The sequence below is a fragment of the Pseudomonas sp. NFPP28 genome (genome assembly GCF_900115535.1).
Classification (GTDB): Bacteria; Pseudomonadota; Gammaproteobacteria; order Pseudomonadales; family Pseudomonadaceae; genus Aquipseudomonas; species Aquipseudomonas extremorientalis.
The window spans coordinates 338,717-566,262 of sequence record NZ_FOWT01000001.1; the positions used below are offsets into that span (position 1 = coordinate 338,717).

A 227,546-nucleotide genomic window follows, 5' to 3' on the forward strand; every position below is an offset into this window, starting at 1 on the left:
GCCCCGGCGCCGACGCGACCACGCCGATGCGCAAGTCCTTCATCAACTGCAGGGTCTTGGGATATCCGATCACCGGGGAATGCGGCCAGATCTTGGCGTTACACACTCCAAGTTGATGACAGACATCACCCAAGGTATCGCCAAACGAGTGCACTTCAGTCGGGCCCATGATGCCAACAACGGTCTTCTCGTTAGGGAAATGCTTCTCCAGCACAGCCCGATAAGCCATAGACAGTTGTTTGTTACTGGCATAGCTTTCTTTTTTATCCCGAGGGCACGGAGTTGCCGGGCCGGTGGTGCCCGTTGTTTCATAATAATAAATGCTGTCTTCCAACGTACCGGAGAGAATGTCCATCATGGACTCTCGCAAATCATCCTTTGTGGTAAAGGGTAAAGCGCCAAGATCCGACAGAGTGATGCCGTCCACATCGATATCTTTAAAGTGCCTGGCATAGAACTCAGACTTATTTTTGACATGATGCAAGACTGTTCTAAGCTGCATTTCATGCCAGCGTTTAAGCTCGTACTCACTTAACGTATTGCTCCAGTACGCTTCGTGGATTTGGTCATAGTCAATAATGAACTCATCAAACACACTTTCCACACCCATTAGAGTTCCCCTCATCGCCGTAGGTTTTTCGTTGCTATTACGGTTGTCCGTCCTGGATGCGGACACTAGCAAGGCAAGAAAAACCAAACACCTGTCCACTCGACCAGTTGTATGCACGAAAACAATATGCTACGCGGAGAGTCGTACTCTGATTGCCCAGTAATACGACACGGCGTCAGGCTTCAGACAGGGCATGTATTGTGCTGAAACGAAAAAGCCCCGGCTCGCAGGAACCGGGGCTTTTTCATGGGGGCTGGGAAACACTCCTTCACAGCCCTGCAACAAAATCGCTACAAAATACTTAGGCGGCTACCTATCAACCGCCCGCCAGCCCGTATATAAAGTCACCCCACCCATCAGGCAGAAGGACGATTGACAGTCCTTGGGCTTTACTGTTGACACAACCTGATGCAATTACGCATTTTGTCTCAATTGCGCAGGCTGGGGCTCCAGCGCAGCATGTCCAGCCCGGCGTCCACCCAGCGTTCGGCTTCCTGATGCAGTTGGAAGCTGTCGGGTACCAGCAGCCACTGGCCGATCAGCCCGTTGATGTAGGCGTGGATGCACACCGCGCCACGGGTGGTATCGAGGTTTTCCGGAAGTTGCCCGCGATGGACCGCATTACGCAATGTCAGGCCGATGCGCAGGTTGCATTCCTGGCTGTGGGTCTGGCGCTGGCGACGCATGTCGCACATTTCATCGGTGAATTCGCACTTATGGAACAAGATCTCGTTGATGCGCCGGGTTTTCGGGTCCAGGGCCACTTGATGGAACAAATGAATCAACAACTTGCGCATACAGCCCAGCGGGTCGAGTTCATCCTCGCTTTCACTGGCCCTGGCCAACTCGTCCAGCGGCTCATGCAGCGTGTCGAGCAGCGCCTGGAGCAAATCGGATTTATTGCTGAAATGCCAGTAGATAGCGCCCCGCGTCACACCGGCCAGTGCGGCGATATCCGCCAGCGTGGTCCGCGCAACGCCACGTTCATAGAAGGCTTGCTCGGCGGCCTGGAGAATCTGGCTGCGCGTTTCCTGAGCTTCCTCTTTAGTGCGACGAACCATGGCAGTAAAACCTCAATCGGGACACGGTGGGTGGTGGTTGGCCACCGTCTGAATCATTGTGGGACGACACCGTCATGGGCGCCGAACGTACTAAAATCGAGGCTTTGGGCGTTGCTTTGTCAACATTCCGCGAAGCCTGTCAAGAGTTTACAAACAACCATGAACGTAAGTATATTGCGTAGCAAGCTACTTATCTACTCACAGCTTGTTTTTTACCCTTCCACACTTCTTGTGCGCACCTTGCGCGCCTGACCCGAGGATCTTCATGCAACTTAAGCCAGCTGTTACCGCTCTGGTCACTGCCGTCGCCCTGGCATCGCTGCTCAGCGGATGTAAAAAGGAAGAAGCGGCTCCGCCCGCCCAAACCCCTCAGGTCGGCGTGGTCACCATTCAACCGCAAGCCTATACCCTGACGACCGAGCTGCCAGGCCGCACCACCGCCTACCGCATCGCGGAAGTTCGCCCACAGGTCAACGGCATCATTCTCAAGCGCCTGTTCAAGGAAGGTGGCGACGTGAAGGAAGGGCAACAGCTCTACCAGATCGACCCGTCGGTGTATGACGCCACCCTGAAAAGCGCACAGGCCAGCCTGACCCAGACCAAGTCCATCTCCGACCGCTACAAGCAGTTGGTCGATGAGCAGGCCGTCAGCCGTCAGGAATACGACACCGCCGTCGCCAACCGCATGACCGCGGAAGCCAACGTTCAAACCGCCCAGATCAACGTGCGCTATACCAAAGTGTTCGCGCCGATCTCCGGGCGTATCGGCCGTTCTTCGGTAACCGAAGGCGCGCTGGTCAGCAACGGCCAGGCCGATGCCATGGCCGTCATCCAGCAACTGGACCCGATCTACGTCGACGTCACGCAGTCTTCGGCCGAAATGCTGAAACTGCGCCGCGACCTGGAAAGCGGCCAGCTGGAAAAAGCCGGCGCCAACGCGGCCAAGGTCAAGCTGACCCTGGAAGACGGCACTGCCTATGGCCAGGACGGCAAGCTGGAGTTCTCCGAAGTATCGGTCGACCAGACCACCGGCTCCGTGACCCTGCGCGCCGTGTTCCCCAACCCTGACCACACCCTGCTGCCAGGCATGTTCGTGCACGCCCAGTTGCAAGCCGGCGTGAACAGCAAGGCCATCCTGGCACCGCAACAAGGCGTGACCCGTGATATCAAAGGTATCCCGACCGCCATGGTGGTGAACAAGGACAACAAGGTCGAGCAGCGTCAACTGGTGGCCAACCGCACTGCCGGCGCCTACTGGCTGGTGGAAAAAGGCCTGGACGCCGGTGACCGCGTGATCACCGAAGGCCTGCAATTCATCAAGCCGGGCATCGAAGTCAAGGTCAAGGACGCCGACAACGCCAAGCCTGCCGGTTCTGCTCCCGCTCCTGCCGCCGCTGCTGGCCAGGGGGAGTAACCCATGTCGAAATTTTTTATCGACCGTCCCATTTTCGCCTGGGTAATTGCTCTGGTGATCATGCTGGTCGGGGCATTGTCGATCCTGAAGTTGCCCATCAACCAATACCCGGCCATCGCGCCAACCGCCATCGACATCCAGGTGACCTACCCAGGCGCGTCCGCACAAACCGTGCAGGACACCGTGGTGCAGGTGATCGAGCAACAGCTCAACGGTATCGACAACCTGCGTTATGTCGCCTCGGACAGTAACTCCGACGGCAGCATGACCATCACCGCGACGTTCAACCAGGGTACCAACCCGGACATCGCCCAGGTCCAGGTGCAAAACAAGCTGAACCTGGCGACCCCGCTGCTGCCGCAAGAAGTGCAGCAGCAGGGTATCCGCGTGACCAAGTCGGTGAAGAACTTCCTGATGGTGATCGGTCTGGTGTCGGAAGACGGCAGCATGACCAAGGACGACCTGTCCAACTACATCGTGTCCAACATCCAGGACCCGATCTCGCGGACGGCAGGTGTAGGTGACTTCCAGGTGTTCGGTTCGCAGTACGCCATGCGTATCTGGCTCGACCCGGCCAAGTTGAACAACTACCAGTTGACCCCGGTCGACGTCAGCACCGCCATCGCGGCGCAGAACGTCCAGGTGGCCACCGGCCAATTGGGCGGCCTGCCTGCCCTGCCCGGTACCCAGCTGAACGCAACCATCATCGGCAAGACCCGCCTGCAGACCGCTGAAGAGTTCGGCAAGATCCTGATGAAGGTCAATACCGACGGTTCCCAGGTTCGCCTGCGTGACATCGCACGGATCGAACTGGGTGGCCAGAACTACAGCATCAGCGCACAGTTCAACGGCAAGCCGGCGTCGGGTATGGCGATCAAGCTCGCCTCGGGCGCCAACGCCCTGGACACCGCCAAGGCCATCCGTGCCACCGTGGCGTCCCTGGAACCGTTCTTCCCGCCAGGCATGAAGGCAGTGGTGCCGTATGACACCACGCCGGTAGTGACCGAATCGATCTCCGGTGTAGTCCATACCCTGGTCGAAGCGATCGTGCTGGTGTTCCTGGTGATGTTCCTGTTCCTGCAGAACTTCCGCGCCACCATCATCACCACCATGACCGTACCGGTGGTATTGCTGGGTACCTTCGGGATCCTGGCCGCGTTCGGTTTCACCATCAACACCCTGACCATGTTCGGCATGATCCTGGCCATCGGCCTGCTGGTGGACGATGCCATCGTCGTGGTGGAAAACGTCGAGCGGGTAATGGCCGAGGAACACCTGTCGCCCAAGGAGGCGACGGTCAAGTCCATGGGCCAGATCCAGGGTGCCCTGGTCGGTATTGCCCTGGTGCTGTCGGCGGTACTGTTGCCGATGGCATTCTTCGGTGGCTCCACCGGTGTGATCTACAAACAGTTCTCCATCACCATCGTTTCGGCCATGGCGTTGTCGGTACTGGTTGCCCTGATCTTCACCCCGGCCTTGTGCGCCACCATGCTCAAGCCGATCGACCCTGAGAAGCACGGCCAACCCAAGCGGGGTTTCTTCGGCTGGTTCAACCGCACCTTCGACCGTGGCGTACTGAGCTACGAGCGCGGCGTGGGCAACATGATCAAGCACAAGTTTCCAGCATTCTTCGTGTACCTGATCATCTTCGCCGGCATGATCTGGCTGTTCACCCGCATCCCGAGCGCGTTCCTGCCGGAAGAAGACCAGGGCGTGATCTTTGCCCAGGTGCAGACCCCGGTCGGTTCTTCGGCCGAACGTACGCAGAAAGTCATCGACGACATGCGTGCCTTCCTGCTCAACGACAAGGAAGGCGAGCCGGGCGAAGGCAAGGCGGTGAAGTCGGTATTCACCGTAAACGGCTTCAACTTCGCCGGTCGTGGCCAGAGTTCGGGCCTGGCGTTCGTGATGCTCAAGCCGTGGGATGAACGGGATGCGTCCACCTCGGTATTCGAAGTGGCCAAGCGTGCCCAGGGTTACTTCTTCGGAGCGTTCAAGGACGCCATGGTGTTCGCCATCGTGCCGCCTTCGGTACTGGAATTGGGTAACGCCACCGGTTTCGACGTGTTCCTGCAAGACCAGGGCGGCGTTGGCCACCAGAAGCTGATGGATGCACGCAACCAGTTCCTCGGGGCTGCCGCGCAGAGCAAGATCCTGGCGGGTGTGCGCCCCAACGGCGTGAACGATGAGCCGCAGTACGAGCTCACCGTCGACGACGAGAAGGCCAGTGCCCAGGGTATTTCGCTGTCGAGCATCAACCAGACCCTGGCGATCGCCCTGGGTGGCAGCTACGTCAACGACTTCATCGACCGTGGTCGGGTGAAGAAGGTGTACGTGCAGGGTGAAGCCGCTGGCCGCATGTCCCCAGAAGACCTGGACAAATGGTACGTGCGCAGCGACTCCGGGAAGATGGTGCCGATGTCGGCGATTTCCTCGGGCAAATGGATCTACGGTTCGCCCAAGCTCTCGCGCTACAACGGTGTAGCGGCAATGGAAATCCTCGGTACCCCGGCCCCGGGCTACAGTACCGGTGACGCCATGGCCGAAGTCGAACGTATCGCCAAGGAACTGCCGGCCGGTATCGGCTACGCGTGGACCGGGCTGTCGTACGAAGAACGTCTGTCCGGCTCCCAGGCGCCTGCGCTGTACGCGTTGTCGCTGCTGGTGGTGTTCCTGTGCCTCGCGGCCCTGTACGAAAGCTGGTCGATCCCGATTGCCGTGGTGCTGGTCGTGCCGCTGGGTGTGGTAGGTGCGTTGATCGCCACCAGCATGCGCGGGTTGTCCAACGACGTGTTCTTCCAGGTGGGCCTGTTGGTGACGGTGGGCCTGGCGGCGAAAAACGCCATCCTGATCGTGGAGTTCGCCAAAGAACTTCACGAACAAGGCAAGGGCATCGTCGAGTCGGCCATCGAAGCCTCGCGGATGCGTCTGCGCCCGATCATCATGACCTCCATGGCGTTCATCCTCGGCGTATTGCCGCTGGCGATCTCCTCGGGCGCAGGTTCGGGCAGCCAGCATGCCATCGGTACCGGTGTAATCGGCGGTATGATCACGGCCACCGTGCTGGCGATCTTCTGGGTGCCGCTGTTCTTCGCAACCGTATCCGCCGCTGGCGAACGTAAAAAGACTGACACAACTGAAACCCCTAAAGAGGCTGGCCAATGAGCAAGTCGCTACTTTCCCTAGCCGTCACCGCATTCGTGCTCAGTGGCTGCTCGCTGATACCTGACTATCAGCGCCCCGAAGCGCCGGTGGCCGCACAGTTCCCGCAGGGGCCGGCGTATTCGTCGGCCCAGGCGCCGAGCCAGGCCGCTGTCGAGCAGGGCTGGAAGCAGTTTTTCCATGATCCTGCCCTGCAACAGCTGATCCAGACCGCGCTGGTGAACAACCGTGACCTGCGTGTCGCGGCCCTGAACATCGACGCCTATGCCGCGCAGTACCAGATCCAGCGCGCCGACCTGTTCCCAGCCGTGTCGGCCACGGGCAGCGGCAGCCGTTCGCGTACCCCGGCCCGCTTGTCGCAGACCGGCGAATCGACCATCAGCAGCCAATACTCGGCCGGTCTCGGGATCAGCTCGTATGAGCTGGACCTGTTCGGTCGCGTACGCAGCCTGAGTGAAGAAGCCCTGCAGAAGTACTTCGCCACCGAAGAAGCACGGCGCAGTACCCAGATCAGCCTGGTGGCCAGCGTGGCCAACGCCTACCTGACCTGGCAGGCCGACAAGGAACTGCTCAAGCTGACCCAGGACACCCTGGACGCGTACGAGCAAAGCTTCAAGCTCACCTCGCGCAGCAACGAAGTCGGCGTGGCCTCGGCCCTCGACCTGAGCCAATCGCGTACCTCGGTGGAAAACGCCCGGGTTGCCCTGGCGCGTTATACCCGCCAGGTGGCCCAGGACGAAAACAGCCTGACCCTGCTGCTGGGCACCGGCCTGCCGGCGAATATCGTCAGCAAGCCGCTGTCGGATAACCTGCTCAGCGAAGTGCCGGCCGGCTTGCCATCGGACCTGCTGCAACGTCGTCCCGACATCATGCAAGCCGAGTACAACCTCAAGGCCGCCAACGCCAACATCGGTGCGGCCCGTGCCGCGTTCTTCCCGAGCATCAGCCTGACCGCCAGCGCCGGTACCGCGAGCCCTAACCTCGGCGGCCTGTTCAAAGGCGGTTCGGGCACCTGGTCGTTCGCCCCGCAGATCAACATCCCGATCTTCAACGCCGGTAGCCTGCGCGCCAGCCTGGACTACTCGAAGATCCAGAAAGAGATCAACGTGGCCAACTACGAGAAGGCGATCCAGACCGGCTTCCAGGAAGTCTCCGACGGCCTTGCCGCACGTGAGACCTACAAGCAGCAACTGGACGCCCAGCGCGGCTTCGTCGCGGCCAACCAGGATTACTACCGCCTGGCCGAGCGTCGCTACCGCATTGGTGTCGACAGCAACCTGACGTTCCTCGATGCCCAGCGCCAACTGTTCAGTGCCCAGCAATCGCTGATCACCGACCGCCTGGCGCAGCTCACCAGCGAGGTCAACCTGTACAAGGCCCTCGGCGGTGGCTGGAGCGAGCAGACCGCGAAGAACGAGCCGTTGAAAGAAGAAGCACCGCCACTGAAGTTGTTCTGATAACACCCGCGTCAACGAAGCCCACCTTTTGGTGGGCTTTTTGCTTTTCTGCACCGGACAACTTGCGTTCGATCATCGCCCACAACCCGCTCTCCCCCACTTTCATCGCCCCCGCGCAGCCGCGCACCATGGCCGCCACCTGCATAAACCCAATAACAACAGGTCCTTACGCCATGAGCACTTTCCACCCGCGCCAGCTTTTGCTGGCAACCGCTGTCGCCAGTCTTTCCCTGCCCGCCCTCGCCGAGGAACACGGCTTCCTGGAAGACGCCAGCGCCAACCTCAACCTGCGCAATTTCTTCTTCAACCGCAATTTCACCAACCCCACCAAGACCCAGGGCGGCGCGCAGGAGTGGACGCAGAGTTTCATCCTCGACGCCAAGTCCGGCTTTACCCAGGGCACGGTGGGTTTCGGCGTGGATGTGTTGGGGCTGTACTCGTTGAAGCTCGATGGCGGGCGTGGCACCGGGGGGACCCAACTGCTGCCGCTGGACCACGACGGCCGCCCGGCGGATGAATTCGGGCGTCTGGGCGTGGCGTTCAAGGCACGTATTTCCAAGACGGAAGTGAAAGTTGGCGAATGGATGCCGGTGCTGCCGATCCTGCGCTCGGACGATGGCCGTTCCCTGCCGCAAACCCTGCGCGGTGGCCAGATCACCTCCAAGGAGATCGACGGCCTGACGCTCTACGGTGGCCAGTTCCGCGCCAACAGCCCGCGTGACGACAGCAGCATGAGCGACCTGTCGATGTTCGGTAAAACCGCATTCACATCGGACCGCTTCAACTTCCAGGGCGGCGAATACCTGTTCAACGACAAACGCACCCAGATCGGCCTGTGGAATGCCCAGCTCAAGGACATCTACAGCCAGCAGTTCGTCAACCTGACCCACAGCCAGCCGTTGGGCGACTGGACCCTGGGCGCCAACCTCGGCTTCTTCTATGGCAAAGACGATGGCAGCGCCCGCGCCGGCGAGCTGGACAACAAGACCTGGTCCGGCCTGTTCTCCGCCAGATACGGCGGCAACACCTTCTACGTCGGCCTGCAAAAGCTCACCGGCAACAGCGCCTGGATGCGGGTCAATGGCACCAGCGGCGGCACCCTGGCCAACGACAGTTACAACAGCAGCTACGACAATGCCCAGGAGAAATCCTGGCAGGTGCGCCACGACTATAACTTCGCCGCCCTCGGCGTGCCCGGCCTGACCCTGATGAACCGCTATCTCAGCGGCAGCAACGTGCACACCGGCACCATCACCGATGGCAAGGAATGGGGCCGCGAAAGCGAATTGGGCTACACCGTGCAGAGCGGCAGCCTGAAGAACCTGACCGTGCGCTGGCGCAATTCCAGCATGCGTCGCGACTACAGTAACAACGAGTTCGATGAGAACCGATTGATCGTCAGTTACCCGATCAGCCTGCTGTAAAGCCTCATAACATTTATCCTGGGAACGATCTGAAGCGTCCGGGCAACTTCATGAGACAGGGCCAGCGTTGGCTCTCTCATAGGGATTACACATGGACGCTTCAAATCGCATTGCATGCCCCCAGATCTTCAGCAACAGCCACTACACACCCGACCCACCGCCTCAACTGACGTTCACGTCCGACAGCCCGGTTCAAGCTCATCGGCATCCCTTTCTGGATGACGGCAATTTGAAGGCCTGCGGGCAATCAGTCTGGGAGCACGACCATGGCGAAAGCATCAGCAACAGCCTGATCCTTGAAACCGGTGACAACGCGGACCAGGTCCACATCAGCCAGACCCTGCCAGGCCAGTTGGACGTGAAGGTCAATGGCCGGCTGTATCGCTTTGACAGCCACGATAAAAACGGCGAGCCACTGACCTTTCACCTCAAGACCCACGGCGGTAACGACAACATCCGCATTGACGCCAACGTGACCCAACCCATCACGGTGGATGCCGGGGACGGCAATGATCGGGTGCGCGCCGGCAGTGGCTACACCCGCCTGTTCGGCGGTCCTGGCAACGACGTACTTCACCTCGGCAGCGGCCTTGGCTACGCCGAAGGCAACGACGGCGATGACATGATCTTTGGCGGCAGCGGCGACAACGTGATCTATGGCAACAACGGCAATGACCGCCTTTACGCTGGTACCGGGCCAAAAAGCAAAACCAGCTACCTGGACGGCGGCAACGGCAATGACCGCCTGTATGCCGGCAACGGCCATACGGTGTTGCATGGCGGCGCCGATAATGACCGCTTGATCGGCCACGACCGCAGTACGTTCTATACCGGCAGCGGTCGCGACGCAGTGATTGCCAATCGCCCCGGCGACCTGATCTACGCTCAATCCGGCGATACGATCCGGCACCTCAACGACTCGATATTAACCACCGTCACACCTGACCACGCGCCGCTTGAAGGGCTTGTCATAAAAGGCTCGGCCGACTTTATCCAACGGGTCGAAGACGATCTGGCCTTGCTGCGCAGCTCCCCCCAGGGCAAACAGATGCTTGCCGAAATGAACGCGATAGCCAGGCGCAACGGCGCACCGGTGACCGTGGTGGAGGACCAGTTCGACACGGGAAGCGGCTACACCTATGGCAGCCAGGAACTTAAAACCTTGTTGCAAAACGAACGCCCGCCGGTGGTCGGCGACGATCCCAAGTGGGGTTTCATGGTGGACGGCATGCCGGGGTCGCGGGCGGACCGGGCTGAAATCGTCTATAACCGCTCAGCCTTGGAAGTACTGTCCCACAGGACATACTCACCTATCACCGTCCTCTATCACGAAATGGTCCACGCCTATAACGCCGGAAACGGCACCGCGTTGACGGGCTCGACCGTAGAGGTGGTCAACGGGGAGTCAGTTGATGTCTCCAACAGCGAACGTCAAGCCGTGGGGCTGCCGACCACCCCAGAGTATCCCCCCAACCCCAAGCCCTTCACTGAAAATGCCTTGAACGAAGAAATGGGCAAGCCGCTGCGTACCCACTATTTCGACTGAGCCTGAACACCGCTCGTTGGTCAGACAGTAACTCAACACCCGCCATCTTGCTGTATCGTGCGCGCCTGCCGCTGCTGATCCACCCAGCAGTGGCCTCCTATTCGAGCCCGCGCCCATCATGAAACCCTTCGCCATCGCATCCGCCGTGCTTGCCCTGGCCCTGAGCCTCAGCGGCTGTATTGGCGCACCTGTCGCCCTGACACCCCAGACCGAGCAACGCCTGCAAGGCCAGGCGCCGATCCGTTTTCTGCTGACCTTCGATGACGGCCCCAGCGCATCGGGCTACAACAACCCGAGCCGCTCAGTGGTGGCTGACCTGGCACAAAACCCGGTACTGCCGGGGATCAAGGCGGTGTTCTTCCTGCAAACCGAAGCCTCACGCTCCGGGGGCAGCTCACGAGGCCGCAAGACCATGCAGCGCGAGTATGCGGCGGGTCACATCCTCGCCTTCCACACCGCTACGGCGTTTCATACCAACCATCGCTGGCTGAACGACGCCGAACTGGAACGCACCCTTACCCAAGGTGCCGCTGACATTGCGTCGATCACCGGCAACCCGCCGGTGCTGGTCCGCCCGCCGTTCTGGAATTACGACCGCCGCACCTTCGCCGCCTACCAGCGTCACGGCATGCAGGTGCTGCTCACGGATTTGAGTGCCAATGACGGCAAGATCTGGGGCTTCAACGGCAGCCCACGGCGCCGGGCCAATTTGTATCGGCAACTGTCGGTGGTGCGCGAACACATTGCGTTGGGCGAGTTGCCGACGGTGGATGGCGTGATCCCTGTGGTAGTGACCTTCCACGACATCAACCGCTACACCGCGCGGCATATGCAGGAGTACTTGCAGATCCTGCTGGACAGTGCACGGATGACCGGTATGAAGACCGCCGCTGAACCGTTCTACACCGACACGGCCGCCCTGCAACGTGCGGCGCTGGCACGCACGGTGAAGGACGTGAATGAACCGGTGCGTCTGCCGGGCGTGTGGAATTGGGTGTGGGATGCCGATTCCCACTGACCCCTATTCCCGCGACTCAACCCCCAACTCATCCCACACCGACTCGGCCAGATGAAAAGTGGCGTTCGCCGCCGGAATCCCGCAGTAGATCGCGCTCTGCATCAGCACTTCCTTGATCTCGGCGCGGGTCACGCCATTGCTGGCGGCGGCACGCAGGTGCAGCTTGAGTTCTTCACTGCGGTTCATGCCGATCAGCATCGCGATGGTGATCAGGCTGCGGGTATGCCGTGGCAGGCCGGGGCGGGTCCAGATATCACCCCAGGCGTGGCGGGTGATCATTTCCTGGAACTCGCTGTTGAACTCGGTCAGGGCATTGAGGCTGCGGTCGACATGGGCATCGCCCAGCACTTCGCGGCGCACTTGCAGGCCTTCGGCGTAACGTTGTTTCTCGTCCACAAACAGCTCCTCAGCGGGCCAGCAGGAATTCGATTACGCAGTCGCTGAACGCAGCGCCGGCCTGCACATTGGACAGGTGCGCCGCATAGAACTCGGCGTACTCGGCGCCCCGCACATGGTTCTGGATAAAGTGACCGCCAGCCGGTGGGGTGACCGCATCGTCGGTGCCGGCAATCACTAACGTCGGCACCTTGATCAAGGCCAGTTGCTCACGAAAATCCGCATCGCGCACCGCCGCGCAATTGGCGGCGTAACCTTCAGGCGAGGTCGCCGCGAGCATGTCGGTAATCTGCTTGGCCTGGTGCGGGTTGGCGGCTGCGAAATCAGCCGTGAACCAGCGTGCGATGGACGCATCGCGCAGCGCCACCATCGCCGCTGCGCCGTCACGCAACACCATCTCGATGCGAGGGTTCCACACCTCGGGCGTGCCGATCCTGGCGGCGGTGTTGCATACCACCAGGCGGTTCAGGCGCTCGCCCGTGTTGATCCCCAGCCATTGGCCGATCAGGCCGCCCATGGACAAACCGCAGAAATGCGCGCGTTGGATATCCAGCGCATCCAGCAGCGCGATCACGTCGCGGCCGAGCTGTTCGATGCTGTACGGCCCCGGGGTGACCAGGGATTTGCCATGGCCACGGGTGTCGAAACGCAGCACGCGAAAGTGCTGGGTGAAGGCCGCGATCTGGATGTCCCACATATGCAGGTCGGTGCCCAGTGAGTTGGACAACACCAGCACAGGCGCATCCACAGGCCCGTCCAGTTGGTAATGCAGGTCGCCTTCGGCGAGTTGTACAAATGCCACGGTGGTCTCCTCAAGCAAAGTGTTCGGCTACGGCGCGGGCGACCCAGGTGCAGGCCTGGCCCAGGTAGTGGGCCGGGTCGAGCAGGCGGTCCAGTTCGGCCGCCGACAGCTCGGCGGTGACTTGCGGCTCATCCGCCAGTACCGCACGCAAATGCCGTTGCTCGGTAACGGCACGCTTGCAGCAGTGTTCCAGCAAGTGGTGCGCCGTTTCCCGGCCCAGGCGTTGGGCGAGCACGCTGCTGACGGCTTCGGCCAGCACCAGGCCTTGGGTCAGGTCGAGGTTTTTGCCCATGCGCTCGGGGTCGACTTCCAACCCTTCGCTCACCAGCAGCGCCTGTTGCAGCGCGCCGGAAACCAGGCGGCAAATCTCGGGCAGGGTTTCCCATTCGGCATGCCACAGGCCCAGGCTGCGTTCGTGCTCCTGGGGCATGGCGCTGAACATCGTCGATACCAGCCCCGGCACGCGGGTGGCGGCGCCGATCAGCACGGCCGCGCCCACCGGGTTGCGCTTGTGCGGCATGGTGGACGAGCCACCCTTGCCCGGTGCCGACGGCTCGAACACCTCCGCCGCTTCGGTCTGCATCAACAGGCTGATATCGCGGCCCAGTTTGCCCAGGCTGCCGGCGATCAGGCCAAGCACGGCGGCGAACTCTACCAGTCGATCCCGCTGAGTGTGCCAGGGTTGTTCGGGCAGGGTCAGTTGCAGCTCGTCTGCCAAAGCTTCAGCCACCGGCATCGCCTGTTCGCCCAGTGCGGCCAGGGTTCCGGAGGCACCGCCGAACTGAAGCACCAGCAAGCGCGGCTTCAACTGCGCCAACCGTTGTCGACTGCGCGTCACCGCCCCCAGCCAACCGGCGATCTTCATCCCCAGGGTGACCGGCGTCGCATGTTGCAACCAGGTGCGGCCGGCCAAGGGCACGGCTGCGTAACGCTGGGCCTGGGCGGCCAGGATGTCGCCCAGGCGCGCCAGGTCGCTTTCGATCAACGCCAGCGCCCGGCGCAGTTGCAACACCAGGCCAGTGTCCATCACGTCCTGGCTGGTCGCGCCCAAATGCACATAACGTTCGGCCCCGGCGTCTTCACTGGCAATCAGCTTGCCCAGCGCCTTCACCAGCGGGATCGCCGAATTCCCCGCCGTGGCAATCGCCACGCCGAGGGCATCCACGTCGTACAGCGACGCCAGGCAGGCCTGGGCAATCGGTGCGACAGCGGCCTGGGGAATCAACCCGACCCGGGCCTGGGCCCGGGCCAATCCGGCTTCGAAATCCAGCATGCCCTGCAGGCGTCCGCTGTCGCAGAACACCTCGGCCATGCTGTCCGCCGTGAAGTAAGCGTCGAACAATTGATTGCTCGTGCGCAGTGTCATAACGCGTCCCTTATAGATCGTGGTGCAGGTACGCCGCCTGTTTCGGCAGACGCAGGCTGAACAGGAAAGCGATGGCCATCATCGCCGTCACATACCAATAGAAACTGTTCTCCATGCCGATGGATTTCAGACTCAGGGCGACGAATTCCGCCGAGCCGCCGAAAATCGCATTGGCCACCGCATAGGCCAGGCCCACGCCCAAGGCGCGCACCTGAGGCGGGAACATCTCCGCTTTGACCAGGCCACTGATGGAGGTGTAGAAGCTGACAATTGCCAAAGCTAGGGTAATCAGCACAAAGGCCAGGAAAGGGCTGCTGACGGTTTTCAGGGTGAGCAGGATGGGCACGGTGAACAGCGTGCCGAGGCCCGCAAACCACAACATCGAGTTACGCCGGCCGATCTTGTCCGCCAACATGCCGAACACCGGCTGCATGCACATGTAGAGGAACAACGCACCGGTCATGATGTAGCTGGACGTCTTGGCGTGCATGCCCACCGTGTTCACCAGGTACTTCTGCATGTAGGTGGTGAAGGTATAGAAAATCAGCGAGCCGCCGGCGGTGTAACCCAGCACCGTGATGAACGCGGCCTTGTGATCGCGAAACAGCGCGGCAATGCTGCCGGCGTCCTTGTCTTCGCGGGTTTCCTTGCTGGTGGTTTCTTTCAACGTGCGCCGCAGCAACAGGGAGATCACCGCCGCAATGGCGCCGATCACGAATGGAATCCGCCAGCCCCAGGCGCGCAGTTCTTCTTCGGTAAGAAACTGCTGCAGGATCACCACCACCAGCACCGCCAGCAACTGGCCGCCGATGAGGGTCACGTACTGGAAGGACGCAAAGAACCCGCGCTGGCCCTTGAGAGCCACCTCACTCATGTAAGTCGCGGTAGTGCCGTACTCGCCACCCACGGACAAGCCTTGGAACAGTCGCGCAATCAGCAGCAGGATCGGCGCCCAGACGCCGATGTCGTTGTAGGTCGGCAAAAAGGCGATGACCAGGGAGCCGGCGCACATCATCAGCACCGAAATCATCATTGAGTTCTTACGGCCATGCTTGTCAGCCACCCGGCCAAACAGCCAGCCGCCGATGGGGCGCATCAGGAAACCGGCGGCGAATACCCCCGCCGTATTGACCAACTGGACGGTAGGGTTGTCCGACGGGAAAAACGCCGGGGCAAAGTAAATGGCACAGAAGGCGTAGACGTAGAAGTCGAACCATTCGACGAGGTTGCCGGAGGATGCCCCGACAATCGCAAAAATCCGTTTGCTGCGTTCTTCTCCGGTGTAGTGACTCGTTGTTGTTGTCATGTGGTTTCACTCAGTGGGAACGGTTATAGCCTAGACATACTTTGCAACAACCATGTTCCGCAAGAAGACTTTTGGGTAGGTGGTGCCTGAACCGGCCCCATCGGGGGCAAGCCCCCTCCCACATGTTGACCGCACCGCCTATCAAATGTGGGAGGGGGCTTGCCCCCGATGGGGCCCGGAAAAACCACTCAATAATCGAAGAACACCGTTTCCTTATCCGTCCCCTGCAAAATCACATTCCACTGATACACCCCCGCCGCATCCTGCCGGGCGATCAAGGTGCCACGACGCTCCGAGGGCACACACGCCAGCAACGGGTCCTGCCCATTCAGCGCCTCGCCCTCGAAATAAATCCGCGTGAGCAAGTGCTTCACCAACCCACGGGCAAACACCAGCACCACCAGGTGCGGCGCCTGGGTGGTGCCCTTCAGTCCCGGTACGGCGCCCGGCTTGATGGTGGTAAAGCGGAACCGCCCTTCGGCATCCACCGGCACCCGGCCGAAACCTTCGAAGTTCGGGTCCAGTGCCTTGTCCTGCTCATCCTCCGGGTGATCGTACTTGCCGGCGGCATTGGCCTGCCAGACTTCGAGCATGGCGTCGTTGACGACATCACCATTGCCATCCACCACCTGCCCGCTGATCGCCACGCGCTCGCCAAGGGTGGCAGCCACGGTGAGGTCTTCACGGTTCAGCCAGGTCAGGCCGATGTGGTAATACGGCCCGACGGTGTGGGACGTGGTCGCATTGAGTGTCATCTCATTTCTCCATCGGCGTGGCGTCGCGGCCGCGCAGGACGATGTCCCAGCGGTAGCCGAGGGCATAGGAAGGAATGGTTTTTTCCAGGTCGAAACGGGCGATCAAGCGTTCCTTGGCCGAGGTGTCCGGCACGCAGTTGTAGATCGGGTCGTATTCCAGCAGCGGGTCTCCAGGGAAATACATCTGCGTGACCAGGCGCGTCAGCACGCTAGGGCCGAACAGCGAAAAGTGGACATGCGCCGGGCGCCACGCGTTGTGGTGATTGCCCCAGGGATACGCGCCGGGCTTGATGGTCTGGAACTGGTACCAGCCGTCGGCGTCGGTGACCGTGCGGCCGGTGCCGGTGAAGTTCGGGTCCAGCGGTGCGTCGTGCAGGTCGCGCTTATGGTTGTAGCGGCCGGCGGCGTTGGCCTGCCAGATTTCCACGAGGATGCCCGGCACCGGCAAGCCGTTTTCGTCGAGCACGCGGCCGTGAATGATGATGCGTTCGCCTTGGGGCTCGCCTTCATGCTGGGCGGTGAGGTCATTGTCCTTCGGGTTGACCCGCTCGGCGCCGATGGTCGGGCCGGTGATTTCCGACAAGGAATGGGGCAGGAACACCAAGGGCTGCGACGGCGAACGCAGGTTCGTCGACTGGTAGGCCGGGTGCAGGTAATCCGGTTGAGTGCCCGCTTGCGGGCGCCGGTATCCGGGCTTTTCACTCATGGAGCAATCCTCTCTTGTTAGATGCGTTCAATCGCCAGGGCCAGGCCTTGGCCGACGCCCACGCACATGGTCGCCAGGCCTTTGCGGCCGCCGGTTTTTTCAAGCTGATGCAGCGCCGTCAGCACCAGCCGCGCGCCGCTCATGCCCAGCGGATGGCCAAGGGCAATGGCGCCGCCGTTCGGGTTGACCTGGGGTGCGTCGTCGGCAATGCCCAGCTCACGCAAGACGGCCAGGCCTTGGCTGGCGAAGGCCTCGTTGAGTTCGATCACGTCAAAGTCGGTGACGGCCAAGCCAAGGCGCTCGACCAGTTTGCGCACGGCCGGCACCGGGCCGATGCCCATCACCCGTGGCGCGACACCAGCGCTGGCCATGCCCAATACGCGAGCGCGAGCGGTCAGGCCATGTTTCTTGACCGCTTCGGCGGAAGCCAGGATCAGCGCCGCCGCACCGTCATTCACACCCGATGCATTGCCGGCGGTAACGGTCTTGTCGGGGCCATTGACTGGCTTGAGTTTGGCCAGGGCTTCCAGGGTGGTGTCCCGTGGATGCTCGTCCTGCTCTACCACGGTTTCGCCTTTTTTATGGGCGACCCGCACCGGCACGATTTCTTCGGCGAAGAAACCGGCGGCTTGCGCGGCGGCAGTGCGTTGCTGGCTGCGCAGGGCAAAGGCGTCCTGGTCGGCACGGGACACCTTGTAATCGTCGGCGACGTTATCGGCGGTCTGTGGCATCGCATCCACGCCGTACTGCTCTTTCATCAACGGGTTGATAAAACGCCAGCCGATGGTGGTGTCTTCCAGCTTCATGTTGCGCGAGAACGCCGCGTCGGCCTTGCCCATCACGAACGGCGCGCGGGACATCGACTCGACGCCGCCGGCAATCGCCAGCTCCATTTCGCCGCTGGCAATTGCACGGAAAGCGGTGCCAATCGCGTCCATCCCCGAGGCGCACAAACGGTTGAGGGTCACGCCCGGAATGCTTTCCGGCAAGCCCGCCAGCAACAGCGCCATGCGCGCCACGTTGCGGTTGTCTTCACCGGCCTGGTTGGCGCAGCCGAGGAAGACCTCATCGACTGCCGTCCAATCCACCGACGGGTTGCGCTCGATCAAGGCCTTGATCGGCAGCGCCGCCAGGTCATCAGCCCGCACGGTGGACAGGCCACCGCCAAAACGGCCGATGGGGGTACGAATGGCGTCACAGATAAATACATCGCGCATCAGGCTTCTCCCGGTGCTTGGCCATGGGCGGCCGCGGTGCGTGCTTCAAGGTCACGCAGGGCGGTCAGCTCTACATCAGTGGGTTCGGCGGTGGTGTCGACCTGCTCGGCAAACCGAATCGCCCAACCGGTGGCGGCCACCACTTGCTCGCGGGTCACGCCCGGATGCAGCGCGGTGACTACGAACTCATTTGTACCGGCTTCCGGCTCCATGATGCACAGGTCGGTAATGATCCCTACAGGCCCTGCGCCCGGCAGGCCCAGGCGCTTGCGCGAGTCGCCGCCTTCGCCGTGGCCGACCGAGGTGATGAAGTCCAGCTGGTCGACAAACGAACGCGCCGACTGCTTGAGGATGATCAGCACGCTCTTGGCCGAACCGGCGATCTCCGGCGCGCCACCGGCACCCGGCAGGCGCACTTTGGGCTGGTGGTAGTCACCCACCACGGTGGTGTTGATGTTGCCGAAGCGGTCGACCTGGGCGGCGCCGAGGAAGCCCACGTCGATGCGCCCGCCCTGCAGCCAGTAGCGGAAGATCTCGCCGGTCGGCACCACGGTGTCGGCGGTTTCCGCCAGTTCGCCATCACCGATGGACAGTGGCAGTACCGATGGCTTGGCGCCAATCGGGCCGGACTCGTAGATCAGCACCACATCTGGCGACGACGTCAGGCGCGCCAGGTTGGCCGCCTTGGACGGCAAGCCGATGCCAACGAAGCACACGGAGCCGTTCTTGAGGCGGCGCGCGGCGGCAACGGTCATCATTTCATTGGTCGAGTAAGCCATTACTTGGCCTCCTGCGCGGTGGCCAGCCTGGCCTGGAATTCGGTGAAGTCGGCGGTGCCGTGGATGTATTCGTTGATCCAGGCGGTAAAGGTCCCGCGGTCGCGGGCGATCGGGTCCCACGCCTGGTAGAAGCGGTTATCGCGCTCGTTGTAACCATGCGCGTAGGACGGGTGTGCGCCACCAGGTACATGGCACACCGCCGTCAGGGCCCAGGTCGGCAAGACGCAGCTGTTCATCGGTGCATTCAAGTCATCGACGATTTCTTCGACGGTGACGATGCAGCGCTTGGCCGCCAGGGCCGCTTCCTTCTGCACACCGAGGATGCCCCACAGCAACACATTGCCCTTGCGGTCGGCTTTTTGCGCGTGGATCACGGTGACGTCCGGTCGCACCGACGGCACCGCCGCCAGCACTTCGCCGGTGAATGGGCAGGTCACGGTCTTGATCAGCGGGTTGACCTTGGGCAGGTCGGAACCAGCGTAGGCACGCAACACCGCGAATGGCAGGCCCGACGCACCGGCGACGTAGGCATTGGCCAGGTCGGCGTGGCTGTGTTCTTCGATTTCCAGCGGTTGCGGCCATTGCTTCTCGACCGCGTCGCGCAAGCGATGCAGGGAACCCACGCCGGGGTTGCCGCCCCAGGAGAAAATCAACTTGCGGGCACAGCCGGCACCGATCAACTGGTCGTAGATCAGGTCAGGCGTCATACGCACCAGCGTCAGGTCTTTCTTGCCCTGACGAATGAATTCATGACCCGCTGCCGTAGGGATCAGATGGGTGAAGCCTTCGAGGGCGACGGTGTCGCCGTCGTTCACAAATTGCTTCACCGCGTCACGCAGCGCGAGGATTTCAGCCATGGGGTTCGGGCTCCCGGTGTGGATCGAAAAAGGCGCTGAGGTGGCGCCGAAGTGCTTGAAGATTAAGCCGGGGAAATGGGCCAAACAATCCGATAATCGACTCAGCGTTCGATTATCGAACAGATTGTTGCTTGGCTAAGCATTAAGCAAAACTCGATAACTGTGGGAGTGGGCTTGCCCCCTCCCACAGGTCTCAGGTCGCGTCGGCGTGGCTGACCATGCCTTTGATCACCACGGCCGTGGTGGCCAATGCGGCGGGGATCACCAGGGCGGTGAGCACTTGCTCGAAGTTCCAGCCCAGGCCCAGCAACGTCGCGCCCATCCACGCGCCGAGGATCGCGCCGAAACGGCCGATGCCGAGCATCCACGACACGCCCGTGGCACGGCCTTGAGTGGGGTAGAAACGTGCGGCCAGGGACGGCATCGCCGATTGCGCACCGTTGACACACATCCCGGCAATCAGCACCAGGGTCGCCAGTAAGGTGATACTGCCCAGACTCTGCCCTACCGCGTAGGCAAACACCCCGGCCAGCAGGTAGAACGTGCCGATGACCTTGTGCGGATTGAACCGGTCCATCGCCCAGCCCACGCCCACCGCGCTCAACACACCACCGAACTGGAACAACGCGCCGATAAACGCGGCCTGCTCCATGCTCGCGCCGCTGTCGCGCATCAGGGTCGGCAGCCAGCTGGTGAGCAGGTACACGATCACCAGGCCCATGAAGTAGGTGAGCCACAGCAACAACGTACCGGCGCTGTAGGTGCCGGAGAAGATCACCGCAAACACGTTGCGCGCCTTGACGGTTTTTTGCTCGGGCACACTGAAACTGCTGGCTTGGGCGACGATGTTCGGCTCAATGGGCGACAAGGTTTTGCGCACCTTGTCGGTCCCCCGATTGCGCACCACCAGGTAGCGCGCCGATTCCGGCAGCCATACCAGCAACACCAGCGCCAGGATCAACGGCAGGATGCCGCCGATCAGCAGCAGGCTGTGCCAACCGAATGCCGGGATCAGCTTGGCCGAGATAAACCCGCCACCGGCCATGCCCAGGTTGAAGCCACAGAACATGCTGGTCACCAGCAACGACTTGTGGCGCTCAGGGGTGTATTCGGACAACAGCGTGGTGGCATTCGGCATGCCGGCGCCCAGGCCGAGCCCGGTCAGGAAGCGCAGCACCAGCAGTTGATCGACGTTGCTGCTGTAGGCCGACGCCAGGCTGAATGCACCAAACACCAGCACCGCGCCCACCAGCACCACTTTGCGCCCGAAGCGATCCGCCAGCGGGCCGGAGCCGAGCGCGCCGAAGACCATGCCGATCAACGCGGCGCTCATCACCGGACCGAGGCTGGCGCGGTCGATGCCCCAATCCTGGGAAAGCGCCGGCGCGATAAAGCCCATGGCGGCAGTGTCGAGGCCATCCAGGAAAACAATCAGGAAACACAGGATCACCACGCGCCACTGGTAACGGGACAGTGGCTGGGTGTTGATAAAGGACTGCACGTCCAAGGAAGTACCGACAGAGGGCTGATTCATTGTTTTTATTTCCACACCGATGGCGGGCTGACGACCTTGGGTCGTCGTTATTATTGAGCGCTCCCTGGAGCGCTGTCGCACAGTAATAAGCCAGGGAAAACAGCGCAATCGACCCAACCGGGATCTGTGCGGTCACCGAACAGCTTAGGCAAACAGCTGCGCACTCAACTCGCGGCTGGCACTGAGCATGCTCGGCAGGAAGCGCTGCTCCAGCTCGCTGCGGCTGACACGGCCGGCGTGGGTGCTGACGTTCAGCGCGGCCAGCACCTGGCCCGAGGCGTCATACACCGGCACCGCGATGGAGCGCAGGCCCTGCTCCAGTTCCTGGTCGACAATGCACCAGCCTTGCTGACGCACCTGTTGCAGGCAGTCGAACAGCGCGGCGGGCGTGGTCAGGGTGCGGCTGGTCTTGGTCTGCAGGTCGGCGTGGTCGAGATAATCCTGCAGCGAGGCGTCATCCAGCGCCGCGAGCAAGATGCGGCCCATGGAGGTGCAGTAGGCCGGCAGCCGTCCGCCCACCGACAGGTCCACCGAAATCAGGCGCTGGGTGGTGGCCGAACGGGCGATGTAGAGAATGTCGTCGCCTTCGAGGGTCGCCATGTTGCAGGCTTCGTGGAGTTGCTCGCTCATGCGGTCCAGATAAGGCTGGGCGGACACCGCCAGTGGCGTGGACGACAGATAGGCATGGCCCAGGGTCAGGACTTTGGGCAACAGCGAATAGGTACGCCCATCGGTAGTCGCGTAGCCGAGCTTGATCAAGGTGTGCAGGCAACGGCGCACGGCGGCGCGAGGGATTTCGGTGCGGTGGCTGATCTGGGCGATGGTGAGGTGGCGCTTGCGCTCCTGGAACGCCTGCACCACGGCCAGGCCACGGGCCAGGGAGGTCATGAAGTCCGGATCACCGGTAAACGCCTGGATACGCTTGGCCGGGGACGCAACGATCGGCGGCGCCACTGACGCGAAAGAGTTGCGCAATTGATCGTTCATGTCGAGATCCTTTGTCTTATTGTCAACCGCAGGGGAGGATTGGCCACTATTACAAGCTGCGTCAGCCGAGATGTACAAGGCAGGGCCGACAACATTGTGCGATTATCGGACGATCATTCGATTATCGCAATTTGCTCGCAACCTCCCCCTTCACCCACGACGGATTGAAAAAAAACGAGGCCTCTTATTAACGTTTGAAGTTTGGATGGATTCATGACACCCGAATGTGTGCAATTACCAATAGGCGCGTGTAACAAAACACTCATACAAAGTTGACGGTTTTTAACTTTATACCGATAGTGTTATTCAAATGCGCCGCTATAATGCACCCTGTGTACTGGTCCATCCGGTTTCATTATCGGCAACGGAGCTGGCCGCATGATGCACAGGCCGTGCATCGTCGATAGCAACTACCTGCCTTGAATGACGGCACTAGCAGTGTTCACCCATGTCTGTTTCAAACTTGAACGCTATGGCGGTTCGACTTGAAACACCCTGAGGGCGCATTCCGGCATAACGCTGCAACGTATTGACACTCAACTCAATTAGGTAACGATGTGACGAAAGATGAACTGCGCGCGGAACTTGAGCGCCAGGAGCAACGTTACAAGGACGTTTACGGCGGGGAAGTCACCACCTACGCCGCCCAGCCTGAACCTGAGCGCAAACCATGGCGCAAGCGCGCCAGCCTGCTTGACCAGGCCTTTGCACAGGAAATCCAAAAGATTGAACAGGAACTCAAAACCGAAAAGCCCTAGGCGATTCGGTTTGAGCCTCAAGGTCATGGCTCAGGTTGATGGCACTCAGCCATCATCCAGAAATCTTGCACCCTACCAAGAACGGTAAAATTTCATACAAATGTTTCAGTCGTGACGTTTTTGTGACAATCCCCCGCTTCTGGCGCCCTCTGCCATATAAATCAAAGACTTGCCCAAGCCCCGAAAACCCTGGGATGCACGCCCTTTCCGGGATTTTTTTCAGGGAAGATTGATACCGATGAGCAGCTAGTGCATCGATTACTGAGGTTTTCTGGCATAATCGCGCCCCCTTACGACCGGGTCAGAAAACCTTCATGATCGATTTATTCAGCGGACTGGATGCTTGGGTTCTCGTGAGCCTGTTGCTCGCCCTGGCCTTTGTCCTCGCCTTCGAGTTCATCAATGGCTTTCATGACACCGCTAACGCGGTGGCCACAGTCATCTATACCAAAGCCATGCCGCCGCACCTGGCCGTGTTCTTCTCCGGGGTGTTCAACTTCCTCGGCGTGTTGCTCGGTGGTGTCGGTGTCGCCTACGCCATCGTGCACTTGTTGCCGGTGGAGTTGCTGATCAATGTGAACACCGGCCATGGCCTGGCGATGGTCTTCTCTTTATTGGCGGCGGCGATCACCTGGAACCTGGGCACCTGGTACTTCGGTATCCCGGCCTCCAGCTCCCACACCCTGATCGGCTCGATCCTCGGGGTCGGCCTGGCCAACGCCCTGATCAACGACATTCCCCTGGCTGACGGTGTGAACTGGCAGAAAGCCGTGGATATCGGCGCTTCGCTGGTGTTCTCGCCGATGGCCGGCTTCCTGGTTGCAGCCCTGGTGCTGATCGGCCTGAAGTGGTGGCGTCCGCTGTCCAAGATGCACAAGACCCCGGACCAGCGCCGCAAGCTCGATGACAAGAAACACCCGCCGTTCTGGAACCGCCTGGTGCTGGTGATTTCCGCCATGGCCGTGAGTTTCGTGCACGGCTCCAACGACGGCCAGAAGGGTATCGGCCTGATCATGCTGGTGCTGATCGGTATCGTGCCGGCGCAGTTCGTGCTCGACCTGGGCAGCACCACCTACCAGATCGAACGGACCCGCGACGCCACCGTGCATTTGAGCCAGTTCTACCAGCGTAACAACGCCACGCTCGGCGAGTTCCTGGCCCTGGGCAAAAGCGTGCAGAACGACCTGCCTGGTAAGTTCCAGTGCAATCCACAGCAGACCGAGCCGACCATCAACGCGCTGGTCGACACACTCAAAGGCGTGTCCGACTATCACGCGCTGACGGCGGACCAGCGTATTGAAGTGCGCCGCTATCTGCTCTGCCTGGACGACACCGCAAAGAAAGTCGGCAAGCTGCCAGGCCTGGATGCCCGTGAGAAATCCGACCTCGACAAACTGCGCAAAGACCTGACCGCCACTACCGAATACGCCCCGTTCTGGGTGATCCTTGCCGTCGCACTGGCCTTGGGCCTGGGCACCATGGTGGGCTGGAAGCGTGTGGTACTGACCATCGGCGAGAAGATCGGCAAGCAAGGCATGACCTATGCCCAGGGCATGTCGGCACAGATCACCACCGCGACCATGATTGGCTTTGCCAACATCTTCGCGCTGCCGGTGTCGACTACCCACGTGCTGTCGTCGGGCGTGGCCGGTACCATGGTCGCCAACAAAAGCGGCCTGCAGGGCGGCACCGTGAAGACCATCCTGATGGCCTGGGTACTGACCCTGCCGGCAACCGTGGCCCTGTCGGCCGGGTTGTTCTGGTTGGCTTCCAAGGCGCTGGGCAGCTGATAAGCCGCCTGCGATAAAAAAGGTGCGATCCGCGAGGGTCGCACCTTTTTTTATGATCACTATTGGGTTAATTCAGGCGCAAAAAAAGGGCGACCGAAGTCGCCCAAAATGCCTTGCGTGCTCATGTAACCTGGAAAAACTATGGTTTTTTCCGCTTGTTCGCGTCTTTCCAGATAAAAATTCCAAACCCTACAAAAAACATCACCATCAGGCTTACCGTCAGCACTCCGGCGAACACCACATTATCGATAAACATGACCGGCCTCCTGCGCTTGCCCTGTTGCGATAGGGCTAAGTTAATGGAGAAGGCGGATTGGAAAATTGACGGGGATCAATGTCGCCCGCGACGGGGCGTAAAGAAGGGCAATAACTGACCTGCATCAATGGATGCAGGTACTTTCAACGCTTTTTTGGCTTGTTCTTCGGTTTCTTTTTAACTTTGCCGAGTGGCATTGCCTGTTCAAATGCCTGGCGGACTTCATTCAGGCGTTTGTCATTGAGGTCGTGAACGCGCTTGGCGCGCTCGGCATTCAGGTCGATCAGCTTGTCGTCTTCACTCATGGCTTGGCTTACGTCGTGGAGGGAATGACCCAATAATGCGGCCTCCCCCGCTCAACGGCAAATCAGCGGGCGACAAAAGGCAGGTCATCGCACAAAATCGCTGTTTTCCCGAACCAGGAGATTCACCCAGGTGGCACTGCACAAGGACCTTCCGCCGCTGCTGGCGCTGCGCGCCTTCGAAGCCGTGGCGCGGCACTTGAGTTTTATCAAGGCCGCCAGCGAGTTGTCAGTGACTCAGAGCGCGCTGAGCCATCAGGTGCAAAAGCTTGAGCAGCACCTGGGCAAACCCTTGTTTATCCGACGCACCCGTGCGATCGATCTGACCACCGACGGCCAACAGTACTACGACGAAATCCGCCCAGCCCTCGATGCCATCGCCGCCGCCACACGCGCCCAACGGGTCACCCCCAGCGCCACCGTGCTGCGCATCGGCTTGCTGGCCTCCTTTGCGACCCTGTGGCTGGCGCCCCGCCTGGCAGGCTTCCTCAATCGCTACCCACATATCCAGGTGGAATTGTTGCCGGCCATTCAACTGGCAGACGTGGCAGGTGCGGAGGTCGACCTGGCCATCCGTTATGGCAAAGGCGACTGGCCCGATGTGCAGGCCACGCGACTGATGCCGGAAATCATCTCGCCGGTGTGCAGCCCGACGTTCAAGGCAACGCAAGACAGCCCATTGCTGATGGCCACTTCGCACCGCCCCTTTGAATGGACCGACTGGTCCGAGCACTATCAGGTCGACCTCGGTCACCACCCCCGCGTGATGCTGCACGACTACAACATCGTGGTCGAAGCCGCCGTGGCCGGCCAGGGCATCGCCATGGGCCGTCATCGCCTGATCGAGCGCAGGCTGCAGGACGGCAGCCTGGTGGAAGCCTTCGATTGGCCGCCCTATCACAGCGACATCGGCTACTGGTTGATCGCACCTCAAGGCACCACCAGCGAAGCCGCCGCGTGTTTCAGCCAATGGCTGAGGGAAGCCTGCACCGATACGTGAGTTTTTTCGATACATCGCGTGAGATCTATCCGTTTGTCGCGCCTCGATACAGCCAACATGCTGAAGCCTCCCGACCCAAGAGGATTCATCATGAGCGACTCCCTCCACCAACGCGTGCAAGCCCTTGGCCTCACGCTGCCAACCCCCAGCCAGCCGATCGCCAACTACATCAACCACGTGGTCAGCCAGAATCACCTGTTCGTCTCCGGGCAAATCCCACTGGTGGATGGTAAACCCGCCTATGTGGGCCGGTTGGGCGAGTCGCTCAGCGATGCAGAAGGTGCACAAGCAGCGGAACTCGCTGCGCTGGGCCTGCTGGTGCAGTTGAGCAATGCCCTCGGCGATGACCTGTCGCGCCTGGTGCGCACCGTGCGCCTGGGAGTATTCATCGCCAGCAGCGGCGACTTCACGCAACAGAGCGTGGTGGCCAACGGTGCCTCCAACCTGCTGGTCAATGCGCTTGGCGAAAAAGGCCGACATGTGCGCACCGCCGTCGGCGTGTCCAGCCTGCCGGCCGGTGTGGCCGTGGAGGTTGATGCGATTTTCGAGCTGCACCCATGAGCCCGCTTGAAGTCCAGCACCTGCGGGATGACACGCCCGGCTGCCAGTCCGGCATCGTGCACTTCAACCATGCCGGCGCCTCGCTGCCCAGCCAGGCAACCCTCGACGCGATCTTCGAACAACTGCAACGGGAGGCTCGCGACGGCCCGATGGAAGCCGGCGAACATGGCGCCGTGCTGGTGGAAAGAGCCCGCCGCGCCGCCGCACAACTGCTCAACGCTCCTGCCTCATCCATCGCGTTTGCCAGCAGTGGTTCGACCGCCTGGAGCCTGGCGTTCCAGGCCCTGGGCCCCTGGCAACCCGGCGACCGCATTCTGGTAGGCCGTCACGAATGGGGCGGCAACCTGGCCAGCATGGAACTGGCGGTGCAAGCGGGTGCCCGCGTGGAAGTCATCCCCTGCGATGCAAGCGGCGCGGTCTGCCCGGTGGCGTTGGAGTCGATGCTCGATGCCAGGGTAAAGCTGATCGACCTTACGTGGCTCCCGGCCAACGGCGGCCTGATCAACCCCGCCCAGGCCATCGGTGACCTGGCCAGGCGTCACGCCATCCCCTACTTCATCGACGCCGGCCAGGCCGTCGGCCAGGTGCCGGTGGACGTACAAGCATTGCAGTGCGATGTGCTCAAGTCCGCCGGAAGAAAGCACCTGCGCGGTCCACGCGGGACGGCGCTGTTGTATGTGCGGCCGGATTTCCTCGGGCGCCTGAACCCGGCCCAACGCGATGTGTTTTCGGCGCCCTGGACCGCCCAGGGTTTCGATCTGCGCAATGACGCACGGCGCTTTGAAACCAGCGAGGCATCCTTCGCCTTGCTGGCCGGGCTGGGCAATGCGCTGCAGGAGATGAATCGGCTGGGGGTCGAGCGCGCCTGGGAGAGGGTTTCGCAGACCAGCGCGCAAATCCGTGAAGCGTTGCGTGGGATTGCGGGCATTACCCTGCATGACCTGGGCACTTGCCAATCCGGCTTGATCGCCTTCAACCTCGCCGGCTGGGATGCCTTTGAACTCAAGCGGCGCCTGGGCTTGAAACGCATCAATATCGGCGCCAACGGCGTGGCCTACACCCCGCTGGATATGCAGGCGCGTGGCCTGGAGAGCGTGGCGCGGATCTCGGTGAGCCCGCTCAACAACGAGCATGATATCGAGCTGCTGATAGCGGCTCTGCGTGAGTTGCGCGACTAAACCTCGACGTCCACCCAAAGGCCCTGGCGCGGTGCATCTTCGATCAGCGGCGCCACTGGCACGGTGTTGTCGGCATTCAACAAATCGCCCGGAATGGCCAGGTGCTGCTCCGGGTCTTCATCGGCTTCACGCCGGCGTCTCTGCTGTTCCTGCTGGCGGCGCTGTTCTTCGCGCAGCAAAAAGGTCGACGTCTCGGCATCGCCTTTTTTCAGGTCGATGGTGCTCTCGTTGGAGCCCGGCTGGACGGGCACCACGGGCGGTATGTCCGGCTTCTGGCGCACCGGATCGAGTTGTGACGTGACCGGCACAACGCTGACGGGCAGCATGGGTGGAAGCATAGTGATTATTCTCCTGATCAACAGGCTGTCGGCGGGTTGCAGGGTGACTTGAGCACAGGCTCGCCAACCTGTGACCCAGTCGACACTCCCAAGTGCCCGCCACCCGTCGATTCGGTTTCCGGCCCCCCCACGCAAACGGAGTAGTTTTTGTCAGAGTCCTTGGGCGTGGGGGCTTGTTCCGTTAAGATAGTCGGCTTTTTCACGGCGGGAGTCAGGCAGCATGGCGCAGCAGTATCAACCGGGGCAACGCTGGATTAGTGACAGCGAAGCAGAGCTGGGGTTAGGCACCGTTCTGGCACAGGACGGGCGCTTGTTGACCGTGCTCTATCCGGCCACTGGCGACACTCGTCAGTATGCGCTACGGAATGCGCCCCTCACCCGCGTGAGGTTCTCGCCGGGCGACAGCATCACCCATTTCGAAGGCTGGAAAATGACCGTGCAGGAAGTCGACGACGTCGACGGCCTGCTGGTGTACCACGGCCTCAATGGGCAGAACGAGCAGGTCACCCTGCCGGAAACCCAACTCTCCAACTTCATCCAGTTCCGCCTGGCCAGCGACCGTCTGTTCGCCGGGCAGATCGACCCGCTGGCCTGGTTCTCGCTGCGCTATCACACCCTGGAACACACCAGCCGCCAGTTGCAGTCCTCGTTGTGGGGCCTGGGTGGCGTGCGTGCGCAGCCTATCGCGCACCAACTGCACATCGCCCGTGAAGTCGCCGACCGTATCGCGCCACGGGTCTTGCTGGCGGACGAAGTGGGCCTGGGCAAGACCATCGAAGCCGGCCTGGTGATCCATCGCCAACTGTTGTCGGGCCGCGCCAACCGCGTGTTGATCCTGGTTCCGGAAAACCTGCAGCACCAATGGCTGGTGGAAATGCGCCGCCGTTTCAACCTGCAGGTGGCACTGTTCGACGAAGAACGTTTTATCGAAAGCGATGCCACCAACCCGTTCGAAGACACCCAGCTTGCGTTGGTCGCCCTGGAGTGGCTGGTCGACGACGAGAAGGCCCAGGACGCGCTATTTGCCGCCGGCTGGGACCTGCTGGTGGTCGACGAAGCCCACCACCTGGTGTGGCATGAAGACAAGGCCAGCCCCGAGTACGCGCTGGTCGAGCAACTGGCCGAAGTGATTCCCGGCGTGCTGCTGCTCACCGCCACCCCGGAGCAATTGGGCCAGGACAGCCACTTCGCGCGCCTGCGCCTGCTCGACCCGAACCGCTTCCATGACCTCGCCGCCTTCCGCGCCGAGAGCGAGAACTATCGCCCGGTGGCCGAAGCCGTGCAGGAGCTGCTGGACAAGGGTCGCCTGTCCCCTGCCGCACACAAGACCATCCAGGGTTTCCTCGGCGACGAAGGTGAAGCCCTGCTCACCGCCGTCAACGATGGCGACACCGAAGCCAGCGCGCGCCTGGTGCGTGAGCTGCTCGACCGCCACGGCACCGGCCGTGTGCTGTTCCGCAACACCCGCGCCGCCGTGCAGGGTTTCCCGGAGCGCAAGCTGCATGCCTACCCGCTGCCGAACCCGGACGAATACCTGGAGCTGCCGCTGGGCGAACACGCCGAGCTGTACCCCGAAGTCAGCTTCCAGGCGCAGCCGGACGTCGAAGAAGAAAATCGCTGGTGGCGCTTCGACCCTCGGGTCGAATGGCTGATCGACCAGCTGAAAATGCTCAAGCGCACCAAGGTCCTGGTGATCTGCGCCCACGCCGAAACTGCCATGGACCTGGAAGACGCCCTGCGCGTACGCTCCGGCATTCCGGCCACGGTGTTCCACGAGGGCATGAACATCCTCGAGCGTGACCGCGCCGCCGCCTACTTCGCCGATGAAGAGTTTGGCGCCCAGGTATTGATCTGCTCGGAAATCGGCAGTGAAGGCCGCAACTTCCAGTTCTCCCATCACCTGGTGCTGTTCGACCTGCCGTCCCACCCCGACCTGCTGGAACAGCGCATCGGCCGCCTGGACCGGATCGGCCAGAAACACGTGATCGAACTGCACGTGCCGTACCTGGAAACCAGCCCGCAAGAGCGCCTGTTCCAGTGGTACCACGAAGCGCTGAACGCGTTCCTCAACACCTGCCCGACCGGCAACGCCTTGCAGCATCAGTTCGGCCCGCGCCTGCTGCCGCTGCTGGAAAACGCCGACGACGGCGAGTGGCAAGCCCTGATCGACGAGGCCCGTGCCGAGCGCGAGCGCCTGGAAGAAGAGCTGCACACCGGTCGCGACCGCCTGCTGGAACTCAATTCCGGCGGCGCAGGTGAAGGTGATGCCCTGGTCGAAGACATCCTCGAGCAAGACGACCAGTTCGCCCTGCCGATCTACATGGAAACCCTGTTCGACGCGTTCGGTATCGACAGCGAAGACCATTCGGAAAACGCACTGATCCTCAAGCCCAGCGAAAAAATGCTCGACGCCAGCTTCCCCCTGGGCGACGACGAAGGGGTGACCATCACCTACGACCGTAACCAGGCACTGTCCCGTGAAGACATGCAGTTCATCACCTGGGAACACCCGATGGTGCAGGGCGGCATGGACTTGGTGCTGTCCGGCTCCATGGGCAACACCGCCGTGGCGCTGATCAAGAACAAGGCGCTCAAGCCGGGCACCGTGTTGCTGGAACTGCTCTACGTCAGCGAAGTGGTTGCCCCGCGCTCCCTGCAACTGGGCCGTTACCTGCCGCCGGCCGCCCTGCGCTGCCTGTTGGATGCGAACGGCAACGACCTGTCCAGCCGCGTGTCGTTCGAAACCCTCAACGACCAGTTGGAAAGCGTGCCACGCGCCAGCGCCAACAAGTTCGTGCAGGCCCAGCGCGATCAACTCACGCCACGGATCAACGCCGGTGAAGAGAAGATCACTCCGCGCCACGCCGAGCGTGTGGCCGAGGCCAAGCGTCGCCTGGCGGCGGACACCGACGAAGAACTGGCGCGCCTGACGGCGTTGCAGGCGGTCAACCCGACCGTGCGTGACAGTGAGCTGGTGGCCCTGCGCAATCAGCGCGAGCAAGGTTTGGCCATGCTGGACAAGGCGGCGCTGCGGTTGGAAGCAATTCGGGTGTTGGTGGCGGGTTGATCACCGCCCTGCCCTGTTAAATGAAAAAGACCCGCGCAATGCGGGTCTTTTTCATTGGCCTTGGAGGCCCCATCGGGGCAAGCCCCCTCCCACAACTGATCGGTGATCGACATGACAGCACCGTCAAATGTGGGAGGGGGCTTGCCCCCGATGGCGTCACCTCACTATCAGGCCGTTGCAGCAGCAGCCGGCACCTCAACCGTCCCCAACCCATCCTTCATCCGCTTGGAATCGCGCACAAAACTGCGCGACGCCTGGAACAGGAACAGCATGGTCAGGAACAACGCCACCGGAATCAGGTACATGGCATCGTGCAATCCCACCGCCTTGTAAGCCTCGGTCATCTGGTGCGCCCCCGCTGCATACATCGCCGAATGGGCAAAGTAGTCAGATAAGCCACCCACCACGATCGGCCCCATCCCGCCGCCCAGCAAATACAAGCCTGCGAAGAACAGCGCCATCGCCGTGGCCCGCAGGCGCGGCTCGACCACGTCCTGAATCGCTGTGTACACGCAGGTGTAGAAGTTGTAGGCAAACAACCAGCCCACGCTGAACAGCGCCACGAACACACCAATCTCGATGCGCCCGGCGTGCAAAGCCCACGCGGTGGTCACGGTAGAGATGATCAGACTGAACGCCGCAAACAAGAGACGGCCATTGGCGACCCGCTGATGGATCTTGTCGGCAACCCAGCCGCCCAGGGTCAGGCCCACCAGGCCGGTCAGGCCGACGATCACGCCGGTGGCGACCGCAGCGTCCTGCAAGGGCATCAGGAAGTAACGCTGCAACATCGGCACCAGGAACGAATTGCAGGCGTAGGTGGCGAAGTTGAAGCACAACCCCGCCAACACCAGCCACAGGAAGGTCGGCACCGCCAGCACGCGACGGATCGGGCGGTCGACACGCTCCTGGGAAACCTGCACGGTTTCTGCCGCGCCGCGCTTGGGCTCCTTGATATAGAACATGAACACCGCCAGGATCAACCCCGGCACAGCGGCGATAAAGAACGGAGCGCGCCAGCTGTCGAACGCCTTGACCATCCAGCCGATGGTGAAGAATGCCAGCAGCAACCCCAACGGCAGGCCCAGCATGAAAATCCCCATGGCCCGCGCACGGCGGTGTGCCGGGAACAGATCGCCAATCAGCGAGTTGGCGGCCGGCGCATAGCTGGCCTCACCAATACCGATGCCCATGCGCACCAGCAGAAACGTCCAGAAACTGCCGACCAGGCCATTGACCGCCGTCAGCCCGCTCCAGGCGAACAGGCCCCAGCCCATCAGTTTGCTGCGTGAGCCGGTGTCGGCCAGCCGCCCGAGCGGTAGCCCGGCAATCGCGTAGACGATGGTGAAGGCGGTGCCGATAATCCCGAGCTGAAAGTCGCTCAGGTGCCATTCCATGCGGATTGGCTCGATGATGATCGCCGGGATGGTGCGGTCGAAGAAGTTGAACAGGTTGGCGAGGAACAGCAGGAACAGAATGCGCCAGGCATTCGCCGCTTGGGTCGAGTTCTGCATGGGTCCGTCTCTTTTATTGTTATGAGAGCTGCGATGCCCGATGCATCCTGCCCGGTACCAGCAACATAGTCAGGCAGGGCCCGGTTGTCTGTAATGATTCGTAAAGCTGATAGGGCATGATTTCGCCCGGCAACACGGGACTTTCCCCACAAAAATATAAGTGCGCGCCCCCCTTCCCAACGGCCATGGCACGGATAGAATGGCGAGCCTTCCGTAGCATCCCCAACCTACTTTTCTTATTGATGACGCCCATGTCCGAAGCCAGTCCGTGTCTGAATTGCGGTGCCTGCTGTTCACACTTTCGTGTGTCTTTCTTCTGGGGTGAGTGCGCCTCGTCGGGGGGCACGGTGCCCGATGACCTGGTGGTGCAGATCAACCCGACCCGCGTTGCAATGATCGGCACCGACCAGAAACCCGCGCGCTGCTGCAGCCTTGAGGGCGAAGTGGGCCAGGGCACCCGTTGCACGATCTACGAACAGCGCTCAAGCGTGTGCCGCGAGTTCGAGTCCTCGTGGTACGAGGGCGTGCACAACGCCGATTGTGATGCAGCCCGTGCCGCCTTTGGCCTGGCACCGCTGGAACAGCCTTTGGAACTGGCGTTGCCGATCAGCGCTTAGCATCAAACGCTATGGACGGCATGCCAAAATCGTAGCAAAGCAAAATGCCATTACTCCTTGCGCATTCTCCTATGCTTCTATACTCGACCTCATAGGTCATCGCCTCAGGCAGTGACGTGACTCTATGACGGGACATGCTATGGAATGGCTAGGTCTGCATTTTTTTACCGAGCTTCCAGAGAGCGGGCACTTATTACTCAATTGCAGTCATAACCCCTTCCTGGTGCTGCTCGCCTATCTGGTCGCTTGCGCGGCCGGCTTCGGTACGCTGGACATGGCCGAACGTGTCGGCCATGTCGAGGACGCTACCGCCAGACGTCATTGGCGCTGGCTCGGCGCCGGTTGCCTGGCAGGCGGGATCTGGTCCACCCATTTCATCAGCATGCTGGCCTTCCAGGCCCCCATCGCAATCCACTACGAATTATTGATGACGTTTGCTTCGCTGTTGATTGCGTTGGTCGCCTCGTTGTTCGCCATGCAAACCCTCAGTCATTCCAACCTGCGTTTCCACCAGTACCTGCTGGCGTCGGTGTGGATGGGCATCGGCATCGCATTGATGCACTACGTCGGCATGTCTGCCATGCGCTCACAGGCCCAGGTCTATTTCGAGTCCGGACTGTTCATGGCCTCGGTGGGCATCGCCATCGGTGCCAGCCTGTCTGCGCTGTTGCTGTCGAGCTACCTGCGTACCGGCGCCGGTGTGTTCCATCAACTGCTCAAGTACGCTGCCAGCCTGGTACTCGGCGCCGGGATCCTGAGTATGCACTTTACCGGCATGGCGGCCATGCAACTCATCGTTCCCACCGGGGCCGACCTTTCGTTACCCCTGGATAACAACCCCATTCAACTGGGCCTGTCGGTGGCCGTCATCACCCTGCTGGTGATCGGCAGCAGCATCAGCGCCGCCCTGGCGGACAAGAAACTGCAGCACAAGGAACGCGACCTGCGGCGGGTCAACGCCCTGCTCAGCGAACTGGACCAGGCCCGAGCATCGCTGCAACAGGTGGCGCATTACGACGCCCTCACCAGCCTGCTCAATCGCCGCGGCTTCAACCAGATCTTTGCGGAGAAGCTCGCCGAAAAAACCGCGTCCAACGGCATGATGGCGGTGATCTTCCTCGATATCGACCACTTCAAGCGCATCAATGACAGCCTCGGGCATGACGCCGGCGACCAGTTGCTCACCGTGCTGGCCGGGCATATCAAGGGTTCGGTACGCAGCCACGCGGATGTAGTGGCGCGCTTTGGCGGCGATGAATTCTGCATCCTGATCAGCATCCACCACCGCGACGAAGCGCGGCACCTGGCCCAACGCATCATGCAGCAGATGAAAGAACCCATCGAACTGGCCGGCCGGCGCATGGTGATGACCACCAGTATTGGCATCAGCCTGTTCCCCGACGATGGCCTGACCTGCGAAGAGCTGCTGAAAACCGCCGACCTGGCGCTGTACCAGTCCAAGGACGCCGGGCGTAACAACCTGAATTTCTTCAGTTCAAACCTGAAGACCCGCGCGTTCCTCGAACTGCAACTGGAGGAAGAACTGCGCAGCGCCCTGCGCACCCGCAACCAACTGGTGTTGTTCTATCAACCGATCTTTGACATGAAACTCGGCAAGGTCACACGCCTGGAAGCCTTGGTGCGCTGGCAACATCCCCAGCATGGGTTGCTGGCGCCGGACCGGTTTATCGGTATCGCAGAAAGCAACGGGCTGATTGCCGAACTGGACCACTGGGTATTGCGCCAGGCCTGTCATGACCTGAGCCTGCTGTCTGACCGGGGCTACACCGATCTGACCATGGCGGTGAACTGCTCGGCCCTGAACCTGGCCCGTGACGAGCTGGCGGACGAAATCGAAGACGCCTTGCGCTTCAGTGGCATCGGCGCGAACCGCCTGGAACTGGAAGTCACCGAAAATGCACTGATGGGCAACATCAGCAGTACCCTGGCGTTACTGCGGCAAATCCGCGCGCTGGGCGTATCGCTGGCCATCGACGACTTTGGTACCGGCTACTCTTCCCTTGCCTACCTCAAGCGCCTGCCACTCAACACGTTGAAGATCGACCGCTCGTTTATCCAGGATATTCCCAGGTCCACCGCCGATATCGAGATTGTCCAGGCGGTTATCGGCATGGCCCATACCCTGCACCTGGAAGTCGTGACCGAAGGCGTGGAAACCCAGGCCCAGTTCGAGGTGCTGCTCAAGCATGGCTGCGATTTCGTCCAGGGTTACCTGCTGAGCCCGGCGGTGCCGGCCAGTGACATCGTTGGTGTGATGCAAGGCATCAACATGCGTAACCCGCTACACACAACCAGTACGCTGGCCGCCAAAGACATCAGTGCACCAAAGGAACCTGCCCCGGGTCGCGGTGGGTCCACGTCCATCGTCAGGCCAATTCGCTGACGCCGAATCTTTGGCATTTCGCCATCATTTGCCTAAAGAACTCCGACGAACGGCCGATTCACCAGAGTCCGGCCGTGTTTTCCCTGAAATCACAGGGGTAAAACCCAATCGTCCAGGACAAGGACGCACTGCAAAGTCGCGAACACCCATTCCGTGATGGCCCCTTGATCTGTTTCAGCCATCCGCCCAGGCACATGGCGCACAATGACTTCTAAAAATAACTCTGCCACCGTGGTATCCGACGTATTGCTCCCAGCTCCTGCGGACACACCCCCAGGTTCAAAGTCATTGAGCACCGCCCGCCCGCTGGCCACCCAGCAATACCTGTACTTCACCGAAACCAATACCGACCGCATCCTCGACAACCTCGACGGCCTGCGCGACATGGTGTTCCCGCGCCCGCCCCACCTGGAAGGCGACAGCGACCCGCGCAACGAACAGGAATTCCCCTCGGTATGCCTGATCGGCCTGGGCCGCTGCGGTTCGAACATCGCGCTGGACGTAGCGGAACTGGTGTACAACGCGCGCAAGTTCTACCTGAACGAATTCAGCAATGAAGATAAGTCACAGGACAAGGGTTACAGCCCGGCCCAGTGGATCCGCAACAACCTGCGCCTGGGCAGCGGCAAGGCCAGCAAACCGGTATTCCTCGTCGAGCCGCTGGTGATGCTGGGCGACCTGGACAAGGACATCGCCGGACGTATCCGCTTCTCGCGCAAGGGCGAGAAAAGCGGTTTCCTGCGCGACTACAGCAAGATGAAAATCATGGACCTGTCGGAAGTCCATGCTGGCGGCGCCGGTAACGCGCCAATCCTCGGCCAGTACCTGGCCAAGATCATCCTGAACAAAGACACCCAGCGTTTTTCCAGCCCCGACTGGAAGATGATCCACTCGTACCTGATCGACTCCTGCGGTATCAAGGCCAACCAGTCGCGCCTGTACTTCTCGATCTTCAGCGCCGGCGGCGGCACGGGTTCAGGCATGGCCTCGGAATTCGGCCTGGCCCAGCAACACTCGTACATGAACAAGACCTTCGACACCAAGCCCGCCGATGAGCACGACAGCAAAAGCGGTCACGCCTTTGTGTTCGAGCCGATCTTCACCAGCGGCATCTGCGTGCTGCCGAACATTTCCGACCACCGCAGCGAAATGTCCGAGGCGCTGCACATCAACGCCGGGCGACTGCTGTGCAAATACCTGTCGGAAGAATGGGATTTCTCGTACAACTTCGCCAATGAAGACAGCAGCGAAGCCAGCGTGAAGGGACGGATCCGGCCGTGGAACGCGATGATGCTGATCTCCAATGACATCATGCGTTATGCCGAAGAAAGCGATGACGGCAATATCCAGAACATTGACGTCAATGCCATGGAAAAACACGCCAACCAGTATATTTCACAGCAGATCTTCAACATCCTCACCGCCCAGGCCGTGACCACCGACTACGACCAGAACTACTTCCGGCGCGCTGGCATCGACATCGGCGAAACCATTCGCCTGGATGCCAACGACCTGTTCATGAGCCTGGCCGGCCCGGTGGCGATTGCCTACGCCGAGTCCGTGGTCCCGGAAACCCCGGCGCCGTCGAACGACAAGTTCAAGGTGTTCGAGAAAGAGCCGCAGCGCCTGAACATCGACGATCTGTTCTTCCGTTCCATCGACCTGCCGCACTTCAACAAGGTCACCCAGGCCATCGAAGGCATCAGCCTGTTGCCGATCGAATCCAAGCGCTACAAGGCGTCCCTGGAACAGTACAAGAACTCTGGCTACGACGCCGCCGCGCTGCATGACCTGCACTTCTTCAAGAACTGCTCGTCGGTGGTCTCGATTGTGTCGCTGCCCAAGGACTACAAGCTGTCCTACATGGACCTGAATCGGCTCAAGACCCACCTCAACAGCCTGTTCCCCAACACCACGCTCAAGCGCTACGCCCTGGTGATCGGCGCCTCGGCCAACCTGTCGCTGACCACCCTGATCGCCAAGAGCCCGTGCCTGTCGGATGACTTCCTCACATTGATCGTGGCCTTCATCAAACGCTGTTTTGCGCGCAACCCGTACCGCTTCGATGACACGCTGGATAACTCGATCCTGGACTTCATCATCCACGAGGACTTCGACGAAGATCGTATCGACGAGTTGCTCAACGAGTTCGAGAACCCGGCGAAGATCCTCGATACCAACTGGTACGCGATCAAGCCGATGTATGAGAAGAAGTACCGCGAGCTGATCAACGACAAGGAGAAGTTCGTGTCGATCAATGACATTCGCCTGTCACGGGATTGCGTGAAGAAGGCGATCAAGTACCTGCGTGAGATCTACCGCCACCGAATTGGCAAGACCAAAGTTATCTCCTTGAACAACCATACCGGCAAGACGGCTTAGACCGAGGCGCGCCCATCGCAGGCAAGCCAGCTCCCACACTTGGAATGCATTTCAAATGTGGGAGCTGGCTTGCCTGCGATGACGGCCTGTATTGCAAAAAAATGTATAGCCTTGCCACACCACGAAACAATTCTGCAGCCGTTTAGCCACCCGCCCAACTGTTCCCGTGACGCGCACGTCACCCTCGGCTGTGACCTTTCTCTACGGCAAGATGCCATCACCGCCTCAGCGGTTACTCCGCTACACACTTACCGCGGCAAAAAAGACGCACCTTTTTCGTGCGGGCTTTTATTGCGCCGCCCTTTCCTGGATCAGAATCCACGGCGAAACCACCACCGCCCACAGGCTCGGATCGCGCTCCACCAGGTCCAGCGCCCGCGTCGCAGACACTTCGCCAAGGCTCCCCGCAGCCAGCCACCCGGCGACTTTGTCGCGGTTATCCTCGGCCATGCCTTCGGCCGCTTCGATCAAATCCAGGCCAGCGTCGACCCACAATAGGGCACCCTTGGCAAAGAACGGCTCAAGCTCCTTCCAGGAAATTTCGGCAGTTTCACCGAGCAGCTTGGCATAGAGGGTGCTAGGTTCTTGCGTCATGGGAGTTCACCTGAATAAAAAATCGGCGCAATCATAACGTCGAGCGTCAGGCAGAAAAACCCAGTTGCAAATGCGTCATCGATTGAAAGGGTCAGGAAAGCCAAGGATTGCCCGGAACTCTGGCATCACCCCGCCGCAATTCTGTCTTTTTCTTTCATTTAAGCGACATACCCGGGTTTTGCCCCCAGCAGCCAGCTTTTCAAGCGATCAACCGGCGCTCTACACTGTACCGGTACAGTTGCCAGGGCACTGCCGGGGGGATATCCGAGATATCTGATCCGGTTCTGCAGCTCACAAGGCCGCTAGAACTATAAAAAATACAACAGTAAGAGTGGAGCACTATGAATAAGGCTACTAAGCAGATTTCCAAACTGTTTGCCGCTATGGTCCTGGCTGGGGTTGCCGGCCATTCGTTCGCAGCCGACACCATCAAGATCGGTATCGCAGGTCCTAAAACCGGTCCTGTGACGCAATACGGCGACATGCAATTCATGGGTGCCAAGCAAGCCATCGCCGACATCAACGCCAAGGGCGGCGTCGACGGCAAAATGCTTGAAGCCAAGGAGTACGACGACGCTTGCGATCCTAAACAAGCCGTTGCCGTGGCCAACAAAGTGGTCAACGACGGCGTCAAGTTCGTGGTCGGCCACCTCTGCTCCAGCTCCACTCAGCCAGCCTCCGACATCTATGAAGACGAAGGCGTGATCATGATCACCCCGGCTGCCACCAGCCCGGAAATCACTTCCCGTGGTTACAAACTGGTCTTCCGCACCATCGGCCTGGACAGCGCCCAAGGCCCTGCGGCCGGTAACTACATCGCCGACCACGTGAAGCCAAAAGTCGTTGCGGTCATTCACGACAAACAGCAGTACGGTGAAGGCATCGCCACCGCCGTTAAACAGACCCTCGAGAAGAAAGGCGTGAAAGTTGCCCTATTCGAAGGCATCAACGCCGGCGACAAAGACTTCGGTTCGCTCATTCAGAAGCTCAAGCAAGCCAACGTCGACTTCGTCTACTACGGCGGCTACCACCCTGAGCTGGGCCTGATCCTGCGCCAAGCCAAGGAAAAAGGCGTGAACGCCAAGTTCATGGGCCCGGAAGGTGTCGGCAACGACTCCATCTCGCAAATCGCCCAGAACGCTTCCGAGGGCCTGCTGGTTACCCTGCCGAAGTCGTTCGACACCGATCCGGCCAACAAGGCCATCGTTGAAGAGTTCACCAAGAACAAGCAGGACCCTACCGGTCCGTTCGTGTTCCCGGCCTACTCGGCTGTTGAAGTCATCGCCGGCGGTATCGCTGCCGCGAAGTCCGAAGACACCGCCAAAGTGGCTGCGGCCATCCACGCTGGCACCTTCAAGACCCCAACCGGCGACCTGAGCTTCGACGCCAAGGGCGACCTGAAGGACTTCAAGTTCGTGGTCTACGAATGGCACTTCGGTAAACCAAAAACCGAAGTTTCCCCTCAGTAAGCCAGGCGTTACTGGTCCAACAAGCCCACTGTGAGAGCAGTGGGCTTTGTTTTACGAGGTTTATGGGCCTGACACCCGCGATCCGGGCGCTGGCTCACCTGAAAATCTTAAAACCGTCACCAGCGGTTCGCTGGCAAACGCTTTGTGCAAATGTGCTCACAGAACACAGCACGGGGCCGGAACATGACTCCACCAGTGAAATGCGTATCGGGTTTTTAGGAGCGCTGTAATGCCTGAGATCTATCATTTTTTCCAAACGCTGGTTAACGGCATGACCGTTGGCAGCACCTATGCCTTGATAGCCATTGGCTACACAATGGTTTACGGCATCATTGGAATGATTAACTTCGCCCATGGCGAGGTGTACATGATTGGCTCCTACGTGGCCTTCATCGCCCTTGCCGGGCTGGCCATGCTGGGTATCCACTCCCTGCCGCTGTTGATGACCGCTGCGTTCCTTGCATCGATCGTCGTGACCAGTGCCTATGGCTACAGTATCGAGCGTGTTGCCTACCGTCCCTTGCGTGGCAGCAACCGTTTGATCCCGCTGATTTCCGCCATCGGCATGTCGATTTTCCTGCAGAACACTGTACTGCTGTCCCAGGACTCCAAGGACAAGTCCATTCCCAACCTGATTCCGGGGAGCTTCTCCTTCGGCCCGGGTGGCGCACAAGAAGTGCTGGTTTCGTACATGCAGGTCCTGGTCTTCGTCGTCACCCTGGTGGCGATGCTGGGCCTGACCCTGTTCATCTCCCGCTCCCGTCTGGGGCGTGCCTGCCGGGCCTGCGCCGAAGACATCAAGATGGCCAACCTGTTGGGCATCAACACCAACAACATCATTGCCCTGACCTTCGTGATCGGTGCTGCGCTGGCCGCCGTCGCGGCGGTGCTGCTGAGCATGCAGTACGGCGTGATCAACCCCAACGCCGGTTTCCTGGTAGGCCTAAAGGCTTTCACTGCGGCGGTATTGGGCGGCATCGGCAGTATCCCGGGCGCGATGCTCGGTGGCCTGGTGCTGGGTGTGGCTGAAGCCTTTGGTGCCGATATCTTCGGTGACCAATACAAGGACGTCGTGGCGTTCGGCCTGTTGGTTCTGGTGCTGTTGTTCCGTCCGACCGGCATCCTGGGCCGTCCGGAGGTTGAGAAAGTATGAGCAGATATCTTAAATCGGCGTTTTTCAGCGCCTTGCTGGTATGGGCCGTGGCCTTCCCGGTACTCGGCCTCAAGCTGAGCATTGTCGGCATCAACCTTGAAGTGCATGGCACAGGGCCCGTCACCCTGACCGTCATCGCCCTGTGTTCGGTGCTGATGTTCCTGCGCGTGTTGTTCAGCGATCAGTTCAATGCCTTGCTCAAGAGCAACCGTGGTCCGTTGGTATCGCCCAAGGTCAGCCAATTCCTGACCCTGCCGCGCACCCAACGCTACATCATCATTGCCCTGATCATCGCCGCGTTGATCTGGCCGTTCTTCGGCTCGCGCGGTGCGGTCGACATCGCCACCCTGATCCTTATCTACGTGTTGCTGGGCCTGGGCCTGAACATCGTGGTGGGCCTGGCCGGCCTGCTCGACCTGGGTTACGTGGGCTTCTATGCCGTGGGTGCCTACACCTATGCGCTGCTCTCACATTACCTGGGCTGGAGCTTCTGGATCTGCCTGCCACTGGCTGGCATGGCGGCGGCGACGTTCGGCTTCCTGCTGGGCTTTCCGGTGCTGCGCCTGCGCGGTGACTACCTGGCGATCGTGACCCTGGGCTTCGGTGAAATCATCCGCCTGTTCCTGCGTAACCTCACCGATATCACCGGTGGCCCCAACGGCATCAGCAGCATCCCCAAGCCAACGTTCTTCGGGCTGTCGTTCGACCGTTCCGCCGCTGAAGGCATGCAGACGTTCCACGAGTACTTCGGGATCGACTACAACCCGGTGAGCAAAGTGGTGTTCCTGTACCTGGTGGCGCTGCTGCTGGCACTGGCCGCCCTGTTCGTGATCAACCGCCTGCTGCGCATGCCCATCGGCCGTGCATGGGAAGCGCTGCGCGAAGATGAGATCGCCTGCCGCGCACTGGGCCTGAACCCGACCATCATCAAGCTCTCCGCCTTTACCCTGGGCGCTGCGTTCGCCGGTTTCGCCGGCAGCTTCTTCGCCGCGCGCCAAGGCCTGGTGACCCCGGAGTCGTTCACCTTTATCGAGTCGGCGATCATCCTCGCCATCGTGGTACTGGGGGGCATGGGCTCGCAACTGGGCGTGATCCTCGCGGCGATCGTGATGATCCTGCTACCGGAAATGATGCGTGAGTTCAGCGAATACCGCATGTTGATGTTCGGCGCCATGATGGTGCTGATGATGATCTGGCGTCCTCAAGGTTTGCTCCCGATGCAACGCCCACACATGGAGCTGCGCAAATGAGCCGCGAGATCCTGAAAGTTGAAAACTTGAGCATGCGCTTCGGCGGCTTGCTGGCGGTCAACGGCGTGGCCCTGACCGTGAAAGAGAAACAAGTGGTCGCGCTCATCGGCCCCAACGGGGCCGGCAAGACCACGGTGTTCAACTGCCTCACCGGCTTCTACAAGCCGAGCGGTGGCAGCATCCTGCTGGACGGTCAGCCGATCCAGGGCCTGGCCGGTCACGAGATCGCCCGCAAGGGCGTGGTGCGGACCTTCCAGAACGTGCGCTTGTTCAAGGACATGACGGCGGTCGAGAACCTGTTGATCGCCCAGCACCGTCACCTGAACACCAACTTCTTTGCGGGACTGTTCAAGACCCCGGCGTTCCGCAAGAGCGAGCGCGAGGCCATGGAATACGCCGAGTACTGGCTGGAAAAGGTCAACCTCACCGAGTTTGCCAACCGCCCTGCTGGCACCCTGGCCTACGGTCAGCAACGTCGCCTGGAAATCGCCCGCTGCATGATGACCCGTCCGCGGATCCTGATGCTCGACGAACCGGCCGCCGGCCTGAACCCCAAGGAAACCGAAGACCTCAAGGCGCTGATCAGCGTGTTGCGTGAAGAAAACAACGCCACGGTGTTGTTGATCGAACACGACATGAAGCTGGTCATGAGCATTTCCGACCACATCGTGGTGATCAACCAGGGCACGCCTTTGGCCGACGGGACACCGGAGCAGATCCGCGACAATCCTGAAGTGATCAAAGCCTATTTGGGGGAAGCGTAAAATGCTGCAATTCGAAAACGTTTCCACTTTCTACGGCAAGATCCAGGCCCTGCACAGCGTCAACGTGGAAGTGCGCCAAGGTGAGATCGTCACGCTGATCGGTGCCAACGGCGCCGGCAAGTCGACCTTGCTGATGACCTTGTGCGGATCGCCCCAGGCCCATAGCGGCAGCATCCGCTACATGGGTGAAGAGCTGGTGGGGCAGCAGTCGTCCCACATCATGCGCAAAAGCATTGCGGTAGTGCCGGAAGGCCGACGCGTGTTCTCGCGCCTGACGGTCGAAGAAAACCTCGCCATGGGCGGCTTCTTCACCGACAAGGGCGACTACCAGGAGCAGATGGACAAGGTGCTGCACCTGTTCCCTCGGCTCAAGGAACGCTTCAGCCAGCGCGGCGGCACCATGTCCGGCGGCGAGCAGCAAATGCTCGCCATCGGCCGGGCGCTGATGAGCAAGCCCAAGCTGTTGCTGCTGGACGAACCTTCCCTGGGCCTGGCGCCGATCATCATCCAGCAGATCTTCGACATCATCGAACAACTGCGCAAGGACGGTGTGACGGTGTTCCTGGTGGAACAGAACGCCAACCAGGCCTTGAAGATTGCTGACCGCGCCTATGTGCTGGAAAACGGCCGGGTGGTGATGCAGGGCACGGGCGAGCAGTTGCTGACCGATCCGAAGGTACGTGAAGCGTACTTGGGCGGGTAATCGTTCTGCTCCTGAAAACGGCCTTTACAGGCCGTTTTTTTATGGGTGCTAGAACGGTCATCTCGACACAACAGTTCAATTTCCTACAAAAATAAAAGAAATTTCAAAACCGTCTGTAACGTACGAATCTCGACGTTCTCTAGTAGGTTAAGCATGCATCATCGCTTCCTTGACTCACCTTATCAAACTGGAGAAACACCATGAAAACTTCGAACCGTTCCCTGTCTGCAGCTTCCCTGATCCTGGCCTTGGGTTCTGCCCTGAGCCTATCCACTCTGACCACCACCGCCCATGCTGCCGACGACATGCAAAAATGCTACGGCGTCGCGGAAGCCGGCAAGAACGATTGCGCTGCAGGCGCCGGCACTTCCTGCGCCGGTACTTCGAAAGTCAAAGACCAGGCCAACGCCTGGAAGCTGGTTCCTGCCGGCACTTGCCTCAAAACCCCGAGCTCCACCTCGCCGACCGGTTACGGCCAGGAAGCGGCATTCACCGCCAAATCCTGATCCCTCGCAAAACCTGAGTACTGATGATGACTCTTTCATCCCTGCCAGCCGTCTCCCAGGCTCAGGCGCCCGGCCTTCCCGGCCGGGCCGGACTGGGGCTCAAGCATGAGCACTTCATTGAAGTGCTCGAGACCTCACCCGATATCGGTTTTTTTGAAGTGCACGCCGAAAACTACATGGTGGCCGGCGGCCCGTTTCATCATTACCTGGGGTTGATCCGCGCACAGTACCCACTGTCCTTGCACGGTGTGGGCCTGTCCATCGGTGGCGAAGCCCCACCGGACCGTGAGCACCTGGCACGGTTGGCGGCACTGATCGAGCGCTATCAACCTCATTCCTTTTCCGAACACCTGGCCTGGTCCAGCCACGGCCCGGTGTTTCTCAATGACCTGCTGCCCCTGGCTTACGACAACGCCACCCTGCAACGGGTGTGCGAACACGTAGACCAGGTGCAAAGCACGCTCAAGCGCACGATGCTGCTGGAAAACCCGTCGACCTACCTGCAATTCCAACGCTCCACCCTGGACGAAACCGACTTCATCAGTGAAATCATTCGCCGTACCGGCTGTGGCTTGCTGCTGGATGTGAATAACGTGTACGTGTCGTGCATCAATCATCAACGTGATCCGCAGTCCTACATCGATGCCTTGCCGTTGCACACGGTGGGAGAGATTCATCTGGCCGGGTTTGCCGAAGACACCGACAGCCTGGGTGATCGCTTGTTGATCGATGACCACGGCGCCCCTATCGATAACGCCGTGTGGCAACTCTACGAGTCGGTACTGGCACGCATCGGTCCAGTGGCAACGCTGATCGAGCGGGATAACCAGTTGCCCGCGTTCAGCGTGCTGCAAGCCGAGGCCCGACAAGCCGAATGGCATCTTTCACAGGTGACGCCATGAGCCGGCATGACGCTTTTACCGCCGCCTTGTTGGCACCCGAACTGCCTTGCCCCGATGGCCTTTTCAGCAGTAACGGCGCCGATCCGGCCAGCCGCTTCGCGGTGTACCGCAACAATGTGCACAGCTCACTGATCAACGCCTTGGCGGCGGCTTATCCCGTGACATTGCAACTGGTGGGCGACGCGTTTTTCCGCGCCATGGCCGGCCTTTATGCACAGGCGCACCCGCCCACCAGCCCATTGATGAGCGAGTACGGTAGCGCGTTCGCCTGCTTCATCGAGACGTTCGAACCGGCAGCCAGCGTGCCTTACCTCGCAGACATGGCCCGGTTGGAGCGCTTGCGGGTACAGGCCTACCACGCGGCGGACGAGCATCCCCTGGATCAGCAGACCGTACTGCAAGCGCTGCAAGGACAAGCGGAACTGGGCGAGCTGCGCCTGCAATGGCATCCCTCCCTGGCCACGCTGGATTCAGCCTATGGCGTAGTAGCGCTGTGGGCGGCGCACCAGACCGAGGGAGGTCTGGAAAACCTGGATCCCTGGCAGGCACAGAGTGCCCTGGTGTTGCGCCAGGGTCTGGAAGTCAAGGTATTCGCCGTCAGCCCTGCTGCAGTGGCGTTCATCAACAGCCTGGCCCGGGGCGCGACCTTGGAAAACGCCGTGGAGCGCGCGCTTGAGGCTGACGCCCAGTTTGACCTGCACCAATGCCTGGCGCTGCTGATCAGCCACAACGCCATTACTCATCTGCATCCAGAACAAGAGGTATCGCCATGAACACTCACCCTTCGGGTCTGATCAATCAGGTCATCGCGCTTTTCGAGCAAATTCCCTACAGCCTGATCGCCTTTCTCGCGCGCTTTTCGATTGCCGCGGTGTTCTGGAAATCCGGGCAAACCAAAGTCGAAGGCTTTGCCGTGGACCTGATCAACGGCACCTTCCAATTCGGTGAACCGCGCCTCGCGGCCTCGACGCTGCCGCTGTTTCGCAGCGAATACCATGTGCCGTTGCTATCGCCGGAAGTCGCAGCGCACTTGGCTGCGTTTGCCGAGCACTTTTTCCCGGTGCTGATCCTTGTCGGGTTCGCCACGCGCTTCTCGGCCCTGGCTCTGATCGGCATGACTCTGACCATTCAATTGTTTGTCTACCCGGATGCTTACCCAACCCATGGCACCTGGCTCGCGTTATTGCTGTTGCTGGTCGCGAAAGGCCCGGGTCGCTTGTCGATCGATCACCTCATCGCTCGCCGCTACCGTTAAAGGCGGTCCAGGGCTTCGCCGCTACGCTTGAACCACTCCACCAGGTAGTCGGCCAACACCTGGGTGCGACGCGGCAAGCCGCCCTGATACGGATGCACCAGGTACATCGGCATGCTGCGCGTCTGATAATCGCGCAGGAGCCAACGCAATCGGCCTTCCGCCAATTCCGTCGGCAACACGTAGGACGGCAGCCGTGCAATGCCCGCTCCCACCAGCGCAGCCTTTTTCAGCAGGTTGTAGTGGTTGGACGCAAAGGTGCCGCTGACGCGTACTCGCAGTAATTCGTGCTGCTGGTGGTACAACCACTCTTCACGGCCGCTGTAGTGGCTGTTGAGCAGGCAAGCATGGTTGGCCAGGTCGGCCGGCGTCTCAGGTTCGCCGTGTTGCTCAAGGTAAGCCGGGCTGGCGCAGGTCATCTCACGCCAGGCCAGCAACGGCTTGACCACCAGGCGCTCGCTCTCAATGGAACCTGAGCGTACCCCCAGGTCGAACCCATCTCGCGCCAGGTCTCGATAGTTGTTATTGAGCTCCAGCTCAATTTGCACCTGCGGGTATTGCTTGGAAAACTCCAGCAGCAGCCCATCAAAAAAGGTTTCCCCCAAGGACACTGGCACCGTCATGCGCACTGGCCCGGCAAGATCGTCCTTGAGCCGGGCCAATGCCTGACGTGCACGATCCACCTGCACCACCAGGGCCTGGGCCTGGGGCAACAAGGCCGCACCGGCTGCCGTCAGGCTGAGCCTGCGCGTGGTGCGGTGCAGCAACACCACAGAGAACCGCGCTTCCATCTGGCTGATACGCTTGGACAATTGCCCTTTGCTACAGCCCAGTTGCTCGGCGGCGACGGTAAAACTGCCGGCTTCGATCAGCACGGCAAAGGCTGCCAAGTCATCCATCTCGCTCATGGATTGTTTCCAAAAGAAAACCAAAGGTTGCCTATTAGCGCGTTTATCCAGCAAAAAAGCCACTCTAGACTGAACCTTCACTTACTCCCGGAGGAACAGCACCATGAAAATCCTATTGATTGGCGCCAGCGGCACCGTCGGCTCGGCGGTCAAGGCGGAACTGGCTCAGCGTCACGAGGTGATCAGCATCGGCCGCAGCAGCGGTGACTTCCAGGTGGATATCAGCGACAGCGCGTCGATCCGCAAGCTGTTCGAACAGACCGGTAAATTCGACGCCCTGGTCTGCGCAGCAGGCAGCGTGAACTTCGTGGCATTGGGCGAAATGAGCGAGAGCGATTTCGAGCTGGGCTTGCGTGACAAGCTGATGGGCCAGGTCAATCTGCTGCTGATCGGCCGTGAGTTCGCCAACGATGGTGCCTCGTTCACCTTCACCAGCGGCATCCTCAACCGCGACCCGATCCGCACCGGCGCCTCGGCTGCATTGGTCAATGGCGCCATCGATGCCTTCGTCAAAGCGGCCGCCATCGAGCTGCCACGAGGCCTGCGCGTAAATGCTGTCAGCCCGACAGTGCTGGTGGAAGCCATGGGCAGCTATGCACCGTATTTTCGTGGTTTCAAACCCGCGGCAGGTGCTGACGTGGCGTTGGCCTACGCGAAGAGTGTCGAGGGTTTGCAGACCGGGCAGACCTACATCGTCGGTTGAGCGGCAACTGTCTCAGGTGATAACTGAGACATCCACTCAACCACCAGCGCACGCGGGGCTATAAGTCTTAACGCCCCGCCCAGTTGGCTGTGAACCCGGCCCGTACTTAACTGATACCCGTCTACATAAAATGTGACGTACTTTAGGTAGGCCAGCAACGTGATGGATTTTGTCCTTGCTGTCGCCTCTGGGCTCAGTGAAACATTCACTTCGACATAACCCGGCACAGGGTGCTCACTTCCCTTGAGTATCACCGAAATATCCGTGAAATCGGTGGCTGACGAGTAGGAGAGCTGGGCGGGCTCGCCTGAGAAGGCTGCATTGGCCCAGAGCATGAGCACACAGATACACCATTTGATATTCATTGCTGCTCCCACTCAAAAGAGCTCGACGCTCTCATGCCTCTCCAAACCCAAGTGTAGGAAACGCCTGATCGGCGGCGCTACTTTTCCCATCCGTTCAGGGCCGATGGTTCAAACCATGTCACGGGCTTGTGATACGGCGCCGGCCTGAGTAACGTGACGGCACTTGCCTGGAGACCCGATAATGCGTGCCGCCCATACCCTGTTCCTGCTTGCCCTGCTTCCCTTGTTCGCTGCCTGCCAAATGTTCGAGAGTGATCCTGCCAAGCCGTCGCTGGCCGGGCTGACGCGCATGCAGGGTGAACTGACTGCGGTTGGCGGCAAACTGCTGTTCCAGCCGTGCAACGACAAGCGCAACTACGTGGTCAACGACACCGGTGGCACCAGCATCCTGCAGGAAGCGGCCTCCCTGGCCGGTCAGCAAGGCGCGTTGTTTGCCGACCTGCGCGGCAAGTTCTCCGGGGTTGCCAGCGGCACCGAGGGCAGCGTCGACCTGCAACAACTCTACCGCGTCGAGCGCTCTACCTCGGCCTGCGGCGACCCGGACTTCAAGCGCATGATCCTGCGCGCCAACGGCCACAAGCCGACCTGGGTGATGAACGTGACCGCCAAGGGCCTGGTGCTGGAACGCGAGGGCCAGCCACCACTGGCGGTGCCCTATGTGGAAGAGCAAATCGGTGACGGTCGCTTTAACCTGATGACCGAGGCCAACAATCAGCACGTGGAATTGTGGGTGGCGCCGCAGCGTTGTGTCGACCCGGTCAGCGGTAGTTTGCAACACATGACCGCCGAGTTGCGCGTCAATGGCCAGGTCCAGCGCGGTTGCGCATCGTTCGGCGGCTCGCGCGACGACTGACGCGACGCCATGCTGTTTTAACATGACGGGAAACGCTCATTGGGGCTTATAATCGCCGGTTTGCAAAACAGCCGGCCTCTCTGCCCGCCGCCTACCGGATCCCGTCATGTTACGAATCACCGAACTCAAGCTGCCCATCGACCATCCCGAAGAAGACCTGCGGCCTGCCATCGTGCAGCGCCTGGGCATCGCCAGTGATGACCTGCTCGATTTCACCCTGTTCAAACGCAGCTACGATGCGCGCAAGAAGTCGTCGGAACTGTGCTTCATCTACACCATCGACCTGAACGTAAAGGGCGAAGCCGCCCTGCTGCTCAAGTTCGCCGATGACCGCAACGTCAACCCGGCGCCGGATGTCAGCTACAAGGTCGTAGGCCAGGCACCGCAAGGCCTGACCAAACGCCCGATCGTCGTCGGCTTTGGCCCCTGTGGAATCTTCGCCGGGCTGCTGCTGGCGCAGATGGGCTTCAAGCCGATCATCCTCGAGCGCGGCAAGGAAGTGCGCCAGCGCACCAAGGACACCTGGGGCCTGTGGCGCAAAAGCGTGCTCAACCCCGAGTCCAACGTGCAGTTCGGTGAAGGCGGCGCCGGGACCTTTTCCGACGGCAAACTGTACAGCCAGATCAAGGACCCGAAATTCCACGGCCGCAAAGTGCTGCACGAGTTCGTCAAGGCCGGTGCGCCGGAAGAAATCCTCTACGTCAGCAAACCGCACATCGGCACGTTCCGCCTGACCGGCGTGGTGGAAAATATGCGCGAGCAGATCATCGCCCTGGGCGGTGAAGTGCGCTTCGAGCAGCGGGTGACCGATGTGCTGATCGAAGACGGCCAGTTGAATGGGGTAGTCATCGATGGCGGCGAACAGATCCTGTCCAAACATGTGATCCTGGCCTTGGGCCATAGCGCCCGTGACACCTTCCGCATGCTCCACTCCCGTGGCGTGTACATGGAAGCCAAGCCGTTCTCGGTGGGTTTCCGTATCGAACATCCGCAGTCGCTCATCGACGCCGCGCGCCTGGGCAAATACGCCGGGCACCCGAAACTCGGCGCCGCCGACTACAAGCTGGTGCACCACGCCAAGAACGGCCGCTCGGTGTACAGCTTCTGCATGTGCCCGGGCGGCACCGTGGTGGCGGCGACTTCCGAGCCGAACCGCGTGGTCACCAACGGCATGAGCCAGTACTCGCGCAACGAGCGCAACGCCAACTCCGGCATCGTGGTCGGTATCACCCCAGAGGTGGACTACCCAGGCGGCCCGCTGGCCGGTATCGAGTTGCAGGAACGCCTGGAGTCCCACGCCTATGTCCTCGGCGGCAGCAACTACGAGGCTCCCGCACAACTGGTAGGTGATTTCATCGCTGGCAAGCCGTCCACCGCGATTGGCAGCGTGGAGCCTTCCTACAAACCTGGCGTGTCTCTTGGCGATTTGGCCCTGGCCTTGCCCGACTTCGCCATTGAAGCGATCCGCGAAGCGTTGCCAGCGTTCGAGAAGCAGATCAAGGGCTACTCGCTGCACGACGCGGTGTTGACGGGTATCGAGACGCGCACCTCATCACCGTTGCGGATCACCCGTAACGAATCGATGCAGAGCTTGAACGTGAAAGGGCTGTTCCCTGCCGGTGAAGGCGCTGGTTACGCCGGTGGGATTCTATCGGCGGGCGTGGATGGGATTCGGATTGCCGAGGCGTTGGCGCGGGATATGCTGGGGCTGCACGGCTGACACATAACCTGTAGGAGCCCGGCAAGCCGGGCTCCTACAGATTCAGATATTGGCGCGCAAGATGCTGTCCGGCAACGGCTCGCCCCGTTCGACACTGGCAGCAACAGCCGCAATCAAACCGTCCAATTCATAACCCTGCCCCGCCAGCCAGGCCTGATCGTAGTACGTCGTCGCATACCGCTCACCACCGTCACACAATATCGCCACGATCGACCCCGACTCCCCCTCCGCTTTCATCTGCTGCGCCGCCACCAGGGCACCAATCAGGTTGGTCCCGCTGGAGCCACCGACCCGTCGTCCCAGCCGGTCGGCCAGGTAATGCATGGCCGCCAGCGACAGGGCATCCGGTACCTTGACCATCGCATCGATGACCTTGGGCAAAAACGATGCCTCGACCCGTGGTCGGCCAATGCCTTCAATCCGCGAACCGCAGTCCAGGCGCAAACTGGCATCACCACTCTGGTAGAAATCAAAGAACACCGAACGCTGCGCATCGGCACACAACACGCGGGTGCAATGCTGGCGATAACGCACATAACGACCGAGCGTAGCGGTGGTGCCGCCGGTGCCGGGGCTGGAGATCAACCAGCTCGGCTCCGGATGCTGCTCGAAACGCATTTGCTGGAAGATCGACTCGGCAATGTTGTTGTTCGCCCGCCAGTCGGTGGCACGTTCAGCGTAGGTGAACTGGTCCATGAAATGACCACCGCTTTCCCGCGCCAGGCGTTCGGATTCGGCGTAGATCTGCGTGGGATCCTGTACCAGGTGGCTCTTGCCGCCGTAGAAGGCAATCTGTGCGATTTTTTCCTGGGACGTGGTGGCTGGCATTACCGCAATAAACGGCAAACCCAGCAGACGCGCAAAGTAGGCTTCGGAAATCGCCGTCGAGCCACTGGATGCTTCGATCACCGGCGCACCAGGCTTGAGCCATCCATTACACAATGCGTACAGGAACAACGAGCGTGCCAGCCGATGCTTCAGGCTGCCGGTGGGATGGCTGGACTCGTCCTTGAAGTACAACTCGATACCCGGCAATCCTGGTAACGGCAAGGGAATCAGGTGCGTATCGGCACTACGCTGGAAGTCTGCTTCAATGATACGAATGGCTTCGCGGGCCCAGGGACGGTGGTCGCTCATGGAGAGTTTCTCTGAAGGTGTCAGCCCTGATTTTAGGGGGTTTCCTACACGCCACACAGATACAGTACCGACTCAATCAGACACACAATTGCTAGGCTTGGCGGCAACATCACCCCAGCCAGCCACTTATAACAAATAAGAATATAACTTTTGTTTTAACAACTAACGGTACGGGTTAGGGTACCCACCTATTGAACCTGGATTGGAGAGCATCCCTTGCCTCTGCGTAGCACTTTCACCCGTTTCTTCCAGCTGGAAGCCGCCAGCGGTCTGTTGTTGATCGCGGCTGCGGCCCTGGCGCTGATCATCAACAATTCACCTTTGTCGCACCTGTACAGCGCGTTTCTCGATGTGCCGGTGGTGGCGCAGATCGGCGCGCTGAAAATCGCCAAGCCCGCCCTGCTGTGGATCAATGATGGCCTGATGGCTCTGTTCTTCCTGCTGATCGGCCTGGAGGTCAAGCGCGAGTTGCTCGACGGCCACCTGTCCAAGCCCTCGCAAGTGGTGCTGCCTGGCGCCGCAGCCATCGGCGGCATGGTGGTGCCGGCGCTGATCTACTGGGCGATCAACAAGGACTACCCCGCCGCGCTTTCCGGTTGGGCGATTCCCATGGCCACCGACATTGCCTTCGCCCTCGGCGTACTGGCCTTGCTGGGCAAACGCGTGCCGGTGTCGCTGAAACTGTTCCTGATGACCCTGGCGATCATTGACGACCTCGGCGCGATCATCGTGATCGCCGTGTTCTATTCTGCCGATCTCTCCGGTGCCGCCCTGGCGGGTGCGGGCGCCTGCCTGATCGCGTTGATCGCGATGAACCGCCTGGGCGTGATCAAGCTCGGGCCGTACCTGATCGTCGGGCTGATCCTGTGGGTGTGCGTCCTAAAGAGTGGTGTGCACGCAACGCTGGCCGGTGTGACATTGGCGTTCTGCATCCCGATGCGCACCAAAAACGCCGAGCCCTCGCCGCTGCTCACGCTGGAACATGCCCTGCACCCCTGGGTGGCCTACGGCATCCTGCCGCTGTTCGCCTTCGCCAACGCCGGCGTGTCCTTGACCGGTGTGAGCCTGGAAAGCTTCACCCACCATGTGCCCATGGGCATCGCCGCGGGCCTGCTGATCGGCAAGACCATCGGTGTGTTCGGCCTCACCTGGCTGGCCATCAAGACCGGCCTGGCCGCCCTGCCCACCGGCGCGAACTGGGGCCAGGTATTTGGCGTGGCGATCCTGTGCGGTATCGGCTTTACCATGAGCCTGTTTGTTGGCTCCCTGGCATTCGTACCGGGGGCCAGTGAGTTTGCCGGGGAAGACCGGATGGGGATTTTGACCGGGTCGATACTGGCGGCGTGTATCGGGTATGCGGTGACAGCAATGGCAAGTCGTAAAAAGGCCGCACCTCAGGTTTGAATTTGACAGCCTCGAAAACCAAAAACCCCAACCAGTCACCCGGTTGGGGTTTTGTGTTTCTACAACCGACGGTTAGCGAGTAACGCGGCTGGTACCGTCAACGGTCATGATGCGTACGCGGTCGCCGATGCGGAAGATTTCATTCTCCTGCACGGCCTGCACGTAGGCACGCATGCTGCCGTCGTCTTCGCGCACGGTGATTTCCACACCTTGGGTACGGGTCAGGCCTTCTTCGGTGGCCGAACCCAGCAGGCCGCCAGCAACAGCGCCGATCACCGCGGTCACGATACTGCCACGGCCACCGCCGATGGCACTGCCGCCAACACCGCCGATAACGGCGCCGGCAGCGCCGCCGATTGGGGTCTTGGTGCCTTCGATTTTCACCGGACGCAGGGATTCGATGGTCCCCATGCGCACGGTCTGGACACGACGCGCCTCGTCACGGGAGTACGAGTCGCCGGTCAGACTCGAGGCGCAGCCACCCAGTAGCAACGACAGGGTAGTAAAGCAGGCAACCAGTAAAACAGACTTACGCATAGCATCAACTCCAAAGGACAGGTGGTCATTAAACGCTGCAGCTTGACGCCTGTCACGGCAAGCACCGCAGAAAATTGCTTTCATTCAGCCTTAGTACAGACTGCCCACACCAGAAAAACAGACGAACGGTAGCGCTGCTCTCTCAACCGGGATCTTCATGGATTACTTCATCATTGTAGTCACAACCCTTGCGGGACTGTATTTCCATGCCTGGTTGTACCTGCGCATCAGGCGTTGGATAGACCGTGACCTGGCACTGTCGCTGGCGGGTAATGATCTGCACAAGCGCACCTTCATGCTGCAACAGCTGCAAGAGGCTCGCCGCTTGAAGATCAAACGGTCCCACTTGCCTCACTGGCTGAAGAACGCGGCGCAGCAGTACACGCCCGAAGCCTCTTCAATAGAGACGTCGGGGTGACAGGCATCATTCAAGCGGAGTGACGAAAGGTGCAGCTCAGGGTGCCAGGCGTTCGCGGGTCCAGTCGGCCCCTTGCAGGCGATAGTTCAGGCGGTCATGCAAGCGGCTGGCGCGGCCTTGCCAGAACTCGATGCGCTCGGGTAACAGGCGATAACCACCCCAGTGCTCCGGGCAGTCAGGCTGGGTATCGCTGAAACGCTGCTCGGTAGCCTTGAGCAAGTCCTGCAGCTCTTCCCGGTCACGGATGACCTGGCTTTGCGGAGACGCCCATGCCCCCAGGCGGCTGCCCAAGGGACGAACCTGATAATAAGCATCCGACTCTTCAGGCGTGACCTTCACCACTCGACCCTCAATGCGCACTTGGCGCTCCAGGGTCGGCCAGAAAAACGTCATGGCTGCAAACGGCCGCGCCGCAAGCTGTTGGCCCTTGGCGCTCTGATAATTGGTGAAGAAGGTAAAGCCCTGCGCATCCAGGCCCTTGAGCAACAGGATGCGGCAGTGCGGGCGACCGTCCTGGTCGACCGTGGCCAAGGTCATTGCATTGGCCTCAACCGGTGGCTGCTCGGTTTTCACCGCGTCGGCAAACCACTGGTGGAACAAGGCAAACGGCTCGCTCGGGGCCTGTGCCTCGCTCAAGCCATCCCGTGTGTAGTCACGGCGCATATCGGCCAGTGCCTGGGTCATGCGGCTTTATCCTTCTGGTTCAGCAGATCAGTTTTTCGCCTGGTCGTTTGCCGGTGCAGCAGCCTTGGCTTTGGCGGGTGCCGCTTTTTTCGCCGCTGGCTTGGCCGGGGCTTTCTTGGCCGCTGGCTTGGCAGCCGCTTTCTTGGCGGTCGAAGCCTTCTTGGCCGGGGCCTTGGCGGCTGGAGCCGGGGCTGGAACGTCCTGCACCGCCACCATTTCGGCGACAGGCGGGGTCTTGCCCGACTGATACTTGCTCAGCAGCGCCAACATGGTAGTGCGCTGGGTGAACATGATTTCCATGCGACGGTTCAAGGCGCGGCCCTGGCTGCTGTCGTTGGCGGCACGTGGCATCAGGTCGCCCATGCCGCGCAGCATCAGGCGGTCCTGCTTCAAACCGCTGAGGCTGAAGATCGAGGCGATGGACTGTGCACGCTCCTTGGTCAGCGCCTGGCTGGCCGGGGCGGTGCCGGTGGCATCGACGTGACCCAATACCAGCACGGCAGTCTTCGGATCGGCTTCAACGGCCTTGGCAACCCGGGTGAACGGACCGAGGGTGACCGGCAGCAGCATGGCCGGGCGTTTCGGGTTGTAGGAACCATCAACCGGGGCAATCACCACGAGCACGTTGTCGCGACGCTCGAGTTGCAGGTTGCTGTCCTTGATAGCCGCGCGCAGACGCGGCTCATAGTCGTCCAGCCAGGCTTGGGTGATTTTCGGGTCGGGCATCGGCACGTTGGTCACGTCGACCTTGGCCAATGGCTTGGGTTTGCTTTCGAACGGCCACCACCAGTGGGTTTCGGTGTCGGTCTTGGCGACTGCTGGGGCTGGATCAGCGGCCTTCAGGTCGGCTTTCAGGTCGGCCTTCGCATCGGCCGCCTTCTCATCGGCGCTCTTGGAGGAAAACGGCCACCAGCTGGAACCGGTGTCCGCCTTGGCGGCGGGAGCTGGAGCCGAAGCTGGCGCTGCGGCGGCGGCAGCTACCGGTGCGGCAGGCTTGGCGCCTGCAGCCGGCTTGGCGTCTGGCTTGGCGTCTGGCTTAGCTTCCGGCTTGGTGTCGGCCTGGGTCAATGCGTCCTTGGTCGAGGCCTTATCGGATCCAAATGACCACCAATGCCCGCCCTCGGCATCATTTTGTGGAGTTTGTGCGCAACCGGTAATAGTGAGACATAGCGCAAGAGCCAAGGACTTGTTCGATAACATGAGATATCCACAAAATGAGAAAAAACCAGGGACCTAGATGATCCGTTAAACAGACGCTTGCAGAAGAATAAAGTTACAACTTTTCCTACAGCGTCTTCTTATAGTTGCCTTTGTAACAAAAAAATGTGAAACAGCAAGGGGTTTACAGACAACCGGCCAATATTCTGACCAACTTCTGTGCCCGCGGGTCCATAAGTACATAAGGCCCGAGTGTATTAGTCACGAAACCGAACGCAACATCATGTTCAGGATCGGCAAACCCCACCGAACCACCAGCGCCCGGATGCCCGAATGCACGTGGGCCAAGGCCGAAGGTGGCATTGGCCAACTGCGGCTGATCCAACATGCAGCCCAGGCCGAAACGGGTTTGTGTCAATAATGTTTTATCCGGACCGATGCTGTGCTCGCGAGTCAATTGTTCGAGCATGTCGGCCTCCAGCAAACTACCGTCCAACAGTCCACTATAAAAACCCGCCAGGCTGCGCGCATTGCCGTGACCATTTGCCGCCGGCTGCTGCATACGGCGCCATTCGGGTTTATTAGTGCTGGTCAGAATAGACGGTGGATTGGCAAATGCACGCGTGGTCATCGCCGTCGGTTCGCGCATCATTACTTGCAGTAGACGTTGCGCGGCTTCATCGCCCATATTGCCTTTGCTGCGCGCTATATGGGCCACGCGATAAAATTCTTCGTCCGCCAGGCCCACATGGAAGTCCAAGCCCAATGGCCGTGCGACCCGCGCCACGATGGACTCTCCCGGCCCGCGCCCATCGGCACGCCTCAGCAACTCACCGACCAGCCAGCCGTAGGTGATCGCCTCGTAGCCATGGCCCTGGCCCGGCGTCCACCACGGGGCTTCGGCCGCCAGGGTGTCGACCATCAGTTGCCAGTCGTACAGGGCTTCGGTGGGGAGCATCTCGCGGATCGCCGGCAACCCGGCCTGATGGCACAACAACTGGCGCAGGGTGATTGTTTCTTTCCCGGCCGCGGCAAACTCCGGCCAGACGTTTGCGACCGGCGCATCCAGTTGCAACTTGCCTTCGGCCACCAATTGCAGGGCCGTGACGGCGGTAAAGGTCTTGGTACAGGAGAACAGGTTGACGATGGTGTCGCTGTGCCAGGCCTCGGCGCCGTCCTTGTCGGCGGTGCCGGCCCACAGGTCGACGACCGTTTCGCCGCCGATCTGGATGCAGAGCCCGGCACCACGCTCCTGCGGGTCATCGAACAACGCGGCGAACGCTTCACGTACCGCTTCGAACTGGAGTTCGTAATGACCCTGGATCTGCACCTGAGCGCCCTCGGAAAACATCGAAAAAAGTGGCCGACATTGTTCCAGCCCTGGTGGGTTTTGTGAACCCGTCAGCACTCAATCAATGACCGTTCCCGGAGTGACCGCCTGCATGCCCGGCGCCCTGCCCCGGGCCTTTGCCTTCATGCCCGGCCCTGCCACCTTCGCTTTCACGCGTGGCGCCCGCCGCCTTGGCCTTTTGCGCTTCCTTGCCCAGTTGGTCGACCGCCGCCAGGTTGCTTTTGCGCACACTCTCCACAAAACCCTGGAACGGTACGTCGGTGATACCGACCAGGCCAAAGTGACCGTTTTCACCGTCCAGCAGACGCCCGGTCACCGGCTGGTCCAGATACTGGAACCAATGCACGCCGACAATCGACGGCTCGGCCATGGCCTGCTTGAGGAAGTTGCCATACGCCGCGCCACGATCTTCTTCCCTGGCCAACTGTGTCACGCCGCCCCAGAACGGCCCACGGTCGGCCGAGCCGAAATTGAATTCGGTGATCAGCACCGGCTTGTCCAACGCCCGCAACGCGGCGAAGTCGTAGCCATCCTGAGGCTTGAGGGTGTACATGTTGAAACTCAACACATCGCAGTACTGCGCGCAGGAGGCCACGGCTTCCGGCGTGCTGACCGCATAACGGCCACCCAGCAGCAGTTGATGGGGCGCGTGCCATTTCAGCGAGTCGGAAATGGTCTTGAAGTAGGCATCGGCGAAGGTCTTCTGGAAGTATTTGAAGTCCGCCTCGATTTCCGGGTGCTCGGGATTCGGCATCGGCGGTTCGAAACCCGGGTCCTCCATCAGCTCCCAGCCCTTCAATTCGATACCCCAGGCTTTCGACAAACCTTCTTCGTTGCGGTACTTGTCGCGCAGTTGCTTGAGGAACGCGCGCTTGGCCGGTACGTCGGTGGTCATGCGCAACGTGCCGTACGCCAAGGCGTAGCGGGATTTCGGATCATCGCCAGGGCCGGCCCAGGCCAACTCGTTGTCGGCAAAAAAGCCGATCAACCACGGGTCATCGCGGTGGTCACGGGCGGCAATCGCCACGGCGCGCTCGGTGGCCATGGCGAAACGCGGGTCGAACGGGTCGGGCATGCCGCCCCACCAGTCGGTGCCGGTGCTGATGCTGGCGTAATCGCCGACGATCGACAGCGGCAAGGTGTAGGGAACCCGGCCGGCGGTGGCCAGGCTCTCGTCGCTCCAGTTGCCGACGGTGTTGAAACCCCAGGCCTGCAAGCGGTCGAGGGTGTGAGTGACCCAACGTTTCTGGTCGAAGCCGTCACCGCCATAGGTACGCTGCAAGTTGGCGCCGTAAAAGTCATACCAACGCCCGGCACCGAAGCCACGGCCTTCCCCCGCGCCATTGCCGGTGCGGTTGTCGCCGCTGCCGTAATACTTGTCGAAGGGTTCGCCGCCCTTGGGCAGCGCGGCGAACATCCATTCACGGCCGGCCACATAGGTCTGGCTGTTGTCCGGGGCCACGGTATTGACGCCCAGGGAGTAGAACGGATGCCCTTGCGGTGTCACCAGGTACCAGCGTCCGTCGCGCTTCTCGGTACGGAAAAACCCGCTGGCGTCGAATGCCGGGCCTTTGTTCCAGCCACCGTATTGGTCCAGCGCGGATTTATCCCGCGTGGCCAGCCAACCCTGGAGCTGCTGCTGCTCCTTGGCGGCAGCGGCTTTGAGTTGCTCGTCGCTGCTGACTTTTTCCGGCCACCGCGCACGGGTGGATTGACCATAGGCATCCACCAGCTCGCTGTAGGCCGCCTTCAGCACCGGCTCGCTGTCCTGCACGCCGAAGCGCTCCAGCAGGATGCTCTGGGCGGCGTTGGGTTTGAGCATCGACAGCGTCACCGAAACCACCTGGCTGCGGTCGATCTCGCCAGCGCTACTGGCCAGCAACACACGCTGGCCGTCCACGGTGATCGGCATCGGTGGGCCGGCCTTCATGCCCTGGCTCAGCGGCGAATTGGCCTGCAGCGGAACCAGCAAGGTCTGAGCCGGGCCGGCGGGCAGGTCGATGCGGCTGACCAGGGTCTTGCCATCCGCGCTCTGCACCTTGACGTAGAGGGTCAACGCCCAGTCCATCGCACTCTGGATGCGCAGGCTCATGGCACCCGACCGGGACCAGTCCCAGGCGCCGGTCTGCGGGCTCAGCACCAGGCTCGGTTCGGCGGCCGGGTTGAACGTGATGCGGCGCAGCACTTCGCCTTCGGGGGTTTGTTCGGCGTTGTATTGCGGCAGGCTGGCGTCCTGGGTCGCCACCTTGACCACATCGGCAGGCCGGACGAAGTTGAACAAAGTCTGTTGCCCCGCAGGCGCAGCCATCAAGGGCGCGGCGAGCAGCAAGGCAAAAAGAGCGGGCAGCGTGCGAATCATACGAACAAGGTTCTCCCAGACGGCCGATGAATGGCCTGATGAAATACAGTGAGATAGACCACGAAGTGGGCGAAACCGCCCACTGTGGCTTAAGAAATTTCGCGCCTGAAAGGCGGCAAGGCATTCAGGATAGCCTTGCCATAGCGCTGGGTGACCAGACGCCGATCAAGCAAGGTGATGGTGCCCCGGTCCTCTTCGGTACGCAGCAGGCGACCGCAGGCCTGGACCAGCTTCAAGGAAGCATCCGGCACCGAGATCTCCATGAACGGATTACCGCCCCGCGCCTCGATCCACTCGGCCAAAGCCGCCTCGACCGGATCGTCCGGCACCGAGAACGGGATCTTGGCAATCACCACGTGTTCGCAATAGGCACCCGGCAAGTCCACCCCTTCGGCGAAGCTGGCCAGGCCGAACAGCACGCTGGAGTCGCCGCCGTCTACACGCGCCTTGTGTTTGTTCAGGGTCTCCTGCTTGGACAGGTTGCCCTGGATAAACACTTGCTTGCGCCAATCACGGTCGAGGCCGTCGAACACGTCCTGCATCTGTTTGCGTGACGAGAACAGCACCAGCGTTCCGCGCGAACCTTCGACCAGCTCCGGCAGGTCCCGGATGATGGCGGCGGTGTGCGCCGCTGCGTCCCGTGGGTCGGCCTTGAGGTCCGGCACTCGCAGCACACCTGCGTCGGCATGATGGAACGGGCTCGGCACCACGGCAGTGACGGCCTTTTTCGGCAGGCCGGCGCGCATCCGGAAGCGGTCGAAGGTGCCTAGGGCGGTCAGCGTCGCGGAAGTCACCAGGCAACCGTAGGCCACGTTCCACAGGTTGCGGCGCAGCATTTCGGCGGCAAGGATGGGACTGGCGTTGACCTCGATATCGAACAGCGCACCGCTTTCCGACAGGGTCAGCCAGCGCGCCATGGGCGGGTTGTCTTCCGGGTCTTCGACGGTGAAGGCGGTCCACAGCTCCCAGTTGCCCTGGGAACGGGACAGCAGGCTGCCGAACAGCGGGTACCATTCCTCGGCCTGGTTGCTGGCGATGCCGATATTGACCTCGCCGTCCATGCCTTCCTTGAGCAAATCCGTAAGACGGGTGAACAGATCGGTCAGGCGTGAAAAGCCTTTCTTCAGCTCGATGCCCATTTCGCGCATGTGCTCGGGGATCAGCCCACCGACAAAACGATGGCGGGGACGCTCACGACCCTCCACATCTTCACCGGGCTTGAAGTCGGCCACCTGCTCGCAGGCACTGAACATGAATTGCTGCTGGGTCTTGATCTCGCGCGCCAGCTCCGGCACCTGCTCGATCAGCTTGCCCAGGTCGCCCGGCAGCGGGTGCTGGGCCAGCAATTTGGTGAGGTTCTTCGCCGTGGTTTCGAGCCAGTCGGCAGTGGAGCGCAGGCGCGTGTAGTGGGCGAAGTGGCCGATGGCCTTGTCGGGCAGGTGATGGCCTTCGTCAAACACATAGAGAGTGTCACGCGGGTCCGGCAACACCGCACCGCCGCCCAGGGCCAGGTCGGCCAGCACCATATCGTGGTTGGTGACGATCACATCGACCTTGCCCATGCCTTCGCGGGCCTTGTAGAAGGCGCACTGGCCGAAGTTGGGGCAATGTCGGTTGGTGCACTGGCTGTGGTCAGTGGTCAAGCGCGCCCAGTCGGAATCTTCCAGGGCGGTGGGCCAGCTGTCGCGGTCACCGTCCCATTTATTGCCGGCCAGTTTCTCGATCATGCTGGTAAACAGCTTCTGGCTGGCCTCATCGACTTCGATCTTGAAGCCTTCTTCTTCGAACAGCTGGGCGGTGGCGGTTTGCGCGTGACCTTCCTGCAACAGCACGTCGAGCTTGGACAGGCACATGTAGCGGCCACGGCCTTTGGCCAGGGCGAAGGTGAAGCTCAGGCCACTGTTGCGCATCAGGTCGGGCAGGTCCTTGTAGACGATCTGCTCCTGCAGGGCGACGGTGGCGGTGGCGATCACCAGGCGCTTGCCGGCGGCCTTGGCGGTCGGGATCGCGGCCAGGCTGTAGGCCACGGTCTTGCCGGTACCGGTGCCGGCCTCGACGGCCACGACCGCGGGCTCACCCTCGCGGCGGCCTTCGTCGTCGGTGTCGATATCCCCGAGGACCTTGGCCACTTCGGCGATCATCAGGCGTTGGCCGTAGCGCGGTTTCAAGCTCTTGGCTTCGAGAAAACGCGAATAGGCACCCTGGATCGTGGTTTTGAGTTCAGTGCTGATCATGGATAGTCGGGCGCAAAAAACGCTGGATAAATTTTCAGTGGTTCGGATCGGCGGCTATCATACCCCGCTAATGAATCCCGCGCAGAACGGAGTACCACAATGACCGCGTTTAGCCTCGCTTACACCCTGCATGTATTGGCCGCCCTGGTATGGGTCGGCGGTATGTTTTTCGCCTGGATGATCCTGCGCCCCGCCGCTGTGGCGGCACTTGAAGGCCCTGCCCGGCTCAAATTATGGGCAAATGTGTTTCAACGTTTTTTCGTATGGGTGTGGATCGCCGTGGCGGTTTTGCCGATCAGCGGCATTGGCCTGCTGCACTTGCGCTTCAACGGGTTTGAGACGGCACCGCGTTATGTGCAGGTGATGATGGGTTTGTATCTGGTGATGACGGCGCTGTTTATCCGCATCCAGGCGCTGAAGTTCCCGGAGTTGCGCAAGGCAGTGGCGGCTGAGGATTGGCCGGCGGGTGCGGCGGTGCTGGGGCAGATTCGCCGATTGGTGGGCATTAACCTGATTGTGGGGTTGGTGGTGGTGGCGATTGCTTCGGCTCGACCGATGTTTTAAGGCGGGCTTTAGTCCGCCATCGGGGGCAAGCCCCCTGCCACAGTTGGAATGCAGTCCAATTGTGGGAGGGGGCTTGCCCCGATGGCGTCAGAGCAGGCAATTCAAAGCCGCTGGATGGTCACAGTCCCCGCAGGCCCGGCCGGCCCCGGCTGCCCTTCCAAGCCTGGACGGCCTTTCTCGCCGCCATCGGCGCGGTACACCAGGCAGCCTTTGGACTGGCCGCCCTTGCCCGGCTTGCCCGCCGTGCCGGCCAATCCACCGGGACCGCCATCGACCCAGACCTTTATATGGTCAGCCGGAAAGTCCTGCGGCAACTCGACCCGCACCTGCGCGCCCGACGCGCCAGGCAAGCCATCACCGCCGTTATCCCCGTTGGCACCGCGACCGGCCGAGCCCCAGGTGCACCCTGGGTCTTCGCCGTTGGCGCCATCCAGCCCGGCATAACCCTGGGCGCCGGCACCGCCACGGGCGTCCACCGAGAGTTCTTCTGCCGCCAGGGAGTTGATACGCAAGGTCAGGTCACGCCCGGACTTGGCCGGTTTTTCGTGGGTGCCGGGAGCGCCGCGGGAGGTGATCTGGCTACCGTGGTCCAATTGCGCATGGCGCACCTGCAATTGCAAAGCGGTGTTGCCGGGCACAATGGTGATACGGGCGTCGCGGCCCAGGTGCAGCTCATCCACGGAGACCTGGCTGATGTTGGCGGGAATCAGCAAGGTGCCATAGTCCGCCACCTCCAGGCGCTCCAATTGCAACACGCTGGTGCTGTTGGGCAGGCGCATCAACGAGTTGGGTTCAACACTGACGCTCTGGGCCAGGGCAACGGGGCTGACCAACAGGGCCAACAGAAAAACCTTACGCATCATGGAGCTCCCCTGAATTTTTTCAAAAAATATTTCTAGTTTTTCTTTGGACGCACAGTAACGACTTCCGCAGGCGCTTTGCCAGTGAAGGATCAAAAAAGTTGATAAAGGGGGAGGATTGGCAGCAATGCCCCTGTGTATCCCACAGGGGCAAGGGCCGTCAGCGGTTGATCTGGATTTCCGTACGACGGTTCAAGGCACGGCCTTCAGCGGTTTTGTTGTCGGCTACCGGATGGCTCTCGCCTGCACCGGTCACCGATACAAAACTGCTGCGCGGCACGCCGGACTTGATCAGGTACTCGACCACCGAATGCGCGCGTTTTTCCGAGAGTTTCTGATTGTAGGCCTCTTTGCCGACGCTGTCGGTGTGGCCACTGACCCGCAACTGGGCGCCTGGGGCTTCCTGTTTCAGGCGGGTGGCGACGGTGTCGAGCTTGGCGGTATCCGCCGCCGTCAACTTCGCCGAGTCGAACTGGAAGTGCACGTCACGGATCACGATGGTTTCCTCCTTGACCACGACCACTTCCTCAACCACGACCGGTGGCGGTACGGGCGGGCAACCATTGGCATCCACCGGCACACCTTTTGGCGTGCCCGGGCACTTGTCGCGGCTGTCCGGCACGCCATCGCCATCTTCGTCACCGTCGCCATGCACCCAGCAATAGGCGCCGGCCATACCGCCGATCAACAACGCGCCATAGCCTGCATAGGCCGAGCTTTCAGTGGCACCGATCGCCGCACCGGTCACACCGCCAACGGCGGCGCAGGTGGGCCAGTCGGTTTTTTGCAAACCTGCGCAACCTGTCAATACTCCGGTTAGCAGAACCAAGGGTAGAGCTGTCCGCATGATGCTCATCTGATTTCTCCTGAGGGGATCGGCGGGGGCCGATGAGTGGAGTAAAGACGGCTCTTTTCATCTGCGCCACTACGCCGCGCCCCCGTATTCATTGAGGATCGTCGCCCTCGTAGGAGTTTTCGCCACCGCCCGCTCTAGGCCCGCACGCTCAGCCGCGCTAGTCTCTACGGTCCTGATGTGAGGATCTCTGATGACCGCCGGTATTTCTGACCGTACACCCCAGCAGGCCCTGGCCGCCTTGCTCGACCTGCACCAGCCCAAACGCCTGTTGCTGTTGGGCGCCAGCCAGTTCCCGGCGCTGGAGGCTTTTCAAGCAGCACACCCCGGCACCCAGGTTGCCGTTGCCCCACCCGGCCCACTGCCGGCGCAGCTGGCCGCGCAGCGTTTTGACCTGGCGCTGGTGGTGGATTGCCTGGAGCACCTGTCAAAACCGCAAGGCCTGACCCTGCTGGGCGGTATCCGCAACCTCAACGCCAGCCGCATTGCGGTGCTGGTTGACCTGGGGGCCTGCGACTGGAAGGACACCGACTTCTTCTCCCTGGCCCTGCAGGCCGGCGAGCGTTTCCAGCGTGACGAACAGGTTCTGACGCTGTTTACCTATGATCTGCTTGACTATAAACAGGTACCGGACTGGCTCAATGCCCGCTTCTGGGCCAACCCGGAAAACTTCGGAAAGTATTGGTGGTAACCCGATGAGTACATCCATTTGCCCCTGCGGCAGTGGCAACCTGCTGGATGCCTGCTGCGGCCATTATCACGCCGGGCACCCCGCGCCCTGCGCGACCGCGTTGATGCGCTCGCGCTACAGCGCCTACGTACTGGGCCTGGTGGACTATCTGGTTGCCACCACGCTGCCCGCGCAACAGCCCGGCCTGGACCGTGCCGCCATCGCCGCGTGGAGCGCCCAGAGCACCTGGCTCGGCCTTGAAGTGGAAAGCTCCGAGGTATTCGGCGGCCAGCCGGAACACGCGTTCGTGACCTTCACCGCGCGCTGGCATGACAGCACCGGCGAACATAGTCACCGCGAGCAGTCTTCTTTCGTACAGAATGACGGGCGCTGGTACTTCATCGACCCGACCGTGGAAGTGAAGACCGGACGTAACGATGCCTGCCTGTGCGGCAGCGGGCAAAAATTCAAGAAGTGTTGTTCCAGCTATCTATAGCCACCACAGGACTCACGCCATGCTCCGGATCTACAGCTTGATGCTGGCGTTAACCCTTGGCCTGACCGGCTGCGCGTCGTGGTTCGAGGACGACGCGCCGCCGCCCCACATCTCCCTGGTGAAGGTCGAAGTGGTGCGAGCCAAGCTGCTGGAGCAGAAATTCAAGCTGTACTTTCGCGTGGACAATCGCGACGACGCCGACCTGACCGTGCGTGGCCTGATCTACAAAGTGACGCTGGATGACTTTGTGCTGACCGAAGGCGAGTCCAACCAATGGCTTACCGTGCCGCCGCGCGGCCATGCCTTTTTCAAGGTGTCGGTGCGCACCAACCTCTGGCCACAGATCCGCGATGTGGTGCAGATGCTGAAAAAACCCGACCGCCCCGTGCCCTATCGCCTCGAAGGCGAGCTGAAAACCGGATTATTCATCGGTTATGACGTGCAGGTGAATCACAATGGCGAGATAATCCCCGGCGATTTTATTCCGGAGCGACATCGATGACTCAGCAACCCCATGTCCATGGTCCTGACTGCAACCATGATCACGATCACCATGATCACGACCACGGCCATGTCCACGGCCCGAACTGCGGCCACGCTCACCAGGAGCCGGTGCGCAATGCCCTGAAGGACGTGGGCCGCAACGATCCTTGCCCGTGCGGCAGTGAGAAGAAATTCAAGAAGTGCCACGGGGCGTAAAGCCACGCTGAAGATTTAAATGTGGGAGGGGGCTTGCCCCCGATAGCGGTATACCAGTCTCCTATTCAGTGCCTGACAGCCAGCAATCGGGGGCAAGCCCCCTCTCACATTCAGTTGCGTTCCACATTCAGGATTTGCGTTGAAACACCAGTTCCACCTCAAGCCCTCCGCCGTCCCGGTTGCGCAACGCCAAACGCCCGTCATGCGCCTTGGCGATGGTGTGGGCAATGCTCAATCCCAGGCCATACCCGCCGGTCTCGGCATTGCGTGAACCTTCCACGCGATAGAACGGCTCCATCACCTGCTCCAACTGTTCCCGGGGAATCCCGGGGCCACGGTCACTGATGACGATCTTCAAGCTGTCCGCCTGGTCCTCGACCCGCACCACCACATCACGGCCATAACGCACAGCGTTCTCCAGCAGGTTCTGCACGCAACGTTTAAGGCTGCGGGCATACCCCGGCAATGGCTGCTTCGCCCGGCCTTCGATCACCACCTGCTCGCCAACGTCCTGCAAGTCCGCCTGCAGGCTTTGCAGCAAGGCGTTGATATCGATGTTCTGCCGCGTCTCGTTGATTTCGCCGCTGCTGACAAAATCCAGCGTGCTGGACACCATATGCTCCATTTCTTCCAGATCGCTGCGAAAACGCTCCTTGGTGCGATTGTCCTCAAGCATCTCGGTGCGCAGGCGCAGTCGTGTGATCGGTGAACGCAAATCGTGGGAAATCGCCGCAAGGAAACGCGTGCGCTCGGCGATGTTGGCGATCAGCCGCTGTTGCATCGCATTAAATGCCTGGGCGGCGCGGCGAACTTCAGTGGGACCGTCCACCGACAGCGGCGGGCGCTGGATATCCCGGCCCAACGCCTCGGCGGCCTTGGCCAGGGTGTTGAGCGGGCGAATCGCCAGGCGTACCGCGACCAGCGCGATCACCACCAACACCAGCACCCGCAGCAGGTAGATGCGCATCACGTAATCGAACAGCAGGTCCAGCGGCGAGGTACTGGTCCAGCCCTGCTCTTCACTCGCATCCACCTGCAACCAGCGCCCGTCGGGTAGGCGCAGGTCGATCAAAAATTGTCCCACCACCGGTTGGGAACCGAGCAAGGTTGACAGGCCGGCGGTCTGCCCGTCGCCATCGACCAGAGACAGGCGCAACAGGATCAGGGTTTGGGCGTAACCGGTTTTTTCCGACAGCACCTTCTTGATCAATCGCTCGGTGGGCCGGTCACTTTCGTGCAGGGTGCTCGGGGTGTTGCTGGCCTGGTCGCTGAGGGTCAGGCGGAAGTTTGGCGTGTCGAGCAGCTTGATCAGCACATCCGCTTGCTGCGGATCGCTGTGCACCAGGCGCACCACGTCCGCCAGGCGCGTGGCGATCAACCGCGCCGGGATTTCCAGCACCTGCCCATGGCGTCGGTCGTACCAGATGCTGCTGGTCAGGGCCTGCGCGGCGAGCATGCCGCTGACGAGAATCAGCACCAGCCGGCCGAACAGCGAACGCGGCAGCAGTCTCACGACTCCAACACCACGTCATCGGCGGTGAGCATGTAGCCCTCGTTGCGCACGGTCTTGATCAACCCTGCCGGCAATTGCGAGCGCAGGCGGCTGACGCACACATCGATGGAGCGGTCGAACGGCGTGCTGTCCTTGTCGAACACATGGTTGAGCAGAAAGTCGCGGCTCAACGGGCGATTGGGGTGCTGCAACAGCAGGCGCAACACGCGGTAATCCGAGTTGCCCAGGCTGACCACCACGCCCTGTGGCGACAGCAATTGCCGCGCCCGCGTGTCGAGTTGCCAGCCTGCGAAACGAATGCTCGGCGCTTCATCCAGGCGGGCGCGGTCGGGAAAGCTCTGTACCCGGCGCAGCACCACTTTTATCCGCACCAGCAACTCACGTGGGTCGAAGGGTTTGGGCAAGTAATCGTCGGCGCCGATTTCCAGGCCGACGATACGATCGATCAACGAGCCCTTGGCGGTGAGCATCACCACCGGCGTGTTGGAGTTAACCCGCAGTTCGCGGCAAAGGCTCAGGCCGTCTTCGCCGGGCAGCATCAGGTCGAGCACGATCAGGTCGATCACATTCAGCGCTAGGCGGCGGCGCATTTCCTTGCCGTCGGCGGCGGTGGACACCTGGAAGCCGGCGTCGCTCAGGTAGTCGCAGAGCAGTTGGCGGATTTGCGGGTCGTCGTCAACGATCAGCAGGTGGTCTTGCTTGGCCATGGGCAGTCAATCCGAAAAACGATGAAACGCAGCAAATAGCCGAAAGTTCAGCCGGCAGCGCAGGCAAATGTAATGGAATGTTGTGGGAAACCCTAATCACGCATCAGCGATACAAACCTGGGGTATGGCAGGAGGAATCGCTCTTTAGACTATCGAACCTAAATGAGAGTAATTGTAATTTAGACTCGGACGCTACCATGTCATTGCCCCTATCATTGCCCACGCCTCACCGCCACACGCGGCACACCACCCTGGCACCGATGTTCGGTTTGCTGGCTGCCGGCAGCGTCGCACCGGTGGCCCTGGCTGGCGCCCCAACCGCCACGTCCAGCGATTCGGTGTTGAGCCTGCCGGAAATCAAGATCGACGGCGAAGCCACTTCCACCTTCAAGGTGGACCGCGTCACCTCGGCCAAGATCAGCCAGCCGCTGCTGGACGCACCGCAAAGCGTGACCATCGTGCCGCAACAGGTGCTCAAGGAGCAGAACGCGCAGACCTTGCAGGAAGTGTTGCGCAATGTCCCGGGCATTACCTTTATGTCCGGCGAGGGCAACCTGGGCTGGGGCGACCTGTTTTCGATCCGCGGTTTTTCTTCCGAGCAGAGCCTGACCGTCGACGGTGTGCGCGATGCCGGCATGTCCACGCGCACCGACACCTTCAACCTGCAGCAGGCCGAAGTGTTCAAGGGCACCGGTTCCATCGAGTCCGGGGTCTCGGCCGTGGGCGGCAGCGTCAACCTGGTCAGCAAGGAAGCGCATCTGGGCGATGCCAACAAAGTCTCGGCCGGGATCGGCACCGACAGCTACCGCCGCCTCACTGCCGACCTGAATAAACAGCTGAACGACACCAGCGCCGTGCGCATCAACCTGATGAAGCACTACAACCAGGTGGCCGAACGCGACGATGTGGACTACGACCGCTGGGGCATTGCCACCTCGTTCGGCTTCGGCCTGGGCACCGACACGCGGTTGTTCATCGACACCTTCTACCAGAAAGACACCAACACCCCGGACGGCGGTGTGCCGATCCAGCGCGGCACCAACGGCGACCGCATGCCGGGCGTGAAACGCTCCAACTGGTACGGCGACTCCCACCTCTACACCCAAGAGAACAAAACCACCTCGCTCACGGCGCGCTTTGAGCATGACTTCGCCTGGAACGACGCCAACCTGCGCAACCAGACGCGCTGGGAACGCAGCGACAACTTCGCCGTGCTCTCGCCGGCGCGCTTCTTCGCCGCCAACGCCAGCGGCCAGAAGACCTGCACCGGCACCCGCTGTGCGACTTTGGGCTACACCGGCGCAGGCCCGATCAGCCAAGTGCCGGGCAGCACGGTGAATGCCTACACCGACTACGTAAACAACAGCAACACCGCCTACGGCATCCTGCGCGGCAGCGACTTTGGTTTGTCCAAGCGCTACACCATCCTGGACAACCAGACCGACTTCAATTTCAACCTCACCACCGGCAGCCTGCAGCACGCGGTGGTCAGCGGCCTGGAGTTCTATCACGAGACCTACGGCGGCCTGAAACGCAACGCCGAAGTGCCGGCAGGCAACATGCTGTTTGATATGCACGACCCCAGCCACAGCTTCGCCAGCACCTACGTGACCAAAGGCGAAGGCGACCCGCGCTCGGTGATCGAAAACGCCGGTCTCTACCTGGGCGACACCCTCACCCTCAACGAGCAGTGGCAAGTACTCGGCTCGTTGCGCTACGACAACTGGCGCGCCGAAACCCGCCAGCGCGGCCAGGCGACGATCAGCAGTACCGACGGTGCCGTCAGCGGTCGGGTTGGCGCCGTGTTCAAACCGTTGCCCAATGGCAGCATCTATGTGTCCTACAGCCAGGCGGCGCAGCCCTCGGCGCTGGGCGCGTCCACCAACAACCAGATCTACGGCGCGGCCAGCACCCGTCGTTACAGCCCGGCCAAATCCAAGACCTATGAACTGGGCACCAAGTGGGACATCGCCCATGACATGCTCAACGTTACGGCGGCGATCTTCCGCACCGAACTGGACAACGCCTGGGAATACCAGGACGGCGAATCCGCCCCGGTACGCGCCCTGCCCGCCAAGCGCGTCGACGGCATCGAGCTGGGCCTGCAAGGCAATATCACCCCACGCTGGACCGCCTACAGCGGTTTCTCGGCCCTCAAGAGCACCCAGACCAAAGGCATCAACAAAGGCGCCGAAGCCAAGAACGTCCCGGACCTGACCGCCAACCTGTGGACCACCTACGCCGTCACCGACGCCCTGAGCCTCAGCTACGGCGAGCAATACGTGGGCCGGCGCCGCTACACCGACAACAAATACGTCGGGGGGTTGAACAACAACAGCAGCTACGCCAACGGCCCGTCCGGGGTCTACGCGATCTACACCCGCGACCACGAAAAAGCCCCCGGCTACTGGCTGAGCAACCTGGCCGCGCAATACAAGGTGAACAAGGACACCACGGTCAACCTCAACCTCAACAACGTGTTCAACACGTTCTATTACAGCCAGGTCGGCGCGTCCCTCGATGGCTTCCAGCTCTACGGCATTCCGGGCGCCGGGCGCACCCTCACTGCCAGCGTCGACTATGAGTTCTGAACCGTGCTGGTCGAGATCCCGGCACTGCTCAACGCCTGCGAAGTCGACACCTGCCTGGCCGCCTTGCCTCACAACCCCTTGCGGCGCTGGAGCGATACCTGATGCGCCGCCTTCACCTGGAGTTCCCGCCATGTTGAAACCCCGTAATGTCCTCAAGCTGTGCGTGCTGTTCGCCGCGCTGGTCCTCGGCCATGCCGAAACCGCTGCCGCCCATGAAGTCACCGATGTGCTGGGGCGCAAGGTCGACGTGGCGGACAACGTCAAGCGCGTGGTCCTCGGTGAAGGCCGCTTGATTTCGGCGTTTGCCCTGCTGGACCGCGATGCGCCGTTCCAACGCATCGTCGGTTGGCAGAACGATTTGAAGCTGCTGGACCAGCACACCTATAACGCCTACGTGGCGAAATTTCCCAGCGTGAAAGACATCCCGCTGATCGGCCAGGCGTCGGAACAAAGCGTCAGCGCCGAGGAAATCCTCTCGCTCAAACCCGACCTGGCGGTGTTCAGCATTTCTGGCCACGGCCCGACTGAACACAGCCCGGTCGCCGATGTGCTGGCCAAGGCGGGCATCCCGGTGCTGTTCGTCGACTTTCGCATCAACCCGGTGCAAGGCACCCACACCAGCATGAACGCGCTGGGCCAGGCGCTGGGGCGCGAAGCCCAGGCCAAGGCTTTCCTGGATTTCTATGACCAGCACCTCAAGGTCATCACCGACGCGGTCGCCACCTTGCCGGCCGGCCCGCGTCCGAGCGTGTTCCTCGAACTGCTGGCCGGCGCCTGGCAAGCGCCGGGGCACACCACGGGCAAGAGTGGCATGGGGGAAGTGATCAAGCTGGTGGGCGGGCGCAACATCGCCGCCGATGTGGTACCGGGGGCACTGGGGGATATCAGCGTGGAATACGCCTTGAAAGCGGACCCGGATATTTATGTCGCCACCGGTAACCACAAGCCGGGGCTGATCCTGGGTGCCGGCGTGAGCCATGACGAGGCGCGTGAAGCCTTTGACCGCGTATTGGCGCGCCCCGAGTTCGCCAACCTGCGTGCCATCCGCGCAGGCAATGCCCACGGCCTGTGGCATGACTTCTACAACTCGCCGTACAACCTGCTGGCGATTGAGTCGCTGGCCAAGTGGGTGCATCCGCACTTGTTCGCCAAGCTGGACCCGCAGGCGACCATGGAACAGATCAACCAGCAATTCCTGGGGATGCCGTTGCAGGGTGCCTATTGGATCGACACCTCTAAATGACCACGCAAACCCTCGACCTCGCCTCAGCCACCCACGGCTATCGCCGCCTGCTGGCGCGGCGTGCCTGGCTATTGGCGCTACTGGGCATGGCGCTGGTGTGCGCCATGCTGGTGGACCTGGCCAGCGGCCCGTCCGGCATGGGCCTGCTGGCCTTGCTTGACGGGATTGCGCACCCGTCCCACCTCAGCGCCACCGACCAGGTGATCATCTGGAGCGTGCGCCTGCCCTACGCGTTGATGGCGGTGCTGGTGGGCTGTGCGTTGTCGCTGGCCGGGGCGGAGATGCAGGCGATCTTGAACAACCCGCTGGCCAGCCCGTTTACCTTGGGCGTGTCGTCGGCGGCGGCGCTGGGGGCATCCCTGGTGATTGTGTTCCCGGTGACGACCTTGTGGGTGTCGGCCAATACGGCGATTTCCATTTCGGCGTTCATCTTCGCCGCCGCCTCGGTGTTTTTGCTGCAAGCCATGTCGCGCTTGCGGGGCGCCGGCGTAGAGAGCCTGGTGCTGTTCGGCATCGCCCTGGTATTCAGTTGCAACGCGGTGGTGGCTTTGTTGCAACTGGTGGCCACCGAGGATGTGCTGCAACAACTGGTGTTCTGGACCCTGGGCAGCGTGACCCGGGCCAACTGGGACAAGCTCGGTATCCTGGCCCTGGTGGTCGCGGTGGTGTTGCCGTTTTCCTTCGCCGCCGCACCGCGCCTGACCTTGCTGCGCATGGGCGAAGACCGCGCGCAAAGCTTCGGCGTGGACGTCAAGCGTCTGCGGTTTTTCTCGTTGCTGCGCATCAGCCTGTTGTCGGCTACCGCCGTGGCGTTCGTCGGCACCATCGGCTTTATCGGCCTGGTGGGTCCGCATATCGCGCGGATCCTGGTGGGTGAAGACCAGCGCTTCCTGCTGCCGGCCAGCGCCCTGACCGGCGCGCTGTTGCTGGCGCTGTCGTCGATTGCCAGCAAGCTGATCATGCCCGGTATGAGCGTGCCGGTGGGCATCGTCACGGCGTTGGTGGGCGTGCCGATTTTCGTGATGCTGGTGTTCAAGCGCGGGAGGCAGTTATGAGCGAAGGGTTAAGCGTACGCAACGCCAATGTGAGTTATGGCCGCCGGCAGATCGTGCATGACCTGAGCCTGCCGACCTTGCCCCACGGCAGCCTGACCGCCCTGATCGGCCCCAACGGCGCCGGTAAGTCCACTTTGCTGCGCGCCGTGGCCGGGCTGGAAAAGATGCACGGTGTCGTACGACTGGGTGACCTCGACCTGTCAGCCATGTCCGTGGCCGAGCGCGCCAGGCGTGTGACCTACATGCCGCAGAACCTGCCACCGGGCCTGAGCCTCAGCGTAATGGAGAGCGTGATTGCTGCGTTGCGCGTCACCTCTGTGGACGGCCTTCCATTGTCCAACGACGCCTGTCTGCGCGAAGCCTTCGAGGCATTGCAGCGCATTGGCATCGCGCACCTGGCCGATCAGTGGTTAAACACGCTGTCGGGCGGCCAACGCCAACTGGTCAGCCTCGCACAACTGATTGCACGGCGCCCCCAAGTGATGCTGCTGGACGAACCCACCAGCGCCCTCGACCTCAATTACCAATTGAAAGTCATGGAGTGCGTGCGTGGGCTGGTGCGCGAACACAACCTGATCGCCGTGGTGGTGTTGCACGACATCAACCTTGCCGCACGTTTTGCCGACCATATTGCCGTGCTGCGCCAAGGTCGCTTGTACGCCAGTGGCGCAGCAAACGAGGTGCTTAATCCGCTGTTGTTTGCCGAGGTGTATCGCGTGCGGGCGCGCATCGAGCGCTGTTCAGAGCAGTCGCTGCAGGTGTTGGTGGATGGCGCTTTTTGATTTGCTTCTAAGGGTATGCGCAAATGTTTCATTGAATTTTCGCACGCCCAACATTACCTATACCTACAGGCATCCGTTCAAGCATCACCACTTTTGGAGAGCTTCATGATCGACCTGTATTACTGGACCACCCCCAACGGCCACAAAATATCGTTGTTCCTGGAAGAAGCCGGCCTGCCCTACAAGGTGCACCCGATCAACATCGGCCAGGGTGAACAGTTCAAGCCTGACTTCCTGAAGATCGCTCCCAACAACCGCATCCCGGCCATCGTCGACCAGACCCCGACCGACGGCGGTGCACCGATTTCCCTGTTTGAGTCCGGCGCGATCCTGTTGTACCTCGCGGAAAAAACCGGCCAGTTCATTCCAAAAGACCTGCGCGGTCGCCAGGAAGTACTGCAATGGCTGTTCTGGCAAATGGGCGGCTTGGGCCCGATGGCGGGGCAGAATCATCACTTCAGCCAGTTCGCCCCGGAGAAAATCCCCTACGCGATCAAACGCTACGTGGATGAAACCGCACGCCTCTACGGGGTGCTCGACCGGCGCCTGGCGGACCGTGCGTTCGTCGCGGGCGAGGACTACAGCATTGCCGACATGGCGATCTACCCCTGGATTGTTTCCCACAAATGGCAAAGCCAGCGCCTGGAAGATTTCCCACACCTGCATCGCTGGTTCAACAGCATCAAGGAACGGCCGGCGACGGTCCGGGCGTATGAGCTGGTGCAGCAAGTCAACCCGCCCAAGTCTTGATACGCAATTGCTGAAAATAAGGCATGGCTCCCGCTTGCGTCGTTTCGCCGCGCTCACTAACGTAGCGCCTTTACTGACGCTACCCCCCCGCAGGAGCTTTGCCATGGCCTCGCCAGCCCTCTCACATTTTCTTCCCCGGTTCGGCGTTGCCGCGGCAGTGGCCAGCGCGTTAAGCCTGGCCGGTTGCCAGCTCCAGAGCACCCAGGACACCCTGCCGCCGGTTGCCGGCGTACAGCCGATCAAAGGCCTCGCGCAGAATGTATCGGTACGCCGCAATGCCCAGGGCATGCCGCTGATCGAAAGCAACACCTTCCATGACGCGCTGTTCAGCCTCGGTTACGTGCATGCCAGTGATCGCATCACCCAGATGGTCACCCTGCGCCTGCTGGCCCAGGGCCGCCTGGCGGAAATGTCCGGGCCTGAAGTGCTGGATGTCGACCGCTTCATGCGCGCGGTCAACCTGAAGAAAAGCGCCGGCGAGCTGTACAACGCCTCCAGCCCGCGTCTCAAGCGCTTCTTTGAAGTGTATGCGCGTGGCGTCAACGCCTACCTGTTCCGCTACCGCGACAAGTTGCCGCCGGACCTGGCCCAGACCGGCTACAAGCCCGAGTACTGGAAGCCGGAAGATTCGGCGCTGCTGTTCTGCCTGCTGAATTTCAGCGAGTCGGCCAACCTGCAGGAAGAGATTTCGTCGCTGGTGCTGGCGCAGAAAGTCGGCGTCGACAAACTCGCCTGGCTCACCCCAAGCGCGCCGGATGAAGCGATCCCGCTGGCCGAGGCCGAAAAACTCAAGGGCGTGAACCTGGGCCAGATCACCGGCCTGGCCGGGCTGGACGCGGTCAGCCAGCAACTGAGCAGCCTCAACGCCCTGGCGGTCACCACCTCAAGCAACTGGGCGATCGGCCCACAGCGCAGCCGCAGCGGTAAAAGCCTGCTGGCGGGCGACCTCGCCGCCCAGCCGCAGGCACCGTCGCCGTGGAGCTACGTGCAGATCCGCGCACCGAAATACCAGGCCGCCGGCGCTTCGATTGCCGGCCTGCCGACGCTGCTGTCCGGCTTCAACGGCAAAGTCGCGTGGAGCATGAGCACGGTCAAGGGCGACACCCAAGACCTGTTCCTCGAAAAAGTCAGACGCCAGGGCAGTGCGCTGTATTACGAGAACAACGGCAAATGGCTGCCGGCGGGCGTGCGTAACGAAACCTACTTCGTCAAAGGCCAGCGCTCGATCCGCGAAGTGGTGTACGAAACCCGTCACGGCGCCCTGCTCAACAGCAGCCAGGCGCTGACAACCGGTCTGGGCCTGGCCCTGCAAACCGCCGATTTCAAGGACGACAAGAGCCTGGATGCGTTCTTCGACCTATCCCGCGCGCAAACCATCGGCAAGGCCTCGGACGCAACCCGGGAAATCCGTGCCATCGCGTTGAACATGATCTTCGCCGACGCCGGCAGCATTGGCTGGCAAGTCACCGGCCGTTTCCCCAACCGCCGCGAAGGCGAAGGTTTGCTGCCGTCGCCGGGCTGGGACACGCGGTTTGACTGGGATGGCTACGCCGACGCCATGCTGCATCCCTATGACCAGGACCCGGCCCAAGGCTGGATCGGCACCGCCAACCAGCGCACCGCGCCGCGTGGCTATGGCATGCAACTGTCCAATTCCTGGGATGCCCCGGAGCGCAGCGAGCGCCTGGCGCAACTGGCCAATGCCGGCAAGCACGACAGCCGCAGCCTGATCGCCATGCAGTACGACCAGACCACCACCTTCGCCGCCAAACTCAAGAGCATGTTCCAGGCGCCGGGCATGGCCCAGCCGCTGAAACAGGCGATTGACGCACTGCCGGCGGCGGAACAGGCCAAGGCCCGTGAAGCGCTGGGTCGCCTGATGGCCTTCGACGGTCGCCTGGTGTCGACCTCCGCCGACGCTGCGCTCTATGAACTGTTCCTGCAGGAAAGCACCAAACAGATCTTCCTCGACGAGCTGGGTCCGGAAAACAGCGCCAGCTGGAAAGCCTTTGTCAGCAACGCCAGCCTGTCCTATGCCGCCCAGGCCGATCACTTGCTGGGCCGCGAAGACAGCCCGTTCTGGGATGACGTGCGTACGCCGCAGAAAGAAGACAAACCGGCGATTCTCGCCCGCAGCCTGGCCGCCGCGATCAGCGCCGGCGACAGTCAGCTGGGCGCCGACCACAAGGCCTGGCAGTGGGGCAAACTGCACACCACCACCTGGAAAAACGCCAATGGCCAGGTGATTCGTGGCCCACTGGCCTCCGGTGGCGACCACAACACCTTGAACCCGGCGCCCTACAACTGGGGACAGGACTTCGCCACCACCCAGGTGCCCGCGCTGCGCCTGATCGTCGATTTCGGCCAGGTGGAACCGATGATGGGCCAGGGTGGCATCGGCCAGTCCGGCAACCCGGCCAGCCCGAACTATGCCAATGGCATCGACCCGTCGCTCAAGGCGCAATACCTGAGCTTCCCGATGCAGCCGCAGAACTTCGAGAAGGTGTACGGGAAGGCCAGGTTGACCCTGACACCCGGCAAGTAACCCGGCTTTCCTGAAAAACCTGGATCTAATGTGAGAGGGGGCTTGCCCCCGATTGCGGTGGGTCAGTTGCACCTTGGCTAGCTGATACACCGCTATCGGGGGCAAGCCCCCTCTCACATTTGGACTGCATGCATTCAGATAGAACTTCCCAGCCCACACCCGCCTCATAAGTAACAAGCCCACCTCCCCCGGTCACCCCATGGACCTTGTCATCGCCCGCCCCGAAGGCCTCTACTGCCCCGCCGGAGATTTCTATATCGACCCCTGGCGCCCGGTGGAACGCTCGGTCATCACCCACGCCCATGGCGATCACGCCCGCACCGGCAACCAGCACTATCTGGCGGCGGCCCCCGGCGAAGGCATCCTGCGCTCCAGGCTGGGCCAGGACATCAACCTGCAGACCCTGGCCTACGGTGAGCCACTGGTGCACCACGGCGTCACCTTGAGTTTCCACCCGGCCGGGCATGTGCTCGGCTCGGCTCAGGTGCGCCTGGAATACCAGGGCGAAGTCTGGGTCGCGTCCGGCGACTACAAGGTCGAGCCCGACGGCACTTGCGCGCCGTTCGAGCCGGTGCGCTGCCACACCTTTATCACTGAATCCACCTTCGGCCTGCCGATCTACCGCTGGCAGCCCCAGGCGCAGATCTTCGCCGGGATCAACGACTGGTGGCAGGCCAACATCGCCGCCGGCAAGGCCAGCGTGTTGTTCTGTTATTCGTTCGGCAAGGCCCAGCGTATCCTGCATGGCATTGACGCCAGCATCGGGCCCATCCTCAGCCACGGCGCGGTCGAACCGTTGAACCGGGTGTACCGCGAGGCCGGCATCCATATCCCTGAAACCCTCTACGCCGGCGACTTCAACAAGACCGACCCATTGCTGCGCCAAGCCTTGATCATCGCCCCACCCTCCGCTGGCGGCAGCAGTTGGATCAAACGCTTCGGCGACTACAGCGACGCCTTCGCCAGTGGCTGGATGCGCCTGCGCGGCACCCGGCGGCGGCGTGGAGTCGACCGGGGCTTTGTGCTCTCGGACCACGCCGATTGGCCCGGCCTGTTGTGGGCCATCGAGCAGACCGGCGCCGAGCGGGTGATGGTCACCCACGGTTCTGTCGGCGTATTGGTGCGCCATCTGCGGGAAAAAGGCCTGGATGCCCAGGGCTTCACCACCGAATACGGCGATGACGAAGAAGAGGCCGGCGCATGAAGGCCTTTGCCGAGCTGTACGCGAATCTAGACGCCACCACTTCCAGCAACGCCAAGCTGGCTGCGTTGCAAGCCTACTTCCGGGATGCCGCGCCAGAAGATGCCGCCTGGGCCGTGTATTTCCTGTCCGGCGGACGGCCACGGCAACTGGTGCCGACGCGCCTGCTGCGGGACATGGCCACAGAAGCGTCCGGCATCGAGCCGTGGCTGTTCGAGGAAAGCTACCAGTCAGTGGGTGACCTGGCAGAGACCATTTCCCTGCTGCTGCCAGAATCTACCTACACCTCAGAGGACGGCCTGGCCGTATGGCTGGAGGAAAAACTCCTGCCATTGCGCGGCTTGCCTCCCCTGGAATTGGCTGAGCGCCTGCCGGCGTTGTGGGCGCAACTGGATCAACCCAGCTTGATGGTGTGCATCAAATTGATCACCGGCAGCTTTCGCGTCGGCGTGTCCAAGTTGCTGGTTACCCGTGCCCTCGCCGCCATGGCCGATCTCGACAGCAAGCGTGTGGCGCAGCGGTTGGTGGGCTACACCGACCTGTCCAATCGTCCGACCGCTGAGGGCTACCTCAAGCTCATCGCTGCCGAATCGTCCGACGAGCATGCACAACGGGGCGGCCAGCCTTATCCGTTTTTCCTGGCTCATGGCTTGGCGCAACCGGTGGAGCAATTCGACGCGCTGCTCGGTGCCCCCACCGACTGGCAGGTGGAATGGAAATGGGATGGCATCCGCGCACAACTGGTCAAACGCGACGGGCGCCTGTGGATCTGGTCCCGTGGCGAAGAGCTGGTCACCGAACGTTTTCCCGAACTTCACAGCCTGGTGAGTGGGTTACCGGACGGCACGGTGATCGACGGCGAGATCGTGGTGTGGAAGGACGCAGTGCAACCCTTCGCCCTGCTGCAACAGCGGATCGGCCGCAAGACCTTGAGCAAGAAAGTGCTGGAGGATGCGCCGGTGGCAATCCTGGCCTACGACCTGCTGGAACATCGGGGCGACGACTGGCGCAACCATACCCAGGCCGAACGCCGCGCCCAGCTTGAGCAGGTGGTCACCCAGTGCAACCAACCGGTATTGCTCGCCTCACCGTTGCTGAACGCAACCACCTGGCAAGCGCTGGCCGAACAACGCGAAGCTTCGCGCAGCCTGGGCGTGGAAGGCATGATGCTCAAGGCCCGCGATGGCCTGTACGGCGTCGGCCGCACCAAGGACATGGGCGTGTGGTGGAAGTGGAAGGTCGACCCGTTCAGCGTCGACGCGGTGTTGATCTACGCCCAGCGCGGCCACGGTCGGCGCGCCAGCCTCTACAGCGACTACACCTTCGCGGTGTGGGACGGCCCGCCCGGCAGCGAACGCACGCTGGTGCCCTTTGCCAAGGCCTACTCCGGGCTGACCGATGAAGAAATGCGCAAGGTCGACGCGATTGTGCGCAAAACCACCGTAGAGAAGTTCGGCCCGGTGAGCAGTGTCACGCCCAGCATGGTGTTTGAGCTGGGGTTCGAGGGCATTGCCTTGTCCAAGCGGCACAAGAGCGGGATTGCGGTGCGGTTTCCGCGGATGTTGCGCTGGCGGCAGGATAAGGCGGTGGATGAGGCCGACAGCCTTGCCACCCTGCAAGACCTGCTGACCTGACACCGATCAACAGGTGGGAGGGGGCAAGCCCCCTCCAACATCTGAATTCCTTTACGACCCGAAATGGTGCACCCAGTTTTCAGTGCCCATTTTCGGGCATCTCCTACACTCAGATCTCCCTTGTCCCACCTTTTAAAACGCTCATTCGGAACTATGGTGCAGAAATTGCTACTTGTGATCCGTCTGACACCGTTCAGTAACAGTCCTAAACGCGCCACAAGCGCTTATCTTGGTTTCCAGGGATTCCATAATGAAAAAAGCATTGCTGACCCTTTCTGCACTGGCTCTGTGCATGGCCGCGGGTGTAGCCACGGCCAAGGAATACAAGGAACTGCGTTTTGGTGTCGATCCGTCCTACGCGCCATTCGAATCCAAGGCAGCGGACGGCAGCCTGGTGGGCTTCGATATCGACCTGGGCAATGCGATCTGCGCCGAGCTGAAAGTGAAGTGCAAGTGGGTCGAAAGCGATTTCGACGGCATGATTCCAGGCCTGAAAGCCAACAAGTTCGACGGCGTGATTTCGTCCATGACCGTGACCCCGGTGCGTGAAAAGGCCATCGACTTCTCCAGCGAACTGTTCTCTGGCCCGACCTCGCTGGTGTTCAAGAAAGGCGCGGGCTACTCGACACCTGAGTCTCTCAAGGGCAAGTCCGTAGGCTACGAGCAGGGCACCATCCAGGAAGCCTACGCCAAGGCCGTGCTGGATAAAGCCGGTGTGACCACCAAGGCCTACGCCAACCAGGACCAGGTGTACGCCGACCTGACCTCCGGCCGTCTCGACGCCTCCGTGCAGGACATGCTGCAAGCCGAACTGGGCTTTCTGAAGTCGCCGGCCGGTGCCGGTTACGAAGTCAGCGCGGCCATCGACGACCCTTTGCTGCCGTCCAAAACCGCCATCGGTATCAAAAAAGGTAACACTGAACTGAAGGCGCTTTTGGATAAAGGTATCAAAGCGTTACACGATGATGGCACCTACGCCACCATCCAGAAGAAACACTTTGGCGATCTGAACCTGTACAGCGGCAAATAATGCCTGGAGCGCCCTTCCCTGGGAGGGGCGCTTTTTTATCGCCATAGGTCCTGATTTATGTTCGAAGAACTGTTGCAAACCCTCGGGTTGAGCGCGCTCAGCCTGAAGGGTTTCGGCCCGCTGTTGCTGCAAGGCACCTGGATGACCATCAAGTTGTCGGTACTGTCCCTGGCCGTCAGCGTGGTGCTGGGCCTGCTCGGCGCCAGCGCCAAACTTTCCAGCCTGCCCTTCCTGCGCATCCCCGCCCAGCTCTACACCACCCTGATTCGCGGCGTGCCCGACCTGGTGCTGATGCTGCTGATTTTCTACAGCCTGCAAACCTGGCTTACCGGCCTGACCGACTTCATGGAATGGGAATACATCGAGATCGACCCGTTCAGCGCCGGGGTGATCACCCTGGGCTTTATCTACGGGGCGTATTTCACCGAGACTTTTCGCGGCGCGATCCTCGCGGTGCCCCGTGGCCAGCTGGAAGCCGCTACCGCCTATGGGCTCAAGCGCGGGCAGCGGTTTCGCTACGTGACCTTCCCGCAAATGATGCGCTTTGCCCTGCCGGGTATCGGCAATAACTGGATGGTGATGCTCAAGGCCACGGCCCTGGTGTCGATCATCGGCCTGGCCGACCTGGTCAAGGCCGCCCAGGATGCCGGCAAGAGCACCTACCAACTGTTCTACTTCCTGGTCCTCGCCGCGTTGATCTACCTGTTGATCACCAGCGCGTCCAACTTCGTCTTGCGCCGCCTTGAACGTCGCTACTCCGCTGGCGCCCGGGAGGCCGTGCGATGATCGAACTCTTGCAGGAATACTGGCGCCCCTTCCTTTATAGCGACGGCCAGCACATCACCGGCCTGGCCATGACGATGTGGTTGCTCAGCGCCGCCCTGGTCATCGGCTTCCTGGTGTCAATCCCGCTGTCCATTGCCCGCGTGTCGCGCAAGCGCCTGATTCGCTGGCCGGTGCAGTTCTATACCTACCTGTTCCGGGGCACGCCGCTCTATATCCAGTTGCTGATCTGCTACACCGGCATCTACAGCCTCGCCGCCGTGCGCGAACAACCGTTGCTGGATGCGTTCTTTCGCGACGCGATGAACTGCACCATCCTGGCCTTCGCCCTCAACACCTGCGCCTACACCACGGAGATTTTCGCCGGGGCGATCCGCAGCATGGCCCATGGCGAAGTCGAGGCGGCCAAAGCCTACGGCCTCAGCGGCTGGAAGCTCTATGCCTACGTGATCATGCCGTCGGCGTTGCGTCGCTCGCTGCCCTACTACAGTAATGAAGTGATTTTGATGCTGCACTCGACCACGGTGGCCTTCACCGCGACGATTCCAGACATCCTCAAAGTGGCGCGGGATGCCAACTCGGCCACCTTCATGACCTTTCAATCATTCGGTATCGCTGCGCTGATCTACCTGACCGTGACCTTTGCCCTGGTCGGTCTGTTTCGTCTGGCGGAGCGCCGTTGGCTGGCCTTTCTCGGGCCGAGCCATTAAGGAGCGTTCATGCGGCATCAGATTCATGAGTTGATCGCGCCGGTGCCCGGCACGGCGCGGCAGATTCACAGTTTTCACTTCGGCCCGGAGCAGGCCGAGGGCAAGATTTACATCCAGTCGTCGCTGCATGCCGATGAACTGCCGGGCATGCTGGTGGCCTGGCACCTCAAGGTGCAGTTGGCGAAACTGGCCGCCGCCGGTCGCCTGCGCAGTGAAATCGTGCTGGTGCCCATCGCCAACCCGGTCGGCCTGGAACAGGTGTTGATGGACATCCCGCTGGGCCGCTACGAACTGGAAAGCGGGCAGAACTTCAATCGCCGGTTTGTCGACCTCGGTGAAGCGGTGGGTGACCAGGTCGAGGAGTTACTCGGGGGTGATCCCCGGCACAACGTCGAACGGATCCGCAGCGCGCTGTCCACCGCCCTCGCAGAGCAAAGCGCCGACACCCAACTGCAGTCCCAGCGCCTGGTGCTGCAACGCCTGGCCTGCGACGCCGATATGGTGCTGGACCTGCATTGCGACTTCGAAGCCGTGGCGCACCTGTACACCACGCCCGAGGCCTGGCCGCAGGTGGAACCCTTGGCGCGCTATATCGGCTCGGAGGCGAATCTGCTCGCCACCGACTCCGGCGGGCAATCCTTCGACGAGTGCTTCACCCTGGTGTGGTGGCAGTTGCAGCAACGCTTCGGCGAGCGCTTCCCGATCCCCATGGGCAGCTTTTCGGTGACCGTCGAGCTGCGCGGCCAAGGCGACGTCAACCATGGCCTGGCGGCGCTCGACTGCCAGGCGATCATCGATTACCTGATTCACTTCGGCGCCATTGCCGGCGATGTCGCACCGCTGCCGGACATGCCCTACCCCGCCACGCCACTGGCCGGCGTTGAACCGGTGGCGACGCCGGTGGGCGGCCTGCTGGTGTTCAGCGCCCTGCCCGGTGAATACCTGGAAGCCGGGCAACTGATCGCCGAAATCATCGACCCCATTACCGACCGCGTAACGCCCGTGCACTGCCAGAAGGCCGGCCTGCTTTACGCCCGTTCGCTGCGCCGCATGGCCACTGCCGGGATGGTCATCGGCCATGTCGCAGGCTTAGAGGCCTACCGCAGCGGCTACCTACTTTCGCCTTGAGGATGCACGCCCCATGTACAAATTGACCGTTGAAGGCCTGCATAAAAGCTATGGCGACAATGAGGTGCTCAAAGGTGTGTCGCTCAAGGCCAGGACCGGTGACGTGATCAGCCTGATCGGCGCCAGTGGCTCGGGCAAGAGCACCTTTTTGCGCTGCATCAACTTCCTGGAAACCCCCAACGACGGCGCGATGACCCTCGACGGCCAGCCGATCCGCATGGTCAGCGACCGCCACGGCATGCGCGTGGCCGATGACGCCGAACTGCAGCGCCTGCGTACGCGCCTGGCCATGGTGTTCCAGCACTTCAACCTGTGGAGCCACATGAGCGTGCTGGAAAACATCACCATGGCTCCGCGCCGGGTGCTGGGTTGCAGCAAGAAGGACGCCGAAGACCGTGCCCGTCGCTACCTCGACAAGGTCGGCCTGCCGGCACGCGTGGCCGATCAATACCCGGCGTTCCTGTCCGGCGGCCAGCAGCAACGCGTCGCCATCGCCCGCGCCCTGGCGATGGAGCCGGAGGTGATGCTGTTCGACGAGCCCACCTCGGCCCTCGACCCGGAGCTGGTGGGCGAAGTGTTGAAGGTGATCCAGGGCCTGGCCGAGGAAGGTCGCACCATGATCATGGTGACCCACGAGATGAGTTTTGCGCGCAAGGTGTCGAGCCAGGTGCTGTTCCTGCACAAGGGCCTGGTGGAAGAGCAAGGCGCGCCGGAGGATGTGCTGGGCAATCCGAAGAGCGAGCGTTTGCAGCAGTTCCTGAGTGGCAATTTGAAGTAAACCTTTGCGCGCTCTGGAAGGTCTGTGAAATAGACCTTCCAGAGTTCCGCCGCCCCATGGCAAAACCCATCGACTTCGCCAAACAGTGGTTTGCCGCCAAAGGCTGGAAGCCGTTCGCTTTTCAGAAAGAGGTGTGGGCGGCGGTCAAGGGCGGCCAGTCGGGGTTGCTGCATGCCAGCACCGGCGCCGGCAAGACCTACGCGCTGTGGTTTGCAGCGCTCAATCGCTTTGCCATCACTCGCCCGCCTGTTGTGGGTAAACGTAAACCACCCGCTGAACCGCTGACGGTGCTGTGGATCACGCCCATGCGTGCCCTGGCGGCCGACACCGCCCGCGCCCTCGAAGCACCGCTTGCAGCCTTGCAGATTCCCTGGAGCATCGGCCTGCGCACCGGCGACACCAGCAGCAGCGAGCGCGCTCGCCAGACCCGTCGCCAGCCGACCGCGCTGGTGACCACCCCGGAAAGCCTGACCCTGATGCTGGCCCGCGCCGACAGCCAGGTGAGCCTGGCGCACCTGCGCATGGTGATCGTGGATGAATGGCATGAATTGATCGGCAACAAGCGCGGCGTGCAGTTGCAATTGGCACTGGCGCGGCTGCGGCGCTGGCATCCGGAACTGATAGTGTGGGGCATTTCGGCGACCTTGGGTAACCAATCCCATGCCTTGGAGGTGTTAGTCCCGCAAGGCGACGGGATCAATGTACAGGGGCAAACGGCCAAAGAGTTAAAGGTCGACACCTTGCTGCCGCCGGTCGCCGAGCGCTTTCCCTGGGCCGGGCACATCGGCTTGAAGATGTTGCCCCAGGTAGTGGCCGAGGTCGAAAGCAGCAGCAGTTGCCTGGTGTTTACCAATACCCGGGCCCAGTCGGAAATCTGGTACCAGGCGTTACTGGACGCCCGGCCCGACTGGGCTGGAGTGATTGCCTTGCACCATGGCTCGCTGTCTCGGGAAACCCGCGACTGGGTGGAACGGGCGTTGAAGGATGGCCAGCTCAAGGCCGTGGTGTGCACCTCCAGCCTGGACCTGGGGGTGGACTTCCTACCGGTGGAACGGGTGCTGCAGATCGGCTCGGCCAAAGGCGTCGCACGCCTGATGCAACGCGCCGGGCGCTCGGGGCACGCGCCGGGGCGGCCCTCGCGGGTGACGCTGGTGCCGACCCACAGCCTGGAACTGGTGGAAGCGGCGGCGGCCCAGGATGCGATTGCCCAGCGGCGCATCGAAGCGCGGGAATCGCCGCACAAACCGTTGGATGTACTCGTACAACATTTGGTGAGCATGGCGCTGGGCGGTGGCTTCACGCCAGATGCGCTGCTGGCGGAAGTGCGCGGGGCCTGGGCGTACCGTGACCTCACGGACGCAGACTGGGCATGGGCCCTGGGGTTTGTGCGCCATGGCGGCCTGTCGCTGACGGCCTATCCGGATTACCGTCGCGTGGAGCCGGACGAACAGGGCGTCTGGCGTGTCCCCGATGCCCGTCTGGCGCGCCGTCACCGCATGAGCGTGGGCACCATCGTCAGTGACGCGAGCATCCATTTGAAATACTGGAGCAAGGGCGGGGGCGGCAAGAACCTGGGCAGTGTCGAAGAAGGTTTTATTGCGCGGCTCAAGCCCGGGGATGGTTTCCTGTTCGCCGGGCGTCTGCTGGAGCTGGTGCGCGTGGAAAACATGACCGCCTACGTGCGCCGCAGCACCGCCAAAAAAGCCGCCGTGCCGCGCTGGAATGGCGGGCGCATGCCACTTTCCAACGAGCTGGCCCAGGCGGTGGTGGAGCGCTTTGATGCGGCGGCGCACGGGCATTTCAAGGGGCCGGAAATGCAAGCGGTGCAACCGTTGTTACAGACGCAGTTGCGTTGGTCGGGCCTGCCGACACGCGAGCATCTGCTGGCCGAAGCGCTGAAATCGCGGGAAGGCTGGCACCTGTTTCTTTATCCGTTCGCCGGGCGCCAGGTGCACCTGGGGCTGGCGAGTCTGTTGGCGTGGCGGGTGAGCCAGGGGCAGGCGGTGACGTTTTCGATTGCCGTGAATGACTACGGGCTGGAGTTGCTGAGCGCCACGCCTGTGGATTGGCCGGTGTTGTTGAATGACACGCTGCTGAGTCCTGAGAACCTACTGGAAGACGTGGCCGCCAGCCTGAATGCCGGGGAACTGGCCCTGCGCCGCTTTCGCGAGATCGCACGCATCGCCGGGCTGGTGTTCGCCGGCTACCCCGGTGCGCCGAAAAGTACGCGGCAGGTGCAGGCGTCCAGCGGTCTGTTCTTCGAGGTGTTCAAACAGTACGACCCGCAGAACCTGTTGCTGACTCAGGCTGGGGAAGAAGTCCTGCGCGATGAGTTGGATATTCGTCGGCTGGAAGTGACGTTGCGTCATCTGTCGGCGTTGAAGCTGGACCTGCACCGGATCGAACGGCCGACTCCCCTGGCCTTTCCGCTGCTGGTCGAGCGGATGCGCGAAAGCATGAGTTCGGAAAAACTCTCGGAGCGTATTGCAAGGATGGTCAAGGACCTGGAAAAGGTCGCGGATAACGGGAAGCGCTGATGGTCTGTTCGATAACGCTCGAGGGTGAGCAATTGTGGTTGCTGGCAGACAAGGCGATCTACTGGCCTGCGCGCGGGTGCCTGTTGATTGCCGATGCGCACTTTGGCAAGGCCTCGGCGTACCGCAGCCTGGGGCAGCCGGTGCCGCAAGGAACCACCACTGCCAATCTGGAGCGGCTGGACCGGCTGCTCGCTTCGCATGGGTGCGCGCAGGTGATCTTTCTTGGCGACTTCCTGCATGGTCCCGGCTCTCACGCCAGCGGCACCCTGGGCGCCTTGCGGGCCTGGCGCGAGCGCCATCCCGCGCTGGCCCTGACGCTGGTGCGCGGCAATCACGATAAACGCGCCGGTGACCCACCGCTGGACCTGAGGATTGAAGTGGTTCCGGAACCACTGCTGATGGGCCCCTTTGCCTTGCAGCACGAACCTGACGCCCACCCCAGCCACCACGTGCTGGCGGGGCATGTGCATCCGGTGTACCGCTTGCGCGGCAAGGGCCGGCAAAGCCTACGGTTGCCCTGCTTTCAGATCGGGACGCGGGTAAGCTTGTTGCCGGCGTTCGGTGCGTTTACCGGTGGCTTTGCGGTGGAACAGGCCAATGACCACCGACTCTATGTGGTCGGTGATCAGGAGGTGTGGCCAGTGGGCTAGGTATCAGGCGACAGGTGCGGGTGGTGGCTCGTCCGGCAGGGTCGGCTCACCGGGTTCGGTGGGTTGTGGGTAGTCCGGCTCGGGTTGGCCGGGGATGCCGCCCCCATATGCGGGGTCGGCCATCAGGGACCAGGCCAGAACGCCAATCTGGTTGGGTTCAAGCCGGGCAAGTTCTGCGCTGATTCGCGGGTCGAGCTTCATAAGGTACTCCTCAAGCGTGGCCCGGCACGTTTTACACGCGCCGAGGCAGTACACCTAGATAGAGTCACTTTCTGCAGACTAATTCCCTTAGCATGTAAGACCTTTCGATCAAGCGCGTGGGAGGGTGACGCCGCGCTGGCCCTGGTACTTGCCGGCACGGTCTTTGTAGGACACTTCACAGGCCTCGTCGGACTGCAGGAACAGCATCTGCGCCACACCTTCGTTGGCGTAGATCTTCGCCGGCAAGGTGGTGGTGTTGGAGAACTCGAGGGTTACGTGGCCTTCCCACTCCGGCTCAAGCGGCGTCACGTTGACGATGATGCCGCAGCGCGCGTAGGTGCTTTTACCCAGGCAGATGGTCAGCACGTCACGCGGGATACGGAAGAACTCCACGGTGCGCGCCAGGGCGAAGGAGTTGGGCGGGATGATGCACACGTCGCTCTTGATGTCGACGAAGCTCTTTTCGTCGAAGTTCTTCGGATCGACGATCGCCGAGTTGATATTGGTGAACACCTTGAACTCATCGGCGCAGCGCACATCGTAGCCGTAGCTGGAAACACCGTAGGAAATCACCGGGGCATCGCCTTGGCCACGGATCTGGCGCTCGACGAACGGTTCGATCATGCCGTGCTCTTGCGCCATGCGGCGAATCCACTTGTCCGATTTGATGCTCATGGCGGGTGTCCTGAATAGCGAGGTGGAAAAATTCTGTGGGGCATCTTACCGGGGCCGGCGTTGGGGTTCAAAGGCCACGCGGCTTTTCTTGATGAACGCGCCTGCTGCTATGAGCCGCAGCCAGCGGGGCCGGGACCCGCATTGACGTGCAGGGTGACCGGAAATACCACCGCCAGTCACGAAAATGGAGAAACCTTCGGAAATACCATTGGCACGTTCCGGAAAAAGGGTTAAGGTGGCGCCACTGTGCTGCTTGTGTCACTGAGAATCTCTACACGATATGTTGAATTTCGATCCAACCATCTCCAAGAATTTTTCCTGCTCTTTGCACTCAGTCTCGGCCAGGGCTTTTCCTGAGTCGCAGTTAACTTTGTCCAAGGAGATACACCATGTCTAATCGCCAAACTGGTACCGTTAAGTGGTTCAACGATGAAAAAGGCTTCGGCTTCATCACTCCACAATCCGGTGACGACCTGTTCGTTCACTTCAAAGCTATCCAATCCGACGGCTTCAAAAGCCTGAAAGAAGGCCAACAGGTTTCTTTCATCGCTACCCGCGGTCAGAAAGGCATGCAAGCTGAAGAAGTTCAAGTTATCTAACTTGTACTGACTCAGTCAAAAAGACCCCGCCCTTAAAAGCGGGGTTTTTTTATGCCTGGGATTTGACCCTATGCCCCCTATAAGACTCTGAATAAAACCAATGTGGGAGGGGGCTTGCCCCCGATTGCGGTGTGTCAGTCAATAAAGATTTGACTGAGTCACCGCTATCGGGGGCAAGCCCCCTCCCACATTCAAGCGTTAAAGCTGGGTCGTTACTGAAACAACGACTCACTCGACAAGCCATTCTTCTCCAGGATCTCGCGCAAGCGCTTGAGCCCTTCTACCTGGATCTGCCGTACCCGCTCACGGGTCAGGCCGATCTCCAGGCCTACGTCTTCCAGGGTGCTGCTCTCATGGCCACGCAGGCCGAAGCGGCGAATCACCACCTCGCGCTGTTTGTCCGTGAGCTCCGACAACCACTGGTCAATGCTTTGGGACAGATCATCGTCCTGCAACAGCTCGCAAGGATCCGTAGGACGATCATCGGTCAGGGTGTCCAGCAGGGTTTTATCCGAATCCGGACCCAGCGAGACGTCGACCGAAGACACACGCTCGTTGAGGCCCAGCATGCGCTTGACCTCCCCTACCGGTTTTTCCAGCAGGTTGGCGATTTCTTCGGGCGAAGGTTCATGATCGAGTTTTTGAGTAAGCTCACGCGCTGCCCGCAGGTAGACGTTGAGCTCCTTGACCACATGGATCGGCAACCGGATCGTGCGGGTCTGATTCATGATCGCCCGTTCGATGGTTTGGCGAATCCACCAGGTGGCATAGGTCGAAAAGCGGAAACCCCGCTCAGGGTCGAACTTCTCCACTGCCCGGATCAGACCCAGGTTGCCTTCCTCGATCAGGTCCAACAGGGACAGCCCACGATTGACATAGCGTCGGGCGATTTTCACCACCAGGCGCAGGTTGCTTTCAATCATGCGCTTGCGCCCAGCCGGATCGCCCTTTTGCGACAAGCGCGCAAAATGGACTTCTTCTTCGGGGGTCAGCAGAGGGGAAAAGCCGATTTCATTGAGATACAGCTGGGTCGCATCGAGCGCCCGTGTGTAGTCGATGTACTTGTGTTGCTTTAACGCGGTGGAGTTCTTGGATTTGGTGCGAACTGAAGGTACAGCAGGTCCCTCATTCGACATCGATTCCGTAGCGATACCGGTCTCCATCAGGAGAACCTCATCGTCGATGTCAAACTCCGGCGCTTCTTTACTGAGAGCCATTGTTATAGTCCTTTGGTGAGTTCGACCTCAAGCTCAAGCGGCGCCTTTATCCTTGGCAACGCTGGAGCCTGTTCCTTCTACGTGAGGGAACAGGCTGTGCAACATATCAACGACGGGGTAGGAATTGCAGTGGATCTACAGGCTTCCCTTGACGGCGAATCTCAAAGTGCAGTTTCACCCGGTCTGTACCAGTTGACCCCATTTCGGCAATTGTCTGTCCGACTTTGACCTGCTGCCCCTCCCGAACCAACAGCCTGCGGTTGTGACCGTAAGCACTGACGTAGGTATCGCTGTGTTTGATGATGACCAGCTCGCCGTAGCCCCGTAAACCACTCCCGGCGTACACCACTGTCCCATCAGACGCAGCTAAAACAGGCTGTCCCAAATCTCCGGCGATATCAATGCCTTTATTCAAACTACCGTTTGAAGAGAATTTTCCAATCAGCACTCCGTTTGAGGGCCATCCCCAACCGGTCGGTGCAGGCCCGGCAGGTGGCAACGGCGCGGGTGCCGGCTTGCTTGCAGGAGCGGGCGCCGCGGTGCCTGCAGGCCGGGTAATGATGGTGGTTTTGCTGGAGGACGACGGCGAAGATCCGGTGTTTGTCACAACTGCCGTAGGCGCAGAACCGGTGCGGCCGTCGAAACGAATCGTCTGACCGGGATGTATCGTGTAGGGCACGGGAATATTGTTACGGGCTGCGAGCGCCTTGTAGTCCCAGCCATACCGGAAGGCAATCGAGAACAATGTATCGCCTTTGCGCACCACGTATTGCCCGGTGGTCACCGTCGGCTTTTGCGGGACGGCATTGTTACGGTCAACCACCCGTGCGCCGCTGCTTGGCGAGCTGGAGCAGCCGACCAGCACGGAACTGAAGACGAGGCCAAGCACCAGTCGATGAAAGCTTGTTTTACTCATACGCTGCGCAAGACCTGTGAGACTCACCCGCCGCTCCCTTTGTGGTGGCTGAACATGAATGCCTGTATCAGGCTTGAAATATGACGCAAGTATAACTGGGCATTGGAGTTTTACCGGCACACGACGGAAACGAAACATTCATCGCGTTTAATTCCGACTCCCGATCATGTTGACTCGATGGACCCCGCCGTAAGACACATCCCCGCCAACAGAATTCACTGCCCGCGAACAAATGATCAGGCCAGCGGCCCATTGAGCAACGGCACAAAACGCACGGCCCCCAGCACATGCCGGGAAAAGCCTTCGTCCTCACGGATAATGAGCATCAATTGTTGCACTTCGCCGGAGCCCACCGGGATCACCAGGCGTCCGCCTGGGGCAAGTTGATCGAGCAACGCTTGCGGGATATCGGTGGCCACAGCGGTGACGATGATGCCGTTGTACGGCGCCAGCGCCGGCCAGCCTTCCCAGCCGTCACCCCAGCGGAATACCACGTTGCGCAGGTTCAACTCCACCAGACGCTCCTTGGCCCGGTCTTGCAGCACCTTGATGCGCTCGACCGAGAACACCCGCTCCACCAGTTGCGCCAGCACGGCGGTCTGGTAGCCGGAGCCGGTGCCGATTTCCAGCACCTTGTCCAACGGCCCCGCCGCCAGCAGCAGTTCGCTCATGCGCGCCACCATGTACGGTTGGGAGATGGTCTGGTTATGGCCGATGGGCAACGCTGTGTCTTCGTAGGCTCGGTGAGCCAGGGCTTCATCGACAAACAGATGGCGAGGCGTACGCCGGATCACTTCCAGCACCTGAGCGTTGGACAACCCTTCTTCGTACAGGCGCTGGATCAGGCGTTCGCGGGTACGCTGGGACGTCATCCCGATGCCGCGACGCAGCAAGTCGTCTTGTTCACGGCCCATCAGCGCAGCCCCTCCAGCCAGCCATCGAGACCACTGAAGGCATCACTGAAGGTGCGATCAAATTGCAATGGGGTAATCGACACATAGCCTTGCATCACCGCATGAAAGTCCGTGCCTTCACCGCCATCTTCGGCATCACCCGCTGCGGCAATCCAATAGCCTTCCTTGCCACGCGGGTCGACCACCTTCAACGGCGCCGCCGCACGGGCACGATGGCCCAGGCGCGTCAGCTTGATACCGCGAATATGATCAAGGGGCAGGTTGGGAATATTGACGTTGAGCACCGTACGCGGTGGCAGATCCAGAGAGCCATGGGCCTCCACCAGCTTGCGCGCGAAATGCGCAGCGGTTGCCAGGTTATCCAGTTGCCGCGAGGCAAACGAAAAGGCGAACCCAGTACGACCCAGGAAGCGCCCCTCAAGGGCCGCCGCCACGGTCCCGGAATACAGCACATCATCCCCCAGGTTTGCACCCAGGTTGATGCCCGACACCACCAGGTCCGGCGCCTGCTCCAGCAGACTGTTGATTGCCAGGTGGACGCAGTCGGTAGGCGTGCCGTTCACACTGATAAAGCCATTGGCCAGGACTTGCGGGTGCAGCGGACGGTCGAGCGTCAACGAACTGCTGGCGCCACTCTTGTCCTGGTCAGGGGCAACCACCACGCACTCGGCATAATCCTGCAGCGCAGCATAAAGCGCGGCAAGACCGGGTGCGGTGGCACCGTCATCGTTTGATATCAGAATACGCATGGGTTGTCCGTCTGCCCCACCGGCACCAGATCAACAAGCTCGCGCACCAACACAGTGGCGAAGCATCCGGCCGGCAGGACGAATTCCAATTGCAGAATGTCCAGCGAGGGATAATGCCACGTCAAACCGCCAATGGGCAGTCGAAGAATGCGACGTTCCTGGCTCATACCGGCATTCACCAGCCAATCTCGCAGGTCGGCTTCACCAGCGGCAACCGCCTGTTCCAGCTCGAAGGTTGCACCACTGGCCGGCGAGTCGCCCTCGCCCCACTGCGGCCCGGTCGGGTGCAGGTCCAGGATTGCCAGGCGCGGGTCACTGCATTCCGCTTCGCCAGCCGGGAAAAAACTGCGGCTGTCGGTAAACGCCAGCAGGTCGCCGACCTGGGCTCGTTGCCACGAGCCATCGGCCACACGTGCCGCCAGCACTTTGTTGAACAAAAAGCTGCGGGCGGTGGACAACAACCGCGAACGCACATTGCGCTGCTCCGGCAAGGCTTTGCGGGCGGCCCACTCGCGAGCGTCCATGACATTGCCGCCGTTATGGCCAAAACGCTGGGCACCGAAATAGTTGGGAATGCCGTGTTGGGCAATCTGTTGCAACCGCGCATCGATGGCTGCGGTATCACCGGCCAACTGCGTCAGACGCAAAGTGAACCCATTGGCCGAATGCGCACCGCGCTGCAGCTTGCGCTTGTGGCGAGCGGTCTTGAGAACCTTGAGCGTGTCGTTCTCTGCCGCGCTCATGTCCGGGTCGGCCTTGCCCGGCAGTTGCACGCTGAACCATTGGCGAGTCAACGCCTGGCGATCCTTGAGCCCGGCATAGCTGACGGTGCGTAACGGCACGCCGGCCGCCCTGGCGATACGCCGCGCGGCTTCCTCGGTGTTGAGGCCGCGCTTTTCCACCCACAACCACAGGTGTTCGCCTTCGCCGGTCAGCGGAATGTCCAGCACCTCGTCAACCTGGAAGTCTTCGGCCGTCGCCTTCAGTACCGCGCTGCCCAAGGCCTCGCCGTAGGCCCGAGGGCCCAGCAGTTGCAGGTCATTCATGCGCGCAGCAACAAGGCAACGGAGTGCACGGCAATGCCCTCTTCACGGCCGGTGAACCCGAGCTTTTCGGTGGTGGTGGCTTTCACGTTGACTTGATCCAGTTCAATTTGCAGGTCGGCGGCAATCAGCGCGCGCATCGACTCGATATGCGGGGCCATCTTCGGCGCCTGGGCCACGATGGTGTTGTCGACGTTGCCGACTTTCCAGCCCTTGGCATGGATCAGGCCGACCACATGGCGCAGCAAGACTCGGCTGTCCGCGCCCTTGAACGTCGGGTCGGTGTCCGGAAAGTGCTTGCCGATATCACCCAACGCCGCCGCGCCGAGCAAGGCATCGCTCAAGGCATGCAACACGACGTCGCCGTCGGAATGAGCCAGCAAACCATGGTGGTGCGCAATGCGCACGCCGCCCAGGGTGATGAAATCGCCTTCGGCGAAACGGTGCACATCGTAGCCGTGGCCAATACGCATAAAAAAACGCCCCGATTTAATTCAGGGCGTGATTCTACCTACTTTTGCCTCACATTAACCGAGCAAAGCACGGCCATGGTGTCGCAAATGGTCTTCGATGAAGCTGGCGATAAAGAAGTAGCTGTGGTCATAGCCCGGTTGCAGGCGCAGTTCCAGCGGGTGGTTGGCCGCCTTGGCTGCCTGCTGCAGGGCTTCGGGCTTGAGTTGCACGGCGAGGAAGTCGTCGCGGTCGCCCTGGTCAACCAGCAGTGGCAGCTTTTCCGTAGCTTCGCTGATCAGCACACAGGTGTCCCACTCGCGCCATTTTGAACGCTCTTCGCCCAAGTAGCGGGAGAACGCTTTCTGGCCCCACGGGCAATCCATCGGGTTGTTGATCGGCGAAAACGCCGACACCGACAGGTAGCGCCCGGGGTTGCGCAAGGCACAGACCAGCGCACCGTGGCCACCCATGGAGTGGCCGCTGATGCCACGTTTATCCGAGGCAGGGAAATGCCCTTCGATCAACGCCGGCAATTCTTGCACGACGTAGTCATACATCCGGTAGTGCTTGGCCCAGGGTTCCTGGGTGGCATTCAGATAAAAGCCGGCACCGAGACCGAAATCCCAAGCGTTATCCGGGTCGTCCGGCACACCCGGACCTCGCGGGCTGGTGTCCGGCGCCACGATGATCAACCCCAGCTCGGCAGCCATGCGCTGCGCGCCCGCCTTCTGCATGAAGTTCTCATCGGTGCAAGTGAGACCGGACAGCCAGTACAGCACCGGCAACTTGCCGCCCTGCTCCGCTTGCGGCGGCAGGTAGACAGCGAAGGTCATGTCACAACCAAGCACATCGGAATGATGCTTGTAGCGTTTATGCCAGCCGCCGAAACTCTTCTGGCACGACAGGTTTTCCAGACTCATGGCGAACCTCAGAAGTGGATGACGGTACGAATGCTCTTGCCTTCATGCATCAGGTCAAACGCTTTGTTGATGTCTTCCAGGCCCATGGTGTGGGTGATGAAGGTGTCCAGCGGGATCTCGCCGGTCTGGGCCATTTCTACGTAGCTTGGCAGTTCTGAGCGACCACGCACGCCACCGAAGGCCGAACCGCGCCAGACGCGACCGGTCACCAACTGGAATGGACGGGTGGCGATTTCCTGGCCGGCACCGGCCACGCCGATGATCACCGACTCGCCCCAGCCTTTGTGGCAGCACTCGAGGGCGGCGCGCATCAGTTGCACGTTGCCGATACATTCGAAGGAGAAGTCCACGCCGCCGTCGGTGAGGTCGACGATCACGTCCTGGATCGGACGATCGTAGTCTTTCGGGTTGATGCAGTCGGTGGCGCCCAGTTGCTTGGCGATTTCAAACTTGGCCGGGTTGATATCGATGGCGATGATGCGACCCGCCTTGGCCTTGACCGCACCGATCACTGCCGACAGGCCGATACCGCCAAGGCCGAAGATGGCCACGGTATCGCCTGGCTTGACCTTGGCGGTGTTGATTACCGCGCCGATGCCCGTGGTGACGCCGCAACCGAGCAGGCAGACTTTTTCCAGGGGCGCCTCTTTAGAAATCCTGGCCACGGAGATTTCCGGCAGCACGGTGTACTCGGAGAACGTCGAAGTGCCCATGTAGTGGAAAATCGGTTGGCCTTTGTAGGAGAAACGCGTGGTGCCGTCCGGCATCAGACCCTTGCCCTGGGTGGAACGGATGGCCTGGCACAGGTTGGTCTTGCCCGACAGGCAGAACTTACACTTGCCACATTCCGGGGTGTACAGCGGGATCACATGATCGCCCACGGCCACCGACGTCACGCCTTCGCCGATCGCTTCAACCACCGCGCCGCCTTCATGGCCGAGGATCGACGGGAAGATGCCTTCCGGGTCGGCGCCCGACAGGGTATAGGCGTCGGTGTGGCACACGCCGGACGCGACCACGCGCAACAGCACTTCACCCGCCTTGGGCATGGCGACATCCACTTCGACGATCTCAAGGGGCTTCTTGGCTTCGAAGGCTACGGCGGCGCGGGACTTGATCATCCAGGTTTCTCCAGGAGGTTAAAAAACTGAGTGTGTGAGTGTAAAACATGCCTGACTGATGAATAATCCAGGCAAAAGCAAAACTTTATTGCTGTACAGGGATAATTGACGTGCTTGAAAACCGCTGGGAAGGTATCGACGAATTTGTCGCGGTGGCCGAATGCGGCCAATTCACAGCGGCGGCGGAACGGCTGGGGGTGTCGTCTTCCCATATCAGCCGGCAGGTGGCGCGTCTGGAAGAACGCCTGCAAACCCGCTTGCTATATCGCAGTACGCGCAAAGTGACGTTGACCGAAGCAGGCCAGACGTTCCTGCAACACTGCCAACGCCTGCAGGACGGGCGTGAAGAAGCCCTGCGCGCCGTAGGTGACCTCACCAGCGAGCCCAAGGGCATGTTGCGCATGACCTGCGCGGTGGCGTATGGCGAGCGCTTTATCGTGCCGCTGGTCACCCGGTTTATGGGGCTGTATCCGCAATTGCGGGTGGATATCGAGCTGAGCAACCGCCAGTTGGACCTGGTGCACGAAGGCCTCGACCTGGCGATCCGCCTGGGGCGTTTGCAGGATTCGCGCATGGTCGCCAGCCGACTGGCGCCGAGGCGCATGTACCTGTGTGCGTCGCCGTCCTACCTCGCTCGGTATGGTCGGCCACATAGCTTGTCGGAATTGAGCCGGCATAACTGCCTCATCGGCAGCTCGGATATCTGGCAACTGGCCCAGGACGGCCGGGAATTTTCCCAGCGCGTGCAGGGAAACTGGCGCTGCAACAGTGGGCAAGCGGTGCTGGATGCGGCGCTACAGGGCGTCGGGTTGTGCCAGTTGCCGGACTATTACGTGCTGGAGCATTTGCACAGTGGCGCGCTGGTGTCGCTGCTGGAGGCGCATCAACCGCCGAACACGGCGGTGTGGGCGCTGTATCCACAGCAGAGGCATTTGTCGCCGAAGGTCAGGAAGTTGGTGGATTTCTTGAAGGAAGGGTTGGCTGAGAGGCCGGAGTACAGCAGTTGACTGTTGGTGGTTTGGACGGGCCTCATCGGGGGCAAGCCCCCCTCCCACACTTGGAATGCATTTCAATGTGGGAGGGGGCTTGCCCCCGATGAGGTCGACACGGTATCGCGGATTACCTGCGGTTGACCCACCGCAGGCGTAGCCATTCCAGATCTTCGGGCCGGGTCACCTTGATATTGTCCGAGCGCCCTTCGATCAGGCGAGGTGCCTGGCCGGACCACTCCATGGCCGAAGCTTCATCGGTAATCACCGCATCCGCCACCAGACTGTCGGCCAAGGCACGATGCAAAGCCCCCAGGCGGAACATCTGCGGCGTGTAGGCCTGCCAGATCAGGCTGCGATCGACGGTCTCGACCACGCGGCCACGCTTGTCGACGCGCTTGAGGGTGTCGCGGGCCGGTACGGCCAACAGGCCGCCGACCGGGTCGTCCGCCAGTTCGGCGAGCAAGCTGTCCAGATCATCACGGCTCAGGTTCGGCCGTGCCGCATCATGCACCAACACCCAATCGTCATCACTGGCGCCCAGGGCATTGAGCTGAAGCAGCGCATTGAGCACAGACCCCGAACGCTCGTCGCCGCCGTCCGCACGCACGATGCGTGGGTCGTTGGCGCAAGGCAGGTTGGGCCAGTAAGGATCATCGACAGCAAGACTGACCACCAACCCTTTAAGGTCTGGATGGTCAAGAAAACAGCCAAGGCTGTGTTCGAGAATAGTGCGCCCGCCCAGTTGCAGATATTGCTTGGGACGGTCCGCGGCCATACGGGCACCGACGCCCGCGGCAGGAATCACGGCCCAGAAGGCCGGCAAACGGCTACTCATTGGGCCAACTGGTAGAGGGTTTCACCCTCCTTGACCATGCCCAATTCATGACGAGCCCGCTCTTCAACGGTCTCCGTACCTTTTTTCAACTCAAGCACTTCGGCATCGAGGACGCGGTTGCGCTCCAGCAGGCGTTCGTTTTCGGCGTGCTGGTCGGCAATTTGCTGGGTCAGGTCTTTTACCTGCGCAAAGCTGCCATTACCCACCCATAGGCGGTACTGCAGGCCAGCCAGCAACAAGAGCAAGACGAGGAACAACCAATTGGGACTGCGCATCGAATATCGGGTATCCAGTGAAAAAAGACCGCCATGCAAAACTTTTGCAGCAACTGATAGCACGAAGCCTGGAAAAACCAGGCTTGTGCTTGATAGCCATCAGATTAGCGTCGAAATCCACACTGTCGTGAGTTTTCCGACGCAATCCGCCGACTTTTTACCATGTTTCACCATCAACTAGCGATCAGCCGCGAAACTCGCCGCGACCGTTGTACTTGGCCTTGCCAGCCAGTTGCTCTTCGATACGCAGCAATTGGTTGTACTTGGAAACACGGTCGGAACGGCACAGGGAACCGGTCTTGATCTGGCCAGCCGAGGTGCCCACGGCCAGGTCGGCAATGGTCGAATCTTCGGTTTCGCCGGAGCGGTGCGAGATCACGGCGGTGTAGCCCGCAGCCTTGGCCATCTGGATGGCCTCCAGGGTTTCGGTCAGGGTGCCGATCTGGTTGAACTTGATCAGGATCGAGTTGGCGATCTTTTTATCGATGCCTTCTTTCAGGATCTTGGTGTTGGTCACGAACAGGTCGTCGCCCACCAGTTGGATTTTCTCGCCGATCTTGTCGGTGAGGATTTTCCAGCCGTCCCAGTCGGACTCGTCCAGGCCGTCTTCGATCGAGATGATCGGGTAGCGCTGGGTCAGGCCCTTCAGGTATTCGGCGAAACCTTCGGAGTTGAACACCTGGCCTTCGCCGGACAGGTTGTACTTACCGTCCTCGTAGAACTCGCTGGCCGCGCAGTCCAGGGCCAGGGTCACGTCGGTGCCCAGCTTGTAGCCAGCGTTGGCCACGGCTTCGGAGATCACTTTCAGTGCATCTTCGTTGGACGCCAGGTTCGGTGCAAAACCGCCTTCGTCACCCACCGCAGTGCTCAGGCCACGGGCCTTCAGCACAGCCTTGAGGTGATGGAAAATCTCGGTGCCCATGCGCAGACCTTCGGAGAAGGACTTGGCGCCGACCGGCTGTACCATGAATTCCTGGATATCGACGTTGTTATCGGCATGCTCGCCACCGTTGATGATGTTCATCATCGGTACCGGCATCGAGTAGACGCCCGGGGTGCCGTTCAGGTTGGCAATGTGCGCGTACAGCGGCAGGTCCTGGTCCTGTGCGGCGGCCTTGGCGGCAGCCAGGGACACGGCGAGGATGGCGTTGGCGCCCAGGCTGCCTTTGTTTTCGGTGCCGTCGAGCTTGATCATCGCGTGGTCCAGGGCTTTCTGGTCCAGCGGGTCCTTGCCCAGCAACAGGTCACGGATCGGGCCGTTGATGTTGGCCACGGCTTTCAGTACACCTTTGCCCAGGTAACGGCCCTTGTCGCCATCACGCAGTTCCAGCGCTTCGCGCGAACCGGTAGAAGCACCGGACGGCGCGCAGGCGCTGCCGATGATGCCGTTATCGAGAAGCACGTCGGCTTCGACGGTGGGGTTGCCACGGGAGTCGAGAACTTCACGACCTTTGATGTCGACGATTTTTGCCATTGTTGTAAACACTCCAAAGTTGACGAAAACGACGCAGCTGAAGGGAATCTTTTGACCGACCGCAAGGGTGGAACAACGGGGCAGGCTTGCAGGCGACAAGGCTCAGGCCCGTAGGCCTGAGCGTAAAGCGTGGGAAAGTCTACCGGAGAAACGACGCTTACGCGGTCTCTACCGTCGGAAAACTCTTGACCAGTTCGTCCAACTGCTTGAGCTGGGCCAGGAACGGCTCCAGCTTGTCCAGGCGCAGGGCACATGGGCCGTCGCATTTGGCGTTGTCCGGGTCCGGGTGGGCTTCCAGGAACAGGCCAGCCAGGGACTGGCTGATGCCTGCCTTGGCCAGGTCCAGCACCTGGGCACGGCGCCCGCCCGCGGAATCGGCGCGACCACCGGGCATTTGCAGCGCGTGGGTCACGTCGAAGAACACTGGGTATTCGAACTGTTTCATGATGCCGAAACCAAGCATGTCCACCACGAGGTTGTTGTAGCCGAAGCTCGAACCCCGCTCGCAGAGGATCAGTTGGTCGTTACCCGCTTCCACGCACTTGTTCAGGATGTGTTTCATCTCCTGGGGTGCAAGGAACTGGGCTTTCTTGATATTGATCACAGCGCCGGTCCTGGCCATCGCGACGACCAGGTCGGTCTGGCGCGACAGGAAGGCCGGCAACTGGATGATATCGCACACCTCGGCGACCACGGCAGCCTGCTCAGGCTCGTGGACGTCGGTGATGATCGGCACGCCGAAGGCTTGCTTGATGTCCTGGAAGATCCGCATGCCTTCTTCAAGGCCCGGGCCGCGATAGGAGGTCACGGACGAACGGTTGGCCTTGTCGAAGCTGGCCTTGAATACGTAAGGGATACCGAGCTTCTCGGTGACCTTGACGTACTCTTCACAGACCTGCATCGCCATGTCACGGCTTTCCAGCACGTTCATGCCACCGAACAGCACCATGGGCTTGTCGTTGGCAATCTCGATGTCGCCTACGCGAATGATCTTCTGGGCCATCAGGGTTACGCCTTCTTCTGGTGTTGCGTCAGGGCTGCCTTGACGAAACCGCTGAACAACGGGTGACCGTCGCGCGGCGTCGAGGTGAACTCAGGGTGGAACTGGCACGCCACGAACCACGGATGATCCGGCGCCTCGACCACTTCAACCAGCGCGCCGTCACCGGAGCGACCGGAGATCTTCAGGCCGGCCTCTTTGATCTGCGGCAGCAGGTTGTTGTTCACTTCGTAGCGGTGACGGTGACGCTCGACAATCACGTCCTTGCCATAGCAGTCGTGAACCAGCGAGCCCGGCTCCAACAGGCAGTCCTGCGCACCCAGGCGCATGGTGCCGCCCAGGTCGGAGGCTTCGGTGCGGACTTCGACGGCGCCGGTGGCATCTTCCCACTCGGTGATCAGGCCCACGACTGGGTGACCGCTCTTGCTGTCGAACTCGGTGGAGTTGGCGTCTTTCCAGCCCAGCACGTTACGGGCGAACTCGATGACAGCCACTTGCATGCCCAGGCAGATCCCCAGGTACGGCACCTTGTTTTCACGAGCGTACTGAACCGCGGTGATCTTGCCTTCCACGCCGCGCAGGCCGAAACCGCCTGGCACGAGGATCGCGTCGACACCTTCGAGCAGCGCGGTGCCCTGGTTCTCGATGTCTTCGGAGTCGATGTAGCGCAGGTTGACCTTGGTACGGTTGCTGATACCCGCGTGGCTCATCGCTTCGATCAGCGACTTGTACGCGTCCAGCAGCTCCATGTACTTGCCGACCATGGCGATGGTGACTTCGTGCTCAGGGTTGAGCTTGGCGTCGACCACGGCTTCCCACTCGGACAGGTCCGCGCCGTTGCATTGCAGGCCGAAGCGCTCGACCACAAAATCGTCCAGGCCTTGGGAGTGCAGGATGCCCGGGATCTTGTAGATGGTGTCGGCGTCTTCCAGCGCGATCACCGCACGTTCTTCAACGTTGGTGAATTGCGCGATCTTGCGACGCGAGGAAATGTCGATCGGGTGATCGGAGCGGCACACCAGCACGTCCGGCTGCAGGCCGATGGAACGCAGTTCCTTGACCGAGTGCTGGGTAGGCTTGGTTTTGGTCTCGCCGGCGGTGGCGATGTACGGCACCAGGGTCAGGTGCATCAGCATCGCGCGCTTGGCGCCGACTTCGAAACGCAACTGGCGGATGGCTTCGAGGAACGGTTGGGACTCGATGTCACCCACGGTGCCACCGATCTCGACCATCGCCACGTCGGCATCGCCGGCACCCTTGATGATGCGGCGCTTGATTTCGTCGGTGATGTGCGGGATCACCTGGATGGTTGCACCCAGGTAGTCACCACGGCGCTCCTTGCGCAGCACGTGCTCGTAGACGCGGCCGGTGGTGAAGTTGTTGTTTTGGGTCATGGTCGTGCGGATGAACCGCTCGTAGTGGCCCAGGTCCAGGTCGGTTTCGGCGCCGTCGTGGGTGACGAACACTTCACCGTGCTGGAACGGGCTCATGGTGCCCGGGTCAACGTTGATGTAGGGGTCCAGCTTGAGCATGGTGACCTTAAGTCCCCGCGCCTCCAGGATGGCCGCCAATGAAGCGGAGGCAATGCCTTTCCCCAATGAAGAAACAACACCGCCCGTGACGAATATGTAGCGCGTCATGAAAAACCCTAGAAGTCTGCGTTAAAGCGGTCCGAGCCGCCGGGGAAAGCGAAGGAAGGCCGAAGCCCCCGATCACCTGCATTAATCACAGTGCACCTTTCAAAAAAACCGCCGCGTGGTGACAGACCAGCAATGAAACACCGGTACGTTGATCGCTACACATTTTTTGGAATCGCCCAGCAAAGACTGCTTGGTAATCGGCAACTGCTGCGATTCAGCCGAATCCACAGAAGTTGTATCAAGAAGGGAGCGTAGTCTACCGGAAAGGCGCTATCAGCTCAAACCTTGATCGCAGGTCTGTGGCATCCAATGTAATTGCCAGTCATCACTTGCCGCCGGCCACAGTCCCACAAGGCTGGGTGCACCCAGCAATTGCTGGCCGCGATACAGCAGCGGCAATCTGCCACGGACGAAACCCGGCAGGCCACTTTCGTTAAGCAGGCGCTTCAAATCACGCCGGCCTCGACCGGGTACGTCGAGGATTTCGCCGCCCTGGCGGTAGCGGACCTCCAGCGGGCCTGCGGGCACGCTGCCCGTGAGCGTCAACTGACCATTACCGGGTAACTCTAGTGGGTTTTGTGGATCGGACCAGCTCAGCGATGCGTCGGAAAATTCTGATCCTGCGCGAGGCAGCCACCAGATGCGCTCGCCACCGCGATGCAACTCACCGTCGGCCAGGCGCCATAGAGGTTGTGCGTCACCCCTGGCATCGCGCAGGGAATACCAGCCTGCCCAGTGGTCACTGTCGGGCAGGCGCGTCAGCGGCGTCAGCCAATGACGCAGGGCGTTGCGCTGACGGGCGTCGGAAAGCTCACGCAGCGGCGTAAGAGCCAAGGACGGCAAATTCAGCCAGGGAAAAGGGGAAGGTTGATCGGCGGCCTGCAGGTCCATCTGCGCCAGCTCATCGAGCAGGCCCTGGGCTTCACTCAGGTGTTCGGCGGTGCGCGCCAGGCTTGAGACGGCCTGAGGCCAGCGTTCCGTCAGTGCAGGAAGCACGCGGTGACGCAGGTAATTACGGGAGAAACGCAAATCTGCGTTTGAAGGGTCTTCGATCCATTTGAGCTGATACTGGCGTGCGTAGGCTTCCAACTCGTCCCTGGAGACACGCAACAATGGCCTTACCAGGTAGCCACTTGCCAATCGGCGCTGCACGGGCATCGCTGCCAACCCGCGCACCCCAGCCCCACGCAGCAGGCGGAACAACAGCGTTTCTGCCTGGTCTTCACGATGCTGGCCGGTGAGCATCACCTGCCCCGCCCCGATCACCTCGGTAAATGCCTGGTAGCGCGCATCACGGGCGGCACGCTCGAGGCTGGCGCCGGGTTGTACCTGCACGCCCATCACGCGCAAAGGCACGCCCAGGCTGTCACAGATCGACTGGCAATGAGCCGGCCACGCGTCGGCGGCAGCCTGCAGGCCATGGTGGACATGGACAGCGCTGAGGGGTGGCAGGGTTTCGGTTTTCGCCAGGTTGGCCAGGAGGTGCAGCAGGACGGTGGAATCAAGGCCACCGGAGAGTGCGATCTGCCAGGCCGGGGCGTTGCGCCAAGGCGCTAGGATTTGCATGAGTTTGGCGGGCAGAGCCGGTTTCATGACAAGTTACCGCCTCTGGTCTGGAATACGCTCACCAAGCATACACAACGCAAATGTGGGAGGGGGCAAGCCCCCTCCCACATTTGGGTATTGCGTGGGTCTTAGAGACCGTAGCTCATCAGGCGCTCGTAACGACGAGCCAGCAGCGCTTCGTTATCCATCTTCTTGAGCATCGCCAGTTGCGAACCCAGTTCGGCACGGATGGTCGCAGCAGCAGCAGCCGGGTCACGGTGAGCGCCGCCCAATGGCTCGGCGATCACTTTGTCCACGATCCCAAGGCCTTTGAGGCGATCGGCGGTGATGCCCATGGCTTCGGCAGCGTCCGGTGCCTTTTCGGCGGTTTTCCATAGGATCGAGGCGCAACCTTCCGGCGAGATCACCGCGTAGGTCGAGTATTGCAGCATGTTCAACTGGTCGCAGACGCCGATGGCCAGTGCACCGCCGGAACCGCCTTCACCAATCACGGTGGCAATGATCGGAGTTTTCAGGCGGGCCATGACGCGCAGGTTCCAGGCGATAGCCTCGCTCTGGTTACGCTCTTCGGCGTCGATCCCCGGATAAGCGCCCGGGGTGTCGATGAAGGTCAGGATCGGCATCTTGAAGCGCTCGGCCATTTCCATCAGGCGGCACGCTTTGCGGTAGCCTTCTGGACGCGGCATGCCAAAGTTGCGGCGGACCTTCTCGCGCACTTCACGGCCTTTCTGGTGACCGATCACCATCACCGGCTGGTCGTCCAGGCGAGCGATACCGCCGACGATGGCCGCGTCGTCGGAGAAGTGGCGGTCGCCATGCAGCTCGTCGAACTCGGTGAAGATGTGCTGAATGTAGTCCAGGGTGTACGGGCGGCGCGGGTGGCGAGCCAGGCGCGCAATCTGCCAGCTGGTCAGCTTGCCGAAGATGTCTTCGGTGAGCGTTTTGCTCTTGTCTTGCAGGCGGGAGATCTCATCGCCGATATTCAGCGAATTGTCATTGCCGACCAGGCGCAGCTCTTCGATCTTGGCTTGCAGGTCAGCGATCGGCTGTTCGAAATCAAGAAAATTCGGGTTCATAAGCGTCCGTCTTGGGTCGACGGCCAGGGCGTGCCTGGCCAGCCGGTTGTCTATTCGCGCCCTACCTTAAGGGAGAGGCGCGTTTAGGTCGAGATTAAATGTTTAGCCGAGGTCAGACATATCTGACCATCAACGGTATTGGAGGAAGACGTTGTCTCGCCCGAACTGGTCACGCAAAGCTTGAATCAAGCCATCAGCGGGATCGATTCGCCAGGTCTCGCCAAACTGCAACATGGCCTTGGCGTCATTGCCGGTGTACTCCATGGTCACCGGGCACGCGCCACGGTGGCGTTTGAGCAGGTCGCCCAACCAGCGTAGCTGATCGCCCTTGAGCGCTTCGGTTTTCACCTTCAAGCGCAGGCTCTCGGCCAGATTGGTGCGTGCATCTTCCATGCTCATCACCCGCTTGATCCTCAGGCGCAGGCCGCCGGAGAAGTCATCGTTGCTGACCTCCCCTTCGACGACCACCATGGCGTCGGTCTGCAACAACGACTGGGCGGAGTGGAACGCGTCGGCAAACAGCGACGCTTCGATGCGGCCCGAGCGGTCGTCGAGGGTGATAAACCCCATCTTGTCGCCCTTCTTGTTCTTCATCACCCGCAGGGCAATGATCATGCCGGCGACGGTCTGGGTGTCCCGCGCCGGTTTCAGGTCGATGATGCGCTGACGGGCGAAGCGACGGATTTCACCTTCGTATTCGTCAATCGGATGGCCGGTCAGGTACAAGCCCAGGGTATCTTTCTCACCCTTGAGGCGCTCCTTGAGGGTCAGTTCCTTGGCCTTGCGGTGGTTACCGTAGACATCCGCATCGTCTTCGACGAACAACCCGCCAAACAGGTCGGCATGGCCGCTGTCATGGGTACGTGCAGTCTGTTCGGCCGCCTTGATCGCTTCTTCCATGGCGGCGAGCAGCACCGCACGGTTACGGTCGATATTGGCCTGGTAGGCCTTCGGCTCGTCATGGAAATACGGGCCGAGACGGTCGAGCGCGCCGCTGCGGATCAGGCCATCGAGGGTTCGTTTGTTGATGCGCTTGAGGTCCACCCGTGCGCAGAAGTCGAACAGGTCCTTGAACGGACCGTCCTGGCGCGCTTCGGTAATGGCTTCCACCGGGCCTTCACCGACGCCTTTGATCGCGCCCAGGCCATAGATGATGCGGCCTTCGTCGTTTACCGTGAACTTGAACTCCGAGGCGTTCACATCCGGCGCATCAAGGCGCAGCTTCATGGTGCGCACTTCCTCGATCAAGGTCACGACCTTGTCGGTGTTGTGCATATCCGCCGAAAGTACCGCAGCCATGAACGGCGCCGGGTAGTGGGCTTTCAGCCAGGCAGTCTGGTACGACACCAGGCCGTAGGCGGCGGAGTGGGATTTGTTGAAGCCGTAACCGGCGAATTTCTCCACCAGGTCGAAGATGTTACCCGCGAGGTCGGCGTCGATATTGTTGGTCGCGCAACCTTCAATGAAACCGCCGCGTTGCTTGGCCATTTCCTCGGGTTTTTTCTTACCCATGGCTCGACGCAGCATGTCCGCGCCACCCAGGGTGTAACCGGCCATCACCTGGGCAATCTGCATCACCTGTTCCTGATACAGGATGATGCCGTAGGTCGGTGCCAATACCGGCTTGAGGCCTTCGTACTGGTAGTCCGAGTGCGGGTAGGCCAGCTCGGCGCGCCCGTGTTTACGGTTGATAAAGTCGTCCACCATGCCCGATTGCAGCGGGCCCGGACGGAACAGGGCCACCAGTGCGATCAAGTCTTCCAGGCAGTCGGGCTTGAGCTTTTTGATCAGCTCTTTCATGCCGCGCGATTCAAGCTGGAACACCGCCGTGGTTTCGGCTTTTTGCAGCAGGGTGTAGGTCGGCTTGTCGTCCAGCGGGATGAAAGCGATGTCCAGCGGTTCTTCGCCCACCTTGGCGCGGTCGCGGTTGATGGTCTTGAGCGCCCAGTCGATGATGGTCAGGGTCCGCAGGCCGAGGAAGTCGAACTTCACCAGGCCGGCCGCCTCCACGTCATCCTTGTCGAACTGGGTGACCAGGCCGTCGCCTTCTTCATCGCAATAGATCGGCGAAAAGTCAGTCAACTTTGTCGGCGCGATGACCACGCCACCCGCGTGCTTACCGACGTTACGCACCACGCCTTCAAGCTTGCGGGCCATCTCCCAGATCTCGGCCGCTTCTTCATCGACCTTGATGAAGTCGCGCAGGATTTCTTCCTGCTCGTAGGCCTTTTCCAGGGTCATGCCGACTTCGAACGGGATCATCTTCGACAGGCGATCCGCCAGGCCGTAAGACTTGCCCTGCACCCGGGCCACGTCGCGGATTACCGCTTTGGCCGCCATGGAACCGAAGGTGATGATCTGGCTTACCGCGTTGCGGCCGTATTTCTCGGCCACATATTCGATCACGCGGTCACGGCCATCCATGCAGAAGTCGACGTCGAAGTCGGGCATGGAAACCCGTTCCGGGTTCAGGAAACGTTCGAACAGCAGGTCATATTCCAACGGATCAAGGTCGGTGATCTTTTGCACATAGGCCACCAGCGAACCGGCACCTGACCCCCGGCCCGGACCAACCGGCACGCCGTTGTTCTTGGCCCACTGGATAAAGTCCATCACGATCAGGAAGTAACCGGGGAATCCCATCTGGATGATGATATCCAGCTCGAAATTCAGCCGGTCCACATAAACCTGGCGCTTGGCCTCGTAATCTTCGGTGGTGTCCCTGGGCAGCAGAACGGCCAGCCGCTCTTCCAGCCCGTCGAACGAGACTTTGCGGAAGTACTCGTCGATGGTCATGCCATCCGGAATCGGGAAGTTGGGCAGGAAGTGCTTGCCCAGCTTGACCTCGATATTGCAGCGCTTGGCGATCTCGACGGAGTTTTCCAGCGCCTCGGGCAGGTCGCTGAACAGCTCGGCCATTTCCTCAGCGCTTTTGAGGTACTGCTCTTCGCTGTAGTTCTTCGAACGACGCGGGTCATCCAGGGCCCGGCCTTCACCGATGCACACGCGGGTTTCGTGGGCTTCGAAGTCTTCCTTCTTGATGAAGCGCACGTCGTTGGTCGCCACCAGTGGCGCGCCCAGCTTGTCGGCCAGGGCCACCGCAGCGTGCAGGTGCTCTTCATCGTTGGGGCGGTTGGTCCGCTGGACTTCCAGGTAAAAACGGTCGGGGAAGACCTGCATCCATTCCCTGGCCAGCACTTCGGCTTCTTGGGGGTTGCCGCCCAGCAGCGCGATACCGATTTCGCCCTCTTTGGCGGCCGACAGCATGATCAGGCCTTCGCTGGCCTCGGCGACCCATTCGCGCTCGATGATGATCGAGCCATTGCGCTGGCCGTCAATGAAACCACGGGAAATCAGTTCAGTGAGGTTGCGGTAACCCACGCCGTTCATCGCCAGCAGGCTGATGCGGCTCAGGGGGTTATCCGGGTCTTTGTTGGACAGCCACAGGTCGGCGCCGCAGATCGGCTTGATGCCGGCGCCCATGGCGTTCTTGTAGAACTTGACCAGGGAACACATGTTGTTCTGATCGGTGACCGCCACCGCAGGCATGTTCATGCCCACCAGGGTTTTGACCAGCGGTTTGATCCGTACCAGGCCGTCGACCAGGGAGTATTCAGTGTGCAGGCGTAGGTGAACGAATGAAGCCGGCATAGTGATCTCTTATACGTGGAAACAACAAGGCCCGGATTGTACCGGGCCTTGGCAAAAACATCAGCCTCGCGACTACACCTCGCTGAGACTCTCCCGCGCCTCGCAAGCCTGGCGCACCGGAGCGAACGAGCGGCGATGGATCGGTGTCGGGCCAAGACGTGCGAGGGCTTCCAGATGAACGGGCGTCGGGTAGCCTTTATGACCGCCGATGCCATAGCCGGGGTAGATCAGCTCGAAAGCCGCCATTTCACGATCACGACTGACCTTTGCCAGGATGGAGGCCGCCGCAATCGCCGGCACCTTGCTATCGCCCTTCACCACCGCTTCCGATGGCATGGCCAGTCTGGGGCAGCGGTTGCCATCGATCATCGCCAGTTTGGGCGTAATGTGCAGGCCCTCCACTGCACGCTGCATGGCGAGCATGGTGGCGTGGAGGATGTTCAGTTCGTCGATTTCCTCAACTTCGGCCCGGGCGATGTGCCAGCTCAGGGCTTTCTCGCAAATCTCGTCGTAGAGTTTTTCACGGCGCGCTTCGGTGAGTTTTTTCGAGTCGTTGAGGCCGAGGATCGGACGGTTCGGATCAAGAATCACCGCCGCCGTGACGACCGCACCGCACAAAGGTCCGCGCCCGACCTCGTCCACACCGGCTACCAGTTCGTGGGCTTGGGCAACCAGGCTGAAATCCAGGCCCATTTGCGTACTCATAACGCCTCCTGCTTCTGGCCGATCAGAGTCAACACGGCGTCTGCCGCCTGGTTCGAGGCGTCACGGCGCAGTATGCGATGGATGTCGTCGAAACCACGGGTCTGTTCTTCGCCACCCTCGATCAAGGGGAGCAAGGTTTGCGCGAGCGCCTCAGGCGTTGCATCGTCCTGCAACAACTCCGGCACCAACAGGCGCTGGGCCAGCAGGTTGGGCAGGGAGATGTAAGGACTTTTGACCATGCGCTTGAGAATCCAGAACGTCAGCGGCGCCAGGCGGTAGGCCACGACCATCGGGCGCTTGTACAGCAAGGCCTCCAGCGTGGCCGTCCCCGAAGCGATCAATACCGCATCGCAGGCCGCCAGGGCCAGGTGCGATTGACCATCGAGCAGGGTCAACGGCAGGTTGCGCCCTTCCAGCAATGTCTCGATCTGCGCACGCCGTTGCGGGCTTGCGCAGGGCAACACGAAACGTACGCCCGGCTTCAAGACCTGCAGACGCTCTGCGGCGTCGAAAAATACCGAGGCCAGGCGGCCGACTTCGCCGCCCCGGCTGCCCGGCATCAGCGCAACCAATGGGCCGTCGGGCAAGCCCAACTCGGCACGCGCGGCCGCGCGATCCGCCTGCAAGGGAATAGTGTCGGCCAGGGTGTGCCCGACAAACCGCACCGGCACGCCCTTTTCTTCATAGAACCGCGCTTCGAACGGCAGTAAGGTCAGCATCAGGTCGCAGCCTTCGCGGATCTTGAGCACGCGCTTCTGCCGCCATGCCCAGACGGACGGGCTGACATAGTGCACCGTCTTGATGCCGGCCTGGCGCAACTTGAGTTCGATATTGAGGGTGAAGTCCGGCGCGTCGATTCCGATAAAGACGTCCGGCTTTTCTTCGATCAGGGTCTGGATCAGCAGCTTGCGGCGGGCCAGCAGCTCGCGCAGGCGGCCCAGCACCTCGACCAGCCCCATGACAGACAAACGCTCCATGGGGAAGTAGGACGTAAGCCCCTCAGCCTGCATCAGCGGGCCGCCGACGCCGATGAACTCTACCGCTGGATGCTGGGCCTTGAGGGCCCGCATAAGACCTGCACCCAGAATGTCGCCGGAAGCTTCCCCGGCCACCAGCGCGATACGCAGATTAGCCATGATCAGCGGGTGATGCCGCGAGTCGACGCCTGGATCGAGTCACGGAACACCGCGACTTCCGGGAACAACGCTGCCGGCTCGGTCAGTTGGGTCAACGCCTGGTCCACCGTGAGCCCCTGGCGGTAAACCACCTTGTAGGCGCGGCGCAGGGCGTGGATGGCTTCTTCGCTGAAACCCCGACGACGCATGCCTTCGAAGTTCATGCTACGAGCTTCGGCGGGGTTACCGAATACCGTGACGAATGCCGGAACATCCTTGCCAATGGCGGTACCCATGCCGGAAAAGCTGTGAGCACCGATATGGCAGTACTGATGCACCAGGGTGAAACCGGACAGGATTGCCCAATCGTCAACATGCACATGGCCGGCCAACGCGGTGTTATTGACCAGGATGCAATGGTTGCCGATCACGCTGTCGTGGCCGATATGGGCGTAGGCCATGACCAGGTTGTGGTCACCCAGCGTGGTCTCGGCCCGATCCTGCACGGTGCCACGGTGAATGGTCACGCCTTCACGGATGATGTTGTGATCACCGATTACCAGGCGGGTCTCTTCACCCTTGTACTTCATGTCCGGGGTGTCTTCGCCTACCGAGGAGAACTGGTAGATGCGATTGTACTTGCCAATGCGGGTCGGACCTTTGAGGATCACGTGCGGCCCGATGACAGTCCCCTCGCCGATTTCCACACCTGCGCCGATGATCGACCAGGGGCCGACCTCAACGTCGGCGGCCAGAACGGCCGACGGATCGATGATTGCGCGAGGGTCAATCAAACTCATAGTTTGCGTTCCGCACAGATGATCTCGGCAGAGCACACCGGCTTGCCATCCACCGAGGCCTGGCATTCGAACTTCCAGATCTGGCGCTTGCAGCTGATGAACTTGGCTTCCAGGATCAACTGGTCACCCGGGGTAACCGGATTGCGGAAACGCAACTTGTCGGAGCCCACGAAATAGTAAAGCGTGCCATCGGCAGGCTTGAGGTCGAGCATTTTGAAACCAAGGATACCGGCAGCCTGGGCCATCGCCTCGATGATCAACACACCCGGCATGATCGGATGCGCAGGAAAGTGACCATTGAAGAACGGTTCGTTGATGCTGACATTCTTGTAGGCACGAATGCGCTTTTCCTCGACATTGAGGTCCACTACGCGATCCACCAACAGGAACGGGTAACGGTGAGGCAGGTATTCGCGAATCTCGTTGATGTCCATCATTTCGGGGGGAAGCCTGTAATAAAGATTGGGGGCGGGCGAACTAAAAGCACGCCCCGCTAGCAAATCAAGGAGGCAGTCTAGCGGCTGTGCACACTTGATATGGAAATGGTATCAGCCTTCTGATGAAGCATTACCGCCAGGGGTCACGTCCCCAACACGCTTTTCCAGCTGTTTGAGACGTCGAGCCATGTCGTCGAGCTGCCTCAACCGTGCTGCACTCTTGCGCCATTCAGCCGCAGGCTGCATGGCGGTACCGGAAGAATAAGCACCCGGTTCGGTAATCGAGTGGGTGACCATGGTCATGCCGGTGATGAAGACGTTGTCGCAAATATCGATGTGCCCCACCAGCCCGACGCCACCGGCCAGCATGCAATGCTTGCCGATCCGGGTGCTGCCGGAGATACCCACGCATGCTGCCATGGCGGTGTGATCGCCAATCTGCACGTTGTGGGCGATCTGGATCTGGTTGTCGAGCTTTACGCCGTTGCCGATCACGGTATCGGCCAGGGCCCCGCGATCAACAGCTGTGTTCACGCCAATTTCCACGTCGTCGCCGATCAATACGCCGCCGACCTGGGCAATCTTGTTCCAGATGCCCTTGGAATTGGCAAAGCCAAAGCCTTCACCACCGATCACGGCACCTGACTGGATGACCACACGCTCACCGATACGCACGTCGTGGTACAGGGTTACGCGGGGTGCCAGCCAACCGCCTGCGCCGATTTCGCAGCGCGCACCGATAAAACAATGGGCACCAATGGTCACGCCCGCCGCAATGCGTGCACCGCTCTCGATCACCGCAAAGGCACCGACGCTGGCAGCAGGGTCAACCTGGGCATCATCGGCGATCACCGCAGACGGGTGAATACCGCTGGCGGCCTTGGGTTTCGGATCGAACAGGTGCGACACCCGCGCATACGCCAGGTATGGGTCGGCCACCACCAGCGCATCCCCGGCAAACCCTTCGGCATCAGCGGCCTTCAGCAACACGGCTGCGGCTTGGCTGTCGACCAGGTATTTACGGTATTGGGGGTTTGCGAGGAAGCTCAACTGAGCTGGGCCAGCCTCCTGCAAGGTGGCTAGCCCAGTGATTTCCTTCTCCGGGGAGCCACGCAAGGTGGCCCCCAGGAACTCGGCCAACTCGCCGAGCTTGATAGTCGCGGTCATGGCTTACTTCAGCTGGTTCATGCGCTCGATCACCTGACGGGTGATGTCGTATTGAGGCTTGACGTCGATCACAGCGCCACGCTCGAACACCAGGTCAAAGGCACCTTTCTTGATGACTTCTTCCACAGCGCTGTCGAGTTTCGGCTTCAGCTGTTTCAGCATTTCACGGTCAGCAACAGCCTTGGCTTCGTTCAGCTCCTTGGACTGGAACTGGTAGTCACGGGCCTTTTGCTTGAATTCGAGCTCCAGACGCTCGCGCTCGCCTTGCTGCATCTTGTCACCACCGGCTACCAGACGATCCTGGATGCCCTTGGCGCTGCTTTCCAGGGTCTTGAGCTTGGTCAGTTGCGGACCGAATTTTTTCTCGGCATCCACGGCGTATTTCTTGGCCGCATCGGATTCCAGCAGGGCCATCTGATAGTTCAGGACGGCGATTTTCATTTCGGCGAAGGCCGGGGTGGTTACCAGCACGGTTGCCAGCAGCACCAATTGAGTCAACTTGCGCACGATGTACTCCTACAGAATCCGTTGTCGTTATCTTGGGTCAGACGCTTAGAACGTCTGGCCGAGGGAGAATTGGAAAATCTGGGTTTCAGCGTTATCCGGTTTCTTGATCGGCATGGCCAGAGCAAAGCTCAATGGGCCAAGCGCAGTCACCCAGGTCACACCCACGCCCACGGAGCTTGCCAGATTACTCAGGCTCACGTCGTTACACTGAGTGTTGGACTTCACGCCGCTCGGGTTACGGATCTGCTCGCACTTGGAATCGAACACATTACCCACATCCCAGAATACCGAAGTACGCAGGGAGCGCTGATCTTTCACGAACGGCAGCGGGAACAGGATTTCCGCACCACCCTGGATAAGGACGTTACCACCGAACGGCAGTGGGTCGTTGTCGGAGTCCACTACGGTGCCCTGGTTACCGGTTACACCAACACCACGGCTCGGCGTACCACGCGGGCCCAGGGTGCTGTCTTTGAAACCACGTACGGAGTTGAAGCCACCCGCATAGTAGTTCTCGTAGAACGGTAGACCATTGGTGGAGCCATAACCATCGCCATAACCCAGCTCAGTGTGCAGGCGCATGGTGTAGTTGTCGCTCAACGGCTGGAACAGCTGGCCGCGGTAGTCGAGCTTGAAGAACGACAGGTCGCTGCCCGGCGTGGTGGTTTCCAGGGTCAGGCTCTGGGAATGACCACGGGTCGCCAGTACACCTTTGTTCAGGGTCGACTCGGACCAGCCGGCGGACGCCTTGAAGTTCAGGAACTTGTCACCTTCACGACGGGTAAAGTCGAAGATTTCGTCCACGGTGTACACACCGGTCTTGATCTCATCCTGCTGCGCAGTCAAGCCGAACGTCAGGCGCGAGGTCTCGCTGATCGGGTAACCAACGTTCACGCCAGCACCAAGACTATCGATTGCATAGCTGGCTACGTCAACGTCGAGGTCTTTGTAGTCAGTGGTGCGATAAAAGGCGTTGTAGCCCAGGCTCACACCGTCAGCAGTCCAGTAGGGGTCGGTATAACCGAAGTTATATCGGCTCTGGTATTCGCTTCGGGTCAGGCCGATGGAAACTCGGTTACCGGTACCCAGGAAGTTGTTCTGGGTGATCGAACCACCGAGGATCAGGCCGGCGCTCTGTGCGAAGCCAACACTGGCGGTGATGGAGCCCGATGCCTGTTCTTCTACGGCGTAGTTCACGTCAACCTGGTCATCCACACCCGGTACGGCCGGGGTTTCGACGTTGACTTCCTTGAAGAAGCCCAGACGCTCAAGACGGGTCTTGGACTGGTCGATCAGGTAAGTCGACGCCCAGCCACCTTCCATCTGACGCATTTCACGACGCAGCACTTCGTCCGCAGACTTGGTATTGCCACGGAAATTGATACGGTTTACGTAGGCGCGCTTGCCTGGATCGACCACGAAGGTGATGTCCACGGTGTGGTCATCATCATGGGGCGTCGGCACGCCGTTGACGTTGGCGAAGGTGTAGCCTTCGTTGCCCAGGCGACGGGTGATCAGTTCGGACGTGGTGGTCATCAGCTTGCGCGAGAACACCTGGTCTTTCTGCACCAGCAACAGCGCCTTGACCTGGTCTTCAGGCACCTTCAGGTCGCCGCTCAGCTTGACGTCGCGAACCTTGTACTTCTCGCCTTCGTTGACGTTGACAGTGATGTAGACGTGCTTCTTGTCCGGGGTGATGGACACCTGGGTCGAAGCGATATCCATATTGATGTAGCCACGGTCCAGGTAGTAGGAGCGCAGGCGCTCCAGGTCACCGGACAGTTTTTCGCGGGCATACTTGTCATCGTTCTTGAAGAACGACAGCCAGTTGGTGGTCTTGAGTTCGAACAGGTCGATCAGGTCGTCATCAGAGAACTTGGTATTGCCTACCACGTTGATGTGCTGGATCGCCGCCACAGTGCCTTCGTTGATGTTGACCTTGAGGCCGACACGGTTACGCGGCTGCGGCACCACTTCCGTTTCCACGGTCGCGGAGTAGCGGCCCTGCGCAACGTACTGGCGTTGCAGCTCGTTACGCACACCTTCGAGGGTGGCGCGCTGGAAGATCTCGCCTTCGGCCAGGCCGGATTGCTTCAGACCCTTCATCAGGTCTTCAGTCGAGATCGCCTTGTTGCCTTCGATCTCGATACTGGCGACGGAAGGTCGCTCGACCACGGTGATGACCAGGACGTTGCCTTCGCGACCCAGTTGGATGTCTTGAAAGAAACCGGTTTTGAACAGCGCACGAGTGGATTCCACCAGGCGACGGTCATCAGCCTGTTCCCCAACGTTCAACGGCAAGGCACCAAAGACGCTACCCGCGGAAACCCGCTGGAGGCCGTTGACGCGAATATCGGAGATGGTGAAGGACTCGGCGTGAACTTCGGCGATCATCAATACGGTGAGAACCGCAGTTAGCAGCAGACGTTTCATGAAGTCCTTTCTTATTCCAACTGGCAATAAACAAACTGCCGCAAAATGCGGCAGATTCGCAATTCAGCGAAGCGTTACAGTCGACCCAGATCGTTGACCAGGGCTAACAACATCACCCCGACCACCAAACTGATACCGATCTGTATCCCCCAACCCTGCACCCGATCCGACAAGGGGCGACCACGCACCCACTCGACCAGATAAAACAACAGATGCCCCCCATCCAATACTGGAATGGGCAGCAAATTCAGAACCCCCAGGCTAATACTCAGATAAGCCAGGAAATTCAGGAAATCCGCGACACCCGACTGGGCAGAAGCGCCCGCCACTTTAGCAATGGTTATCGGTCCACTCAAGTTTTTTACCGAGAGCTCGCCGAACAACATTTTCTTGAGCGATTCCAGGGTCAGCACACTCATGGTCCAGGTGCGTTTCGCACCCTCGCCAATTGCCGCCAACGGCCCGAAACTCACCTCACGCACCATCGATGGCGGCCAATCGACACCCTTGACTCCAGCACCCAGGTAACCCCCGGCCGCCTTGGCTTCCCCGCGAACCGACAAGGTCACAGGGACGTCGATTTGAGCACCGTCGCGTTCAACTTTCAGCACAATTTTGGTATCAGGACGTACACGAACCAGATCGACCACCTGCTGCCAGTCACCCAATGGCTGACCATCGAGGGCCAACAGGCGATCGCCGGTTTTCAGGCCAGCAGCCTGGGCCGGACCTTTCGGATCCAGCTCGGCAAGCACCGGCGGCAAGGCCGGACGCCATGGACGTATGCCCAGGGATTTGATCGGATCAGGCTCATCTGCGCCCTTTAGCCAGTGGTCGAGAGCCAGTTCACGCGGGCTTTCGGTGGTGGAGCCCTGCTCGCGCACCACTACATTCACAGTCCCGCTTTCGCCCAGGCGACGCACCAACTGCAAATTGACTGCGCCCCAACCCGTGGTGGGTTCGCCATCAATGGAAACAATTTCCTGCCCAGCGACCAGCCCGGCCTTGGCGGCGATGCTGTCCGATTCAACCGCACCGATTACCGGACGCACCTGCTGGCTGCCCAGCATGGCCAACACCCAGAAGAACACCATCGCCAACAGGAAGTTGGCGATCGGACCCGCGGCAACAATGGCGATACGCTGACGAACGGTCTTGCGATTGAAGGATTGATCCAACTGGTCTGCAGGCACTTCGCCTTCGCGCTCATCGAGCATCTTGACGTAGCCACCCAACGGGATGGCCGCAATCACAAACTCGGTGCCACGACGGTCATGCCAGCGCAGCAGCGGCATGCCGAAGCCGACGGAAAAGCGCAATACCTTGACGCCGCAACGACGCGCCACCCAGAAGTGGCCGAATTCGTGGAAGGTGACCAGCACGCCCAGAGCAACCAGGGTGCCGACAATCATGTAAAGCGCACTCATCTAATTTCTCCGCATTCCAATCCAGTGCCTGAAGGCTCGAACCCATCCGCCCACAGGCTAACGCGTGTTGCGGCTCAACCATTGCTCTGCCAGGGCTCGAGCCTTGGTATCGGCTTCGAATACCGCCGCCAGGTCACTCACCGCCACGACAGGCTCAAGCGCCAGGACGTCCTCGATGATACTCGCGATCTGCGGAAAGCGGATGCGCCGTTCGAGAAACGCCGCCACAGCCACTTCGTTGGCCGCATTCAGCATTGCTGGCGCGCTGTTCCCCACCTCGGCCGCTTGCCGGGCCAGGCGCAGGCAAGGAAAGCGCTGCTCGTCTGGCGCTTCAAAGTCCAGGCGGGCCACTGCAAACAGATCCAGCGGGGCGACACCGGAATCAATCCGCTCCGGCCAGGCCAAGGCATTGGCAATCGGCGTGCGCATATCGGGGTTACCCAACTGCGCAAGTACCGAACCGTCGACGTAATCGACCAGGGAATGAATCACACTTTGCGGGTGAATTACCACTTCGACCTGATCCGGCCGTGCATCGAACAGCCAGCACGCCTCGATCAGTTCCAGCCCCTTGTTCATCATGCTCGCCGAATCCACCGAGATCTTACGCCCCATGGACCAGTTCGGATGAGCGCATGCCTGGTCGGGCGAAACATGCTCAAGCTCGGCCAGCGGGGTTTGCCGGAACGGACCACCGGAGGCGGTCAGCAGAATCCGACGCACGCCAACCTGACCCAAACCACGCGCATAGTCGCCAGGCATGCATTGGAAGATCGCGTTGTGCTCGCTGTCGAGCGGCAGCAGCACCGCGCCGCTTTTACGCACTGCCTGCATGAAGAGCGCGCCAGACATGACCAGCGCTTCTTTGTTGGCCAGCAGGATCTTCTTGCCGGCATCTACAGCGGCGAGGGTTGGACGCAGGCCGGCGGCACCGACGATAGCGGCGACTACCGTATCCACCTCAGCGTCAGCCGAGACCTGACACAACCCCTCCTCGCCCACCAGCACTCGAGTCGCCAACCCGGCAGCCCGCAGATCATCCTGCAAGCCACGCGCCGCTCCTGCCTCAGGGACTACCACGAAGCGCGGTGCGTGGCGCACACACAAAGCCAACAGCTCGCTCAGACGGCTGAACCCAGTCAGGGCAAAGACCTGATAGCGATCAGGATGACGCGCAATCACATCCAGGGTGCTCAGCCCCACCGAGCCGGTTGCACCCAGCACGGTCACTTGTTGAAGGCGGCTCACGAAGCAGTCATCCATAGCAACACAGCGAAGATCGGAATAGCCGCCGTCAGGCTGTCGATACGGTCCAACACACCACCGTGCCCGGGCAGCAGGTTACTGCTGTCCTTGATACCGGCCTGACGCTTGAACATGCTTTCGGTGAGGTCACCCACCACAGAAACAAACACGACAATGGCTGTGGCCAGCAGCGCCAGGAAGATTTCCTTCACCGCCCAGCCACGCACGACACCAACCACCAGCGCAATCACCAGTGTCAACGCCAAACCACCATAGACCCCCTCCCAGCTCTTGCCCGGACTGACCGCCGGCGCCAACTTGCGCTTGCCGAAGGCCCGACCGGAGAAGTAGGCACCGATATCAGCCCCCCATACCAGCACCATGACTGCCAGGATCAACCAGTTACCCATTGGATAACGCTTGATCTCCACCAGCCCTTGCCAAGCCGGCAAGAGGATCAGCAAACCAATCACCAGCTTGCAGGCAACGCTGGACCATTGGCCGCTGGTGCGCGGATAGGTCAGCACCAGGAACGTCGCCAGCGCCCACCACAGCACCGCCGCCCCCAACACCCAGGGCGCGAGGTCCGGCAGGATGTACAAGAGGAACGCCAGCGCGGCCACGACGGCGGCATACACCACGCGCGGCAACTGCGCGCCGAACCCGGCCAGGCGCGCCCATTCCCAGGCGCCCAGGGTGACGACCAGGCCAATGAACAGCGCAAAGCCGGAACCCTCGAGCAGGAAAAACCCGCACAAGGCGATCGGCAACAGGATCAGTGCAGTGATGATTCGTTGTTTAAGCATTTAAACCCGGGCTCCAGCTTCGATCTGCTCACTCGTTTTACCGAAGCGACGCTGACGGGAAGCGAAATCGGCCAGTGCATTACGCATGGCATCGTGTTTGAAGTCCGGCCAGAACAGGTCGGAGAAGTACAGCTCGGTATAGGCCAGCTGCCACAGCAGGAAATTACTGATGCGGTGCTCACCACCGGTCCGGATGCACAGGTCCGGCAACGGCAGGTCACCGGTCACCAGGCAGGTTTGCAACAGTTCGGGCGTGATGTCGTCGGGCCGCAGGTGCCCGGCCTGCACTTCGCGAGCCAGCCGCTGCGCTGCCTGGGCGATATCCCACTGGCCGCCGTAGTTGGCTGCGATCTGTAGCACAAAACGGTTGGCACCAGCGGTGATTGCCTCAGCCTCGCGCATGGCAGCCTGAAGTTCCGGGTGGAAGCGCGAGCGGTCGCCAATGATGCGCAGGCTGATGTTGTTGTCGTTAAGGCGCTTGGCCTCACGACGCAAGGCCTTGAAGAACAGATCCATCAAGGCACTGACTTCTTCGGCGGGCCGCTGCCAGTTCTCACTGGAGAACGCAAACAGGGTCAACACTTCGACCTTGGCCTCGGCACACACCTCGATCACAGCCCTTACCGCATCGACACCGGCTTTATGCCCGGCGACACCCGGCATAAAGCGCTTCTTCGCCCAGCGATTATTCCCATCCATGATGATCGCGACATGGCGCGGCACCACGGAGGGTACAGTCTGCTTGGTCTTTTCCATGAAGGCGTCCTGACCCCTTATACGGCCATCAGGTCCTTTTCTTTTTCTTCCGTGGCCTTGGTGATCTGGGCCTCGGCATCCTTGGTCAACTTGTCGATATCGGCGGTGGCACGACGCTCTTCGTCTTCGCTGATTTCCTTGTCCTTGACCAGCTTCTTCAGGTCACCCAAGGCATCGCGACGGATATTACGTACGGCAACACGCGCGTCTTCTGCAGCGCTGCGAGCCTGCTTGGTGAAGCCTTTGCGGGTCTCTTCAGTCAGGGCCGGCATGGAGATCAGCAGCAACTCACCCAGGTTGGTCGGGTTGAGGTTCAAACCGGCGCTCTGGATGGCCTTGTCGACAGCACCCAGCATGTTGCGCTCAAACGCTACGACTTGCAGGGTGCGCGAGTCTTTAACGGTAATGTTGGCGACGCTGCTGATAGGGGTATCGGAGCCGTAGTAAGGCACCATCACGCTGCCCAGGATGCTTGGGTGCGCCTTGCCGGTACGAATCTGGCCGAATGCATGGCTCAGAGACTCCAGGGATTTCTGCATACGCGCTTGGGCGTCTTTCTTGATTTCGTTGATCATTGTTGGCCTTCCTCGATCAGAGTCCCTTCTGCGCCGCCGTGTACGATGTTCAGCAGGGCGCCGGGCTTGTTCATGTTAAATACGCGCAGTGGCATCTTGTGGTCGCGGCACAGGCAGATAGCCGTCAGATCCATTACGCCCAGCTTGCGATCCAGTACTTCATCGTAGGTCAGATGATCGAACTTCTCGGCATGCGGGTCTTTGAATGGATCTGCGGTGTACACGCCGTCTACCTTGGTCGCCTTGAGCACCACGTCCGCATCGATCTCGATGGCGCGCAGGCAGGCTGCCGAATCGGTGGTAAAGAACGGGTTACCCGTGCCGGCCGCGAAGATCACCACTTCCTTGGAATTCAGGTGGCGCATGGCTTTGCGGCGGTCATAGTGATCGGTTACGCCGACCATGGAAATAGCCGACATCACGATAGCCGAGATATTGGCGCGCTCCAAGGCGTCACGCATGGCCAGGGCATTCATCACAGTGGCCAGCATGCCCATATGGTCGCCGGTGACCCGGTCCATGCCAGCAGCACTCAGGGCCGCGCCACGGAACAGGTTGCCACCACCGATCACCAGGCCAACCTGCACGCCGATACCGACCAGTTGGCCGACTTCCAGCGCCATGCGGTCGAGCACCTTGGGATCGATCCCGAACTCTTCCGAGCCCATCAGGGCCTCGCCGCTAAGCTTGAGTAGAATGCGTTTATAGCGAGCCTGATAACCACTGCCCTGCTGAGCCATTGCGAATCTCTCCTGCGGCGTATTTTTTAAAAATTCTTGGCGAGCCGTTTTACGGCTTGCGTTCACTCTAGCTGGACGCTGTAACAGCGCCATCGGAACACGGCTTTGTAAGCCAGTTCCGGAGGGATGCCAATTAAAATCGGCCTTCCCATTTGAAAAGAGGCTGCGCGCGTGAGCGGGCAGCCTCTTTCGGGCGACAGTTGAAAGCTGTCTTATTGCTTGGCGGCAGCCAACTGGGCAGCAACTTCTTCAGCGAAGTTGTCGACCGGCTTCTCGATGCCTTCGCCTACTTTGTAGTAAGTGAAGGAAACGATTTCAGCACCGGCTTTCTTGGCCAGTTCGCCAACCTTGATTTCAGGGTTCTTGACGAACGCCTGCTCAACCAGGCTCGCTTCAGCCAGGAACTTGCTGATACGGCCTTTGATCATGTTTTCCACGATGTTTTCTGGCTTGCCGGCGATCTTGTCGGCGTTCAGGCTCAGGAATACCGCTTTTTCACGCTCGATCGCTTCGGCAGACACTTCCGAAGGCAGCAGGAACTCAGGGTTGCTGGCAGCAACGTGCATAGCGATGTCTTTGGCCAGCTCAACGTCGCCGCCTTTCAGAACAACAGCTACACCGATCTTGTTGCCGTGCAGGTAACCACCGACGACATCACCTTCAACGCGAGTCAGGCGACGGATGTTGACGTTTTCGCCAACTTTGCCGACCAGTACCAGGCGATCCGCTTCTTGAGCTTCGATCAGAGGCTCAACGGTGGTCAGCTTCTCATCGAATGCCTTCTTGACGCTGGCAGCAACGAATGCCTTGAAGTCGTCTTGCAGGGCCAGGAAGTCGGTCTGCGAGTTCACTTCCAGCAGAACGGCGGCTTTACCGTCTTCAACCAGGGCGATAGCGCCTTCAGCAGCGACGTTGCCGGCTTTCTTGGCGGCCTTGATGGCGCCGGAAGCGCGCATGTCGTCGATGGCTTTTTCGATGTCGCCGCCAGCCTTGGTCAAGGCCTTTTTGCAATCCATCATGCCTTCGCCGGTACGCTCACGCAGTTCTTTAACCAACGCTGCAGTAATCTCTGCCATTTCAAAATCCTCTTGGATAGGTTTTCAACCATTCCACCCGATCAGACGGGCGATCAATTCTTCCCGAATCTCCCTTGTAGGCCGCTGCACGTTACAGATGATGTAGCCGCGCTGCCGACAAATGGTTTTCGAGGTGGCAAAAAGGGGGCCAAGCCCCCTTTTTGCTTACTGAGTCAACGCCAGGGCGCTAATTACTCAGCGGCAGCTACCGGAGCTTCTTCAACGAACTGCTCGGTACCGCCAGCAACGTGGTTGCGACCACGGATGACAGCGTCAGCCATCGAACCCATGTACAACTGGATAGCGCGGATTGCGTCATCGTTGCCTGGGATGATGTAGTCAACGCCTTCCGGGCTGCTGTTGGTATCGACTACGCCGATAACAGGGATGCCCAGCTTGTTGGCTTCGGTGATCGCGATGCGCTCGTGATCAACGTCGATAACGAACAGTGCGTCAGGCAGACCGCCCATGTCCTTGATACCACCCAGGGAACGATCGAGCTTTTCCAGGTCACGGGAGCGCATCAGCGCTTCTTTCTTGGTCAGCTTGGCGAAAGTACCGTCTTCGGCTTGCACTTCAAGGTCGCGCAGACGCTTGATGGAAGCACGGATGGTTTTGAAGTTGGTCAGCATGCCGCCCAACCAGCGGTGATCGACGTACGGCGAACCGCAACGTGCTGCTTCTTCAGCAACGATCTTGCCAGCGGAACGCTTGGTGCCGACGAACAGAATCTTGTTTTTGCCCTGGGCCAGGCGCTCTACGAAAGTCAGCGCTTCGTTGAACATTGGCAGGGTTTTTTCAAGGTTGATGATGTGGATCTTGTTACGCGCGCCGAAAATGTACTTACCCATTTTCGGGTTCCAGTAACGGGTCTGGTGACCGAAGTGCACACCGGCCTTCAGCATATCGCGCATGTTGACTTGGGACATGATAGTTCCTTAATAAGTCGGGTTTGGCCTCCACGTATCCCAATGACCAACCAGCGGCATCAAGGCCTCCGGCACCCAGGTCATCGTGTCGACACGTGTGTGGATTTAAGCTTTGCGGGGTATCCCCGGAAAGCGGCGCATTTTATACCACAGCATCGGCAAAAACGGAACACGCAATCACATTTGCCGTCGGGCGCGTTCGTGTAACCCCTTGAATAGAGGTGACATAGCCCTACCTTATAGACAGAAGCGATCATCAGAGGCTCATGATTTGACGCCATGGTCTGTTAGAATCGCGTTTTCTGTGGCTTGTGCGAATTTTGCAACCTTTTGTCGCACGCCCGTAAACCGTATTGATTTCAGCGCGTCGCGCTAGAGAGAGCCTGTATGACCGTTAGTTTGAAAACCGCCGAAGACATCGCTGGCATGCGCATCGCCGGCAAACTGGCCGCCGACGTGCTGGAAATGATTGCCGAACACGTCAAGCCCGGCGTCACTACCGAGACCCTCAACCAGATCTGCCACGACTATATCGTCAACGTGCAGGGCGCCATCCCTGCGCCGCTGAACTACAAGGGCTTCCCCAAGTCGATCTGCACCTCGGTCAACCACGTGGTTTGCCACGGAATTCCGGGCGACAAGCCGCTGAAGGACGGCGACACCCTGAACATCGACGTCACCGTGATCAAGGACCGCTACTTCGGCGACACCAGCCGCATGTTCCACGTCGGCAACGTACCGGTCTGGGCCGAACGCCTGTCCCAGGTCACCCAGGAATGCATGTACAAGGCCATCGAGATCGTCAAGCCTGGCTGCCGCCTGGGCGACATCGGCGAAGTGATCCAGAAGCATGCTGAAAAGAACGGTTTCTCGGTGGTACGCGAGTTCTGTGGCCACGGTATCGGCACGGTCTTCCACGAAGAGCCACAGATCCTGCACTACGGCCGCGCCGGCACCGGCATGGAGCTGAAGGCAGGCATGACCTTCACCATCGAGCCGATGATCAACCAGGGCAAGGCCGACACCAAGGTGTTGGGCGACGGCTGGACGGCCATCACCAAGGACCGCAAGCTTTCGGCCCAGTGGGAACACACTTTGCTGGTCACCGAGACCGGCTACGAGATTTTCACGCTGCGCGCCGATGACACGATCCCGCGCACGTCGGGTACAACGTCGGCATAAACGTTGCTCAGGTTTTCCCCCACTGTGTTGTGACTGACTGAATAGATAGAAAGGAAAGCCGATCGATGCCCCAGGTGGATCCCGAACTCTTCGACCGTGGCCAGTTCCAGGCCGAACTGGCCCTGAAGGCGAGCCCCATCGCCGCGTTCAAGAAGGCGATCCGCCAGGCCCGCGAGGTGCTCGACGAGCGCTTTCGCAGGGGGCGGGACATCCGCCGGCTGATCGAGGACCGAGCCTGGTTCGTCGATAACATCCTGCAAAAAGCCTGGGAACAGTTCAGTTGGAGCGAAGACGCCGACATCGCCCTGGTGGCGGTCGGCGGCTACGGTCGCGGTGAGCTGCACCCTTACTCCGACATCGACCTGCTGATCCTGCTGGACAGCGCCGACCATGAGATCTTTCGCGATTCCATCGAGCGCTTTCTCACATTGTTGTGGGACATCGGCCTGGAAGTCGGCCAAAGCGTACGCTCGGTGGACGAATGCGCCGAAGAAGCCCGCGCCGACCTCACCGTCATCACCAACCTCATGGAAAGCCGTACCATCGCCGGCCCCGAGCGCCTGCGCCAGCGTATGCTTGAAGTCACCAGCACCGCGCACATGTGGCCGAGCAAGGACTTCTTCCTGGCCAAGCGCGCCGAGCAAAAGGCCCGGCACCACAAGTACAACGACACCGAATACAACCTGGAACCCAACGTCAAAGGCTCGCCGGGCGGGCTGCGGGATATCCAGACGATTCTGTGGGTTGCGCGTCGCCAGTACGGCACCCTGAACCTGCGCGCCCTGGCCGGTGAAGGCTTCCTGGTGGAAAGCGAAAACGCCCTGCTGGCCTCCTCCCAGGAATTCCTCTGGAAAGTGCGCTACGCCTTGCACATGCTGGCCGGGCGTTCCGAAGACCGCCTGCTCTTCGACCACCAGCGCTCCATCGCCACCCTGCTGGGCTTTGAAGGCGAAGACGCGAAGACCAGCATCGAAAGCTTCATGCAGCAGTACTACCGGGTGGTCATGAGCATTGCCCAGCTCAGCGACCTGATCATCCAGCATTTTGAAGAAGTGATCCTGGCCCCCGAAGACGAGGCGCCGCCGCAACCGATCAATGCGCGTTTCCAACTGCACGATGGCTATATCGAGGCGCGCAACGACAACGTGTTCCGCCGCACACCGTTTGCCATGCTGGAAATCTTCGTGCTGATGGCCCAGCAGCCGGAAATCAAAGGCGTGCGCGCCGATACCATTCGCCTGTTGCGGGAAAACCGGCACCTGATCGACGACGATTTCCGCAACGATATCCGCAACACCAGCCTGTTCATCGAGCTGTTCAAGTGCAAGATCGGCATCCACCGCAACCTGCGGCGCATGAACCGTTACGGCATCCTCGGGCGCTACCTGCCGGAGTTCGGTTTTATCGTCGGGCAGATGCAACACGATCTGTTCCACATCTATACCGTGGACGCCCACACCCTGAACCTGATCAAGCACCTGCGTAAGCTGCAGTACACCCAGGTGTCGGAGAAATTCCCGCTGGCCAGCAAATTGATGGCCAAGCTACCCAAGCCCGAGCTGATCTACCTGGCCGGCCTGTACCACGACATCGGCAAGGGCCGGCATGGCGATCACTCCGAGGTCGGTGCGGTTGATGCCGAAGCCTTCTGCCAGCGCCACCAGTTGCCACTGTGGGACAGCCGCCTGATCGTCTGGCTGGTGCAGAACCACCTGGTGATGTCGACCACCGCCCAGCGCAAGGACTTGTCCGACCCGCAGGTGATCCACGACTTTGCGCAGATCGTCGGCGATGAAACCCGCCTCGACTACCTGTATGTGCTGACCGTCTCGGATATCAACGCGACCAACCCGACGCTGTGGAACTCGTGGCGCGCCAGTCTGCTGCGCCAACTGTACACCGAGACCAAGCGCGCCCTGCGCCGCGGCCTGGAAAACCCGGTGGACCGCGAAGAGCAGATCCGCCGCACCCAAAGCGCCGCCCTGGATATCCTGGTGCGCGGCGGCAACGACCCGGACGATGTGGAACAACTGTGGTCGCAACTGGGCGACGATTACTTCCTGCGCCACACCGCCGGTGATGTGGCCTGGCACACCGACGCGATCCTGCAGCAACCGGCCGACGGCGGCCCACTGGTGCTGATCAAGGAAACCACCCAGCGCGAATTCGAAGGCGGCACGCAGATTTTCATCTACGCGCCGGACCAGCACGACTTCTTCGCTGTGACCGTAGCGGCCATGGACCAGTTGAACCTGAACATCCATGACGCACGGGTAATCACCTCCAGCAGCCAGTTCACCCTCGACACCTATATCGTGCTCGACACCGATGGCGACTCGATCGGCGACAATCCAGCGCGCGTGAAGAAGATCCGCGAAGGCCTGACCGAAGCCCTGCGCAACCCTGACGACTACCCGACCATCATCCAGCGTCGAGTGCCGCGCCAACTCAAACACTTTGCGTTTGCGCCCCAGGTGACCATTTCCAACGACGCCCAGCGCCCAGTGACGGTGCTCGAACTGAGCGCCCCGGACCGCCCAGGCCTGCTGGCGCGTATCGGTGGGATTTTCCTGGAGTTCGACCTGTCGTTGCAGAACGCCAAGATTGCGACCCTCGGCGAACGCGTGGAAGACGTGTTCTTTATCACCGATGCCGACAACCAGCCGTTGTCCGACCCGGAGCTGTGCCTGCGGTTGCAGGAAGCGATCGTCCAGCAATTGAGCGTGACCCAGGAACCCGGCGTCGAGCTGACACGCCTGACTCTCTAAAAAACAAACAGGGCCCGTGTGCGAAGGGGCTTGCCCCCGATAGCGGTGGATCAGATAAAAATGCTTTGGCTGGCACACTGCAATCGGGGGCAAGCCCCCTCCCACATTTAGATGGCTTCGCCCAGCAGACCGCATGCTTTAAACCGAATTGAACGAGATGCCCATGAACAACGCCCTGAACCAACTGCAACCCTACCCGTTCGAGAAACTGCGCGCCCTGCTCGGCAGCGTCACGCCAAACCCGGACAAGCGCCCGATTGCGCTGTCCATCGGCGAGCCGAAGCACAAGTCTCCCACGTTCGTGGCCGAAGCGTTGAGCAACAACCTCGACCAGATGGCCGTGTACCCGACCACCCTGGGTATCCCGGCGCTGCGCGAAGCCATCGGTGCCTGGTGCGAACGTCGCTTCAACGTGCCCAAGGGCTGGCTCGACCCGGCGCGCAATATCTTGCCGGTCAACGGCACCCGTGAAGCGCTGTTCGCCTTCACCCAGACCGTGGTCAACCGTGGCGAGGATGCGCTGGTGGTGAGCCCGAACCCGTTCTACCAGATCTACGAAGGCGCCGCGTTCCTGGCCGGGGCCAAGCCACACTACCTGCCGTGCCTGGACGCCAATGGCTTCAACCCGGACTTCGACGCCGTGACGCCGGACATCTGGAAACGCTGCCAGATCCTGTTCCTGTGCTCGCCCGGCAACCCGACCGGCGCGCTGATCCCGGTCGACACCCTGAAAAAACTCATCGCCCTGGCCGACGAATACGACTTCGTCATCGCCGCCGACGAGTGCTACAGCGAACTGTACTTCGACGAACAAACCCCGCCGCCCGGCCTGCTGAGCGCCTGTGTCGAACTGGGTCGCCAGGACTTCAAGCGCTGCGTGGTGTTCCACAGCCTGTCCAAGCGCTCTAACCTGCCGGGCCTGCGCTCCGGTTTCGTGGCCGGCGATGCCGACATCCTCAAGGCGTTCCTGCTGTACCGCACCTACCACGGCTGCGCGATGCCGGTGCAAACCCAGCTGGCGAGCATTGCCGCCTGGCAGGATGAAGCCCACGTGCACGCCAACCGTGACCTGTATCGCGAGAAATTCGACGCGGTGCTGGCGATTCTCAAGCCGGTGCTGGATGTGCAGAGCCCGGATGGCGGCTTCTATCTGTGGCCGAATGTGAACGGCGACGATGCCGCATTCTGCCGCGATCTGTTCGTGGAAGAACATGTGACCGTGGTGCCGGGTTCGTACCTGTCCCGTGAAGTGGACGGCGCCAACCCCGGCGCTGGGCGAGTGCGTATGGCGTTGGTCGCGCCGTTGGCCGAGTGTGTGGAAGCGGCTGAGCGCATTCGCGATTTTATTCAGCGTCGCCGCTAACGGGCTTGAGGGTCATTTCACCTGACCCAGATTCGCCTCACTCATATCCAGATCCGCCAACACCTCCCTCAGCACGTCATCACCAATCTGGTGATGACGACTCAGGCTGTATAACTCCAGGCGCTGTGCCCGCAGCGCCTTGAGGCGCAATTTGCGCTCGAGCAGGTCCATCTGCCGTGCCAACGCCTGGGCTTCGGCCGAGTCGTTGAACACCTCCAATTGATGGCGATATTCCGACATCAGCCGTGCCTTGAGTTCGGTGGCGAGCGCAGCCTGGGCGGCGTCCTGGGTTTCGGGCTCAACGGGCTCTTCCGTTTCCAGCGCATGGATCGCAGCGACGGCCGTTTTTTTCCAAGCCTCGCGGACCTCTTTATGGCGTTTCTCGTCCGGGCTCTTTTCAATGCCGCGTAACAACAACGGCAAGGCGATACAGGCGGCGATCAGCGACAGGAGGATCACGCCTGCCGCGATGAAGATCAGCAGGTCGCGCTCGGGAAAGTCCTGGCCCGGCGCCAGCAGCAACGGCACCGACATCACACCGGCCAACGTCACCGCACCGCGCACACCACCCACGGTCAACAACCAGCAAGAACGGGCGGTCGGCACCAGCGTCAGCTCGCTTTTCCCACGAATCCGGCGTAACAGGCCTGACAGCCGCCAGATGCTCTGCACCCAGATAAAACGCAGCACTACCAACACCAGGAAGATCGCAATCACATCCAGGCAGCGATAAAACAGGGTCGGCCACAGTGTCGGCTCATGGCTGACCACGGCCTTGATGATGTCCGGCAGTTGCAGGCCCAGCAGCAGGAAGATCAGGCCATTGAAGGCAAACTCCAGCAGCGACCAGACGCTGCGGTTGAGCAAGCGCGTGCTGGTCTGGCGCGGTAGCAGGTCGAGCCAGCTTTGCATCATGCCTGCGGCGACCGCAGACAGGATGCCCGAGGCTCCCAGGCGCTCGGCCAGCACATAGGCGGCAAAGGGCAGCAACAACATGAACACCACGTGGGTTGCCGGGTCATCCCAGCCACGGGCGATCATCCAGGCGCGCAGTCGGCCGACCAGCCAGCTCAGGGCCACGCCAACGGCCAGGCCACCGACGGCGACCAACACGAAGGTCAGGCTGGCATCCGCCAGGGAAAACACCCCGGTCAACGCCGCCGCCAGGGCAAACTTGAACGTTACCAGGCCCGATGCGTCGTTCATCAAGGCCTCGCCCTGCAACATGTGCATCAGTGGCGTAGGTAAACGATTCTGGGAAATGGCCGACACCGCCACGGCATCCGTCGGCGACAAAACCGCCGCCAGGGCGAAGGCCACCGGCAACGGGATCGTAGGCAATATCCAGTGAATGAAATAACCAGCACCGACCACCGTGAATAACACCAGCCCCACCGCAAGCGTCAGGATCGGCCCACGCAACCGCCACAACTCACGCTTGGGCATACGCCAGCCATCCGAAAACAGCAACGGTGGCAGGAACAGAAACAAGAACAGCTCCGGGTCCAGCGCCACATGCAGGCCCAGCGTCGGCCAGGCCAGCAAGGCACCGGCGGCGATCTGCACCAGGGGCAACGGCAGAGGAATGACACGCCCAACCAGACGCGAAACGCTGACCAGCATCAGCAGGATAAGAACGGTGTAGGCGGTTTGCATAACGCGGGTTTCCCGGACAATCGACTTGCAACGACACACATGAGGCAACAACTGGCCGCCTGAGTGCCATATTACCCAGCTATGTTAACCGCCTATGCTGCCTGCCGGCCTTTGCACATAAGTCGCACGCCGCATGACGAGGGGCACCCGCCCGCTGGTCGTGGCATAATCCGTGACCTTTAATTTTCACTTGGTCCAAAGGGGGGCAATTCCTTGACCGCTTCAAGCAAAACGTTGCACCTTTTCGGCATCAAAGCCTGCGACACCATGAAAAAAGCGCGCACCTGGCTCGATGAGCACGGCGTGGGCTATGAGTTCCACGACTACAAAACGGCCGGTATCGACCGCGAACACTTGACCCAATGGTGCAACGAGCACGGTTGGCAGGTGGTGTTGAACCGTGCGGGCACCACCTTTCGCAAACTCGAAGACGAACGCAAAGCCGATCTCGATCAGTCGAAAGCCATTGAATTGATGCTCGCACAACCCTCGATGATCAAGCGCCCGGTGCTCGATCTCGGTGACAGAACCCTGATTGGCTTCAAGCCAGATAGTTATTCGGCGGCCCTCAAGTAGGCCAGCCCTTTCCATTTTTGTAGAGGTAACAGCATGTCCAATTCCCTGTTCAGCCTGGGCTTCGGCGTCGGCACTCAGAACCGCCAAGGTGCTTGGCTGGAAGTGTTTTACGCACAGCCGCTGCTCAACCCATCGGCTGAAATCGTCGCGGCCATCGCGCCGATCCTCGGTTACACCGAAGGCAACCAGGCCATCACCTTCACCATCAGCCAAGCGCTGCAACTGGCCGATGCCCTCAAGAATGTCGACGCCACCCAAGCCGCGCTGCTCAACCGCCTGGCCGAAAGCCACACCCCGCTGGTCGCCACCCTGCTGGCCGAAGACGCCGCACTGACCTCCACGCCTGAGGCCTACCTCAAGCTGCACCTGCTGTCCCATCGCCTGGTCAAGCCCCACGGCCTGAGCCTGGCCGGTGTGTTCCCGCAGCTGCCGAACGTGGCCTGGACCAGCCAGGGCGCGATCGACATCAACGAACTGGCCGAACGCCAGCTGGAAGCCCGCCTGCGTGGCGAGCTGCTGGAAGTGTTCTCGGTGGACAAGTTCCCGAAAATGACCGACTACGTGGTGCCGAGCGGCGTGCGTATCGCTGATGCCGCGCGTCTGCGCCTGGGCGCCTACGTGGGCGAAGGCACCACCGTGATGCACGAAGGGTTCATCAACTTCAACGCAGGCACCGAAGGCCCAGGCATGATCGAAGGCCGTGTATCGGCAGGCGTGTTCGTCGGCAAGGGTTCGGACCTGGGTGGCGGTTGCTCCACCATGGGCACCTTGTCCGGCGGCGGCAACATCGTGATCAAGGTCGGCGAAGGCTGCCTGATCGGCGCCAACGCCGGTATCGGTATCCCGTTGGGCGACCGCAACACCGTGGAGTCGGGCCTGTACGTCACCGCCGGCACCAAGGTCGCGCTGCTGGATGAGAAAAACCAACTGGTCAAAGTGGTCAAGGCCCGTGAGCTGGCCGGCCAACCGGACCTGTTGTTCCGCCGCAACTCCGAGACCGGTGCCGTGGAGTGCAAAACCCACAAATCGGCCATCGAACTGAACGAAGCGCTGCACGCTCACAACTAAGCAGCCACTCGATGCCACTAGCGGGCCCCGACCCTGGGGCTCGCTTATACGAGTCTTGAACACCATGCTAGTGCCCTCCCCCTGGCGCGCCGATTTCCCGGCCATCGCCACCCTGCAACGGCAAGACCAGACGTACCTGGACAACGCCGCCACCACACAAAAGCCCCAGGCCCTGCTGGATGCCATCAGCCATTACTACGCCAATGGCGCAGCCAATGTGCACCGTGCCCAGCACTTGCCCGGCGCCCATGCGACCCAGGCGTTCGAAGACAGCCGCAGCAAGGTCGCGCAGTGGTTGAATGCAGGCGACAGTGGGCAGATCGTGTTCACCCACGGCGCGACTTCTGCGCTGAACCTCTTGGCCTACGGCCTTGAGCACTTATTCAATGCGGGCGATGAGATTGTGGTCAGCGCCCTGGAACACCACGCCAACCTGCTGCCCTGGCAGCAACTGGCCAAACGCCGCGCTGCCACGCTGGTGGTGTTGCCGTTGAACGATGACGGCGTGATCGACCTGACAGCCGCCGCCGAATTGATCGGCCCGCGTACACGCCTGCTGGCGGTAAGCCAGCTATCCAACGTGCTGGGCGCCTGGCAACCCTTACAGACGCTGATCACAACGGCCAAGGCCCACGGCGCACTGACCGTGGTCGATGGCGCCCAAGGCATCGTCCACGGCCGCCACGACGTGCAGGCCCTGGGCTGCGACTTCTATGTGTTTTCCAGCCACAAGTTGTACGGGCCGGACGGCGTCGGCGTGCTGTTTGGCCGCAACGAAGCCCTGCACCACCTGCGCCACTGGCAGTTTGGCGGCGAAATGGTGCAACAGGCCGACTACCACAGCGCCAGTTTCCGCCCGGCGCCGCTGGGTTTCGAAGCGGGCACACCGCCGATTGCCGGCGTGATCGGCCTGGGCGCCAGCCTGGATTATCTGAATTCGCTGGACCAACAGGCAGTGATCGCCCATGAAGCGGCGTTGCACGAGTATCTGCTGCGCGGTTTGAAAGCGCGCAATGGCGTGCGCGTGCTGGGCTCGCCGCAAGTGGCGTTGGTCAGCTTTGTGGTCGAAGGCGTGCATAACGCCGACCTCGCGCATCTGTTGACCGAACAAGGCATCGCTGTGCGCGCCGGGCACCATTGCGCCATGCCGTTGCTCAAGGCGATGCATCTGTCGGGGGCGATTCGTGTGTCCCTGGCGCTGTATAACGATTCCGATGATCTGGAACGCTTCTTCGAAGCGCTGGACCAGGCCTTGGATATGTTGCGATGAGCCTGCCGGTGGAGGCAGTCGCTGCACTGGAGGCCTTCCAGGCGGTAGGCAGCTGGGAACAGCGCGCGCGCATGCTGATGCAATGGGGCGAGCGTCTGCCTGCCCTGACCGATGAGGATAAAGTCGACGCCAATCTCGTGCAGGGCTGCGAAAGCCTGGTGTGGCTGGTCGGGCAATTGCACGATGGCCATTGGCAGTTCGCCGCCAGCAGCGAGGCGCGGATGATTCGCGGGTTGGTGGCGTTGTTGCTGGCGCGGGTCAATGGACTCTCTGCCGCCGAGCTGCAAGCCGTCGACTTGCCCGACTGGTTCAACCAACTGGGGCTTTCCCGCCAATTGTCGCCGTCGCGCAGCAATGGCCTGAATGCGGTCTTGCAGCGCATGCGAGCATTGAGCCTTATACAAAACTAAATGTGGGAGCTGGCTTGCCTGCGATTACAGGGTGTCAGTCGTCGAAGAGGTTGACTGATCCACCGCTATCGCAGGCAAGCCAGCTCCCACATTTTGAATGGTGCAAGTATCCAGTATTAAGTGGGCTTGACCCGCTCGGAAGGCCTGCGCACCCCGGCCACAATCTTGTCCACCGCCTTGGTCGCCGCCACCATGCCGAACGTGGCGGTCACCATCATCACCGCACCAAACCCACCCGCGCAGTCCAGCTTCACGCCATCCCCGACAAAACTCTTCTGCAAACAAATGCTGCCATCCGGTTTGGGATAACGCAGTTGCTCGGTGGAAAACACGCACGGCACGCTGTAATGACGGGTCACGGTGCGTGAAAAACCATAGTCGCGACGCAAGGTAGAACGCACTTTCGAGGCCAGCGGATCGTTGAACGTGCGGTTCAGGTCGCAGACCTGGATCAGCGTCGGGTCGATCTGCCCGCCGGCGCCGCCGGTGGTGATGATCTGGATCTTGCGGCGCTTGCACCAGGCGATCAGCGCAGCTTTGGCGTTGACCGCGTCAATGCAGTCGATCACGCAATCGATGTTGGGGGTGATGTATTCGGCCATGGTGTCGCGGGTCACGAAGTCGGCCACCGCATGCACCGTACAGTGCGGGTTGATGCCGCGCAGGCGCTCGGCCATCACCTCGACCTTGGGTTTGCCCACGGTACTGTCCAGCGCGTGCAACTGGCGGTTGCTGTTGCTGACACAGACGTCATCCAGGTCAAACAGCGAAATCTCGCCCACCCCACAACGGGCCATGGCTTCCGCCGCCCAGGAGCCTACGCCGCCGACGCCGACGATCGCCACATGGGCCGCTTTCAAGCGCTCCAGGCCTTCAATGCCATACAAGCGGGCGACGCCTGCAAACCGCGGATCTTCTGTACTCATGACCATTACCCCAAAAACCGGCGCGCATTATAGGGCTACGCAGCGACAAGTTCGAAGCTTCAAGCTACAAGTTAAGAACTAAGATGGCCTTTCGCTGACTAATGTCCGGTTTTTCTCTGCTTGCTGTACGGTCAGGGAAGGGCCGGTGTAGGATGCGCGCCGTTCGGCGCAGGCCGACACCTCTTTTCGTTCCACACCTTTTGGAACCCGAAATAGCCATGGCATCGCGTAAATTTGGACTCAACCTGGTGATCGTGCTGGCAATCGCCGCGCTGTTCACCGGCTTCTGGGCGCTGATCAACCGCCCCGTCACCACCCCCAACTGGCCAGAACAGATCTCCGGTTTTTCCTACTCGCCGTTCCAGCAAGGCCAGTTCCCACAGAAAGACCAGTACCCGACCGACGACCAGATGCGTCAAGACCTTGCGATCATGAGCAAGCTGACAGACAACATCCGCACCTACTCGGTCGACGGCACCCTGGGGGACATCCCCAAGCTGGCGGAAGAGTTCGGCCTGCGCGTGACGCTGGGGATCTGGATCAGCCCGGACCTGGAGCGCAACGAGCGAGAAATCCAGCGTGCCATCGAAATCGCCAACACCTCGCGCAGTGTGGTGCGGGTAGTGGTGGGTAACGAAGCCCTGTTCCGGGAAGAAATCACCCCTGAGGCACTGATTGTGCTGCTGGACCGGGTGCGCGCCGCCGTGAAAGTACCGGTGACGACCTCCGAGCAGTGGCACATCTGGGAAAAGAACCCGCAACTGGCCAAGCACGTCGACCTGATCGCCGCGCACATCCTGCCGTTCTGGGAATACATCCCGATGGACAAGGCCGGCCAGTATGTACTCGACCGTGCCCGTGACCTGAAGAAACTGTTCCCGAAAAAACCGCTGCTGCTGTCGGAAGTGGGCTGGCCGAGCAACGGCCGCATGCGCGGGGGTAATGAAACCTCCCCGGCCGACCAGGCGATTTACCTGCGTACGCTGGTAAACAAGCTGAACCGCCAGGGCTACAACTACTTTGTGATCGAGGCCTTCGATCAGCCGTGGAAAGTCAGCGACGAAGGCTCGGCGGGCGCCTACTGGGGCGTGTACAACGCCGCACGCCAGCAGAAATTCAACTTTGAAGGCCCCGTGGTCGCGATCCCGCAATGGCGCGTGCTGGCCATCGGTTCGGTGGTGCTCGCGCTGTTGTCGCTGACGCTGCTGATGATCGACGGCTCGGCCCTGCGCCAGCGCGGCCGTACCTTCCTGACCTTTATCGCGTTCCTGTGCGGTTCGGTGCTGGTGTGGATCGGCTACGACTACAGCCAGCAATACAGCACCTGGTTCAGCGTGACCGTGGGCATTCTCCTGGCCCTCGGTGCCCTGGGCGTGTTTATCGTGTTGCTGACCGAAGCCCATGAGCTGGCGGAAGCGGTCTGGACCCACAAGCGTCGGCGTGAATTCCTGCCAGTAGTGGGAGATTCGGACTACCGCCCAAAAGTGTCGATCCACGTGCCCTGCTACAACGAGCCGCCGGAGATGGTCAAACAGACCCTCGACGCGTTGGCCGCGCTCGATTACCCGGACTACGAAGTCCTGATCATCGACAACAACACTAAGGACCCGGCCGTGTGGGAGCCGGTGCGCGACTACTGCGAAACCCTGGGCCCGCGCTTCAAGTTCTTCCATGTCGCGCCCCTGGCCGGTTTCAAAGGTGGCGCACTGAACTACCTGATCCCGCACACCGCCAAGGATGCCGAGGTGATCGCGGTGATCGACTCCGATTACTGCGTATCGCCGAACTGGCTCAAGCACATGGTGCCGCACTTCGCCGACCCGAAAATCGCCGTGGTGCAGTCGCCGCAGGATTACCGCGACCAGAACGAAAGCACCTTCAAGAAGCTCTGCTACGCGGAATACAAAGGCTTCTTCCATATCGGCATGGTCACCCGCAACGACCGCGATGCGATCATCCAGCACGGCACCATGACCATGACCCGTCGCTCGGTGCTCGAAGAACTGGGCTGGGCCGACTGGTGCATCTGCGAAGACGCCGAACTGGGCCTGCGTGTGTTCGAGAAAGGCCTGTCGGCGGCGTATTACCACGACAGCTACGGCAAGGGCCTGATGCCGGATACCTTTATCGACTTCAAGAAACAGCGTTTCCGCTGGGCCTACGGCGCGATCCAGATCATCAAGCGCCACACCGCGAGCCTGTTGCGCGGCAAGGACACCGAACTGACCCGTGGCCAGCGTTACCACTTCCTGGCGGGCTGGCTGCCGTGGGTGGCGGACGGCATGAACATCTTCTTCACCGTGGGTGCGCTGCTGTGGTCGGCGGCGATGATCATCGTGCCGACGCGGGTCGATCCGCCGCTGCTGATTTTCGCGATCCCGCCGTTGGCGCTGTTCGTGTTCAAGGTGGGCAAGATCATCTTCCTGTACCGTCGTGCGGTAGGCGTGAACTTGAAGGACGCATTCTGCGCGGCGCTGGCCGGTCTGGCGTTGTCCCATACCATCGCCAAGGCGGTGCTGTATGGCTTCTTCACCACCAGTATCCCGTTCTTCCGTACACCGAAAAACGCCGATAACCACGGCTTCTGGGTGGCGATTTCCGAAGCCCGCGAAGAGATGTTCATCATGCTGCTGTTGTGGGGCGCGGCGCTGGGGATCTACCTGGTGCAGGGCCTGCCGAGCAATGACATCCGCTTCTGGGTGGTGATGTTGCTGGTGCAGTCGCTGCCGTATGTGGCGGCGCTGGTCATGGCGTTCCTGTCTTCGCTGCCGAAACCGGCGGCGGCAACGCAACCCGCACCGGCTGCGTAAAAACTTGCGCAATGCACTAAACGGCGGCCTCTGGCCGCCGTTTTGCTATAAGATAACGGCCGTTTTATGAGTCTTGGCTCGGCCAATGCTTTGTGTGGGAGGGGGCAAGCCCCCTCCCACACTGAATCTGCGCCCCTTACGTCCTGCGCCCATCACATGCTTCCGGAGTTTCCAATGACGGCTCATGCCGACCTTTCGCCGACCCTTCAACTTGCCATCGACCTGATCCGTCGCCCCTCGGTGACGCCGATCGACGCCGATTGCCAGAAGCTGATGATGCAGCGCCTGGGCGACGCCGGTTTTGCGCTTGAGCCGATGCGCATCGAAGACGTGGACAACTTCTGGGCCACCCACGGCAAGCACGATGGCCCGGTGCTGTGCTTTGCCGGCCACACCGACGTGGTACCGACCGGCCCGGTGCAGGCGTGGCAGAACGACCCGTTCGACGCGTTGATCGATGAAAACGGCATGCTCTGCGGGCGTGGCGCAGCGGACATGAAAGGCAGCCTGGCGGCCATGCTGGTGGCGGCGGAGCGTTTTGTCGCCGACTACCCCGACCACAAGGGTTCGGTGGCTTTCCTGATCACCAGCGATGAAGAAGGCCCGGCGCACCACGGCACCAAGGCCGTGATCGAACGCCTGGCTGCACGCAAGGAACGCCTGGACTGGTGCATCGTCGGCGAACCGTCGAGCACCACGCTGGTGGGCGACGTGGTCAAGAACGGCCGTCGCGGCTCCCTCGGCGCCACCCTGACCGTGCGCGGCGTGCAAGGTCACGTAGCCTACCCGCACCTGGCAAAGAACCCGATCCACCTGGCCGCGCCGGCCCTGGCCGAACTGGCCGCCGAGCACTGGGATGACGGCAACACCTTCTTCCCGCCGACCAGCTTCCAGATTTCCAACCTCAACTCCGGCACCGGCGCGACCAACGTGATCCCCGGTGACCTGAAGGCGGTGTTCAACTTCCGTTTCTCCACCGAGTCCACCGTCGAAGGTCTGCAGCAACGGGTTGCCGAGATTCTCGACAAGCATGGCCTGGACTGGCACGTGGAATGGGCGCTGTCGGGCCTGCCGTTCCTCACCGAACCGGGCGCCTTGCTGGATGCGGTGTCGGCAAGCATCAAGGCGATCACCGGGCGTGAGACCCAGGCGTCCACCAGCGGTGGCACCTCCGATGGGCGTTTCATCGCCACCCTCGGCACCCAAGTGGTCGAGCTGGGCCCGGTCAACGCGACGATCCACCAGGTCAACGAGCGCATCCTGGCCAGCGACCTCGATGTGCTGACCGAAATCTACTACCAGACCCTGATCAAGTTGCTCGCCTGATGCTCGCCTGCCCCATTTGCAGCGCGCCGCTCAACACGGTGGACAATGGCGTGGCGTGCCCGGCCGGGCATCGTTTTGACCGTGCGCGCCAGGGTTACCTGAACCTGTTGCCGGTGCAGCACAAGAACAGCCGCGACCCGGGCGACAACCTGGCCATGGTCGAAGCGCGCCGCGATTTCCTCAACGCCGGGCACTACGCCCCGGTGGCCAGGCGCCTGGCCGAACTGGCCGCCGAACGCGCGCCGCAGCGCTGGGTCGATATCGGCTGTGGCGAGGGTTACTACACCGCGCAAATCGCCGACGCCCTGCCCCACGCCGATGGCTACGCACTGGACATTTCCAAGGAAGCGGTCAAGCGTGCATGCAAGCGCAACCCTGCGCTGACCTGGTTGATCGCCAGCATGGCCCGCGTGCCGTTGGCGTCAGGCAGCTGCCAGTTTCTCGCCAGCGTGTTCAGCCCATTGGACTGGGAAGAGGCCAAGCGCCTGCTCAGCCCCGGCGGCGGTCTGATGAAGGTCGGTCCGACCAGCGGCCACCTGATGGAATTGCGCGAGCGCTTGTACGACGAAGTGCGTGAATACACCGACGACAAGCACCTGGCCCTGGTGCCGGACGGCATGAGCCTGGCGCACAGCGAAACATTGGAATTCACGCTGAACCTGGCCGAGCCCCGGGACCGCGCCAACCTGCTGGCCATGACGCCTCACGGCTGGCGTGCCAGTGCCGAGCGCCGTGCGCAAGTGATCGAGGCGGCCGAGCCGCTGGTGGTCACCGTGTCGATGCGCTACGACTATTTCGTGCTTCAATAAACACCTTTCCAATACCCGCGAATGGATTTTCGAATCCCGCAACGAGGAACATCCATGCGCCAACCCGATATCGAGATTTACCTGAAGGACGCCGACGTCGACCACAAGGCCATTGCCGCCTGGCTGGGCGCCGCCCTGGGCCCGTGCACCGATTGGGTCCAGAAAGGCCAGACCTACAAATGCAAGGCCGGCAACGTGCCGGTCACCTGGCTGCCCAAAGCCGTCGGCAAATGGAACAGCCTGTACCTGGAAAGTGACCAGACGCCGTGGGACGACGACATTGCCTGCGCCCGCGCTGCGTTTGCCGCACTGAACGTGGAAGTGCGTTGTGCACCGGGGACCTGGGTCGAGGAAGAAGGCGAAGAAAGCGCCGATACCTGGATTCGGATCAGCGTGGACGGTGAAGAGCAGATCACCTGGAAAACAGCCTGACCCCGGGTTGCAAACCCCATCAAATGTGGGAGGGGGCAAGTCGTCGCACCGCCCCTCCCACACTTGTTTTGCGATGGCCTTACAGGCCGACTACATCTTCCGCCTGCAACCCCTTCTCGCCGCTCACCACGGCGTACTCCACCTGCTGTCCCTCGGCCAGGGAGCGATGGCCTTCACCGCGAATGGCGCGGTAGTGCACGAACACATCCTTGCCGTCTTCGCGTTGAATGAAGCCATAGCCCTTTGCATCGTTGAACCATTTCACATTGCCGGTTTCACGCGTTGCCATTCTGTTTTTGCTCCCACAGTTTTTTATTGTTGGGTCAGTCGCATTGAACTGCCGAGTATAAGACAGGCTCAAAAACGATCAACTCAAGTTTACATCGCTGCTTTTTTGCCGATTTTCGGCGAATACGGCACACTACCCGCCCGAGCGCCTGCTCGGTTTTTTCCACTTGAAGCAGCACGCCTATGACCCGCTCCCCGTTCCGCCGTCTAGTGTTTGGCACCTTGCGCCGACTGTTGTACCTCTGGGTTCGCTCGGAGACGATCAACCAGTCGTCCCTAACCCTCAACCTGGACCGCAGCCGGCCGGTGTTCTACGTCCTGCAATCACCCTCCCTCACCGAATTGGCCGTGGTCGATGCCGAGTGCACCAAGGCCGGCCTGCCGCGCCCGGTGCTGCCGGTTTCGGTCGGCCCGCTGATGGAACCGGCGGCGTTCTTCTACCTCACGCCGGAACCGGACTGGCTCGGCCGCCAGGACAAGCGTGGTGCACCGCCCACGCTGACCCGCCTGGTCGATACCCTCAGCGAGCACGCCGAAGAGAATGCACAAATCATTCCGGTCAGCGTGTTCTGGGGCCAGTCCCCCGAGAGCGAGTCCAGCCCGTGGAAGCTGTTGTTTGCCGACAGCTGGGCGGTCACCGGGCGTCTACGTCGCCTGTTGAGCATCCTGATCCTGGGTCGCAAGACCCGCGTGCAATTCTCTGCGCCAATCAACCTGCGTGAATTGATCGAGCACAATAAAGGGCACGAACGCACGGTGCGCATGGCCCAACGCATCCTGCGTGTGCACTTTCGTAACCTGAAGACGGCGGTGATCGGTCCCGATCTGTCACACCGGCGCAATCTGGTGAAGGGCCTGGTCAACATGCCGCTGGTGCGCCAGGCCATCATCGACGAGGCCGAACGGGAAAAGATCAGCCCGGAAAAAGCCAAGGCCCAGGCCTTGCGCTACGGCAACGAAATCGCCTCGGACTACACCTACACCGCGATCCGCTTTCTCGAAGTGGTGCTGAGCTGGTTCTGGAACAAGATCTACGACGGCATCAAGGTCAACAACATCGAAGGCGTGCAAAAGGTTGCCCAGGGCTACGAGGTGATCTACGTCCCTTGCCACCGCAGCCATATCGATTACCTGCTGCTGTCCTACCTGCTGTTCAAGAATGGCCTGACCCCACCGCACATCGCCGCCGGGATCAACCTGAACATGCCGGTGATCGGCAGCCTGCTGCGCCGTGGCGGTGCGTTTTTCATGCGCCGCACCTTCAAGGGCAACCCGCTGTACACCTCGGTGTTCAACGAATACCTGCATACCTTGTTCACCAAGGGTTTCCCGGTGGAGTACTTCGTCGAAGGCGGACGCTCGCGTACCGGGCGCATGCTGCAGCCGAAGACCGGGATGCTGGCGATCACCCTGCGCAGCTTCCTGCGCTCATCGCGCATGCCGATCGTGTTCGTGCCGGTGTACATCGGTTATGAACGCGTACTCGAAGGTCGTACCTACCTCGGTGAATTGCGCGGCGCGAGCAAGAAGAAAGAGTCGATCTTCGATATTTTCAAGGTGGTCGGCGCCCTCAAGCAGCGCTTCGGCCAGGTCGCGGTCAACTTCGGCGAACCGATCAAGCTGGCCGAATTCCTCGACAGCGAACAACCGGACTGGCGTGCCCAGGAGCTGGGGCCGAACTACAAGCCGGCCTGGCTCAACGAAACCACCAACCGCCTCGGCGAACAGGTGGCACGCCACTTGAACGAAGCCGCCGCCGTGAACCCGGTGAACCTGGTCGCCCTGGCGCTGCTGTCCACCACCCGCCTGGCCCTGGACGAACAAGCCATGGCGCGCCAGTTGGACCTGTACCTGGCGCTGTTGCGCCGTGTGCCCTACTCGCCGCACACCACCTTGCCCGAAGGTGATGGCCTGGCGCTGATCAAGCATGTGAAGGACATGGATTTGCTGTCGGAACAGAGCGATGCGTTGGGCAAGATTCTGTACCTGGACGAGCAGAACGCTGTCCTGATGACCTACTACCGCAACAATGTGCTGCACATCTTTGCCCTGCCGGCACTGCTGGCGAGTTTCTTCCAGAGCAGCTCGCGGATGAGCCGCGAGCAGATCCAGCGCTACACCCACGCGCTGTACCCGTACCTGCAATCGGAGCTGTTTATCCGCTGGTCGCTGGAAGAGCTCGATACCGTGATCGACCAGTGGCTGGAAGCCTTTGTCGAACAAGGTTTGCTGCGTTTCGAAAACAACGTATACCTGCGCCCGGCGCCGAGTTCACGGCACTTCGTGTTGCTGACGCTGCTGTCCAAGAGCATCGCCCAGACCCTGCAACGCTTCTACATGGCGATTTCTCTGCTGCTCAACAGCGGCCAGAACAGCATCAGCGCCGAAGAGCTGGAAGACCTGTGCACGATCATGGCCCAGCGCCTGTCGATCCTGCATGGCCTCAATGCCCCGGAATTCTTCGACAAGAGCCTTTTCCGACATTTCATCCAGACCTTGCTGGAACAAGATGTGCTGCGCCGCGATGACGCCGGCAAGCTGAGCTATCACGACCTGCTCGGCGAACTGGCCGAAGGCGCGGCCAAGCGCGTATTGCCAGCAGATATTCGCCTGTCGATTCGCCAGGTGGCATTGCATCGTGTGGATGGCGCGGCCGAAATACCCATCGAACCTGAAGAAAACCGCTAGATTTGAAAAGGCGTTGGTTGGATGCCGGCGCCGTTGAAAAGGAGCGACACCGTGAAAAAGATCATCCTCCTGGGCCTTACCGCCCTGCTCGGAGCTTGCCAGTCCATGAGCCCCACCCCCAAGGCCAGCCTCGATGGCGAAGTGTTCTACCTGCAACGCATCGCCCTGCCGCCAACCGCGACCTTGAGTGTGAGCCTGCAAGACGTTTCCCTGGCAGATGCACCGGCTGTGACCCTCGCCGAGCAGAAAGGCCCGGTCAAAGGCCAGGTGCCGCTGCCGTTTCACCTGAGCTACGACCCGGCCCAGGTCAAACCCGGCCACAGCTACTCGGTCAGCGCTCGCATCGAAGTGGATGGCAAGCTACTGTTTATTACCACCGAGCGACACGCTGTACAGCTCAACGGCCAGGATCCTCAACCACTGCGTCTGCGCGTTGACGCGGCGGCCCACTGAATTCGATAAAAAGGAAGCGCCCATGCTCCGTAACTCCCTTCGCCTGACTGCCCTGTGTGCCGGCCTGCTGCTCGGTGCCAACGCCATGGCCCTGGACCTCAGCAGCCTGTCCCAGGGCGACGCCAGCGGCGGCCTCAAGGACGCCCTGACCCAAGGCGCGCAAATCGCCGTGAAACAACTGGGTGTACCCGGTGGTTTCAGCAACAACCCGGAAGTGAAGATCGGCCTGCCTGGCAAGCTGGGCAAAGTCGCCGACAAGCTGAAGATGTTCGGCATGGGTGACCAGGTCACGCAGCTGGAAACCAGCATGAACAAGGCTGCTGAAACCGCCGTGACCCAGGCCCAGCCGATCCTGGTGAATGCCGTGAAGAACATGAGCGTGACGGACGCCAAGGGCATCCTCAGCGGTGGCCAGGATTCCGCTACCCAGTACCTGAACAAAAGCAGCCGTGAACAGATCCGCGCCAAGTTCCTGCCCATCGTCAAGGCGGCTACCGACAAGGTCGGCGTAGCCCAGCAGTACAATGCCCTGGCCGGCAAGGCTGCGGCTTTCGGTGCGGTGGACGCCAAAAGCGCCAATGTGGAGAGCTACGTAACCGAGCAGGCACTGGACGGTTTGTTCAAGATGATTGCCAAGCAGGAAGAAACCATTCGCGAGAACCCGGCGGCGGCGGCTACCAGTTTGGCGAAGAAGGTGTTTGGGGCGCTGTAATACCCGTAATGCCCACGGTTCAAGAAGACGTGGGCATTCGTTAAATTAACGAGAAGTCTTCAACCAGTTTTTTTGTATTTCTGCTTGATCACGCATTGAAAAAACCCATTCACGACCCTGCTTCTTCTTGACGAAGATGTTCAATTCAACAAGACCGTTCAGGACGGCTGACGCCGTGTTGTAGGAACAGCCCAGATTTTCCTTCACGTTGACCGCAGTGAACTGCTTCGCGGTGCCACTCTTGGCGACCTGAAATACAGTCTTCTGTTTCTCGTTCAACTCTTTGTAAAGCCCTGACTCCCAGAGCCATTGCTCGAACGATTCAGCCTCCTTAACACTTTTTTCGTAAGACGCCTTGAAGCTATCAACCGCCCGCTGGACCACAGAGCACTGGTAGTCAATAAAGTAAGTCAGATCCAGTTCATCTGTCTCGGTATAGAGGTAAGACGTACCGTACTGAACGGCGGCATTCTTAAGCAGAACACTGATGGAGATATACCTGAATGCCGCGTAATCGCTTTTAAACATAAACCAATAAAACAACGCACGCGCCACGCGACCATTGCCATCCCGAAAAGGGTGCTCGTAACCCAGCGCAAAATGCAGAGAAATACCTTTGATCAACGGATGGAGGTAGCGGCTTGTCGTAGCGTCGTCGTGGCAGGTGTTGATCCAGTCAGCTAATCGCCCCAATCTTTTGGCGATGCCTTCTGCAGGAGGGGGCGTATGGACCACATTGCTATCACCATCTTGGACAACTACGTCATCATTTAGACGAAAGCTGCCGGGAGAATATTTGTCATCGTCAATGCCTTGAACACCCACCTCATGCATTTCAGCGATCAGTTCGGCACTGAGAGGAGCGTTTCTCTTATCCCAAGCGAAACGCATCATCCGGTAATTACCAATGATCATTTTTTCATCGGGTGTTCTGGGTAGCCGCTCTCTTTTCAACATATCTTTTGCTACGAGCGTCGTGGTTGCTGCCCCTTCCAGCTGACTGCTGCTGATGGCTTCATCTTCAATCAAATCATTGAGCAGATACTTGATGTGAGCGGCCTTCCCAATCTTGCTGCTCATGTACTCAAGTGCTGCAGTTGAGGCGTACCTGTCGACCGTGGATACCACGCGCTGTGCGGTCGGTGTCAGTAAAAACTTGCACCAGGCCTCAGGCGTACCGACGGGCAATATTTGCTGGTACAGACGAGAGCGCTCGTATTTTACGATGCCCCAGCATATCGCCTGATCCAAATGCTTTGGGAAGCGGTGACGTAGTTGATCAAAGTGTAAGTAACGCCCCTGGCTATCGGTTGGCTGAGTCAGCTTCATATAGTCAGAAAGATGCTGAAGATGGGGTTCCTGGCCAATTAAAACGAAAACCCCTTCCGGCACCCTCGGTGGCAACTTGATCATCAAAATCTCAATTTTTCGATTTCTGAGACTTGAGTACAGCAGAAAACTGCAACTATCTCAATAAACATCAAATCTGAGACGCGCGCTCCCTCAATTCACCATCGATTCCGCCAACCGCCCCACCATCAGCGTGGCAAAGCAGCCAATCGCAATAGAGGTCGCACGGTTGATCTTCAATGGCGTGAGCCAGGCCTTTTGAATTCCTTCAAAGCGGCTGCCCAGCATGATCCACCCCGCCCCCACTGGAATCACCACCAGCACCAGCGTGGCCATGAACCCGGCATAGCCGGGTAGCGTGGCAAAGGTGCCGAACGGTGCAATGAATGACACGATCAGCAATCCCTTGGGATTCATCACCGTCAGCCAGAAGAAGTACAGCCCGGAGAAACGGTCGGAACCGGGGTGGATGACACTGTTCTTACGCTGCCAAAGCTTGTAGGAGACATAGAGCAAGTAGCAGGCTGCCGCCAATTGCGTTGCCTTCAGCGCCCATGGCGAGTACGCCGACAGGTACAGCAATGCCACGCCCCATACCGAAACTTGCAGCAGGTACGCCAGGCACTCGACAAATGCCAGCCTCCACGAAGCCCGCAAGCCACACAACACACCGGCACGAAATAACAGGGTGTTGGTAGGGCCTGGGGCAAGCAACAACAACATAAGGGCTGAAACGGTGGCCAGCATGATTACGCGACGTCCTTCCTCACTCGGAACCACGCAGCATACAGGGCCGGCAAGAACAATAGTGTCAACGCCGTCGCCACTATCAACCCGCCCATGATCGCCACGGCCATCGGCCCGAAGAACACACTGCGCGACAGCGGGATCATCGCCAATACCGCCGCGAGGGCGGTCAGCACAATCGGGCGGAAGCGGCGGACGGTGGCTTCGATGATCGCTTGCCACGGTGCCAGCCCCGCCTTGATGTCCTGCTCGATCTGGTCCACCAGGATCACCGAGTTGCGCATGATCATCCCCGACAGCGCAATGGTCCCGAGCATGGCGACGAAACCGAAGGGTTGGCGGAATACCAGCAGGAACAAGGTCACCCCGATCAAGCCCAGCGGTGCCGTCAGAAACACCATCGCGGTACGCGAGAAACTGCGCAACTGCAGCATCAACAAGGTCAGCACGACCACGATAAACAGGGGCACCCCGGCTTTCACCGAGTTCTGTCCACGGGCGGAATCCTCCACGGTCCCGCCCACGTCGAGCAGGTAGCCATCCGGCAGTTCGGCACGCACGCCTTCCAACGTCGGCAGGATCTGCTGGACCAGCGTCGCGGGCTGTTCCTTGCCGTAGATATCGGCGCGTACGGTCACCGTCGGCAAGCGGTTGCGGTGCCAGATGATGCCTTCTTCGAAACCGTATTCGAGGGTGGCAATTTGTGACAGCGCCACGCTTTTGCCGTTGTCCGTCGGCACTGCCAGGCTCGGCAGCAATGACAGTTCGGTGCGTTCGTGCACGGTGCCGCGCAGCAGGATTTCGATCAACTCGTTGTCCTCCCGGTACTGGCTGACGCTGGAACCGGTCAATGAACTCTGCAGGAATTTCGACAGGTTGGCCGTGCTCACGCCGAGGGCGCGGGCGCGGTCCTGGTCGATATTGAGGTAGACGATCTTGCTCGGTTCTTCCCAGTCCAGGTGCACGTTGACCACGTGAGGGTTTTCGCGAACCTTGGCCGCCACTTTGCGGGCGAGCGCGCGGACCTCTTCGATATGTTCGCCGGTCACACGGAACTGCACCGGGTAACCCACGGGCGGGCCGTTTTCCAGGCGGGTGACCCGTGAGCGCAGGTCGGGGAATTGTTCGTTGAGGGTTTCGATCAACCAGGTACGCAGGCTTTCGCGCTCTTCGATGGTTTTGGCCAGCACCACGAACTGGGCAAAACTGGCGGCCGGCAGTTGTTGATCCAGCGGCAGGTAGAAACGCGGCGATCCAGTACCGACATACGCCACGTAGTTGTCGATGCCGGCGTGATCCTTGAGCAGGGTTTCCAGGCGCTTGACCTGCTCGGCGGTGTTGCTCAGGGAGGCGCCTTCGGCCAGCTTCAGGTCGACCATCAGTTCCAGGCGACCGGAAGCCGGGAAGAACTGCTGCGGCACAAAACGGAATAGCGCGACCGAGCCGATAAACAGCAACAGGGTCAGGACGATCACGGTTTTGCGGCGACGCACGCACCACTCCACCAAACGCCTTACGCGCTGGTAGAACGGTGTGCCGTAGGGGTCAGGACCATCGGTGCCATGTTTGGCTGCGTGAATTTTCGCCAGGTCCGGCAGGAGCTTTTCCCCCAGGTAGGGCACAAACACTACGGCAGCCACCCACGAGGCGAGCAACGCAATGGTCACCACCTGGAAAATCGAGCGGGTGTATTCGCCGGTGCTCGACTGCGCAGTGGCAATCGGCAGGAAGCCGGCGGCGGTGATCAACGTACCGGTGAGCATCGGGAACGCGGTACTGGTCCAGGCAAAGCTGGCGGCCTTGAGCCGGTCGTAGCCCTGCTCCATTTTGATCGCCATCATCTCCACGGCGATGATCGCGTCATCCACCAGCAAGCCCAACGCCAACACCAGTGCGCCCAGGGAAATCTTGTGCAGGCCGATGCCGAGGTAATACATGGTGGCAAACGTCATCGCCAGCACCAGCGGAATCGCCAGGGCCACCACCATGCCGGTGCGCACGCCGAGAGAGAAGAAACTCACCAGCAACACGATGGCCAGCGCTTCGGCCAGTACCTGCACGAATTCGCCGACGCTGGTCTTCACCGCTGCCGGTTGGTCCGACACCTTGCGCAGCTCCATACCCGCCGGAAGGTTCTTCTGCAGGCGTGCGAATTCACCTTCCAGGGCCTTACCCAATACCAGGATGTCGCCGCCATCGCGCATCGCCACGGCCAGGCCGATGGCGTCTGCGCCCATGTAGCGCATGCGGGGTGCCGGTGGATCGTTGAACCCGCGGTGGATGTCGGCCACATCACCGATGCGGAAGGTGCGGTCACCCACGCGGATCGGGAAATTGCGGATCTCTTCCACGCTCTTGAAGTTGCCCGATACACGCAGTTGCACACGCTCACTCGGGGTTTCAAAGAAGCCCGCAGTGGACACCGCATTCTGTTCCTGCAACGCCTGTTGCACCGCCGCCAAAGGCAAGCCGAGGGTGGCGAGCTTGAGGTTGGACAGCTCGATCCAGATTTTTTCATCCTGCAGGCCGAGCAACTCGACCTTGCCCACATCCGCCACGCGCTGCAGTTGGATCTGGATGCGGTCGGCGTAGTCCTTGAGCACCGCGTAGTCGAAACCGTCGCCGGTCAGGGCGTAGATATTGCCGAAGGTGGTGCCGAATTCATCGTTGAAAAACGGCCCCTGGATATCCGGCGGCAAGGTCTCGCGGATGTCGCTGATCTTCTTGCGCACCTGGTACCACAGCTCGGGGATCTGCGCCGAATGCATGGAGTCGCGGGCCATGAAGGTGACCTGGGATTCGCCGGGGCGCGAGAAGGAGACGATACGTTCGTACTCGCCGGTCTCCATGAGTTTTTTCTCGATGCGTTCGGTGACCTGCCGCGAGACTTCCTGCGCCGTTGCGCCAGGCCAGTTGGTCTTGATCACCATGGCCTTGAAGGTGAACGGCGGGTCTTCACTTTGCCCCAGCTTGGAGTAGGACAGGGTGCCGACCACTGCCAGCAGGATCATCAGGAACAGTACGATCTGGCGATTGCGCAACGCCCATTCGGAAAGATTGAAACCCATCGGGGACTACTCCTTGGCCGCCAGATTCACCACACGGTTGGAGCGGTCCACCGGGCGCACTTGCTGGCCCTCGTGAAGCACGTGCACACCGGCGGCGATCACCCAATCCGTCGGGGCCAGGCCTTCCAGGACCGGGACGGTTTTCTCACCGAAGGCACCGATGCGCACCGGCGTGCGCTTGAGCGTGTTGTCGGGCTGGACGCGCCATACGTAGGACGCACCGTTCTCCGCACTGAGGGCAGACAGCGGCACCGACAACGGAACATCGCCGTCGACCTGTATGAATACCCGTGCGCTCTGGCCCAGTTCGGCCGGGACCTTGCCGCCGGTGAACGCCACACGCGCCGCAAACGTGCGCGACTTGGGATCGGCCGCCGGTGACAGCTCGCGAATACGCCCGGTAAAACGCTGATCCGGCTGGCTCCACAACTCCACAGAGACCGGCTGGCCGATCTTGAAGCGGCCAAAACCTTGTTCCGGCAGGCTGATCAGCACTTCGCGCTCACCATCGGTCGCCAGGGTAAACACAGTTTGCCCGGCGGACACCACTTGGCCGACTTCCACCGCACGCTTGGCCACCACCCCGTCCTGAGGTGCACGCAGAACGGCATAGCCGGCCTGGTTGCTGGCCACGTCGAACTCGGCCTTGATCTGCTTGAGGCGTGCTTCACCGGATCGGTAGAGGTTTTCGGAATTGTCGTACTGGGAACGGCTGACCATCTGACGGTCCATCAGGGTCTTGTAGCGGTCGCGCTCGGCCCGCACCAGGCTCAGGTTGGCCTCGGCGGCGGCAACCTGGGCGCGGGTCGCTTCCAGTTGCAGGCGCACGTCCTGAGGGTCCAGCTCCGCCAGCGGCTGGTTGGCCTTGACCCGTTCGCCCTCCTCCACCAAACGCTTGCTGACTTTGCCACCGATGCGAAAGGCCAGGTCCGGTTCATAGCGGGCGCGCACTTCGCCGGGGTAGCTGTCCATCGACTGCGAAGAAGGCTGAGGCTGCACCACCATGGCTGGGCGGATGGTAACCTGGGCCGCTTCTTCATGGCCGCAGGCGGCCAACAGCACGACCAAACTGACAGGCAAAGCAAAGGGCAGGAAGGTGCTGCGCATGCTGTAGGACCTTTCGCGAGTAGAGCTAGGAATAATTATACTGGCAGGTATGGTATTAATACCAAACTCGCCAGTCCAGTATTAAAGGTGAAAATGTCCGACAATCCTCTGAACACCAATAGCCCCGGGCGCCCCAAGGACATGGCAAAACGCCAGGCAATCCTCGAAGCAGCGAAAATCCTGTTTTTGAGCAATGGCTACGCCAGTACCAGCATGGACGCGGTGGCACTGGAAGCTGGCGTGTCGAAACTGACCGTCTATAGCCACTTCAACGATAAAGAGACCTTGTTCACCGCCGCGGTGGTGGCCAAGTGCGAAGAACAACTGCCGGTGATGTACTTCGAGTTGCCCGAGGGCATACCCGTACAAACTGTGCTGTTGAATATCGCGCGGGGGTTCCATCGGCTGATCAACAGTGAAGAGTCGGTCAACCTGCATCGCCTGATGATGACCACCGGCAACCAGGACGTGAAACTCTCGCAGATCTTCTTCGAGGCCGGCCCCATGCGCATGCTGCAGGGCATGGAACGCCTGCTCGGCAAGATCAACCAGAGCGGCGCGCTGAGCATCGACAAGCCATTTACGGCGGCCGAGCACTTCTTCTGCCTGCTCAAAGGCACGGCGAATTTCTGCTTGCTTTATGGCTGCGGCGGGCAACTGAGCGAAGAAGCCGCCGAAGCCCATGTACAGGAGGTGGTGGGGCTGTTTATGCGGGCTTATAGGAGAGAGGCAGCGGTAAGTTGTTAGCTGCAAGCTGAAAGCACTTTAGCTTGCAGCTTGTGGCTTAAGGCTTGAGTGCTTTTTTAGGGTAGATGTCATAGCGACTGGATTTGCCATCCAGCGCATGGCTCGGCTTTGGCCCGTCAATGCACGGCGCCTTGCGCGGGCGCTTGACCACCACGCGGTGGCTGGCCAGGGCCAGGGCGGCGGCCAGTAGCGCGGGGGCGTCAGGATCATCGCCAACCAGCGGCCGGAACAGGCGCATTTCCTTCTTCACCAGGGCAGTTTTCTCACGGTGCGGGAACATCGGGTCGAGGTAGATCACCTGGGGCGGCTCGCCTTCCCAGTTACGCATCACGTCGATGGAATTGCCCTTGAGCAGCTTCATGCGCGCCACAATCGGCGCCACTTCAAAATCCTCCGCGCCGCGCGCCAGCCCATCTTCGAGCAAGGCGCCGATCAGCGGCTGGCGCTCGATCAGGCTCATCTCGCAACCCAGGCTGGCCAGTACGAAGGCGTCCTTGCCAAGGCCAGCCGTAGCGTCGAGTACCCGTGGGCGCACGCCTTGGGCGATGCCCACGGCCTTGGCGATCATCTGCCCGCTACCGCCACCATAGAGGCGCCGATGCGCCGCGCCACCCTCGACAAAATCCACGCGCACCGGCCCCGGTGCATCAGGCCCGAGCTGTTGCAATTGCAGGCCATGCTCCCCCACTTGCAGGGAAAAGTCCGCATCCGCCTGCTGCAACGGCAAGCCAAGCCGCTGCGCCCATTGCTCGGCGCGGGCCTGGAAAAACTCGCCCAAGGCCTCGACCCGGATGCGGCTGGCCGCTGGTTGTTCGCTCATCAATCGCTACGCTCAAAAATATTAAGGATCGGCAAACAGCGGCCGATAAAAACAACAGTCAGGTATTTTGCCAGAGCTGAGCGTCGACCGAGAAAAATGTCAGACATTCTTCCCCTAACCATCGGTGTACTGCCGACCCACAACCACTACGGCCTGCGCAATACTCAAGCGCTGGCCGGGGTGAGTCATGTGTGGCAGGACTTCTTCGCCCGGGCACTGGCCGAGCAGCTCGGCGATACGCCGGACACGCTCGCCGTGCAGGCGCCAGCACCGGCGGACCCGGCGGTAGAACCCAGCGAAGGCGCCGACCTGCTGTCGCAGATCCTCACCCAGCGTGAGTGCGACGTGAAAGATACCGAGATTGCCCCGCCGGAGCCGCTGTTCCTGCCGATTGCCGAGTTCGAGACTGACTTGCTGCCACCGGCCGCCACACAGTATCCGGAAGAAGAAATCGTCGCGCAGCAACGCCAGCAGAATTTCGAAAGCGGCTGGGTCCGCCCCATCGTGCTGACGGCCGGCCAGCCGCTGCCGGAACCGGGCCCAGCCCCGGAGCCGCGCCCTCTGCACCTGCCCATCGCAGAATTCGAACTGGACCTGCTGCCTCCACCTGCCACGCCATTCCCGGAAGAAGAGCTGGTCGCGCAACAAAAGGCCCTGGATTTCGATTACTACTGGGCTCGCCCACTGGTCACCCAGAACCTGCGCCTGGCCGCCTGAGTCTCAGCGACACACCCACCAACGCCCCATATCCAGGTGGAAGTGGTTGCGGTGCGCGGCGTTGTAGTCAGGGCTCAGCACGACATTGAAATCATCACAGGCACTGTCGCGGACCTGACGCAGGAACCGCGCCTTATCGCCCTCCCCCGGCCAGTCCTTGAGCACGCTGATGCTGCGCCCATCCGCCAGGCGAAAGCCGGCAATATCCAGCGCATTGGCCGACGCATGCTGGCTGAGTCGCCCTTCGGCACGGTTATACATATTGCGACAGGCAAAGCTGCCCAGGTGATCGACCCGCGTCACTGCCTGGCCGAATACCGACTGGGCCGCCGGTTGCAAGCTGTGACGCTCAAACAGGGCGAACGCCACCGCCAGTGGGCAACTGGCGAGAAAACTGCTGCTCAGCCCCACCGCCGAACCCTGTACGCGCAAGGTATTGCGCAGGGGGCAAGCGGCATCTGCCGGCGAGTCCGCCTGATGACTGACGCGCAGGCCCGAGGTTTCCAGCACCTGGTCGCACAATGCCGGATCATCCTGCAGACGACCCAATTTGTAGCGGGTCAACACGTTAGGGGTCGCCCGCACGTCCAGCGGCGCCCATGGGTTCCAATCGGCCGGCAGTGGGACCCATCCACGCCAGACACCCACGGCAACGGCACCCGCCAGGATCAGCAGCATGCCCATGACTTTGAAAAAACGCACCGCCTAGCCCTTGAAGAACTGGTTGGCCTGGCTGAACGGCATCTTGCGCTCGGTAAAGGTGAACGTGCCCCGTTCATACATTTCCTGGGCTGCGCGATAGAACTCACCATAGGCGGCCAACGCCAGCGCCGAGCCGACGCTGATCCGCCGCACGCCCATCTCGCTCAACTGCGCAACGCTCAGGTTCAAGCCGCCGGACATCAACACATTCACCGGCTTGGGCGCCACGGCCTTGACCACCGCCAGCACTTCCTCGGCACTGCGCAGGGCCGGCGCATACAGCACGTCGGCACCGGCTTCGGCGTAGGCTTGCAGACGGCGGATGGTGTCGGGCAAATCCAGGCGGCCATGCAGGAGGTTTTCCGCACGGGCCGTCAGGGTGAAGGCAAAAGGCAGGCTGCGGGCGGCGGCGACGGCGGCTTCCACACGCTCGACCGAAAGATCGAAGGGATAGATCGGGTCGGCGGCAATGCCCGTGGCGTCCTCGATGGAGCCGCCGACAATGCCGACTCCCGCTGCGCGCAGGATGGTCTGGGCGCAGCCTTCAGGGGTGTCGCTGAAGCCGTTTTCCAGGTCGGCGGCCACCGGCAACGGGGTGGCGTTGGCGATCATACCGGCATTGACCAACGTGTCCTCCAGGGACAACGCGCCTTCCGCATCCGGTCGCCCCAGGCTGAACGCGTAGCCTGCACTGGTGGTGGCCAGCGCTTCGAAACCCAGGCTGGCCAACATTACAGCGGAGCCCGCATCCCATGGGTTGGGCATCACGAATGCGCGGTCGCGCTCATGCAAGGCCTTGAAGGTTTCGGCGCGAAGGGTTTGGGCATCCATGTCGGGCTCCTGGCGGAAAAAGGAGCCCTAGAGTAACCCCAGTTGCTCCACGGCGGGGGCACGATCCAGCACGGGCAGGGGCTGCAGGCCTGGTAGGCGCGCCATCAGTTGATCGTGGAAACGCAGGGCCAGTTGCGCGGCCAGGCGGTTATCCGAGGTGTGCAGGAACACGTAGGGGGTGCGCCCTTCTTCGATCCAGCCCGCGACTTTTTCCACCCATGGCATCAGGAACGAATCGTTGGCCTCCAATTCGGGATGGCCAATAAAGCGTACCTGGGGAAACTGCGTCAGCGCCGCCGGGCGGGGTGGCACCTTGGGCTTTTTGGATTGGGCGTGCAGCACGGCGGCCGAGGTGGACGTGCAACTGAACAACGCACGCGGATCCAGGCAGATGCGCTCCACGCCGCGGTCACGCAACAAACGGTTAAGCATGCGCTCGGCATCCCCCTTGGCGAAGAATTCCAGGTGGCGCACTTCCACCGCCATCGGCCGCTCCAGGCCATCGATAAAGCCTGCCAACTCCCCCAGGCGCTGCGGGGTGAAAGACGCGGGCAGTTGCAACCACAGCGGCGATACCCGCTCACCCAACGGGCTCATCAAGCCCACGAAGCTTTCCGCTGCCGGTAGCTGCTCGATCAGGTTGCCACTGTGGCTGATATCACCGGGAAATTTGGCGGTGAAGCGAAAGTCCTCAGGCATGATTTCGGCCCAGCGCTGCACGGTGGCGGCGGAGGGGCGAGCGTAAAACGTGGTGTTGCCTTCAACGGCGTTGAAGACCTGGGAGTACAGCGCGAGGTAATCGCTGGAACGGGCATCGGCGGGGTACAGGTACTCGCGCCAGGCATTTTCACTCCAGGACGGGCAACCGAGGTAGTAAGGCAGACGCATCAGATATGGATGTCGAGGCCCAGCACTTCCATATCCCATTCGACAAAGCCGGCGGTGGTCAGGTAGCTGGCCAGGGCGGTGGCGACGCTTTTGCTCATGGAGCGCGGGAAGACCATGTCTTGCTGACGGGCGGGAAGACCGCTGATACGGGCTTGGGCGTTGGCTTGCGCATCGGCTTGGACTTCGATGAAGTCCGGCGAGTCCTCGACCGACTCATCCACCGTGACGTTCGCCTTACGCGGCTTGCGCTTGATTGGGTAAGACTGTGAGGAAAAGCCATCAATACGCATGGGCGCGAACTCGCTATCAGTAATGGCATTTTGGCAGCACTGTCCGTAGTGCGCAAATGCTCTGGTGATAACTAGAACACATAATTTGAAAAAGGTTTAAAACCCAGGGGAAATTCTGACGATTGGTGCAAGTTTGGGGGATTTTAGCGCTGCTTCGCAGCCCAATGCGGGGCAAACCCGCTCGCCACAACCAGCCCGCTCGCCACAATTAAAGGCCGCGCTCTGCCTTGGTCTGCGCCACTTTATCGCGCAGATAGACCGGCGCCGCCTGGTCGGCCGGAATCGCCTCGCCACGCGCAAAGGCAAAACGTGCCAATGTCAGCAAGTCCTCGGCGTGAGGCAACATCGCCGCGTCCTGGCCCACCAACGGCACAGCGAGGCGCTCGCCATACCCCCAACCAGTACCAGCCCCGAACCAATCGCCGCTGGCGTCGGCTGGCAATTGCGATGACTCCGGCGGTTGCACGGCTTCCACGCCGACCAGACGCATCTCGCCCGCCGTTTCGCGGTAGCAACCCCAATAGACTTCATCCATGCGCGCATCGATAGCCGCCGCCACCTGATGCGCGCCATGTTCACGCAAGGCGCGCTGGGCCAGCACGGCCAGGTTGGACACCGGCAACACCGGACGCTCCAGCGCAAACGCCAGGCCCTGCACCACGCCAATGGCGATACGGACACCCGTGAATGCACCCGGTCCGCGACCGAAGGCGATGGCATCGACCGCAGCCAGAGTGGTGCCGGCGTCTTCCAGCAGTTGCTTGATCATCGGCAACAGCTTCTGCGCGTGCAGGCGCGGGATCACCTCGTAGTGGCTCGTTACCTTGCCATCGTGCAGCAAGGCAACGGAGCAAGCTTCAGTCGCGGTGTCCAGGGCCAGCAGGGTGCTCATCGGTGTAGGTGTCCAAGTCGAAAAAAAGTGCGCCAGTATAAACAACAACGGCCCGCAAGCGGGCCGTTATCCATGAAGCCGGTCGAGGGATCAGCTCAGTGCTTGCAGCACTTTGGCGGTGATCGCCTCAACCGAGCCGACGCCAGGAATGTGGCTGTACTTCGGCTTGCCTTGGGCGGCGGACAGCTTCTGGTAGAAGTCCACCAGCGGCTTGGTCTGGGAATGGTAGACCGACAGGCGATGACGCACGGTTTCTTCGGTGTCGTCTTTGCGCTGCACCAGGTCTTCGCCGGTGACGTCGTCCTTGCCTTCCACCTTTGGCGGATTGTAGACGGTGTGATACACGCGCCCCGAGGCTTCGTGGACGCGACGACCGGCGATACGCTGGACGATTTCTTCGTCTTCAACCGCGATTTCGACCACGGCATCCAGCTCGACGCCGGCCTTCACCAGGGCCTCAGCCTGGGGAATGGTGCGCGGGAAGCCGTCGAACAGGAAACCGTTCTTGCAGTCTTCCTGGCTGATGCGTTCCTTGACCAGGTTGATGATCAAGTCATCGGAAACCAGGCCACCGCTGTCCATCACGCTCTTGGCGATCAGGCCCAGCTCGGTGCCGGCCTTGACGGCCGCGCGCAGCATGTCGCCGGTGGAGATTTGTGGAATGCCGAATTTTTCAGTGATGAACTTTGCCTGAGTACCTTTACCGGCCCCGGGAGCTCCCAGCAGAATGACGCGCATTGATGTGCTCCTCAATTTTTTATAGAGATGACGCTCGGATTCGCCGCGGCGGGCCAATCGCGTAAAAATAGAATTCGGGCCGCCCAAACGGCCAAAGGCTGATCAAGATACACAGCAGGCCTTAAGCACACAAGCCGCCAAAAGTCGCAGGAACCCGTGCAGCGCTTACGTCATAGGTAGGGTGTGCCTGGGTGCAACCCGACGCCATAAACGCCGACCGCCCTTTTCAGGGCGGCCGCCGTGGTTTATCTGCAAGCCGTTGAGAACATGCAAAAAACCTTAGCCGGTATTACGCAAACCGGCGGCAATACCGGCCACGGAGACCAGCAGCGCCTGTTCCAGAGGGCTGTCCTGTGCCGCTTCCTGCTGGCGCGAACGCGCCAGCAACTCGGCCTGCAACAGGTGCAGCGGGTCGAGGTAGGTGTTGCGCAGGCGGATGAACTCCAGGGTGTCCGGGCTATGGGCCAGCAGCTGCGACTGGCCAGTCAGGCCAAGCACCACCTTGCAGGCCTGCGACAATAGGTCGCGCAAATGCGCACCCAGTGGCAACAGGTCCGGCTGCACCAGGCGCTCGTCATACAGACGGGCGATGTCGGCGTCGGCCTTGGCCAGCACCATTTCCAGCATGTCGATGCGGGTGCGGAAGAACGGCCACTGCTCACGCATCTGCCCCAGCAAGTCGCCTTCACCACGTTCCAGGGCCTTGCTCAGCGCCGCTTCCCAGCCCAGCCAGGCCGGTAGCATAAGACGGGTCTGGGTCCAGCCGAAGATCCACGGAATCGCACGCAGGCTTTCAATCCCGCCCGCACGGCGCTTGGCCGGGCGGCTGCCCAACGGCAAACGGCCCAGCTCTTGTTCCGGCGTGGACTGGCGGAAATACTCGACGAACTGCGGATTCTCGCGCACCACGGCGCGGTAAGCGCTGACACCGTCTGCCGCCAATTCGTCCATCAAATGGCGCCAGGCCGGTTCGGGCGGCGGCGGTGGCAACAGGGTCGCCTCCAACACGGCGGCCAGGTAAAGGTTGAGGTTCTGCTCGGCAATATCCGGCAGGCCGAACTTGAAGCGGATCATCTCGCCCTGTTCGGTGGTACGGAAGCGCCCCGCCACCGACCCAGGCGGCTGCGACAGGATCGCCGCGTGGGCCGGGCCGCCGCCACGCCCCACGGTGCCACCACGCCCGTGGAACAACAGCAGTTCCACTTGCTGTTCACGGCAGATATCCACCAGGCGTTCCTGCGCCCGGTACTGCGCCCAGGCAGCGGCAGTGGTGCCGGCGTCCTTGGCCGAATCCGAGTAGCCGATCATCACTTCCTGCGGGCCCTGCAGCCGCGCGCGGTAGCCCGGCAGCAGCAACAGTTGCTCGATCACCGGGCCGGCGTTATCCAGGTCGGCCAGGGTTTCGAACAGCGGCACCACGCGCATCGGCCGTTGCACGCCTGACTCTTTAAGCAGCAACTGCACCGCCAGCACATCCGACGCAGCGCCGGCCATGGAGATGACATACGAGCCCAGGGACGCCGCCGGGGCCGCGGCGATTTCCTTGCAGGTGTTGAGCACCTCCGCGGTATCCGCCGACGGTTTGAAATAACCCGGCAGCAACGGTCGACGGTTGGCCAGTTCCTTCATCAGGAAGCTGATGCGCATCTCTTCGTTCCAGTCCTCGTAGCGCCCCAGACCGAGATAATCGGTGATTTCGGTCATGGCCGCGCAATGGCGACTGGAATCCTGGCGCACATCCAACCGCACCAGGAACAGGCCGAAAGTCACCGCCCGCCGCAGGCAATCGAGCAACGGCCCATCGGCGATCACGCCCATGCCGCATTCGTGCAGCGACTGGTAGCACAGCTCCAGCGGCTCCAGCAGGTCGCGGTTGTTCTGCAATACCTCGGCAGGCGCTGGCGTGCTGCTGCTCAACGCCGTATGCGCCCATTGACGCGTGGCACGCAGGCGTTCACGCAATTGCTTGAGCAAGGCACGATAGGGTTCGACGCTGTCGCCGACCTTGGCCTGCAACGCCGGGCTGGCGCGCTGCATCGACAGCTCGGAGGCCAGGTGATCGATATCGCGCAGGTACAGATCCGCAGCCATCCAGCGCGCCAGCAGCAACACTTCGCGGGTGACCGGTGCAGTGACATTCGGGTTGCCGTCACGATCGCCGCCCATCCAGGACGCAAAGCGGATCGGCGCCGCTTCCAGCGGCAATCGCAGGCCTGTGGCGGCGTGCAGGGCCTGGTCGGCCTTGCGCAGGTAATTGGGAATAGCGTGCCACAGCGAATGCTCGATCACCGCGAACCCCCACTTGGCTTCGTCTACCGGCGTGGGCCGGGTGCGGCGGATTTCTTCGGTGTGCCAGGCCTCGGCGATCAAGCGTTGCAGGCGCTGGCGGATCTGCTCACGCTCGGCCGTGGTGAGGTCGCGGTGATCCTGCAGTGCCAATTGGGCGGCGATGGCATCGTATTTCTGGATCAGGGTGCGGCGCGCCACTTCGGTGGGGTGGGCGGTCAGGACCAGTTCGATCTCCAGGCGCCCCAACTGGCGGGCCAGGGATTCGTTGCTGTGGCCTTCGGCTTGCAGGCGCGCCAGCAACTCAGGCAATACGCGGGATTCGAAGGGTGCCGGTTGCGACTCATCGCGTCGATGAATCAGCTGATACTGCTCGGCAATGTTGGCCAGGTTGAGGAACTGGTTGAAGGCACGGGCGACCGGTAGCAGCTCATCTTCCTGCAACTGGTTGAGGCTGGTGCTCAGTTCATCGCCTGCGCCACGGCGGTCGGCCTTGGCGCCCTTGCGGATCTGCTCGATCTTGTCGAGGAAATCATCGCCGTATTGCTCTCGAATGGTGTTGCCCAACAGTTCACCCAGCAGGTGAACATCCTCACGCAAGCGTGCATCGATATCACTCATCAGCCAATCTCCAGCCAGAAATCCGGGACGCGCAGGTTTGCCAGAGTGCCGCCAGCGCTCATTTATGACAAGACTTTAAACCTTGCGAGTTGCAGCTAGTCTCAACACTAAGTCGCCGCGTTTATCCGCGCGAGCGGCGGGTCACTCATCACCGCCTGCTATCGCAGGCTTTACTGAGGTTGCCATGAAAATCCGAGAACTGGCCCAGCATTGGGAAGAGAACGCCAAGGGTCGCCTGACCAAGACCGAGTACGCCATCCATCTGGATGTGGAAGCTGCGGCACGCCTGGCAGCGATCGCCGAGATGTACCCCAAGCGCAGCACCGAAGAACTGCTCGGCGAACTGATCGGCGCCGCACTGGAAGAGCTGGAAGCCAGCTTTCCGTATATCAAGGGGCAGCAGGTGATCGCGACTGATGAAGAGGGCGACCCGCTGTACGAAGATGTCGGCCCTACTCCGCGCTTTCTGACACTGTCGCGTCGCTATCTGCATGACTTGTCAGCAAGCAGCGACAAACCGAACCACTGAAACCCTTGTACGCCGGACTCTTTATGGGTCCGACGTACCGCTGCGCAACGCAGAAGTTCCAAGTTTTTTCGCTGACCGAACAGTCAGATATTTTTTTAGGCAAATCGCCATCTTCTCTGAACTTTTGAAAAAAGCCTCCGGTCACAGCCAGTAAGCCATCACTTGGAACGGCCGTTTTAAAGGGCTTTTTGTACATCACCCTGAAGCCCCGGCCGAGTACCAGTGACATGGATTTTGATGTTTTTCAGGAGTTATCCAATGGAGTTGAAGACGATGAAGACCAGCACTGCCAAATCCTCGTTTAACCACCTGCGCGGGCTCAAATTGGCCGCGCTGGCAATCGGCACCAGCTTCGTTCTGGCGGGCTGCGCCGGCAACCCTCCGACCGAGCAGTACGCGGTGACCCAGTCCGCAGTCAACAGCGCAGTCAGCGCTGGCGGCACTGAGTTTGCGGCTGTGGAAATGAAGTCGGCTCAGGACAAGCTCAAAGAAGCTGAAATCGCCATGCACGACAAGAACTACGACAAAGCTCGCCAGTTGGCTGAACAAGCCGAGTGGGACGCTCGCGTCGCAGAGCGCAAGGCCCAGGCTGCCAAGGCTCAACAGGCTGTGAAGGATTCCCAGAAGGCTGTTGACGAACTGCGTAGGGAAGGCATGCGTCCGGCTGCTATCCAGCCGAAGTAAGACGCCCCTTGACTGCTTCGCACTTGATATCGAATTGAAAGGACGACACGACTATGCGTAAACAATTGATGATCCCTGCCCTGCTGGCGATGAGCGTTGCCCTGGCGGCCTGCTCCACCCCGCCTAACGCGAACCTGGAAAACGCACGGACCAACTTCTCTTCCCTGCAGACCAACCCGCAGGCCACCAAGCTCGCGGCGCTGGAGACCAAAGACGCCAGCGAATGGCTGGACAAGGCAGACAAGGCCTACCGCGACAAGGAAGACGAGAAGAAAGTTGACCAACTCGCCTACCTGACCAACCAGCGCGTTGAAGTGGCCAAAGACACCATCGTGCTGCGCGAATCCGAAGCCAAGCTGAAAAATGCCGGTGACGAACGCGCCCGCGCCCTGCTGGAAGCCCGTGACGCGCAGATCAAGCAACTGCAAGACAGCTTGAACGCCAAGCAGACCGATCGTGGCACCCTGGTGACCTTCGGTGACGTGCTGTTCGCCACCAACAAGTCCGACCTGAAATCCAGCGGCCTGGTGAACATCACCAAGCTGGCGCAGTTCCTGCGCGATAACCCGGACCGTAAAGTGATCGTCGAAGGCTACACCGACAGCACCGGTTCCGATGCGTACAACCAGAGCCTGTCGGAGCGTCGTGCGGCCTCCGTACAACGCGCACTGGCGCAACAGGGCGTGGATATCTCGCGCATCGTGACCCAGGGTTATGGCAAAGAATACCCGGTTGCCGATAACGGCAGCGTTTCCGGTCGTGCCATGAACCGCCGCGTTGAAGTAACCATCTCCAACGACAACCAGCCGGTCAAGCCACGGTCTTCCGTCGCCAACTGATGCTGGATGCCCTAAAAGCCCCGTCTATATAGACGGGGCTTTTTAATTTCTTGTGTATTTGAAAGGCACTGAGATTTTAGTAGTTGATACCCACACGGCGATTGCCGTTCTGACCAGAGTTGATGTAACTGCTGAACCCGCCGAAGTTGCCATTATTCCCATAGTTTCCGTAGTTGCCGAAACCCGCGTAGTCACCGAGCGAGTCCCTCCACCGGCCGATCATTTCATTGCCGTTCTGCCCGTGATTTGCATAGTGACTGTGTGCGCCGCGATTTCCGTTATTGCCGTAGTTACCGTAGTTACCGTTATCACGGCCACCTTGTGCACGACCCCATACCCGTTGCCCTCCCACCGTCTTCCAAGTGTGCTCATCAGAATAACGCGGATAAGATTGAGTGTAGTGGTCATATCGCGAGCCTAATCGCTGAGTCATATTGATACCCTCTCCAAACTGAATAATTTATAAACCAGGCCATAACAAGCCACACTGTATTAATACGCTCTGAACTTTGACGCCTCAGGCGCGAATGCGCTAGGCCAGGCCAGGCTGGGAGAACCTGGCGCTTGCGGAATTTCGAAGATTGCCGTTGCTACCGTGATTGGCATAACGGCTGCCACTTCCGCTGTTGCCGTTATTTCCATAGTTCCCGAAATTGCCGTTATTCATACTGCCGTTGCCGCTATTGACGTGCACGCCGACCTGGGATGACTTAACATCCCCGACACTCACATAATTCGTGTTGAACACATAGTTGATATGGTTGACCGTAGACGGTTGTTGCAACGCCGGCGGTTGGGCGCCGGAAAACCTTGGTTGCTGGCTCGGTTGAGAGCGGGAGTAATGAAGTGTGTTGCCGCTCCACCTGCCACCTCTACCCTGCCCTGTAAAAACATTCCATGTCGTGTGAATAGTCGCGAGGGTATTCATCAAAACCGTACTCATCAACGAGTCCAATCTCATTATTTCACTCCAAATTTAATTTCCCATGAGTCCGGGTTTGATCTCCTGACCGATATAGCAGTGGTCGCTGACAGCTATCAGTTCCCGACGGTATACGCTGGTAATAAATGATGGAATGAAAATAAAAAACCCACCAGGAACGGTGGGTTTTTCACACTTAGAATTTGATCGGACGCTTGTCGCTTTCGAAGCCTGCATAGCCAGGTTTCTCCTGGGACCGCTCCCCCTGCTCCTTTTTCGCGATATCGTCGACGGCTTCACGGAGCGCTTCAACGAGCTCCTGCGTCCTGGACATCTTCAACATCCTGTCTATCGCGCTTATCTCACCCAACATAACCATGACACTCCCCTGGCTGGCGGTTCGCAAATCTCACCATGAACGCTGACAAGCCCTTGAGTGGTCTGTTACGCAAAACGGTTCCAGATATTCCAGGTGCGATGCGTCCGGCTTACTGCTGGAGTTGTGGTGTTTCCTGCCCCAGGCAGCGCACAGCCTGTTTCTTGTTATTCACCAACACACCGCTCAGGCCTTTCTGCTCAGTGTCGAACATCACCAGTACACCATCCACGCATTGCGCCACCTGAGCGGCTGGCGCCAGGGAGATCTTGTAGTCCTCGCCGGGCACGGTCTTGAGCATGGTGAAGTCGCTGAGCAACAACGCATCTTCCGGCTTGGCGAAGTGCAGGTAGCCGTAATACCACAGGCAACCGACAGTACCGATGATGGTGCCGATACCGGTGAGGATCAGCGGGATCATATTGCGTTCTTCGCTCATTGCGGGCTCTCTGATGAGTCAACTTTAGGAATCGGGTAATTCGGGATTTCGCCCAGGCGACGCAGGCCGTTGAAGTGCTGAGGGTCATCCAGGTAACGCAGCATCACGGTTTGCCAGGTCTTGTCGGCAAAGGTCTGCACATGCCCGCCGCGGGTCAACTGCAACACCCTGGGTGGCGGTGCGGCCTGGTACAGGCGGATCCCGTTGGCCACCGGCACAATCGGGTCATCCAGGCTGTGGAACAGCAGCTTGGGTACTCCTGTCAGCCGGGGCATGGCGTAAATGGCACTGTCGGCGTCCGGGACCAGCCAGGACAACGGCACCTGAAACGGCCATGTTAACCAGGAGGTACTCAGGGCGAATTGTCCTACGTCACGATAACTGGCGGGCACGCCGTCCAGCACCAGCGCCTTGAGCCGGGGTTGGCGCTCCGGGTGGGCGGCCAGGTAATGCACCGCCAATGCGCCACCCAGGCTCTGGCCCAGTACTATCAACGGCTGGCCTTGGGTTTCGGGAGCCTTGTCGATCCATTGGAACGCCGCGTCCAAATCCTGGTAGATCGCCGGTAATGATGGCTTCCCCTCCGACAAGCCATAACCGCGATAGTCCACCAACAGCACTTGGTAGCCCTGCTCGGGCAACCACCAACTGCCGCCCAGATGCCAGGCCAGATTGCCGCCGTTGCCATGCAGGTGCAGCACCGTTCCCTTGAGCGGCACTCCGGGGTTGGCCGGTAGCCACCAGGCGTGGAGCTTTATGCCGTCGGCAGTGGTGAGGGTGACGTCACGGTATTGAAGGTGAGCTTTTTCCGGCGTGAACGGCAGGCCGGGCTCGGGGTAGAACAGCAGGGAACTGCAGCCGTTCAATGTGAGTAGCAGGCACAGAATGCCGAGGATTCTCATCCGTTGAAGCCTCGCGAATAGCACGGTTTAAAGGATATTGGAGTAATCCGCCTCGATCCGATCCAGGCTCAGGTGGTTGAGGAAGTTGGAGAAGCACATCCACGCCGCCAGCGCGTTCATGTCGCGGAACTGCTCGGGCAGGTACTTGGGTGGCACCACCAGGCCTTCGTCGACCAGTTGGCGCAGAGTACGCATGTCTTCCAGGGTGGTCTTGCCGCAGAACAGCAGCGGTACTTGTTCCAGCTTGCCTTTGCGCACGGCCAGCTGGATGTAGTTGTAGACCATGATAAAGCCCTTGAGGTAGGACAGGTCCTTGGTGAACGGCAGACCGGTCGGCACCGAACCACGGAAAACACGACTGGCGTTGCCGTAGCTTTCAGCCATCTCAAAGCCTTGCTCACGGAAGAACTCGAACACCTGCAGGAAGTCGGCGCCCTCTTCCACCATATGGATGGCGCGGGTGCGGTTGGTCAACTTGCGCAGGCGGCTCGGGTAGGAGGCGAAGGTGATGATCTCCATCAAAATCGCCAAACCTTCCTGGGTCACGGTGGACGAGGGCGGGCCCTTGGACAGGAAGGTGCAGATCGGCTGGTTCTGGCCATTGAGGGTAGTGCCGACATGCACCAGGCCTTCATGCACCTCCAGGGCGCGCACGTCGCGGTCGTTGAACATCGCGTCGGCGCGGATCTTGATGTAGTCGGCGCCCGCTGCGGCGTCAGCGACAATACCGTCGGACTCGAACACGCGGATGGTCTCTTCGGCCTCACCGAACACCTTGTTCAGGCGGGTTTGCAGCAAGGCGACGGCGTCCTTGGCGGTGAGCGTCTTGGCCTCATCCTTCAGGTCACCACGGCCATCGATATTGTTAAGGTAATCGGAAAGCATCAGGCCCAAGTCAGCCAGGGTCGGGTCGCCGGCGTGAAACGCATCGGAGGCAGCGCCATACAGTTCCTGGGAAATCAGGCCGAAATCCTCGGTACCACGCGCTTCGAGCATGCGCACCACCATGCGGTATTCCTTGCACATGCGGCGCATGATCTGCCCCACCGGGCTGAATTGGCCGAGGCGGCGGGTGATGTCGCGCTCGATGTTCTGGAACTCCAGCTTCACCGCGCTGGAGTCGAACGACAGTGGCCGATTGAGGTAGTAGTCGCGGCTCACCGCCGGCATTTCCTTGCCCTTGGCCTTGAGGAATCCCTGGCGAATGTTTTCGTCCCACTTCACGGCGTCGAGGACGCGAATCGGTGTTTGCGCCAGCACAATGCGATCAGACAAGGTGCGTATCGTCTGCTGGTAATCGTCCACCCGGTGCTTCCTCTTTAAACGTTATTGGCCCGTGTGCTGGTAGCGCACGGCTTCCACGAATACATCGGCATTGGCCGGGTCATCCAGGTAGGCAAACACCTGGTCCAAGGGGCTGTCGACCAGCACCCCGGCGCCCTCGACCGTGTCCACGGTGCTGCCGTGCAACGCCTGCTGGCCTATGGCTTGGTGGATCTGCTCAAGGTCGAGGTTGTAGACCACCAATTCGTGCTTTTCGTTGATCTCAAACCCCGCCAGGATGAAATGCCCACCCAGCTTGGCCGGCAGCGGCGCCGACAAATACCAGCGGCTGCCATGGCGCGAAACGGTAAACAGGTATTCGTCACGCTGGCCGGGCTTGGCTGTAGGGTAGCTCACGGCTTTATAGCGGTGTTCACCAACGGCACTGATATGCAGGTTGAGCGGCTCGCCCCAGGCATTTTTGCTCGACCACTGGCCGAGCAGGGCCGGCGGCGCGGCCTCATGGGCTGGCAGCGGGTCCTTGAAGGTCACCAGGCAACCGCTGAGCAGCAGGAACGACAAGGCGATTGCAACCACGCGCCAGGCTTTCATTGGACATCCCCCGGTGTCAGACCGAAGCCAACACCAAATGCATATAGCGCTTGAGGATCTCAAGCATCTCTTCACCGGTCAGAGGCTCTGCGCTGCCCAGCAGGCCCTGATATTCCATCCGACTGATTATCGCCGTCAACACTTTGGCATCCTGTTGCGGCTCGCGCGAGCCCAACACCTGGAAGAACTGCCCGGTCCCCTGCAACAGAATCTGCTGGTGGGAACGCACCAGCTCCGCCAGGCGCGGGTTGAGCAGGGCTTCCTGGCGAAACGCCTGCTCGGCCATCAGGTATTCACGGCGGTTGGTCAATTGGCGCAGGACGTAATCAGCGGTCAGCCGTGCAATGTCATCGGCCAGTTGTGAACGCGATTCGGGGCTGCCATCGCCATAGGCGACCATTTCGCGCAGCAGGCCTTCGTTACGCACCCACAGCTTGCCCATGAATGCGGCGCTGCGCTCGACGTATTGGGCGAAGGTATCGGTGAGCAGGTCATCGATATCCTTGAAGTAATAGGTGGTGGCGGACAGGGGCACGCCCGCCTCCGCCGCCACCGCTCGATGGCGCACGGCCCGTACGCCGTCACGGACCACGATGCGCATGGCCGCATCGAGAATGTCTTGCCTGCGTTGCTCGCTGCCCCGACGACTGGCCTTGCGGCCCTGGTACTGGACGCTTTCAGCCACGGCAGCGGCAATGCCGGCGGCGCCTTCTTGAGCGGTTACGCGGTTCACGACACACATCCTTGAATAGATCAAAACCTGGCGCTGTTTGCTTGACGCTTATTAACGCCACATAAAAAAGCCGCCTTATAAAAGGCGGCTTCGGATTTCGCTACGGTTACGCTTGTGGCCGCATGTGCGGGAACAAGATCACGTCGCGGATCGACGGCGAGTTGGTCAGCAGCATCACCAGGCGGTCGATGCCGATCCCTTCACCGGCGGTCGGCGGCATGCCGTATTCCAGGGCGCGGACGAAGTCGGCATCGTAATGCATGGCTTCGTCGTCGCCGGCGTCCTTGTCGGCCACCTGGGCCATGAAGCGCTCGGCCTGGTCTTCCGCGTCGTTCAACTCGGAGTAGGCGTTGGCGATCTCACGGCCGCCGATGAACAGCTCGAAACGGTCAGTGACGTTTGGGTTGTCGTCGTTGCGACGGGCCAGCGGCGACACTTCGAACGGGTACTGGGTAATGAAGTGCGGCTGTTCCAGCTTGTGCTCCACCAACTCTTCGAAAATCATCACCTGCAATTTGCCCAGGCCTTCGAAGCCCAGCACCTTGGCGCCGGCTTTCTTGGCGATGGCGCGGGCCTTGTCGATGTCGTTCAGGTCGTCGGCGGTCAGTTCAGGGTTGTACTTGAGGATCGAGTCGAACACCGACAGGCGCACGAACGGCTCGCCGAAGTGGAACACCTTGTCGCCGTACGGCACGTCGGTGCTGCCCAGGACCAGTTGCGCCAGTTCGCGGAACAGTTCTTCGGTCAGGTCCATGTTGTCTTCGTAGTCGGCGTAGGCCTGGTAGAACTCCAACATGGTGAATTCTGGGTTGTGACGGGTCGAAACGCCTTCGTTACGGAAGTTGCGGTTGATCTCGAAGACTTTTTCGAAGCCGCCAACCACCAGGCGCTTGAGGTACAGCTCCGGCGCGATACGCAGGAACATTTCCATGTCCAGGGCATTGTGGTGGGTTTCGAACGGCTTGGCTGCGGCGCCGCCAGGAATGGTCTGCAGCATCGGCGTTTCGACTTCCAGGAAGTCGCGCTTCATCAGGAAGCTGCGGATGTGCGCGATCACTTGCGAACGCACGCGGAAGGTCTGGCGTACTTCTTCGTTGACGATCAGGTCAACGTAACGCTGGCGGTAGCGCTGTTCGGTGTCGGTCAGGCCGTGGTGCTTGTCCGGCAGCGGGCGCAGCGACTTGGTCAGCAGGCGCACGTTGGTCATTTCCACGTACAGGTCGCCCTTGCCGGAACGGGCCAGGGTGCCTTCGGCGGCGATAATGTCGCCCATGTCCCAGGTTTTCACCGAGGCCAGGGTTTCTTCCGACAAGGTCTTGCGGTTGACGTAGACCTGGATACGCCCGGTCATGTCCTGGATCACCATGAACGAGCCACGGTTGAGCATGATGCGACCTGCCACCTTGACCGGGATCGCAGCCTCTGCCAGTTCTTCCTTGGTCTTGTCCGCGTACTGTTTCTGCAAGGCATCGCAGTAGTTTTCGCGGCGGAAGTCGTTGGGGAAGGCATTGCCCTTGGCGCGCTCGGCAGCAAGCTTTTCCTTGCGCAGGGCGATCAGGGAGTTTTCTTCCTGTTGCAGGGCTTGCGGGTCGAGTTGTTGGTCGCTCATGTCTTTTGAAATTCCATCACAGATACGTTTTCCCCAGCCTTCGGCTGGGGATCGCGGGCAAGCCCGCTCCTACAAGGTTCTTTAGAGGCCGGATTTCAGGCTGGCTTCCAGGTATTCGTCGATATCGCCGTCGAGCACCTTGTCACAGTCGCTGCGTTCGATGTTAGTGCGCAGATCCTTGATCCGCGACGCATCCAGCACATAAGAGCGGATCTGGTGACCCCAGCCGATGTCCGACTTGGTGTCTTCCAGCGCCTGGGATGCGGCGTTGCGTTTCTGCATTTCCTGCTCGTACAACTTGGCCCGCAGCATTTTCATGGCGGTGTCCTTGTTGGCGTGCTGGGAACGTTCGTTCTGGCAGCTGACCACGGTGTTGGTCGGTACGTGGGTGATACGTACGGCCGAGTCGGTGGTGTTTACGTGCTGGCCACCGGCACCGGAGGAGCGGTAGGTGTCGATGCGCAGGTCGGCCGGGTTGATCTCGATCTCGACCTTGTCGTCGATCTCCGGCGAGACGAACACCGCGCAGAACGAGGTGTGGCGACGGTTGCCGGAGTCGAACGGGCTCTTGCGCACCAGGCGGTGCACGCCGATTTCGGTACGCAGCCAGCCAAAGGCGTACTCACCCTTGATGTGCACGGTCGCGCCCTTGATTCCGGCAACTTCACCGGCGGACAGCTCCATGATGGTCGCTTCGAAACCGCGCTTGTCCGCCCAGCGCAGGTACATGCGCAACAGGATGTTGGCCCAGTCCTGGGCCTCGGTGCCACCGGAACCGGCCTGGATGTCCAGGTAGGCGTTGTTCGGGTCCATTTCATGGCTGAACATGCGGCGGAATTCGAGTTTGGCGAGGTTTTCCTCGAGACGGGCCAGCTCGGCGACGACATCGCCCACTGCGCCTTCGTCGTTTTCTTCGACGGCCATGTCCAGCAGGTCACGGCAATCGGCCAGACCGGTGTTCAGCTCGTCGAGGGTATCGACGATCTGCGCCAGCGCAGCGCGCTCGCGCCCCAGTTCCTGGGCGTATTCAGGTTTGTTCCAGACAGCAGGATCTTCAAGCTCGCGATTGACTTCGGTCAGACGCTCATGCTTTTGATCGTAGTCAAAGATACCCCCGAATAGTTTCGGAGCGCTCGGACAGGTCCTTGATGGTGTTAAGGATCGGGTTGATTTCCATGGCGGGCAGCACTCGTTGGCGAACTTTTGAAAGCCGGCGAGTATAACGGCAAATGGGGGGGAACGGCAGTCCGCTGGGCGAAAAGGCAGGATTTGTACACAACCCAAGACCCATCAAGATCCCAATGTGGGAGGGGGCTTGCCCCCGATGGCAGCCTGTCAGTCAATGATGTTGTGACTGACCCACAGCTATCGGGGGCAAGCCCCCTCCCACATTGAATGGGGTAAGACTTCAGGTCACTCGATACCGACCTGATTGCGCCCATTATGCTTGGCCGTATACAACCCCTTGTCCGCCGCCACAATCACCTGCCGACAATCCGTGCCCTGCTGCGGCGTCATCGTGGACAAACCAATGCTGATGGTCAGGCTGGAACCCTCGGTCGGCGCAATGTGCGGAATTTTCAGCGCGGCAACGGCCATGCGCAGTTTTTCCGCCACCAACCGCGCTCCGCCCGGCGAGGTGTTAGGCAGCACCAGGGCAAACTCCTCACCGCCATAGCGCGCCGGCAAATCCGAAGGCCGACTGCTGGCCTCTCGGATGGTCGCCGCCACCTTGCGCAAAGCCTCGTCACCTTCGACATGCCCGAAGCTATCGTTGTAGGTCTTGAAGAAATCCACATCAATCATCAACAACGACAACTGAGTCTGGTCACGCATGGCACGCCGCCATTCCAGTTCCAGGTACTCGTCGAAATGGCGACGGTTGGACAGCCCGGTGAGGCCATCGGAGTTCATCAGCCGTTGCAGCACCAGGTTGGTGTCCAGCAGTTGTTGCTGGCTGACCCGCAACGCACGGTACGCCGCATCCCGCTGCAACAGGGTCATATAGGAGCGCGAGTGATAGCGAATGCGCGCCACCAATTCGATGTTATCCGGCAACTTGACCAGGTAATCATTGGCCCCGGCCGAAAACGCCGCGCTCTTGATCAGCGGGTCTTCCTTGGTGGAAAGCACGATGATCGGGATGTTCTGCGTGGCCGGATGGTTGCGGTATTCGCGCACCAGGGTCAGGCCATCGAGGCCGGGCATTACCAGGTCTTGCAGGATAACGGTCGGCTTGATGCGGATCGCCTGGGCAATCGCCTGGTGCGGATCGGCGCAGAAGTGGAAGTCGATATTTTCTTCATGGGCCAAGCCACGCCGCACGGCTTCGCCGATCATGGCCTGGTCGTCGACCAGCAACACCATGGCGGCGTTTTCGTCGGTCTTGATGTCGTCGATCTGTAAATCATTCATGTGCAGTCACCTGAATTACTGCCTGCAAGCCAGCACCGCAAGAGGCCTTGTTCATTTGGCAAAGACCTCCAGCAATCGGGGCGCAATTCTATCCAGTGGGCGAATTTCAACAGCAGCATCAATCGCCGCCGCCGCTTTGGGCATGCCGTACACCGCCGAGCTCTGCTGATCCTGGGCGATGGTCAAATAACCTTGTTCACGCAGCAATTTTAGGCCCTGGGCCCCGTCGCGCCCCATGCCGGTCAGCAACACGCCGACGGCATCGCCATTCCAGTGGCTGGCCACGCTTTCGAAAAACACGTCGATCGACGGCCGGTAAATCTCGTTCACCGGCTCTGCCGTATAGGCTAGCGTGCCATTCTTCAATAAACGAATGTGGTGGTTGGTACCGGCCAGCAGCACCACCCCGCTTTGCGGTGGCTCGCCCTCGCGGGCCAGGCGTACCGGCAGGCCGGAGGCGCTGCTCAGCCACTCGGCCATGCCGGCGGCGAACACCTGGTCCACATGCTGCACCAGTACGATGGCGGCGGGAAAGTCCCGGGGCAAGCCCTTGAGCAGGATTTCCAGGGCAGCCGGGCCACCTGCCGAAGACCCGATGGCCACCAGGCTCTGGCGTTTGCCGGTAGTCCGCGGCGTAACGGTTTCGGCGCGTACACGGCTGCCGCGCTGGCCGATCAGCCAGCCGATATTGAGGATCTTGCGCAGCAGCGGCGCCGCCGCATCCTTGGGATTGCCCACGCCCAAGGTCGGCGTGTCCACCACGTCCAGGGCGCCATGGCCCATGGCTTCGAACACCCGGCTGACGTTGGCCTGGCGGTCGACGGTCACGATGACGATGGCGCACGGGGTCTCGGCCATGATCTGCCGGGTAGCCTCCACGCCGTCCATCACCGGCATGATCAGGTCCATCAGGATCAGGTCCGGGGTCAGCTCGGCGCAGCGCTGCACCGCTTCCAGGCCGTTGCTGGCCACCCACACCACTTCGTGCGCGGGCTCGAAACTCAAGGCGCGGCGCAAGGCCTCTACCGCCAGGGGCATGTCATTGACGATCGCAATCCTCATGCCCGTGCGCCTCCGATCAGCTCCACCACGGCGTCCAGCAGGGCGTCATCGTGGAAACTGGCTTTGGCTAAATAATAGTCGGCGCCGGCGTCCAGTCCACGACGTCGGTCTTCTTCACGGTCTTTGTAGGACACCACCATCACCGGCAACGATTGCAGGCGACTGTCACGGCGCAAGAGTGTGACCAATTCAATACCGTCCATACGAGGCATATCAATATCAGTGATCAACAGGTCAAAGTCTTCGGAACGCAAGGCGTTCCAGCCGTCCATCCCATCGACCGCCACGGCCACTTCATAACCACGATTAAGCAGCAATTTGCGTTGCAGTTCGCGCACTGTCAGCGAGTCGTCCACCACCAGCACCCGCTTGCGCGGTGCCTCGGTGGCTTGCTGGCTGCGCCGGGCAATGCGCTCCAAGCGGCCGGTGTTGAGCAGTTTGTCCACCGAGCGCAGCATGTCTTCGACGTCGACGATCAACACCACCGAGCCGTCGTCCAGCAAGGCACCGGCGGAAATATCCTGGACCTTGCCCAGGCGATCATCCAGCGGCAACACCACCAGCGTACGCTCGCCGACAAAGCGCTCCACGGCAATCCCATACACCGCATCACGCTCGCGGATCACCACCACTTTCAAGGTGTCCGACTGACTCTGCCCCGCCGGGCGCTGCAACAACTGGCTGGCGGCGACCAGCCCGACATGCCGGCCCTCGTGCCAGAAATGCTGGCGGCCCTCCAGTTGCACGATGTCGTCGGGCGCCAGGTCGCACATGCGTTCGATATGGGCCAGCGGGAACGCGTAGGCTTCTTCGCCGACCTCCACCACCAGGCTGCGCACCACCGACAGGGTCAGCGGCACCTCCAGGTGGAAACGACTGCCCTGCCCTGCCGTTTGCTCCAGCACCACCGCACCACGCAGTTGGCGGACCATATGCTGCACCGCATCCAGGCCGACCCCGCGCCCGGACACTTCGGTGACCTTGTCGCGCAGGCTGAACCCCGGCAGGAACAGGAACGTCAGCAGTTCTTCTTCGCTCAGGCGCAGGGCGGTTTCCACCGGTGACAGGTGCCGGTCGACGATGGTGCTGCGCAGGCGCTCCAGGTCGACGCCGTTGCCGTCATCGCTCAATTCCAGCACCAGCAACCCGGCCTGATGGGAGGCGCGCAGGCGGATCAAACCTTCCGCCGGCTTGCCCGCCAGCAGACGTTGTTCAGGCATTTCGATGCCGTGGTCGACGGCATTGCGCAATAAATGAGTGAGTGGCGCTTCGAGCTTTTCCAGCACGTCGCGGTCGACCTGGGTCTTTTCGCCTTCGATCTCCAGGCGTACCTGTTTGCCCAGGCTGCGACCGAGGTCGCGCACCATGCGCACTTGCCCGGCCAGCACATCGGCAAACGGGCGCATGCGACAGGCCAGCGCGGTGTCATACAGCACTTGGGCGCGCTGGCCGGCTTGCCAGCCAAACTCGTCCAGTTCAGCGGTTTTTTCCGCCAGCAGGGCCTGGGCTTCGCTGAGCAGGCGGCGGGTGTCGGCCAGGGCTTCCTGGGCTTCGAGCGGCAGTTGTTGAGTCTTGAGTTGCCCGTCCAGCGTATCCAGCGCTCGCACGCTCTGGCTCTGAAGGCGCTTGAGACGCTGCAGGCTGGCCAGATACGGCTTGAGCCGCTGGGTCTCCACCAGGGATTTACTCGACAGGTCGAGCAGGCTGTTCAAACGCTCGGCGGTCACCCGCAGCACGCGTTCGCCGCCTTCGGTCATGCGTTTGTTCTGGCGTGGCGGCTCGGCGACCACCGGCGGCGCGGGCTCCGGTTCGGGTTCGGGCTCCGGCAGCAGTGTTTCGACGATGGGCGCTGGCTCTGGCACAGGCGCCTGGGACGGGTCCAGCAAGCGCTCCATCAACGCCACATAGGCGTCGATGTCCGCCGGCCCCACATCATTGCCCGGCGTGGCGATGCGCATCAGCAGGTCGGTGCCTTGCAGCAGCGCATCGATATGTTCGGGTTGCAGGTACAGGCGACCTTCCTGGGCACTGACCAGGCAATCCTCCATGACGTGGGACACGCTGACTCCGGCGTCCACCCCAACGATCCGCGCGGCGCCTTTGAGCGAGTGCGCCGCGCGCATGCATGCTTCAAGCTGATCGGCCTGGGTCGGGTTGCGTTCCAGGGCCAGCAGGCCCGCGCTCAATACCTGAGTCTGCGCATCGGCTTCCAGGCTGAACAGTTCCAGCAGCGAGGCATCGCGCATCTGGTCGGGGGTCATGTGAGGCTCCGGGTCACGGCAGACAACAATTGCGCCTCGTCCAGCCAACGCAGGCTGCGGCCTTTCCACTGCAACACGCCTTGGGTGTAGCGCGCACTGGCCTGGGCGCCCGAGGCCGAGGCGGCCTTCAAGGTGCGCTCATCGATGGCATGGATGCCGTCGACTTCATCCACCGGCACCACCACCGGACCATCCTGCGCGGCGATGATCAACATGCGCGGCATGATGCGCCCACCGCTGGCGCCGTTGCCGGTGGCATCCAGGCCCAGCAGTTCCACCAGCGACAGGCACGCCACCAGCGCACCACGGACATTGGCCACGCCGAGCAAGGCGCGGGAACGCTGGTGGGGCAGCGAATGAATCGGTTGCAGCGGCGCAACTTCCACCAGGCAGCGGGTGGCAATGCCCAGCCATTCCTCACCGAGGCGGAACATCAGCAGGGAGCGGGTGACCACGTCTTCGCCGACGTCAGCAGCGGCAACCGGACGATGATCATCCTGCTGCAAGGCATAACGGTCCAGCAAACGTGTGGCCGCTGCCGAGTACACCGAGCAGTTGCGGCAGTGAATATGGTCCGCCAGCAGCGGGCAGGACTTGTCGCCATGGATGCCGATGCGGTTCCAGCAGTCGTCGATGGCCTGGGTATCGGCCAGGGTCAGGTCCAGCCCTGCGGTATCGAGTGCGTCGGTGTTACTCATCGTTTGGACTCACTGTCAGCTCGCTCACTCCGCGCGGCACGCGCCTGCAAGCGGCGCGCCCCCGCACTGTCGCCCTGGGACTCGAGCAACGCCGCCAGGTGCATCAAGGCCTGCGGGTGCTGGGGTTCCAGGTACAAGGCTTTTCGATAATAACCCTGGGCTTCCAGGGCGCTGCCGGCCACATCGCTGAGCAGCCCCAGCCAGTAGAACACCTGGGCGGCCGGCGGATGGTTACTCAAATACTGTTCGCATGCAGCGCGGGCTTCGGCGCTTTTGCCTTCGTTGGCCAGGGTAGCGATGCGGCTGAGCAAGTCGCCCGCATCGGTTTGCACCGTCTTGATCGGCACCACCTGGGCGCTGGACTTGCTGAAAGGCCGTGGCTTGCTCGGGATCGGTGCCGCACTGCGTTGCGGGACGGGCGCGGCGCTCGGCACAAATACCGGCTCGGGCTTGACCGGCTCGGCATGCCGACTGAACGCAAAGGACTGCGGCACACCAATCGAACGCATGCCGTGGCGCCCCAGCAGGCTGCCCTCGGCCGGACCGATAAACAGCACGCCGTCCACGTGGGTCAGGCCTTTGAGCACCTCGAACACTTGTTTCTGGGTCGGCTGGTCGAAGTAGATCAGCAGGTTGCGGCAAAACACGAAGTCGTAGCTCGCCTCATTGGCCAGCAGTGTCGGGTCGAGCAGGTTGCCGACTTGCAGGCGCACCTGTTCGCGCACGCGGTCGGCAATGTGATAACCGTCACCGTACTCGGTGAAATGGCGGTCACGGAAGGCGATATCGCCGCCGCGAAAGGAGTTTTTGCCATACACCCCACGCCGTGCGCGCTCCACCGACAACGGGCTGACATCCACGCCCTGCACCTTGAACTGATGCGGCGCCAGCCCGGCATCCAGCAACGCCATGGCGATCGAATAAGGTTCTTCACCGGTGGAGCACGGCAGGCTGAGGATGCGCAGTGCGCGCATCTGCTTGATTTCGGCCAGGCGCGCCTTGGCCAGGCGGGCCAGGGTCGCAAAGGATTCGGGGTAACGGAAAAACCAGGTTTCCGGGACGATCACCGCTTCGATCAGCGCTTGCTGTTCATCCTGGGAGCTTTGCAGGTGCTGCCAGTATTCACCGGGGGTCTGCGCGCTGACCGCCTGAGTGCGTTGGCGCACCGCCCGCTCGATAATGGCTTCGCCGACCGAGGCAACGTCCAGGCCGATGCGTTCTTTCAGGAAGGCAAAGAACCGCGGATCGTGGCTCATAGGCTCAACCCGGGGCAAAACAGCACGGCGCGCACGTCGTCGGTCAGCAGGTCATTCACGCCGATCCACTGCATCAGGCCCTGCGCATCTTCGCGCACCGGTCCCAGGTACGGCGCCTGGCGGTTGTCCAGGCCATAGGGCTGGAACTGGGCCGGGTCGCAGCGCAGGGTGTCGGTGGCCTGTTCCAGGATCAACCCCAGCCAACGCGGCTCGCGCCAGGGCTCCGGCTGGTAATTGACCAGCACCAGCCGCGTGCTGGTACGCGCCTGGGCAGCGGTGCCGAAAGTCAGGGCGCTGAGGTCGATCACCGGCACCAGCGCGCCGCGATGGGCAAAGATGCCCGCCACCCACAGCGGCGCATGGGCAATCGGTTTCAATGGCAGGCGCGGCAGCACCTCGGCCACTTCCGTGGCCTTGAGGGCATAACGTTCGTTGCCGATGTGGAACACCAGGAACAACGCCTTTTTCGCTGCCGGGACGGCGCCGCGTTTAGCCGCGAGGTCGCTCATCAGACTTTGAAACGCGACACGCCGCTGCGCAGACCGACCGCCACCTGGCTCAGCTCATCGATGGCAAAGCTGGCCTGGCGCAGGGACTCGACGGTCTGGCTGCTGGCATCGCCCAGTTGCACCAGGGCGTGGTTGATCTGCTCGGCACCGGTGGCCTGGGCCTGCATGCCTTCATTGACCATCAACACCCGCGGCGCCAGCGCCTGTACCTGGTGGATGATCTGCGACAGTTGCTCGCCCACTTGCTGCACTTCGAACATGCCGCGGCGTACTTCTTCGGAGAACTTGTCCATGCCCATCACGCCCGCCGACACCGCCGACTGGATCTCGCGCACCATCTGCTCGATGTCGTAGGTGGCCACGGCAGTCTGGTCGGCCAGACGCCGCACTTCGGTGGCAACCACGGCAAAACCACGCCCGTATTCACCGGCTTTCTCGGCTTCGATGGCGGCATTCAACGACAGCAGGTTGGTCTGGTCGGCGACCTTGACGATGGTCACCACCACCTGGTTGATGTTGCCGGCCTTCTCATTGAGGATCGCCAGCTTGGCGTTGACCAGGTCGGCGGCGCCCATCACCGAGTGCATGGTTTCTTCCATGCGCGCCAGGCCTTGCTGGCCGGAACCGGCGGCAACCGAGGCCTGGTCGGCGGCGGTGGACACTTCGGTCATGGTGCGCACCAGGTCCTTGGAGGTGGCCGCGATCTCGCGGGAGGTAGCGCCGATCTCGGTGGTGGTGGCGGCAGTTTCGGTGGCGGTGGCCTGTTGCTGCTTGGAGGTGGCGGCAATCTCGGTCACCGAGGTGGTCACCTGCACTGACGAGCGCTGGGCCTGGGACACCAGGGCCGTGAGCTCGGTCATCATGTCGTTGAAGCCGGTTTCGACCGCGCCGAACTCGTCCTTGCGTTCCAGGTTCAAGCGTTTGCTCAGGTCACCGTCGCGCATGGTTTCGAGGATATCGACGATGCGCTGCATCGGCGCCATGATCGCGCGCATCAGCAGCAGGCCGCACAGGCCGGCAGCGAGGATTGCCAGGGCCAGCGATACAAACATGCTGATTTTCGCGGCGGATACTGCATCATCGATCGCGTTGGTCGCACGGTCGGCGACGTTCTTGTTCTCGGTGATGATGTCGTTGAGCTTCATGCGGCCTGCGACCCAGCTTGGCGTCATCTGCGTATCGAACAGTTTGCGTGCGCCAGCTATGTCCTTGTTCTGCAGGCGCTCTACGACGGCAGCCAGCGCCTTGTTGTAGGCCTGGTGCTGGATTTCGAATTTATCGAACTCGGCCTGGTCCTCGCCTCCACTGATGGACGCCTGGTAGTTGGCCATCTGCTGCAGGATGCGCGCTTCATAGGACTTGAAGTCGGCTTTGTCGGTGTCGGTGAGCCCCTTGTCTTCACGCAGGCCGATCAACTCCAGGGTCTGCAGGTAACTGTCGACCCACGCGCTACGGATCATGGAGCTGAGGTAGACCCCGGGCACCGCGTCGTCGCGCACCGCGACTTCACTGGTTTCGATCTTCAGCAACCGTGAATAGGAGACCACGACCATTAACAGCATGATGGCGATAATGACCGCAAAACTTGCCAGGATGCGTTGGCGCAAGGTCCAGTTCTTCACAGTAATTCCTCGGAGGGCCATTCAAATGGAGGGGAGTATAGCTGAGCAGAAGCCCTCATTTATCAACGGGTTTTGCTGTAGCGTCCACAGAATGCAAATGTGCGAGGGGGCTTGCCCCCGATGGCGATGTGCCAACCAACTGTAAATAGGCTGAAACACCGCTATCGGGGGCGAGTCCCCTCGCACATTTTGATCGCTGCACGCCCCGTCTTTACGCGTTCAGCCGCACCTGTTTTTCCAGTTCCAGCTTCAAGCCGGGCTCGAGCTTCAGTTGGCGGGCCAGCTCGTCGAGGTAGGCTTTCTCCATGAAGTTCTCCTCGTCCACCAGCATCACGCTGGCGATGTACATCTCGGCCGCCATTTCCGGAGTGCCGGCAGCCCGCGCCACATCGGCCGGGTCCAGGGGTTTGTTGAGTTCGGCGTGCAGCCAGCTTTGCAGCTCGCGGTCGTTGTCCAGTCTGGTGAATTCGCCTTCGATCAGCGCACGCTCGCGCTCGTCCACATGGCCATCGGCTTTGGCCGCCGCAACCAGCGCCTTGAGGATGCCCTGACTGTGTTGCTCGACCTGGGCCGGTGGCAGGCGATCGATAGTCTGTGGCTCGCCCTGGGGCGCGCTGGCCTGATTGGCCTGCCAGTTGCCGTAGGCCTTGTAGGCGATAACGCCCAACGCCGCCAAACCGCCGTAGGTCAGCGCCTTGCCGCCGAATTTACGCGCCTTCTTGTTGCCCAGCAGCAGGCCCATGGCCCCCGCCGCCAGCGCGCCGCCGCCAGCACCATCGAGCAGGCTGCCCAGGCCGCCACCGCCGAGCAGACCGCCCAGAGCACCTTTGTCGTCCTGCCTACGCTGGCCGCCAGCCTTGTTTTGCAGCATGTCCTGGCCAGACTTGAGCAACTGATCGAGCAATCCACGGGTATTCATTCGCAGCCTCCAGACACTTGGGTTCATAGGACCAATAGGCCCCCAGCGTAAAACTAAGTGCCAAAAAGCCCTGATCTAGAGTGCTTCCAGATGTAACGCGACCGCCCTTCACTTAAATCGATATACACTCGAACAAATCTATAAAAACACCCCACTGGTAATTCCAGCATGATGACCTTGCGTCAAATCCGGCACTTTATTGCCGTGGCCGAGACTGGTTCGATCTCCGCCGCCGCGCAGACGGCGTTTATTTCCCAGTCGACCCTGACCCTGGCGATCCAGCAACTGGAACAGGAAATCGGCGTCAACCTGTTCAACCGTCACGCCAAGGGCATGACCCTCACCCACCAGGGCCATCAGTTCCTGCGCCAGGCGCACCTGATCCTCGCCACCGTCGACAACGCCAAGCGCAGCCTGCAACAGAGCACCGACCAGGTCGCCGGGCAGTTGATCATCGGCGTGACCAGCCTGGTGGCCGGTTATTACCTGGCCGATTTGCTGACTCGCTTCCAACGCGCCTACCCCAATGTGGAAATCCGCGTGATGGAGGACGAACGCCCGTATATCGAGCATTTGCTGGTCAGCGGCGAAATCGACGTGGGCGTGTTGATCCTCTCCAACCTCGAAGACCGCCACGCCCTGCAGACCGAAGTGCTCACCCACTCCCCGCACCGGCTTTGGCTGCCCGCACAGCATCCGCTGCTGGAGCACGACAGCATCAACCTGGCCGACGTGGCGCGCGAGCCCTTGATCCAGCTGAACGTCGATGAAATGGGCCACAACGCCCAACGCCTGTGGACCAGCGCCGGCCTGCAACCGCGCGTGACCCTGCGCACCGCCTCCACCGAAGCGGTGCGAAGCCTGGTGGCGGCAGGCCTGGGCGTGTCGATCCAACCCGACATGACCTACCGCCCCTGGTCGCTGGAGGGCGACATTATTGAAGCGCGGCCGATTGCCGACCTCAGCCAGACCCTCGACGTGGGCCTGGCCTGGCGCCGTGGCACGGCGCGCCCGGCGCTGGTGGACCCGTTCCTGACCGTTGCCCGCGAACAGCCGCACCCGCGCAAGCCATCTATTTAATCGAATGCTGTATTCAGTATTTAGTATTTGTTGACCTCGCGCCTGACCTCTAGTCTCTGCTTATCCCCTAAGAGAAAGGTCAGGCCCTCGTAAGAGAACGCCCATGGCCGCACAAGAAAAGAGATCACGAAAAATGTCCGGCGCGCCCACCCCGCTGCTCACTGCGTTGCTGATCGACGGCGAACTGGTCCCGGGCCAGGGTTTTGCCGAGCCGATCCTCAACCCGGCCACCGGTGAAATCCTCACCCAAATCGCCGAAGCCAGCGCCGAGCAGGTCGAGACCGCGATCCTTGCCGCCCACCGTGCCTTTGCCGGTTGGTCGCGGACCACGCCGCAGCAACGTTCGAACATCCTGCTGGGCATTGCCGACGCCATCGAAAAACACGCCGATTACCTGGCCCGCCTGGAGTCCCTGAACTGCGGCAAGCCGCTGCACCTGGCACGCCAGGATGACTTGAGCGCCACCGTGGATGTGTTCCGCTTCTTCGCCGGGGCCGTGCGTTGCCAGACCGGGCAACTCAGCGGTGAATACCTGCCGGGCTACACCAGCATGGTGCGTCGCGATCCGATTGGCGTAGTGGCCTCGATTGCGCCATGGAACTACCCGCTGATGATGGCCGCGTGGAAAATCGCTCCGGCCCTGGCGGCCGGTAATACGCTGGTGTTCAAGCCATCGGAACACACGCCGCTGTCGATCCTCGCCCTCGCCCCGGTGCTCAAAGACCTGTTGCCGCGTGGCGTGATCAACATTCTGTGTGGCGGCGGCGAAGGTGTCGGCAGCCATCTGGTCAGCCACGCCAAGGTGCGCATGGTTTCGCTGACCGGCGATATCGTCACCGGACAGAAGATTCTGCAGGCTGCCTCCAAGACCCTGAAACGCACGCACCTGGAACTGGGCGGCAAGGCGCCGGTGATCGTATGCAACGACGCCGACCTGCAAGCCGTGGTCGAGGGTGTGCGCGCCTACGGTTACTACAACGCTGGCCAGGACTGCACCGCCGCATGCCGCATCTACGCCCAGGCGGGTATCCACGACAAACTGGTCGCCGAGCTCGGCGCCGCTGTCAGTAGCCTGCGCTTTGCCGGCAAGCGCGACACCGACAATGAGCTGGGGCCGCTGATCAGCACACGCCAGCGCGACCGCGTGGCCAGTTTTGTCGAACGCGCCCTCGGCCAGCCACATATCGAACGCGTCACCGGCGCCGCCGTGCATTCCGGTGCCGGCTTCTATTACCAGCCGACGCTGCTGGCCGGCTGTAAACAGAACGATGAAATCGTGCAGCGCGAAGTGTTCGGCCCGGTGGTCACCGTAACGCGCTTCGACGAACTGGAACAGGCGGTGGACTGGGCCAACGACTCCGAGTACGGCCTGGCCTCGTCCGTGTGGACCCAGAACCTGGACAAGGCCATGCAAGTGGCGGCGCGTCTGCAATACGGCTGCACCTGGATCAACAGCCATTTCATGCTGGTCAGCGAAATGCCCCATGGCGGCTTGAAGCGCTCGGGGTATGGGAAGGATCTGTCCAGCGACTCGCTGCAGGACTACAGCGTGGTGCGGCACATCATGGCGCGCCACGGCCAGCATCTTTAAAACAACAACTAAGCTCTTGCGTTACCGGTTCAAACAACTGCCCCGACCATAATTAAAGAAGAGGGAACCCCCATGTCTGCGCACAAGACCGCACTGCTCAGTGCTTTGACTACCGCGCTGCTGGCCAGCGCCAGCCTGCAGGCCGCCGAACCGCTCAAAGCGGTGGGTGCCGGTGAAGGCCAACTGGATATCGTCGCCTGGCCCGGCTATATCGAACGCGGCGAAAGCGACAAGGCCTACGACTGGGTCAGCGGTTTCGAGAAGGAAACCGGCTGCAAGGTCAACGTGAAAACCGCCGCTACCTCTGACGAAATGGTCAGCCTGATGGCCAAGGGTGGCTATGACCTGGTGACCGCGTCGGGCGATGCGTCGCTGCGGCTGATCGTCGGCAAACGGGTGCAGCCAATCAATACCGCACTGATCCCCAACTGGAAGAACATCGACCCCCGCCTGAAGGACGCGCCGTGGTACGTGGTTGGCCAGCAAACCTACGGCACCCCGTACCAGTGGGGGCCAAACGTGTTGATGTACAACACCAACGTATTCAAGACCGCGCCCACCAGCTGGAATGTGCTGTTCGACGCGCAGAACCTGCCGGACGGCAAGCCGAACAAAGGCCGTGTGCAGGCGTATGACGGCCCGATCTACATCGCCGACGCGGCGCTGTACCTCAAGTCGGCCAAGCCGGAACTGGGCATTCAGAACCCGTACGAACTCACCGAAACACAGTACAAGGCCGTGCTTGAATTGCTGCGCGCCCAGCAACCGCTGATCCACCGCTACTGGCACGACACCACCGTGCAAATGAGTGACTTCAAGAACGAAGGCGTGGTGGCCTCCAGCGCCTGGCCGTATCAGGTCAACGGCCTGCAGAACGAGAAGCAGCCGATTGCCTCGACCATTCCGAAGGAAGGCGCCACCGGCTGGGCCGACACCACCATGCTGCATGCCGAAGCCAAGCACCCGAACTGTGCCTACAAATGGATGGACTGGTCGCTGCAACCGAAGGTCCAGGGCGATGTGGCCGCCTGGTTCGGCTCCCTGCCGGCGGTGCCGGCGGCGTGCCAGGCAAGCGAATTGCTCGGCGCCGAAGGCTGCAAGACCAACGGCTTCGACCAGTTCGACAAGATCGCCTTCTGGAAAACCCCGCAGGCGGAAGGCGGCAAGTTCGTGCCCTACAGCCGCTGGACCCAGGATTACATCGCGATCATGGGTGGCCGCTAGACACCATCGGTCTCCTGTGGGAGGGGGCTTGCCCCCGAGTGCAGTGTGTCAGCCAGCACATCTGTAACTGATCCACTGCTTTCGGGGGCAAGCCCCCTCCCACATTGACCGCATTCACAGATGTTTTGTTTTTTCAGAAGTCCAGGCCGGGCCGCTGCGACGATCCGTGCCTTTTCGGAGCACCGCACCATGACACTTGCAGTCCAATTCACCCACGTTTCCCGTCAGTTCGGCGAAGTGAGGGCCGTTGACCGGGTTTCCATCGATATCCAGGACGGCGAGTTCTTTTCCATGCTCGGGCCTTCCGGCTCGGGCAAGACCACCTGCCTGCGCCTGATCGCCGGGTTCGAGCAGCCGAGCGCAGGCTCGATCCGTATCCACGGCGAGGAAGCCGCCGGCTTACCGCCCTACCAGCGCGACGTGAACACCGTGTTCCAGGATTACGCGCTGTTCCCCCATATGAATGTGCGCGACAACGTCGCCTACGGCCTCAAGGTCAAGGGTGTGGGCAAGACCGAGCGCCTCAACCGCGCCGAAGAAGCCCTGGCCATGGTCGCCCTCGGCGGCTACGGCGAGCGCAAGCCGGTGCAGCTCTCCGGCGGTCAACGCCAACGAGTGGCCCTGGCCCGCGCCCTGGTCAATCGCCCGCGTGTGTTGTTGCTGGATGAACCCCTGGGCGCCCTCGACCTCAAGCTGCGCGAGCAGATGCAGAGCGAACTGAAAAAGCTGCAACGCCAGCTGGGCATCACCTTTATCTTCGTGACCCACGACCAGACCGAAGCGCTGTCGATGTCCGACCGCGTCGCAGTCTTCAACAAAGGTCGCATCGAGCAGGTCGACACCCCGCGCAACCTGTACATGAAACCGGCCACCGCCTTCGTCGCCGAGTTCGTCGGCACCTCCAACGTGATTCGCGGCGAGCTGGCGCAGCGCCTCAGCGGCAGCACGCAACCCTTCTCGATCCGCCCGGAACACGTGCGCTTCGCCGAGGGCCCGCTGGGCGCCGGCGAAGTGGAAATCAGCGGCCTGCTCCACGACATCCAGTACCAGGGCAGTGCCACCCGCTATGAACTGAAACTGGAAAACGGCCAGGCGCTGAACATCAGCCAGGCCAACAACCAGTGGCTGGACATCAGCAGCGGCCACCAGGTCGGCCAGTCCATCACCGCCCGTTGGGCGCGGGAAGCCATGACCCCGCTGACCGACAGCGCAGGCGAGGTGTGACATGAGCCTGGCTATTTCCCACCCGCCGATGCGCAGGTTTTCCAACCTGCTCTACCGCAAGCCCAACCTCTACCTGGCAATGCTGCTGGTGCCGCCGCTGATCTGGTTCGGCGCGATCTACCTCGGTTCGTTGCTGACCCTGCTGTGGCAAGGTTTCTATACCTTCGACGACTTCACCATGGCGGTCACGCCAGACCTGACTCTGGCCAACTTCGCCGCGCTGTTCCAGCCGTCGAACTTCGACATCATTGTGCGCACCTTGAGCATGGCGATCGTGGTATCGATCGCCAGTGCCATCGTGGCCTTCCCCATCGCCTACTACATGGCGCGCTACACCACGGGCAAGACCAAGGCGTTCTTCTACATCGCGGTGATGATGCCGATGTGGGCCAGCTATATCGTCAAGGCTTATGCCTGGACCTTGCTGCTGGCCAAGGGCGGCGTGGCGCAGTGGTTCGTGCAGCACTTGGGCCTGGAGCCTGTGTTGCAGTTCGTGCTGGGCGTTCCCGGCGTGGGCGGCAGTACCTTGAGCACCTCGCATCTGGGACGGTTCATGGTGTTTGTCTATATCTGGCTGCCGTTCATGATCCTGCCGATCCAGGCGTCCCTGGAGCGTTTGCCGCCGTCCTTGCTGCAAGCCTCTGCCGACCTGGGCGCCAAACCGCGCCAGACCTTCATGCAGGTGATATTGCCGCTGTCGGTGCCAGGGATTGCCGCAGGTTCCATCTTCACCTTCTCGCTGACCCTGGGCGATTTCATCGTGCCGCAACTGGTCGGCCCGCCCGGCTACTTCGTCGGCGGCATGGTCTACGCGCAGCAAGGCGCCATCGGCAACATGCCCATGGCAGCGGCGTTCACCCTGGTGCCGATCGTGCTGATCGCGGTTTACCTGTCCATCGTCAAACGCCTGGGGGCCTTCGATGCACTCTGAAAAATCCTCATTGGGCCTGAAGATCGCCGCCTGGGGCGGGTTGGTGTTTCTGCACTTCCCGATCCTGATCATCTTTCTTTATGCCTTCAACACCGAAGAAGCTGCGTTCAGCTTTCCGCCCCAGGGCTTCACCCTGAAGTGGTTCAGCGTGGCGTTCGCGCGGCCGGACGTACTGGAGGCGATCAAGCTGTCGCTGCAGATCGCCGCCATCGCCACGCTGATCGCCATGGTGCTCGGCACGCTGGCCTCGGCGGCGCTGTATCGCCGCGAGTTCTTCGGCAAGCAAGGCGTGTCGCTGATGTTGATCCTGCCGATTGCCCTGCCGGGGATCATCACCGGTATCGCACTGCTGGCGACGTTCAAGACGCTGGGTATCGAGCCTGGGATGTTCACCATCATCGTCGGCCACGCGACCTTTTGCGTGGTGATCGTCTACAACAACGTCATTGCCCGCTTGCGCCGCACCTCCCACAGCCTGATCGAGGCCTCGATGGACCTGGGCGCCGACGGCTGGCAGACCTTCCGCTACATCATCATGCCCAACCTGGGCTCGGCGCTGCTGGCCGGCGGCATGCTCGCCTTTGCATTGTCGTTCGACGAAATCATCGTCACCACCTTCACCGCCGGCCACGAGCGCACCTTGCCGCTGTGGCTGCTCAACCAGTTGAGCCGCCCACGGGATGTGCCGGTGACCAACGTGGTGGCGATGCTAGTGATGCTGGTAACGATGTTCCCGATTCTCGGTGCCTATTACCTGACCCGCGGCGGTGAAAGCGTGGCCGGGAGTGGCGGCAAATAACGATGCTATTGAAGGAACACGGTTCAAATGTGGGAGGGGGCTTGCCCCCGATGGCAGTGGGTCAGTTGTAGAGGGTGTGACTGGAAGATTGCTATCGGGGGCAAGCCCCCTCCCACATTTAGAGCCAGTTTATTCAAGGAAATAACGATAGTTGGTGGAGAGCTGAACCATGCAAACCAAATTACTGATCAACGGCCAACTGGTCGAAGGCGAAGGCCCGGCGCAGGCTGTATTCAACCCGGCTCTGGGCCGCGTACTGGTAGAAATCAAGGAAGCCAGCGAAGCCCAGGTCGACGCCGCCGTGCGCGCCGCCGACGCGGCCTTCGAAGGCTGGTCGCAAACCGCGCCCAAGGATCGTTCGCTGCTGCTGCTGAAACTGGCGGACGTGATCGAGGCCCACGGCGAAGAGCTGGCCAAGCTGGAATCGGACAACTGCGGCAAGCCCTACAGCGCCGCGCTCAACGATGAAATCCCGGCGATTGCCGATGTATTCCGTTTCTTTGCCGGCGCCAGCCGTTGCATGAGCGGTTCGGCCGGCGGTGAATACCTGCCCGGCCACACGTCGATGATCCGCCGCGACCCGGTGGGGGTGATCGCCTCCATCGCGCCGTGGAACTACCCGCTGATGATGGTCGCCTGGAAAATCGCCCCGGCCCTCGCCGCCGGTAATACCGTGGTGCTCAAGCCGTCGGAGCAAACCCCGCTGACGGCATTGCGCATGGTCGAACTGGCCGCTGAAATCTTCCCGGCCGGCGTGCTCAACCTGGTGTTCGGCCGTGGGCCTACCGTGGGCAGCCCACTGGTGACGCACCCTAAAGTGCGCATGGTGTCGCTGACCGGCTCCATCGCCACCGGCGCAAACATCATCTCCAGCACCGCCGACAGCGTGAAACGCATGCACATGGAGTTGGGTGGCAAGGCGCCAGTGATCATCTTCAACGATGCGGACATCGACGCCGCCGTGGAAGGCATTCGTACCTTCGGTTTCTACAACGCCGGCCAGGATTGCACGGCGGCCTGCCGGATTTACGCGCAGGCGCAGATCTACGACAAGTTCGTCGAAAAACTCGGCGCGGCGGTCGCCAGCATCAAGTATGGATTGCAGGATGACCCGGCCACGGAGTTGGGCCCGTTGATTACTGCGCAACATCGCGACCGTGTTGCCGGGTTTGTCGAACGCGCCGTGGCGCAACCGCACATTCGCCTGGTCACGGGTGGCAAGGCGGTGGAAGGCAATGGTTTCTTCTTTGAACCCACCGTGCTGGCCGACGCACAGCAGGACGACGAGATCGTGCGCCGCGAAGTATTCGGGCCGGTGGTCTCAGTGACCAAGTTCAACGACGAAGCGCAGGTGCTGGGCTGGGCCAACGATTCGGACTACGGCCTGGCGTCGTCCGTATGGACCGCCGATGTAGGACGTGCCCATCGCCTGGCCGCACGCCTGCAGTACGGCTGCACCTGGGTGAACACCCACTTCATGCTGGTCAGCGAAATGCCTCACGGCGGTCAGAAACTGTCTGGCTATGGCAAGGACATGTCCATGTACGGGCTGGAGGACTACACCACCGTGCGTCATGTGATGTTCAAGCACTGACAATTCAACCCGGCATTCCCTCTGGATGCCGGGAACCTATAACAATAATTTTCAGGATCCCCCATGGATATCACCCGCCGCGACTTCCTCAACGGCGTCGCTGTCACCCTCGCCGCCGGCATGACCCCACTGCAAATCCTGCAAGCCGCCCCTGATGGCCGTTACTACCCACCCGCCCTTACCGGCCTGCGCGGCAGCCATGCGGGCTCGTTCGAAGTGGCGCACCAGATGGGCTGGGAAAAGAAGGTGTTCGACACCGACAAACTGCCGGTCACCGAAGACTATGACTTGGTCGTCGTGGGCGGTGGCTTGAGTGGGCTGTCGGCGGCGTGGTTCTATCGCGAGAAGCACCCCAAGGCGAAGATCCTGATCCTGGAAAACCACGACGACTTCGGCGGCCACGCCAAGCGCAATGAATTCCAGGCCGGTGGCCGCATGATCATCGGCTACGGTGGCAGCGAGGCGTTCCAGTCGCCCAATCACCTGTACAGCAAGGAAGTGAACGGGCTGCTGAAAAAGCTCGGCGTGAACATCAAGCGCTTCGAAACCGCCTTCGACCGCCGGTTCTACCCCGGTCTCGGGCTGTCGCGCGGGGTGTTTTTCGACAAGGAGAACTTCGGCGAAGACAAACTGGTGACCGGCGACCCGACGCCGATGGTCGCCGACGACATCGCCCCCGACCAACTCAACGCACGGGCGATTCGCGATTTCATCAATGACTTCCCGTTGCCGGCGGCAGACCGTCAGGCCCTGATCGAGCTGCACACCGCGCCCAAGGACTACCTGCCGGGCAAGACCGCCAAAGAAAAGGCCGACTACCTGGCAGCCACCAGCTACCGCGATTTCCTGCTCAAGAACGTCGGTTTGTCGGAAGGCGCGGTGAAGTACTTCCAGAGCCGCACCAACGACTTCATGGCGCTGAGCATTGATGCCGTGGCGTCGGCCGATGCCTACAGCGTGGGTTTCCCAGGTTTTGCAGGGATGAACCTGGCGCCAATCAGCGAAGAAGCGGCAGCCGAAATGGAAGAGCCCTACATCTATCACTTCCCGGACGGCAATGCGTCGGTGGCACGGTTGCTGGTACGCAGCCTGATCCCGGGCGTGGCGCCGGGACATACCATGGACGATATCGTGCTGGCGGCATTCGACTACGCCAGGCTCGACCAACCCAAGGCGGCGGTGCGGCTGCGCTTGAACAGTACGGCGGTCAGCGTGCGTAACGTCGGCGACGGTGTGCATATCGGCTACAGCCGTGGCGGCCAACTCGCACAAGTGCGTGGAAAACGCTGCATCCTGGCCTGCTACAACATGATGATTCCGTATTTGTTGAAGGATTTGCCGGCACCGCAGGCTCACGCCTTGAGCCAGAACGTGAAGTACCCGCTGGTGTACACCAAGGTGGTTATCCGCAATTGGCAGTCATTCCAGAAGCTCGGCGTTCACGAGATTTACGCGGCAACCCAGCCCTACAGCCGGATCAAACTGGACTACCCGGTGAGCATGGGCGGCTATGACCACCCGCGCGACCCGACGCAGCCGATCGGCTTGCACATGGTCTACGTGCCCACCGGCCCCAACAGCGGCATGAACGCCCGCGACCAGGCCCGCGCCGGGCGTGGCAAGTTGTATGGGCAGACGTTCGAACAACTGGAAGCGCAGTTGCGCGACCAGTTGCAACGCATGCTCGGGCCCGGCGGTTTCAATCATGAGACCGATATTCTGGCGATCACTGTCAACCGCTGGTCACACGGTTATGCGAGCTTCTCCAACAGCTTGTTCGATCAAGCCGATGAAACCGAAGCGTGGATGCAACTGGCGAAAAAGCCGGTGGGGCATGTGAGCATCGCCAACTCGGATGCGGCGTGGAGTGCGTATGCCCATGCGGCGATTGATGAGGCGTTCAGAGCTGTGGGTGAAGTTGCCTGAAATGCAGTCTAAATGTGGGAGGGGGCTTGCCCCCGATTGAGTTGGACCTGTGCAGTATTCAATGACTGGCACACCGCTATCGGGGGCAAGCCCCCTCCCACATTTGGATCTTCATATTTCTTAACTAATGTGTTCGGTCACAGAATCGGAAATGTCTTGTCGCATTTGCAACGCCATCACCACGCTATCAATCAATTTTCCTGCGTCATCGAACCGCTTAAGCTATCCGGCGTCTGTTTAATGTCCGTTGCGTTTGGTCGAAGGCATGTCCGAACCGTAATTTCTGATCCGCTACGTGCCAGGAACGGCGCGGGATTTGCTCACGACAGGTTGTCTCTATGCACCGCAGGAATTTGCTCAAAGCGTCCATGGCCATTGCGGCTTACACCGGCTTGTCGGCCAGCGGCCTGCTCGCCGCCCAGGCCTGGGCCGGGAACCGTGCTGCCGATGGCAAGGCCGTGGCGTTCGACTTCGACACGCTCAAGGCCCAGGCCAAACAACTCGCCGGGACCGCTTACAAGGACACCAAACAGGTGTTGCCGCCCACGCTGGCGACCATGACCCCGCAGAATTTCAACGCCATCGGCTACGACGGCAACCATTCGCTGTGGAAGGAATTGAACGGCCAACTGGACGTGCAATTCTTCCACGTCGGCATGGGCTTCAAGACGCCGGTGCGCATGCACAGCGTCGACCCCAAGACCCGTGAAGCCCGTGAGGTGCATTTCCGCCCCTCCCTGTTCAACTATGAAAAAACCACGGTCGACACCAAGCAACTGACCGGCGACCTGGGCTTCTCCGGCTTCAAGCTGTTCAAGGCGCCGGAACTGGATCGCCATGACGTGCTGTCGTTTCTCGGTGCCAGCTACTTCCGCGCGGTGGATTCCACCGGCCAGTACGGCCTTTCTGCCCGTGGCCTGGCCATCGACACCTACGCGAAAAAACGCGAGGAATTCCCCGACTTCACGCAGTTCTGGTTCGAAACCCCGGACAAGAACGCCACCCGCTTCGTGGTCTACGCACTGCTCGACTCGCCGAGCGCCACCGGCGCGTACCGCTTCGATATCGACTGCCAGGCCAACCAGGTGGTGATGGCCATCGACGCCCATATCAATGCGCGTACCACCATCGAACAATTGGGCATCGCGCCGATGACCAGCATGTTCAGTTGCGGCACCCACGAACGCCGCATGTGCGACACCATCCACCCGCAGATCCACGATTCGGACCGCCTGGCGATGTGGCGCGGCAACGGCGAGTGGATCTGCCGACCGCTGAACAACCCGGCCAAGCTGCAATTCAACGCATTTGCCGACAAAGACCCGAAGGGGTTCGGCCTGGTGCAGACCGACCATGAGTTCGCCAGTTACCAGGACACCGTGGACTGGTACAGCAAGCGCCCGAGCCTATGGGTCGAACCGACGACCGCCTGGGGCGAAGGCTCGATCGACCTGCTGGAAATCCCGACCACCGGCGAGACCCTCGATAACATCGTGGCCTTCTGGACGCCGAAAACACCCGTGGCCGCTGGCGACTCGCTCAACTACGGCTACAAGCTGTACTGGAGCGCGCTGCCGCCGGTGAGCACACCGTTGGCGCAAGTCGATGCAACCCGTTCGGGCATGGGTGGCTTCACCGAAGGCTGGGCACCGGGTGAGCACTATCCGCAATTCTGGGCGCGTCGTTTTGCCGTGGACTTCAAGGGCGGCGGCCTGGATCGCCTGCCGCCAGGCACCGGGATCGAGCCGGTGGTGACCTGTTCCCATGGCCAGGTGAAGGACTTCAGCGTGCTGGTGCTGGATAACATCAAGGGCTACCGCATCCTGTTCGACTGGTACCCGACCAGCGACAGCGTGGAGCCAGTTGAGCTGCGCCTGTTCATTCGCACCCAGGACCGCACCTTGAGCGAAACCTGGCTGTACCAGTACTTCCCGCCGGCGCCGGACCAGCGCAAGTACACCTGATACACCGCGTTCCCACGCTTGCGTGGGAACGCCCCCTCTTCGGTTCAGAACCGCGACACACTCTTCATTGCCCCAATCAAATAGCGCATCGCCACCTGATCGTTCTCGGTCAGCGCTCGATACTGCGCCAGCAACTCCATTTCATCCGAGCTCAACCTTCGCCCCCGCAATGACACCCTGCGGGTCAGAAAAGACGCTACCGCACCCGCCACACCATAGGACTTGGCCATGGACTGCTTCTCCTGTTATCCAACAAATACTCCTGGTGCCCATAACCCCTTCCCGTGAAGCGCAATGCCTGCGTGGGAAAACCGACTGACTCCCTGGGCCAGAAATCAGGCTTACCCTAAGCGTAGAAACGATCTCGCCAAGCGTGCGATTTTTTTAGAGTAATCACTTAAATAATTACATCGGTAACGAATACCTACAGCGCTATCCCACGCTATGACCGTAAAAAAACCCACCGGGTCAGGGTGGGTTTCGGCGGAGCGTGTCAGGGCTCAATCTCTCAAATCCGACTCGTGGATGGGTTGGTCACGATGGGTAGCACGCTGGTACTGCGCCGGCCAGATCGCCTTGCGCCCGCCCAGGTCATCATCGGCGTGCAACGGCCAGTACGGGTCGCGCAACAGCTCACGGGCAAGGAAGATAATATCGGCCTGACAGGTGCGCAGGATGTGCTCGGCCTGGGCCGGCTCGGTGATCATGCCCACGGTGCCGGTGGCGATGCCCGACTCCTTGCGCACGCGTTCGGCGAAGCGGGTCTGGTAGCCAGGGCCAGTGGGGATCTCGGCGTTGGCGGCGGTACCGCCTGACGAAACGTCGATCAGGTCCACGCCCAGCTCTTTCAGGCGACGCGCCAGCTCCACGGTTTCATCCGGGTTCCAGCCGTCTTCCACCCAGTCGGTGGCCGACACCCGCACAAACAGCGGCAGCTCCTGGGGCCAGATATCACGCACAGCCCTGGTCACTTGCAGCACCAGGCGGATGCGGTTTTCGAACGAGCCACCGTACTGGTCCTGACGTTGGTTGCTGATCGGTGACAGGAATTGATGCAGCAGGTAACCATGGGCGGCGTGGATTTCCACCACTTCAAAACCGGCGGTCAGCGCACGTTTGGCAGCGGCGACGAAATCGGCGATCACTTGCTGGATCTGCCCTTCGTCCAACTGCCTGGGTTGGGTGTGCTGAGGGTCGAAGGCAATCGGCGACGGCCCCACCGGCACCCAGCCGCCGTCCTCCGGCTTGACGCTGCCATGCTTGCCGATCCACGGCCGATGGGTGCTGGCCTTGCGCCCGGCGTGGGCCAGTTGAATGCCGGCCACCGCGCCCTGGGCGGCAATGAAGCGCGTGATGCGTTGCAGCGGTTCGATCTGGGCGTCGTTCCAGAGACCCAGGTCCTGTGCGGTGATGCGGCCATCGGCGGTCACGGCGGTGGCTTCGGTGAAAATCAGCCCGGCGCCACCGACGGCGCGGCTGCCAAGGTGCACCAGGTGCCAGTCATTGGCCAGGCCGTCATCGCTTGAGTATTGGCACATCGGTGAGACCGCGATGCGGTTGAGCAGGGTCAATTGACGGAGGGTATAGGGTTCGAGCAGCTGACTCATGGCGCACCTCTTCTGGGTTCTGTGGGCACTATTCAAACGGTGCTTAGAGCCTAGTCGACAACGCTGGATTGCACAGGGTTCAGAAGGAAAAGCGGGAGCCGATTGCCGGCCCCCGGTTGGCTGCCGCTTACATTTCGACCTGGGTGCCCAGCTCGATCACGCGGTTTACCGGCAGTTTGAAGAAGCGCAGGTTGCCGTTGGCGTTCTTCAACATAAAAGCGAACAACGCTTCGCGCCAGCGGGCCATGCCTTTGATTCGCGAAGCGATCACCGTTTCGCGGCTGAGGAAGTAGGTGGTGCGCATCGGGCTGAAGTCCAGGCCATCCAGGTGACACAACTTCAGCGCTTCGGGCACGTCCGGCTCATCGGTGAAACCAAAGTGCAGGATCACGCGGAAGAAGCCTTCGCCGTAGGAATCCACCTCGAAACGCCGTGTGGCCGGTACGCGGGGAATATCCTCGTAGACCACCGTCAGCAGCACCACTTGCTCATGCAACACCTGGTTATGCAGCAGGTTGTGCAACAGCGCGTGGGGCACGGCGTCCGGACGCGCCGTGAGGAACACGGCGGTACCCTGCACGCGATGGGGCGGTTGCACGCGGATACTGCCGATAAAGATCGGCAGCGGCAGGCCGCCTTCGTCGAGGCGCTCAACCAGCAATTGCTTGCCGCGCTTCCAGGTGGTCATCAGCACGAACAGCACAATCCCCGCCAGCACCGGGAAAGCACCGCCCTGGATGATCTTCGGCACGTTGGCGGCAAAGTACAGCCCGTCGACCAGCAGGCAGCACACCAACACCGGCACGGCCAGGATCGGGGGCCATTTCCACAGCAGCAGCATCACCGCCGACACCAGGATGGTGGTCATCAGCATGGTGCCGGTCACCGCCACGCCGTAGGCCGATGCCAGTGCGTTGGAAGATTCGAAGCCGAGCACCAGCAGGATCACGCCGACCATCAACGACCAGTTCACCGCGCCGATGTAGATCTGGCCCTGTTCGGCGCTGGAGGTGTGCTGGATATGCATGCGTGGGATGTAACCCAACTGGATCGCCTGGCGCGTCAACGAGAACGCACCGGAAATCACCGCCTGGGATGCGATCACCGTAGCCAGGGTGGACAACACCACCAGCGGGATCAGTGCCCAGCTCGGGGCCAGCAGGTAGAACGGGTTGCGCGCGGCTTCCGGATCGCCCAGCAGCATCGCACCCTGGCCGAAGTAATTGAGCACCAGCGCCGGCAGCACCAGCATGAACCAGGCCCGGGCGATGGGTTTGCGCCCGAAGTGGCCCATGTCGGCATACAGCGCTTCGGCGCCGGTCAGTGCCAGCACCACCGCGCCAAGGATGGCCACGCCAATGCCGGGGTGAGCCTCGAAGAAGCGCACGGCCCATATCGGGTTCAGCGCACTGAGCACTTCAGGGTGCAGGGTGATGCCATACACACCGAGGCCACCCAGCACCAGGAACCAGGTCACCATCACCGGCCCGAACAACTTGCCGATGTGATCGGTGCCGTGCTTCTGGATCAGGAACAGCGCCACCAGCACCACCAGGGCGATGGGCACGACCCATTTCTCCAGGCCGTCGAACGCAAGTTCCAGGCCTTCAACGGCGGACAATACGGAAATGGCTGGGGTGATCATGCTGTCGCCATAGAACAGCGCCGCGCCACACAGGCCGCACACCACCAGGAAACTGCGCAGCTTCTTGCGCTCCCCTGCCGCCCGCCGTGCCAGAGCCGTAAGGGCCATGATGCCGCCCTCGCCCTGGTTGTCGGCGCGCAGCACGAACAGCATGTACTTGATCGAGACCACCCAGATCAGCGACCAGAAGATCAGCGCCAGGATCCCCAGCACGCCATCATGGTTGACCTGAACCCCATAACCGCCGTTGAACACCTCTTTGAGGGTGTACAGCGGGCTGGTCCCGATATCGCCGTAAACCACCCCGACCGCTGCCACCAGCATGCCAATCGGCTTGGCGTTTGACTGCTCGGCACCTGCTGCCTGACTACTCGCGTGACCCATCAACCACTCCTGCCCTTTGACCTGCGGTCTTTTATTAACAACGCGTCTAAGCTGACCCTAGCATGCGCCGTTTTACTTCTCGTAACAGACGTTTTGTTGACCTTAGGGTTTTACCTACGCACAACGGCGCGAAGCATAGCGCAGCACTCGTCGCATTTCCCTGCATAAAGCTGGTCAAGTGCGCTGCCCGTCGCTAGAATTGCGCACTTTTTGATCAGAGGCGCGCCAAGCGCCCGTCCGCAGCCCTGTCGTGCCCGATGGGCGGCGTCATTCAATACCGAGGTTAGACATGTCCACCACCATCGCAAAAGCCAACCCCAAGGTTGGCTTTGTTTCCCTGGGTTGCCCGAAGGCTCTGGTCGACTCCGAGCGCATCCTCACGCAACTGCGTATGGAAGGCTATGACGTTGTGTCCACCTACCAGGACGCTGACGTGGTGGTGGTCAACACCTGCGGCTTCATCGACTCGGCCAAGGCAGAGTCGCTGGAAGTGATTGGCGAGGCCATCAAGGAAAACGGCAAGGTCATCGTGACCGGCTGCATGGGCGTGGAAGAAGGCAATATCCGCAACGTGCACCCGAGCGTGCTGGCCGTGACCGGCCCGCAGCAGTACGAGCAGGTAGTCAACGCCGTGCACGAGGTGGTGCCACCGCGCCAGGACCACAACCCGCTGATCGACCTGGTACCGCCGCAAGGCATCAAGCTGACGCCGCGTCACTACGCTTACCTGAAGATTTCCGAAGGCTGCAACCACAGCTGCAGCTTCTGCATCATCCCGTCGATGCGCGGCAAGCTGGTCAGCCGTCCGGTCGGTGACGTACTCGACGAGGCCCAGCGCCTGGTCAAATCCGGCGTCAAAGAGCTGCTGGTGATCTCCCAGGACACCAGCGCCTACGGCGTCGACGTGAAATACCGTACCGGTTTCTGGAACGGCGCGCCGGTGAAAACCCGCATGACCGAACTGTGCGAAGCCTTGAGCAGCCTGGGTGTGTGGGTGCGCCTGCACTACGTCTACCCGTACCCGCACGTGGACGAGCTGATCCCGCTGATGGCCGCCGGCAAGATCCTGCCGTACCTGGACATCCCGTTCCAGCACGCCAGCCCGAAAGTGCTCAAAGCCATGAAACGCCCGGCCTTCGAAGACAAAACCCTGGCGCGCATCAAGAACTGGCGCGAGATCTGCCCGGAATTGATCATCCGTTCGACCTTCATCGTCGGTTTCCCCGGCGAAACCGAAGAAGACTTCCAGTACCTGCTGGACTGGCTGACCGAAGCCCAACTGGACCGCGTCGGCTGCTTCCAGTATTCGCCGGTGGAAGGGGCCCCGGCCAACCTGCTGGACCTGGCCGTGGTGCCGGACGACGTCAAGCAGGACCGTTGGGAGCGTTTCATGGCGCACCAGCAGGCCATCAGCTCGGCGCGCCTGCAACTGCGCATCGGCAAGGAAATCGAAGTGCTGATCGACGAAGTCGACGAGCAAGGCGCCGTTGGCCGCTGCTTCTTCGACGCGCCGGAGATCGACGGTAACGTGTTTATCGACGATGCCAGCGGCCTGAAGCCGGGCGACAAGGTCTGGTGCACCGTGACCGATGCCGATGAATACGACCTGTGGGCTGAAAAGCGCGACTGATCGGCGTAAAAATTTGAAAAAGCCCTGCTTCTGGACAAGATGCGGGGCTTTTTTAGGTCTATCGTTTTGCCCATCAACGCCGATCATCGGCAAGGGGCAGCGGGCATGCGTCAGCATTCGGTTATCCACACACCTAAAACCAGCGACTACACCGAGTTGGCGCGGATCTGGGAGGCCTCGGTACGCGCCACCCATGACTTCCTGCCGGACAGTTACATCGAGTTGCTGAAAAACCTGGTGCTGACCCGCTATCTGGATGCCGTGATGCTGATCTGCACCAAGGACGCCCGTCAGCGCATCACCGGGTTTGCCGGGGTCGCGAGCGGCAAGGTGGAGATGCTCTTCATCGACCCGCAGCACCGGGGCCAGGGCCTCGGGCGGCAGTTACTGCGCTATGCCATCGAACACCTGAATGCCGACGAACTGGATGTCAACGAGCAGAATCCCCAGGCGCTGGGGTTCTACTTCAAACAAGGCTTCGAGGTGATCGGACGCACGGAGCATGACGGCCTGGGCCAGCCTTATCCGTTACTGCATATGCGTCTGGCAACGCCTGACACAACGGTGAACAACTGTGGGAGGGGGCTTGCCCGCGATAGCCGATCACCAGCCACTGGTTTCTTTGCTGATACACCGCCATCGGGCGCAAGCCTCCTCCCACATTCAGACCGGGTTGAGCCAAATAAGACCGCGCGCCCTGAAATGGAGCCGGGATTAACCGGCGCCAGGCAGGTACAATAGCCACCCCCTTTTGTTACGGCCCTTGTCATGACTGACCCCATACGCCTCTCCAAACGCCTCATCGAGCTGGTCGGTTGCTCCCGTCGGGAGGCTGAGCTGTTCATCGAAGGCGGCTGGGTCTCGGTGGACGGTGAAGTGATCGACGAACCGCAGTTCAAGGTCACCACCCAGAAGGTCGAACTCGACCCCGAGGCCAAGGCCACCGCGCCCGAGCCGGTGACCATCCTGCTGCACGCCCCGGCCGGCGTGGATGCCGAAACGGCCATGGCGTCGATCAGCGCCGAAACGCTCTCGGAAGAACACCGCTTCGGCAAGCGCCCGCTCAAGGGCCACTTCCTGCGCCTGACCGCCAGCGCCGACCTGCAGGCCAAGGCCAGCGGCCTGCTGGTGTTCACCCAGGACTGGAAGATCCTGCGCAAGTTGACCGCCGATGCCGCCAAGATCGAGCAGGAATACGTGGTGGAGGTTGAAGGCGACATGGTTGCCCACGGCCTCAACCGCCTGAACCACGGCCTGACCTATAAAGGCAAGGAACTGCCGGCCGTCAAAGCCAGCTGGCAGAACGAAAACCGCCTGCGCTTTGCGATGAAAAACCCGCAACCGGGAGTGATCGCACTGTTCTGCGAAGCGGTTGGCCTGAAAGTCATCGCCATTCGCCGTATCCGCATCGGTGGCGTGTCCATCGGCAAGGTGCCAGTCGGCCAATGGCGTTACCTGTCCGGCAAAGAGAAGTTCTAAGCCGCCGCACTTTTTCCGACACCGCCTGATTGGCGGTGTCCTCAGTTGAATACCAGGATTGCCCACCATGATTCACAACGACGTACTGCGCAGCGTGCGCTACATGCTCGACATCAGCGACAACAAGATGGTCGAGATCATCAAGCTCGGCGGCATGGACGTGACCAAGGACGACCTGCTCACCTACCTCAAGAAGGACGAGGAAGAAGGCTTCGTGTTCTGCCCGGACGACGTCATGGCGCATTTCCTCGATGGGCTGGTGATCTTCAAGCGCGGCAAGGACGAAAGCCGTCCGCCGCAGCCGATCGAAACGCCAGTGACGAACAACATCATCCTCAAGAAACTGCGTGTGGCCTTCGAACTGAAGGAAGACGACATGCACGCCATCCTCAAGGCCGCCGAGTTCCCGGTGTCCAAGCCGGAACTGAGCGCGCTGTTCCGCAAGTTCGGCCACACCAACTACCGTCCATGCGGCGACCAGTTGCTGCGTAACTTCCTCAAGGGCCTGACCCTGCGGGTTCGTGCGTAAGCCATGAGTTACCAGGTCTCGCCCGTCGGGTTCGTGCGCTCCTGTTTCAAGGAGAAGTTCGCCATTCCGCGCCAACCGCAGTTGGCGCCAGCCGCCCGTGGCATATTGGAGCTAGTGGCGCCGTTCGACAGCGGCGAGGCGGTGCAGGGCCTGGAGCAGGTCAGTCATGTGTGGCTGCTGTTTCTGTTCCACCAGGCCCTGGAAGACAAGCCACGCCTGAAAGTGCGCCCACCTCGCCTGGGCGGTAACACGTCCATGGGCGTGTTTGCCACCCGCGCAACCCATCGCCCCAACGGCATTGGCCAATCAGTGGTGAAGCTGGACAAGGTGGAACCGGGGCGCCTGTGGATTTCCGGGATCGATTTGCTGGATGGCACGCCGGTCCTGGATATCAAGCCGTATGTGCCGTATGCCGACATTGTCGACACGGCCACCAACAGCATCGCCAGCGCAGCGCCGCAGCTGATCCCCGTGCAGTGGCTGAAGACTGCGCTGCAACAGGCACAAGAGCATGCTCACCGCCTTGGCGAGCCCCTGGTGGAACTGATTGATCAGTGCCTGGCGCAGGATCCACGACCGGCGTATCAGGTGCCGGGACCGGAGCGCGAATACGGCGCGCAGTTCTGGGATGTGGATGTGCGTTGGCACTATCCCGAGGCGGGGGTGATTTGTGTGTTGGAAGTGCTACCGGCTGGATAAACCGAAAACCCAATGTGGGAGGGAGCTTGCCCCCGATAACAGTGTGTCAGCTACAGATGTATCAACTGACACGCACTCATCGGGGGCAAGCCCCCTCCCACATTTGGATACTCTGTGTTGCACAGCCAGCACATAGCCTGACTCTCTTACTTCTCGACGAACGCGCGCTCGATCAGGTAATCACCCGGCTCACGCATGCGTGGCGAAACCTTCAGGCCGAAGCTGTTCAGCACTTCGCTGGTTTCATCCAACATGCTTGGGCTGCCGCACAGCATGGCGCGGTCGTCCTCGGGGTTGATCGGGGGCAGGCCGATGTCGCTGAACAGCTTGCCGCTGCGCATCAGGTCGGTCAGGCGGCCTTCGTTCTCGAACGGCTCGCGGGTCACGGTCGGGTAATAGATCAGCTTGTCACGCAGGGCCTCGCCGAAGAATTCGTTCTGCGGCAGGTGCTCGGTGATGAATTCGCGGTAGGCGACTTCGTTGACGTAACGCACGCCGTGGCACAGGATCACCTTTTCGAAACGCTCGTAGGTTTCCGGGTCCTGGATCACGCTCATGAAGGGAGCAAGGCCGGTACCGGTGCTGAGCAGGTACAGGTGTTTGCCCGGCTTCAAATCGTCAAGCACCAGGGTGCCTGTCGGTTTTTTGCTGATGATGATCTCGTCGCCTTCCTTCAGGTGCTGCAATTGGGAAGTCAGCGGGCCATCAGGCACCTTGATGCTGAAGAACTCCAGGTGCTCTTCCCAGTTCGGGCTGGCAATGGAGTAGGCGCGCATGAGCGGGCGGCCGTTGGGCTGTTGCAGGCCGATCATCACGAACTGACCGTTCTCGAAGCGCAGGCCCGGATCGCGGGTGCACTTGAAGCTGAACAGAGTGTCGTTCCAGTGATGAACACTGAGGACACGCTCGTGGTTCATGTTGCTCATGTACGGGGGACTCCTGGAAATGGGTCTGCGCCAAATGTAGTTGCGCAATTGCACAGCATTCTAATGGCGGCGACAATATCTGTTAAATGGATTATTAAGATAAGGGTTATCGGTTATATCGATATGCGATTTACTCTCCGTCAACTGCAAGTCTTCGTCGCCGTCGCCCAGCAGGAAAGCGTCTCCCGCGCTGCTGGCCTTCTGGCCTTATCTCAATCCGCCGCCAGCACTTCCATTACCGAGCTGGAGCGTCAATCCAGCTGCCAATTGTTCGACCGTGCAGGCAAACGCCTGAGCCTCAACGCGCTCGGTCATCAACTGTTGCCCCAGGCGGTAGCGCTGCTGGACCAGGCCAAGGAGATCGAAGATCTGCTCAACGGCAAGTCCGGCTTCGGCTCCCTGGCGGTCGGCGCCACCCTGACCATCGGCAACTACCTGGCCACCCTGCTGATCGGCAGCTTCATGCAGCAGCACCCCGAGAGCCAGGTGAAACTGCATGTACAGAACACTGCACATATCGTGCACCAGGTTGCGCATTACGAAATTGACCTGGGTCTAATCGAAGGCGACTGCAGCCACCCGGATATCGAGGTGCAAACCTGGGTGGAAGATGAACTGGTGGTGTTTTGCGCGCCGCAGCATCACCTGGCCAAGCGTGGTATGGCGAGCATGGATGAGTTGACCCACGAGGCGTGGATCCTGCGGGAGCAAGGCTCGGGCACACGCTTGACCTTCGACCAAGCCATGCGCCATCACCGCAGCGCGCTGAATATCCGCCTGGAGCTGGAACACACCGAGGCGATCAAGCGTGCGGTGGAATCGGGACTGGGGATTGGCTGTATTTCGCGGCTGGCGCTGCGCGACGCGTTTCGCCGCGGCAGCCTGGTGCCGGTGGAAACCCCGGACCTGGACTTGGCCCGGCAGTTCTACTTCATCTGGCATAAACAGAAGTACCAGACCTCGGCCATGCGCGAGTTCCTGGAGTTGTGCCGCGCCTTCACCGCCGGGGTTCAGCGCAGCGACGAGATCGTGCTGCCGAGCATTGCCTGAGGCTCAGATCAGGATGACGGCCCACACCAGGGTGATCATGGTCAGGGCCACGAATTGCGCAGCGCTGCCCATGTCCTTGGCGTTTTTCGACAGTGGGTGGCGGTCCAGGGAGATGCGGTCGATCGCCGCCTCTACCGCTGAATTGAGCAACTCGACGATCAACGCCAGCAGGCACACGGCGATCAACAACGCTCGCTCGACCCGGCTGACATTCAGGAAGAAGCTCACCGGGATCAGGATCACGTTGAGCAACACCAACTGACGGAACGCCGCCTCGCCGGTGAACGCCGCGCGCAGGCCATCCAGGGAATATCCCCCAGCATTGAAGATACGTTTGATACCGGTTTGACCCTTGAAAGGCGACATAGATGTAGGCAACTGAACCAAAGAAGTGGGGAAACTAGATCACGCAAAGTCAAAAAAGCGTGAATCGGTAACAAACTAGTGCTGCGAAATTGACTCAAGTTGTTGCAAGAGCAGCGCCGCCTGGGTGCGTGTACGTACGCCCAACTTGCGGAAAATCGCCGTCACATGCGCCTTGATCGTCGCTTCCGAGACGCTCAGCTCATAGGCAATCTGCTTGTTCAACAGGCCTTCGCAGACCATGGTGAGCACCCGGAACTGCTGGGGCGTCAGGCTGGCAAGGCCATCACGGGCAGCCTTGGCTTCGTCGGACACGTTGATTTGTTCAAAAGCCTGCGGCGGCCAGGACACGTCGCCATCCAACACTGTGCGCACGGCTTTCTGGATATCTTCCATCGCACTGGACTTGGGAATGAAACCGCTCGCGCCGAACTCCTTGGAGCGCACGACCACGTCGGCTTCTTCCTGGGCCGAGACCATCACTACGGGGATCTGCGGGTATTGGCCGCGCAACAGCACCAGCCCGGAGAAACCGTAGGCGCCCGGCATGTTCAGGTCGAGCAGCACCAGGTCCCAGTCGGACTTTTCGGTGAGGCGGGCTTCCAACTCGGCAATGCTGGCCACTTCAACCAGGCGCACGTCCGGGCCGAGGCCCAGGGTCACGGCCTGGTGCAACGCACTGCGAAACAGCGGGTGGTCATCGGCTATCAGGATTTCGTATGTGGCCATTGATTAAATGATCCTGTTTTCAGGGGTGCCCTGATCGGCGCCCAGCATGCCCAGCGTAGCCTGGAGGGTCAAGCACTACGCCCGTGGGCATTTTAGCGGGTTGCGGGTGCGTGGTGCCATCATGCAAACGTCGTCTGGTTATGCCGTCGGAATATAGGGCGCAAGGCGCGTATGCACAGTGTCCGCAGGATCCAGCGGCATCTGAAACTTGGCGGCCAGGTAATGGGTGCTGAAGACATCCAGATAGGCGTCCAGGACTTCACTGGCTGCCAGATCATCGGCCAACTCAAGGCACAGGGCAGCGACTTCAGCGGTACAGAAATGGTCGTCGCGCTTGGAGCGGCGCAATTTGTAGCGCGACAGTTGTTCCGGCGCCAGGCTGAGTACCGGCAAATGCTCCAGGTAGGGGCTTTTGCGGAACATCTTGCGCGCTTCACTCCAGGTGCCGTCCAACAGGATGAACAGCGGGCGCTTGCCCTCCTCCACCTTCACTTCACTCACAACGCGCTCGGGCACGACGAATTCGCCGGGGAACACGATATAGGGCTGCCAATGCGGATCGGCCAGCAAGGTGAGCAGTTCAGGGTCGACCTCAGTGCGCGACCAGGCGAATGCCGTGGTGTCCTGGATGACATCGGCGATCAACCAACCGGTGTTGCTGGGTTTCATCGGCTCAACGTCATGCATCAGCAGGCACATGGCGGAGCGCGCTTCGACCTTGGGCCGCCAGGCGCATAGGCAGTATTCGGGGATGACTCGGCAGCCAGGGCAGCGTTCGGCACGCGAGCCACGATTGAGAAACGGCCGCACGGCACGGGCCAGGCGCTGGGTGCGCAGGCGGGAAACGGCGTGGCTCATCGGCTGTGCCGCAGGGACGGGTAAATCGACACGGTGAAAACTCGTGGAAGGCGGAAGTGGCGGCAGTTTACCAGCGATACGCCTGGCTGTAGTGGCAACGGCTCACCTATAATTGCGCGCCACTGAACGCACAGCGCAGTGGCTGGTCTATGCACCAGTAACCGAATCAGGAGAGTTTCATGCTGCGTTCCATGCTGCGTCTTGTCGCCCCATCCGTCGCCCTCGCGCTGGTATTGCCCGTGTGCGCCCAGGCGGCCTCGCTGCTGGAGGCCCAAATGAACCGGAAGCTGCAAAGCGTCGCGGCCGAAAGCAACAAGGACCTGCCCCGGGAAATCGACGAAAAAACCCTGGAAGTGGCCTACACCGTGGAAGGCATGCAACTGATCGATCACCTGAGCGTCCTGCCTGACCGCGCCGAACAGATGCGCGCCAACCCCAAGGCGGTGTATTTCCAGCTGGGCCAGAGCGTGTGCCTGAACAAGGGCTACCGCGAGCTGATGGCCAAGGGCGCAGTGATGCGTTACGAAATCACCGAGAACAAGACCAACCGTCCTGTGGCCTCGGTGAAATTCATCGAAGCGGATTGCCCGGCACCGGCGGCGGCAAAGAAGAAAAAGTAACAGCATGGCCTTCGCGCGCTGCCGTCCGGTGGCGCGTACTCCCCCGCTTCAACGTCCTGCCAACGGCTAAACTCCCTGATAAGTGACCAATAAGCGGTTGCCAGCCAAGGGTTTTGCGGCCCATGATCAAGTCATCCCGACCATTCATTCACAGCACTTTTCATGCTGTTCTGTAATATTTTCAGGGCAAAACAAGGTTGCCCCCTGCGGCAAGCAACGACACATGCAGTGTCGTCGCCTCCGGCGAACGGCTCGTCGGCCACCCGGGCCCTGCAATAAGGAGAAGTTGAATGCCTTACGAACCGAATGAGCGCCTGCTTCGGCACTTTGAAGAAAACGGTGCTGACCTCACGCAGCAGGTCGACGCTCAACTCCAGCTGATCGCTCCCAACAGCCCGAATATTCCCCTGTATCGCGACATGATCCTCACCGTGCTGCGCATGGCCCAGGACGACCGCAATCGCTGGAACGCCAAGATCACCCTGCAAGCCATCCGTGAACTGGACAATGCCTTCCGCGTGCTCGAACAGTTCAAGGGCCGCCGCAAAGTGACGGTATTCGGCTCGGCCCGTACTCCGGTGGAAAGCCCGCTTTACGCCCTGGCCCGCGAAGTCGGCGCTGCACTGGCACGCTCTGACTTGATGGTGATCACCGGCGGTGGTGGCGGCATCATGGCGGCGGCCCACGAAGGCGCGGGCCTGGAACACAGCCTGGGGTTCAACATCACCCTGCCGTTTGAACAGCATGCCAACCCGACCATTGATGGCACCGAGAACCTGCTGTCCTTCCACTTCTTCTTTACCCGCAAGCTGTTCTTCGTCAAGGAGGCCGATGCGCTGGTACTGTGCCCAGGCGGTTTCGGCACCCTGGATGAAGCGCTGGAAGTACTGACCCTGATCCAGACCGGCAAGAGCCCATTGGTGCCGGTGGTATTGCTGGACGCGCCCGGCGGCGGGTTCTGGCAAGGCGCCCTGGACTTTATCCGCAGTCAGTTGGAAGCCAACCGCTACATCCTGCCTACCGATCTCAAGCTGATACGCCTGGTGTACAGCGCCGAAGAGGCCGTGGAAGAGATCAACCAATTTTATGCCAACTTCCACTCCACCCGCTGGTTGAAGCGTGAGTTTGTGGTGCGTATGCATCACCCTCTCAGCGATGGGGCATTGGCCCATTTGCAGACTGAATTTGCCAGCCTGCGGTTGAGCGGAGAGTTTCAACAGCTCGCGTACACCGGTGAGGAACATGATGAGCCACGGTTCAGCCATTTGACGCGGCTGGTGTTCAACTTCAATGGCCGCGATCAGGGCCGGCTGCGGGAGTTGGTGGATTACATCAACCTGCCGGAGAACTGGGCGCAGGCTCAGGGGAAGGCGCAGCAGCGGGTTACGCCGGAGCCGGCTTGATTTTTTGAGGGCAAAAAAAAGACCCACTATTTTCATAGTGGGTCTTTTTGGTGGTGTTTCAGGTGGAGTGGAGGCGAGGCATTTGGGGCTGCTGCGCAGCCCAACGCGGGGCAAGCCCGCTCGCCACAACAAGCCCGCTCGCCACAGCAAGCCCGCTCACCCCAACAAGCCAGCTCGCCATAGAAGTCTGCTCATCAATGCGGCCAGCATAGCAAGGTATTCAGTCGTCCATATCCCGACCACTCAACAAGCGGCTTATCATTTCCATCGAAAACCCGCGATAACTCAGGAAGCGACCTTGCTTCGCACGCTCCCTGGCATCAATCGGAAGATGGCCAGCGAACTTGCGTCGCCAGGTGTCTTCCAACTGCGCCTGCCAACTGATGCCGCACTCACGTAGGGCAAGGTCGATATCAGCTCGCTGCAGGCCACGCTGGCTCAGCTCTTCGCGAATACGCGCCGGGCCGTAGCCGGATCGGGCTCGATAGGAGACAAAACTTTCAAGGTAACGGGATTCGGAAAGCAGCCCCTCTTCCGTCAAGCGGTCGAGGGCGGTTTCGATCATCTCGGGCTCCGCGCCGCGCTGACGCAGTTTACGCGTCAGCTCGACTCGACCATGCTCGCGGCGAGCGAGCAGGTCCATTGCGGTGCGCCGAACGGCGACGAGTGTATCCAGTACAACGGTCATCGTTTGCTTCAGATATCAGTGTCAGCTTCTTCCACTTCTTCAACCGGCTCGCGGTTGGCGGCAGCTTTCACGTCTGGTGCTGCGGTCAGCAGCTTGTCGCGAATCTGCTTCTCAAGCGTGGCGGCGATGTCCGGGTTATCCGCCAGGAACTTGGCCGAGTTGGCCTTGCCTTGGCCGATCTTGCTGCCGTTGTAGGCATACCAGGCACCGGATTTCTCGACGAAACCGTGCAGTACGCCCAAGTCGATCATCTCGCCGTTCAGGTAGATACCCTTGCCATAGAGAATCTGGAACTCGGCCTGACGGAAAGGCGGAGCCACTTTGTTCTTCACGACTTTGACGCGGGTTTCGCTACCCACAACCTCGTCACCTTCTTTCACCGCGCCGGTACGACGGATGTCCAGACGGACCGAAGCGTAGAACTTCAGCGCGTTACCACCGGTGGTGGTTTCCGGGCTGCCAAACATCACACCGATCTTCATACGGATCTGGTTGATGAAGATCACCAGGCAGTTGGCATTCTTGATGTTACCGGTGATTTTACGCAGCGCCTGGGACATCAGACGGGCTTGCAGGCCCACGTGCATGTCACCCATCTCGCCTTCGATTTCAGCCTTGGGCACCAGGGCGGCCACGGAGTCGACCACGATCACGTCGATGGCGTTGGAGCGCACCAGCATGTCAGTGATTTCCAGGGCCTGCTCACCGGTGTCCGGCTGGGAGACCAGCAGGTCGTCGACGTTGACGCCCAGCTTGCCGGCGTATTCAGGATCCAGGGCGTGCTCGGCATCGACGAAGGCGCAGGTGGCGCCCATTTTCTGTGCCTGGGCAATCACCGACAGGGTCAGGGTGGTTTTACCAGAGGATTCAGGACCGTAGATTTCAACGATACGGCCTTTTGGCAGGCCGCCAATGCCGAGCGCGATGTCCAGACCCAGAGAGCCAGTGGAAATAGCCGGGATCGCCTGACGGTCATGATCGCCCATACGCATTACGGCACCCTTGCCGAATTGACGTTCGATCTGACCCAGGGCCGCAGCCAAGGCTTTCTTCTTGTTGTCGTCCATTAAAGTCCTCACGTAATCAATAAGGCCTGGTCGGCCAACACCTGTATAAGTAGACAGTATTGTTCCACAAAGATCAGAGATCGCCTACCCCTGATTTTCTATTTCTGCTGCAACTCGTCGCAACAAGCCCTCTAGCGCGGCCTTTACCGTTTGTCGGCGGACCTCATCGCGGTTGCCGGTGAAGTGCTCAAGCTCGGCCGTGATCTCTTCGCCCACGCCAAACGCCAGCCATACGGTGCCGACCGGTTTGTCTGGCGAACCACCGTCCGGACCTGCCACACCACTGACGGCGACAGCAAACCGCGCCAGGCTTTTTTCCTGGGCGCCACGAACCATTGCCTCCACCACTTCCTGGCTGACCGCCCCGACTTTTGCAAACAATGTCTCCGGCACATTCAATTGCCGGGTCTTCTGCCGATTGGAATAGGTGACATAGCCCGCCTCGAACCAGGCCGAGCTGCCCGGAATTCGCGTGATGGCCTCCGCGATACCGCCGCCGGTGCACGACTCAGCGGTGGTGACGTGAGCGTTGAGCACCTGCAGGCGGCGACCCAGTTCGGCAGCCAGTTGAGTGATTTCCTTCACGGTCGTCTCCAGTCGTGGGCGGGGGGTTCACCTACCCTACAGGAGCCAATCGCGCGCGCAAGTGACGGACTGTCTCAAGACACTAACGGGCGACGGCTCGCACATACGCCTGGCAGGCACGCAAGGCAATCAGGGCGCTGTCGCCGTCGTCGGTGATGCGGATAATTCGCTGAGCATGCGCTGGGTCAAGTCGGGCTCGCGGGGCTGCATGAACCACGCTGCCGGCGGCGGTGGCGGCCGGCATTGGGCAGCCACTGGAAGCGTCGAGAAGGACTGACAGCCGCACATCAGCAGTGGCAATGCGGTCACGCAAAGCGGCTTGAGTACGTTGGGCATCGCTCAACTCCCGCGCATGTTGTTGGTCGATGGCACTGAGCTGTTGCTCAAGGGCCAGCCGTCTGTCTTGTTCGGCCTGCTGTAGATGCAGGGCTTTCTGGGTCTGTGCGGCCGACAAGCGTTCAATCTGTGCCCCGTACCGCCACGCCTGCACCTGCCAGACAACGACCACCAGCACGCATACGCCAATCGCAACTAAGAAACGCATAACACCGCCTTCGCCCGCGCCCACAGCTGCAAACGATCCTCCAGGCCATTGAGCCCGCCGTTGATGCGCCGGGTGATGGTGGTGAACTGGTCCTTGTCAGCGAGTTCATTCAAGCCATTGCTTTGCCAGAACCAGGCGGCGGATTCACAGGCCCATTGCGGTTGCTCCAGCAGATCGGGTTGTTGCAGCAAGCGTTCGTCGCCAAACAGGGCCTGGCTGCAGGCCAGGTAGTTGCGGCGACCGGTGATCTGGATCAGACCCCGGCCCCGGTACTTCTGGCCGTCGCCGTCCGCTTCGGGGGTATTGCCCAGGCGCGCAGCCAGTGTGCCGGTGTCGTACTTGCTCAAATAAGTATCGCTGCCGAGTTCGCGCACGTAGTGCAGTTCGCCGGACTCGTGGCCGATCTGCGCGAGAAAAGCAGCAGCGCGCAATACGCTGTTGATTTCGTACCGAGCAAAAGTCGCATTCAGCGCGGTTGAAAAAAGGCCCGCCATACGGCGAGCGCCTGGCATGATTTGAATCAATTGAGGCTGCGTTATCAACACCACAGTCACCTTGAAAGCCCCCCCTAGGTAGACAAACCAACGTCCGTGTTGGAACTGCGATAGGCACTGACCATCCCAGTCAGGTGCAACGAACTCGCGCCCCCCCTGTGATTAAGAAGATCACCCAGGCATGCCAATCCGCCAGGTAGTCCTTGTGCCACCAACTGGCGATCACCGCCCCAACGAGGCCCGCGATCAATAATTCGAACCTGTCGATCTTGTCGAGCAGGCGCTGTAGATACTCCATGCGCTCGACTCCGTGGGGCATGTTTGAAATAGGTCAGCCCCAGCAGCACTCCCAGCTCGGAGCGATGTGTGTGGAGGAGCCGAAAACGGAAAGGCCCCGCACGATGGCGAGGCCTTGGATAGTTGCGCGGCCTATGCCGCGCGGTATTGCCTAAAAGCCCAGTACGAGATCAGGGCTATGTCCTTCAGCGCGGCCTATGCAACGGTACCGTCTGCGTTCAGCGTGTCCCACGACAGTTTGGTTGGCAGAACGTAGTTCTGAATGTTGTAGATATAGACACCAAGCCCAGCCGGTACGGCCAAATCGTTGTAGGCGAGGACGTTTGGGGCAACTTCCTGCAGAACACTATCGTCCCGATCTTTGACGGTAGGAACCTTTGGCCCAAAAGCCATGGTGCCGGCACCGTAGAAAGATCGAAGGATGACGCCATTCACATTATCTGCTGGAGAGATCAGCACCGTGATGGGATTAGTCATCCCGTTGATGATCTGGTTTTTGAATTTTTTACCAAGTTCGCGTACAGGCATTTCTGTTCACCTATTAAGTCGAATGAATTGTCGCGGAGAATTCCGCTTTCATATCGCTCAAAGGCGATGGGAGAGGTTCATGACCTTCTGGTTGGTGGGCCCGAGAAACTACTACTTACGGCAGCAGGTCGTAGGTCACATAAGCAGTACCGCCGCCATTCTGAGTCATTGCTACCCACAGGCCCTGACCGGCAGGGATGGTCACAGAGAACGGGAGAGTGGAAGAACCGCCAACGGCGGACAAGATAACGGGCACGTTGGTCACCCAGCGCCCTTCCGGAATGGTCGTGCCGGTACTAATAAATCCATTCCCGACGGGGCTGATCATCGTAGCTGTTCGAACTACCGCGCCATTGACGTTCTGCGCCGGAGTGAAAACTGCCTCTGCGTAGCTTGTTGCGATCGATTTGAAACGGCTGCCGATTTGTACTGGTTCCATGTTTTCACCTATTGAGTCGACTGATTGTTCGCGGAAGATTCCGCATTCATGTCGCTCAATGGCGATTGCTCGAGGCTCATGGCCTTCACATGATTCAACGTGCCGCATCGGGGACACTTGATCTGGAGCTCTGTAAACCCACCCGTACGGGCGAGAAGTCGGTTGCAGTTACCGCATCTGAATTCTTTCAACATCTGCAAATTCCTTTTACTGAACCACCTTTTCCGTGTGATTGAGTAGGAAGCGGCGTTACATTCGCCGCCCTCTCACACCCACCTACATACAGGTCCGTAGACGGCGGCATGCCTGCGGGATTTTTGAGCAGAGACCGTCCGAGGTAGAAGTTCTGGGTAAAGGATACAAACCAAGTGTCGTAATCCGTTTCCGCACCGTTGAGCACGGAAGGTGCCGCGACAATCGCAGTGGGCAGGTCGCATTGCTCGGGCGGCAGGCCCCAGCGGTTATCCAGAGCCAGGTCCATCAATTGACTGGCCAGATCGCAGGCATCAAACGGTGCCGAGCCGCCGGCGACCATGACCTTGAGTGAAACCGACAAGGCGTGCGCCTTGCGCCCGGCAAGGGAGCGAACGCCCGGGCCATTGCGCTCCACGCTGATCAAAATGCCGTTTTTGTCGCCCGTGTCGGAGAAGTCATGGTGATTACCGACCCGTAGTTGTGGGAACGCGCGCGTCAGCGCGTCGCCAATCGCCACAGGCAGTTGGGAAGGTTTTTCGAGAAGTCTCATCTGCTTGCATCCTTGCAGCGCTTACTGCTGATCCGGGCGAGAGTTCGGGGCCTGGTTGACCCCAATGCGCTTGGCCGCCCAGCGTTCATAAAGGCCGATGGCCACGTCCGCACCGGCCATGGCGGTGAGGCAACCAATGGCCCCGGCGGTCCAGATCGACATGCCGGCGGCGTAGCACAGCATCAAGGCCGAGACACCGCAGACCATGCACGCCCCGGACCGCAGGGCCAGGCGCCGGATCAACGACCAACCGCGGGCGCCCTCCTTGTCGGCGCGCCACATTTCGCCGGACACCCCGCCGATCAGGGCCAGTACGATCACCAGCCAGATAGGCATTTCCGCTAACGCTTGCTGCTCGTTTGTCATGTCACGCCTCCTGGCTGAGCACTACCGGCGCCGGGCCGGCTCTTGGGTAAATTTCGTAGGTAGGCATTCCAAAAAGCCCGGTTGCCCGGGCTTTTCAGTAATGCGGTCCATATTCGATCTTTCGGCGCTACTGGCGCGGTACGGATCTTTCCTCGATGTTTTTCCGACCACGATCCCTGTCTGCCGGATAACTGCTTCTGGTGCTTTACGCTGCACACCCGGGTCAGTTGCCAACCCTCTGAACCGTTATGAGGCCGGTTCATCGCTGCCTGTGTTGGTCATGCTTTGAAACTAAAGAGCGTCGGCATCCTTGCCGGTATTGCCTGGCATCCCTGCCATCGCTCAGATGGCGTCCTTGCCGGTGTTGCGTGCCTTCCTTGTCTTTCCTGGCAGCATCCTTGCCGCCTCCACCAAGCCTTGTTTGGCTGGCTTGAGATGAAGAATAGATATGTATGCATATACAGTCAATGCACAAATGCATTTATTTTTACCAAATAAATGCATTGACGCATTTACAGCCTTGTAGGACGGGGTTTTGGCGATTTTCTGCAGACGGAAAAAAGCCCGCTCGTTGGCGGGCTTTGTCTTACGCGGGAAGGTTAACGGGCGTACATACCCCACCAGAACACATGACCCAGGATGCTGATCTGCTCATCCTGGATTTCCTGGAAGCTGTAGTCCTCATCCGGGTGCTCATCGCGGTTGAAACTGCGCAGGCGGATCCCGGAAGGCAGGCGATAGAGCTGTTTCACGCGCAATTGGCCGTTGTGATTGATGGCATACAAGTCACCATCGACGATATCGCCGATGCCACTCTTGCCCGCGTTCACCCCGACCGTCGCACCGTCGCGCAGCACCGGCAACATGCTGTTGCCGCGCACCGTCACGCACTTGGCCTGGTCGAACTGCACACCGTTATGCCGCAGGCTGCGCTTGCCGAACCGCAGGCTGGCCTTCTCGCTTTCCTCGATGACGAATCTTCCTGATCCAGCAGCCAATTCAACCTCGCGCAGAAAGGGGATCGACACCTCGTCATCATTGACGGGCGTGTCGTCGTCCCACAGGCTTATGTCCTTGAGTTCCGAATGCATCGGGTCGCGCGCGTCATCGCGCAACGCGCCCATCGCCGCGCGCCCGCGCAGGTAATCGGTGCTGACACGGAAGTACTCGGCGATACGGGAGATGTGCTTGTCCGACGGATCAACGATCTTGCCGCTGAGGATCCGGGACAACGTGGATTGTGGCACGCCGGTGCGCCGGTAAAGCTCCGTGGGGGAGATCCGGTCGCGGTCCAGCAATTCTCTTAAGACGATAGAAACGTTGCGTTTTTGCATAACGAGGATAGTGACGGGAGTTTTTTGGCTTGGCAAATGCTAATTTGCATTTTTTATGCATACTATCACGCACTATGACAACCAAATCCTCCGTCCACGCATCCCGCGCCGAGTACGCCCGACGCATGAACCGCGTACTCAACTACATAGATACCCACCTGGATACCCCCTTGGAGGGTGCCCGGTTGGCCGATATCGCCAACTTTTCGCGCTTCCATTTTCATCGGATTTTCGCGGCGTGGATGGGCGAGACATTGGGCAGCTATGTCCGCCGGCGGCGACTGGAGAAGGCAGCGTTCCGCCTGTCCTGCGGCAACCACGAAACCGTACTCGAAACAGCATTGGCCAGCGGTTTCAACTCGGGCGAAGCATTCGCACGGGCCTTCAAACTACAGTTTGGCTGCACGCCATCCGAGTGGCGCACCAACACACCGCAGCGACTGGCAGCACAGGCGGCTGCCATCGGCCCGCGGCCGGGTGCGCAGCAGAGCAATCCTGATCAGGTCTTCGGCAATGCCCATCAGGCGAATGAGCGTACGTTCGACGACGCTGGGCTCTCTTCTCCTTCAACGAAAGAGCCCACCATGGACGTACGCATCATTGATTTACCCAAGGTACGCGTTGCCTACCAACGCCTGATCGGCCCCTATGGCCCCGCAATCGGCCACTTCTGGCGCAGGACCATGGCGCCGTGGATGCACTCCAATGGCCTCGGCGATGAACGGTGTTACGGCATAGGGTATGACGACCCATCCATCACGCCCCCGAACAAGTGCCGCTACGATGCTTGCGTTGAAGTGCCAGCCTCTTTTGTGACCAGCGCCCAGGCAGACACCCAGACCCTGCCGGGCGGCCGCTATGCCGTAGCGAGCTTCAAAGGGAAAACAGAAAAAATAGCCGATGCCTGGATGTGGCTGACGCGAGAATGGATGCCTTCCAGCGGTCTGCAATGCGATGACCGACCATGTTTCGAGATGTTCTTTGCGGCAACCGCAACCGATTCTGACACCGGTGAGTTCATCTGCGACATCTGCATCCCTGTGCGGTCGCTGTAATACAAAGGCATGAAAGATACCGGCGGCGCGTTTACTTGCAGTTAAGTAAATGCAGCGCCGGCTTTTGCGTTTTACCTATCCGTTTGCGACCTGCGAAGCTCCGACCTCGCATGTTAACCTTGCGCCCATCGCAAAATCGCAGGGCGGAATGCCCCACATTTGCCCCACTCCTTTCAACGAATTTGCCTACGACCAATGAGTAAAACCACTTCAGACCTGTCCTCCCACACCCCGATGATGCAGCAGTACTGGCGCCTCAAGAACCAGCACCCTGATCAGTTGATGTTCTACCGCATGGGCGACTTCTACGAGATCTTCTACGAAGACGCAAAGAAGGCCGCCAAGTTGCTGGACATCACGCTGACCGCGCGCGGGCAGTCGGCGGGGCAGTCGATTCCGATGTGTGGGATTCCTTACCATTCGTTGGAGGGTTACCTGGTCAAGCTGGTGAAGCTGGGCGAGTCGGTGGTGATCTGTGAGCAGATCGGCGACCCGGCGACCAGCAAGGGGCCAGTTGAACGCCAGGTGGTGCGAATTATTACGCCAGGAACGGTGAGTGATGAGGCGCTGCTGGATGAGCGTCGCGATAACCTGATTGCCGCCGTGTTGGGCGATGAGCGCCTGTTTGGCCTGTCGGTACTGGATATCACCAGCGGCAACTTCAGCGTGTTGGAGATCAAGGGCTGGGAGAACCTGCTGGCGGAGCTGGAACGCATCAACCCAGTGGAGCTGTTGATCCCGGATGATTGGCCAAAGGATCTGCCGGCAGAAAAACGTCGTGGGGCCAAGCGCCGTGCGCCGTGGGATTTCGAGCGTGATTCGGCGCTGAAAAGTCTGTGCCAGCAGTTCTCCGTACAGGACCTCAAAGGCTTCGGGTGCGAGACCCTGACCCTGGCCATCGGCGCCGCCGGTTGCCTGCTTGGTTACGCCAAGGAAACCCAGCGCACCGCCCTGCCGCACTTGCGCAGCCTGCGTCATGAGCGTCTGGACGATACCGTGGTGCTCGATGGCGCCAGCCGTCGCAACCTGGAGTTGGATACCAACCTGGCCGGTGGTCGCGATAACACCTTGCAATCGGTGGTCGACCGCTGCCAGACGGCCATGGGCAGCCGCCTGCTGACCCGCTGGCTGAACCGTCCGCTGCGGGACCTGACAGTGCTGCAAGCACGCCAGACGTCCATTACCTGCCTGCTGGACGGCTATCGCTTTGAAAAGCTGCAGCCACAGTTGAAGGAAATCGGCGATATCGAGCGCATCCTGGCGCGGATCGGCCTGCGTAACGCACGACCCCGTGACCTGGCGCGCCTGCGCGATGCCCTCGGTGCCCTGCCGCAACTGCAGGTGGCGATGACCGAGCTGGATACGCCGCACCTGCAACAGCTTGCAACTACAGCCGGGACTTACCCGGAGCTGGCGGCCTTGCTGGAAAAAGCCATCATCGACAACCCGCCGGCGATCATCCGTGACGGCGGCGTACTCAAGACCGGTTACGACAGCGAACTGGACGAACTGCAGTCCCTGAGCGAAAACGCCGGGCAGTTCCTGATCGACCTGGAAGCCCGCGAAAAAGCCCGCACCGGTCTGGCCAACCTGAAAGTCGGCTACAACCGTGTGCATGGCTACTTTATTGAGTTGCCCAGCAAGCAGGCCGAATCGGCGCCGATCGATTATCAACGTCGCCAGACCCTCAAAGGCGCCGAACGGTTTATCACCCCGGAGCTGAAAGAATTCGAAGACAAGGCACTGTCGGCCAAGAGCCGCGCCCTGGCTCGAGAGAAGATGCTCTATGAGAATCTGCTGGAGGACTTGATCAGCCAATTGGCACCGCTGCAGGACACTGCCGCAGCGCTGGCCGAACTGGACGTGCTGAGCAACCTCGCCGAGCGTGCGCTGAACCTTGATCTGAACTGCCCGCGTTTTGTCAGCGAGCCGTGCATGCGCATCGTGCAAGGTCGTCACCCGGTTGTAGAACAGGTGCTGACCACGCCGTTCGTTGCCAACGACCTGTCCCTGGACGACGATACCCGTATGTTGGTGATCACCGGTCCGAACATGGGCGGTAAATCCACCTACATGCGTCAGACCGCTTTGATCGTGCTGTTGGCGCATATCGGCAGCTTTGTGCCGGCGGCCAGTTGCGAGCTGTCCCTGGTGGACCGCATTTTTACCCGGATCGGCTCCAGCGATGACCTGGCCGGTGGGCGCTCGACCTTTATGGTGGAAATGAGCGAAACCGCCAACATCCTGCATAACGCTACCGAACGCAGCCTGGTGCTGATGGACGAGGTGGGTCGCGGCACCAGCACCTTCGACGGTTTGTCCCTGGCCTGGGCGGCAGCCGAACGCCTGGCGCACCTGCGTGCCTACACGCTGTTTGCCACGCACTATTTCGAGCTGACGGTGTTACCGGAAAGCGAGCCGCTGGTAGCCAACGTGCACCTGAACGCCACCGAGCACAACGAGCGCATCGTGTTCCTGCACCACGTACTGCCAGGGCCCGCCAGCCAGAGCTACGGCCTGGCCGTGGCGCAACTGGCGGGGGTGCCGAACGATGTGATCATTCGCGCTCGCGAGCACCTCAGCCGCCTGGAAACCACGGCCCTGCCCCATGAGACGGTGGTCGCCAGCCCAGCCAAAGCCGCCAGCAAACCGGCTGCGCCGCACCAGAGCGACATGTTTGCCAGCCTGCCCCATCCGGTGCTGGATGAATTGGCTAAGCTTGACTTGGATGGCTTGACGCCGCGAAAAGCGCTCGAAATGTTATATGCACTGCAAGTTCGGATATAACGCACACGCTTGCAAGCTGGTAGACTCTCGCGCGGTTTGGGATGCTGCCGGCTATTAGCCTGGCCTGCAGACTATCGCTCCCAAACCTCGCGAGCCCTGCCACAAAGGGTTTCGCTGCCGCCGCCTGAGGAGAAAATTAGAAATGACCTTCGTCGTTACCGACAACTGCATCAAGTGCAAGTACACCGACTGCGTCGAAGTGTGTCCGGTGGACTGCTTCTACGAAGGCCCGAACTTCCTGGTTATCCACCCGGATGAGTGCATCGATTGCGCCCTGTGTGAACCTGAATGCCCGGCCGTCGCTATTTTCTCCGAGGATGAAGTCCCGGCGGAGATGCAGGAATTCATTCAGTTGAACGTCGAGCTGGCGGAAGTCTGGCCGAATATCACTGAGCGCAAGGATCCGATGCCGGATGCAGCGGAGTGGGATGGCAAAAAAGGTAAGATCGCACACCTCGAACGCTGATAGCGTCGCCCCATCCAAAAGGCCCCTTGCGGGCCTTTTTGCGTTTCTAGGTGGCCGGTTTCTCTTTCCTACAGGCAAAAAAAAGGGGCGGTATGACCCGCCCACATTTTTTCCCTAGTCCCTGTATTCCTTTTCATCATCCTGATGAATCGCATCCTGCGACGTTCCTTCAACCATCGTTCCTTGATGGCCGTGCCAATCCGTGGACACAGGGCTGATCTTAAAGAGTTCCAAAGGAAGTTCAACGGGATCCTACCCATGAACTGACATGCAATCGCCCTGAATACGGAATAATTAATTGTTAAATTTCAATTGGTTAGAAAAAAGCTTCGAAGAAAACCGACGTCCGTGGAAGGTAAAAAAACCAAACACTTACGAAAAAGTAAGCAAATGCTTACACGACCAACTGCGTGATTGAGAAACAAACACACCTTGACCATCTTCCAGACATGAAAAAGCCCCGACACGTCGGGGCTTTTTTCCCTTCAACCGCCTCAGTCGTCGCTGACGGTGATGGTCGGCATGGCTGGTGTGGCTGCTTCCTGCAGGACGATCCGCGCACCTACATGACGCGCCAGCTCCTGATAGATCATGGCGATCTGGCTGTCCGGTTCAGCCACCACGGTAGGCTTGCCACCATCCGCCTGCTCGCGGATGAGCATCGACAGCGGCAACGAGGCCAACAGTTCCACGCCGTACTGAGTGGCCAGCTTCTCGCCGCCGCCTTCGCCGAACAGATGCTCGGCATGACCACAGTTGGAGCAGATGTGCACCGCCATGTTCTCCACGACGCCCAGCACCGGGATGTTGACCTTGCGGAACATCTCTACACCTTTCTTCGCGTCGAGCAGCGCCAGGTCCTGGGGCGTGGTAACAATCACCGAGCCGGCCACCGGGACTTTTTGCGCCAGGGTCAACTGGATATCACCGGTGCCTGGCGGCATATCGATCACCAAGTAGTCCAGGTCGCCCCAGGCGGTCTGGGTAACCAGCTGCAGCAAAGCGCCGGAGACCATCGGGCCGCGCCAGACCATCGGCGTGTTGTCATCAGTGAGGAAGGCCATGGACATCACTTCCACGCCCAGGGACTCGATCGGCACGAACCACTTCTGGTCCTTGACCTTCGGCCGTGTGCCTTCGGCGATGCCGAACATCACGCCCTGGCTCGGGCCATAGATATCCGCATCGAGAATGCCCACGCGCGCACCTTCGCGGGCCAGGGCCAGGGCCAGGTTGGCCGCCGTGGTGGATTTACCCACGCCGCCCTTGCCGGACGCCACGGCCACTACGTTCTTGACGTTGGCCAGGCCAGGGATCTGTGCCTGGGCCTTGTGCGCGGCGATCACGCACTGGATGTCGACCTTGGCCGAGCGCACGCCGTCGAGGTCTTCAATGGCCATTTGCAGCATCTGTGCCCAACCGCTCTTGAACAGACCAGCTGCATAGCCCAGTTCCAATTGGACCGACACCTGGTCACCCTGGACGTCGATGGCGCGTACACAGCCGGCACTGACCGGGTCCTGGTTCAAATAAGGGTCGGTGTACTGGCGAAGCACGGCTTCCACCGCTGCGCGATTGACGGCGCTCATGGGCTACTCCCGAAAAAGACTGACTGAAACAGGCGGCTATCCTAACCGTTCCAGCGGCGTTACGGCATGCTTTCGCAGGTTGGGAAGATTCTGAAACAGCACCACGGGGTGAAATATATTTCCCGGCGCTTTATAGTGGCCGACCTCCGTTTCATCAAGTAGCCGAGCCCCATGTCCGAGCCACGCAAGATCCTCGTCACCAGCGCCCTGCCCTATGCCAATGGTTCCATCCATCTTGGCCATATGCTTGAGTACATCCAGACCGATATGTGGGTGCGCTTCCAGAAGCATCGCGGCAACCAATGCATTTATGTCTGCGCGGACGACGCCCACGGTTCGGCCATCATGCTGCGCGCCGAAAAGGAAGGCATCACCCCGGAACAACTGATCGCCAATGTGCAGGCTGAACACAGCGCCGACTTTGCCGAGTTCCTGGTGGATTTCGACAACTTCCACTCGACCCACTCCGAAGAAAACCGTGAACTGTCGAGCCAGATCTACCTGCGGCTCAAGGAAGCCGGGCATATCGACCAGCGTTCGGTGACCCAGTATTTCGACCCGGAAAAGAAAATGTTCCTGGCCGACCGTTTCATCAAGGGCACCTGCCCGAAATGCGGCACTGAAGACCAGTACGGCGACAACTGTGAAAAGTGCGGCGCAACCTATGCACCCACTGACCTGAAGGATCCCAAGTCGGCGATCTCCGGTGCTACCCCGGTGCTCAAGGATTCCCAGCACTTCTTCTTCAAGCTTCCGGATTTCCAGCAGATGCTGCAAACCTGGACCCGCAGCGGCACCCTGCAGGATGCCGTGGCCAACAAACTCTCCGAATGGCTCGACAGCGGCCTGCAGCAATGGGACATCTCCCGGGATGCGCCGTACTTCGGTTTCGAGATCCCGGGCGAGCCGGGCAAATACTTCTATGTGTGGCTGGATGCGCCGATCGGTTACATGGCCAGCTTCAAGAACCTTTGCGACCGCACGCCGGAGTTGGACTTCGATACGTTCTGGAGCAAGGACTCCAGCGCCGAGCTGTACCACTTCATCGGCAAAGACATCGTCAACTTCCACGCCCTGTTCTGGCCGGCGATGCTCGAAGGTTCGGGCTACCGCAAGCCAACCGGCATTGCCGTACACGGCTACCTGACGGTCAACGGCCAGAAAATGTCCAAGTCCCGTGGCACTTTTATCAAGGCGCGCACCTACCTGGACCATCTGTCACCGGAATACCTGCGCTACTACTACGCGTCCAAACTGGGCCGTGGCGTCGACGACCTGGACCTGAACCTGGAAGACTTCGTACAGAAGGTCAACTCGGACCTGGTCGGTAAAGTCGTCAACATCGCCAGCCGTTGCGCTGGGTTTATCCACAAGGGCAACGCGGGTGTACTGGTAGCCGAGAACGCTGCGCCGGAACTGACCGACGCCTTCCTGGCCGCCGCGCCGAGTATTGCCGACGCCTATGAAGCCCGCGACTTCGCCCGTGCGATGCGCGAGATCATGGGCCTGGCCGACCGCGCCAACGCCTGGATCGCCGACAAGGCACCATGGTCGCTGAACAAGCAGGAAGGCAAGCAGGCGGAAGTCCAGGCGATCTGCGCCACAGGCATCAACCTGTTCCGCCAGTTGGTGATCTTCCTCAAACCCGTGCTGCCACTGCTGGCCGCCGACGCCGAGGCGTTCCTCAACGTGGCGCCGCTGACCTGGAACGATCACGCCACCCTGCTCGGCAATCATCAGTTGAACGAGTTCAAGCCACTGATGACCCGTATCGACCCGGTGAAAGTCCAGGCCATGACCGACGCTTCGAAAGAAGACCTGGTCGCCAGCCAGACCGACACTGGCGAATCGGCGCCGGCGGGTAATGGCGAGCTGGCCAAGGATCCGATTTCCGCGGAAATCGACTTCGACGCTTTTGCTGCAGTGGACCTGCGTGTCGCGCTGATCGTCAAGGCCGAAGCCGTGGAGGGTGCCGACAAGTTGCTGCGCCTGACACTGGACCTCGGCGGCGAGCAACGTAACGTGTTCTCCGGGATCAAGAGCGCTTACCCGGACCCGTCCAAACTCGATGGCCGCCTGACCATGATGATCGCCAACCTCAAGCCTCGGAAAATGAAGTTCGGCGTGTCTGAAGGCATGGTAATGGCGGCCGGCCCTGGTGGCGAAGAGATCTACCTGCTCAGCCCTGACAGTGGTGCCAAGCCGGGTCAGCGCATCAAGTAAGCTACCTTGCATGGGCATGTTGTGGTGAAGGAGCTTGTTGTGGCGAGCGGACATGCCCCGCTCACCACAACAAATCCCTGCCCTCCCATTAAACCCAGTTTGCTATGCCTGTGATCACAGCATGAACCTCATTCAACGCATCGACGCACTGCTGCCGCAGACCCAATGCGGCAAGTGCGGGCACCCGGGTTGCAAGCCTTACGCCGAGGGCATCACCCGTGGCGAGGCGATCAACAAGTGCCCGCCCGGTGGCCAGGAAACCATCGCCGACGTTGCACGGTTGCTGCAGGTGCCGGTGCTGGATCTGGACGCCAGTCGCGGGGAAGCACCCGCCCAGGTTGCCTACATCCGCGAAGCTGAGTGCATCGGTTGCACCAAGTGCATCCAGGCCTGCCCCGTAGACGCAATCGTCGGCGCCGCCAAGCTGATGCACACCGTCATCATGGATGAATGCACCGGTTGCGACCTCTGCGTCGCGCCCTGCCCCGTCGACTGCATTGAAATGCGCCCGACAACCACCGTATTGCCGATTGTCGGTGGCCTGGCGACAAATGATCAGCAACGCCATGAACGCCACCTCAAGCGCGACCGGGCAAGGCGACGGTATGAGCAACGCAATGCGCGCCTGCAACGGGAGGAAGCGCAAAAACTCGCTGAACGCCAGGCCCGGACCAAGCGCTCCGTGCCGGTTTTACCTGTGCAAGCCGATACGGCACAGGATGTCGCGATCAAGAAAGCTAAAATCGCTGTCGCAATGAGCCGGGCCCAATTGCACAAATCCTTGAAGGCGTTTGGTCACCCTCCGACCTTTGAACAGCAGTCGCAGTTGATCATCCTGCAACGGCAATTCGAAGCGGCGGAACAAGCGCTGGCCGCCTTGGAGGTGGGTGTCGTACCGAAAGCAGCGACGTCATCCAGCAACACTGCTGATCTGAAACGCGCCAAAATCCAGCTGGCGATGCGTCGAGCGGAACTGAAGAAAGCCCAGGACCTGAACATCGAACCTCGGCAACTGGCCGAGGCGCAACGCAAGCTGGAGGACGCGCAGCGCCAAATGGATGCGCTCAACAACGCCTGATCTGCAAACCGGGTGTGTGTTGATACAATCCCGCCGACCTTCTGCAAGGAACCCACCGCCCCATGAACGCCGCAAAACGCCTGGAAATATTCCGCAGGCTTCACGAAGACAATCCAGAACCCAAGACCGAACTGGCCTACACCTCGCCGTTCGAGTTGCTGATTGCGGTGATCCTGTCGGCCCAATCCACCGACGTCGGCGTCAATAAGGCCACGGCCAAGCTGTATCCCGTGGCGAACACACCAGAGGCGATCTATGCCCTGGGTGTGGAAGGGTTGTCTGAGTACATCAAGACCATCGGCCTCTACAACAGCAAAGCCAAAAACGTTATCGAGACTTGCCGCCTGCTGGTGGAACTGCATGGCGGTGAAGTGCCACAAACCCGTGAAGCCTTGGAAGCCCTGCCAGGAGTCGGTCGTAAAACTGCCAATGTGGTGCTCAACACCGCGTTCAGGCAACTGACGATGGCGGTGGACACCCATATCTTCCGGGTCAGCAACAGAACCGGCATTGCCCGTGGGAAGAACGTGGTTGAGGTCGAAAAGCAGTTGATGAAGTTTGTACCCAAGCCCTATCTACTGGACTCTCACCACTGGCTGATCCTTCATGGACGCTACGTTTGCCAGGCCCGCAGGCCGCGTTGCGGCAGCTGTCGTATCGAAGACCTGTGCGAATACAAGGACAAGACGTCCGACGATTGAGGGATCATTGGTTTTTTCGATCAGCCGATTGAAAAAATCTTTTTTACCCGATCATGGATTATCGTTATAAGGAGCGCCAACGGCAGTCCTAGCCCGGAGTGAACCTTATGAGCACTGGCAAAGAACAACTGGAAGTGGAAGACGACCTTGTTGAGTCGGATGACGATGGGGCAGAAGCACCCATTGAGGTAGCCAAGACCAATTTGAGCAAACGCCGCACCATCGACAATCTTCTGGAAGAACGACGCTTGCAAAAACAGCTGGCAGATTACGACTTCGATCTGTGATCGAACGGTCGACGGCCGGAAGCCTCCCTTACGGAGGCTTTTTTCTGCCGGTCACCCAGACAATGTGCGCTGCAGTGCCCTCCTCTATACCAAGCCGTTACGCTGGGCCAGTTCGATCAGGTCCACAAGGGAGCGGGCGTTGAGCTTGAGCAGCAAACGTGTCTTGTAGGTGCTGACGGTCTTGTTGCTGAGGAACATGCCGTCGGCAATCTCCTTGTTGGTCCGGCCCCGGGCCAACTGCTGCAATACCATCATTTCCCGACCCGACAGACGCTCGACCATATCGGCCTCGCTGGCATTGCCCATGGTGGAGCGTACCGAGTTGAGTGCCTGGTTGGGGAAGTAGCTGTAGCCCGACAGCACCGCCTTGATCGCACTCAGCAACTCGGTCAGGTCCTGTTGCTTGCACACGTAGCCGGCAGCCCCCGCCTGCATGCAACGCATGGAAAAATGGCCAGGGGCCTGGGACGTCAGCACCAGCACCTTGAAGGGCACGGATTGCTTGGTAGAAGACAGCCGGCAAATAACTTCCAGCCCGTCAAGTTTGGGAATCCCAATATCCAGTATGACAATGTCCGGCATATGCTCCCGTGCAAGTTGCAATGCATCGACACCGTTATCGGTCTCGGCAACGACCTCATAACCATGACGCTCCATTAGCATACGCACAGCAAGACGAATGACGGGATGATCATCCACGATCAGCACTTTATTCATGAGAAAGTCCAATTTCGCTGTTCGAATTATTTAGAGCAAGCACAATAGCCTAGTCGTTTCCTGGTTGGCATAGCGTTCCCCCCCGAGCAACAGCAAGCAGAGACCCACCCCACAGCGATAAAGGAATCGCCCTACAAAAAAACGCCAACTCAGATGTATCCAGTTTTATAGATCCTTTCAGACCTTTCCGGGGACTTACATATTTTGAGTGAAATATCCATGGAGTATCAGGGGGTGGGTAAACGTGCCGCACACAACTCTCAGGAAATGCCCCTTCCCTCTGCACTCCACTCAAGAATCCCGACAAGAAATGTCCGACTGTTTTAGTTCCATTTAACATATTCTCTTACACCCTTAATTCCTACAGCGTATTCCGTGCTTTATACGTTTGCCTCACTTTCATGAGTGAATCTTCTGTAAGACCAGTTCCTAGTCAGGTGTAAAAAAATCATTCGCCCTACAAACTTTCAACAACAGCACCCTCGAAGGTGCATTTGAAAATGCGTCGACTGAAAAACATCAACAAATGTTTAACCAGCTATAAACATCGCAATTCCACACAAAATCCATAGACAAAAAAATGGCCCCTGAATAAGGGGCCATTCTTAAAACCGGCTGAGACTTAGAACAACGAGCGACCTTTGTTGGCCGCAATGCGCATGCGCAGTGCGTTCAACTTGATAAAGCCTGCTGCGTCCGCCTGATTGTAGGCGCCGCCATCTTCTTCGAAGGTAGCGATGTTGGCGTCGAACAACGACTCATCAGACTTGCGACCGGTGACGATCACGTTGCCCTTGTACAGCTTCAGGCGCACAACGCCGTTCACATGCACCTGGGAAGCATCGATCATCTGTTGCAGCATCAGACGCTCAGGGCTCCACCAGTAGCCGGTGTAGATCAGGCTGGCGTACTTGGGCATCAGCTCGTCTTTGAGGTGAGCCACTTCGCGGTCCAGGGTGATGGATTCGATGGCCCGGTGGGCGCGCAGCATGATGGTGCCACCTGGGGTTTCGTAGCAACCACGGGACTTCATGCCCACGTAGCGGTTCTCGACGATGTCGAGACGGCCGATACCGTGTTCGCCACCGATACGGTTCAAGGTCGCCAGCACAGTGGCCGGGGTCATTTCGACGCCGTCCAGCGCGACGATGTCGCCATTGCGGTAGGTCAGTTCCAGGTATTGCGGCTTGTCTGGAGCGTTCTCCGGGGAGACGGTCCATTTCCACATGTCTTCTTCGTGCTCGGTCCAGGTGTCTTCCAGCACGCCGCCTTCATAGGAGATGTGCAGCAGGTTGGCATCCATCGAGTACGGGGACTTCTTCTTGCCGTGACGCTCGATCGGGATCGCGTGCTTTTCAGCGTAATCCATCAGTTTTTCACGGGACAGCAGGTCCCATTCACGCCAAGGGGCGATCACTTTCACGCCTGGCTTGAGTGCATAGGCGCCCAGCTCGAAACGCACCTGGTCGTTGCCCTTGCCGGTAGCACCGTGGGAAATGGCGTCGGCGCCGGTTTCGTTGGCGATTTCGATCAGGCGCTTGGCAATCAGCGGACGTGCGATGGAAGTACCCAGCAGGTATTCGCCTTCGTAGACGGTGTTGGCGCGAAACATCGGGAAGACGAAATCGCGGACGAACTCTTCGCGCAGGTCGTCAATGTAGATCTCTTTCACGCCCATGGCTTGCGCCTTGGCACGTGCAGGTTCGACCTCTTCGCCCTGACCCAGGTCAGCGGTGAAGGTCACCACTTCACAGTTATAAGTATCCTGCAGCCACTTTAGGATCACCGAAGTGTCCAGGCCGCCGGAATACGCGAGAACGACCTTGTTTACGTCGGCCATGCCATCACTCCACGGGGTTGTACGGAAAGGCGTCGATTCTACCGACCAAAACCGTGGATTTACAGGGGCGCGACAGCAAATGAAGATAAAGCGACAGATTATGTCGAACGGACGACCGATGGTCGCACCTTAAGACGTGTGTGCAGGATTACTTGCGCCAGTGGCTTGGGGCGCCGGCTTCTCGGGGGCTGCCACGCGTTCAAGCTGGATATTCACACGACGATTGCGTGCCCGGTTGGCCGCATTGGTGTTGGGCGCAAGGGGGTAGCTTTCGCCATGGAAGCGCAGGGTGATCTGCGACTCCTGGATACCGTTGGCCTTGAAGTAGTCCATCACCGCCAAGCCACGGCGGCGAGAGACGTCGCGATTGGTCAGGCGGTTGCCGCTGTTGTCCGAATGGCCATTCAACTCGATATGGTTGACCGTCGGGTCGGCTTTCATGAATGCAAGAATCACGTCGAGTTTCTT

212 protein-coding genes and 2 pseudogenes (2 of these 214 running past the window's edge) are annotated in these 227,546 nt (G+C 60.8%); 94 read left to right on the plus strand and 120 right to left on the minus strand.

Annotated features, from left to right (window positions below):
- Together BM110_RS01695 and BM110_RS01700 are read right to left on the minus strand one after the other, a co-directional pair.
- Nucleotides 1-610 carry the start of a phenylacetate--CoA ligase family protein gene (locus tag BM110_RS01695; RefSeq protein WP_093512145.1) on the minus strand. Its footprint begins 746 nt before the window's first position, so only the first 610 of its 1,356 coding nucleotides appear in the window; the start codon lies at nucleotides 608-610; its stop codon lies off the left edge, out of view.
- Nucleotides 611-1,038: 428 nt separating this feature from the next.
- Nucleotides 1,039-1,671 (minus strand): TetR family transcriptional regulator, encoded by a 633-nt coding sequence (locus BM110_RS01700; RefSeq protein ID WP_071488878.1) that lies wholly within the window; start codon nucleotides 1,669-1,671, stop codon nucleotides 1,039-1,041.
- 265 nt (nucleotides 1,672-1,936) lie between these two features.
- Here BM110_RS01700 and BM110_RS01705 point away from each other — a divergent pair, with 265 nt between their 5' ends.
- From BM110_RS01705 to BM110_RS01730, 6 genes are all read left to right on the plus strand, one after another.
- Nucleotides 1,937-3,085 carry an efflux RND transporter periplasmic adaptor subunit gene (locus BM110_RS01705; protein ID WP_058425202.1) on the plus strand — a complete coding sequence of 383 codons (1,149 nt, stop codon included), beginning with the start codon at nucleotides 1,937-1,939 and terminating at the stop codon, nucleotides 3,083-3,085.
- Between the two features lie 3 nt (nucleotides 3,086-3,088).
- The gene (locus BM110_RS01710) at nucleotides 3,089-6,250 is read left to right on the plus strand and encodes an efflux RND transporter permease subunit (RefSeq protein WP_071488877.1); all 3,162 of its coding nucleotides are present in this window, start codon (nucleotides 3,089-3,091) and stop codon (nucleotides 6,248-6,250) included.
- On the plus strand, nucleotides 6,247-7,704 hold the full coding sequence (adeC, locus tag BM110_RS01715) for an AdeC/AdeK/OprM family multidrug efflux complex outer membrane factor (protein ID WP_071488876.1): 1,458 nt from the start codon (nucleotides 6,247-6,249) through the stop codon (nucleotides 7,702-7,704). The genes BM110_RS01710 and adeC overlap by 4 nt, the downstream gene beginning before the upstream one ends.
- 173 nt (nucleotides 7,705-7,877) lie before the next feature.
- Complete coding sequence (locus BM110_RS01720) at nucleotides 7,878-9,128, plus strand: OprD family porin (RefSeq protein WP_092241291.1); 1,251 nt, start codon at nucleotides 7,878-7,880, stop codon at nucleotides 9,126-9,128.
- 91 nt (nucleotides 9,129-9,219) lie between these two features.
- Entirely contained in the window at nucleotides 9,220-10,674 is a 1,455-nt protein-coding gene (locus tag BM110_RS01725; protein WP_093512147.1) for a M91 family zinc metallopeptidase, read from the plus strand.
- Between the two features lie 118 nt (nucleotides 10,675-10,792).
- Entirely contained in the window at nucleotides 10,793-11,692 is a 900-nt protein-coding gene (locus BM110_RS01730) for a polysaccharide deacetylase family protein (protein WP_093512149.1), read from the plus strand.
- Nucleotides 11,693-11,695: 3 nt separating this feature from the next.
- On the opposite strand, the gene pcaC is transcribed toward BM110_RS01730, so the two are convergent.
- The 11 genes from pcaC to pcaR form a co-directional block, all read right to left on the minus strand.
- Nucleotides 11,696-12,088, minus strand: a complete 393-nt coding sequence (pcaC, locus tag BM110_RS01735; protein ID WP_028619276.1) for a 4-carboxymuconolactone decarboxylase — start codon at nucleotides 12,086-12,088, stop codon at nucleotides 11,696-11,698.
- Nucleotides 12,089-12,098: 10 nt separating this feature from the next.
- A complete protein-coding gene (pcaD, locus tag BM110_RS01740; RefSeq protein WP_092241285.1) occupies nucleotides 12,099-12,890 on the minus strand; it encodes a 3-oxoadipate enol-lactonase in 792 nt (263 codons plus the stop codon).
- Between the two features lie 10 nt (nucleotides 12,891-12,900).
- The gene (locus tag BM110_RS01745) at nucleotides 12,901-14,256 is read right to left on the minus strand and encodes a 3-carboxy-cis,cis-muconate cycloisomerase (RefSeq protein ID WP_092241283.1); all 1,356 of its coding nucleotides are present in this window, start codon (nucleotides 14,254-14,256) and stop codon (nucleotides 12,901-12,903) included.
- 10 nt (nucleotides 14,257-14,266) lie between these two features.
- A complete protein-coding gene (locus tag BM110_RS01750; RefSeq protein WP_092241281.1) occupies nucleotides 14,267-15,562 on the minus strand; it encodes an MFS family transporter in 1,296 nt (431 codons plus the stop codon).
- 188 nt (nucleotides 15,563-15,750) lie between these two features.
- Nucleotides 15,751-16,317 (minus strand): protocatechuate 3,4-dioxygenase subunit alpha, encoded by a 567-nt coding sequence (pcaG, locus tag BM110_RS01755; protein ID WP_092241279.1) that lies wholly within the window; start codon nucleotides 16,315-16,317, stop codon nucleotides 15,751-15,753.
- A 1-nt stretch (nucleotide 16,318) separates the two neighbouring features.
- A complete protein-coding gene (gene pcaH, locus BM110_RS01760; protein WP_093512152.1) occupies nucleotides 16,319-17,023 on the minus strand; it encodes a protocatechuate 3,4-dioxygenase subunit beta in 705 nt (234 codons plus the stop codon).
- A gap of 17 nt (nucleotides 17,024-17,040) precedes the next feature.
- On the minus strand, nucleotides 17,041-18,243 hold the full coding sequence (pcaF, locus tag BM110_RS01765; RefSeq protein ID WP_170856036.1) for a 3-oxoadipyl-CoA thiolase: 1,203 nt from the start codon (nucleotides 18,241-18,243) through the stop codon (nucleotides 17,041-17,043).
- On the minus strand, nucleotides 18,240-19,019 hold the full coding sequence (locus BM110_RS01770) for a CoA-transferase subunit beta (RefSeq protein ID WP_092241272.1): 780 nt from the start codon (nucleotides 19,017-19,019) through the stop codon (nucleotides 18,240-18,242). The genes pcaF and BM110_RS01770 overlap by 4 nt, the downstream gene beginning before the upstream one ends.
- Nucleotides 19,019-19,876 carry a CoA transferase subunit A gene (locus tag BM110_RS01775; protein WP_093512155.1) on the minus strand — a complete coding sequence of 286 codons (858 nt, stop codon included), beginning with the start codon at nucleotides 19,874-19,876 and terminating at the stop codon, nucleotides 19,019-19,021. Before BM110_RS01775 ends, BM110_RS01770 begins: the two co-directional genes overlap by 1 nt.
- 193 nt (nucleotides 19,877-20,069) lie before the next feature.
- A complete protein-coding gene (locus tag BM110_RS01780) occupies nucleotides 20,070-21,410 on the minus strand; it encodes a 4-hydroxybenzoate transporter PcaK (RefSeq protein WP_092241268.1) in 1,341 nt (446 codons plus the stop codon).
- Between the two features lie 144 nt (nucleotides 21,411-21,554).
- A complete protein-coding gene (pcaR, locus tag BM110_RS01785; RefSeq protein ID WP_071488865.1) occupies nucleotides 21,555-22,397 on the minus strand; it encodes a pca regulon transcriptional regulator PcaR in 843 nt (280 codons plus the stop codon).
- Nucleotides 22,398-22,954: 557 nt separating this feature from the next.
- Between pcaR and BM110_RS01790 the strand changes: the two genes are divergently transcribed.
- Together BM110_RS01790 and BM110_RS01795 are read left to right on the plus strand one after the other, a co-directional pair.
- Nucleotides 22,955-23,155 carry a hypothetical protein gene (locus tag BM110_RS01790; RefSeq protein ID WP_093512157.1) on the plus strand — a complete coding sequence of 67 codons (201 nt, stop codon included), beginning with the start codon at nucleotides 22,955-22,957 and terminating at the stop codon, nucleotides 23,153-23,155.
- Nucleotides 23,156-23,469: 314 nt separating this feature from the next.
- Nucleotides 23,470-24,945 carry an inorganic phosphate transporter gene (locus tag BM110_RS01795; protein WP_092241266.1) on the plus strand — a complete coding sequence of 492 codons (1,476 nt, stop codon included), beginning with the start codon at nucleotides 23,470-23,472 and terminating at the stop codon, nucleotides 24,943-24,945.
- A 139-nt stretch (nucleotides 24,946-25,084) separates the two neighbouring features.
- On the opposite strand, the gene ccoM is transcribed toward BM110_RS01795, so the two are convergent.
- A complete protein-coding gene (gene ccoM, locus BM110_RS29990) occupies nucleotides 25,085-25,201 on the minus strand; it encodes a cytochrome c oxidase subunit CcoM (protein WP_010212341.1) in 117 nt (38 codons plus the stop codon).
- A 143-nt stretch (nucleotides 25,202-25,344) separates the two neighbouring features.
- Nucleotides 25,345-25,506 carry a hypothetical protein gene (locus tag BM110_RS29530; RefSeq protein WP_017137225.1) on the minus strand — a complete coding sequence of 54 codons (162 nt, stop codon included), beginning with the start codon at nucleotides 25,504-25,506 and terminating at the stop codon, nucleotides 25,345-25,347.
- A gap of 130 nt (nucleotides 25,507-25,636) precedes the next feature.
- Between BM110_RS29530 and BM110_RS01805 the strand changes: the two genes are divergently transcribed.
- The 3 genes from BM110_RS01805 to BM110_RS01815 all read left to right on the plus strand — a co-directional run bounded on the left by BM110_RS01805 (nucleotide 25,637) and on the right by BM110_RS01815 (nucleotide 28,242).
- On the plus strand, nucleotides 25,637-26,503 hold the full coding sequence (locus BM110_RS01805) for a LysR substrate-binding domain-containing protein (RefSeq protein ID WP_093119259.1): 867 nt from the start codon (nucleotides 25,637-25,639) through the stop codon (nucleotides 26,501-26,503).
- 90 nt (nucleotides 26,504-26,593) lie between these two features.
- Complete coding sequence (locus BM110_RS01810; protein ID WP_093512159.1) at nucleotides 26,594-27,064, plus strand: RidA family protein; 471 nt, start codon at nucleotides 26,594-26,596, stop codon at nucleotides 27,062-27,064.
- Nucleotides 27,061-28,242: an aminotransferase class V-fold PLP-dependent enzyme gene (locus BM110_RS01815; RefSeq protein ID WP_093512161.1), complete on the plus strand. Its 1,182-nt coding sequence runs from the start codon at nucleotides 27,061-27,063 to the stop codon at nucleotides 28,240-28,242. Before BM110_RS01810 ends, BM110_RS01815 begins: the two co-directional genes overlap by 4 nt.
- On the opposite strand, the gene BM110_RS01820 is transcribed toward BM110_RS01815, so the two are convergent.
- On the minus strand, nucleotides 28,239-28,580 hold the full coding sequence (locus BM110_RS01820; RefSeq protein ID WP_092241258.1) for an aspartate-semialdehyde dehydrogenase: 342 nt from the start codon (nucleotides 28,578-28,580) through the stop codon (nucleotides 28,239-28,241). The genes BM110_RS01815 and BM110_RS01820 overlap by 4 nt on opposite strands.
- A gap of 220 nt (nucleotides 28,581-28,800) precedes the next feature.
- Between BM110_RS01820 and rapA the strand changes: the two genes are divergently transcribed.
- A complete protein-coding gene (gene rapA, locus BM110_RS01825) occupies nucleotides 28,801-31,647 on the plus strand; it encodes an RNA polymerase-associated protein RapA (protein WP_071488858.1) in 2,847 nt (948 codons plus the stop codon).
- A 167-nt stretch (nucleotides 31,648-31,814) separates the two neighbouring features.
- Here the strand turns inward: rapA and BM110_RS01830 are convergent, their stop codons facing one another.
- Complete coding sequence (locus tag BM110_RS01830; RefSeq protein WP_093512164.1) at nucleotides 31,815-33,161, minus strand: spinster family MFS transporter; 1,347 nt, start codon at nucleotides 33,159-33,161, stop codon at nucleotides 31,815-31,817.
- A 251-nt stretch (nucleotides 33,162-33,412) separates the two neighbouring features.
- Between BM110_RS01830 and BM110_RS01840 the strand changes: the two genes are divergently transcribed.
- From BM110_RS01840 to BM110_RS01850, 3 genes are all read left to right on the plus strand, one after another.
- Nucleotides 33,413-33,778, plus strand: coding sequence for a YkgJ family cysteine cluster protein (locus BM110_RS01840; RefSeq protein ID WP_071488855.1), 366 nt, complete (start codon nucleotides 33,413-33,415; stop codon nucleotides 33,776-33,778).
- Nucleotides 33,779-33,917: 139 nt separating this feature from the next.
- A complete protein-coding gene (locus BM110_RS01845; protein WP_093512166.1) occupies nucleotides 33,918-36,182 on the plus strand; it encodes a putative bifunctional diguanylate cyclase/phosphodiesterase in 2,265 nt (754 codons plus the stop codon).
- 204 nt (nucleotides 36,183-36,386) lie between these two features.
- Nucleotides 36,387-38,564, plus strand: a complete 2,178-nt coding sequence (locus BM110_RS01850) for a hypothetical protein (RefSeq protein WP_071488853.1) — start codon at nucleotides 36,387-36,389, stop codon at nucleotides 38,562-38,564.
- A gap of 288 nt (nucleotides 38,565-38,852) precedes the next feature.
- Here BM110_RS01850 and BM110_RS01855 read toward each other — a convergent pair whose 3' ends face one another.
- Nucleotides 38,853-39,158: a DUF2288 domain-containing protein gene (locus BM110_RS01855; protein WP_092241248.1), complete on the minus strand. Its 306-nt coding sequence runs from the start codon at nucleotides 39,156-39,158 to the stop codon at nucleotides 38,853-38,855.
- A gap of 341 nt (nucleotides 39,159-39,499) precedes the next feature.
- On the opposite strand from BM110_RS01855, the gene BM110_RS01860 reads away from it, so the two are divergent.
- The 9 genes from BM110_RS01860 to BM110_RS01900 all read left to right on the plus strand — a co-directional run bounded on the left by BM110_RS01860 (nucleotide 39,500) and on the right by BM110_RS01900 (nucleotide 47,160).
- The gene (locus tag BM110_RS01860) at nucleotides 39,500-40,627 is read left to right on the plus strand and encodes a branched-chain amino acid ABC transporter substrate-binding protein (RefSeq protein ID WP_058425228.1); all 1,128 of its coding nucleotides are present in this window, start codon (nucleotides 39,500-39,502) and stop codon (nucleotides 40,625-40,627) included.
- A gap of 229 nt (nucleotides 40,628-40,856) precedes the next feature.
- Nucleotides 40,857-41,780, plus strand: coding sequence for a high-affinity branched-chain amino acid ABC transporter permease LivH (gene livH / locus BM110_RS01865; protein WP_071488852.1), 924 nt, complete (start codon nucleotides 40,857-40,859; stop codon nucleotides 41,778-41,780).
- Entirely contained in the window at nucleotides 41,777-43,030 is a 1,254-nt protein-coding gene (locus tag BM110_RS01870; RefSeq protein WP_058425230.1) for a high-affinity branched-chain amino acid ABC transporter permease LivM, read from the plus strand. The genes livH and BM110_RS01870 overlap by 4 nt, the downstream gene beginning before the upstream one ends.
- Entirely contained in the window at nucleotides 43,027-43,794 is a 768-nt protein-coding gene (livG, locus tag BM110_RS01875) for a high-affinity branched-chain amino acid ABC transporter ATP-binding protein LivG (RefSeq protein ID WP_093512168.1), read from the plus strand. Before BM110_RS01870 ends, livG begins: the two co-directional genes overlap by 4 nt.
- A 1-nt stretch (nucleotide 43,795) precedes the next feature.
- Nucleotides 43,796-44,497, plus strand: a complete 702-nt coding sequence (locus tag BM110_RS01880) for an ABC transporter ATP-binding protein (RefSeq protein WP_017844798.1) — start codon at nucleotides 43,796-43,798, stop codon at nucleotides 44,495-44,497.
- 200 nt (nucleotides 44,498-44,697) lie between these two features.
- Entirely contained in the window at nucleotides 44,698-45,003 is a 306-nt protein-coding gene (locus tag BM110_RS01885; RefSeq protein WP_092241246.1) for a BufA1 family periplasmic bufferin-type metallophore, read from the plus strand.
- A gap of 23 nt (nucleotides 45,004-45,026) precedes the next feature.
- Nucleotides 45,027-45,905, plus strand: coding sequence for an MNIO family bufferin maturase (locus tag BM110_RS01890; RefSeq protein ID WP_093512170.1), 879 nt, complete (start codon nucleotides 45,027-45,029; stop codon nucleotides 45,903-45,905).
- Entirely contained in the window at nucleotides 45,902-46,678 is a 777-nt protein-coding gene (locus tag BM110_RS01895; protein WP_093512173.1) for an HvfC/BufC N-terminal domain-containing protein, read from the plus strand. Before BM110_RS01890 ends, BM110_RS01895 begins: the two co-directional genes overlap by 4 nt.
- A complete protein-coding gene (locus BM110_RS01900) occupies nucleotides 46,675-47,160 on the plus strand; it encodes a DoxX family protein (protein ID WP_092241240.1) in 486 nt (161 codons plus the stop codon). Before BM110_RS01895 ends, BM110_RS01900 begins: the two co-directional genes overlap by 4 nt.
- Here the strand turns inward: BM110_RS01900 and BM110_RS01905 are convergent.
- Nucleotides 47,157-48,065 (minus strand): LysR family transcriptional regulator, encoded by a 909-nt coding sequence (locus BM110_RS01905; protein WP_092241238.1) that lies wholly within the window; start codon nucleotides 48,063-48,065, stop codon nucleotides 47,157-47,159. The genes BM110_RS01900 and BM110_RS01905 overlap by 4 nt on opposite strands.
- 103 nt (nucleotides 48,066-48,168) lie before the next feature.
- On the opposite strand from BM110_RS01905, the gene BM110_RS01910 reads away from it, so the two are divergent.
- Nucleotides 48,169-48,768 carry a short chain dehydrogenase gene (locus tag BM110_RS01910; protein ID WP_092241236.1) on the plus strand — a complete coding sequence of 200 codons (600 nt, stop codon included), beginning with the start codon at nucleotides 48,169-48,171 and terminating at the stop codon, nucleotides 48,766-48,768.
- Here the strand turns inward: BM110_RS01910 and BM110_RS01915 are convergent.
- The gene (locus tag BM110_RS01915) at nucleotides 48,753-49,133 is read right to left on the minus strand and encodes a hypothetical protein (protein WP_093512175.1); all 381 of its coding nucleotides are present in this window, start codon (nucleotides 49,131-49,133) and stop codon (nucleotides 48,753-48,755) included. The genes BM110_RS01910 and BM110_RS01915 overlap by 16 nt on opposite strands.
- Before the next feature lie 181 nt (nucleotides 49,134-49,314).
- Here BM110_RS01915 and BM110_RS01920 point away from each other — a divergent pair, with 181 nt between their 5' ends.
- Nucleotides 49,315-49,986: a COG3650 family protein gene (locus tag BM110_RS01920; RefSeq protein ID WP_093119277.1), complete on the plus strand. Its 672-nt coding sequence runs from the start codon at nucleotides 49,315-49,317 to the stop codon at nucleotides 49,984-49,986.
- Between the two features lie 106 nt (nucleotides 49,987-50,092).
- On the plus strand, nucleotides 50,093-51,706 hold the full coding sequence (locus tag BM110_RS01925) for an NAD(P)/FAD-dependent oxidoreductase (RefSeq protein ID WP_093512177.1): 1,614 nt from the start codon (nucleotides 50,093-50,095) through the stop codon (nucleotides 51,704-51,706).
- A 42-nt stretch (nucleotides 51,707-51,748) separates the two neighbouring features.
- On the opposite strand, the gene BM110_RS01930 is transcribed toward BM110_RS01925, so the two are convergent.
- A complete protein-coding gene (locus tag BM110_RS01930) occupies nucleotides 51,749-52,843 on the minus strand; it encodes a PLP-dependent cysteine synthase family protein (RefSeq protein ID WP_092241228.1) in 1,095 nt (364 codons plus the stop codon).
- Nucleotides 52,844-53,059: 216 nt separating this feature from the next.
- Here BM110_RS01930 and nhaA point away from each other — a divergent pair, with 216 nt between their 5' ends.
- Nucleotides 53,060-54,247: a Na+/H+ antiporter NhaA gene (gene nhaA, locus BM110_RS01935; RefSeq protein ID WP_093512179.1), complete on the plus strand. Its 1,188-nt coding sequence runs from the start codon at nucleotides 53,060-53,062 to the stop codon at nucleotides 54,245-54,247.
- 72 nt (nucleotides 54,248-54,319) lie between these two features.
- On the opposite strand, the gene BM110_RS01940 is transcribed toward nhaA, so the two are convergent.
- Nucleotides 54,320-54,784 (minus strand): outer membrane lipoprotein, encoded by a 465-nt coding sequence (locus BM110_RS01940; protein ID WP_003189251.1) that lies wholly within the window; start codon nucleotides 54,782-54,784, stop codon nucleotides 54,320-54,322.
- 157 nt (nucleotides 54,785-54,941) lie between these two features.
- Here BM110_RS01940 and BM110_RS01945 point away from each other — a divergent pair, with 157 nt between their 5' ends.
- Complete coding sequence (locus BM110_RS01945; protein ID WP_092241224.1) at nucleotides 54,942-55,202, plus strand: hypothetical protein; 261 nt, start codon at nucleotides 54,942-54,944, stop codon at nucleotides 55,200-55,202.
- 36 nt (nucleotides 55,203-55,238) lie between these two features.
- Here BM110_RS01945 and pdxH read toward each other — a convergent pair whose 3' ends face one another.
- From pdxH to dinG, 5 genes are all read right to left on the minus strand, one after another.
- Nucleotides 55,239-55,886 (minus strand): pyridoxamine 5'-phosphate oxidase, encoded by a 648-nt coding sequence (gene pdxH, locus BM110_RS01950; RefSeq protein ID WP_071488840.1) that lies wholly within the window; start codon nucleotides 55,884-55,886, stop codon nucleotides 55,239-55,241.
- A gap of 27 nt (nucleotides 55,887-55,913) precedes the next feature.
- Nucleotides 55,914-57,086 (minus strand): OmpA family protein, encoded by a 1,173-nt coding sequence (locus BM110_RS01955; RefSeq protein ID WP_093512181.1) that lies wholly within the window; start codon nucleotides 57,084-57,086, stop codon nucleotides 55,914-55,916.
- A 142-nt stretch (nucleotides 57,087-57,228) separates the two neighbouring features.
- The gene (locus BM110_RS01960) at nucleotides 57,229-58,374 is read right to left on the minus strand and encodes a serine hydrolase domain-containing protein (protein ID WP_071489102.1); all 1,146 of its coding nucleotides are present in this window, start codon (nucleotides 58,372-58,374) and stop codon (nucleotides 57,229-57,231) included.
- An 82-nt stretch (nucleotides 58,375-58,456) separates the two neighbouring features.
- On the minus strand, nucleotides 58,457-60,754 hold the full coding sequence (locus BM110_RS01965) for a beta-galactosidase (RefSeq protein ID WP_093512183.1): 2,298 nt from the start codon (nucleotides 60,752-60,754) through the stop codon (nucleotides 58,457-58,459).
- An 89-nt stretch (nucleotides 60,755-60,843) separates the two neighbouring features.
- Complete coding sequence (gene dinG, locus BM110_RS01970) at nucleotides 60,844-62,988, minus strand: ATP-dependent DNA helicase DinG (protein ID WP_071488837.1); 2,145 nt, start codon at nucleotides 62,986-62,988, stop codon at nucleotides 60,844-60,846.
- A gap of 99 nt (nucleotides 62,989-63,087) precedes the next feature.
- Between dinG and BM110_RS01975 the strand changes: the two genes are divergently transcribed.
- The gene (locus BM110_RS01975; RefSeq protein WP_071488836.1) at nucleotides 63,088-63,552 is read left to right on the plus strand and encodes a CopD family protein; all 465 of its coding nucleotides are present in this window, start codon (nucleotides 63,088-63,090) and stop codon (nucleotides 63,550-63,552) included.
- Nucleotides 63,553-63,653: 101 nt separating this feature from the next.
- On the opposite strand, the gene BM110_RS01980 is transcribed toward BM110_RS01975, so the two are convergent.
- Entirely contained in the window at nucleotides 63,654-64,412 is a 759-nt protein-coding gene (locus BM110_RS01980; RefSeq protein ID WP_093512605.1) for a hypothetical protein, read from the minus strand.
- Between the two features lie 160 nt (nucleotides 64,413-64,572).
- The gene (locus BM110_RS01985; RefSeq protein WP_093119291.1) at nucleotides 64,573-65,268 is read right to left on the minus strand and encodes a PA1041 family peptidoglycan-binding anchor lipoprotein; all 696 of its coding nucleotides are present in this window, start codon (nucleotides 65,266-65,268) and stop codon (nucleotides 64,573-64,575) included.
- A gap of 190 nt (nucleotides 65,269-65,458) precedes the next feature.
- On the opposite strand from BM110_RS01985, the gene BM110_RS01990 reads away from it, so the two are divergent.
- Genes BM110_RS01990 through BM110_RS02005 form a run of 4 tightly spaced genes read left to right on the plus strand, consistent with a single transcriptional unit; the run spans nucleotide 65,459 to nucleotide 67,130 of the window.
- The gene (locus BM110_RS01990; RefSeq protein ID WP_093512185.1) at nucleotides 65,459-65,956 is read left to right on the plus strand and encodes a DUF6231 family protein; all 498 of its coding nucleotides are present in this window, start codon (nucleotides 65,459-65,461) and stop codon (nucleotides 65,954-65,956) included.
- Nucleotides 65,957-65,960: 4 nt separating this feature from the next.
- Nucleotides 65,961-66,431 (plus strand): YchJ family protein, encoded by a 471-nt coding sequence (locus tag BM110_RS01995; protein WP_058425250.1) that lies wholly within the window; start codon nucleotides 65,961-65,963, stop codon nucleotides 66,429-66,431.
- A gap of 19 nt (nucleotides 66,432-66,450) precedes the next feature.
- Nucleotides 66,451-66,933 carry an LEA/WHy family protein gene (locus BM110_RS02000; protein WP_093119293.1) on the plus strand — a complete coding sequence of 161 codons (483 nt, stop codon included), beginning with the start codon at nucleotides 66,451-66,453 and terminating at the stop codon, nucleotides 66,931-66,933.
- Entirely contained in the window at nucleotides 66,930-67,130 is a 201-nt protein-coding gene (locus BM110_RS02005) for an SEC-C metal-binding domain-containing protein (protein WP_003189235.1), read from the plus strand. Before BM110_RS02000 ends, BM110_RS02005 begins: the two co-directional genes overlap by 4 nt.
- Before the next feature lie 127 nt (nucleotides 67,131-67,257).
- On the opposite strand, the gene BM110_RS02010 is transcribed toward BM110_RS02005, so the two are convergent.
- Together BM110_RS02010 and BM110_RS02015 are read right to left on the minus strand one after the other, a co-directional pair.
- Nucleotides 67,258-68,643: an ATP-binding protein gene (locus BM110_RS02010; protein ID WP_093512187.1), complete on the minus strand. Its 1,386-nt coding sequence runs from the start codon at nucleotides 68,641-68,643 to the stop codon at nucleotides 67,258-67,260.
- Nucleotides 68,640-69,350 carry a response regulator gene (locus BM110_RS02015; protein ID WP_093512189.1) on the minus strand — a complete coding sequence of 237 codons (711 nt, stop codon included), beginning with the start codon at nucleotides 69,348-69,350 and terminating at the stop codon, nucleotides 68,640-68,642. The genes BM110_RS02010 and BM110_RS02015 overlap by 4 nt, the downstream gene beginning before the upstream one ends.
- A 197-nt stretch (nucleotides 69,351-69,547) precedes the next feature.
- On the opposite strand from BM110_RS02015, the gene BM110_RS02020 reads away from it, so the two are divergent.
- The 15 genes from BM110_RS02020 to pdeM all read left to right on the plus strand — a co-directional run bounded on the left by BM110_RS02020 (nucleotide 69,548) and on the right by pdeM (nucleotide 88,767).
- Nucleotides 69,548-71,941, plus strand: coding sequence for a TonB-dependent receptor (locus BM110_RS02020; RefSeq protein ID WP_093512191.1), 2,394 nt, complete (start codon nucleotides 69,548-69,550; stop codon nucleotides 71,939-71,941).
- Between the two features lie 130 nt (nucleotides 71,942-72,071).
- Entirely contained in the window at nucleotides 72,072-73,184 is a 1,113-nt protein-coding gene (locus BM110_RS02025; RefSeq protein ID WP_071488830.1) for an ABC transporter substrate-binding protein, read from the plus strand.
- Nucleotides 73,181-74,239, plus strand: a complete 1,059-nt coding sequence (locus tag BM110_RS02030) for a FecCD family ABC transporter permease (RefSeq protein WP_093512193.1) — start codon at nucleotides 73,181-73,183, stop codon at nucleotides 74,237-74,239. Before BM110_RS02025 ends, BM110_RS02030 begins: the two co-directional genes overlap by 4 nt.
- Complete coding sequence (locus BM110_RS02035; RefSeq protein WP_093119300.1) at nucleotides 74,236-75,021, plus strand: ABC transporter ATP-binding protein; 786 nt, start codon at nucleotides 74,236-74,238, stop codon at nucleotides 75,019-75,021. The genes BM110_RS02030 and BM110_RS02035 overlap by 4 nt, the downstream gene beginning before the upstream one ends.
- A gap of 105 nt (nucleotides 75,022-75,126) precedes the next feature.
- On the plus strand, nucleotides 75,127-75,771 hold the full coding sequence (locus BM110_RS02040) for a glutathione binding-like protein (RefSeq protein ID WP_093512195.1): 645 nt from the start codon (nucleotides 75,127-75,129) through the stop codon (nucleotides 75,769-75,771).
- A gap of 103 nt (nucleotides 75,772-75,874) precedes the next feature.
- Nucleotides 75,875-78,316, plus strand: a complete 2,442-nt coding sequence (locus BM110_RS02045) for a penicillin acylase family protein (protein ID WP_093512197.1) — start codon at nucleotides 75,875-75,877, stop codon at nucleotides 78,314-78,316.
- Nucleotides 78,317-78,515: 199 nt separating this feature from the next.
- A complete protein-coding gene (locus BM110_RS02050) occupies nucleotides 78,516-79,520 on the plus strand; it encodes a ligase-associated DNA damage response exonuclease (protein ID WP_093512199.1) in 1,005 nt (334 codons plus the stop codon).
- Nucleotides 79,517-81,151: an ATP-dependent DNA ligase gene (locus tag BM110_RS02055; RefSeq protein WP_093512201.1), complete on the plus strand. Its 1,635-nt coding sequence runs from the start codon at nucleotides 79,517-79,519 to the stop codon at nucleotides 81,149-81,151. The genes BM110_RS02050 and BM110_RS02055 overlap by 4 nt, the downstream gene beginning before the upstream one ends.
- Before the next feature lie 250 nt (nucleotides 81,152-81,401).
- Nucleotides 81,402-82,181 (plus strand): transporter substrate-binding domain-containing protein, encoded by a 780-nt coding sequence (locus BM110_RS02060; protein ID WP_014717255.1) that lies wholly within the window; start codon nucleotides 81,402-81,404, stop codon nucleotides 82,179-82,181.
- Nucleotides 82,182-82,238: 57 nt separating this feature from the next.
- Complete coding sequence (locus BM110_RS02065; protein ID WP_071488823.1) at nucleotides 82,239-82,967, plus strand: ABC transporter permease; 729 nt, start codon at nucleotides 82,239-82,241, stop codon at nucleotides 82,965-82,967.
- Complete coding sequence (locus BM110_RS02070; RefSeq protein ID WP_071488822.1) at nucleotides 82,964-83,674, plus strand: ABC transporter permease; 711 nt, start codon at nucleotides 82,964-82,966, stop codon at nucleotides 83,672-83,674. The genes BM110_RS02065 and BM110_RS02070 overlap by 4 nt, the downstream gene beginning before the upstream one ends.
- Nucleotides 83,675-83,683: 9 nt before the next feature.
- Nucleotides 83,684-84,802: a succinylglutamate desuccinylase/aspartoacylase family protein gene (locus BM110_RS02075; RefSeq protein WP_093512203.1), complete on the plus strand. Its 1,119-nt coding sequence runs from the start codon at nucleotides 83,684-83,686 to the stop codon at nucleotides 84,800-84,802.
- Nucleotides 84,803-84,815: 13 nt separating this feature from the next.
- A complete protein-coding gene (locus BM110_RS02080; protein WP_016973168.1) occupies nucleotides 84,816-85,580 on the plus strand; it encodes an ABC transporter ATP-binding protein in 765 nt (254 codons plus the stop codon).
- Nucleotides 85,581-85,636: 56 nt separating this feature from the next.
- On the plus strand, nucleotides 85,637-88,117 hold the full coding sequence (locus BM110_RS02085) for a ligase-associated DNA damage response DEXH box helicase (protein WP_093512205.1): 2,481 nt from the start codon (nucleotides 85,637-85,639) through the stop codon (nucleotides 88,115-88,117).
- Nucleotides 88,117-88,767: a ligase-associated DNA damage response endonuclease PdeM gene (pdeM, locus tag BM110_RS02090; protein ID WP_093512207.1), complete on the plus strand. Its 651-nt coding sequence runs from the start codon at nucleotides 88,117-88,119 to the stop codon at nucleotides 88,765-88,767. The genes BM110_RS02085 and pdeM overlap by 1 nt, the downstream gene beginning before the upstream one ends.
- A gap of 3 nt (nucleotides 88,768-88,770) precedes the next feature.
- Here the strand turns inward: pdeM and BM110_RS02095 are convergent, their stop codons facing one another.
- The gene (locus BM110_RS02095; RefSeq protein WP_058425267.1) at nucleotides 88,771-88,968 is read right to left on the minus strand and encodes a hypothetical protein; all 198 of its coding nucleotides are present in this window, start codon (nucleotides 88,966-88,968) and stop codon (nucleotides 88,771-88,773) included.
- Between the two features lie 108 nt (nucleotides 88,969-89,076).
- Entirely contained in the window at nucleotides 89,077-89,643 is a 567-nt protein-coding gene (gene dcd, locus BM110_RS02100) for a dCTP deaminase (RefSeq protein WP_071488817.1), read from the minus strand.
- 389 nt (nucleotides 89,644-90,032) lie between these two features.
- On the opposite strand from dcd, the gene BM110_RS02105 reads away from it, so the two are divergent.
- The gene (locus BM110_RS02105; RefSeq protein WP_002554837.1) at nucleotides 90,033-90,242 is read left to right on the plus strand and encodes a cold-shock protein; all 210 of its coding nucleotides are present in this window, start codon (nucleotides 90,033-90,035) and stop codon (nucleotides 90,240-90,242) included.
- Between the two features lie 212 nt (nucleotides 90,243-90,454).
- Here BM110_RS02105 and rpoS read toward each other — a convergent pair whose 3' ends face one another.
- The 8 genes from rpoS to BM110_RS02145 all read right to left on the minus strand — a co-directional run bounded on the left by rpoS (nucleotide 90,455) and on the right by BM110_RS02145 (nucleotide 97,575).
- Complete coding sequence (gene rpoS / locus BM110_RS02110; protein ID WP_025855149.1) at nucleotides 90,455-91,459, minus strand: RNA polymerase sigma factor RpoS; 1,005 nt, start codon at nucleotides 91,457-91,459, stop codon at nucleotides 90,455-90,457.
- Between the two features lie 106 nt (nucleotides 91,460-91,565).
- Nucleotides 91,566-92,402 carry a peptidoglycan DD-metalloendopeptidase family protein gene (locus BM110_RS02115; protein ID WP_092241185.1) on the minus strand — a complete coding sequence of 279 codons (837 nt, stop codon included), beginning with the start codon at nucleotides 92,400-92,402 and terminating at the stop codon, nucleotides 91,566-91,568.
- Between the two features lie 209 nt (nucleotides 92,403-92,611).
- The gene (locus tag BM110_RS02120; protein ID WP_170856035.1) at nucleotides 92,612-93,247 is read right to left on the minus strand and encodes a protein-L-isoaspartate(D-aspartate) O-methyltransferase; all 636 of its coding nucleotides are present in this window, start codon (nucleotides 93,245-93,247) and stop codon (nucleotides 92,612-92,614) included.
- A 41-nt stretch (nucleotides 93,248-93,288) separates the two neighbouring features.
- Complete coding sequence (surE, locus tag BM110_RS02125) at nucleotides 93,289-94,038, minus strand: 5'/3'-nucleotidase SurE (RefSeq protein WP_071488814.1); 750 nt, start codon at nucleotides 94,036-94,038, stop codon at nucleotides 93,289-93,291.
- Nucleotides 94,026-95,084 (minus strand): tRNA pseudouridine(13) synthase TruD, encoded by a 1,059-nt coding sequence (truD, locus tag BM110_RS02130; RefSeq protein ID WP_093119316.1) that lies wholly within the window; start codon nucleotides 95,082-95,084, stop codon nucleotides 94,026-94,028. The genes surE and truD overlap by 13 nt, the downstream gene beginning before the upstream one ends.
- A complete protein-coding gene (ispF, locus tag BM110_RS02135; RefSeq protein WP_012722614.1) occupies nucleotides 95,081-95,554 on the minus strand; it encodes a 2-C-methyl-D-erythritol 2,4-cyclodiphosphate synthase in 474 nt (157 codons plus the stop codon). The genes truD and ispF overlap by 4 nt, the downstream gene beginning before the upstream one ends.
- A 54-nt stretch (nucleotides 95,555-95,608) precedes the next feature.
- Nucleotides 95,609-96,454, minus strand: a complete 846-nt coding sequence (gene fghA / locus BM110_RS02140; RefSeq protein ID WP_071488812.1) for an S-formylglutathione hydrolase — start codon at nucleotides 96,452-96,454, stop codon at nucleotides 95,609-95,611.
- An 8-nt stretch (nucleotides 96,455-96,462) separates the two neighbouring features.
- Nucleotides 96,463-97,575: an S-(hydroxymethyl)glutathione dehydrogenase/class III alcohol dehydrogenase gene (locus BM110_RS02145; protein WP_093512209.1), complete on the minus strand. Its 1,113-nt coding sequence runs from the start codon at nucleotides 97,573-97,575 to the stop codon at nucleotides 96,463-96,465.
- Nucleotides 97,576-97,685: 110 nt separating this feature from the next.
- Here BM110_RS02145 and BM110_RS02150 point away from each other — a divergent pair, with 110 nt between their 5' ends.
- Nucleotides 97,686-98,582 carry a LysR substrate-binding domain-containing protein gene (locus BM110_RS02150; protein WP_071488810.1) on the plus strand — a complete coding sequence of 299 codons (897 nt, stop codon included), beginning with the start codon at nucleotides 97,686-97,688 and terminating at the stop codon, nucleotides 98,580-98,582.
- Nucleotides 98,583-98,694: 112 nt separating this feature from the next.
- Here BM110_RS02150 and ispD read toward each other — a convergent pair whose 3' ends face one another.
- The 23 genes from ispD to rpsB form a co-directional block, all read right to left on the minus strand.
- Nucleotides 98,695-99,402 carry a 2-C-methyl-D-erythritol 4-phosphate cytidylyltransferase gene (gene ispD / locus BM110_RS02155; RefSeq protein ID WP_093512211.1) on the minus strand — a complete coding sequence of 236 codons (708 nt, stop codon included), beginning with the start codon at nucleotides 99,400-99,402 and terminating at the stop codon, nucleotides 98,695-98,697.
- Nucleotides 99,399-99,677, minus strand: a complete 279-nt coding sequence (gene ftsB / locus BM110_RS02160; protein WP_003172294.1) for a cell division protein FtsB — start codon at nucleotides 99,675-99,677, stop codon at nucleotides 99,399-99,401. Before ftsB ends, ispD begins: the two co-directional genes overlap by 4 nt.
- Nucleotides 99,678-99,861: 184 nt before the next feature.
- Nucleotides 99,862-101,151 (minus strand): phosphopyruvate hydratase, encoded by a 1,290-nt coding sequence (gene eno, locus BM110_RS02165; protein ID WP_071488808.1) that lies wholly within the window; start codon nucleotides 101,149-101,151, stop codon nucleotides 99,862-99,864.
- 157 nt (nucleotides 101,152-101,308) lie between these two features.
- Nucleotides 101,309-102,154 carry a 3-deoxy-8-phosphooctulonate synthase gene (kdsA, locus tag BM110_RS02170; RefSeq protein WP_027604465.1) on the minus strand — a complete coding sequence of 282 codons (846 nt, stop codon included), beginning with the start codon at nucleotides 102,152-102,154 and terminating at the stop codon, nucleotides 101,309-101,311.
- A 5-nt stretch (nucleotides 102,155-102,159) separates the two neighbouring features.
- Entirely contained in the window at nucleotides 102,160-103,791 is a 1,632-nt protein-coding gene (locus BM110_RS02175) for a CTP synthase (protein WP_071488807.1), read from the minus strand.
- A 273-nt stretch (nucleotides 103,792-104,064) separates the two neighbouring features.
- A complete protein-coding gene (tilS, locus tag BM110_RS02180; protein ID WP_093512214.1) occupies nucleotides 104,065-105,384 on the minus strand; it encodes a tRNA lysidine(34) synthetase TilS in 1,320 nt (439 codons plus the stop codon).
- Nucleotides 105,385-105,485: 101 nt separating this feature from the next.
- Nucleotides 105,486-106,433: an acetyl-CoA carboxylase carboxyltransferase subunit alpha gene (locus BM110_RS02185; protein ID WP_093119327.1), complete on the minus strand. Its 948-nt coding sequence runs from the start codon at nucleotides 106,431-106,433 to the stop codon at nucleotides 105,486-105,488.
- Between the two features lie 129 nt (nucleotides 106,434-106,562).
- On the minus strand, nucleotides 106,563-110,084 hold the full coding sequence (gene dnaE / locus BM110_RS02190) for a DNA polymerase III subunit alpha (RefSeq protein WP_071488805.1): 3,522 nt from the start codon (nucleotides 110,082-110,084) through the stop codon (nucleotides 106,563-106,565).
- A 72-nt stretch (nucleotides 110,085-110,156) separates the two neighbouring features.
- Nucleotides 110,157-110,789, minus strand: coding sequence for a ribonuclease HII (gene rnhB, locus BM110_RS02195; RefSeq protein WP_071488804.1), 633 nt, complete (start codon nucleotides 110,787-110,789; stop codon nucleotides 110,157-110,159).
- The gene (lpxB, locus tag BM110_RS02200) at nucleotides 110,786-111,925 is read right to left on the minus strand and encodes a lipid-A-disaccharide synthase (RefSeq protein WP_071488803.1); all 1,140 of its coding nucleotides are present in this window, start codon (nucleotides 111,923-111,925) and stop codon (nucleotides 110,786-110,788) included. The genes rnhB and lpxB overlap by 4 nt, the downstream gene beginning before the upstream one ends.
- 2 nt (nucleotides 111,926-111,927) lie before the next feature.
- Nucleotides 111,928-112,704, minus strand: a complete 777-nt coding sequence (lpxA, locus tag BM110_RS02205) for an acyl-ACP--UDP-N-acetylglucosamine O-acyltransferase (protein WP_071488802.1) — start codon at nucleotides 112,702-112,704, stop codon at nucleotides 111,928-111,930.
- Complete coding sequence (gene fabZ / locus BM110_RS02210) at nucleotides 112,701-113,141, minus strand: 3-hydroxyacyl-ACP dehydratase FabZ (RefSeq protein WP_003172281.1); 441 nt, start codon at nucleotides 113,139-113,141, stop codon at nucleotides 112,701-112,703. Before fabZ ends, lpxA begins: the two co-directional genes overlap by 4 nt.
- Nucleotides 113,142-113,252: 111 nt before the next feature.
- Complete coding sequence (lpxD, locus tag BM110_RS02215) at nucleotides 113,253-114,308, minus strand: UDP-3-O-(3-hydroxymyristoyl)glucosamine N-acyltransferase (protein ID WP_092241172.1); 1,056 nt, start codon at nucleotides 114,306-114,308, stop codon at nucleotides 113,253-113,255.
- A 3-nt stretch (nucleotides 114,309-114,311) separates the two neighbouring features.
- Nucleotides 114,312-114,815, minus strand: a complete 504-nt coding sequence (locus tag BM110_RS02220; RefSeq protein ID WP_003172279.1) for an OmpH/Skp family outer membrane protein — start codon at nucleotides 114,813-114,815, stop codon at nucleotides 114,312-114,314.
- Nucleotides 114,816-114,860: 45 nt separating this feature from the next.
- Entirely contained in the window at nucleotides 114,861-117,248 is a 2,388-nt protein-coding gene (bamA, locus tag BM110_RS02225; RefSeq protein ID WP_092241170.1) for an outer membrane protein assembly factor BamA, read from the minus strand.
- A gap of 74 nt (nucleotides 117,249-117,322) precedes the next feature.
- Nucleotides 117,323-118,675 carry a sigma E protease regulator RseP gene (gene rseP / locus BM110_RS02230; protein WP_092241168.1) on the minus strand — a complete coding sequence of 451 codons (1,353 nt, stop codon included), beginning with the start codon at nucleotides 118,673-118,675 and terminating at the stop codon, nucleotides 117,323-117,325.
- Between the two features lie 57 nt (nucleotides 118,676-118,732).
- Complete coding sequence (ispC, locus tag BM110_RS02235; protein ID WP_093512216.1) at nucleotides 118,733-119,923, minus strand: 1-deoxy-D-xylulose-5-phosphate reductoisomerase; 1,191 nt, start codon at nucleotides 119,921-119,923, stop codon at nucleotides 118,733-118,735.
- Entirely contained in the window at nucleotides 119,920-120,726 is an 807-nt protein-coding gene (locus BM110_RS02240; protein ID WP_092241166.1) for a phosphatidate cytidylyltransferase, read from the minus strand. Before BM110_RS02240 ends, ispC begins: the two co-directional genes overlap by 4 nt.
- Nucleotides 120,727-121,482, minus strand: a complete 756-nt coding sequence (uppS, locus tag BM110_RS02245) for a polyprenyl diphosphate synthase (protein WP_016974405.1) — start codon at nucleotides 121,480-121,482, stop codon at nucleotides 120,727-120,729.
- Between the two features lie 17 nt (nucleotides 121,483-121,499).
- On the minus strand, nucleotides 121,500-122,057 hold the full coding sequence (gene frr, locus BM110_RS02250) for a ribosome recycling factor (protein ID WP_012722596.1): 558 nt from the start codon (nucleotides 122,055-122,057) through the stop codon (nucleotides 121,500-121,502).
- Nucleotides 122,054-122,797, minus strand: a complete 744-nt coding sequence (pyrH, locus tag BM110_RS02255; protein ID WP_003189161.1) for a UMP kinase — start codon at nucleotides 122,795-122,797, stop codon at nucleotides 122,054-122,056. Before pyrH ends, frr begins: the two co-directional genes overlap by 4 nt.
- Nucleotides 122,798-123,009: 212 nt before the next feature.
- Nucleotides 123,010-123,873 carry a translation elongation factor Ts gene (tsf, locus tag BM110_RS02260; protein ID WP_058425287.1) on the minus strand — a complete coding sequence of 288 codons (864 nt, stop codon included), beginning with the start codon at nucleotides 123,871-123,873 and terminating at the stop codon, nucleotides 123,010-123,012.
- A 191-nt stretch (nucleotides 123,874-124,064) separates the two neighbouring features.
- Nucleotides 124,065-124,802, minus strand: a complete 738-nt coding sequence (gene rpsB, locus BM110_RS02265) for a 30S ribosomal protein S2 (RefSeq protein ID WP_003189158.1) — start codon at nucleotides 124,800-124,802, stop codon at nucleotides 124,065-124,067.
- Nucleotides 124,803-125,189: 387 nt separating this feature from the next.
- Between rpsB and map the strand changes: the two genes are divergently transcribed.
- From map to dapC, 3 genes are all read left to right on the plus strand, one after another.
- Nucleotides 125,190-125,984: a type I methionyl aminopeptidase gene (gene map, locus BM110_RS02270; protein ID WP_058425288.1), complete on the plus strand. Its 795-nt coding sequence runs from the start codon at nucleotides 125,190-125,192 to the stop codon at nucleotides 125,982-125,984.
- A gap of 65 nt (nucleotides 125,985-126,049) precedes the next feature.
- Nucleotides 126,050-128,752 carry a [protein-PII] uridylyltransferase gene (locus BM110_RS02275; protein ID WP_092241163.1) on the plus strand — a complete coding sequence of 901 codons (2,703 nt, stop codon included), beginning with the start codon at nucleotides 126,050-126,052 and terminating at the stop codon, nucleotides 128,750-128,752.
- A gap of 163 nt (nucleotides 128,753-128,915) precedes the next feature.
- Nucleotides 128,916-130,115 carry a succinyldiaminopimelate transaminase gene (dapC, locus tag BM110_RS02280; protein WP_093512219.1) on the plus strand — a complete coding sequence of 400 codons (1,200 nt, stop codon included), beginning with the start codon at nucleotides 128,916-128,918 and terminating at the stop codon, nucleotides 130,113-130,115.
- A gap of 12 nt (nucleotides 130,116-130,127) precedes the next feature.
- Here the strand turns inward: dapC and BM110_RS02285 are convergent, their stop codons facing one another.
- Nucleotides 130,128-131,771, minus strand: a complete 1,644-nt coding sequence (locus BM110_RS02285; protein ID WP_071488795.1) for a Na+/H+ antiporter — start codon at nucleotides 131,769-131,771, stop codon at nucleotides 130,128-130,130.
- Between the two features lie 267 nt (nucleotides 131,772-132,038).
- Here BM110_RS02285 and BM110_RS02290 point away from each other — a divergent pair, with 267 nt between their 5' ends.
- The 4 genes from BM110_RS02290 to BM110_RS02305 all read left to right on the plus strand — a co-directional run bounded on the left by BM110_RS02290 (nucleotide 132,039) and on the right by BM110_RS02305 (nucleotide 135,095).
- Nucleotides 132,039-132,347, plus strand: a complete 309-nt coding sequence (locus BM110_RS02290; RefSeq protein WP_231999482.1) for an arsenate reductase — start codon at nucleotides 132,039-132,041, stop codon at nucleotides 132,345-132,347.
- Between the two features lie 33 nt (nucleotides 132,348-132,380).
- Complete coding sequence (gene dapD / locus BM110_RS02295) at nucleotides 132,381-133,415, plus strand: 2,3,4,5-tetrahydropyridine-2,6-dicarboxylate N-succinyltransferase (RefSeq protein ID WP_058425293.1); 1,035 nt, start codon at nucleotides 132,381-132,383, stop codon at nucleotides 133,413-133,415.
- Between the two features lie 64 nt (nucleotides 133,416-133,479).
- Nucleotides 133,480-134,685 carry an aminotransferase class V-fold PLP-dependent enzyme gene (locus BM110_RS02300; protein ID WP_093512221.1) on the plus strand — a complete coding sequence of 402 codons (1,206 nt, stop codon included), beginning with the start codon at nucleotides 133,480-133,482 and terminating at the stop codon, nucleotides 134,683-134,685.
- A complete protein-coding gene (locus BM110_RS02305) occupies nucleotides 134,682-135,095 on the plus strand; it encodes a SufE family protein (RefSeq protein WP_093512223.1) in 414 nt (137 codons plus the stop codon). The genes BM110_RS02300 and BM110_RS02305 overlap by 4 nt, the downstream gene beginning before the upstream one ends.
- 116 nt (nucleotides 135,096-135,211) lie before the next feature.
- Here BM110_RS02305 and tcdA read toward each other — a convergent pair whose 3' ends face one another.
- Entirely contained in the window at nucleotides 135,212-136,027 is an 816-nt protein-coding gene (gene tcdA / locus BM110_RS02310; RefSeq protein ID WP_083351546.1) for a tRNA cyclic N6-threonylcarbamoyladenosine(37) synthase TcdA, read from the minus strand.
- 212 nt (nucleotides 136,028-136,239) lie between these two features.
- Here tcdA and BM110_RS02315 point away from each other — a divergent pair, with 212 nt between their 5' ends.
- The 4 genes from BM110_RS02315 (at nucleotide 136,240) to BM110_RS02330 (ending at nucleotide 141,398) form a co-directional block, all read left to right on the plus strand.
- Nucleotides 136,240-138,831 carry a glycosyltransferase gene (locus tag BM110_RS02315; RefSeq protein ID WP_092241154.1) on the plus strand — a complete coding sequence of 864 codons (2,592 nt, stop codon included), beginning with the start codon at nucleotides 136,240-136,242 and terminating at the stop codon, nucleotides 138,829-138,831.
- Nucleotides 138,832-139,005: 174 nt separating this feature from the next.
- Nucleotides 139,006-140,157 carry a succinyl-diaminopimelate desuccinylase gene (gene dapE / locus BM110_RS02320; protein ID WP_093119342.1) on the plus strand — a complete coding sequence of 384 codons (1,152 nt, stop codon included), beginning with the start codon at nucleotides 139,006-139,008 and terminating at the stop codon, nucleotides 140,155-140,157.
- Complete coding sequence (locus tag BM110_RS02325) at nucleotides 140,157-140,966, plus strand: putative RNA methyltransferase (RefSeq protein ID WP_071488790.1); 810 nt, start codon at nucleotides 140,157-140,159, stop codon at nucleotides 140,964-140,966. The genes dapE and BM110_RS02325 overlap by 1 nt, the downstream gene beginning before the upstream one ends.
- 54 nt (nucleotides 140,967-141,020) lie before the next feature.
- Nucleotides 141,021-141,398, plus strand: coding sequence for a hypothetical protein (locus tag BM110_RS02330; RefSeq protein ID WP_058425300.1), 378 nt, complete (start codon nucleotides 141,021-141,023; stop codon nucleotides 141,396-141,398).
- 79 nt (nucleotides 141,399-141,477) lie between these two features.
- Here the strand turns inward: BM110_RS02330 and BM110_RS02335 are convergent, their stop codons facing one another.
- Nucleotides 141,478-141,687, minus strand: a complete 210-nt coding sequence (locus tag BM110_RS02335; protein ID WP_024073812.1) for a cold-shock protein — start codon at nucleotides 141,685-141,687, stop codon at nucleotides 141,478-141,480.
- Between the two features lie 182 nt (nucleotides 141,688-141,869).
- Here BM110_RS02335 and plsB point away from each other — a divergent pair, with 182 nt between their 5' ends.
- Genes plsB through BM110_RS02350 form a run of 3 tightly spaced genes read left to right on the plus strand, consistent with a single transcriptional unit; the run spans nucleotide 141,870 to nucleotide 145,539 of the window.
- Nucleotides 141,870-144,374 carry a glycerol-3-phosphate 1-O-acyltransferase PlsB gene (plsB, locus tag BM110_RS02340; protein WP_092241150.1) on the plus strand — a complete coding sequence of 835 codons (2,505 nt, stop codon included), beginning with the start codon at nucleotides 141,870-141,872 and terminating at the stop codon, nucleotides 144,372-144,374.
- 51 nt (nucleotides 144,375-144,425) lie between these two features.
- Nucleotides 144,426-144,827, plus strand: a complete 402-nt coding sequence (locus BM110_RS02345; protein WP_071488788.1) for a YbaY family lipoprotein — start codon at nucleotides 144,426-144,428, stop codon at nucleotides 144,825-144,827.
- Nucleotides 144,828-144,849: 22 nt separating this feature from the next.
- Nucleotides 144,850-145,539 carry a DUF4197 domain-containing protein gene (locus tag BM110_RS02350; RefSeq protein ID WP_071488787.1) on the plus strand — a complete coding sequence of 230 codons (690 nt, stop codon included), beginning with the start codon at nucleotides 144,850-144,852 and terminating at the stop codon, nucleotides 145,537-145,539.
- 45 nt (nucleotides 145,540-145,584) lie between these two features.
- Here the strand turns inward: BM110_RS02350 and BM110_RS02355 are convergent, their stop codons facing one another.
- The 4 genes from BM110_RS02355 to BM110_RS02370 all read right to left on the minus strand — a co-directional run bounded on the left by BM110_RS02355 (nucleotide 145,585) and on the right by BM110_RS02370 (nucleotide 151,811).
- A complete protein-coding gene (locus BM110_RS02355) occupies nucleotides 145,585-146,949 on the minus strand; it encodes a Fic family protein (protein WP_371914360.1) in 1,365 nt (454 codons plus the stop codon).
- Nucleotides 146,950-147,042: 93 nt separating this feature from the next.
- Nucleotides 147,043-147,636 carry a LysE family translocator gene (locus BM110_RS02360; RefSeq protein ID WP_071488786.1) on the minus strand — a complete coding sequence of 198 codons (594 nt, stop codon included), beginning with the start codon at nucleotides 147,634-147,636 and terminating at the stop codon, nucleotides 147,043-147,045.
- Nucleotides 147,637-147,638: 2 nt separating this feature from the next.
- Nucleotides 147,639-150,704, minus strand: a complete 3,066-nt coding sequence (locus BM110_RS02365) for an efflux RND transporter permease subunit (protein WP_093512226.1) — start codon at nucleotides 150,702-150,704, stop codon at nucleotides 147,639-147,641.
- Nucleotides 150,705-150,710: 6 nt separating this feature from the next.
- The gene (locus BM110_RS02370; protein WP_093512228.1) at nucleotides 150,711-151,811 is read right to left on the minus strand and encodes an efflux RND transporter periplasmic adaptor subunit; all 1,101 of its coding nucleotides are present in this window, start codon (nucleotides 151,809-151,811) and stop codon (nucleotides 150,711-150,713) included.
- 93 nt (nucleotides 151,812-151,904) lie between these two features.
- Between BM110_RS02370 and BM110_RS02375 the strand changes: the two genes are divergently transcribed.
- Complete coding sequence (locus tag BM110_RS02375; protein WP_092241142.1) at nucleotides 151,905-152,558, plus strand: TetR/AcrR family transcriptional regulator; 654 nt, start codon at nucleotides 151,905-151,907, stop codon at nucleotides 152,556-152,558.
- A 37-nt stretch (nucleotides 152,559-152,595) separates the two neighbouring features.
- Here the strand turns inward: BM110_RS02375 and BM110_RS02380 are convergent, their stop codons facing one another.
- The gene (locus tag BM110_RS02380; RefSeq protein WP_093512231.1) at nucleotides 152,596-153,378 is read right to left on the minus strand and encodes a class I SAM-dependent methyltransferase; all 783 of its coding nucleotides are present in this window, start codon (nucleotides 153,376-153,378) and stop codon (nucleotides 152,596-152,598) included.
- A gap of 96 nt (nucleotides 153,379-153,474) precedes the next feature.
- Between BM110_RS02380 and BM110_RS02385 the strand changes: the two genes are divergently transcribed.
- Nucleotides 153,475-154,095 carry an energy transducer TonB gene (locus tag BM110_RS02385; RefSeq protein WP_093512233.1) on the plus strand — a complete coding sequence of 207 codons (621 nt, stop codon included), beginning with the start codon at nucleotides 153,475-153,477 and terminating at the stop codon, nucleotides 154,093-154,095.
- 3 nt (nucleotides 154,096-154,098) lie between these two features.
- Here the strand turns inward: BM110_RS02385 and BM110_RS02390 are convergent, their stop codons facing one another.
- From BM110_RS02390 to ppc, 7 genes are all read right to left on the minus strand, one after another.
- The gene (locus tag BM110_RS02390) at nucleotides 154,099-154,779 is read right to left on the minus strand and encodes an extensin-like domain-containing protein (protein WP_219731699.1); all 681 of its coding nucleotides are present in this window, start codon (nucleotides 154,777-154,779) and stop codon (nucleotides 154,099-154,101) included.
- A 21-nt stretch (nucleotides 154,780-154,800) separates the two neighbouring features.
- Complete coding sequence (locus BM110_RS02395; protein WP_093512235.1) at nucleotides 154,801-155,628, minus strand: isocitrate lyase/PEP mutase family protein; 828 nt, start codon at nucleotides 155,626-155,628, stop codon at nucleotides 154,801-154,803.
- Nucleotides 155,629-155,655: 27 nt separating this feature from the next.
- The gene (locus BM110_RS02400) at nucleotides 155,656-156,516 is read right to left on the minus strand and encodes a DUF72 domain-containing protein (protein ID WP_092241131.1); all 861 of its coding nucleotides are present in this window, start codon (nucleotides 156,514-156,516) and stop codon (nucleotides 155,656-155,658) included.
- A complete protein-coding gene (locus tag BM110_RS02405) occupies nucleotides 156,516-156,806 on the minus strand; it encodes a hypothetical protein (RefSeq protein WP_058425317.1) in 291 nt (96 codons plus the stop codon). Before BM110_RS02405 ends, BM110_RS02400 begins: the two co-directional genes overlap by 1 nt.
- A gap of 208 nt (nucleotides 156,807-157,014) precedes the next feature.
- Nucleotides 157,015-157,698 (minus strand): tRNA (adenosine(37)-N6)-threonylcarbamoyltransferase complex dimerization subunit type 1 TsaB, encoded by a 684-nt coding sequence (gene tsaB, locus BM110_RS02410; protein WP_092241129.1) that lies wholly within the window; start codon nucleotides 157,696-157,698, stop codon nucleotides 157,015-157,017.
- Between the two features lie 90 nt (nucleotides 157,699-157,788).
- The gene (gene adk / locus BM110_RS02415) at nucleotides 157,789-158,436 is read right to left on the minus strand and encodes an adenylate kinase (RefSeq protein WP_010212617.1); all 648 of its coding nucleotides are present in this window, start codon (nucleotides 158,434-158,436) and stop codon (nucleotides 157,789-157,791) included.
- A 279-nt stretch (nucleotides 158,437-158,715) separates the two neighbouring features.
- Nucleotides 158,716-161,343 (minus strand): phosphoenolpyruvate carboxylase, encoded by a 2,628-nt coding sequence (gene ppc / locus BM110_RS02420; RefSeq protein ID WP_093512238.1) that lies wholly within the window; start codon nucleotides 161,341-161,343, stop codon nucleotides 158,716-158,718.
- Nucleotides 161,344-161,527: 184 nt separating this feature from the next.
- Here ppc and BM110_RS02425 point away from each other — a divergent pair, with 184 nt between their 5' ends.
- From BM110_RS02425 to BM110_RS02435, 3 genes are all read left to right on the plus strand, one after another.
- A complete protein-coding gene (locus tag BM110_RS02425; RefSeq protein WP_092241124.1) occupies nucleotides 161,528-161,872 on the plus strand; it encodes a pilin assembly protein in 345 nt (114 codons plus the stop codon).
- Nucleotides 161,873-162,130: 258 nt separating this feature from the next.
- On the plus strand, nucleotides 162,131-162,556 hold the full coding sequence (locus BM110_RS02430) for a DUF4398 domain-containing protein (RefSeq protein ID WP_092241122.1): 426 nt from the start codon (nucleotides 162,131-162,133) through the stop codon (nucleotides 162,554-162,556).
- A 53-nt stretch (nucleotides 162,557-162,609) separates the two neighbouring features.
- Entirely contained in the window at nucleotides 162,610-163,395 is a 786-nt protein-coding gene (locus BM110_RS02435) for a lipotoxin F family OmpA-related lipoprotein LptF (protein WP_071488772.1), read from the plus strand.
- A gap of 76 nt (nucleotides 163,396-163,471) precedes the next feature.
- Here BM110_RS02435 and BM110_RS29210 read toward each other — a convergent pair whose 3' ends face one another.
- The 18 genes from BM110_RS29210 to BM110_RS02520 all read right to left on the minus strand — a co-directional run bounded on the left by BM110_RS29210 (nucleotide 163,472) and on the right by BM110_RS02520 (nucleotide 180,993).
- Complete coding sequence (locus BM110_RS29210) at nucleotides 163,472-163,828, minus strand: hypothetical protein (RefSeq protein ID WP_139212836.1); 357 nt, start codon at nucleotides 163,826-163,828, stop codon at nucleotides 163,472-163,474.
- 99 nt (nucleotides 163,829-163,927) lie between these two features.
- Nucleotides 163,928-164,338 (minus strand): hypothetical protein, encoded by a 411-nt coding sequence (locus BM110_RS29215; protein WP_139216842.1) that lies wholly within the window; start codon nucleotides 164,336-164,338, stop codon nucleotides 163,928-163,930.
- Nucleotides 164,339-164,513: 175 nt separating this feature from the next.
- Nucleotides 164,514-164,651 (minus strand): hypothetical protein, encoded by a 138-nt coding sequence (locus BM110_RS29535; RefSeq protein ID WP_156682175.1) that lies wholly within the window; start codon nucleotides 164,649-164,651, stop codon nucleotides 164,514-164,516.
- A gap of 154 nt (nucleotides 164,652-164,805) precedes the next feature.
- A complete protein-coding gene (locus tag BM110_RS02450) occupies nucleotides 164,806-165,132 on the minus strand; it encodes a PA3694 family proteiin (RefSeq protein WP_092241116.1) in 327 nt (108 codons plus the stop codon).
- Nucleotides 165,129-166,034 carry an alpha/beta hydrolase gene (locus BM110_RS02455; protein ID WP_092241114.1) on the minus strand — a complete coding sequence of 302 codons (906 nt, stop codon included), beginning with the start codon at nucleotides 166,032-166,034 and terminating at the stop codon, nucleotides 165,129-165,131. Before BM110_RS02455 ends, BM110_RS02450 begins: the two co-directional genes overlap by 4 nt.
- A gap of 27 nt (nucleotides 166,035-166,061) precedes the next feature.
- On the minus strand, nucleotides 166,062-167,339 hold the full coding sequence (locus tag BM110_RS02460; RefSeq protein WP_010212629.1) for a flavohemoglobin expression-modulating QEGLA motif protein: 1,278 nt from the start codon (nucleotides 167,337-167,339) through the stop codon (nucleotides 166,062-166,064).
- 21 nt (nucleotides 167,340-167,360) lie between these two features.
- On the minus strand, nucleotides 167,361-167,909 hold the full coding sequence (locus BM110_RS02465) for a hypothetical protein (RefSeq protein WP_092241112.1): 549 nt from the start codon (nucleotides 167,907-167,909) through the stop codon (nucleotides 167,361-167,363).
- 16 nt (nucleotides 167,910-167,925) lie between these two features.
- On the minus strand, nucleotides 167,926-168,642 hold the full coding sequence (locus BM110_RS02470; RefSeq protein ID WP_092241110.1) for a TetR/AcrR family transcriptional regulator: 717 nt from the start codon (nucleotides 168,640-168,642) through the stop codon (nucleotides 167,926-167,928).
- A gap of 106 nt (nucleotides 168,643-168,748) precedes the next feature.
- Nucleotides 168,749-170,251 carry a lysine--tRNA ligase gene (gene lysS / locus BM110_RS02475; protein WP_058425327.1) on the minus strand — a complete coding sequence of 501 codons (1,503 nt, stop codon included), beginning with the start codon at nucleotides 170,249-170,251 and terminating at the stop codon, nucleotides 168,749-168,751.
- Nucleotides 170,252-170,332: 81 nt separating this feature from the next.
- A protein-coding gene (prfB, locus tag BM110_RS02480) for a peptide chain release factor 2 (protein WP_102591687.1) occupies nucleotides 170,333-171,428 on the minus strand; the annotation gives its coding sequence in 2 pieces (ribosomal slippage) (nucleotides 170,333-171,355 and nucleotides 171,357-171,428; 1,095 coding nt in all).
- Between the two features lie 236 nt (nucleotides 171,429-171,664).
- Entirely contained in the window at nucleotides 171,665-172,666 is a 1,002-nt protein-coding gene (locus BM110_RS02485) for a diguanylate cyclase (RefSeq protein ID WP_012722554.1), read from the minus strand.
- Nucleotides 172,667-172,717: 51 nt separating this feature from the next.
- On the minus strand, nucleotides 172,718-173,728 hold the full coding sequence (locus BM110_RS02490; protein WP_092241108.1) for a chemotaxis response regulator protein-glutamate methylesterase: 1,011 nt from the start codon (nucleotides 173,726-173,728) through the stop codon (nucleotides 172,718-172,720).
- Nucleotides 173,725-175,989, minus strand: a complete 2,265-nt coding sequence (locus BM110_RS02495) for a hybrid sensor histidine kinase/response regulator (protein WP_093512242.1) — start codon at nucleotides 175,987-175,989, stop codon at nucleotides 173,725-173,727. The genes BM110_RS02490 and BM110_RS02495 overlap by 4 nt, the downstream gene beginning before the upstream one ends.
- Nucleotides 175,986-176,687: a chemotaxis protein CheW gene (locus tag BM110_RS02500; protein WP_093512244.1), complete on the minus strand. Its 702-nt coding sequence runs from the start codon at nucleotides 176,685-176,687 to the stop codon at nucleotides 175,986-175,988. Before BM110_RS02500 ends, BM110_RS02495 begins: the two co-directional genes overlap by 4 nt.
- Nucleotides 176,684-177,943, minus strand: coding sequence for a CheR family methyltransferase (locus tag BM110_RS02505; protein WP_093512246.1), 1,260 nt, complete (start codon nucleotides 177,941-177,943; stop codon nucleotides 176,684-176,686). Before BM110_RS02505 ends, BM110_RS02500 begins: the two co-directional genes overlap by 4 nt.
- A complete protein-coding gene (locus BM110_RS02510; RefSeq protein ID WP_092241100.1) occupies nucleotides 177,940-178,452 on the minus strand; it encodes a chemotaxis protein CheW in 513 nt (170 codons plus the stop codon). The genes BM110_RS02505 and BM110_RS02510 overlap by 4 nt, the downstream gene beginning before the upstream one ends.
- On the minus strand, nucleotides 178,452-180,074 hold the full coding sequence (locus tag BM110_RS02515) for a methyl-accepting chemotaxis protein (RefSeq protein WP_093512248.1): 1,623 nt from the start codon (nucleotides 180,072-180,074) through the stop codon (nucleotides 178,452-178,454). The genes BM110_RS02510 and BM110_RS02515 overlap by 1 nt, the downstream gene beginning before the upstream one ends.
- Before the next feature lie 211 nt (nucleotides 180,075-180,285).
- Nucleotides 180,286-180,993: a tellurite resistance TerB family protein gene (locus BM110_RS02520; protein ID WP_093512250.1), complete on the minus strand. Its 708-nt coding sequence runs from the start codon at nucleotides 180,991-180,993 to the stop codon at nucleotides 180,286-180,288.
- A 168-nt stretch (nucleotides 180,994-181,161) separates the two neighbouring features.
- Between BM110_RS02520 and BM110_RS02525 the strand changes: the two genes are divergently transcribed.
- The 9 genes from BM110_RS02525 (at nucleotide 181,162) to BM110_RS02565 (ending at nucleotide 193,326) form a co-directional block, all read left to right on the plus strand.
- On the plus strand, nucleotides 181,162-182,073 hold the full coding sequence (locus tag BM110_RS02525) for a LysR family transcriptional regulator (protein WP_071488759.1): 912 nt from the start codon (nucleotides 181,162-181,164) through the stop codon (nucleotides 182,071-182,073).
- Nucleotides 182,074-182,206: 133 nt separating this feature from the next.
- The gene (locus tag BM110_RS02530) at nucleotides 182,207-183,664 is read left to right on the plus strand and encodes a gamma-aminobutyraldehyde dehydrogenase (protein ID WP_175538834.1); all 1,458 of its coding nucleotides are present in this window, start codon (nucleotides 182,207-182,209) and stop codon (nucleotides 183,662-183,664) included.
- Nucleotides 183,665-183,736: 72 nt separating this feature from the next.
- A complete protein-coding gene (gene ydcS, locus BM110_RS02535; RefSeq protein ID WP_071488757.1) occupies nucleotides 183,737-184,888 on the plus strand; it encodes a putative ABC transporter substrate-binding protein YdcS in 1,152 nt (383 codons plus the stop codon).
- A gap of 189 nt (nucleotides 184,889-185,077) precedes the next feature.
- A complete protein-coding gene (locus BM110_RS02540) occupies nucleotides 185,078-186,112 on the plus strand; it encodes an ABC transporter ATP-binding protein (protein WP_093512254.1) in 1,035 nt (344 codons plus the stop codon).
- Nucleotide 186,113: 1 nt separating this feature from the next.
- Complete coding sequence (locus BM110_RS02545; RefSeq protein ID WP_092241091.1) at nucleotides 186,114-187,043, plus strand: ABC transporter permease; 930 nt, start codon at nucleotides 186,114-186,116, stop codon at nucleotides 187,041-187,043.
- Complete coding sequence (locus tag BM110_RS02550; RefSeq protein ID WP_025856826.1) at nucleotides 187,033-187,842, plus strand: ABC transporter permease; 810 nt, start codon at nucleotides 187,033-187,035, stop codon at nucleotides 187,840-187,842. The genes BM110_RS02545 and BM110_RS02550 overlap by 11 nt, the downstream gene beginning before the upstream one ends.
- A gap of 169 nt (nucleotides 187,843-188,011) precedes the next feature.
- Complete coding sequence (locus BM110_RS02555; protein ID WP_071488754.1) at nucleotides 188,012-189,436, plus strand: gamma-aminobutyraldehyde dehydrogenase; 1,425 nt, start codon at nucleotides 188,012-188,014, stop codon at nucleotides 189,434-189,436.
- Nucleotides 189,437-189,499: 63 nt separating this feature from the next.
- Nucleotides 189,500-191,362 (plus strand): NAD(P)-binding protein, encoded by a 1,863-nt coding sequence (locus BM110_RS02560; protein ID WP_093512257.1) that lies wholly within the window; start codon nucleotides 189,500-189,502, stop codon nucleotides 191,360-191,362.
- A gap of 338 nt (nucleotides 191,363-191,700) precedes the next feature.
- On the plus strand, nucleotides 191,701-193,326 hold the full coding sequence (locus BM110_RS02565; protein WP_093512259.1) for a glucan biosynthesis protein D: 1,626 nt from the start codon (nucleotides 191,701-191,703) through the stop codon (nucleotides 193,324-193,326).
- A gap of 44 nt (nucleotides 193,327-193,370) precedes the next feature.
- Here BM110_RS02565 and BM110_RS02570 read toward each other — a convergent pair whose 3' ends face one another.
- The 3 genes from BM110_RS02570 to BM110_RS02580 form a co-directional block, all read right to left on the minus strand.
- The gene (locus BM110_RS02570; RefSeq protein WP_058423750.1) at nucleotides 193,371-193,556 is read right to left on the minus strand and encodes a hypothetical protein; all 186 of its coding nucleotides are present in this window, start codon (nucleotides 193,554-193,556) and stop codon (nucleotides 193,371-193,373) included.
- 270 nt (nucleotides 193,557-193,826) lie between these two features.
- The gene (locus BM110_RS02575) at nucleotides 193,827-194,933 is read right to left on the minus strand and encodes an NADH:flavin oxidoreductase/NADH oxidase (protein ID WP_092241083.1); all 1,107 of its coding nucleotides are present in this window, start codon (nucleotides 194,931-194,933) and stop codon (nucleotides 193,827-193,829) included.
- A gap of 127 nt (nucleotides 194,934-195,060) precedes the next feature.
- Nucleotides 195,061-196,962, minus strand: a complete 1,902-nt coding sequence (locus BM110_RS02580; protein WP_071488750.1) for a potassium transporter Kup — start codon at nucleotides 196,960-196,962, stop codon at nucleotides 195,061-195,063.
- Between the two features lie 289 nt (nucleotides 196,963-197,251).
- On the opposite strand from BM110_RS02580, the gene rimO reads away from it, so the two are divergent.
- From rimO to tsaA, 5 genes and pseudogenes are all read left to right on the plus strand, one after another.
- Complete coding sequence (rimO, locus tag BM110_RS02585; protein ID WP_003231334.1) at nucleotides 197,252-198,592, plus strand: 30S ribosomal protein S12 methylthiotransferase RimO; 1,341 nt, start codon at nucleotides 197,252-197,254, stop codon at nucleotides 198,590-198,592.
- A 105-nt stretch (nucleotides 198,593-198,697) separates the two neighbouring features.
- A pseudogene (locus tag BM110_RS02590) lies at nucleotides 198,698-199,138 on the plus strand (GNAT family N-acetyltransferase); the annotation flags it as partial.
- Between the two features lie 222 nt (nucleotides 199,139-199,360).
- Nucleotides 199,361-200,071, plus strand: coding sequence for an rRNA pseudouridine synthase (locus BM110_RS02595; RefSeq protein ID WP_078047152.1), 711 nt, complete (start codon nucleotides 199,361-199,363; stop codon nucleotides 200,069-200,071).
- Between the two features lie 67 nt (nucleotides 200,072-200,138).
- Nucleotides 200,139-200,600 (plus strand): YehS family protein, encoded by a 462-nt coding sequence (locus BM110_RS02600; protein ID WP_016977930.1) that lies wholly within the window; start codon nucleotides 200,139-200,141, stop codon nucleotides 200,598-200,600.
- 3 nt (nucleotides 200,601-200,603) lie between these two features.
- Nucleotides 200,604-201,299: a tRNA (N6-threonylcarbamoyladenosine(37)-N6)-methyltransferase TrmO gene (gene tsaA / locus BM110_RS02605; RefSeq protein ID WP_093512261.1), complete on the plus strand. Its 696-nt coding sequence runs from the start codon at nucleotides 200,604-200,606 to the stop codon at nucleotides 201,297-201,299.
- A gap of 146 nt (nucleotides 201,300-201,445) precedes the next feature.
- On the opposite strand, the gene fpr is transcribed toward tsaA, so the two are convergent.
- Nucleotides 201,446-202,225, minus strand: a complete 780-nt coding sequence (gene fpr, locus BM110_RS02610) for a ferredoxin-NADP reductase (protein ID WP_003189055.1) — start codon at nucleotides 202,223-202,225, stop codon at nucleotides 201,446-201,448.
- A gap of 123 nt (nucleotides 202,226-202,348) precedes the next feature.
- Between fpr and BM110_RS02615 the strand changes: the two genes are divergently transcribed.
- Nucleotides 202,349-203,275: a LysR family transcriptional regulator gene (locus BM110_RS02615; RefSeq protein ID WP_093512263.1), complete on the plus strand. Its 927-nt coding sequence runs from the start codon at nucleotides 202,349-202,351 to the stop codon at nucleotides 203,273-203,275.
- A 3-nt stretch (nucleotides 203,276-203,278) separates the two neighbouring features.
- Here the strand turns inward: BM110_RS02615 and BM110_RS02620 are convergent, their stop codons facing one another.
- The 3 genes from BM110_RS02620 to BM110_RS02630 form a co-directional block, all read right to left on the minus strand.
- The gene (locus BM110_RS02620; RefSeq protein ID WP_058423756.1) at nucleotides 203,279-203,641 is read right to left on the minus strand and encodes a diacylglycerol kinase; all 363 of its coding nucleotides are present in this window, start codon (nucleotides 203,639-203,641) and stop codon (nucleotides 203,279-203,281) included.
- Between the two features lie 75 nt (nucleotides 203,642-203,716).
- Nucleotides 203,717-204,367, minus strand: a complete 651-nt coding sequence (erdR, locus tag BM110_RS02625; RefSeq protein WP_071488746.1) for a response regulator transcription factor ErdR — start codon at nucleotides 204,365-204,367, stop codon at nucleotides 203,717-203,719.
- A 138-nt stretch (nucleotides 204,368-204,505) separates the two neighbouring features.
- Complete coding sequence (locus tag BM110_RS02630) at nucleotides 204,506-205,225, minus strand: tRNA-uridine aminocarboxypropyltransferase (RefSeq protein ID WP_071488745.1); 720 nt, start codon at nucleotides 205,223-205,225, stop codon at nucleotides 204,506-204,508.
- Nucleotides 205,226-205,404: 179 nt separating this feature from the next.
- Here BM110_RS02630 and BM110_RS02635 point away from each other — a divergent pair, with 179 nt between their 5' ends.
- Together BM110_RS02635 and BM110_RS02640 are read left to right on the plus strand one after the other, a co-directional pair.
- The gene (locus BM110_RS02635; protein ID WP_071488744.1) at nucleotides 205,405-205,845 is read left to right on the plus strand and encodes a PA3611 family quorum-sensing-regulated virulence factor; all 441 of its coding nucleotides are present in this window, start codon (nucleotides 205,405-205,407) and stop codon (nucleotides 205,843-205,845) included.
- Between the two features lie 290 nt (nucleotides 205,846-206,135).
- A complete protein-coding gene (locus BM110_RS02640; protein WP_071488743.1) occupies nucleotides 206,136-207,248 on the plus strand; it encodes an LOG family protein in 1,113 nt (370 codons plus the stop codon).
- A 220-nt stretch (nucleotides 207,249-207,468) separates the two neighbouring features.
- Here the strand turns inward: BM110_RS02640 and recX are convergent, their stop codons facing one another.
- The 12 genes and pseudogenes from recX to BM110_RS02700 form a co-directional block, all read right to left on the minus strand.
- Nucleotides 207,469-207,936, minus strand: a complete 468-nt coding sequence (gene recX / locus BM110_RS02645; protein ID WP_093119393.1) for a recombination regulator RecX — start codon at nucleotides 207,934-207,936, stop codon at nucleotides 207,469-207,471.
- Nucleotides 207,937-207,944: 8 nt separating this feature from the next.
- Entirely contained in the window at nucleotides 207,945-209,003 is a 1,059-nt protein-coding gene (gene recA, locus BM110_RS02650) for a recombinase RecA (protein WP_003189042.1), read from the minus strand.
- 84 nt (nucleotides 209,004-209,087) lie between these two features.
- Entirely contained in the window at nucleotides 209,088-209,588 is a 501-nt protein-coding gene (locus tag BM110_RS02655) for a CinA family protein (protein ID WP_093512265.1), read from the minus strand.
- Nucleotides 209,589-209,670: 82 nt separating this feature from the next.
- Entirely contained in the window at nucleotides 209,671-210,132 is a 462-nt protein-coding gene (locus BM110_RS02660; protein ID WP_016977938.1) for a lysis system i-spanin subunit Rz, read from the minus strand.
- Entirely contained in the window at nucleotides 210,120-210,677 is a 558-nt protein-coding gene (locus tag BM110_RS02665) for a glycoside hydrolase family 19 protein (RefSeq protein ID WP_093512267.1), read from the minus strand. Before BM110_RS02665 ends, BM110_RS02660 begins: the two co-directional genes overlap by 13 nt.
- Nucleotides 210,678-210,736: 59 nt before the next feature.
- A pseudogene (locus BM110_RS02670) lies at nucleotides 210,737-210,924 on the minus strand (MFS transporter); the annotation flags it as partial.
- 194 nt (nucleotides 210,925-211,118) lie between these two features.
- Nucleotides 211,119-211,451 (minus strand): hypothetical protein, encoded by a 333-nt coding sequence (locus tag BM110_RS02675; RefSeq protein WP_093512269.1) that lies wholly within the window; start codon nucleotides 211,449-211,451, stop codon nucleotides 211,119-211,121.
- A 115-nt stretch (nucleotides 211,452-211,566) separates the two neighbouring features.
- The gene (locus tag BM110_RS02680) at nucleotides 211,567-211,890 is read right to left on the minus strand and encodes a hypothetical protein (protein ID WP_058423764.1); all 324 of its coding nucleotides are present in this window, start codon (nucleotides 211,888-211,890) and stop codon (nucleotides 211,567-211,569) included.
- A gap of 8 nt (nucleotides 211,891-211,898) precedes the next feature.
- A complete protein-coding gene (locus BM110_RS02685) occupies nucleotides 211,899-212,084 on the minus strand; it encodes a Com family DNA-binding transcriptional regulator (protein WP_058423765.1) in 186 nt (61 codons plus the stop codon).
- A complete protein-coding gene (locus BM110_RS02690; protein ID WP_093512271.1) occupies nucleotides 212,078-212,635 on the minus strand; it encodes a hypothetical protein in 558 nt (185 codons plus the stop codon). Before BM110_RS02690 ends, BM110_RS02685 begins: the two co-directional genes overlap by 7 nt.
- A gap of 21 nt (nucleotides 212,636-212,656) precedes the next feature.
- Entirely contained in the window at nucleotides 212,657-213,001 is a 345-nt protein-coding gene (locus BM110_RS02695; protein ID WP_071488725.1) for a phage holin family protein, read from the minus strand.
- Nucleotides 213,002-213,600: 599 nt separating this feature from the next.
- Entirely contained in the window at nucleotides 213,601-214,335 is a 735-nt protein-coding gene (locus tag BM110_RS02700) for a LexA family transcriptional regulator (RefSeq protein ID WP_092241067.1), read from the minus strand.
- A gap of 125 nt (nucleotides 214,336-214,460) precedes the next feature.
- On the opposite strand from BM110_RS02700, the gene BM110_RS02705 reads away from it, so the two are divergent.
- The 3 genes from BM110_RS02705 (at nucleotide 214,461) to fdxA (ending at nucleotide 218,643) form a co-directional block, all read left to right on the plus strand.
- Entirely contained in the window at nucleotides 214,461-215,390 is a 930-nt protein-coding gene (locus BM110_RS02705) for an AraC family transcriptional regulator (protein ID WP_218189509.1), read from the plus strand.
- 195 nt (nucleotides 215,391-215,585) lie between these two features.
- The gene (gene mutS / locus BM110_RS02710) at nucleotides 215,586-218,177 is read left to right on the plus strand and encodes a DNA mismatch repair protein MutS (RefSeq protein ID WP_093512275.1); all 2,592 of its coding nucleotides are present in this window, start codon (nucleotides 215,586-215,588) and stop codon (nucleotides 218,175-218,177) included.
- A gap of 142 nt (nucleotides 218,178-218,319) precedes the next feature.
- Nucleotides 218,320-218,643 carry a ferredoxin FdxA gene (gene fdxA / locus BM110_RS02715; RefSeq protein ID WP_071488721.1) on the plus strand — a complete coding sequence of 108 codons (324 nt, stop codon included), beginning with the start codon at nucleotides 218,320-218,322 and terminating at the stop codon, nucleotides 218,641-218,643.
- A gap of 494 nt (nucleotides 218,644-219,137) precedes the next feature.
- Here the strand turns inward: fdxA and apbC are convergent, their stop codons facing one another.
- Nucleotides 219,138-220,232 carry an iron-sulfur cluster carrier protein ApbC gene (gene apbC, locus BM110_RS02720; RefSeq protein ID WP_093119431.1) on the minus strand — a complete coding sequence of 365 codons (1,095 nt, stop codon included), beginning with the start codon at nucleotides 220,230-220,232 and terminating at the stop codon, nucleotides 219,138-219,140.
- A 171-nt stretch (nucleotides 220,233-220,403) separates the two neighbouring features.
- Here apbC and metG point away from each other — a divergent pair, with 171 nt between their 5' ends.
- From metG to BM110_RS02740, 4 genes are all read left to right on the plus strand, one after another.
- On the plus strand, nucleotides 220,404-222,455 hold the full coding sequence (gene metG, locus BM110_RS02725) for a methionine--tRNA ligase (protein ID WP_093119434.1): 2,052 nt from the start codon (nucleotides 220,404-220,406) through the stop codon (nucleotides 222,453-222,455).
- Nucleotides 222,456-222,576: 121 nt separating this feature from the next.
- On the plus strand, nucleotides 222,577-223,533 hold the full coding sequence (gene rsxB / locus BM110_RS02730) for an electron transport complex subunit RsxB (protein ID WP_092241059.1): 957 nt from the start codon (nucleotides 222,577-222,579) through the stop codon (nucleotides 223,531-223,533).
- A 62-nt stretch (nucleotides 223,534-223,595) separates the two neighbouring features.
- A complete protein-coding gene (nth, locus tag BM110_RS02735; protein ID WP_071488717.1) occupies nucleotides 223,596-224,234 on the plus strand; it encodes an endonuclease III in 639 nt (212 codons plus the stop codon).
- A 107-nt stretch (nucleotides 224,235-224,341) separates the two neighbouring features.
- Nucleotides 224,342-224,521, plus strand: a complete 180-nt coding sequence (locus tag BM110_RS02740) for a PA3496 family putative envelope integrity protein (protein ID WP_092241058.1) — start codon at nucleotides 224,342-224,344, stop codon at nucleotides 224,519-224,521.
- An 84-nt stretch (nucleotides 224,522-224,605) separates the two neighbouring features.
- Here the strand turns inward: BM110_RS02740 and BM110_RS02745 are convergent, their stop codons facing one another.
- The 3 genes from BM110_RS02745 to BM110_RS02755 all read right to left on the minus strand — a co-directional run.
- Nucleotides 224,606-225,238: a response regulator transcription factor gene (locus tag BM110_RS02745; RefSeq protein WP_058423776.1), complete on the minus strand. Its 633-nt coding sequence runs from the start codon at nucleotides 225,236-225,238 to the stop codon at nucleotides 224,606-224,608.
- 622 nt (nucleotides 225,239-225,860) lie between these two features.
- A complete protein-coding gene (locus tag BM110_RS02750; protein ID WP_010212738.1) occupies nucleotides 225,861-227,078 on the minus strand; it encodes an argininosuccinate synthase in 1,218 nt (405 codons plus the stop codon).
- Between the two features lie 129 nt (nucleotides 227,079-227,207).
- On the minus strand, nucleotides 227,208-227,546 hold the 3' portion of the coding sequence (locus BM110_RS02755) for a flagellar protein MotY (RefSeq protein WP_092241056.1). The gene runs 570 nt beyond the window's last position; the window shows 339 of its 909 coding nt (coding positions 571-909); the start codon falls outside the window, past its right edge; it ends in the stop codon at nucleotides 227,208-227,210.

What these genes read in the sequence shown, in the direction of transcription:
- BM110_RS01700 (WP_071488878.1), bottom strand. Translation starts at nt 1,671, where the DNA reads ATGGTTCGTCGCACTAAAGAGGAAGCTCAGGAAACGCGCAGCCAGATT.
- BM110_RS01705 (WP_058425202.1), top strand. Translation starts at nt 1,937, where the DNA reads ATGCAACTTAAGCCAGCTGTTACCGCTCTGGTCACTGCCGTCGCCCTG.
- BM110_RS01710 (WP_071488877.1), top strand. Translation starts at nt 3,089, where the DNA reads ATGTCGAAATTTTTTATCGACCGTCCCATTTTCGCCTGGGTAATTGCT.
- adeC (WP_071488876.1), top strand. Translation starts at nt 6,247, where the DNA reads ATGAGCAAGTCGCTACTTTCCCTAGCCGTCACCGCATTCGTGCTCAGT.
- BM110_RS01720 (WP_092241291.1), top strand. Translation starts at nt 7,878, where the DNA reads ATGAGCACTTTCCACCCGCGCCAGCTTTTGCTGGCAACCGCTGTCGCC.
- BM110_RS01725 (WP_093512147.1), top strand. Translation starts at nt 9,220, where the DNA reads ATGGACGCTTCAAATCGCATTGCATGCCCCCAGATCTTCAGCAACAGC.
- BM110_RS01730 (WP_093512149.1), top strand. Translation starts at nt 10,793, where the DNA reads ATGAAACCCTTCGCCATCGCATCCGCCGTGCTTGCCCTGGCCCTGAGC.
- BM110_RS01745 (WP_092241283.1), bottom strand. Translation starts at nt 14,256, where the DNA reads ATGACACTGCGCACGAGCAATCAATTGTTCGACGCTTACTTCACGGCG.
- BM110_RS01750 (WP_092241281.1), bottom strand. Translation starts at nt 15,562, where the DNA reads ATGACAACAACAACGAGTCACTACACCGGAGAAGAACGCAGCAAACGG.
- pcaG (WP_092241279.1), bottom strand. Translation starts at nt 16,317, where the DNA reads ATGACACTCAATGCGACCACGTCCCACACCGTCGGGCCGTATTACCAC.
- pcaH (WP_093512152.1), bottom strand. Translation starts at nt 17,023, where the DNA reads ATGAGTGAAAAGCCCGGATACCGGCGCCCGCAAGCGGGCACTCAACCG.
- BM110_RS01770 (WP_092241272.1), bottom strand. Translation starts at nt 19,019, where the DNA reads ATGGCTTACTCGACCAATGAAATGATGACCGTTGCCGCCGCGCGCCGC.
- BM110_RS01775 (WP_093512155.1), bottom strand. Translation starts at nt 19,876, where the DNA reads ATGGCTGAAATCCTCGCGCTGCGTGACGCGGTGAAGCAATTTGTGAAC.
- BM110_RS01780 (WP_092241268.1), bottom strand. Translation starts at nt 21,410, where the DNA reads ATGAATCAGCCCTCTGTCGGTACTTCCTTGGACGTGCAGTCCTTTATC.
- pcaR (WP_071488865.1), bottom strand. Translation starts at nt 22,397, where the DNA reads ATGAACGATCAATTGCGCAACTCTTTCGCGTCAGTGGCGCCGCCGATC.
- BM110_RS01795 (WP_092241266.1), top strand. Translation starts at nt 23,470, where the DNA reads ATGATCGATTTATTCAGCGGACTGGATGCTTGGGTTCTCGTGAGCCTG.
- ccoM (WP_010212341.1), bottom strand. Translation starts at nt 25,201, where the DNA reads ATGTTTATCGATAATGTGGTGTTCGCCGGAGTGCTGACGGTAAGCCTG.
- BM110_RS29530 (WP_017137225.1), bottom strand. Translation starts at nt 25,506, where the DNA reads ATGAGTGAAGACGACAAGCTGATCGACCTGAATGCCGAGCGCGCCAAG.
- BM110_RS01810 (WP_093512159.1), top strand. Translation starts at nt 26,594, where the DNA reads ATGAGCGACTCCCTCCACCAACGCGTGCAAGCCCTTGGCCTCACGCTG.
- BM110_RS01815 (WP_093512161.1), top strand. Translation starts at nt 27,061, where the DNA reads ATGAGCCCGCTTGAAGTCCAGCACCTGCGGGATGACACGCCCGGCTGC.
- BM110_RS01820 (WP_092241258.1), bottom strand. Translation starts at nt 28,580, where the DNA reads ATGCTTCCACCCATGCTGCCCGTCAGCGTTGTGCCGGTCACGTCACAA.
- rapA (WP_071488858.1), top strand. Translation starts at nt 28,801, where the DNA reads ATGGCGCAGCAGTATCAACCGGGGCAACGCTGGATTAGTGACAGCGAA.
- BM110_RS01830 (WP_093512164.1), bottom strand. Translation starts at nt 33,161, where the DNA reads ATGCAGAACTCGACCCAAGCGGCGAATGCCTGGCGCATTCTGTTCCTG.
- BM110_RS01840 (WP_071488855.1), top strand. Translation starts at nt 33,413, where the DNA reads ATGTCCGAAGCCAGTCCGTGTCTGAATTGCGGTGCCTGCTGTTCACAC.
- BM110_RS01845 (WP_093512166.1), top strand. Translation starts at nt 33,918, where the DNA reads ATGGAATGGCTAGGTCTGCATTTTTTTACCGAGCTTCCAGAGAGCGGG.
- BM110_RS01850 (WP_071488853.1), top strand. Translation starts at nt 36,387, where the DNA reads ATGACTTCTAAAAATAACTCTGCCACCGTGGTATCCGACGTATTGCTC.
- BM110_RS01855 (WP_092241248.1), bottom strand. Translation starts at nt 39,158, where the DNA reads ATGACGCAAGAACCTAGCACCCTCTATGCCAAGCTGCTCGGTGAAACT.
- BM110_RS01860 (WP_058425228.1), top strand. Translation starts at nt 39,500, where the DNA reads ATGAATAAGGCTACTAAGCAGATTTCCAAACTGTTTGCCGCTATGGTC.
- livH (WP_071488852.1), top strand. Translation starts at nt 40,857, where the DNA reads ATGCCTGAGATCTATCATTTTTTCCAAACGCTGGTTAACGGCATGACC.
- BM110_RS01870 (WP_058425230.1), top strand. Translation starts at nt 41,777, where the DNA reads ATGAGCAGATATCTTAAATCGGCGTTTTTCAGCGCCTTGCTGGTATGG.
- livG (WP_093512168.1), top strand. Translation starts at nt 43,027, where the DNA reads ATGAGCCGCGAGATCCTGAAAGTTGAAAACTTGAGCATGCGCTTCGGC.
- BM110_RS01880 (WP_017844798.1), top strand. Translation starts at nt 43,796, where the DNA reads ATGCTGCAATTCGAAAACGTTTCCACTTTCTACGGCAAGATCCAGGCC.
- BM110_RS01885 (WP_092241246.1), top strand. Translation starts at nt 44,698, where the DNA reads ATGAAAACTTCGAACCGTTCCCTGTCTGCAGCTTCCCTGATCCTGGCC.
- BM110_RS01890 (WP_093512170.1), top strand. Translation starts at nt 45,027, where the DNA reads ATGATGACTCTTTCATCCCTGCCAGCCGTCTCCCAGGCTCAGGCGCCC.
- BM110_RS01895 (WP_093512173.1), top strand. Translation starts at nt 45,902, where the DNA reads ATGAGCCGGCATGACGCTTTTACCGCCGCCTTGTTGGCACCCGAACTG.
- BM110_RS01900 (WP_092241240.1), top strand. Translation starts at nt 46,675, where the DNA reads ATGAACACTCACCCTTCGGGTCTGATCAATCAGGTCATCGCGCTTTTC.
- BM110_RS01905 (WP_092241238.1), bottom strand. Translation starts at nt 48,065, where the DNA reads ATGAGCGAGATGGATGACTTGGCAGCCTTTGCCGTGCTGATCGAAGCC.
- BM110_RS01910 (WP_092241236.1), top strand. Translation starts at nt 48,169, where the DNA reads ATGAAAATCCTATTGATTGGCGCCAGCGGCACCGTCGGCTCGGCGGTC.
- BM110_RS01915 (WP_093512175.1), bottom strand. Translation starts at nt 49,133, where the DNA reads ATGAATATCAAATGGTGTATCTGTGTGCTCATGCTCTGGGCCAATGCA.
- BM110_RS01920 (WP_093119277.1), top strand. Translation starts at nt 49,315, where the DNA reads ATGCGTGCCGCCCATACCCTGTTCCTGCTTGCCCTGCTTCCCTTGTTC.
- BM110_RS01925 (WP_093512177.1), top strand. Translation starts at nt 50,093, where the DNA reads ATGTTACGAATCACCGAACTCAAGCTGCCCATCGACCATCCCGAAGAA.
- BM110_RS01930 (WP_092241228.1), bottom strand. Translation starts at nt 52,843, where the DNA reads ATGAGCGACCACCGTCCCTGGGCCCGCGAAGCCATTCGTATCATTGAA.
- BM110_RS01940 (WP_003189251.1), bottom strand. Translation starts at nt 54,784, where the DNA reads ATGCGTAAGTCTGTTTTACTGGTTGCCTGCTTTACTACCCTGTCGTTG.
- BM110_RS01945 (WP_092241224.1), top strand. Translation starts at nt 54,942, where the DNA reads ATGGATTACTTCATCATTGTAGTCACAACCCTTGCGGGACTGTATTTC.
- pdxH (WP_071488840.1), bottom strand. Translation starts at nt 55,886, where the DNA reads ATGACCCAGGCACTGGCCGATATGCGCCGTGACTACACACGGGATGGC.
- BM110_RS01955 (WP_093512181.1), bottom strand. Translation starts at nt 57,086, where the DNA reads ATGTTATCGAACAAGTCCTTGGCTCTTGCGCTATGTCTCACTATTACC.
- BM110_RS01965 (WP_093512183.1), bottom strand. Translation starts at nt 60,754, where the DNA reads ATGATTCGCACGCTGCCCGCTCTTTTTGCCTTGCTGCTCGCCGCGCCC.
- dinG (WP_071488837.1), bottom strand. Translation starts at nt 62,988, where the DNA reads ATGATCAGCACTGAACTCAAAACCACGATCCAGGGTGCCTATTCGCGT.
- BM110_RS01975 (WP_071488836.1), top strand. Translation starts at nt 63,088, where the DNA reads ATGACCGCGTTTAGCCTCGCTTACACCCTGCATGTATTGGCCGCCCTG.
- BM110_RS01980 (WP_093512605.1), bottom strand. Translation starts at nt 64,412, where the DNA reads ATGCGTAAGGTTTTTCTGTTGGCCCTGTTGGTCAGCCCCGTTGCCCTG.
- BM110_RS01985 (WP_093119291.1), bottom strand. Translation starts at nt 65,268, where the DNA reads ATGAGCATCATGCGGACAGCTCTACCCTTGGTTCTGCTAACCGGAGTA.
- BM110_RS01990 (WP_093512185.1), top strand. Translation starts at nt 65,459, where the DNA reads ATGACCGCCGGTATTTCTGACCGTACACCCCAGCAGGCCCTGGCCGCC.
- BM110_RS01995 (WP_058425250.1), top strand. Translation starts at nt 65,961, where the DNA reads ATGAGTACATCCATTTGCCCCTGCGGCAGTGGCAACCTGCTGGATGCC.
- BM110_RS02000 (WP_093119293.1), top strand. Translation starts at nt 66,451, where the DNA reads ATGCTCCGGATCTACAGCTTGATGCTGGCGTTAACCCTTGGCCTGACC.
- BM110_RS02005 (WP_003189235.1), top strand. Translation starts at nt 66,930, where the DNA reads ATGACTCAGCAACCCCATGTCCATGGTCCTGACTGCAACCATGATCAC.
- BM110_RS02015 (WP_093512189.1), bottom strand. Translation starts at nt 69,350, where the DNA reads ATGGCCAAGCAAGACCACCTGCTGATCGTTGACGACGACCCGCAAATC.
- BM110_RS02020 (WP_093512191.1), top strand. Translation starts at nt 69,548, where the DNA reads ATGTCATTGCCCCTATCATTGCCCACGCCTCACCGCCACACGCGGCAC.
- BM110_RS02025 (WP_071488830.1), top strand. Translation starts at nt 72,072, where the DNA reads ATGTTGAAACCCCGTAATGTCCTCAAGCTGTGCGTGCTGTTCGCCGCG.
- BM110_RS02030 (WP_093512193.1), top strand. Translation starts at nt 73,181, where the DNA reads ATGACCACGCAAACCCTCGACCTCGCCTCAGCCACCCACGGCTATCGC.
- BM110_RS02035 (WP_093119300.1), top strand. Translation starts at nt 74,236, where the DNA reads ATGAGCGAAGGGTTAAGCGTACGCAACGCCAATGTGAGTTATGGCCGC.
- BM110_RS02040 (WP_093512195.1), top strand. Translation starts at nt 75,127, where the DNA reads ATGATCGACCTGTATTACTGGACCACCCCCAACGGCCACAAAATATCG.
- BM110_RS02045 (WP_093512197.1), top strand. Translation starts at nt 75,875, where the DNA reads ATGGCCTCGCCAGCCCTCTCACATTTTCTTCCCCGGTTCGGCGTTGCC.
- BM110_RS02050 (WP_093512199.1), top strand. Translation starts at nt 78,516, where the DNA reads ATGGACCTTGTCATCGCCCGCCCCGAAGGCCTCTACTGCCCCGCCGGA.
- BM110_RS02055 (WP_093512201.1), top strand. Translation starts at nt 79,517, where the DNA reads ATGAAGGCCTTTGCCGAGCTGTACGCGAATCTAGACGCCACCACTTCC.
- BM110_RS02060 (WP_014717255.1), top strand. Translation starts at nt 81,402, where the DNA reads ATGAAAAAAGCATTGCTGACCCTTTCTGCACTGGCTCTGTGCATGGCC.
- BM110_RS02065 (WP_071488823.1), top strand. Translation starts at nt 82,239, where the DNA reads ATGTTCGAAGAACTGTTGCAAACCCTCGGGTTGAGCGCGCTCAGCCTG.
- BM110_RS02070 (WP_071488822.1), top strand. Translation starts at nt 82,964, where the DNA reads ATGATCGAACTCTTGCAGGAATACTGGCGCCCCTTCCTTTATAGCGAC.
- BM110_RS02075 (WP_093512203.1), top strand. Translation starts at nt 83,684, where the DNA reads ATGCGGCATCAGATTCATGAGTTGATCGCGCCGGTGCCCGGCACGGCG.
- BM110_RS02080 (WP_016973168.1), top strand. Translation starts at nt 84,816, where the DNA reads ATGTACAAATTGACCGTTGAAGGCCTGCATAAAAGCTATGGCGACAAT.
- BM110_RS02085 (WP_093512205.1), top strand. Translation starts at nt 85,637, where the DNA reads ATGGCAAAACCCATCGACTTCGCCAAACAGTGGTTTGCCGCCAAAGGC.
- pdeM (WP_093512207.1), top strand. Translation starts at nt 88,117, where the DNA reads ATGGTCTGTTCGATAACGCTCGAGGGTGAGCAATTGTGGTTGCTGGCA.
- BM110_RS02095 (WP_058425267.1), bottom strand. Translation starts at nt 88,968, where the DNA reads ATGAAGCTCGACCCGCGAATCAGCGCAGAACTTGCCCGGCTTGAACCC.
- dcd (WP_071488817.1), bottom strand. Translation starts at nt 89,643, where the DNA reads ATGAGCATCAAATCGGACAAGTGGATTCGCCGCATGGCGCAAGAGCAC.
- BM110_RS02105 (WP_002554837.1), top strand. Translation starts at nt 90,033, where the DNA reads ATGTCTAATCGCCAAACTGGTACCGTTAAGTGGTTCAACGATGAAAAA.
- rpoS (WP_025855149.1), bottom strand. Translation starts at nt 91,459, where the DNA reads ATGGCTCTCAGTAAAGAAGCGCCGGAGTTTGACATCGACGATGAGGTT.
- BM110_RS02120 (WP_170856035.1), bottom strand. Translation starts at nt 93,247, where the DNA reads ATGACGTCCCAGCGTACCCGCGAACGCCTGATCCAGCGCCTGTACGAA.
- surE (WP_071488814.1), bottom strand. Translation starts at nt 94,038, where the DNA reads ATGCGTATTCTGATATCAAACGATGACGGTGCCACCGCACCCGGTCTT.
- truD (WP_093119316.1), bottom strand. Translation starts at nt 95,084, where the DNA reads ATGAATGACCTGCAACTGCTGGGCCCTCGGGCCTACGGCGAGGCCTTG.
- ispF (WP_012722614.1), bottom strand. Translation starts at nt 95,554, where the DNA reads ATGCGTATTGGCCACGGCTACGATGTGCACCGTTTCGCCGAAGGCGAT.
- fghA (WP_071488812.1), bottom strand. Translation starts at nt 96,454, where the DNA reads ATGAGTCTGGAAAACCTGTCGTGCCAGAAGAGTTTCGGCGGCTGGCAT.
- BM110_RS02145 (WP_093512209.1), bottom strand. Translation starts at nt 97,575, where the DNA reads ATGATCAAGTCCCGCGCCGCCGTAGCCTTCGAAGCCAAGAAGCCCCTT.
- ispD (WP_093512211.1), bottom strand. Translation starts at nt 99,402, where the DNA reads ATGAGTAGCCGTTTGCCGGCCTTCTGGGCCGTGATTCCTGCCGCGGGC.
- ftsB (WP_003172294.1), bottom strand. Translation starts at nt 99,677, where the DNA reads ATGCGCAGTCCCAATTGGTTGTTCCTCGTCTTGCTCTTGTTGCTGGCT.
- eno (WP_071488808.1), bottom strand. Translation starts at nt 101,151, where the DNA reads ATGGCAAAAATCGTCGACATCAAAGGTCGTGAAGTTCTCGACTCCCGT.
- kdsA (WP_027604465.1), bottom strand. Translation starts at nt 102,154, where the DNA reads ATGGCCCAGAAGATCATTCGCGTAGGCGACATCGAGATTGCCAACGAC.
- BM110_RS02175 (WP_071488807.1), bottom strand. Translation starts at nt 103,791, where the DNA reads ATGACGCGCTACATATTCGTCACGGGCGGTGTTGTTTCTTCATTGGGG.
- tilS (WP_093512214.1), bottom strand. Translation starts at nt 105,384, where the DNA reads ATGAAACCGGCTCTGCCCGCCAAACTCATGCAAATCCTAGCGCCTTGG.
- BM110_RS02185 (WP_093119327.1), bottom strand. Translation starts at nt 106,433, where the DNA reads ATGAACCCGAATTTTCTTGATTTCGAACAGCCGATCGCTGACCTGCAA.
- dnaE (WP_071488805.1), bottom strand. Translation starts at nt 110,084, where the DNA reads ATGCCGGCTTCATTCGTTCACCTACGCCTGCACACTGAATACTCCCTG.
- rnhB (WP_071488804.1), bottom strand. Translation starts at nt 110,789, where the DNA reads ATGAGTACGCAAATGGGCCTGGATTTCAGCCTGGTTGCCCAAGCCCAC.
- lpxB (WP_071488803.1), bottom strand. Translation starts at nt 111,925, where the DNA reads ATGGCTAATCTGCGTATCGCGCTGGTGGCCGGGGAAGCTTCCGGCGAC.
- lpxA (WP_071488802.1), bottom strand. Translation starts at nt 112,704, where the DNA reads ATGAGTTTGATTGACCCTCGCGCAATCATCGATCCGTCGGCCGTTCTG.
- fabZ (WP_003172281.1), bottom strand. Translation starts at nt 113,141, where the DNA reads ATGATGGACATCAACGAGATTCGCGAATACCTGCCTCACCGTTACCCG.
- lpxD (WP_092241172.1), bottom strand. Translation starts at nt 114,308, where the DNA reads ATGACCGCGACTATCAAGCTCGGCGAGTTGGCCGAGTTCCTGGGGGCC.
- bamA (WP_092241170.1), bottom strand. Translation starts at nt 117,248, where the DNA reads ATGAAACGTCTGCTGCTAACTGCGGTTCTCACCGTATTGATGATCGCC.
- rseP (WP_092241168.1), bottom strand. Translation starts at nt 118,675, where the DNA reads ATGAGTGCGCTTTACATGATTGTCGGCACCCTGGTTGCTCTGGGCGTG.
- BM110_RS02240 (WP_092241166.1), bottom strand. Translation starts at nt 120,726, where the DNA reads ATGCTTAAACAACGAATCATCACTGCACTGATCCTGTTGCCGATCGCC.
- uppS (WP_016974405.1), bottom strand. Translation starts at nt 121,482, where the DNA reads ATGGAAAAGACCAAGCAGACTGTACCCTCCGTGGTGCCGCGCCATGTC.
- frr (WP_012722596.1), bottom strand. Translation starts at nt 122,057, where the DNA reads ATGATCAACGAAATCAAGAAAGACGCCCAAGCGCGTATGCAGAAATCC.
- pyrH (WP_003189161.1), bottom strand. Translation starts at nt 122,797, where the DNA reads ATGGCTCAGCAGGGCAGTGGTTATCAGGCTCGCTATAAACGCATTCTA.
- tsf (WP_058425287.1), bottom strand. Translation starts at nt 123,873, where the DNA reads ATGGCAGAGATTACTGCAGCGTTGGTTAAAGAACTGCGTGAGCGTACC.
- rpsB (WP_003189158.1), bottom strand. Translation starts at nt 124,802, where the DNA reads ATGTCCCAAGTCAACATGCGCGATATGCTGAAGGCCGGTGTGCACTTC.
- map (WP_058425288.1), top strand. Translation starts at nt 125,190, where the DNA reads ATGACCGTTAGTTTGAAAACCGCCGAAGACATCGCTGGCATGCGCATC.
- BM110_RS02275 (WP_092241163.1), top strand. Translation starts at nt 126,050, where the DNA reads ATGCCCCAGGTGGATCCCGAACTCTTCGACCGTGGCCAGTTCCAGGCC.
- dapC (WP_093512219.1), top strand. Translation starts at nt 128,916, where the DNA reads ATGAACAACGCCCTGAACCAACTGCAACCCTACCCGTTCGAGAAACTG.
- BM110_RS02285 (WP_071488795.1), bottom strand. Translation starts at nt 131,771, where the DNA reads ATGCAAACCGCCTACACCGTTCTTATCCTGCTGATGCTGGTCAGCGTT.
- BM110_RS02290 (WP_231999482.1), top strand. Translation starts at nt 132,039, where the DNA reads ATGAAAAAAGCGCGCACCTGGCTCGATGAGCACGGCGTGGGCTATGAG.
- dapD (WP_058425293.1), top strand. Translation starts at nt 132,381, where the DNA reads ATGTCCAATTCCCTGTTCAGCCTGGGCTTCGGCGTCGGCACTCAGAAC.
- BM110_RS02300 (WP_093512221.1), top strand. Translation starts at nt 133,480, where the DNA reads ATGCTAGTGCCCTCCCCCTGGCGCGCCGATTTCCCGGCCATCGCCACC.
- BM110_RS02305 (WP_093512223.1), top strand. Translation starts at nt 134,682, where the DNA reads ATGAGCCTGCCGGTGGAGGCAGTCGCTGCACTGGAGGCCTTCCAGGCG.
- tcdA (WP_083351546.1), bottom strand. Translation starts at nt 136,027, where the DNA reads ATGGTCATGAGTACAGAAGATCCGCGGTTTGCAGGCGTCGCCCGCTTG.
- BM110_RS02315 (WP_092241154.1), top strand. Translation starts at nt 136,240, where the DNA reads ATGGCATCGCGTAAATTTGGACTCAACCTGGTGATCGTGCTGGCAATC.
- dapE (WP_093119342.1), top strand. Translation starts at nt 139,006, where the DNA reads ATGACGGCTCATGCCGACCTTTCGCCGACCCTTCAACTTGCCATCGAC.
- BM110_RS02325 (WP_071488790.1), top strand. Translation starts at nt 140,157, where the DNA reads ATGCTCGCCTGCCCCATTTGCAGCGCGCCGCTCAACACGGTGGACAAT.
- BM110_RS02330 (WP_058425300.1), top strand. Translation starts at nt 141,021, where the DNA reads ATGCGCCAACCCGATATCGAGATTTACCTGAAGGACGCCGACGTCGAC.
- BM110_RS02335 (WP_024073812.1), bottom strand. Translation starts at nt 141,687, where the DNA reads ATGGCAACGCGTGAAACCGGCAATGTGAAATGGTTCAACGATGCAAAG.
- plsB (WP_092241150.1), top strand. Translation starts at nt 141,870, where the DNA reads ATGACCCGCTCCCCGTTCCGCCGTCTAGTGTTTGGCACCTTGCGCCGA.
- BM110_RS02350 (WP_071488787.1), top strand. Translation starts at nt 144,850, where the DNA reads ATGCTCCGTAACTCCCTTCGCCTGACTGCCCTGTGTGCCGGCCTGCTG.
- BM110_RS02360 (WP_071488786.1), bottom strand. Translation starts at nt 147,636, where the DNA reads ATGCTGGCCACCGTTTCAGCCCTTATGTTGTTGTTGCTTGCCCCAGGC.
- BM110_RS02365 (WP_093512226.1), bottom strand. Translation starts at nt 150,704, where the DNA reads ATGGGTTTCAATCTTTCCGAATGGGCGTTGCGCAATCGCCAGATCGTA.
- BM110_RS02370 (WP_093512228.1), bottom strand. Translation starts at nt 151,811, where the DNA reads ATGCGCAGCACCTTCCTGCCCTTTGCTTTGCCTGTCAGTTTGGTCGTG.
- BM110_RS02375 (WP_092241142.1), top strand. Translation starts at nt 151,905, where the DNA reads ATGTCCGACAATCCTCTGAACACCAATAGCCCCGGGCGCCCCAAGGAC.
- BM110_RS02380 (WP_093512231.1), bottom strand. Translation starts at nt 153,378, where the DNA reads ATGAGCGAACAACCAGCGGCCAGCCGCATCCGGGTCGAGGCCTTGGGC.
- BM110_RS02385 (WP_093512233.1), top strand. Translation starts at nt 153,475, where the DNA reads ATGTCAGACATTCTTCCCCTAACCATCGGTGTACTGCCGACCCACAAC.
- BM110_RS02390 (WP_219731699.1), bottom strand. Translation starts at nt 154,779, where the DNA reads ATGGGCATGCTGCTGATCCTGGCGGGTGCCGTTGCCGTGGGTGTCTGG.
- BM110_RS02395 (WP_093512235.1), bottom strand. Translation starts at nt 155,628, where the DNA reads ATGGATGCCCAAACCCTTCGCGCCGAAACCTTCAAGGCCTTGCATGAG.
- BM110_RS02400 (WP_092241131.1), bottom strand. Translation starts at nt 156,516, where the DNA reads ATGCGTCTGCCTTACTACCTCGGTTGCCCGTCCTGGAGTGAAAATGCC.
- BM110_RS02405 (WP_058425317.1), bottom strand. Translation starts at nt 156,806, where the DNA reads ATGCGTATTGATGGCTTTTCCTCACAGTCTTACCCAATCAAGCGCAAG.
- tsaB (WP_092241129.1), bottom strand. Translation starts at nt 157,698, where the DNA reads ATGAGCACCCTGCTGGCCCTGGACACCGCGACTGAAGCTTGCTCCGTT.
- adk (WP_010212617.1), bottom strand. Translation starts at nt 158,436, where the DNA reads ATGCGCGTCATTCTGCTGGGAGCTCCCGGGGCCGGTAAAGGTACTCAG.
- ppc (WP_093512238.1), bottom strand. Translation starts at nt 161,343, where the DNA reads ATGAGTGATATCGATGCACGCTTGCGTGAGGATGTTCACCTGCTGGGT.
- BM110_RS02425 (WP_092241124.1), top strand. Translation starts at nt 161,528, where the DNA reads ATGAAAATCCGAGAACTGGCCCAGCATTGGGAAGAGAACGCCAAGGGT.
- BM110_RS02430 (WP_092241122.1), top strand. Translation starts at nt 162,131, where the DNA reads ATGGAGTTGAAGACGATGAAGACCAGCACTGCCAAATCCTCGTTTAAC.
- BM110_RS02435 (WP_071488772.1), top strand. Translation starts at nt 162,610, where the DNA reads ATGCGTAAACAATTGATGATCCCTGCCCTGCTGGCGATGAGCGTTGCC.
- BM110_RS29210 (WP_139212836.1), bottom strand. Translation starts at nt 163,828, where the DNA reads ATGACTCAGCGATTAGGCTCGCGATATGACCACTACACTCAATCTTAT.
- BM110_RS29215 (WP_139216842.1), bottom strand. Translation starts at nt 164,338, where the DNA reads ATGAGTACGGTTTTGATGAATACCCTCGCGACTATTCACACGACATGG.
- BM110_RS29535 (WP_156682175.1), bottom strand. Translation starts at nt 164,651, where the DNA reads ATGTCCAGGACGCAGGAGCTCGTTGAAGCGCTCCGTGAAGCCGTCGAC.
- BM110_RS02450 (WP_092241116.1), bottom strand. Translation starts at nt 165,132, where the DNA reads ATGAGCGAAGAACGCAATATGATCCCGCTGATCCTCACCGGTATCGGC.
- BM110_RS02455 (WP_092241114.1), bottom strand. Translation starts at nt 166,034, where the DNA reads ATGAGAATCCTCGGCATTCTGTGCCTGCTACTCACATTGAACGGCTGC.
- BM110_RS02465 (WP_092241112.1), bottom strand. Translation starts at nt 167,909, where the DNA reads ATGAAAGCCTGGCGCGTGGTTGCAATCGCCTTGTCGTTCCTGCTGCTC.
- lysS (WP_058425327.1), bottom strand. Translation starts at nt 170,251, where the DNA reads ATGAGCGACCAACAACTCGACCCGCAAGCCCTGCAACAGGAAGAAAAC.
- BM110_RS02485 (WP_012722554.1), bottom strand. Translation starts at nt 172,666, where the DNA reads ATGAATGATTTACAGATCGACGACATCAAGACCGACGAAAACGCCGCC.
- BM110_RS02490 (WP_092241108.1), bottom strand. Translation starts at nt 173,728, where the DNA reads ATGAGGATTGCGATCGTCAATGACATGCCCCTGGCGGTAGAGGCCTTG.
- BM110_RS02495 (WP_093512242.1), bottom strand. Translation starts at nt 175,989, where the DNA reads ATGACCCCCGACCAGATGCGCGATGCCTCGCTGCTGGAACTGTTCAGC.
- BM110_RS02500 (WP_093512244.1), bottom strand. Translation starts at nt 176,687, where the DNA reads ATGAGTAACACCGACGCACTCGATACCGCAGGGCTGGACCTGACCCTG.
- BM110_RS02505 (WP_093512246.1), bottom strand. Translation starts at nt 177,943, where the DNA reads ATGAGCCACGATCCGCGGTTCTTTGCCTTCCTGAAAGAACGCATCGGC.
- BM110_RS02510 (WP_092241100.1), bottom strand. Translation starts at nt 178,452, where the DNA reads ATGAGCGACCTCGCGGCTAAACGCGGCGCCGTCCCGGCAGCGAAAAAG.
- BM110_RS02520 (WP_093512250.1), bottom strand. Translation starts at nt 180,993, where the DNA reads ATGAATACCCGTGGATTGCTCGATCAGTTGCTCAAGTCTGGCCAGGAC.
- BM110_RS02525 (WP_071488759.1), top strand. Translation starts at nt 181,162, where the DNA reads ATGATGACCTTGCGTCAAATCCGGCACTTTATTGCCGTGGCCGAGACT.
- BM110_RS02530 (WP_175538834.1), top strand. Translation starts at nt 182,207, where the DNA reads ATGTCCGGCGCGCCCACCCCGCTGCTCACTGCGTTGCTGATCGACGGC.
- ydcS (WP_071488757.1), top strand. Translation starts at nt 183,737, where the DNA reads ATGTCTGCGCACAAGACCGCACTGCTCAGTGCTTTGACTACCGCGCTG.
- BM110_RS02540 (WP_093512254.1), top strand. Translation starts at nt 185,078, where the DNA reads ATGACACTTGCAGTCCAATTCACCCACGTTTCCCGTCAGTTCGGCGAA.
- BM110_RS02545 (WP_092241091.1), top strand. Translation starts at nt 186,114, where the DNA reads ATGAGCCTGGCTATTTCCCACCCGCCGATGCGCAGGTTTTCCAACCTG.
- BM110_RS02550 (WP_025856826.1), top strand. Translation starts at nt 187,033, where the DNA reads ATGCACTCTGAAAAATCCTCATTGGGCCTGAAGATCGCCGCCTGGGGC.
- BM110_RS02555 (WP_071488754.1), top strand. Translation starts at nt 188,012, where the DNA reads ATGCAAACCAAATTACTGATCAACGGCCAACTGGTCGAAGGCGAAGGC.
- BM110_RS02560 (WP_093512257.1), top strand. Translation starts at nt 189,500, where the DNA reads ATGGATATCACCCGCCGCGACTTCCTCAACGGCGTCGCTGTCACCCTC.
- BM110_RS02565 (WP_093512259.1), top strand. Translation starts at nt 191,701, where the DNA reads ATGCACCGCAGGAATTTGCTCAAAGCGTCCATGGCCATTGCGGCTTAC.
- BM110_RS02570 (WP_058423750.1), bottom strand. Translation starts at nt 193,556, where the DNA reads ATGGCCAAGTCCTATGGTGTGGCGGGTGCGGTAGCGTCTTTTCTGACC.
- BM110_RS02575 (WP_092241083.1), bottom strand. Translation starts at nt 194,933, where the DNA reads ATGAGTCAGCTGCTCGAACCCTATACCCTCCGTCAATTGACCCTGCTC.
- BM110_RS02580 (WP_071488750.1), bottom strand. Translation starts at nt 196,962, where the DNA reads ATGGGTCACGCGAGTAGTCAGGCAGCAGGTGCCGAGCAGTCAAACGCC.
- rimO (WP_003231334.1), top strand. Translation starts at nt 197,252, where the DNA reads ATGTCCACCACCATCGCAAAAGCCAACCCCAAGGTTGGCTTTGTTTCC.
- BM110_RS02595 (WP_078047152.1), top strand. Translation starts at nt 199,361, where the DNA reads ATGACTGACCCCATACGCCTCTCCAAACGCCTCATCGAGCTGGTCGGT.
- BM110_RS02600 (WP_016977930.1), top strand. Translation starts at nt 200,139, where the DNA reads ATGATTCACAACGACGTACTGCGCAGCGTGCGCTACATGCTCGACATC.
- tsaA (WP_093512261.1), top strand. Translation starts at nt 200,604, where the DNA reads ATGAGTTACCAGGTCTCGCCCGTCGGGTTCGTGCGCTCCTGTTTCAAG.
- fpr (WP_003189055.1), bottom strand. Translation starts at nt 202,225, where the DNA reads ATGAGCAACATGAACCACGAGCGTGTCCTCAGTGTTCATCACTGGAAC.
- BM110_RS02615 (WP_093512263.1), top strand. Translation starts at nt 202,349, where the DNA reads ATGCGATTTACTCTCCGTCAACTGCAAGTCTTCGTCGCCGTCGCCCAG.
- BM110_RS02620 (WP_058423756.1), bottom strand. Translation starts at nt 203,641, where the DNA reads ATGTCGCCTTTCAAGGGTCAAACCGGTATCAAACGTATCTTCAATGCT.
- erdR (WP_071488746.1), bottom strand. Translation starts at nt 204,367, where the DNA reads ATGGCCACATACGAAATCCTGATAGCCGATGACCACCCGCTGTTTCGC.
- BM110_RS02630 (WP_071488745.1), bottom strand. Translation starts at nt 205,225, where the DNA reads ATGAGCCACGCCGTTTCCCGCCTGCGCACCCAGCGCCTGGCCCGTGCC.
- BM110_RS02635 (WP_071488744.1), top strand. Translation starts at nt 205,405, where the DNA reads ATGCTGCGTTCCATGCTGCGTCTTGTCGCCCCATCCGTCGCCCTCGCG.
- BM110_RS02640 (WP_071488743.1), top strand. Translation starts at nt 206,136, where the DNA reads ATGCCTTACGAACCGAATGAGCGCCTGCTTCGGCACTTTGAAGAAAAC.
- recX (WP_093119393.1), bottom strand. Translation starts at nt 207,936, where the DNA reads ATGACCGTTGTACTGGATACACTCGTCGCCGTTCGGCGCACCGCAATG.
- recA (WP_003189042.1), bottom strand. Translation starts at nt 209,003, where the DNA reads ATGGACGACAACAAGAAGAAAGCCTTGGCTGCGGCCCTGGGTCAGATC.
- BM110_RS02660 (WP_016977938.1), bottom strand. Translation starts at nt 210,132, where the DNA reads ATGCGTTTCTTAGTTGCGATTGGCGTATGCGTGCTGGTGGTCGTTGTC.
- BM110_RS02675 (WP_093512269.1), bottom strand. Translation starts at nt 211,451, where the DNA reads ATGCCTGTACGCGAACTTGGTAAAAAATTCAAAAACCAGATCATCAAC.
- BM110_RS02680 (WP_058423764.1), bottom strand. Translation starts at nt 211,890, where the DNA reads ATGGAACCAGTACAAATCGGCAGCCGTTTCAAATCGATCGCAACAAGC.
- BM110_RS02685 (WP_058423765.1), bottom strand. Translation starts at nt 212,084, where the DNA reads ATGTTGAAAGAATTCAGATGCGGTAACTGCAACCGACTTCTCGCCCGT.
- BM110_RS02690 (WP_093512271.1), bottom strand. Translation starts at nt 212,635, where the DNA reads ATGAGACTTCTCGAAAAACCTTCCCAACTGCCTGTGGCGATTGGCGAC.
- BM110_RS02695 (WP_071488725.1), bottom strand. Translation starts at nt 213,001, where the DNA reads ATGACAAACGAGCAGCAAGCGTTAGCGGAAATGCCTATCTGGCTGGTG.
- BM110_RS02700 (WP_092241067.1), bottom strand. Translation starts at nt 214,335, where the DNA reads ATGCAAAAACGCAACGTTTCTATCGTCTTAAGAGAATTGCTGGACCGC.
- BM110_RS02705 (WP_218189509.1), top strand. Translation starts at nt 214,461, where the DNA reads ATGAACCGCGTACTCAACTACATAGATACCCACCTGGATACCCCCTTG.
- mutS (WP_093512275.1), top strand. Translation starts at nt 215,586, where the DNA reads ATGAGTAAAACCACTTCAGACCTGTCCTCCCACACCCCGATGATGCAG.
- fdxA (WP_071488721.1), top strand. Translation starts at nt 218,320, where the DNA reads ATGACCTTCGTCGTTACCGACAACTGCATCAAGTGCAAGTACACCGAC.
- apbC (WP_093119431.1), bottom strand. Translation starts at nt 220,232, where the DNA reads ATGAGCGCCGTCAATCGCGCAGCGGTGGAAGCCGTGCTTCGCCAGTAC.
- metG (WP_093119434.1), top strand. Translation starts at nt 220,404, where the DNA reads ATGTCCGAGCCACGCAAGATCCTCGTCACCAGCGCCCTGCCCTATGCC.
- rsxB (WP_092241059.1), top strand. Translation starts at nt 222,577, where the DNA reads ATGAACCTCATTCAACGCATCGACGCACTGCTGCCGCAGACCCAATGC.
- nth (WP_071488717.1), top strand. Translation starts at nt 223,596, where the DNA reads ATGAACGCCGCAAAACGCCTGGAAATATTCCGCAGGCTTCACGAAGAC.
- BM110_RS02740 (WP_092241058.1), top strand. Translation starts at nt 224,342, where the DNA reads ATGAGCACTGGCAAAGAACAACTGGAAGTGGAAGACGACCTTGTTGAG.
- BM110_RS02745 (WP_058423776.1), bottom strand. Translation starts at nt 225,238, where the DNA reads ATGAATAAAGTGCTGATCGTGGATGATCATCCCGTCATTCGTCTTGCT.
- BM110_RS02750 (WP_010212738.1), bottom strand. Translation starts at nt 227,078, where the DNA reads ATGGCCGACGTAAACAAGGTCGTTCTCGCGTATTCCGGCGGCCTGGAC.